We start from the raw sequence: 215388 nt of genomic DNA, 5'->3' as shown, positions 1-215388 counted from the left end.
TTTGACATAAATAATATACTCTCGAAAAAGGGATGGGACTTAAAACATTGATTCAAGAATTAATTACCTCTCGGGAAAATAAACTATGACTCCTCACCAAATCATGGCACAACAGTAAATATTGAAATACCAATTAATTAAATAATCATGCCTGATCTGATCATAGTGGATGACCATCAAATGGTATTGGAAGGACTCAATTTATTATTGGATAGTCAAACTAATATAAACGTCGTTAATCTATTTAAATCAGCTCAAGATTGTATTGAGTATTTAAGTAATAATTCTGTTGATGTAATTCTAATGGATATTAATATGCCCCATATGAATGGTATTGAAGCATGCAAAATTATCAAAAAATCTCATCCTGATATTAAGATCATTGGTCTGTCCATGATCAACGAAGGTAGTCTGATCAAACTTATGCTGAAAAACGGGGCAGATGGTTACCTACATAAAAACTCTGGCAGAGATGAGATCATCGAAGCCATCAATTCAGTCATGAATGGCCGCACCTTTATCAGCAACGAAGTCACCACTCTAATATTCCACCCCAATCATAAAGATGTCAAAATATCTGAAAGCCCATTTCCAAAACTTTCCCGTCGTGAACAACAAATACTTGAGATGATTATTGATGAAAAAACAACCCATGAGATCTCTACTCAATTATTTATTAGTTTCGGTACAGTAGAGACTCATCGACGGAATATTATGATCAAGTTGGGAGCAAAAAATACAGCTGGGCTTGTCCGTATAGCATTGGAATATGAAATCCTGAAATAGACACCTATTGACATAAAGTACCTTGTTTGCAGGTAATATATAGTTGACAATCTTTTTGACAATATTTATTTAGGTGTGCTTAACAAATTGTTCAAAGGGAAAAACAAAAGACTCAGTGAATTAAGATTCCTCATTTCGCTCGTAAAGCCGCCAAATCGGTGGGATTTGGAGTTAAATGGGCCGGCTCAGTCACCCCATTTTATCCCCCTTTAAGCAAAAGCTTTGTCATTCCAACTGAAGGGAGGAAACTGTCAAAAAAGGCACCTAATACCGAATGGAATTTCGTGATAGGCCCCGAAGCTTCATGGACCTAAACGATTTTCAGCTCGGTATTATATGGTAAAATTTTGGTGTTATTAATATTTGTGTTTCGTATAATTTATTCGTATCCATATATTTATAAATTAGTTATTCAAACGAGTTGAGTTTAAAGAACTTCCGCCTTTCGATGGCCCCCAAATTTCTGAAGAATGTAGTAGTTTTGGATAAGGTGCTTGGCCATTTGAAGGTAATTTAATTTTGAAATTCTGTTCTTTGTCGTTTAGAAAATAAACATTTCCTTCAGCATCTTGAGCCGAGTAGGCAATTCTTTCTGATATTGACCCCTCGATATTTTTATTATCATATACTTTGAAATTTTTTCTATCAAAACGAACGATTCCCTTCTCCGTGCCGATCCAACAGTAACCAGCCTTATCAAATTGGATACATTTTACACTATTCTGTGGTAATCCATCTTTAGTTTTGTAGTTGATTATATTATAAGAAGATAACTGTCCATAAGTCGTTGCACTAATACTATAGAATATTATTGCAGTCAGCCAAACACATTTGTTGAAGAATTTAGTTAACACAAACATTAAAAATTTATTTTCGGTATTATAACTTTGAATTTTTGTGGCTAATTATCTACAATAATTCAAAAAGTATTCATATTATCTTTGGCTTAGATTTAGAAATTATTTCTATTATATCGACCAACCTCGGCACACATTTTAAATTTTATTTAGAGGTTGTCAATCTTTGATTAATTGTAAGTGTAAGTGTAAGTATAGCCGCAGAATAGTGTTTTTTGCGGCTTTTTTATTGCAATTAATCTTTCCTTCTTTTACTTTTTATAATTTCGTGTATCCCGACCCCATTGTAGTTTATCGCGCATGGTTTTCATGAAAGTGATCTTGGGCAATTTTACAAGATTTATTGCAAATGGTGCCTTCCTTACTTTAATTTTGGTGCTTTGCGATATCACCTCGTGCCTTGAGTCAAGTGTGCATAAAAAATTCTCTCCACGCCCTTCTATAGTAAATTCCAGTATAGAAGAATCAGGTACCACTAAAGGTCTTACGCTTAGGTTGTGCGGTGCTATTGGAGTAATAATAAAATTCTCTGCTGTAGGTATAAGTATTGGGCCTCCGCAACTCAAATTATAACCGGTGGAACCTGTTGGCGTTGACAAAATGACTCCATCAGCCCAATATGAATTGAGAAATTCTCCATTTACAACTGTATGAATTACCACCATAGATGAATGATCCCTTTTTATAAGAGTCATATCATTCAATGCATACGGAAATGCTGAAAATTGGCTTTCGTTGGACGTAAAGTGCAACAGCGCGCGCTTTTCCAAGGTGTATTCCCCATTGATCAACTTGTCAATCGTCTGAGCAATTAACTTTTTTTCTATACTCGCCAAAAATCCTAGTCTGCCCATATTGATGCCGACGATAGGAATTCCACTATCTGCAATGATCATAGATGCCTCTAGCAAAGTTCCATCTCCTCCTAATGAAAATAGAAAATCTATTCCAACACCATTGCCAAAGTCTGTCACAGGCAGACATTTTATATCCTCAGGAATTGATAACCATTTTGATGTCTCCGAGTACATCTTATCAAAAAAGCTCAATTTCACAGATGTAGCAGCACATTTATCAATTAATTCCTTGACGAATACTGCTTGTTCCGCATCTATTGATTTAGCAAAAACTAAAATGTGTATCATAATCCTGCATCAAAATGTACATAAAATCCTGTTTGTCCTATATGGTTCCTCGTCACTTCAAATCTTAGTAATTTATTATAATAAAATACTAAATCGAGTCCCAAACCATACCCAATTAAAGCGCTGTTAGATAATGAATTTTCTATTGAATAGAAACGGTCACTGACATATCCTGCATCGACATTTGCTGTGAGAAAAGCCTTGACCGGCATCGTGCGGTATGCCTGTAAAAACATGGCTTTCCCCCATTCAAATTTCTTGTCAAAGAACATAAATCTAATACTATTTTTCACAAATGCATAATCCTGACCATCTACCACATAATACTCGTAGCCCCTCAGATACAGATCATCATATCCAAGCGCCTTATTGAAATAGTAAGGCACCTTCCCGCGATCAAAATTAAATCTTCCACCACCGATATTCTCCAAACTCCACCTACTAGAAATCGATGTATAATGGTATGCTAATAATCCGGCGTAAAACACCTTGATGTCATTATTCTTACTGAATCCGGTCTTATTTACATAAGCAATAATATGATCACCCTTCATGGCATATGGCACGATGTCTCTTGTATCAAATACGGCGGCATATTCCAATTCGAGGAATTTTAGTTTGCTCTGGCCATTAAAATAATCTTTATTGTAGAATTGAGTCAAAGAATCTGAACCTTTGAAACTATAATAATTAAGCAATATGTGATGCCTTATGACCAATTTAGGTCGATATACGGCCCTGACACCCACCTTTGTTCTCCTGAGCTGATCTTTTTCAAGATCTCTTTCGAATTGGAGATAATTGTCTTTTGTTTTATAAGCAATCTCCTTATTTGCAGAATAGAAAGTAGTGAATCCAAAGCCAAGCGTATTGGATTTATTGGCGAATGGAAAGTCGTAATCCAATGAAATTTTTCTGGTAAATCCCGCCTGTCCATATAAGGTCATCTCATCTCCATTGCCGGTGAGATTAATGTGTTTGAGATAAAGACCATAACTCAGTGTCTTCAGCGAACGGTCATAGTTGCGCCACCATTTGTTAAAATCATTGTCCAGGAATTCCAGTAATGGTGCGGGATAAATGAATAGAGCCTCTTTGAGATTGATTTGGATATGAGCTTTTTTTTCTTGCATATCCAAGGCTAAGACATTCATTCTTACTTCGACAAAGAGACCAGTATTTTGAAGCCTTTTTTCATTGATAGCGAATATATCCTGAATGTCTTTAAGAAGAATGGTATCACCTTGCTGGAAGGTAAGTTCCCTTGATAATAGATAGGGTCTTGTTCTTTTTAACCCTACAAAACTAATCGTATCTACTGCTATCTGCTGGGCAAGACAAACAGTGGATGTAAGTATTATCAATACTAATACTAAAAGTCGATTTAAAGCTATGAAGTTGAAAAAAGTAGGAAACAGCCAATTTTTTTTATGCATCAGATCCTGTCTTAGCGCATCCTAGGTCTGCCTTGTTTTGATCCTCCCCTGTTAGCTGCTGCAATTCTGTTCTGCATATTCATTTGACCAGTTTTGCCGATGGCTTGTTTAAATTGTTTCACCTGATCTCTAATCATCGGCTCAGTGATCTTAAGATCATCTGTCTTTTTGACAAACATTGCAGCTTCCTTATAATTTTGCTTGACAGCAGCGAGATTGGCCTGCTGTAGATAGATCATGGCTTTTTCATTGTCTGTGGTATATTTAGAGTTTTCGCTTTCTTTGAACAACTCCTTTGCTTCATTGTAATCCTTGCCCTGCATGGCCAATGAGCCTTTAAGCATATAATATGCAGATCTTCCCGGACCAAAAAGTAACTTTGGGAATATCGTCATATTGAGTCTTTTCTTTGCCCCTTCCATATCTTGAATCTGCATAAGTTGACTTGCAGACTGAACAGTTCCAACCAACAGGTACCCTGCGAGTAATACTACTGCTATAAGATATAAAGGAAATGCATACCAGAAGCCATAAAGCATGGTTAGGACTACTCCAATTATAATACTAGCTACAATGCCTGCTATTCTTAGATATATATTGATGGTAAACATGTGTTATTTTTTTTGCAAAAGTAGCAAAAACCACGCATTTTAAGTTGACAAAACTGAAATGTATTGTTAAATAATCTGAAGATTTGTGATATTTTGTTTAGCGTTAATTTTTCTAGGTGAAAACTGTAGGGACAGGTCGCGACCTGTCCCTACAGTATTCCCCTCGGAAATTAAAGGATCTTATTTTAATGAAAACGCGATCGGCAATGTGTACAATACCCTTACCGGTCTATCGTTCTGCATCCCTGCTTTCCATCCCGGCATTATACCTACCACTCGAGCTGCTTCGTCACCAGCGCCGCCACCTACACCATCTCTGATTACTTTGACATTGGTCACAGATCCATCTTTTTCAACAGTAAATTGGGTGATTACCTTTCCTTCAAGACCATTTCTAACTGCTTCTTTAGGATATTCCAGATGCTTCGATAACCATAACATTAGTGCAGATAATCCGCCTGGAAATTCCGGCATTTGTTCCACATAATTTCTAACCACATTGTCCTCTTTTTCATCCGGTATATTTGGCACAACATCACCATTTAACCCCGATTCCACGCCTAAGGTAGGATCTATACTCACCGGACCGGATTCTATACCCTCTTGTGAAATAACACCGGGATTGTCATGTTCCAATTCTGCAGCAGAAGCAATTGGTGTTTCATGTATTGGTTTTGTTGAAATTATTGGTGCAGTGAAAGAAATTGTCTTGGAAGCATTTTGTGCAGCAGGTTTTGCCTTAATCACCTCGGGAATAATTTGTTCTGGCAAGATCTTAAACCCACCAGATACATCATAAATAATTTCCGTAGGCGGAATTTCTTTTGTTCCAAAAATGTCATTGTAGTAGGAATAGCCAAAAAATGAAACCGTGATCAGGACACCTACCAAAAGCGCATGGCCAAGATCATTGTCATATTTTCTTCTTAATTCATATGCTCCATAAGCTTTGTTACGACCATCAAAAAGGATGTCCAACATGTCTGATTTTAAAATTTGTTCGCTTGTCATGATAATGTATTTTTATCATAACGTAAACATAAGTTATAACGTTGCGTGATCAACGTATATTTACGTTTATTTTTAAAACATATGATTTATTTGACCTTATCAGGTAGATTTAATAAAAGAGAAAACTTAATTATTGAAATGTAACTTTTGTGTAATTTGGAATAACCAATTAACATTACAAATAGAGAAAACAAATATCCGCCTGTACAAATATCTATTTCTAAGTTTAGTAAAAATTTCTTTCCGACGCTCTTCAATCCAATTAATATTAAAAATTCATTTCTCGAATAATCTAAGTTTCTGCGTTAAAAATAAACTCCAGAAGTATTGATATTACTCAATCAATGATAGAAGTTAGAAGTCAGAAGTTAGAAATTAGAAGTTAGAAGTTAGAATTAGACTTCGATTATTGAGTACAGCAAATGAATTTAATTCAAGATACAAATTTAACCATAGACGGACAGTGTTTTAAATAATTTTATTAGCAAAAACTTATTTACTCAAGTTTCGGTAGTCAAATTTTCCTTTTTGAAGAAAAAATTTAAATTATAATAAAATGTTAGATGTTAGAAGGTAGATTTTAGATGGCTTTCCATCAATCACATGGATACTTTTTCTACTAAACTTATTAAAGAAAAAATATGAATCAATTGACTAAGCTCCATCTAACATCTAACATCAGCCATCTACCTTTGTTTCTTAACTGCCGAAACTTGAGTTATTTATTTAAATCATAAATTATCAATGAAATGAGCAACTCCGAAACTATAATTAAACATTAAGAATAAAAAATTAATGAGGTTAAAAACTGAAGTGATGTACAGAATAATAATTAATAATTAACACCTAACAATTAACAATAAACACCTAATAATTAACAATCACCCCTCCCCATCCATCACCTTATTCTGATGGTTAATACTCTCCATGTGCACTGCATCAAAATACCTTGTAATAAATTCTTGGCTCAACCCAAGCATGTCTCCTTTGGCAAATGCAGTTGATAATATTTCATTCCATCTGGTAGTCTGAAGGATGGTAATATTGTTCTCCTTTTTGAAAGAACCAATTTCATCAGCGATCTTCATCCTTTGACCAAGTATTTGCATCAATTCATCATCAAGATGGCTGATTTGTTGACGCATCTTCTCGAGTCTTGAAAGTGAATCTTCACTCTCCGGAGCTTCATGTCTCCAGATCATGGACTCAAGCATTTCTGCCAATCTTTCCGGAGTAACTTGCTGTTTAGCATCGCTCCAAGCATTGTCAGGATCTATGTGGCTTTCTATCATGAGGCCATCATAATCAAGATTTATAGCCTTTTGAGCTGTTTCCATGAGTATGTCTCTTCGACCACAAATGTGAGACGGATCATTGATAAAGATCAATTCCGGATTTCTACGCTTCATCTCAATGGCTAGGTGCCACATCGGAGCGTTTCTGTATTCAGCATTGCCATAGGATGAGAATCCTCGGTGAATTAAACCGATTTTTTTAATCCCTGCTTTTGCAATCCTTTCAACGGCTCCAGTCCAAAGTTCAAGATCAGGATTGATTGGATTTTTAATCAATACGGGCACGTCAACTCCTCTTAATGCATCGGCCATTTCTTGTATACTGAATGGATTGACTGTACTTCTGGCACCTATCCACAGCACATCTACATCAAAATGCAAGGCATCTTCCACTTGCTTCGCTGTAGCAACTTCAACTGTCACCGGTAATCCGGTTTCCCTTTTCGCTCGCTGCAGCCAAGGAAGACCTTTGGTGCCGATTCCTTCGAAACTTCCCGGACGGGTCCTTGGCTTCCAGATTCCTGCACGCAGGATATCAACTTTACCTGTGGCTGCAAGTCTGGTGGCTGTTGCAATGACTTGTTCCTCTGTCTCTGCACTGCACGGTCCGGAGATGATCAAAGGCTTTTTGTTTAAGATCTCTTCGATCGGTTTTGTTGTGTTTAATGTCTGTATCATGGTGTATGATTGTTAATTGTTATTAAAAAAATTAGAAGTTAGAAGTTAGAAATTAGAATGGCGTTACGGATGTGATCATGCTTTGTGGTTAATATCCATTGTTCGTTACCAATTAGTATTTTCATGTTTAAAATTAAAATTAGAAGTTAGAAGTTAGTATGGCGTTACGTTTGCTTTCGATTTATATAGTTATCACACATCATTTATAATTCATCATTTATAATTCATCATTTATAATTCATCATTTATAATTCACCATTTCTTTCACGGCAATATCTTCCCTATCCGATTCGCATTTTCAATGAGTTCGTATAGATATTCATAGTTTTCTTTTTCGAGGCAACTTTTAAATTTTCTTAATTGTGAGATGTGCTCATTCAATACATCCAGGACATTTTCCTTGTTCTGCATGAAGATCGGCACCCACATCGCTGGATTACTCTTTGCGAGGCGGACTGTGCTTTCGAATCCACCACTTGCCAACTGGAAAATGGTATCTTCTTCTCTTTCTTTTTCCAGCACTGTATTGGCCAATGCAAATGAAGTGATGTGCGAAATGTGACTTACATAAGCTGCATGAAGATCATGGTCTGCACTACTCATTTTCAAAATATGGAGCCCAAGAATTGAAAAGATAGATTCTATTTTTTCCAGAACAATCTTATCACTGTGTTCAGGATCAGTTATTACAACTGCCTTTCCGACAAAAGCTCCCGAGATGGCAGCATCTGGGCCACTGAATTCTGTTCCCCACATGGGATGACTGGCGACAAAACGCCCTCGATTCGGATGATTGTGGATGGCTTGTAGAATGCTAGACTTGGTAGATCCAACATCAAAGACCATCTGATCGGTAACAAGATCAAGTATTTGCGGACAAAGTTTTACAGCAATATCAACCGGAACGGCTAAAATAATGAGCTCGGAAACATTTATTGCATCCAACAGCCCCCTAGTCTCATCCGCTAAACCCAAGGCCAAGGCCCTCTCCACATGTACATCATTCTGATCTACTACAATTGTTTTGCTAGATAGCCCATGTTCACGCAAGGAAAGCGCCAAAGACCCACCGATCAGCCCCATACCTATCACCGTGACTACCATAGATCAGCTGTTTTTATTCGCTTAATTGCTTCATCGAGTTTCTCATTAGTACTGCAAAGACTTACTCTTACAAAATTGCAACCTGCACTTCCGAAGATACCACCCGGAGTTATAAACACATTCGCATTGTACAGCACATCGTCACTTAATTGAAAACCATCTTTACAATCAATTGGACATTTTGCCCAAACAAACATTCCGTTTTGATCGGTATGAAAGGTGCATTTCAACAATGCTAGTAATTCGTACACCTTCTCCCTCCGTTCTTTATAAACTTCGTTTAATTGATCGAACCAATCCTTTCCTAGTTCTAATGCTTTTGCTGCAGCAAGTTGGACGGGCAAGAACATTCCGCTATCCATGTTACTTTTGAAACGGATGATCTCATTGATCCTTTGTTCTGCCGCACATATCATTCCAACTCTCCAACCCGCCATATTGTGTGATTTAGATAAGGAATTAAGCTCAATGACGACTTCCTTAGCTCCATGAATTTCTAACATGCTCATCGGACTATCATTCAAGATAAAGCTATATGGGTTGTCATGAATGATAAGTATATCATGTTTGATAGCAAATCGGACAAGTTTTTCAAAAATATCCCGATCCGAACTCGCACCTGTTGGCATGTGAGGATAGCTGACAAACAACATTTTCACGGGATGATTAGCCGATAAAACAATAGAATCAAGTTCTGCAAAATCAGGTGCCCAATTCTTCGACTCATCCAATGTGTAAGCTGCAACTTGGCCACCCGCCAACCTCACAGCGCTGCTATAAGTTGGATATCCGGGATTAGGAATCAGCACTATATCATCTTTATCAAGGTAAGTCATACATATGTGCATAATACCTTCTTTAGATCCCATCAGCGGCAAAATCTCTGAAACTGGATCAAGTTCGACATTGTACCATTGCGCATACCAATTACTTATGGCCTGTCGCAATATGGGGCTTCCTTTATAATTCTGATAGGCATGTACATCGGGCCTTTGGCTCTGTTTATTAAGCTCTTCTATGACATCAGGATGAGGAGGCAGATCAGGACTACCTATTCCAAGATTGATGATATTCTTGCCGGCTTTATTGAGTACATCGATTTCTTTGAGTTTGGTCGAGAAATAATATTCTCCGATACCATCCAGCCTTGTCGCGGTTTTAATACTTTCTTTGATCATTTATCTTTTTTTTAAATGGTACTTCCCTTTTTGTACACACCATATATTTTCAATTCCACTGTAAGAGATCGGATCATGTTTATTACTTTATCAAATTGTTCGATTGAATCAAACTCCATGTCGACATGAAAGGAATATAGCCATTCACTACCAGGAATCGGGAAGCTCTGCAACTTGCTGAGGTTGATGCCCCCATCAGCGATGGCAGTAAGCACTTTGGCCAGACTTCCCATGGAATGATTGGTGTTGAAATTGACAGAAGCTTTGTTTGCATCCGGTACTGGCATAGCTTGCTTTTCTCTTTCCAGGACCAGAAATCTTGTATAATTAGTTTTCATCGTATGGATGTCCGGTGCAAGAATTTCAAGACCATACATATCGGCAGCCAGTTTGGAAGCGATAGCAGCTATATGTTTGCTGTGATGCTGTCTGATGTGTTTGGCACTAAGAGCAGTGTCTTCTGTTTCTATCACTTTCCAGTCAAAGTCGAGCAGATAATTTCTACATTGTCTTATGGCCATATGATGCGAACGAACTTCACGGACATCCTCTATTCGTACGCCCGGATATACCAGAAGATTTTGGCTAATATTGAGATAGATCTCGCCGGTAATGATGAGCTTACTCTCTTGTAGAAGATTATAATTGGGCAGGATGCTACCTACTATCGAGTTCTCTATAGCTATTACAGCGGCGTCAGACTGGGCGGCATCATCCACAACTTTGAAAACTTCAGGAAAATTATCACAAGGTAGGATAGTTATATGTTCACCAAAGAAATTCAATGCTGCTTCCTGATGGAAACTTCCCTCATAACCCTGAATGGCTATCTTTTTTATTGGAGTATGGTTATTTAAAATTGGATTATTCATTGACTTAAAATGAAAAATCCCGGCTTGCGGCCAGGATTCTTATGTTTATTAATTTATATCTTAATTATAGCAAAAGCGATCCGGCCTACTCTCTAAAGTAAAAATAAAAATAAAAAAATCCGAATCCTTGCGCTGTGTTCATATTGTAAATGTATACTTATTAAAAATAAAATAACCTATTTTTATTTATTTAATTTTTCTGTCTTTGGTTAGAAATTGGTCAAAAGTCCATTGCTATTATGTTTTATAGACTAAAATTTTTATTCTTTACTATATATTTTCTATAATTTATTAATAAAAATCTTCATTAATAGGAAAATAATGCAGGCTAATAATCCAATATAAAAGATGATTTTCCCTGCTTTGCGATCATTTTCTGTGTAGGTTGGTACCACCTTTCCATCCGGAAGTGTCTTGTTAGATGAGTAAATAATATGGCCAAATGCGATGCCATAGATACCGCTCAATGCAAGGAAATAAGAGACTATTAGCCAACCTTTATTGACTTTCTCGGGTAGGGCGAGCTGGGTAAGTCGTTTCTTTTTGTAAATACTTATCAATTCATCATCTATGTTCTCTCCACGTTCGGTCAGTATTTTTTTTGCAAGTGCAATATCTATCTCACCCCATTCATCATATCGGGCAAGGATCTGATATAATTCATCAATAGTAAATGAATATAAATAATAATCATTCGGCAGGTCATGGATAGCTTCATCAGAGGTTTCTGCAATGAGTAGGTCTGCACTTTCAAAGTCTCTCTTTCTTATTTTGACATCATATTTATCCATCGAAGTATTCCCACTAAATGTCACATCAAATGGAGCTTTATTGTCCCCAAGGATGGCCTCTATGCCACCTTCATCTAATTTTTTAACAAGGGCCAATGCCTCATCTTTAAGAATAAATTGCCTGAATAACAAAAATTCATTTTCTATCAACCTCTTTCCTCTTTAAGTTTTATCTCTATTGCTTCAAGAGCTTTTAATCCAAAATGTTTTAATATGAAACTTTTGCATTTCATAACTGACTCCTTTTCATCGATGGCAAAATCCTTCAACCGACACTTTATCTCCATCTGATAATCGTGTTGATTGTCGGTATATTCACAACAATAAAGCAGCTCGCCTTCCAGATAACAAATGATATGCAGGTCATCCTGCTTCTTCGAATAGTTATTCCAGTTAAATACTGTTTCCAAAGTAATTGATTTAAAGCTCAATATAATATAAAGTCATGGTTCGGCAGTTAAAAACCTAAGGTAGATGGTTGATTTTAGAAGGTAGATGGCGTATCGTTAATTGATTCATAATTTTTACTTTTTATGGATGGTGTGGCTGAGGGAATAGAATTGACACCGCCGTCATAGCATTTGTCGGACAAGCTTTTAATAGCTTACTTTTTTATTTCAATTTAACTTAAAAAGAAATGAATCTGACATATTTAATTTAGGTAAATAATTCAACCTAATTCAGGGTTGGTTGAACGCCTTAATCCACCACGGCTTGCACCCGCGGCTATTGTTATTCAACCCTTTTCAAGGGTTTTTTTTATGAATTATATATAGGTGATAATTTTAACTAAATTGAAAATTTAAGCGTGCCATAATACTTTAGTTGACCAATAGTTCAACTTATGACCTATTTCAAATTTTTGTTGGCAATTTAAACCATAACGGTGAGGTTCGCAGGCTTTTAAGGATATTTTCATGCATCACTTGTTGCAAATTGAGTTATCATTATTCAATCTCTAACAGGGTGTCTAAAAAACGCATTTATTAAGTAACCAAATATTTCATATCACGGTGCGCTGCACCTTATTTCTCTTGCACATTAATTACTACAAATATTTTGGTGCGCTGCACCTTTTTTGCATTGCATTGGTGCAGCGCACCTTTGTATTTATAGAAAATAAAATAAGGGCAGTACCAAGGTGCAGCGCACCGAGATATATGGCTCTATAAACCAGAAGCGGCAAAAGCAGACTCCAAACCAGGTTACTTACCCCAATTCTTACCTCTCTTGAATAACTTAAACTCTGTGCTTGTCCTTAATGATTCAGTACATCAATCCTTGCTAACCCATTAACTCAAAGCCTGATCAAGGTCAGCCATAAGATCTTCGATATCTTCGATGCCTACACTCAATCGGATCAATGAATCTGTAAGTCCAACTTTCAGACGTTCCTCTCTTGGAATAGAAGCATGTGTCATTGTAGAAGGATGCCCTACCAAAGACTCTACACCTCCAAGAGATTCTGCAAGGCTAAACATTTTGAATTTCTTGAGTACTCCGATAGCAGATTCCAATGAATCTTTTTTCAGGTCAAAAGAAACCATAGCCCCATAGTCACTCATCTGTGTAGATGCAAGTTGATGGCTAGGATGTGTCTTAAATCCCGGGTAATTAACTTTATTTATGGCAGGGTGATTCTTCAAAAATTCAGCAAGTCTTCCTGCATTGCGACATGCGCGCTTCATTCTTATATGTAATGTTTTAATACCTCTAAGTATAAGGAAACAATCCATTGGTCCGGGTGTCGCTCCACATGCATTCTGCAAAAATCTCAGTTGATCGTCAATTTCTTTTTTATTGCACACCAATGCTCCAAGGACCGCATCACTATGGCCACCAAGATATTTGGTACAAGAATGAAGAATTATATCTGCTCCCAGATCCAGAGGACGCTGAAGATAAGGTGAAGCGAAAGTATTGTCCACACAAGTGATGATGCCGTATTTCTCAGCGATCTTCGTCACTTTTCTAATGTCGACGATATTCAACATCGGGTTAGTTGGTGTTTCTATCCAGATAAGTCTGGTGCGTGGATTGATCAATTTTTCCAGCTGAACAGTGTCATTTAGGTCAATAAAATGACTTTTGATACCGAATCGACCGTAAACGCGTGTCATCAACCTGTACGAACCGCCATAGAGGTCATTAGTAGATATTATCTCATCACCTGGATTGAGCATTTTCAGCAAGGTATCCATAGCTCCGAGCCCACTTGAGAAGCAAAGTCCATACTTTCCATTCTCCAAAGCTGCTAGATTGGCTTCAAGTGCAGACCTTGTAGGATTGCTGGTGCGGCCGTATTCGTGTCCTTTGTGCACACCCGGTTCATCCTGAACATAAGTAGACGTCTGGAATATCGGTGTCATGATAGCTCCAGTTGAAGGATCCGGAGATACTCCTGCATGGATGACCTTACTATTGAACTTCATTGATTTGGGTCCGTGAGCTGTTTCTTTCACTTTTTTAGCCATTATTTTCTTTTTATAACTTTTAGAGCTGCATTGACGATATCTGGCACGTCCAGGCCATATTTTTTCAAAAGATCCATTGGTTTTCCGCTTTCACCGAAGCTGTCCTTGACACCTATAAATTCCATTGGACAAGCAGTATTTTTAGCAGCTACATGAGCCACAGCATCGCCAAGACCGCCATTGATTTGATGTTCTTCGACAGTAACTGCGCAGCCTGTTCTAGCCAAAGAAGCAACGATAGCAGCTTCGTCCAGCGGCTTGATCGTCGGAATACTGATGACATCACAAGAGATGCCTTGAGCCTCTAATTGTTTCGCCGCTTCTACTGCATTCCATACCATTAGTCCAGTCGCCATGATGCTTACATCTGTTCCACTACCCAGCGTCTGCGCCTTACCTATGATAAATGGTTCGTCCACTCCTGTAAATACCGGCCAGTCAGGTCTTCCGAACCTCAAGTATACCGGACCTACATGATCCAAAATAGCAAGCACCGCATTTTTAGTTTGATTAGCGTCAATCGGGCAGATCACCGTCATGCCCGGAAGCATGCGCATCATGCCGATATCTTCCAGTATCTGATGAGTTGCTCCATCTTCACCCAGGGTAAGCCCAGCATGAGAAGCACAAATTTTTACATTTTTGCCTGAGTAAGCAATAGATTGGCGGATTTGGTCGTATACTCTTCCTGTAGAAAAATTGGCAAATGTACCGGTAAAAGGGATCTTACCAGTAGTAGAAAGGCCTGCAGCGACGGACATCATATTAGCTTCGGCAATACCCATCTGTACAAACCTGTCAGGAAAATCTTCTATAAAAGCTTCCATTTTTAGTGAACCAAGTAAATCTGCACAAAGTGCGATCACCTGGTCATTTCTTCGTCCTGCTTCGTGCAAGCCTTCACCAAAACCGTCCCTGGTGGCCTTTTTTCCTGTCGAAACTATATCGTTGATATTCATATCTTAGTGTTTATGGTTTGGTGCTGAATAATTTTCATTGTAAACAAAGTCATCCAAAGAACTCACCAGTTGTGACAACCCTTTATCAAGTTGCTCTTTGTTTGGTGCTTTTCCGTGCCATGCGTGTGTGCCCATCATAAAGTCTACACCACAACCCATATTCGTTCTCATAAGGATGACAGTTGGAATATCCGTACCTACATGTGTTTTAGCTTCTTCCAAGGCTTTGACGATGGACTCCATATCATTGCCATCTGTGACGACTACTCTCCAACCGAAAGTTCGCCATTTACCTTCAAGGTCACCAAGACTTAATACTTGATCATTGGTACCATCGATTTGCTGGCCATTCCAGTCCACAGTCACTATTAAATTGTCTAGTTTATGAAAAGGAGCAAACATCGCTGCTTCCCAGATCTGACCTTCCTGAAGTTCGCCATCACCAGTGGAAACAAATACGAATCCCGGATCTTTATCCATCTTCTTCGCCAATGCCATACCTACACCGACAGAGAATCCCTGACCCAAAGAACCAGTAGCTGTCCTGATGCCCGGCAATCCTTCATGGGTCGTCGGGTGTCCTTGAAGTCGGGTATTTAATTTACGGAAGGTCGACAGTTCTTCTACTGGAAAATAACCTTTTCTTGCCAGCACACTGTAAAGCACCGGAGAGATATGGCCATTGGACATGATAAAGGCATCTTCATTCTTTGCATCCATTTTAAATTCATCCGATTGGGTCATGACTCTAAAATACAGTGCAGTCATGAAATCTGCACACCCGAGTGAACCACCCGGATGTCCGCTGGAGGCGTTGAAAACCATTTGAAGAATGTCGCGACGCACTTGGGTGGCGATTTTCTTCAATTCATCAATATCTTCTACTTTATCTCTCATATCCTATGGATTAATTAAGGCGCAAAGGTAAGATAAAAATTAGAAATCAGAGGTCAGAAGTAAGAGGTCAGAAGTCAGACACCAGATTCTAGAGGCTAGAAATTAGAGGCAAAATTTAAAATCAGAAGTAAGTGTGGGTGAGGTGAAAATGTAAGGGGTGATTAGGTGTGGAGGTGTGGAGGTGTGGAGGTGAACGGCGAACAGCGAACAGTAAGAGCCGGCTGAATCTCATGGTTGACGCACCAGGCAATTTTAAAATCATATCAACCTGATTATTGGTACTAAGGTCCATCCGATAGGTAGCATTATAGCAGTCCGATGCATAAAATCATGGCAAGTTATTCAGAGCTATTATGTTAAATCAAAATTATTATCTGAATTAATCTAGTTCAATAGCCTTGAATTTCAACTCAGGGCGAATAGCAAAATATCTAGTTTCAATAATTTGCCGTTGACTAAAGTCAACGGATCAATGGATGTCTATATAAGGACTTTAGTCCCAGCCAATTTATTACTGTCATTAAAAAATTTAACATTTATTCTTTTTAATAATCATAATTTTGCCTTATACTGAACTATTAAAATAGTTAATAATAAATATGACCAGGAAATACCTTACTATACTTTTTGTCATGACCATTACATTGGTTTCAGCACAGATAAAAATTGTCAACAAACTCACAGTTGATCACCAAAATGTAGAAGGCACTAAGATTAGCTTAATTCCGCCTAATGGATTTACAAAGGCTGTGAATTTTCTGGGATTTCAAGAGGAAGTATCGGGATCTAGCATCATGGTATTAAATATTCCGGGACCTTTTTCTGAAACATCTAAAGGTATTACAAAAGAAAATTTATTGTCTACTGGGGTCCAAATGATTAGCGATGACCATATCCTATTGAATGGCCTGCCTGCTTTATTAGTGCAGGGAAAGCAAAGTGCATATGGCAATATCTATACAAAATATATTTTGGTATTCGGAACAGAAAAGGAGACTATTATGATCAATGGTGTGTTTCCCGAACACCTGACTAAGTTATCCGTTGATATTAAAAAATGCTTATTGTCCGCATATTATGAAGCTGAAAAACAGGTCAATATTCTTGAAACAGTTGAATATACCATTGAAGTAAGTGGCACAAAATTAAAATTTGCTGGCAATATGTCCAACTCCCTGATATACACCGTAGATGGTGAGTTGCCAACAAAGTCAGATGACAAGACATCTTTGATAATATCTAAATCGTTTTCAAATGCCAATACAGAGGACTTGAAGGATTTTTCAATTAATAGACTTAAGCAAACACCTTTTGAAGTAGATAGTATTAAACGTTCAGCAGATATCGTCATTGGCGATTTATCCGGGTATGAAATAATATCAAAAGGTAAAAACATAAAGACTGGAGTTCCAGAATATCTATATCAGTTGATATTGCCCACTGACAGCAATTATTACATACTTTTTGGCACCACAAATGACATGTCAGAGGTGAGTATCAATGAGATAAAAAAGGCAGCGGAAACATTCAAGTTGAAATAGTATTTTGCACTATTTGATTAGGATAAATTATTGGAACTGAAGTCCTATCAAGAGTTTGATTGTAATCCGTTGGTTAAAACCAACGGCAAATTACTTGGTGGAATATTGGAAATTTAATCTTAAATCTTTATTAATCTCGTTCAATTGCCTTGAGTTTTAACTCAAGGCCAATTATCACTCTAGTAAAATAAAAAAAGCACCCAAAATGGGTGCCTCTTAAGTGTGGTATTTTCTTAAAATACTAATATTAAATAAGGGATTATTGTTAATTAACTTTTATAAATTTCTTCTGAAGCACGATTGATTCATCCACCAATTTTAAATAATAAACGCCTGATGGCAATTCGCTGATATTTAAATTGTTGTTTGAAAGAGGATCCATTTTGAAATTTTTCACCACATCTCCTTTGACATTCAACAACAGCATTTCCCGCATATTATTGGTCTTAAATCCTGAAAATGTAACGTTAGCCTCTCCATGTGTCGGATTCGGATAGATATTCATATCTATGGCATTATCACATTTTACGATGGCAGTAGCGACTCTTGAGTAGCTAATCGAATTGTCAAGATCTATAGCCTTAAGTCTATAATAAACAGTACCTGAAACCAAAGGAGTATTGTCTGTGAAAACATAAGAGTTATTCACAGAGGCGCCATTACCTTTAGTTTTTACGGAACCTATTGTTACAAAGTTTCTACCATCAACAGACTTTTGAACTTCTGCACGGTCAAAGTTTTCCTCACTATACGTATTCCATGTGACATTTACTGATGAACAATCATCTACTTTGGCGTTAAACTCACCTAGTTTGATAGGAAGGGGAGCGGTAACAGTGAAGAGTGCCGTGGCAGAATTATTATTCCCATTCGTATCACCGATTCCGATCGCTTCATCAGTAAAGGATGCATTGCAAGATATTGCTCCACAATCCTCGCAACTTACACTTTTACCTATAAAAGGAATAGTCATAGAACATGAAACACCATCGTTCATAACTCCCACCATATTTTTGAGTACAACTTCTGTGTTACCATTAATGTATGCAATGTATGTAACAGCCCATATAGAACCGGACAAATAACATCCATTATCAGAAAAGTTAACAGGAAGAGGAATTTCAATTTCACCTGAGATCGAAAGTTGTACCCGAATACCTCCTATAGGCACAGGTGCATCACCTAAATATCCAACATCAATGAATATCTGTCCTTCTTCACCGACAGCCACCGAGAAAGGTTCAGGGGATACCGCTGCTACTTGAAAATCGTAAGTAGCTTGAGCTTTAGCAAGTGCTGAGCCTAAGAGCAAGAATAAGCAAATGATCAATTTATAATTTTTCATCATTTATAGTTTTTAACTTTTTAATTAAGGTGATTAATTTTTAATAAGTGTATTAGATAATAAATTGTTAGGAGGATTATTTTCTCCACCGGAACCATTAACTATATTCGCTGATGCAGTAATTGTTCCTTTTCCGCCACCGGTTCGTGTAATTCTTAAACCGATTTTTTTGGTTTGACTAGCCCCAATAGATACTCCGACCTTAGATGTGAATACAATAAATCCACCGCTAAAAGTCCAGGTAAAGTCATTGTGATCAAATACATAAGTATCTCCACCTATTGTCACATCAGCATCCGGATGAATTGCTATAACTAAACCACTTGCAGGTGTATAATTTGTCACCCTAAATGTGATTGTACCCGTTGTAGCCGCTGTTCCGATATTTCTTATTCTAACCACCTCGTCTATTGTTCCCGAAACAACAATATTGGTAGAAGAGAAAACTAAAGCCGGTGTCAAATCAGGATACACACCTGGTTCTGTGATCACTACGATATCAGATACTGTTTCACATCCATTGTGATCTCTGACAACCATAGAATAGGATCCGGCCTGTAAAAGCATAAATAGGTTAGAAGTCTGCCAGTTGGCCCCTCCATCTTTACTATATTCATAATCCATTGTTCCACCAGTCGCAATAACTGTAATACTTCCGTTATCACAAGCTTGGCATGTTTCATTGGTTATAATATAATTCACTACCGTAAGAACTGCCGGTTGAGTAATTGTCACAGATGTAGATACAAAGCATCCTTTATCATCCGTGGCAGTGACCATATATGTTCCAGCTGCTAATCCACTTATAGCAGGCGTCATAGTCGGAGCAGAATCATTCCATAGATAATCAAAAGTTCCTGTACCGTTGACAGCAAGAACACTTGCAGTTCCATTACTTTGTCCGTTGCAAAGAACACCTGTATTCGTCAAAATTGAAATCGTAGGTTGCGGATTAACGGTCACAGTAGTATTAGTAGTATTAGAACACATTGTAGCTCCAGTAAAACTATAAGTAATTGTATATGTGCCTGGTGCAGTAGTGCTTAAATCTATAGCTCCTGTTACAGTATTAAGGGAAGCACTTGCCGGCAATATAGAATACATACCACCTGCCTGGCCTGTTTGAGTCACTGTCGCAGTGCCTATCGCACAAAATTCAGCCTGAGCATAAGCTATTGTAGCTGTAGGCAGTGGATCTACGATGATCTGCTGAGGATATGTAGCAGTACATCCACCATAACTTACTGTTACTGAATATGTCGTCGTAGCAAGCGGACTTTCTGTTATAGAAGCAGTAGTAGCTCCGGTTGACCACAGATACGTCGAACCAGCCTTAGCACCTGAAATTGTTAAGGTCACTGATTGTCCAATACAAATGGTTCCATCATCATTGGCAACTCCACCAGTTTCGGTTACTGCCAATGTAGCTGCAGCAACTATGACATCAATTCCGCTAGGGCCATCCAGCCATGGACAGAAATCGACATCCACAGATACCAATACTCCTGTGCCAGTGCCCACTGTACCCGGACCGGAATCATCACCATCACCCCACCAGTTGTGTTTTGCATCTACTTTAGTACCTGTTACATTCAGTACCCCGTACTCAACAAGGCTGAAGTTGTTGTAGTTGATGACTACTGTACCTGCACCCAGGTTACTTTCTACCTTAACAGCTACTGCTGTAGGTACACCTGTAAGGTGACCAGTCACATTATTAATTGTGTTTAGCGAAACAGCTGCACCCGGCGTATTGCCTTCAAGGCCGATACCGTGCGCCCAAAGGCCATCCAGGGCAGTGATTGTATTACTACTAATTACAGGTGATACAATTTTTCCTGTGCCCGTGGCACCCAGGTCTAATAAAAGACCGTATGCTCCTCTTCCACCACTAGCCCATGGTGTATTCACCGCACTAATGTTCGTTATGTATTGCCACTGATCGTCAGAGCAGTTACATCAAAGTTATTAGGTTCATAACCTACTGTGATGGCACTTACGCTTCCGAAATTACCACCTGTTAAGTTATCTATTGTATTATTCGTAACCGCAATAGTACTAACTGCATTTCCAGTACCGGAGATGCTGATAGCATTTACCGGCTGGCTTACTAATGAAGCTCCACCAACATTGGTGACGTGGTTACCCGTGATCGTAATATTGCTGTTGTTGTTTGTAAATATTGCATTCTGACCATTTGGATTGGTCAAAGTCAAGTTCTGAACCGTCACACCACTGCTTGTGATGCTTATAGTCGGAACAGCAGGATTGGCACTTGCTATGCTTGACAAGGCTGCACTGTTGCGCGATGTCAAGGTCAATGGCAAATGAATAGTCAGACTTTCAGTGTTTGATCCATCAAGTACCTCTACGGTATTAGTAGCATTTGCATCATCAATTGCTGATTGAATGGTACAGTAATATAAGTCTTTCTGCACGTTGTAAGCTACCGGTGCTGTAACTGTCACTGAAGTAGTAGTAGTCGAACTACATCCATTTACATCAGTGAAACTATATGTTACTGTATAAGTACCAGGTGTGCTGGTTCGTAAGTTAATGTCTCCTGAAACTGAATTGATACTCAACCCCGCTGTGGATGTATATGTACCACCTGTTTGGCCTGTTTGAGTCACTGTAGCTGTGCCTTCAGCACAGTATGGTGAGCCAGAATATGATATCGTAGCCACTGGAAGTGGATTGACGATGATCTGCTGAGGATATGTAGCAGTACATCCACCATAACTTACTGTTACTGAATATGTCGTCGTAGCAAGCGGACTTTCTGTTATAGAAGCAGTAGTAGCTCCGGTTGACCACAGATACGTCGAACCAGCCTTAGCACCTGAAATTGTTAAGGTCACTGATTGTCCAATACAAATGGTTCCATCATCATTGGCAACTCCTCCAGTTTCGGCTACTGCCAATGTAGCTGCAGCAACTATGACATCAATTCCGCTAGGGCCATCCAGCCATGGACAGAAATCGACATCCACAGATACCAATACTCCCGCACCAGTGCCCACTGTACCCGGACCGGAATCATCACCATCACCCCACCAGTTGTGTTTTGCATCTACTTTAATACCTGTTACATTCAGTACCCCGTACTCAACAAGGCTGAAGTTGTTGTAGTTGATGACTACTGTACCTGCACCCAGGTTACTTTCTACCTTAACAGCTACTGCTGTAGGTACACCTGTAAGGTGACCAGTCACATTATTAATTGTGTTTAGCGAAACAGCTGCACCCGGCGTATTGCCTTCAAGGCCGATACCGTGCGCCCAAAGGCCATCCAGGGCAGTGATTGTATTACTACTAATTACAGGTGATACAATTTTTCCTGTGCCCGTGGCACCCAGGTCTAATAAAAGACCGTATGCTCCTCTTCCACCACTAGCCCATGGTGTATTCACCGCACTAATGTTCGTTATTGTATTGCCACTGATCGTCAGAGCAGTTACATCAAAGTTATTAGGTTCATAACCTACTGTGATGGCACTTACGCTTCCGAAATTACCACCTGTTAAGTTATCTATTGTATTATTCGTAACCGCAATAGTACTAACTGCATTTCCAGTACCGGAGATGCTGATAGCATTTACCGGCTGGCTTACTAATGAAGCTCCACCAACATTGGTGACGTGGTTACCCGTGATCGTAATATTGCTGTTGTTGTTTGTAAATATTGCATTCTGACCATTTGGATTGGTCAAAGTCAAGTTCTGAACCGTCACACCACTGCTTGTGATGCTTATAGTCGGAACAGCAGGATTGGCACTTGCTATGCTTGACAAGGCTGCACTGTTGCGCGATGTCAAGGTCAATGGCAAATGAATAGTCAGACTTTCAGTGTTTGATCCATCAAGTACCTCTACGGTATTAGTAGCATTTGCATCATCAATTGCTGATTGAATGGTACAGTAATATAAGTCTTTCTGCACGTTGTAAGCTACCGGTGCTGTAACTGTCACTGAAGTAGTAGTAGTCGAACTACATCCATTTACATCAGTGAAACTATATGTTACTGTATAAGTACCAGGTGTGCTGGTTCGTAAGTTAATGTCTCCTGAAACTGAATTGATACTCAAACCCGCTGTGGATGTATATGTACCACCTGTTTGGCCTGTTTGAGTCACTGTAGCTGTGCCTTCAGCACAGTATGGTGAGCCAGAATATGATATCGTAGCCACTGGAAGTGGATTGACGATGATATAATATTGTTCTGTTCTAGTACATCCATCAGTATTAGTAACAGTGATGTTGTACGTTCCCTCAAATGCTTCTGCTGCAGGGAAGCTGACGGCAGGATCACCAACTGTACCGGTAACATTTGTATTCGGCCCTGTCAATGTATAATCATTAGCAACTCCTGTTAATTGCAGATTTACCATATCACCTTCGCAATATGTCAACGTCTGCAAGTGTCCTACTGGAGAAGCATTTGCCATTAATGTAAACTGTACCGGCGTAGAATTGAGATTATCCCAATAAATATCGTACGTCACACCTGCTGGAGTATTGTGTCCTTGTAGGATCACGTTGTCCAGATGTGTAGAGCCATTGACCCCGTGAAGAGATGTATTTTGCGACACTTCGGATGTTGTTGTTTTCACTGTATATCTGAATTCTCCACTAGGCAACAATTGAATCCTTAGTTTCACCCATTGATCATAAGTAAAACCTACAGGAAGTCCCATATCCAACCAAGATCCATCTCCCTCATATCCACGGAATCGTGGAGTAGCATCAGATGTGAATTCTATGATCGGATATCCTGATACTACATGTGCTCCATCATGTGCTGTAGACCATAATCCGGCCATTCTTCTGCCTGAAGTTGCCCAATCCGCCGGAACAAATAGTTCGATTTCTGTTTCAACACTTCCCGGATGTAGCATATATGCCATTCCTTGTGTATTGTAAAATGCAGTCGCCTGACCATCTGCTGCCGCAATACCATGATGTAAGGTATTTATTGTCGCATCTGGGGCTGTAGATTGTGCTGCAAAGATCGCAGGTACATATCTATCTTTTGACCAGATTCCTATGCCTGGTGTAGCTCCTAATTGCAATGCACTGCTGAAGTCAACCAGTCCACAAGACTCTAATACCTGAACTGAGTAAGTAGATGTAGTAATACATCCCAGTGCATTAGTTACAGTCACTGTAAGTTGCAGTGGACCCGGCGTGCCCGAAGTATATGTTATGTTAGGTGTTCCTTGACCTAAATCGATCGTACCATTTGAAATTCCCCAAACGTAGGTACTTGCCCCGCCTGCTGTGCTTGCCGTATTTCCTGCTGTCGCCTCCCAAACTGCATAACTGGCAGTAATAGTCGATACAGGAAGTGGATTGACAATGATGTCCATTGTTATAGAATTATCACAGCCATTGCCATCTGTATATGAGTAAGTAATCGTATGAGTACCAACACCAGCTGAAGCAGGATCAAATAACCCACCTACACTAACTCCTGTGCCAGAATAAGCACCACCCATAGGTGATCCTGCAAGTTGGACCGCTGCATCATTCAAGCATAATGGACCTACCGCTGGTAAAGTTAAAACTGGTAATGGATTAACTTTTACAAGGGTGGTAGCAAAATTAATACATCCATTAACATCTGTATAAGTATAAGTAATAGTATGATCGCCAACACCGGCTGACGCAGGTTCAAATGAACCTGCACTAACTCCTGTTCCTGAATAAACACCACCTGTTGGCAAACCACCTGAAAGCGTTACCGATGAAGCATCCACGCAGAAAGGGCCAATGGCTCCTAAAGTGACAATCGGTAGCGGATTGACGATCAATTGATAATTAAACACCTGCACGCAACCGTATTGGCTTGTGATTGTCAATTCATACATTCCTGCATCAGCAGGTGCAGCAGTAAAAGTGTATGAATCACCCACATTGCCTCCTCCCACGAGAACATTATCTTGTTTCATTTCAAAAGTACCTCCCGGAGTTCCTGTTAAATTAACAATAACTTCAGAACCAATACATACTTGCTGCACAGAATTATTTGTAATCGGACTTGCATTAAAATTAAACACATATGCAGGCATAGGATAGACCTCCATATATATCTGAGCAAAGTTGCTGCCCGGATCAGGGTCAGTATAAGATGAAAGTAAATCGAAACCACCATTAACAGTAATGCTTACATCATCCATCCCATTACTATGCGTAATAGCAGTGAAAGGAAATAAAAGAATACATGTCCCCCCTGCTGCCAATAAGCCTCCTGTGTTTTTTATAACAATTTCCGTATTATAGTTATCAAAAACAGAATAAGTAATAGTCCAAATGTTACCGCAATCATCCGTTACAGTTGGTGCCGGAATAATAGAGGGAAACTGGATCTCTCCTGAGATGGATAGTTGAATTCGGATATTGTTTGCTGTGACAGGAATAAGTTCCGGATTTGACACAACAAGTTGTATGTTACCTTTTTCACAGACGGCTAGATTAGTAGGAATTACAGAGACAGTCGGGATTTGAAGATCCACCTCCTGAGCCTGTATGGTACTAACCATCAACAATAGTGCTATTATAAATAATGCTTTGCTAAATATATGTTTCATAGAAAGTTCGATTAGGTTGTTCATGATTGATGCTTAAAGTTTTGTGATAATAAATGTTAGACCATTATTTGAATTGGAGGTATCTCCTCCACCTGTACCTGACTCAATATTGACTGAGACATTTTGAGTCCCTTTCCCACCTCCGGATCGACTTAGAATCATGCCTATTTTCAGTACACCACCCGGTGCAATTACGACAGCTGGTTTTGAGGTAAATTTCCAGAATAAACCATCTGATACCATATCAAAGTCATTATTATTGAGCGTATATATATCGCCTAGAATCGTGACAGAAGGAGCTAAATTTTGTGTATTTGTCATTCCTCCAGATGAGAATTTAGTAGTTCTGAAAACTATTGGTGCTGATGTCGCTCCTGTTCCAATATTCCTAATAAATATCACCTGATTTTTAGAGCTAGGATTAATGAACTGTGCAGAAGATATGATGTTTGCCGGAGTAAGATCCGGATAAACACCTACCTCTGTGATAATTACCTGTTCAGGCGCTGTCATACATCCATTGGCATCTTTGACCACCATTTGGTAAGTCCCAGCTATTAAGTTTGTAAACAAACTATCTGTCTGATAAGTAGATCCACCATTCTTGCTGTACATATATGGTAGAGTTCCACCATGTGCATGAACTATAATGGTACCATCATTGCAAGGCTGACACGTTTCATTGGTTAGACTATAGTTAATCACCGACAATACCTGAGGTTGCGTAATATTATAACTGGCAGTAGCTGCGCATTGATTTGCATCCGTCACTGTAACTGAATAAGCACCAATTATCAAACCACTATTGATTGCAGTAGTCGGTCCATTACTCCAGATATAACTGTATGCTGCAGGTCCTACTGTTCCGACCACTTCGATCGATCCGGTACTTCCGCCATTACATAGTACATTCTGAAGTGATACTAAATCTACAACCGGTACAGGATATACTGTGATCGTATTAGTTAATACAGTAGAACATCCACCATAACTAACTGTCACGCTGTATATAGTAGTCGAAGCAGGATTGACCATGATGGAAACCGTTGTAGCTCCTGTAGACCATAGATACGTCGAAGCACCATTGGCACCTGCTACTGTAAGCGTTACACTTTCGGAAGCACATATAGATCCGTCATTGTCAACAGGTCCTCCTGTTTCAGCAACAGTAATTGTTCCAGGAGTGGCACTTACAGGCATTCCTGTAGGAGCAAAATCATTTAACCAAGGACAGAAATCAACTAATGGACTAACATTGACGCCTGTACCTGACCCAACTGAACCAGGTCCTGAATCATCTGTATCATTCCAATAGTTGAGCGTACCATTCACCACATTTGATGATAAGTTCTCTATACCGAAGTTTGAACCTGAAAGGTTGTTATTAGGAGAAGCTGTTACAATACCTGTATTTGCTGCTACCTGAATATCTACCACGTTTGTTGTAAAGTTATTGCCCATGACAGTCGCTGTGGCGTCACTTCCGACGATCCAAACACCTACAGGACTTCCTGTAATAGTATTGGTATTGCCGACAGTGGCAGTTACAGTTGCACTATTTGAATTGGATGGATTATCATGAACTTTGATACCCGCTATGGAAGCTGATGTAATGGCTGTTCCAGTGATCGTTGCTGCAGTATTACCCGCATTTGATCCAGCTGAAGGATATCCTTCAAAGTTGTTGACATTGATACCAATTTCAACTCCTGTGATCGTTCCACCACTGATCAATGGCGCTGATAGATCATTCCAAACAGATATACCCGTCTTAGGAATAGTAATCGCAGTCGCATTAATATTATTATTAGAAACCGTGTGGCCACTTAGATACAAGGAAGAAAGTAGGATTCCAGTCCAATTGGTTGTTTCATTTATATCGTACTTACCTGTGATCGTGTTATTATCCAGCGCATAAGATGAAGCCGTGCCATTGAACAAGTTGTGGAATATACCCAATTTCCTTGCTTCTATGGTATTGTCGCTTATTACTTGTGATGCTATAGTGCCCGGATTAGCCCTTTGGAAATTACCTGTTTGTATACCGATCCTTACATCTGTCATGCAGTTGTCTGTAATGGCTGCATATTGGCTGTTGTACAATAATACTCCACCACCCCAGTTAGGGATAGTTGAAGTGACATCATACGTTCCAAGGTGCCAGAATTTGTTATTAGAGATCACATGACCTGAAGTAGCCGGTGCACTAAATGAAGCTCCATAAAGCGTAACTCCGAAATAAGATAAATTCTGGAATATGTTGTTCTCAACCGTTAGGTTGTTTCTATTATCTGTATATGTAGTAATACCTTCTGCAGCATTTATGTCAGCACCATTTGTACCAAGGAAACCACTAATTAAAGCAGGATTATCACCATCAATGGTAAATCCTGAGATCGTGACATTGGAGGCTTTTACTTGGATCATCTCTAATGTCGCAATAGCATTGGTAGCTGGAACAATGATTGCTTCTGGAACTCTTGTAACACCACATGCATTAATAGCAGCGTTCGGACCATTGATCGTCAATTCTTTAGTTACAGTGATATTTTCAACATATGTACCTGCACCCACTGTGATTACGTTCCCGTTGACAGTATTTGCATCATCGATTGCTTCCTGAATACCACAGAATTGCTCTCCTGTATTTGTATTGGTCACTAGATTACCACTAGGGCAAGAACAAGCTCCTGCCTGAGGCGTGAACCCTACTGCACCCATATCGCTATCAGTACCAATCGTAAGGAATGGACTATACCGTATAGAACCTGTTCCACCTACTCTTGCTGCAACTTGTCCTGGATTATTTGTACCGTACCAGTTACATTCTGCATCGACACGATTGGTGACTGATGGAATCACATATATGTAGTTCTCAGCATCAAATCTTTCCAAATAGTTTTCATTGATAGAAACATTATTTGGATTAGAAGTAGCTGCAACGCCTACTCTGATTAAATTGTAGCGATCCTTATTTGCTGGAGGTGAATAAGACCCCACTTGCACAACTTTGTTGTTATGGATCATTATATTATCACCACTGTCATCGATGCCTATACCAATAGCAAAAGCAGAATAAGCTGTTCTTAGTTCTGTATTGATCTCATTATGGTGGATCTCTGCATTACTTACTTTTAGTCCTCCCGAACCTATCGCTATACCGCCTGATAATGTATTAATTATATTACCTGCCACTTCCACGTTCTGTGTACCATATAGATAAATAGAACCATATGCACTTGTGGAACCGGAAATATCATTGTTCAATATCTTCTGGCCATTACCTTTCAACGGAATTATATTTCCTGAAGACATTGTAATACCATCACCAATCGGATTGAATATGTAATTATTGTGGATACTGTTATTGTTTCCAGCTTCCAACTGAATTCCTTCGTCTGTTGAATTAGCTACTATGTTGTTTTTAAAGTCAATGTTATTCTGTGATGTAATGGCTTTAACAGCATCAGCAGTACCGGAACCACCAGATTGTGTGATCTGGAAGCCATTGATAATGACATCATCAGCTTGAATGTTTACTACTATTACATTTTTCGCAGCAACAATTATTGATTCGTCAAGCCCACCGATAGTTCTTGTAGAACTTGCTGAAGGTCTTGGATCTACTCCTTGCTTAGCACCATTTAAAGTGATGGCCTTATTAACTATAAGGTTCTCATTATAGGTACCTGCACAAACATTGATCACATCTCCAGCAGTTGCAGCATCAATCGCAGCCTGAATAGTAGGATAGAAACCAGGTGTAGTAACATTCTCTACAGGAAGTCCAATCACAGTCGCACTAGTAGTAGTTGTGGAAGCAGCAGCATCCGATACCGTGATTGAATATAGACCAGCAGAAAGATTTATAATAGTATATGGACTAGTTACACCAATCGCTGAACCTCCTGTCCATGCAATATCATAAGGTGAAGTACCTCCTGTCCATGTAACTACTATTTGTCCCGGAACAGCACATGTAGCCGATGTAGGAACAGCGCTTACTATTACTATTGGGCTTCCTGCACAAGCTCCTGTAGGTTGGAAGCCAACTCCCGCACCATCAGCTCCACTAACCAGCCATGGTGAATAAGTAACACTACCTGAAATCATAGCAGCAATAGAGCCTGATGCTACAGTACCATACCAGTTGCATGTAGCATTTAAGGTCGATGCGGACTGGTTGTTGATCGCAAACCCAACGTTCCCGGAAAGATCATTGCTATGCACTTCACTTAATGTCCCAGCATCAGCTGCAAGTTGTATTCCGTCAGCCACACTATTGATCACATAATTTTCAGTGATTGTAGCAGATCCATTTGACTGGAGTAATATACCTGTATTGTTGCCATCGACAGTATTACGTGTCAATACTACAGGAAGTGTTCCAGAGAAATTCGAACCCGCAATCCACTGGAATCCTACGTTTGCACCTTGTACGGTGTTTTCGGAGTATGTAGTGGTCGTCGATGCGCTTGAATGTGAAGTCACCCGGAAACCACGTTGCAGATTTGTGGCAGGATCGTTTCCTACCCCTGCATTAAGGAATTGATTATTGCTTACAGTAATATTACTTGTATGTGCATGACCATTTTCCCAGAAACCCAGGATGACCTGTGGATTGGCGGATTGAGCGTTTAGTACATTGATGGTATTGCCTGTGATAGCAAGTCCATCATATATACTTCCTCCGCTTGTATTCGATTGCATAGCTACAGTGCTTGAATAATTGGTACCATCGCTGACACCATCGCCAGGTATATTGAATGTATTATTAGAGATGGTTTGATTCGTACCAAAAGAATAGTGCAACCCAATATTCTGATTGACGTCTGCCGGAGCTGCGGTCGTATTAAGATCGGTAGGAATATTAAATATATTGTTGGTTATCGTGGTATTATTATATGCATCCGTTCCACCGGCTCCATTAAACATACCAATAGAAAGATCTAGACCTGAGTAAGTCATGTTTGACAATGTCCATCCTTGATTATCACCTCCGTCAAAGACCAATCCTCCTTCAAGATTCACACCCGGTAAATCGCCAGGTCCATCTATTGAAGCAGAACCTAAACCTATAGGAGCAGTAAATGTGATGCCATTGAGATTAGCAGGGACGAGAATTGAATAGTCATCACCCGCACTAATTACTCCATCATTACCCAAAGACCATGAAGTAGATGCATTCGATTCTGCCCAGTCAAATGAGCCATTAAGATTAATACTCCAGTTATTTTGAACATAATCTACTGCATTTCGAATACGTGTATAGTCATTGTTGATAGCTGACTGTGCTGCATTGATGTCTGTGACATATGCATTCATTGCTTTTACGGTAACAAAGCCAAGACTTTGATTATCGATCTTATGATCAATCTTGTCTTCCAATGCAAATAATTGAGCAAATGTCATTGCTCCAGGAGAGACGCCACCGAATGTATTGTTCTGTGCGTCAAGATTTACTGCCCATGGTGCCATTGTAGTCACCGGCGCAGCTGTCGGTCCTGTCTGTCCATCGAGATAGATATATGTTCCAATGGTTCCGTCGAAATTATTTTCATTTCCAGCAGATCCAAGTGTGAATGAATTGTATACTGGAGCATCATTATCCCCATTGTAGAATGCAAGACCAATACCACCTGGGGCTCCTGAGCCATTGAATGTATTGTTCGTGATGGTCGCTCCGACTACCGGTGGATAAAATCCACTTGCACTGCTGAATTCTTTTGTATCGACCGTGATGTGTCTGTAAGTTGTTGAGGCAGCTATTGGTGTGAAGCTATTACCATTGATGGTAACATTCTGATAATTCTCCAGACTAATACCCCACTCATGTCCTGTAAATGTATTACCCGCTACAGTAGTAGTTCTTGCCGTGTAATTATTTTTAAGACGAAGTGCATTACTATATGTAGAGCCATCAGCTACGTTAAATATATTGTTACTGATGTCAATACTTCCTGCACCTGCATTAGCATCTCCTATCTCTACGCCACCTTGGTTAAATGTATTGCCAGTAATGGTAACATTGCCAGAGCTTGCAAATCTTACTTGAAGATCCTGATTAAGACCTCTTAAGTTATTGCCAGTGAAAGCACCATTAGATTCATCTGAAGATATCGCTGACCGGAAGATTATCGGATAGACCCCTGTTACTGTATTGTTTAGGAAGTTGATCTGATCTACGCCACCTGTAGCAACTCGATAAGCTGCATAATTGACACTGACTGCATTTCGTTCGCCGTAAGGGCCAGCCGGTGTTCCATAAGGATCGATCAAACTATTCTTAACAGTGATCAAGTCGAGCGTTGGTGATGATGCAATAATTGCACTACGCAATGTTGCAAGATTGACTTGGAAATGAATATTATCTATCGTCACACCATCTACAGAAACATCAAACAATGATGGTTTTCCTGTTACTGCTCCAGTGAAATCGACGATAGGTTGAGTCATACCGACACCTGTAATGGTCACTGATTTGTTGACCAACACTTGTTCGTCGTAAGTTCCTGAGCAAACATCAATAAAATCTCCGTTTGCGGCTGCATTAATAGCTGCCTGAATCGTAGCATACGTCGTACTTGTCGTTGTATTCGTGACCGGTTGATAAAGTATTGTAGCACTTGATGTACCCTCTGAAAGATTCGCATCAGTTACTGTGATACCATATAATGCAACAGCAAGACCTGTAATCACATATGGAGATGTCACCATTGATGCTGAACCACCCGTCCATGCAATATCGTAAGGACCTACACCTCCTGTCCAAGTAACCACTATCTGTCCCAAACCGGCACATGTTACCGGTGAAGCAACAGCACTTGATATTACAACCGGACTACCTCCGCATGCAAATGGTACAGGCTGGAAGCCTGGTGTGCCCGGTGCATCATCTGTGCCACTAGTAAGCCATGGAGAATAATTAGTCCCCGCACCAGCAGCAGCCATTACGTTTGCAGCAGTGGAGCTTCCCCACCAGTTGCATTGTAAATTTTCAGTGTAAGTACCAGCCCCCGTTTTAACAATAGGAGTAGCATTTGCCGTGAAAGAGTTGTTATTGGCAACAAGATTATTCGTGAAACCAGGATTTGCTTCCAGTTCCATCAATTGGTCTGTACCTGTGATAAAGTTATTTGTGAAAATGGTATTGTTGACACCATCACCATAGCCGAAAGTTCCGGTGGTGAAATACCCACCATAACTACCGCTTAGTCCCATTCCATTGACAGTATTGCCGGACATGGTTACAGTAGGAGTTGCTCCTAAAGCACCTGTCGTCGTTAATGCCACATGAACATTGGTAATTGTATTGTTGCTAACTACTGTATTTAAGTAAGGAACAAAGACAAATATTCCATAACTACCGGCACCAGAACCGTTTGTTACTGTATTGTTGGTGATAATATCAGCTGTAGATGGACTTCCATCTCCGTTATTATCTGAATGAATTCCGCTGTCACTGTTGCTGACATTATTACCACTAAAAGTGATACCCAATGAATGATTAGCCGCAATCGCGTCGTTTGCATCTGAAACTATGTTGTTGCTGACAGTTCCTGATGATGCCCAGCTAAATATAGCTATTGAACTTATAGATCCGCGCACATTTGACACAGTATTGTCATGCACGTTCATGTTGGCAGTGTACTGAGGATAAATACCTCTTAAGTAGATATTTGAAATAGTAACATTGTTGATCTCAATATTGCTACGCCCTGAAGTACCATCTGCGATGATACCATTTCTGGCATCGATGTCCTGACCGCCGACTACTACACCACTGGTCAATCCAGGGTTGTTTCCATCAATTGAGAAGTCGTGCAGATGTATATTATTCGCTGCTAATTTTATTACGTTGCTTGCGCCGACACAATCTGAACCAGGGCATCCAGGAGGAGTTGCGCCAACTATAGCAGGCATGATGGTCGTCACACCTTGTCCTGCACCGTATATTTCTAATTGTTTATTAACGAGTACATTTTCCTCATATATCCCTGCTGCGGCAGAAATGACATGACCATCCAAAGTGGTTACAGCGTCTATCGCCTCTTGAATTGTACCATAATAGGTATCAATTGTAACATTGTGGACACGGCCAAGGCAACTTGCATAAGTATCATCTGTACTATACGTACTTAGGATATTGTCACCTGTTCCTGTAGCAATAAGTTGTGCCTGAATTGTTGCATAAACTGAACTTCCATGCCAGTTGCAAGTCAAGACTATATCTGACTGACCGGTATTTATTACTGAATATTTACCGCTTACGAGAGCAGAAAGGTCATTGTTAATAAGTACTGCATTGGATGGTCCCGCTACTGACTCGAATGCAAGCATGTGATTAGGCACAGAAACAGTATTGTTTGAAAATGTAAATCCATTCAGCGTAGCAGGATTTGAATTATAAGAAGGTGAATCGTCCCTTACACTTACACTGATGGCAGGTCTGCCACCAGGATAAGAAGATGTACCAGTGGCTCCGCTATTTGTAATTGTAGAATTCGTAATGGTGATGTTTACGAAATCGTCATATTTTAAATTCAGGTCTATACCGGAATTTGAACCATATGTAGGATCAATTCCACAGTTATTTACTGTGATATTATCAAATGTGGCATTTGATAATTTCTCTATATAAATACCCTTTCTTGAGTTATTATCGAATGTCGTATTTGTAATTGATACATTGTTTAGGGCATCAACACCTGCAGAACTATTTGCTACAGATATTCCTTCGACATTATCTTTTATTATTGAATTACTAATGTTCAAGCCATCAATTGTCGCAGCTGTTCCCATTTTGAAACCTATACCGCTTGAAGATATTTCTGATCCACTTAGAACCACATTGGAAAGATTTCCAGATGTGAAGTTGACACCGTAAGTTGTATTTCCTGTGACTACAAGATCTTGAAGTGTGATATTAGATTGATTGGTAGCAAATCTTATCCCTTCTAAATAATTCTGAATCTTCAGATCCTTAATTATTACATTACTTGCAGCTATTGTAAGACCATATCCTACTCCAGTTCCAGTCAAAGTGCTATTACCACCAGATACTCCCTGAATAGTAAGGGCCTTATTTACCACAGAAACTTCGCCTGTGATAGTCATATCAGCTATTTGCAAGACATGACCTGCTGTAGCAGCATCAATCGCAGCTTGTAGAGTACAATAGTAATTTCCGTTATTTAAATTTTGAACAGCAGAAAGACCCGCTGCTCCACTACCACCAAAGGCAGTAGGCACATCACCCAACCATGGACAGTAAGTAACATTGGCAGTCACTGCTGAACCGCTTCCTGAAGCGACACCTGAAGGTCCGTTCGCTGCTCCCCAATAGTTATAAGAAGCATTAATTACACTTGCGCCTTGATTTTCTATGCCATATGTATCTCCTGCAAGATTATTATTAGGTGTAGCGATGACTGAACCTGCTGTAGCCGTAGCCTGAATATCAGTTCCATTATCATCTACTAAACCGTCGAAATTATTTGTATTGACATTGGCTGTGCCGCTGTTGGTAATGCGGACACCGATTCCATTGTCATAAATAGAATTGTTCGTAACAGTGGCATTTCCACCATCTACATCTATACCGATCGCAAATCCATGTATGGACGCAAGATTATTATTTACAACTGCTGTTGCATCCGATCCGGTGACCAGAATACCTGTGGCAGCTCCACTTCCCACGATACCACAATTGCCTGTGACGGTCAATTGAATAGTAGCATTGTTGGTATTTGACGGACTGTCTTTAACGTGCACTGCAGCTATAGTAGAACCTGTAATGCTCACACCATTAATCCTTACTGCACTAGAGCTGGCATCAGAGTTATACCCGTCAAAATTGCTGGCCACGATACCGTAATTACACCCGGTGATATTTCCTCCTGATACCGTAGTAACAGCAGAAGAAGTGCAATTCCAGAAATCTACTCCAGCATATGCACCTGATATGTTATTATTCAAAACACTAACTGCAACGCTGCCACCGATAGAACTTAGTGATATCCCAAGATGAGTAGTCGCTCCTGCGTAGGTATTTATTGTATTACCGATAATATTAAATGTAGAAGCCGAACCATAAATCAGGTTATGGAATATACCTCTTCGTTTTGAAGTGATTGTATTATTTGATAAATTCCTTGAATTCCCGGGATCCATCTGAGAAAAATTACCAGTCTGAATACCACTTCTGACATTGTTAAAGACATTGTCCAAAATACTAGCATAACAGTTGTTGTACAAAATAACTCCAATCTCGTAAGGTGCACTGGTATTTATCTGATCATTGATGTTTTGAATTTTGTTATACGTAATTGAGTTGCCCGATGTTGCAGCTCCTCCATTAGTATAATTATATAAGTCGATACCAGCATAGGTGATGTTTTGAATGATGTTGTAAGAAATGGCAAGATTACTAACACCATCATAAGCACTAATAGCTTCGACAGCATCATTTCCTGATCCAATACCCGGATTGTCACCATTAAATGATAATCCTGTAAGAGTACTACCCGAACCTGCAGTAGTGATGTACATAATATTAACTGCTCCCGGACTATTATAGTCAGGGTCAGAAGTTGCAGGATATAATATTGCTTCAGCTACTCTCATGCCTGAATTCGGATTAATACCTGCATTCGGACCTTGAATGGTTAGTGATTTATTCAAAGTAATGTTTTCATAATAGTTGCCAGCATCCAATGTGATTGTGTTACCATTTGTGGCTGCATTAATAGCTGCCTGGATTGTACAATAATTATTAGCTCCATTGTGGACCGGTCCTACATTGAGGCCTGTCACTGTTGCACTTGCTGTAGCTGTACAACCGTTTACATCAGTGACTGTCACGGTATATGCCCCGGCAACAAGTCCTGTAGCCGGATTTGTAGTTTGTCCATTGCTCCATAAGTAGGTTACAGCGCCTGCATTCATGGTGACATTGGCGAGTACCTGACCGCTATTTACCGGGCAAGATGCAGGTGTCGCATTGGCTGTTGCCATGATCGTACATGCTGGGCACATCTCTGTCGTTTGGAAACCAGTCGTCCCGAGATCAGAATCTGTTCCGCTTGCCAGCCATGGGCTGTAGTTAACCGGACCGGTTATCGCCGCTGCAATCGTCGCCGGTACAGTAGTACCAAACCAGTTACATGTGGCATTAAGCGCACCTGTTCCACCATGATATATTGCTTTGCCAGCTATAAGGCCGGTTATGCTATTATTTGAAACAGTTATGTCTTTGCCGGTGATATTTTCAGTATTCCTTATTGCCACACCGGTATAACCGCCAGTAATTTCGTTATTTGATACTACAACGGCTCCTGTGAATCCTGATCCATATAGTCGAATAGCTCCTCTGTCGGCCGCTTGAGCGAAATTATTAGCATTGTTTATTTTGTTGTTTAAAACACTTGCAGTGCCAATGACATTAGCAAGTTGTATCGCTTGATATCCAGTACCATCTATATTGTTACCAGAAATGTTAACATTAGGTATTGTTTCTAAAAGAATAGCGCCATAGACAACATTAATAAAAGTGTTATCTGTGATGGTAGCCGTGGATGAGTATTTTACTGAAATTGCACTTACATTAGCAACAGCATTTATATCTTGAAATTTATTATCAGTAATGAGGAGATCCGCCCAAGAGGTGTTAGTCCCCGCAAAAATATTATTGGCATTTACAACTAAGTTTTTACTGAAGGTGACGTCAGATGTTTGTGGAAAACTAGTTTCATTTCCATCATGAATCGGCGAACCACCATCAAACTTAAATCCACTTATCGTAACATCTGTGCTACCACTTTTTATAGTAAACGCTCTTCCGGTAGGTAAATTAACCAGGACTGCTTCGGCAACTCTAGTTCCTGTATTTGGAGAGATAGCATTATTCGGACCTAAAATGGTGAGAGATTTAGTAACATTTACTTGCTCGTTGTAAGTACCCGCAGCGACTTCAATCACATCACCATTCACTGTAGCCGCATCACTTACAGCCGCCTGGATAGTATTGAAATAAGTATTCTGCGTGATATTATGTACCGGAAGTGCCGGAGGAATATTATATTCTAAGGTGATGGAATTTGCTCCGTAAGTCACTGTCCAGTCCGCCACATTATAAGGCGCATCGAAGGTAAGGGTAACAAATGCACCACTTACTGTTCCTGTTGTGTTGACGATAGTAAATACGTCATTATCTGCTGGGTTGAAACCCATATATTGCGAAACATGAAGTGTACCTGTAGCAGTGAAATTGCCCGTCACATTGAGCTGGTCGTATTGACCACAAACTGTCGTTCCACCGAGCTCGACATCAAGGGTACTGTTGGTCACATCTCCAATGATGGTAAGGCAGCCCGGTGATGCACCAGGCGCTATGGTACCATTGTTTGTGAATGTTCCATTAATGGTAAGTGTGCCATTTCCTTTTAATGTACTAGAGTTATCTAAAGTCAGATCATCAACCTGTACACTTGATCCAACTATTACAGTGCCATTTGAAATAGATACTTGATCACAAGATTGTGGCACTCCATTGGGGTTCCAATTATTTGGTTCCGAAAAGTCACCGGAAGCAACATTCCAGACATAGGATACGCCTTCATCTATATCGCCATCACAGTCATCGTCCTCGCCATTGCAAATATCTACAGCTCCCGGATGGACTTGATCATTGTTATCGTCGCAGTCTGTATTATTTGCGACACCGCAATTGTCAGGGGCTCCTGCACCATATCCGTCACCATCCATATCAGCATACAATATCTGTGTGTCATCACAGTCGATGCCATTATCTACATATCCGATAGGTGGTGTCAATGAGCATGCCGAAGTCGGATTGTCATTATATCCAAAACCGTCTCCATCTTCATCTATATAATATGTATGTGGAGCTTGAATTCCATTGTTATTGTCATCGCAGTCATTATTATTGGTTACACCACAAGCTATCGGTGCTCCTGCTCCTGCACCATCCATATCGTTGTCGGCATACATCCATTGTGTGTCATTACAGTCATCACTATTGGATACATAACCTACGGGCTGAGCACAAGCTGACTGAGATACGGCAGGATTACCAAAACCATCTGCATCACTGTCCTGATACCAGGGCTGTGAAGGAGTAACGGTTATAACTCTGCATCCGCTCGACCACTGTGCACCACCACAATCAGGTGTGCCTGTAAAGTCCACTAATGCAGCATAAGTATAAGTACCCGCTACATTTTGCTGTGGGAGAGCATATCCGGGGCAACTTCCTCCACCGTCGAAAGTGAGAACAACTTCATCCCATCCCATTGGTACCGGATCTGTTCCGGTAGGGCAAACGGCACTTATGCCTGTGTATCGGTACCAAGTGACAGTTACATCACCTGTGCCTCCCTGAATCTGTGAGTTAGGATCACCGTCCGTATAACAGATATGACCGGGCGTACCGCCTTGACATATCGTTTCATTGGCATCGTTCATAGTACCGTAATTCACAGGGTACAATACCTCAATGTTTACTATTGCTGTTGCATCGTCACAGCTGTTGGTCGCAGTGACGGTATAGTTAGTAGCGGCACCCGGAACTGTAGGAGTTCCTGAAATGATACCCGTATTAACGTCAAGAGACAGTCCTGCAGGTAGCGCAGGATCGACGGAATATGTCAGAGGAGTAGTGGGAGTATTGGAGAAAGAAGGTGTATTGTCTGTGATGGCTGCACCATGACAGTATTGCGCAGAAGAGACTGTATATGAAAGGTCTTCTGGCGCATAGCACGGTGGTGCAGTTGTCGTCCCGTTTGTTGTTGTACCAAATGCAGTTTCAACATTGTCGCCGTTTCTTGCTTTTACTTTAAATGTATAAACTGTACTCGCGGTTAATCCGGTTACAGTTGTGGTGCCCCAAGTAGCGGCGGTTTGCCAAGCTTCAGTAGCACCAAGCGTTCCGTCTGACTGTACATATTGACTTGTGGTGGTTTCGTAGATAGCATATTCAGTTATTGCCGGATTATTATCTCCGATACCAACTGCCACATTTAAAGAGCTTGCTGTGGCACCATTTACTGTTGGCGGTTTAACAACCTTAGCTAATGTATAAAAATTACTTTCGTTGCCATAAAATTTGCCTAAGTTGTTGGTTACAAAAGCACGGTAATAATATTGTGTGTTTGCAGGGAGCGATGTATATGAAGTTGTAAAATCAGCTGTTCCTGTTCCAACAGAATTATTTGAAGTGGGGTTGGGACTTGTACCAAATGATACACCCTTTGCAATTATTGTTCCTCCACCATCAGTTATTGCGGTACCACCCGAGCTGGCAGAAGTTGCAGTAATAGCAGAAGCTGTTGTGGTGGTTACTGTTGGAGCAACTACCACCGCCCACTGTGCATATAATATTGTGGCTGAATTAATTATGATTGGAAAACCATTAATATAAGCTGTGCCGCTGCCATCTGCTGCGGTGTTCCAGTAATCCCATGTAAAGCCGGCTTTTACCAATGATCCATTACCCACCACATTAACTGATGACCCCGCAGGATAAGGACTATCAGGAGCTACCGGTACAGAACCTCCTGTATTGCCATTACCATCGTATGTGAATGGATAAGTGGGTACAGTTCCAGTAACTGAAATATCATCTATCCCCAATCTATCTCTCGACCCGCTAGCGCCCCCAGAAACCCAGTAAATCCATCTTATTTGAATAATAGCTTGGTTATTTGCGCCTACTGGCAGGATTTGACTATAACTAATCCCATTCGCTCGGAGTGGAGTCGAGGTTGTATAAACTGAGGAAATTGGATTGTCAACATTTATCCAAGTACCACTTTCACCAACTCTATATTGAAGGGCAATTGAATTAGTTAAAGAGGCCTGATCTAGAACAGTCCAAGCCACCCAGTTTACATTTATGTTTGTTAACCCTGTAGTGGCTACTTCTAAAATTATTGCACCAGCGGATTGAGAACCAGAAGCAAGCAAAGAAATGCCGTTAACTCCACTTGCCCCTTCAAGGAGATATCCACCAGAATTGTTTGCCCCTGAAACAGGAAGATCTCCATTTCCATCAGAAGTTGTTCTTGTTGTAGGAATAGCTCCTGAAGATGTACCAAATCTATGAATAGCAATAGTTGAGGGTACAGAAGCTTCGCCTGTAAAAGAAAAAGGTATAGAACCTGTGGTTGGGTTGGTCTGTCCCCAGCTCACTCCACCACTCAACATCATCACCATCATCAATGCGACACTCACTATCCATCGTCTGGAAGAGTGATTTATACCTACAATAGCGCTCATCAAGGACTGACCGAAGGTCGTATCAGATGGCATAGCGGCACTGTGCATAGTAGTAAAAGTGTTGGTGTTCATACACTTAGATTTAGAAATGATTGATGTATTTGCTTGGGTGGGCAATAGGGAAAAGGGGAAAGGTCTTAACATGATAAAGAAGTTAAATGCTTAAAAAAGAAAAGTGTGTTTCAAAAAATTGAAGTTTGCGAAAGTAATGCGCATTTTTTCGCGCTTTGCGCCAATGTTACATGACAGGCTTTTTTTGATCATTATGGGCTAAAAAAAGATAATTAGGGATTTTAGGCATTGATAATCAATACATTGCTGATTTTAATATATGTGGGATGTCAGTGGTCAGTGGTCAGTGGTTAGTAGGCAGTGGTCAGAGGTCAGTGGTCAGAGGTCAGTGGTCAGAAATCAGAGGTTAGAAAGCAGAGGTTAGATGATAGACACTAGATTCTAGATGATAGATCTTTGGGGGTTTGGGGTTTGGGGTTGGGGTTGGGTGGAAATTCGGACGGATTTCTAATTTTTTGATTTATTTTAAATGATATCATTTGATGAAATCAATCACCGAAGTTATATTCTGACTTCTAATTTCTGACTTCTGACTTCTGACTTCTCCTATTTAAATAAATTTAGTAGGCTGATAGTCAGATAATTGTAATGCATGTGGATAAAAGACTCCCCCTACCCCCCTCAAAAGGGGGAAATCTACTCAACTGCATTTGCGTTGAACATTTTACACTTCAGGTTATCTTTACGATTTTGGAAGCAAAGCAATACAGGTAGACTAATTTTTGTTTGAGGGTTGGCTTTGATTATGATATTGAGCTCGAATGATAGACTATTGTTATACCTTTCGAATAGTTTCATTTATATTATTGAATATAAAACAGTTTGCTCAATTTCTAATTTCTTAGATTTATTTAAACTATCTCATTTGCTAAAATCAATCATCGAAGTTATATTCTGATTTCTGACTTCTGACTTCTGACTTCTGACGTCTGACTTCTGACTTCTGACTTCTAACTTCCAAACCAATAGCTACGTAAATATATTCATGTGTTGAAGCAAGGTTTTTTTGTATTTCTTCGACAATGGAAGTTCAATATTCTCAATAAATACTGCTTCTGAAGTGACTTTGGTCAGATGGTCTATATTGACAACGTAGCGCTGATGGATCCGTTGGAAATTCTGTGCAGGCAGGTAGTGCTCGACATCTTCCAACTTATTGCGCAGCGGAATTTTTTTAGTTTTTGTGATCAGAAAAACATATACATGGTCACTATGGACATACATGATCTCCTCGAAATAAATTTTCACAATTTCGACACCCGATTTAAAAAATGCATAATTGCGTTTGAGTAAAGTAGGGGCTTTTACATTATTTAATTCCGGGGTATTGTGTTCAATAATTTCGGCTAAGCCGCTTTGATGGATGTTCATATTTGCGTTATTTTTTAAGGTTAATTGAATCATTTTTATTAATTGATTTATTGTAAAAGGCTCATAGATGGTGTTGGCTGGGTGATATTTTGATAGTTTTTCAGCTAGAGTTTTGCTTTCATTCTTGATATAAAATAGGTAAGGAATGTCTAAAGCATTGCTGCTGATAAAATCAAGACACGACATTATATGCGCACTTTTCTTTTCAATCAGGAATAATATCATATCTCCGGGACTAGAATTACAATGATTTATAAATTCTAGATGATCATAGAAGACACTTACCTGATCGTACCCGGACAATTTTAATTCTTCCGCAAGGATATTAGCAGTCTTTGATTTGAGGGTAACAAGCGAGAGATGTATCAATTGGTTTGGTTTTGGTGTTTAAAAATATACATAGATAATCGAGATGAAATTGTAGTTACAACTTCTTCAAAAATATTTATGGTTCAAAATTAGTACTGGAAAAGTCGGTGTGAAATATAACTTTAGTTACATCTACCGGGTGTCTGTTATGTGTCAGATATTTTCATGATTAAGTATGTTATTTGTATGTATGAATTAGTGTAAAAGTGTATATAAGTAGGTAGTATGGACTAAAATATTGTATTTTAAAACATTATCAAATTTTGACGCAGTTGCTAAAATAAGATGCTAAGTTTTAAAACATTAGTATATGTTAAGATCCGTTTATTATTAGTTAAGATAAGATTGCTATTTGTTATTCTATTCACTTTTTTTGCAATTAAAATAATTTATAATTATAGCCTCTTTTGTAAAATATTTCAAAGTGTCTATTTTTAAATTTCCGGTTATCTGGGCAAGTCACTTATGCCTTTTTCCGAGAATACAATTATGATAATTTTATCCTAATTAACCTGTAATAAACTGGTTTAAACTGAAATAAACTGATATTGGAAATTATTAACATAGCATATGTTACTGTATATCTGCTGATTATGCAAAAAGAGTAGCTTCGTGATTTTTATTACTTTTTATTGATTTTTATGGATTTTTATGGATTTTAATGAATTTTAGTTGATGAAAAATTGTGTTTTTGTGCAGATCGAATGTGTTTCTGATAAGTATTGGGGGAAAAAGTGATGAGATGTGGGTTATTATATAGTGTTATTTACTCCTGATTGCTGATGGCTAATGGCTGATGGCTGATGGCTCTGTTGTGGAAGGGAGAGTGATTTTTCTAATTAAGGGTGAAATGGGGATGGGGGGAGGTATCACAGAGTTTCACGGAGGTTGTTGTTTTCCGATTTAGATGGAAGTATTCACTTTGCTAAAGGACATTTTTTGGGAGCTCGGAGGGATTTGTCTTGCAGACTAATGAGGGCTGTATCACAAAGTTTCACAAAGGAAGGGAAGTTTCACAAAGGGGATGAGGGGGGGGTATCACAGAGTTTCACGGAGGTTGTTGATATTTGATTTTCTGGAAGTATCTCTAGTTTTTTTAATTCACTTTGCTAAAGGACATTTTTTGAGAGCACGGAGGGATTTGTCTTGCAGACTAATGAGGGCTGTATCACAAAGTTTCGCAAAGGAAGGGAAGTTTCACAAAGGGGATGGGGGAGGGTATCACAGAGTTTCACGGAGGTTGTTGATTTCCGATTTTGAAGAAGGTAGCCACCTACGGGGCATGTTACACCTCCGACTTACTTGGTTACAAACATTTAACACCTAAAGGCGCCAGGTTTGAGATTATTTAGTCTCTCATTTCCCCCATATATTTTATGAAAATAGGAGTGCAGCGTTTTGGGCCGTAGGTCCTTCCTGTTTGTAACAACGTCTCTTGATATGAAAACTTGCCCCGTAGGTGGCTACCTCACAGAAAGTACCTAGCCGGACAGTTCATGTCGGAGTAATGTAGAATAATCTCGTTTACGCCATGTTTTTTAATGACAGCCTTTTCGAAAACGGCAGATGACTTGAAGGCATCAGCCGGCGCTCCGTAGCATGTTCTTGTTCACACCATCCGACGTATCATTACCATCATATTTCTCAACTCACAAAACAGAGATAAGCTCAAACTTTGGGTCGTCGGATGTTTGCGCGTGCAGACAATGCCAGATTCAACGAAAACGTCAGATGACTTGAAGGCATCAGACGGCGCTCCGTAGGATATTTCTGTTGTCCACGACGGCTCATACATTCTCCAAATCTTTTCGATCAAAAATCCCATTATTTCCAAACCAATAGCATACCACACTCCTTTTTTTATTATGTTTACGTTATACACGAATCAAGATGCGCCTCCACCTGCTGTTCTTTTTATTGTTTTTCTCCAATTATTACCTGTCTGCGCAGATAGTATATAGAGATGCAGGACAAAAAACGGATACTATCGAACTCCGTAATATGTACAGCAAAGCATTATCAGTCCTTGACTCCACCAAGAAAAAAGGTTTCCAGATAGACAGAATGGATATTGTGGAGATTAATGAAACCAAATATCTGATCCCCAATGGAATGTTTGATGTTTACCGGTGGACTAATGGTCAGTGGGACAATATGTACAAAGGTCCATTCCAGGGATTCAACTTCGGTGCTAAGATCTTTGTGCACAAAGACGAGATATATGCTTTCGGAGGATATGGATATTGGAGGAATCATGGACTCATCGTTCGGTTTCTGAGGGATCGTGGAGAGTGGGACGTGTTGCCATTTACTTCAGAATTGCCTTTTTACTACGGTTATCAAAATGCGAAAGGCCTGCATGTATTTAATAATATCAAATCTATGGATCTGAATATCGATGATATGTCCGTAGTTGAAAGTGAAGATATTATGGTCAAAAATATCGTCATGCCCAAGCCAACGCACCTCAACAGCATCGAACTGGAAAATTATTACTACCTCATAGAACAGTTGCCCTACCTCATCGACAAAAGAAATGGCGAGGTGCGTACCACCATTGACATCCCTTTTCGTGGTTATGCCAACAGTGCCGGCAATCTCCTTCATATATACAGTGATCTGATCGATTTCTACTCCAATAATTTAAATAACCACTACACCTTCGACCCTTCTGCAGAAATACAATCGCTAAAGTTGGCAGACACTACTCAAGCTGGGCAGATACCTCTGTGGATTTCTATTTCCGGGGGATTTTTGCTAATAGGATTAGTCAGTTACACATATATAAGATACAAAAAGAAGGGCACAAAAATTGTTGACACCGAAGACATCACCTGGGACAATAGATATATCGATTTACTGCTCACACATTCCGGTAGCACATTGAACATGGAAGAGATCGACGCCATCTTCGGGATCTCCGAACTGACCCCACAGGAAAGCCAAAGATTCAAGCGCCATGCGCTGATCAAAGACATCAACCGGATATATCGCTACAGATTGAACAAGGATCTGATCATCAGGAGGAAGGATACTGGAGATGGGAGGAGGTACGTGTATGAGATTGGCAATGAATAGTGAATAATGAACAGTGAATAATAAGAGCTGGCAGAGGGGGTTTTGAGTAGCTATGGGCGATTTTTTGAGGGAGTCAGTATACAATATTTGTGCATTATCTTCGAAGCTGTTAACGCCGTCTTGGGATAAGAGAATGAGTTTTAACACGGAGATTCACAGAGGTTTTTAATTGTAGCTTGATTCGGCAGTGGCTCTAGTTTTTGAATGCAATTTGCTATTTGAAGTGTTTTTGAGGGGCTCAGAGAGATTTGACTGGTGTCAAATGCGGCACAGATTTAACAGAGTAGCATTTTAGGAAAACACATTTCTCCTGTAATTCGAGTCTGATTTTAGCAATGCCTTAAAATAAAAACAAAAATAAAGTCGCATCTTCCCCTCTTGAGGGGTACGCAAAGCGGGGGGTGTTTTTGCAAGGAGGGCAGAGTTCATTTAGAAATTCTTTGTTTGCTAACACGTAGGAGGGAAGGTTTTCAATTTTATTTCAAGATGAGAGTTGCTTTGGTTTTTTAGATTTCTTTGCTAGTGTTGAATTTTTGAGAGCACAAAGGGATTTGACTGGCATCAAATACTACTCCGATCGGGCTGTATCTATAATTGGAAAGCAACAATAGTTTGCCGATGAATTGTGTCAACGGATCGAAGGATAAAACAGGATAGGACTTCAGTCCCACGCTCATTAATACTTCTTTTTTAAAGTTAATTGAAACGTGTAGGAACATACGGCACATAAGTTTATTATACACGCACGCCTATGTGCCTACATGTTAATTTAAAAAAATTCAAACTCATAGTTTGCCGTTGACTTGTGTCAACGGATTGAAGGATAAGTATGCTAGGAATTGTGCCCCAGGCTCAATCATACTGCTTTTTAAAGTTGATTGAAACATGTAGGAACGTAGGGCACATAAGTTTATTATACCGAAACGCCTATGTTGATAAATGTAATAACTTATGTAATTTTACCTATTCGAGACTAACTCTCTTAAAAATCTTACCTTTATTGTTGGTTAGCGTCGAATAATCCTCATCAAAGACCCAATCCATGGATATATTTTTCTCATCAGATTTGCCTTGTGCATATCTAGAATCAATTGCTCTCCATTTTCCTGAAACTTCCCCCACTAAAATAAAATCATCCAGATTAGATCCTCCATTCATATTATAAACTGATTGATGAAATATTAATCCTTCAAATATTATTATAGAATAAACTTGAGCTTCCTTATTGATGGACTCCCAAATGTATCCATAGGATTTGCCAATTTCAGGGGTTAGTTCCGAATTATCATCGATAAGTTTGCTGCCGGTTTTCACAGGTTTTTTACTCCCCAGGCATCTCTCCTTTAATAGATCCCATTTTCTATTCATATCAGGTCTTTGAGAAAAATTTATTTTTTCCCAATTATCAACTCCTAGCTCCTTACTTATTATATCACGGCAAGCATCTTCTGTTTTCAAATACCATTCTGTATTAACTGGCTCTGATAGACACCTGCAAAGTTCCGGCTCTTCTCCTATTTCTTGACTATTTGAAGAAACAGTATTGACCGTTTTGGAAGGCTTATTTGAGTTTTGATCATTATTTCCACAACCTAATATCCCTATTGAAAAAAAGAATATTGTTACGGCAAGTGTCGATATAATCTTCATAATTGATGTGTTTCGATTTTGATTAATTTGGCAAATTTGATGAATCTAAGTGATGACATGAACCTTGTTGACAAGATTGCCTTAGATATGTGGAACAAAACAATCATGTTATTACCACCACCCAACGTAATTGTGTGTTACACTTTTTGGTTGATTTTTGCCCCAGGCAACCCCGACATCCCTACTGGCATTGATTTTTGCCTTTTCTAAATCATAGCCATGTTTTTCTTTATAAGCCATATTCCTGTTATCTAATCCTCTCTGATTGTCAGCATTCTTCTCTGATATTGACATATTTCTATTATCAAGTCCTCTTTGATTGTCCGCATTCTTTTCTGACATAGTCATATTTCTGTTGTTAATTGAAAACTGATGATAAACGCCATCCTCTTTTAATACCTGATTTCTATTGTATTTTTCATAAGCCATTTCCCATTTTGCTTTAGCGTCCGCCTTCAATTTTGAAGAAATATTTGAAGCCAATTGCTTTGCCTCAGGAGCACATTTTGAATCCGCCGAGACTTCTGACAGATATTGTGCTGTCAATTGAGCATCCATAGTTGCCCAGGCACCCTTGGCCTTGCCCATTGATACCGCACATTTGTGATCTTTTATTTGTTTTATTAAACTTAAAGCATCATTGTAGCACTTTGCATCAGGAAATATTTGAGATAAATAACTAATCGCAGTCGAGTCATTAAAAGTTGCCCAAGCTGCATTGGCTTTAGTGAGATCTTCAGCACATTTATTATCAATGTATCTCTTGAATACATCTTTAGATTTTTCCTGTGCTTTATCGAAACATTCTTTACATACCTCCGGAATAGTAGACAAAATAGCTAATGCCTCTTCAAATTTCTTTTGATTCGCATTGGTCTCAGCCGTTTGAAGTATAAAGTCACATTTAGAATTATAATAAGCTACTATTTTGTTCTTCCCTTCTTCCAAAAATGTTTGATAACGAGGATCTGAAGTTTTTAAGTTTTTCAAAGCTGCCATATATGCTTTTGTTTCTGTCTCTCCAACCCCTTTTAACGAGACCGATGTACTTGAAAAAAGCGTTCCGTCTATACCATCGCCAATATATAATCCCACATCCAAAGTATAGGCATGCATAGGAGGAGCGGTAGGGGTAATATCTTTAGTTAAGACTACAACATTGGCAGTAATAATAAATCTTTGGTCGAGAGAACTGCCACCCATGCCGCATTTGGTTGTGATTTGGTTTAACTTGCTAAGTAAATTTGATTGCGCAGAAGGCGTAAGGCCTTCAATTTGATCAGAAACAACTGAGGTTAAAACAATTCGCGCTGCATCATCTAGCTTTCCCTGACTATTTTGTGCGAATAGATGAAGGCCGTTAAAGATGAAAATTCCAATAAGTATAATGCTTTTAATCATGATAATTCTTAATTCAATATTATTTACTGCCCAATACCAATTGAGCCTGACCCAATCCTTTCATCATTAATTTTGATTCGATCTGATAGGTATCTTTTAAATTTTTTCTTAAACCATTCGCCCATTTTCTAGCATCTAAAGCTTTACCAGATTCATCAAATAGAGGAATACGGACTTGTTCGAACAGCATCATATTTTCAGTGACATTTGAAGTACTAAATCTACCCGACACTGTATTTTGGGATACCCATTTTTCAATAAGGGCGCTAAGTTCATCGTCCCCAAAATCTTCGCTTTCCAAATCAGAATCCCATGAACTCCATGTTTTAATTCTTAAAACAATTTCGCGTCCATTAGCAAACATATCATCAAAATGACTTTGTAACTGAACATTAAAATTATCAACGTGCGCCAATACCGCTTCTTCTAACAAAACTGGCATTTCAGCTGTAAAGGACGGTTGTCCTGTGCCGGATGCTCCTGCGATTTGTTTGTCAGAATAAGCATCCAAACCTTGCAAATTTATCGTGATGGATTTTTTAGGCCCAACGGTATTCACTGTCCATGTCATTTGGATCCAAATATCTGCCTTAGTAACTTTTTTTAATTTATCAATTGGGCCCTCATTTATATCACCACCATCTTTACTTGACAGCAATGCATCTTCAGCAGATTCATTTTCCAGGGTTTTTAATGAGGATTCGAGGTTTTTAAGGGGGAACCCTCTTTCAGCCATCATTTCATTGATTTTGCTTATAACCAACAATAAATCCGCATTTTCTTGTAATGCCCTTTTGTAGTCGGGCACCTTGACTTTTTTACCTTGATTGTCAAACTCCATCATATATCCATTATCATTACACCAAACATCACTTGGTACAACCATAATTGTTGGTTTTTTAGCTTGAGAAAAAGAAATAAGAGCGTGTAATAAGATGCAAAGAGTTAATACTATTTTTTTCATTTAATAGGTCTAAATTTATTTATTTAAAATCCCGTCTTCTTTTAGTTTTTGTTGGAGTTCGGAACGTAGGATACGCAGGACAATTCCATAGGAAACTCTTTGTCTATTTTCATCAGCATTTCGGTCAGATTTTTGATTACTTTTATCATCAATTACTTTAATAAAATCCTTGTAATCACCCTTCTTTGAAAAGAATTTAATGAAGTATTCCTCATGTTTTAATTGAGCATTAACTTCAGTAATAACAGGTTTTATCTGACAATCCTGCTTTCCATCATAAACACCTTTAAAAATAACATCGCGAACCGCATTTTTTTTTGCTTGCTCAATCGCTTCCGACCTATTAATTCCTGTTCCCCATGCTTTTAAAGTTTGAGAGCCATCCAAATCTAAGCTAAGACATTCAGTTCTAAAAGTATAGTCACTCGAAATTTCTTTCTGTGGTTTACAAGAAATAAGGATGGCGCATCCAATTAAGAAAATGCTTAATATTCTGTATCTCATAAATGAGGTTATTTACTCAAGTTTCGGTAGTCAAATTTTCCTTTTTTAAGAAGAAATTTAAATTTTAATAAAATGTTAGAAGGTAGATTTTAGATGGCTTTCCATCAATTACAAGGATATTTTTTCTATTAAACCTACTAATGAAAAAATATGAATCAATTGACTAAACTCCATCTAACATCTAACATCAACCATCTACCTTGGTTACTTAACTGCCGAAACTTGTGTTATTTACTAAAAACCATTACTCAATGATTTAATTATACCTGCATCTTCAAGATCCTTTCTAAGTGCCGCTACATTGACAGAAACGATAACACCAATTTTGTATTCCTTACCAATTTTGATTCTATCTTCTGAAGCAATAGCGCCATTATTGACAAGTGTAACAAACTTCAAATATTTACCACCATCTTGAAAAAACTCTTTAAAGAATTCACTTTTTACTTCCTCCAAATTTGGGTTTTGAGCTAATGCTTTCTGACCGCTCAACCTTTCCTTACTTGGAAATCCTTTAAAAATAATACCATGCACTGCATTCTTTTTTGCTTGCTCGATAGCTGTTTCAGCTTTCTTTGAATAAGACCATACTTTTATCTGATAAGAGCCCTGTATTCCGGTACCAGCAGGTTCTAATTCATATCGCCAAATTGCTGTTTCCTTATCAGCTTTCTTTTTGGATTGAGCAATTCCGTAGTCTAGAAAAGAGAAAAACGCAATTGAGAATAATATTAAATTTATTGATTTCATGAATTAATGTATTAATTGAAAATTGATCTTATCTCTTTTGCTTTAAGAGCATACCCGGCTGTATATTTTTTCCTCCTTTAAATAGTGTAGCAGTAATAGGCGCTCCATTCTTATCCAATACTACTTCTGATTTATCACCTGCGTTGTATCTATTGTCCCATACAATTTTCTTGTCAACAGTTGCGCTACCGACTACTTTATACTCAGTTCTTCCGGTCTTTTGGTTAAGAACCATTTCCAATACATCAAACTGTTCACCACCTTCTAAACCTTCTTTCATTCCTATTTGAGCGGTAATTGGATCGGCACTAAGCACAGGAACTTTAGGCCTAAAAACCTCATTTTCTTTTTGCAATTCAGCAAAAGCATTGTCAACATTTCTGACTAGGGCTAAATCAATAATCTGCTCTTGTGTTCTCTTTTCGCCAATTTTAAAAGTAACTAGACTTTGATTGTATTGAACTCCAACAAATTCTAAACTAAATAAATTAGAATTATCAAAAGCCTTAGGATTAGACCATAGGTCATTGTAGAAAATCGCAGCAATAGAATCATTCCATTTCAATTGGTAAAGCCATGTCTTAGACCATAAAGAATATCCTTCCTTCGCTTTGTCATATGCATTATCAGCCCCCTTAAGAGCTTTGTCAACTAAGAGCTTAGGACTGTTGGTCATGGATTCCTGTATTTCCTTTTTAGCAGCATCTCGAGCCTTCAACGCTGCCGGCTCATTTTCTATAAAATCTAATTTCGTGAATGTTACAAATGTATTTCTGAGCAATTCTTCTCCTGCATCTCCTAGTGAAGCAAGTCCTTTTGCTTGTCCTTTCGCAATACCGGCTTCCATTTCAGAAGCGTTATAAAATCCACGTTCTTGAATAAGCTTCATATTAAACTTTCCATCAGGACTTCTATTAAACCAACTTGCTACTAACTTATTTGCAAGTTTTTCACTTGTAATGACCTTGTCAATCATCATTTGATACTCAGTTTTTTCCATTGGCAATTTACCGGCAACAGAGTTGGCTGAACTCGACAATTTATTAGATGTAGCGTTGTTTAATGTTTTTCCGGCTTGAAGCCCATTGTTCAATTTTTCTTTTTTTAGATTTGCAGCTTCTATTTCTTGTTCTGACAATTTTATATTATCAATATTAATAGATTTAAGATTAGTAACATGTTTATTATACTTATCAGGGAACGGGTAGTTAGTCCACGAACTTAATACAGCGTCTTTGTTAGGTAAGTTTTTGTTTTCAATAATAATCATAGATAATGAGCTTCTTCTGTATTTAAGGTCTGTAGCTGACTCTTGTGAAATTGCTTTTGTTGTAATAATAAGACATAATACAGTCACGAATATTGTTAATAATTTTTGCATTTAATTTAATTTTAGAATGTGCTTAATTTTATATAAAAAAATTGGGGGTTTATCTTTGTGATCTTTTCTCCTTCCATTTCTCTGGAACCAATTTTCTTTTCTTAAACCCTTCATTTAGAAAGTTTCTTTTTTCTGTTCCTTTCGATGTCACAATAATGCATACTTATATCCAATCAACCTGTAATAAACTGGTTTAAACTGAAATAAACTGACTTTTCAACCAAGGATTAATCGTAACTTACTGTATATGCAATATTTATGAAAAAGGCATTCTTATCAGAATATTTAACCTTTTTACTCATTTTCACTATTTCCCATAGATCTTAACAGCATAAAATACCTGTTTTTGTGCAGATGATTCCTTTTTTTGATAAGTACAATTCAAGATTTTTGGCGTAATATTATTATTTTTCAAATCCTTATGTTTTATGATAACTTTAGATTTCTAAAACACCTTTATTTGAAATATTTACTACTTCTTGTCTTCCTTACGATTTCTATCAACGTGGCACAATCTCAGGTAGTCTATAGAGATGATGGCGCACTCACTGACTCGGCCGAATTGCGACTGCTTTATGACGAATCCATCAAAGTCCTTGATTCGACCAATAGAACTGGATTGCACATAGAAAGACTCGACATCCTCGAAGTCGGAAACGATAAATACCTATTGCCCAACGGCGCCATGAGTGTCTATAAATGGCGCAATAATACCTGGCACAACATATGCAAAGGAGCTAATCGGGGATTTAATTATGGTAACAAAGCATTTGTACACAAAGGGAAAATCTATTGTTGGGGTGGATATGGTTTCTGGCGCGGACACGGCATGTTGATCGTATTTCAGGAAGACCTTGGAGAATGGGAACTACTGCCTTTCACAGGTGAACTTGACTTCATGTATGGATGGCAGACACCGACAGGGCTTTTTGCTTTCAATGCTGATAGTTCTATCGAAATTAACATAGATGACCAAAACATAAGAGAAAGTCCGGAGGGCCTCAGAAACGATTTTCCTATCCTGGAACCCTTACATTGGTATGAGTATGATTTTAAAAACTACTATTTAATTTATATAACTAAAGCATGGCTGATCGAAAAGTCCACCGGCCAAATCTACGAATCTGATGTAGTAGCCTTTAGGCATTATGTAAAAAATGGTAAGGGTATGTTTAGAATATTCGGAGATAGTGTTACCTATTTTAAAGGTGATATGGATCATCGATTCGATCTTAGTGTAAAAGATGAATTACAGTTTTTTAATAAAAAAGAACAGAATAGCGACAAACAATTCTATGTCATATTCTTCGTGTCGCTCGCATTGATGTCCACCATTGTGCCCATGATCATATACAGAAAAAGGAAGCGGAAGAAAAGTGAGTTAATAACTTCTAAAGACGAGCCTCACTCCTGGGACAATAAATACCTGGAAGCACTACTCTTGCAACAAGGTAACATACTTTCTGTAGATGAATTGGACACCATTCTGGAAATCATCGATGTCATCCCTGCCGAAACACAGCGATTTAAAAGGTCCAATCTTATCAAAGAAATCAATAGGCTTTATTGCGCTCGTTACGATGTGGACTTGATCTTCCGGAAACAAGACGTGGAAGATGGGAGGAAATATGTGTATCAGATAGGCAATGAATAGAGGATAATGAATAGTGAACAATGAACAATGAATAATAAGAGCTGGCAGTAAGGCTTTTGAGTAGCTTTGAGCTATTTTTGAAAGGAAGACATTTCACAAAGTTTCACGGAGGTTTTTAATTTTAATTCTAGCAACCCCTTAAAATAAGAACAAAAACATAGTAGCATCTTCCCCTCTTGAGGGGTACGCAAAGCGGGGGGTGTTTTTATTTAAGAAGAGCAGAGAACATTAAGAAATCCATTGTTTGCCGATGCGTGGGAGGGATGAGGTTTCACAGAGTTTCACAGAGGTTTTTAATTGTAGCTCGATTCGGCAATGGCTATTGTTTTCTAAGGCCATTTGCTATTGAAATTTTTTTGAGGTCACAAAGGGGTTTGACTGGCGTCAAATGCGGCGGCTTTAGGAAGGAATATTTGCGAGGCGCTGCGCACCTCGCTGGAGTATGTCGCCCTTGCAGGGCTTGAATTGATTTTTATTCTGATCGATCAAATCTCAAGTATTTCTTAATCTCGTTCAATAGCCCGGAGTTTTAATTCGGGCTTATTATTCAACTTCCTATTGTTTTTATTTAATACCATAATTAAATTGAATTAAATAAAATAAACTACTTAAATTCGATCATTTAAAGATAACTTTAGCTTTAAATAAAATCACTAATTTGAAACATCTAATTCTCCTACTATTTATTTGCGTAGCCCACACCCAGGCATATTCCCAAGTAGTCTATCGTGATGATGGTGAGTTAACCGATTCGGCAGAGTTAAGGATGCTTTTCAACGAATCCATTAAAGTCCTGGATTCAACTAATACAACCGGACTGAAAATAGAAAGACTCGACATCCTCGAAGTCGGAAATGATAAATATTTATTGCCCAACGGCGCCATGAGTGTCTATAAATGGCGCAATAATACCTGGCACAACATATGCAAAGGAGCCAACAGAGGATTTAATTATGGCAACAAAGCCTTTGTGCATAAAGGGAAGATATATTCCTTTGGCGGATATGGATTTTGGCGTGCACATAGCATGTTGATCGTATTTCAGGAAGACCTCGGCGAATGGGAATTATTGCCCTTCACCGAAAACTTAGAGACCCTTTTTGGCTGGCTGTCACCTGAAGGAATAATTGCTTTCAATAATAAAAAATCCATCGAAATTAACATAAATAGTCAATACATAAAAGAAAGGCCGGATGGTTTCAAACTTGACTATGCTCAGACCTTTATACTGCATTGGTATACCATTGATTTTGAAAACTACTATGTCATCTATGGAGACAAGTTAACATTGATAGATAAGATCACCGGTCAGCATTATGAATCGATGCAAACACCCTTCAGAGCATATCAAAGCAATGGCAAAGGAATGTTCAGAATCTTTGGAGATAGTGTCACCTATTTCAAAAACGATATGGATCATCGTTACGACCTCTCTGCAAAAGATCAAATACAGTTTTTTGAAATCGTCAAGAAAACAAATGGAAATAGTTACCCACTTATTATGCTGCTCTCTCTAATTCCTGTAACAATTGGAGCCTATTTGATCTATCGAAAACGTACAAAAAATAGTAGTGAAGCAGCTATTTTATCTGACGAAACTATGCCATGGAACAACAAATACCTTGAGGCCTTAATCTTTGAAAAAGGTAAGATCCTTTCTGTAGATGAATTGGATACCATTCTGGAAATCATTGACATCATCCCTGCGGAATCACAAAGATTCAAGAGGTCCACACTGATCAAAGAAATCAATAGACTTTACAGTGGCCGGCACGATGTGGACCTGATCTTCAGGAAGCATGATGTGGAAGATGGGAGGAAGTATGTGTATCAGATAGGCAATGAATAGTGAATAATGAACAGTGAATAATGAGAGCTGGCAGTATGGCTTTTGAGTAGCTATGAGCGATTTTTTGAGGGAGGCATTCGCCAATATTTGTGCATTATCTTCGATGCTATTAACGAATTGGTGGCAAAAGAAATGAAGTTTCACAGAGTTTCACGGAGGTTTTTAATTGTAGCTCGATTCGGCAGTGGCTATTGTTTTTTAATACAATTTGCTATTGATTTGTTTTTGAGGTTCACAATGAGATTTGACTGGCGTCAAATGCGGCACAGATCTAGCAGTGCAGCATTTTGAGAAATCACATTTCTCAGTTAATTCGAGTCTGATTTTAGCAATGCCTTAAAATAAAAACAAAAATAAAGTCGCATCTTCCCCTCTTGATGGGTACGCAAAGCGGGGGGTGTTTTTTGCAAGGAGGGCAGAGTTCATTTAGAAATTCTTTGTTTGCTAACACGTAGGAGGGAAGGTTTTTAATTTCTTTTCAAGATGAGAGTTGCTTTGGTTTTTTAGATTTCTTTGCTAGTGTTGAATTTTTGAGAGCACAAAGGGATTTGACTAGTGTCAAATGCTACTTCGATCAAGCTGTTTCTAAAAAATTGGGAAGCAACAATAATTTGCCGTTGACTTCAGTCAACGGATCGAAGGATAACTATGAAAGGACTTCAGTCCCAGGCTCCTTATTCTTTCTTTTTTAATGAATTATTGAAACATGTAAGAACATAGGGCACATAAGTTTATTATCCCGAAACGCCTATGTGACTATATGTTAATTTAAAAAAATTCAAACTCATAGTTTGCAGTTGACTTGTGTCAACGGATTGAAGGTTAAAAAATGATAGGAATTGTGTCCCAGGTTCAATCATACTGCTTTTTAAAGTTAATTGAAACATGCAGGAACATAGGTTTTTACTATTTTAGTGTTTTTAAAGGACACACAAGATTTTACTGACTCCAAATTCTCTTCCCATCCGGCTAAAGCCAAATACTGTCTTTTCAAGCCAACACTTCATGTCAAGCACTCTATAAATCAACAATTACTCATTTTGAATTAAATAAATGTAAGGACTGAAGTCCAATCCAGTGCGACATTCACCTCCGTTGGTTAAAACCAACGGCAAGCTATCTCGTGAATTGATCCTTCTAATTTGCCGTTGACTTCAGTCAACGGATCGGAGGATAAAATAGGATAGGACTTATGTCCCGGATTATAAATATCAGTTTTTTCATGAAGTTACTGATTTATCAAATCTCAAATGCTTCTTAATCTCGTTCAATTGCCTTTGAATTGTGTCAATGTATAAATCAATTAATTATTTGATCCCCTTTATTTTCAATGCCGCATTTAAAATTTATTGACCAATCACAAATTCGCAAGCTACTTCCTCTTCACCTCCGGCCATTTCGTCATCGAGAATGGAAACATTACCTCTTTGTAAATTCTATTTGTAGTCGGAACTTTAGACATATTGAAATCATATTTACCACCCTTCAGCAAGTCAAAATGTTCAAAATATAATTTTTCATAAGGTCGGCCATCCATCGTAATATTATCGATGTACACATTTTCAGAGTTGACTGCAGGAGCATTGATCTGCACTTTTTTACCATTCGATAAGCTGATCGTTATCCTTTTAAATAACGGTGACCCGATGACATACTGAGTAGTTCCGGGAGTCACAGGATAGAATCCCATGGCTGAAAACACATACCACGCGCTCGTCTGTCCATTGTCCTCATCTCCACAATATCCATCCGGACCGGAATGGTACATTCTATTCATGACCTGGTGCAGCCAATACTGCGCCTTCCAAGGTTGGCCTGCATAATTGTAGAGATAAATCATGTGCTGAATAGGTTGATTGCCGTGCGCATACTGACCCATGTTCATGATCTGCATCTCACGGATCTCGTGGATCGTTCCACCATAATAACTATCATCAAAGATCGGCGGCATTTTAAATACGGAATCCAGCATCATTGCCATTGTGTCGCGTCCTCCCATAGCCATAGCCAGTCCATTGACATCCTGAAATACACTCCAGGTATAATGCCAGCTATTACCTTCTGTAAATGCATCTCCCCATTTGAATGGATTAAATGGCGACTGAAACTCGCCATCTTTGTTTCTTCCGCGCATCAGTTTTGTCGAAGGATCGAAGACATTTTTGTAATTGTGTGCTCTTTGAGTAAAAACAGCAATTTCTTCTTCAGGTTTCTTAAGTGCTTTGGCCAATTGTGCTATGGTAAAATCATCATATGCATATTCCAAAGTCCTGGCGGCATTTTCATTCACGCCAATATCATACGGCACATACCCCAATTCATTGTATTCTTTTACACCTGCACGCCCTACAGATTCCATTGGACCTGCATTGTTACTATTCTTTAGCATGGCTTCATACAAGACATTTACATCAAAACCTCTTACTCCTTTGATATAAGCATCTGAAATAATGGAGGCGCTATTGCTTCCGATCATACAATTTCTATGTCCTGGGCTTTGCCATTCCGGCAACCAGCCACTTTCCTTATACACATTGACCATGGCCTGCATGATCTCCGAATTCACTTCAGGATACATTAGATTGAAAAATGGAAAAACCGCACGGAAGGTATCCCAGAAACCGTTGTCCGTATACATAAACCCCGGAAGCACTTCTCCATTGTAAGGACTGTAATGGACGGTCTGATTATTGGCATTTATCTCATGCAGTTTGCGCGGAAAAAGCATGGTTCTGTAAAGACATGAATAAAAAGTTTTCGTTTCTTCATCACTTCCTCCTTCCACAAGGATGCGACTCAATTCCTTGTTCCAAATGGCACGTCCTTTGTTTTTTGTTGTGTTGAAATCATCGTCACCAAGCTCACGGGAGAGGTTTAGTTCTGCTTGTTCAAAACTGATGAAAGAAGACGCAACTTTGGCGTGTACTATTTCACCTCTTTTAGTCTTAAACCCAATGATGGCCCCCGAATGATCAGAAGTCAACTCCAGTTTATCCTTTATGAGTACACTGTCCTGAAAAGTATAAGACAATTCGAATGCCTTATCAAATTTGATAACAAAATAGTTTTTGAAATTTGATGGAACGCCGCCACTGTTGCGGGTGGTGTATCCGATAATTTTCTTTTGAGCTGGTAAAATCTTGACATAAGAACCTTTATTAAAAGCGTCAACGACGATGTAAGATTCATCATTTTTTGGAAAAGTAAACTGGAAACTACAGGCTCTTTCTGTCGGTGAAAGTTCTGTCGTCACGTCATAGTCCGCCAAATAGACGCTGTAATAATATGGTTTTGAAACTTCAGCTTTGTGTGAAAACCAGGACATTCTGTCTTTTTCCCTAAACTTCAAGGTTCCAGTCACAGGCATAATTGAAAACTGTCCATAGTCATTGATCCACGGACTTGGCTGATGAGTTTGTTTAAAGCCTCGTATTTTGTCAGCATTATAATAATATTGCCATCCATCTCCCATTTTGGCTGTTTGTGGAGTCCAGCTATTCATACCCCATGGCATGGAGGCACTCGGATACGTATTGCCGGAGGAAAGGCTATAGGTGGATAGAGATCCCATGAGTGGGTTAACATAATCGACAGGATCTTTGTCTAATTGAGCGTAGGAAATGATAGAAAAATTGACAATCAGCAGAGCGGTAAATATCAGATAGCGCATTTAAAATACTTTAGTTTAAGATAAAAAGACGGCGAATAGGAATGATGAACGAAAGTAAGGAAAGTAAATTAAATATATAAGAAAAAAAGATATGATGCAAAATAACTATTTGATTTATTGTACATCCAGCTGATAGAAGAATTCAATAATTTGTATAATAAGAAACCATTATAATAAGCAACTCCTAAACTTTAGTATTTAATAACATTAATTTGCCTTGGCAGCCTTTTATATGAATCAAAAAATAAGTTTTAACACAAAGATTCACAAAGGTTTTAATTTCATTTCAAGATTTGAGCTGCTTTAGTTTTTTAGATTTTATAGCTAATGTTGAATTTTTAAGTGCACAAAGGGATTTGACTGGTGTCAAATGCTACTCCGATCTCAGTGTAACTAAGAATGGAAAGCAGCAATAATTTGCCGTTGACTTTAGTCAACGGATCGAAGGATTAGTATGATAGGACTTTAGTCCCAGGTTTTAATTAACAATTTATTCAGTGCGATAAAGCTTAACCTTGTTAGAAATATTTATTAATCTCTTTCAATTGCCCAGAGTTTTAACTCGGGATAAATAAAAAATTAATTATTTTTACAATAATTAAAATTCACACCATGAAAAAGCTAATCCTTTTAATTCCTTTCCTTTCTTGTTTTAATCTTTTAATCAGTCAGAACAGCGCACCTAACCTTACTGATGTGCAGCTCAGCCATGATGCCGCAAATCGTTTAATCACCTTAACTTTTGACCTCTTAGATGTTGAGAGCGACACGATCACAATTGTTTTGCAACAGAGTACTGCAGGAGATAATTTTGTGCCCGTTACAAATGCTACCGGTGATTTTGGATTCCCAATTCTGATAGGAAATTCAAAATCCATTTCTTGGCAGTACGATGCCGGCACGGACCTTAGTAAAATCAAGTTAAAATTAATGGCATATGATCGTCATGCACCTTCCATAGCAGACATGGTCGCTCTAGTCAGCCAAGATTCTCTTATGAGCAATCTGGAAGCCATCGTCGGCGTAAGACATTATACAGCAGCTCCGGCGAAATTGGCTGAAGTAGAAAACTACATTTCCAATAAAATGAGTGCAGCCGGATTGACTCAGAGAAACCATTCTTTCATGTACAATAACAAAGCCTTCAATAATATCATTGGACAGAAAGAAGGATTGTATAATAACCAACTCTGCCTCATTAATGGCCATTTTGATTCAGCCAGTAATGCACCGGGAGCAGATGACAATGGCACAGGTGTAGTCGGTGTGCTGGAAGCAATGAGGGTGCTGAAAGATTACAGCTTTGAAAACAATATCCAATTTACAAATTTCAATTTGGAAGAGCTTGGCCTTATCGGAAGTAGTAAGTATGTAACCAGTGGGATCAAAGCCGGTGACAAGATCAAAGGTCTGGTCAACTATGAGATGATCGGATACTCATCAGAAGAACCAAATAGTCAGACGATCCCTAACGGATTTGAATTTTTATTTCCTACTCAGGTTACCCAAATTATTAGCGATCAGAGCAGAGGAAACTTTATAATTAACTGCGGCAACACGGCTTCCGGCGCATTAAACACGATGTTCAATCTGGCAGCAGGAGAATATGTTCCCTCCCTTAAGGTGATTAGCTTAGTAGTTCCCGGCACAGGTACGATCGCTCAGGATCTCCGCAGAAGTGATCATGCCCCTTTCTGGGATGCAGGATTTCCTGCACTCATGATCACAGATGGTGCCGATACAAGAAATCACAACTATCATACGGCTCAGGATGTGCTTAGCACCATCAATTTTGAGTTCCTCACCAAAGTTGCGGCTGCCGGTATAGCTACCATCGCCACTTTGGCCAAACCAATCAATGCAACTTCAGAAACCTTCGACTTGGCGACCTTAAGTTCAAAAAACATTGTAAAGCCGGCATTTGAGCTCAATATCTATCCCAATCCTGTCAAAGAAATCTTATCATTTCAGATTAAAGGCCTTGCTAAAGAGCAATTCCTGCAAGTAAATATCGTTGATAGCAAAGGAGCCATTGTAATAGAAAAAAATGAAAAATTTAATTCCAATGTCTCTCTGACTGATGTTGATGTGAGCAAATTAGCTCCTGGACCATATTTGTTAAAAATAGGAAGTGGACAAAATGCGATCACCAGTCGTTTTATCATTGGAAAATAAGAATCAGGATCAGGATCAGAAATAAACCATATACACAAAATGAATTTTAAATCAATATTTCTGATCTTGATCTGCGCTAACGTTTTTCACAGTTGTAAGCAAGACACAGCTAAAGACTATGCAGGGACATATGTCGGCATGATAAGGGATAAGAAAATCAGTATGTTTCTTAAAGCCGGGGAGAATGAATCAATCACAGGGACGATCTTTGATAGGGCCAATAACTTTAATGTAAAGGGATCTATAGAAAAAGGTAAATTTATCGGACAGGCGAAAGACACCTTATTGAACTCTCTATTCGAGGTGGAAGGTTATCATCATAAGGACACACTTGTGTTTCTATTATCCATGGTACGTCCCCAGATCAGCCCTCCACTCCCTGTGAAATTTCAAAAAGTATTTATTAGTAGTAGTGCCAATGCTCCTGCATCGAGTGAAATCAAAAAAGATACGTCAAAGCCTGAAAAAATTGTAAAAAATGTGAACAAAGGCAATACCGCGATGGACAGACATGATCCAGCGGTCGTGGGACTTTGGGAAATTAAAGAATACTCTAAAGGCAAGGTTCCAACCATCATTTCTGGCAATAAATATCTCTTTTTTAATGTAAATGGAAGTCTTTCTTATCTGGATGGAGAATTAAAACCATTAAAAGATAAAGCTTGGTACACCGAAGAAGGACATCTATTTTTTATAACTACAAAATCGGGAGAATATCCTGAAAAAGTAGGTAACTACACAGCAGACAATAAGGTCATGAACATCATAGGACAAGGTGGATCTAAGATCAACATGATTAAGAAAAATTAATTTGAGGGTTTGGGGTTTGAAGTTTGGGGTTTGGGGTTTGGGGTTTGGAATCAATCTTTGAGATTTGTATCTAAAAATCATAAACATATCATGCAAATCTTAATAAATCTGCGTTCCCAAAACCTAATCATATAAAATCATCCTCCTAAAAACGCATCTTCTGTATTCTCACCGCATTCAAAATGGCGAGCAACGCCACGCCTACATCAGCGAATACCGCTTCCCACATGGTTGCAAGTCCACTAGCACCAATGATTAGCACTGCGGCTTTGACTACGAAGGCCATAGTGATATTTTGCCACACAATACGTTTCGTTTGTTTTCCGATAGCTATAGCCATAGGAATTTTGTCCGGTCGATCATCCTGAATTACTACATCAGCAGTCTCAATAGTCATATCACTTCCCAGGCCACCCATGGCGATACCGACATCACTCAGAGCCATGACAGGAGCATCATTGACCCCATCTCCGACGAATGCGACTATATTTTGAGGATTCTTGATCTGTTTTGTCTTGTCTACTTTATCAACTGGAAGTAATTCTCCATAGGCTTCTTTGATCCCGATTTCTTTAGCCACAGATTGAACGACTTCGTGCTTATCTCCACTAAGCATTGTAGTACTTACACCCATAGAATGCAAGCGTGAAATCGCGTGAGCTGATTCTTTTTTAATCTTGTCAGAGATACTCATGTAGCCGGCATATCTTCCACCTATTGAAAATGCGGTGACCGTACCTGATAATGAATTAATTGAATCAGGGTATATGATTGAATATTTATCCAACAATCTGAAATTACCGACCAATATTTCCTTACCATCGACTTGTCCTTTCAGTCCATGTGCAGATATTTCTTCCACATCACTGACCACAAGGCGTGTTTCAGACTTGCCTGCATAGTTTTGAATAGCAGTAGAGATAGGATGTGTACTCATAGATTGTAAAGCACTCAACATAGATATCACCTCAGACTTTTCGAAACCGGCCTCTAATTTTAATTCCTGTACGTTAAATACTCCTTCAGTCAATGTCCCTGTTTTGTCCATCACGACGTGAGTCACACCGGCGAGCACATCCAAAAAGTTACCCCCCTTGATCAAAATCCCGTTTTTACTGGCTGCTCCAATACCGCCAAAATATCCAAGTGGAATACTGATGACCAGGGCACATGGGCATGAGATCACCAGGAAGACCAAAGCCCTATAAAGCCATTCCTGAAAGGAATAGACCTCCACAAAAAGGATAGGAAGCAAGCAGATCATGGCAGCGAGGACAACAACAATCGGTGTATAGATCTTTGCAAACTTGCGGATAAACAATTCAGTAGGCGCCTTACGGGAAGAAGCGTCTTGAACCATTTGTAAGATCCGACTAAGTTTACTGTCCTGATAAGCAGTAGTTACTCTGATGTGAATAGGAGAATTAAGATTAACCATTCCTGCCAATGCGACATCTCCTTCCTTCTTGGTTTGAGGTACACTTTCTCCAGTTAAGGCGGCAGTATTAAAAGAAGCAGCTGTTGAAATTAAGACACCATCTAATGCCAGCTTCTCCCCGGGTTTTAATTGAATAATATCACCTATAGCGGCATTCTCCGCTTTGATATTAATGACCTCACCAGATCGGAGTATGCTGACTTCGTCAGGGCGCTGATCAAGTAAAGTTTGAATATTTAGTTTCGCTCTTTTGACTGCCAGCATTTGGAATCCTTCACCGATTGTATAAAAAAGCATCACGGCAACACTTTCCGGGTATTCTCCAATGGCGAATGCTCCAATGGTAGCCAATGACATTAGAAAAAACTCAGAAAAGAACTGTCCTTTTGTGATACTTACCCATGCATCCCTAAGCACAGGAAGTCCCACAGGAAGATAGGCTGCTATATACAATATGATCCTTATATAACCGCTGAACCATTGAGGGTGTAGTACATGATCCAATCCAAGACCGACGAGAAGAAGGGCAAGACTTATGATAGCAGTCCTAAACATAGACCAAATGCCAGACCCGTGCTGGTGATCGTGGTCATGGTCGTGATCATGTCCATCATTATGTCCTGAACTTTGCTTTACATTATTGGCAGAATGATGATTGCAACAACCTTCGTCATTATCCTCTGTTGTTATCTTCTGCTTTGCATCCCGATTGATCTTTTCTTCAAGAGTGCAGCAGACCTGGGCGCCGTGCTCGTCATAGATATGCTGGTGTTGTTTCAAAAATATATTTACATTAAAATGTTATAACCAATTATTCAAAGAACAAAGATAACCCATGTTGGTTTGAAGAGCGTGTGTGGCAAATTTTATTTTGCAATCTTAAGAGATAAGATCTAAATTTATTTATGTATTTCTTTAATATCTTTTTTAAGTGTTTTGCTTTTGATATCCTTTTGTTTTTTAATAAAATTGAAATGCAAAAATGATTGCCATTCCATAAGCAGGAATCTTGATGCTTCGCCCGATAAGAAGATGAGCACCGAAAAAAGGAAAAGTAAATTACGAACTTTAGTTACGGTGTCGCTGATCTCGTTATAAAAAGGCCATATAATAAGTATTTCGAATGCCATAAGAACTGTGGTGGTGATCAGCCCCGAAATAAAAAATACCCTTGTAGGTAATACGAGTTTGCGACATTGGTAAAGCATAATCTCTTTGAAAAAAAACCTAACATTTGGTTCATCAGGACACATGGACAATAGTTGCTTGGTAACTATAAGCGATTCATCTGTTTTGTGTAACTGAAATAAGGCGACTGCTTTTTTGAGTAATAAATTAAAATAAATATCTACCCCGAATAACCTGGAATAATCGAATACAATCGCTGTTTCGATCGTATCATCGATGATGAAAAGAACTTCCCTGTACTTGCCCATTTCAAAGAGCGCTTCAACATAGCAGGCCTGAATTTCAAACCGTTTAAGCGCATCCAGACTATATAATCTATCCCGATAGTCCTCATAAAAATGAACAATATCTCTATACGCCCCTGAATCGATGGACAGGAATCGATCGAATATTGTTTGTTCGTATTCAGTTGAAATACCCATTTCAAAATAAATTATATAACATGGGTCGACTTGGAGACACGTCTAATTGTATGTTTAATAACTGTAAATTTAGCAAATAAATTCCATCACTTACACCATCCGGAACAAAAATAAGTTCCGATATCGTAGCATCTTTTCTAACCTCATTCCCAGGGTAATTCCAAAATATTTTGTGACAGCTTACTCTTCCTTCGTCCAACTCTCTGTCGACACTTGGCAAGTCTATTAATAGATGTTTTATCCCCGTCTCTACTATAAAACGCATCGCATCATCAGTAAAATATGTCGGATTGGAATTGGAATAATTCTTTGTGCGCTTTTCCTCGCCGTTCGGCAATGTTCTGATGACCAATGCGTCCTCACCTTTATAGTCCCATAGCTGTTCAAGATGTCCCAATGGTATTGTTTTATCTCCATTTTCTTCAAGTAAAGGAAAAATGCTGATCAATTGTGCCACATGAAAATCACTTTTATAGCACTCATTAATATAATATGGCTCCTTGGCAATATGCCCTACACATTCAGTATGCGTGCCATTTCCATGCGGATTAATAGCTACATCGTAAAAATTAACCGGTGAACCATGCAAGGTAGATCCGACAAAAGATCCTTCCCTTAAAGGCGTAGTGGAAAAAAGTGGCGCATTGAAACAATTGACTTGAGGATATCCTTTGTGCAACTCTATTGACAAGTCTAATCCTCTCTCTGTATCAAAACTTCTCTCTTCGCCAAGCACGTTACAATTGACTATCATCTACTTTTTTAATTTATTATATGATCTATTTCTAATCCTTATGATCTAATATTAGTCGAATTGACACGCTTAATTTTTCGGATAAATTTGTCTAAAATCACTGTATTTATGTCATTATTCATAAAAATGTCGGTTAATTAAAAAATCCAATTTTGTATTAAATAGGATTGATTGTTCCAAAAATATATAATTTAGCAGATAATCGGAAGGTTAATCTCTTCTTCATCGTCAATAAAATTATATTCTTATGTCAAAATCAATGTTTATAGTAATAGAAGGTATCGATGGCAGTGGTAAAAGCACCCAGATCGATCTTTTGCAAAAGAGATTTCAGGCGGAAGGGAAAAAAGCTATGACCACTCACGAACCTACAGATGGGCCTATTGGCAAGCTCATTCGCTCCATCCTAAGCGGTGATGAAGAAGTCGATGCCTCGGTCATGGCAGCATTGTACCTTGCTGATAGATTGGACCATATCAAAAATCCGGAATCTGGCATACTCGCGATGATGGAAAAGGGTTTCAATGTGATCTCAAGCAGATATTATTATTCCTCTTATGCATTTCAGGGGGAATATGTTTCACTCCAATGGCTCATTTCTGCAAATAGTATCTGTAAAAGTTTTTTAAAAGCAGACATCACCTTTTATCTGAATATTGATCCTGTCATCACTTTAAAAAGACTCACTGAAAGTAGGGAGAAACTAGATATCTATGAAAATATAGAGAAGCAGACCAATACTCACGAAGACTTTATGAATGCTTTCGAAACGACAAATGACGGAGAGAATATTGTCATTCTTGACGGGACGCTCAGCATTGAAGATCTGCATGAGGAGATCTGGAAGAAGGTGAAGGAGATGACTTTTTGAGGACAGTAAATAATTATAGCCTCTGTAGGGACAGGTCGCGACCTGTCCCTACAGAGGCTATAATTATTTACACGGTATAGCTGAATTATTACTTTACCTGATGACCATGATCTTGGACGACTTCGGCAAATAAATACATTTCGTTAAACACATCTTTTTGTATTTTTCAAAGTAAACTTTGATGACACCCCGACGTAGGTTAACCTACGCCGAACCTCACGATCTAAGTTTTTAATTTAAATTTTGTACATCATTCGCTATGAAGTGCTGAGCGTAGGTTAACCTAAGTTCGTGTGTCTGCAAAATTCATTTTGCCTATAATACCCCAAATGTTTGCTCTACACTTCATTCGAAGTTTTATTCTAACTTCTAATTTCTGCCTTCTAACTTTAAATATATTATCTGATCACCATGATCTTCGACGTTCCAAACAATTGTCCATCCGCCTTCATCACTTGAATATAGTACAGATTACCTTGCAGGTTAGAGATATTAAGCTGTGATTCCATTCTACCTGACTGAACTTTATTGCCCATAGCATCATAGATCTTATAAGTGCTATTGACCGGCAATTCAAGCTTTTTATCTAACCATATTGTACCATTTGATGGATTTGGATAGAAGGAAAGTGATTGCACTTTATCTAAGTCTTTCGTCGCTGAAGTGAGCAAGGAATTTTGGAACTTGGCACGGATCATCGGTACACCTTTCAACAAGGGTGAAGTAGATAGTTCCGAAAGCGGCTTCCAGTCTCCTGTAGATTTGTAATAAGTAATTGCCTCCCCGCCTTTGTAATTTCTGTCAAATCCTACGGGGATAAATTGACCGGCAGATGAAACAGTAAATTGCTGCCAACCTACATAATAGTCTCCAGCAGGAATATACAGCGGCTTCGGAATGCTGTCATACAAGTCATCAGTCAATGGATACGTCGTGAATCCTTGCAGTGTATCGAATATGCCATCCGCATAGATCGGCTTTTGCAATTGATACGTATAATCTGCTTCTTCTTTGTTAAGATCTCCTACCCATATTTTGATATTGAAAAGTTGCTTGCTTACATCGTCAAACAATCTTGGAAAATGAAACTGAATAGCCCGTAGAGAGTCCCCTTCATTTAAATGAAACTTAACGGCTATCTGTGATTTTGTGCTATTATTGGCCTCTGCAGCGATATTAAGTTCAGCAGTTCCATCATCATAAGCCATCGTATATCCTACTTCAGTATCTGAAAATGCTGTGTTGTTTTCTTCAAGAAGCGGGGTCTCCTGATCCTGATCAAAGGTATAAGTAGTCCTGAAAATTAATGGAAGCTGACCTGCGGGAACTGAAGCTATAGCATCTGCTATCTGGCCGGCATCGAATGCATTGGAAAATCTATTTATACCCACAGCAGGGTTAAGTTGAGATACAAGATTCACAAGAGCGCCTTCGTAAATTTGAGTACCTGTGGTAATTTCTTTAATGTTCAATCTCGGATCTACAAGATCTTCAGCTGTCTCAAGAAAGTGATTATAGAGCTCAATCTCTGTCGTATTGGCTAATTCTTCATTCTCATGTCCACTCAACTGTTTATAAGGAATGGCCGAATATGTTTTTAAAAATTTGTTTGGCGGCTTAATGAATGCTATATCCATTAAGTTTAACGAGGGTTTCTGATTTACTACCATTTTAACATAATCAAGGTGCCAAGTCGAATACACACCCAATCTATAATTGTAATTCACAAATCTAAATTGAAATCCTCGGTGGTAGAAGCTCTTATCAACTACAATATTGTATTGCTGGAATGGGGGAATGTAATCAGACGGATTATTAGGGCTAATACCTTTGTATGAAGCGACAGATTTCCACTCTCCCTTGTCATTTTTAAACTCAAGCTCTATACTGTCCCTCTGTTGATGATTGTATGTATTGCCCTTAGCTTGTAAAAAATAACTTAGGTAAACTGAGTCATTTGCAGTGATTCCTGAAAGATCTATATAGTTTGATGTTAAATAATCAGCTCTGTTAAAACCTCCTCCATATGGTGTTCCATTAGAATTTAGGCCATCAAAAGTCGCTACACCAATACTAGGTGGATCAACTGCCATTGTTTGATTAATGAATACATTTTTATCCACCCATCTGGCCGGATCCGGTATTTTTGAGTTGTATGCAAAGTCATCGAAGAAAGGCAACACCAATGGCTTGACGATATCAACATATATAGTGTATGACAAAATGTTACCATCACTTGTGACAAATGCAAATGGCAATGCCACTGAACTAACAGGCGCATTGGCATGTGCAGAAATAGTGACACAATTCAGATCTATACTGAAGTCAATATCAACAGGTACATTTGAAGACGCATAATAAAGAGTATCAAAAAAGCCCAGATCTGGTCTTTGGATACAAACTTTCTGTGTATCTGCAGCCAGGATAACCAACCTTTGACTTGAAATATAATTGCGCTCTTCCAGTTCCGTATTCTTAACCGATAATAATGCAGGATTCTCTGTCAGGTTTGAGAAAATAATCTGCGCAGAGCTCGAATTGTTAAAGCTTAAAACAAATATTATAGTAAGTAAACTAAGTGAAAGTCGAATCATTCGTGGTAAAATTTTTTATAAAAACGAAATGGCCGCGCTTTTTGTTGCAACCTTACATTTTGGTCATTCAATAGCTTCTGGACATTCCAGTGGTCGGGTATCTGAAAGTATTATTGAAATAGAATCTCCCCTTTCTATAACTGAGCCGGGTGCGAAGGCTGGTTCTTGAGAAATAATGTATTCACCGCCCTCACCAGATCGTATGGCGAGTTGAAAATTGCCTGCTGCCAGGAATATTGCCTCGTCATAAGTTCTGCAGACCAGATCCGGCACTTGTACCTTTCCTCCTTCTTTTGAAGACAATATAAATCTCAACTTACCACCTCTCGGAATATTGATATTTTCTGCAATACCATTTTGATCGATAATCGTATCAGTGCCCAGGATTACTTTGAGTATCTGACCGGGATCACCCTTGTCAAAGAGATATCCAGCGACACTAGACTGTATCTCAAATCCATCTAGCAATACCTTTTTCTTCAGCTCATAACTTTTACCATATAAGGCGGGCAACGTTGAGATGGATATCATATCAGCAGAGAACTTGGTAATTGTTACATAGACTTTTCTGCCCTCTTTAGCAAATGATGCAGGTTCGGGATTTTGCGCTATAATAGTACCACCACGTTGTCCTACTACAAAAACAGAATCTGATACAATCAGCTCGAATCCTGCATCTTCACAAAGATTCGTACCTCGATCTACAGTCAATTCCAGTAGTTTTGGAATAGGAATTTTCTCACCATGATGCGTATACATACCCAGTAAAGAAAATACTATGGCGATTAGTACACAAATGGCAATAAGGATTAGTCCTATGTGAAGCCAGAAGTATTTTGATTTAAACATATTTTGCACTCTCTAAACGTAATTAATCCCAAAAATAGGTACATACCACGTTTTAATGAGGCAAATATAATTTTTTACAATTTGACCAGCCTCTTTTTTGAAATATAATTTCCTGATTTGAGCACTAGTACATAAGTCCCGCTAGTCAGTGAATTAAGATCTAATGTTGAATTATTCCAACTACCGGCGTAATTTTTTGACCAGACCGCATTGCCATTTACATTGTAAATCATCACAGTAGCATCGCTTAGCGCTACTTTTCCTGCATATGTTAAAGTAACCTGACCCGAAGATGGGCTTGGAAACAAAGTCACTAAATGGTCTACTTTCGTAAGATCTTCTTTTGTACTCAACGGGTTTTGATCATTGATATCGATCAGCATCGTGTAAGGCCCTATGAAGGTTGCCTGACTGTCATAAACCAAAAAGTCAAACCTATCAGCTCCTTGATAATCCAATTGATCAGCGTTATAATGCATAATACCGTTGTCAATGTCATCCTGTGTAAATTGTTGTCCTACACTCAGTTTGCTTCCATTTAAATTCAAACTTCCATGACTTGTTTCTGCAAGTAATGTATATGTTAAGTCTTCATTTGGCTCTTGGACAGATGTATGATAAAGATCATCATGACCTATGAACCTTGCATTATTTGTTTTGACCTTAAGTACTTGATTATTGATCTGCTCAAGTGTGTTTGGTGATTCGGCAGATGAAGTCCTGAATATGTTTGTTTCCGACCAGCGTCCCCATCCACAATCCCCCATGGCTCTTACTCTCCAGAAATAAATAGTTTTAGATTCAAGGTTGAAATTATATGTAAATTTAGTTAAGTCAGTTTCTAATCCATATATCACGGATTCCTCATCAAAGGAAGGGTTTGTAGCCAGCTCGAATTCGTACGAAGCAGCGCTGGTTGTTTTATTCCACTGAAAAATTGGCTTAACAGAAACTTCCTGATTGAGATTGATCGGGGAAACGACTCCTGCAAAAGGTTGATCGTCTTCACCGATGACAAGATTTACTGAACTCCATACGGTATCAGCACCCTCTGCGGTAGCCATAAACTTAATGACATAAGTACCTGCTACATCGACATTTCTGGCATCGACATTTAACTTTATGGTCTCCCCAGGTAGGATATTATCTTTTTCGAATGCAATGATAAATTGATCGTTGCCCGGATCTGTGATTTCCAATTTAATTGGAGCGGTAAAACCATTCCATTGGATAGATTTAATCTGATATGCAAATGTTGAATATAAGCAAGTAGCTCCATCATGAGGAAATGCATCAACTGAATATCCGGCATCTGCCGGAAGAACTACACGCATAGACTTTTTGGAAATATCCAAAAATATATTGTCTGCCGCTTTCACTTTCACTCTTCCTCTTGTAGTTGCTTTGTACAACATTATGTATTCGCTGCCATCGTTTGGAGTTCTATATACCAAAGTATCAGGAAAGGTCAAGCCGTCATTGTTGGAAAGCATTATGTTCACAAACTTACAATTGACTGGGCTTTGATCAGTATTCGCTACATCCCATTGAACTAAAATATGTTGACCTACTGTGAAAATTGTATCTATCTCTTTCGAGGGGAAAGTCACTTGAAATGGTCCTGCATCAATTGTAGATTCAAATTTAAAATCAGCTATATCGGTGGCACCAACTTTTTGATCGTTGTCCCGAATCGTCATCTTAAAATTTAGCTCTCTACTCACCTCCGGCATCCGCTCACTCTTGGTGTAAGCTCCTGACAAAACATCTGCAAGCTTAGGAATTAGCCTTGTTGCTCCAGCATTTCTTGGATCCTGAGACGCAAACAGTGGACCTGTTTCGAAATTGGTGCCTAATGGATCACCAGTGCCCAGATCGAACTGTTCCCAGTTATATGTTAATCCGGTGCCATCGATGTCTGTTCCGGTGCCTGTAAGCTCAAAGGGCGTGAGGATTGGAATAGTAAGTACACCTGAAGGATAGGATACTTTTGCTACCGGAGCATGATTTATATCAGTGCCTAAAGTACCACATAATGCTTCTGTTTCCATAGCATAAGTAGTCATCTCTATGATGTTGATCACATGGAAGTAATCTTTTCTTGTACCGACATTGTCGTCACCACAATTATTTCCATATGATAATATCGTACTACCTGCGCCTGGTTCGTAAGATGATTCTGGGTCATATTGTGTACTGCCGTTGCAAGCATTAAAGGTATGTCCCCCATTGAACTGATGTCCCATCTCATGTTTGAATGTAGTGAAAAAATAATCTTCATCACTGCTCCTACAAGATACACCTCTTGCCTTTGAGTTGTCATCGCATGCTCGTCCGGAAACCACTCCTCCTACATCAGAACAAACTTTAGTAAAAACCTGTGACAAATCATAATCTTCCGGAGAAAGTAGGCTATCTATGAAATTCTGATTTTGTCTTAATAGTCCAAGTCCTTTAGTTTGATCTACAAAGTAATCAGTCGCAGCAGAAAGATTAAACAATCTTTCATTATTGTCAATGAGTGTCATTCGGAAACCAAAATCGACATGATACCTGAGATTTAATAAGTTTACCGCTTCCACAACCTTTGCCATTACTGCAGATTCTGATCCGCCTGCGATGGTTGCAAAGCCAGAGGTGCATGAGATGGCAAGACGATAATTTCTCATCTTCCTTATTTCATCTCTTGTCTGAAGGACATCGAAATTGTGTGATATTTTAGGGGCACTTTCAGTACCACAAACACCCAACAAGAGTGGATCCACCAATGCCATCTTTCTATCCAAATCATAGATAAAGACTTTATCTTTCTCCTCTCCATTACCGTGGCGGATAATGGTCTGACCATCCTCAGATTCAAAAATGCCATAAAATCCAAGACTAGAAATACCAATTCGACCTAACTTACCCTTACCGTCTGTTGAAACAGCGCGGAATGTAAGAATATCTGAAAACTTCTTTTGATCCATAATTCCCATGATAGGATCATATGTCATATTAAAAATCTCCTCTTCTCCTTCTGATCCTAGCGGCAGAGCCATTTGAATTTGTTCTGAAGACCGCGTATTCATCAAGAGGTTATTGATGACAGAAACATCTACAAGATATGCTTTCGCATCTGATGGCAACACCAGGTCTGCATTCATTCTTGTTGAAAGTTCGGACGTCAATGGCAGTTGCTTCCATGTACCTTCTAAACTCTGTCCCTGAAGTAATAAAGGCAGAGAAATAAAGAGATAAGTGATTTTTAATAAATTATGATTCATCTGAGATGCTTAGATTTTAATTAATTTTTGCTTTGCAACATAGTTGCCGGAGATAATATTAGCGAAATACACACCAGATGCCACTTGACCAAGGTCTATGTTTACGGTTGCTGTGCCACTTGAAAGTACTCTGGATAATATCAATTTACCTGATAGATCCGTGATATTTAGTTTCGCATTGCCTGACCATTTAAAGTCACTCATATCTATTGTAATCAGATCTTTCGTAGGATTAGGATATAATCTGATTAGATTGGAAACATCATTGACCTTAGGATTAGACTTTAATATATTTGATTTATTTAAGTCAATCTTAAATATCTCTGGAGCCAGATAACCAAACTTATTATCTCTGACCAATAATGTTACTTCATCAGCTCCTTCATATACATCATCGAAAGGGACATATTCTAATGCCCAGTCGTTCAGGAATGATTGTAAGAATCGATCACCCTTGTAAAGTCTCTGACCATAAGAAGTAAAATAGCCATGTTCCGGCTCGGAAAGAAGGAAATACCAGATATTGTCTTCTGTGGTTTGGTCAGATTCATATTTCAGATCTTTATTTTCAACAGTTTGAGCAAAGCCTGTTTTTACCTTGAGTACATTATTATTTATCTTGATGATCGGTGAACTCGTTACACTTGCACACAATTCAAAATCTAGACTACTGATGACACCCGAAGACCCACCTTTTTTAGTAGTAATTGATACAGACCAATCTCCCTGGACCGGATCCCCATTAAAAGCACTCAAAGCTTCTCCAGGCTGAAAAGTCTTGTCGGCTTTTATTTGTCCACAAGAGATCGGAAGTGGAGAAGAATCATCAAAAGAGGTATTCATTCCAGAGATGCCGGAGCAACGCTCACTTATAACCTTAACGATTTTGCCGGAAGGCGATTTTGCCGAAATCTCTAGTTTTGATATATCACCATGGCTTATATTGATGTTTTTGAGATTTATATCTGCTGTAGTACCTACCTGATTTGAAATATCAAATTTGATCTCAACAGGAGGAATGGTTACATTACTTGAAATATTTTTAGGTAATCCCAATGCCGAGATCGTATTGCATTCATACAAAATAGTCTGGAATGTATTGTAATCTGACCATGGACCTTCAAAACATCTGTTGATAGCCCTTACTCTCCAATAGAATATAGTACCCGGCGCTAATACAAGCAATGTATTAAAATTAGGCTGCACTCCGACATATGAATCAATAATATTGATAAATCTTGAGTCAGAAGATAGTTCGAAAACGTATTGGTCAGCACCCGGTATAGGAGCCCATCCAAAGGTAGGTACCTGAGGAGAATTTACAGTGCCCGGTAATGGATTGACTGCAGAGACAAATTCCAGTTTTGAAGGCAAAACCTCTACCGTTACATACCTGTATAATGTATCGAATCCTTCTGAAATTCCTCTCAATTTAATCGTGAAAAAGCCGGCTTCATTGACATCCTTCGTGTCGATAGATAATATGACATCTTCGCCCGGTGCAAGTGCTGATTTGTTAAGAGAGATGATCGTATTGGCCGGCCATCCGTCCACGAGCTCGACCTTGACAGGTGTGGAATAATCTTTCCATGAAATACTTTTGATTGTAAATTCTTTTGGACTTGCCGGGCAGAGTAACGCATTGTGAGGATATACATCATATGAATAACCTGCTTCAGCCGGTTCATTTACCCTTAGAGCCTTTCTTGAAATATCCAAAAAGATGCTTCCTGCTCCTTTAATTTTAAATCTTGAGTTAACAGCTTTAACCGGTAACATAACAAATTCATGACCATCATTCGGTGTATTAAGTAAAAGTGTATCTGTAAAATCAGTACCACCATTGATCGAATAGTAAATATTTACTGCTTCACAATTTACTGGAGCTTTATCAGAGTTAGCTACGTCCCACTTTAATTCAACATATTGACCTAATTCAAAAATCGTATCCGTATTCTTGGCAGGAAAAGTAAATTTGAAGGGTCCGGCATTTGAATCAACTTTGAATTTAAAATCAGCAATACCTACACCACCTGCATTTGGATTGTAATCTCTGGCGATTAATTTCCAGTTCATTTCTCTGGTCGCGGATGGTATCCTATCAGCAATATCAAATATATCATTGATAATGTTATTTATCTTTGGTATAATCCTATAATAACCTTTAGCTGATGGTGGATAAGGTCTGTTCAATGGTCCTGAAGCAAAGTTTGTACCAAGAGGCTCTCCTGATCCCGGATCGAATTGTTCCCATCCGTATAACAGGTTGTCACCATCCATATCCGTTGCGGTTCCTACCAACTCATAAGGTGTATCAGCGGGTATGGTAAGTAAAGATGAGCTGTAAGTCGGTAATACGATATCAGGTACATGATTTATCTCAGTGCCGAAGGTTCCACAGCCAGGATTATTGGCGTGGTGATTTCGCACCTGAAGGATGCTGATCACATGAAAATAATCGTCGGCATTATTTTGAATATTGTCGCTCGCGCAAGCTCCCGGATAACCCATGATTGTACTGCCACTTCCCGGTTCGTAGGCACCTTGTGTAGCTATCTGATCGGAGCCGTTGCAGGCATTGAATGTGTGGCTGGCACTGAATTGATGGCCCATTTCATGTTTAACAGTAGTAAGAAAATACCCTACATTTGCAGGTCCACAAGAGACTCCTCTTGCCTTGCTTTGATTATTACAGGCAGAACCACTTACGACACCTCCAACATCAGAACATCGCTCCGTCCAGGTCTGAGCATAATCATATTGATTACTAAGAATTGTTTGATTAAAGAAGGCTTGACTCTGACCCAATAGTTGACCACCATTGTCTTGTATTGTAAAAAAGTCTGTAGTTCCCGGCACATAAATTAACTTGTCTTCATTTGCGATTAGATCTAGCTGCATCGCATGATCTTTGTTATATCTTAGGTTGACATTGTTCATAACCTGCACCACTTTTGCCAATGTAGCTTCTACACTTGTAGAACCAATCTCTTCACCGAAACTTGATGTCGTGGCAATACCTACCCTAAAGTGCATCATTGTGATCTCATTTCCTCTAATGTTCAAAGCATCTGCAGCGGCAGGCTCGACCATAGGTATATCCTCAATATGTGCGCCACAGGCCATTGGTGTTAATTTATCTGACCCTATAAGATCTTCAACCAATTTGAATACAGCGTAGTGGTCATTGTCTTTTTTACTTACCTTATTAATAAGGACTTCAAAGCCATCAATATCTATGATAGCAGACAACCCTTCAGGAGTAACTGCCAATCGACCTTGTATTGATCTATCAGTTATAGATCTTAGCATAAAGGTCCTTAACGAAGGATATTTATTTTGTAATGGTGCTTCCATAATTGACGAATTTGTCAATTCATACTTTTCCGTTTTTCCATTCAATACAGGCATATCGATGATCAAAGCAGATTTATCATTGATATCATAATTCAGTAAAGTTTGATTTAATGATTCAAAATCGACCTTAAAAAGGTTATTAATTGGAACATTCTGATCGTTAGCAAATCCTTTTTGTAGAAGTTGGTTTTTAGAAACAGGCTGCCATTTGAACGCGGCTGTCTCTTGACTCAAGGCTATTTGGGAAGAAAATAAGATTGTCAGAAATAAGAGGAAAAACTTTTGCATTCGTTAGAAAACTTTAATGATAAACAATGACTTTTACTTATATCTTGTTGTAAATGAGAAAGATTTGACAACAAAATAAAACACTTAAAATTCAGTAGTATAATAATTCAATTTGGAAATAGTTCGGCAAAGGTATCTTTTTATTTGGATTCTAACCAAATAAAGGTATTTTGATTGGTTAGGCAAAATGTTAATTTTTTATTATTTTTCCAACAATAATATACAATAGGACAGCAGATAAAACTCCCGTTAGGTTGGCTATGATGTCTGCCACTTCAAAGGCGCGGCTTTTTTGAAGGATATGCTGAAAGAATTCCATAAAAATTCCATAGAATATCAGTCCTAAGATGATCTTAACTCGATGTTTGTTTTCTTCCCAATGAATACTTAAAAGGAATGAGCCTGTAGCAATAAAAAGTGAAGTAAAATGGACCAATTTGTCAATTGGAATACCCAGATCGAGGTCTATTTTGGGTATATCTCTGCCCGGCAGCAGCAGGAGTATGGTCAGAATAGCTAACCATACCCAGGTGATGATTCTAAATAAGCGATGTCGCTCTAAAGGTTTTTTGATCATTATCCCACTAAGGCGGCATATGCTTCACTGTCCAACAAGGTGTCTAGTTCAGACGGATCCATGATTTCGATCTTTACTATCCAACCATCTTCGTAAGGTGACGAATTAATTAGACCCGGATCATCTCCACCACTTTCAGTGATTTCTGAATTAACCTCAAGTATCTTACCTGTCACAGGAAGAAAAAGATCCGAAGTGGTTTTTACAGCTTCCACCGTACCGAATATTTCGTCTTTTTTAACCACTTGACCTACAGTATCTATATCTACATACACCAGATCTCCAAGTTCACCTTGAGCAAATTCAGTTATGCCAATAGTTCCTATATTTCCTTCTACACTTATCCACTCGTGCTCTTTACTGTATTTTAGTTCTTTAGGAATGCTCATCTTCGTTTAATTTTGATTTTTGTTATTGTTGATAAAGTCTTTTACATTTTCAAAGGTGATGGATTTCGGTCTTTCTAATGGAAGGCCTAACACTCTTGACCAGCATAACTGAGCCAATACTCCAAGAGCCCGGCTCACACCAAATAAGACTGTGTAAAATCTTGCTTCAGTGAGGCCATAGTGTATAAGTATAGCACCTGAATGAGCATCTACATTAGGCCATGGATTAGCAACTTTGCCCAGTCCGCCTAGTATTCCCGGCACTACATCGAATACTTTCCAAACGATCTGAACATAGTCATCGTCGGGGATATATTGCTCTGAAAATCTTTTCTGTTCTGAAAATCTTGGATCCGGTTTTCTTAGCACTGCATGCCCATAACCCGGTACCACCTGTCCTGCCGCCAAAGTCGTATTCACGTAGTCAGCTATTTGTTCTTTTGTTGGTTTTTTAGTCCCTATTTGCTCCACCATTTCATTGATCCAGTTGACCACTTCCTGATTTGCTAGACCATGCAATGGACCAGATAAGGCGTTTAGCCCTCCACTGAAGGATAAGTAAGCGTCACTCAATGTGCTCCCTACAAGGTGTGTAGCATGCGCACTTGCATTTCCACCCTCATGATCAGCATGAATAGTCATATATAATCTCAGCAAACTCGTGAAGTCAGGTGCTTCAAACCCAAGCATATGAGCAAAATTTGCCGCCCAATCCAATCCTTTTTTAGGAGCGATGTGGTCACCATTTTTGAATACCTTTCTATATATGTAAGAAGCAATGACAGGCAGTTTAGCTATTAGATTTAGAGTATCCTCGTATGTTGGATCCCAATAATCAGCTTTACTCAGGCCTTCGTCATACTTTTGGGCAAAGACGCTGGACGGTTGCATCGCCAGAACAGCAATACTAAACATGGTCATTGGATGCACATCGTTGGTGCAGGCATCTATCACTGCAAGTACTTCAGGACGAACTTCAGCCCTCCTTTCGAATTCTGCACTTAACCATGTTACATTTTCTTTAGATGGGATATCTCCTGTGAGCATTAGCCAGAAAAGTCCTTCCGGCAATGGCTCTGTATCTCCTTCTGCCTTTGGAAGTTCTTCGATAAGTTGAGGGATAGAATAACCTCTGAAGCGAATGCCCTCCTCAGGATCGAGCAGGGAAGTTTCCCACAACATAGATTTAATGCTGCGCATCCCACCTATGAGTTGACTAACTTTAACATCGGCGATTTTTAATTCACCATGCTCTTTCAAAACGGCCTTTAATTCATCTCTGACAGGAAAAGCTTTAGCTTTAAAAAGCTCTTTCAATGGGTCCATAAATTAGTATATATTTTTTTATGATCTAGTTAAAGTTGGTTAACACCAATACTAAACCACATGTTTAATCTTAAAGACGCTAATATACAATTTTTTATTTCCCAACAAATTATTCTGTTTTTGAAACTAAATAAATCATTATAGCGTTATGATACCAAATTGATATCATATTACTATCTTTACTTAAAAAATTAAGCATCATGTTAAAAGAAAAACTTATAAAACCAATTTCAGGATTCATAATGATCCTTTTTCTAGCTGTATTAGTGGCTGCGACTATTTATTTAGCCGCTAATGAAATCTTTCCTCCTCAATTTTTAATAATTTCAGGAGTGCTCTTTTTCTTTCTTGTTCCCGGATTTAAAATCGTCAATCCAAATGAAGCGATTGCACTGATTTTCTTCGGAAAATACGTGGGAACGATCAAGGAAAATGGGTTCTTTTGGGTTAATCCTTTTTACATCAGTAAAAAATTATCTTTAAGGGCTAGAAACCTCAACGGCGAAAAACTTAAGGTCAATGACGGCGTGGGCAATCCTATAGAAATTGCAGCAGTAATCGTTTGGAAGGTTTCAGATACTTTCAAGGCATTATATGAGGTAGATGATTATGTCAATTTCGTTCGCATACAGAGTGAAGCTGCTATCCGTGTCCTTGCCAATAAATACCCTTATGACCAATTTGAGGATGAAAATGCTGATTTGACACTATTATCAGGTGCTGAAAAAGTAAATGAAGAGTTAGAAAAAGCGCTGCATGACCGTTTAGAAAGTGCCGGAATAGTCATCATCGAAGCCAGAATCAGCCACTTGGCATATGCACAGGAGATAGCTGGAGCGATGCTTCAAAGGCAACAAGCAATAGCAATCGTAGCAGCTCGTAAGAAAATTGTTGAAGGTGCTGTGGGTATGGTCGACCTCGCATTGACAAAGCTACAGGAAGGTAAGATCGTTGATTTTGATGAACACAGCAAGGCTGCCATGGTGAGCAATCTGATGGTAGTATTATGTTCTGACAGGTCAGCACATCCTGTCATCAATGCAGGAACGCTTAATCACTAAACAGTGGTCAGTGATCAGTAGTCAGATATCAGACACCTCTGACCACTGACGACTGACGACTGACGACTCACTTCTAATTTCTAATTTCTAATTTTATAAATATTTTGTCAAAAAAATCATTTGTCTTAAGAATAAATCCTGAAACAATGAAACTTCTGGAAAAATGGGCTGCGGACGAATTCCGCAGTACCAATGGTCAGATAGAATATTTGCTTCAGAGATCGCTGCTTGAATCAAAGCGATGGAAAGACCATATAAATCTGTCCGATACGGACAAAAGTGAAGGAAAAAAAAGTTAATTATTCCCTAAAAGAAACTCCAGTGCAATAAAAAGTTGTTACCTTCCATTTTTTAAAAGCGTCTAAAATGAAGTTAGCAACTATTCTCAAGGGGGAAAAAATTCAAATATTAATTCCGGTTATATTGTTTTTCCTCTGCACTGCTTCTATGCAGCAATTGAATGCTCAATATTCAATTTGGTCCTTCAAGGCAGGCCCATCCCTTGGATTTCAAAGGTGGAATAGCGTTGGTTCTACTCAACCACTCTTAGGGTTGCATGGCTCCGTTGCTGTAGAATCATATGAACCTGGAAAACCATTTGCATTTTTTGCAGAGCTGGCATATCATCAGCGTGGTAGCAGCCAGAGAGTTAATGGAGGTCAGACCCAAAATGGAGTTAATTATGATGGATTCACTATAAAGAATAGATTTCACAATCTTTCCTTTGCCCTTGGAGGCAGAAAAAGCTTTGGCCCTGATTTTAGATATTTTTATTCGCTGGATTTACGAGCAGAATACACATTAGATTACGAACTCTCAAACTACTTTCAGGGCTTTGATGATTTTGTAAGAAAATTCAATTACGGCCTGGATGTGGGTGGTGGAATCAATATTCCATTAGGGTTTCACATGGGTTTCATCGACCTGCAATTACAACCGGATCTTTCACGTCAGATCTTTTCTCTGAGATTCGCCGGTCAGGATTATCAAGGAAATAACATCATCTATCCGGAACAAAAGGTGGTTAATTATTCGCTGGAATTATCGGTTGGCATCAGGATTAATGGCAATTTGGACGCGGAATAATTGTTATTTGACACTATCCCACAAAGTGTGTAAGTTGTTTTTTTGGGCTCCCCTAAGCTTTCATAAAATTGGTTAATCTCTCTCCAAAGATAATAATAAATTGATTGGTTACCACGCCCCAGTTGAATAGGCATGGACCATTTCCTTGTAGCTTCTCTTATGGCCAGATAAACTGATTTCATAACAGATTCATCAGTTGGAAAAGAAAGCTTGTTTTTTGTATATTTTCTGATTTTTCCATTCAGGTTCTCTATTAAATTAGTTGTATACATAATCTTACGGATTTCTAAGGGAAGCTGAAAAAGTCGTTAATTCATCCCAGTTAGTCCTCCATGATTGTACTGAATACGGATACTTATCTTCCCAAGTCATTGCAAAGTCCTTAAATGCTGCCTCTGCTGATTGTTTCGTTGGCGCTCCATATATTTTCTTCTATATCAGCTGTAAATGGCTTTCGGTCTTTATATGACACAAATTTGCATGCATTTCTGATCTGATGGACAATGCATATTTGAGTGTTTGATTGTGGGAAAACCGTTTTGATCGTTTCCGTAAAACCATTTAAATTGTCTGTAGCTGTTATGAGTATATCATTTACACCACGTGCTTTCATGTCTGTCAATACACTCATCCAAAAGCTGGAGCTCTCTTTCCACCCTAGCCACAAACCCAACACTTCCTTTATACCATCTTGCCTCAGGCCGATCGCTATATAAATCGTCTTGTTTATTACCTTGGATTGTTCTCTTACCTTAAATACAATTCCATCTAACCAGACAATCAAATAGACATCTTCCAGCGGCCTATTTTGCCATGCTACAATATCCTCTGTTATAGCATTTGTTATTCTTGAAATCGTTGAAGTTGATACTTCTACATTGTATAGATCCCTGATCTGGTTTTCTATATCGCTATTACTCATGCCCCTTGAATACAATGAAATGATGATATTTTCTATACCTTCAGCCATTCCTTTTCGCTTTGGAACAAGCATCGGTGAAAAACTACCATCTCTATCTCTTGGTACCTGAATGTTATCCTCTCCAAAACTAGTTTTAATCTTCTTATTACTAAACCCATTTCTTGAGTTTGGTGCACCGGTTTTTATCGTGCTTTTCATATCCAAGGTGGCTATCCATTTCGCCCTCTAGTATCTTTTCTATCCCTCGTTTTTGAATCGATGTTAGAAAACTCATCAATTCATCTCCTGTCTTAAATTGCTTTAAAATCTCATCACTGATAAAATCTTTTGAATCCATTTGATTTTTTGTTTTTCGTTATAAATTTATTCATTTTTATAACTTACACACTTTATGGCTTAGTACCTGTTATTTAGAATATTATTCAACTCTAAAACTCTATTACTGTCCACTCTAATACTGGTTAACTGGTTAACTCTAATACTTTTCCTATATAAACTACATAAACGAAAAGCTTTCGCAATTCGCTAGGAGAAAACGCTCTTTCAAAGCTTCTTATTGATTAATTCTATATTACGATCAAGCTTAGCCATGTACCTAAATCCAGGTGCACTAACAACTGGTACACTCTCACTGATTAACTCTATTACTGTCCACTCTAATACTTATTAACTCTATTACTGATTAACTCTAATACTTTTCCTACATAAACGAAAAGCTTTCGCAATTCGCTGGGAGAAAACGCTCTTTCAGAGCTTCTTATTGATTAATTCTATATTACGATCAAGCTTAGCCATGTACCTAAATCCAGGTGCACTAACAACTGGTACACTCTCACTGGTTAACTCTATTACTGTCCACTCTAATACTTATTAACTCTAATACTGGTTAACTCTAATACTACATAAACGAAAAGCTTTCGCAATTCGATAGGGAGAAAACGCTCTTTCAGAGCTTCTTATTGATTAATTCTATATTACGATCAAGCTTAGCCATGTACCTAAATCCAGGTGCACTAAAAACTGGTGCACTCTCACTGGTTAACTCTATTACTGTCCACTCTAATACTTATTAACTCTAATACTGGTTAACTCTAATACTATCTTACTTCCTCCACTCCTTCAATACTTAAATCTTCTAACTTCTTCTTCACATCCAACCCCAACACATAATCCATCGCCTTATTTCTGCTAATGACATCATATCCTTCCGGTGTAAAAAGGGTCTTTTTAAAATGGATGATGGCCCAACGATGATTATCACTTATATAAATAATCTCCCACTTGCTTTTGGCAATGAAGAGCAGCCCCTTTCCTCTCCAGATAAATCGGGTATTGCTATCATCCAGAGTCTTATCATATCCGACTATGGTTTTATTCTTTCCCTTTTTCAGATACTTAACTTCATCCAATAATACGGTATCGCCCTTCCTTTCCATGATGGTGTAATTAAATGTTGGGTTTGTTTTTTTCCCGGAAAGCCACATAGGAAAGTTGGATTGAATGACATACCATCGACCTTGGATATCGGTGAGTTTTAAATCCTGAGCTGTTAGAAAATGAATAGAAATAAAAAAGAATAATATTGCTTTCAATGAAACTTGTTTTTAAAATTTCCTAATAATAAGTATTGCGCTTTAGTTTGATATAAGTTTAAAGAATCGGATAGATTCCATTTTCAAAATGTAAATATTCATTTACGATTGGTATATTCAAATTAAAATTATTTTGATCGCCTTCAAATGTAAGTCTATCTATTAAATATTGTCTACTGTAACTTAATTAAAATATATGAATTGCTTGTAAGAATCATTTTTATGCTTCGCTTTTTCCTGAATAGAAAGGCCTTGATTTTCATGCCAAGAATTATTTCACATTAAAGAATTATTTGTCTTAAATATCTGTTTCAATTTTAGAACTATTTAGGTTGAGTAAAGAATGGCTAACATGATAAATATTAGTATGACTATTTATTAAACCGCCGACAATTGATTTAAAATAAAATAAATAATAAAAAAATGAATGCATTAGAAAATAAAGTTGCTATTGTAACAGGAGGTGGATCCGGTATTGGTCGTGCGAGTGCGATATTGCTCGCTACAGAAGGTGCCAAGGTTGTCATAGCTGATATTGATGTAAAAGGTTCGCAAGAAACTGTGAACCAAATTACCTCTTCAGGTGGAGAAGCTATATTTATCAAAACAGACACTTCAAAACCGCGTGAACATGAATTGCTCGTGGAGCAGACCGTAGAAAAGTATGGAGGACTTCACATTGTATGCAACAACGCAGGTATTGGCGGCCCATTAGGACCTGTCGGCGAATACCCAATAGACGGTTGGGATAAAGTAATTGCAATTAATTTGTCCGGGGTATTTTATGGAATGCATTATCAGATACCTGCCATGTTGAAATCTGGAGGCGGAAGCATTGTAAACATGGCATCTATACTAGCTATTGTCGGTACCAGAAATAGTTCAGCATATGTGTCAGCAAAACATGGAGTCATTGGTCTTACTAAGACTGCGGCATTGGAATATGCTGATCAGAATATCCGTGTAAACGCAATAGGTCCTGGATATATTAGTACACCATTGCTTACTAATGCGTTGGACGATGATACATTAAAAGCAATAGCGGCAATGCATCCAATCGGCAGATTAGGTACTTCAGAGGAAGTGGCAGAATTGGTTCTTTGGCTCAGTTCTTCAAAATCCTCCTTCGTCACCGGCGCATATTATACAATAGACGGCGGCTATACTGCACAATAATTACAACCATCTTCCAATACGGAAGTTATACTAATACACTTTCCTTTAAATGTGGGATAATAATTACTTAAAAAGCTAAAAGTAAGATTAATTAGTCTTTTGTAGAAGGACGAAAAACCTATCTCCCACTTTTTAAAAATGCAAAACAACTAACTATGAAATTAACTTTAATTGTCATCGCTATAATAACTGGTGTATTTATCCTCTCTCAAATTTATTTTATTATGGCCAAAACAGAAACACAACCCTACAAAATTATCAAATCGGAGAAGGATTTTGAGATTCGAAAATATCCAGCCGCTATCATGGCCACGATATCAATGGATGCAAAAACCTATAAAGAATTATCCAGTCCCGGATTTAATAAGTTAGCGTCTTATATATTTGGGAGTAATGAAGGGGAAAAAAAGATAGCCATGACATCACCTGTGCATATGGATATAAATGATTCCATGTCCTCCATGAGCTTTGTGATGCCGGCTGACTACAATTTGGATAATCTACCCAAACCGAACGATTCAACTATTAAACTTGAAAAAAGTGCAGATGAATACATGGCCGCAATTCAATTTGGTGGATTTGCAAATGACGATGAAATTAAAAAGTATGCAAGTAAATTAGAAGAGGCTTTGAAGAGGAGTGGCATCAATTACTACGGAAACTTTCGATTTCTTGGCTACAACGCACCATTTCAATTGCTGGCAAGGAGAAATGAAATTGTTGTAAATGTCCAATGGAATCAATAAATTAGATTTAAAAAGCGGCTTTTTTATTGTTTATATTGATATAAGCTTTACTTTGCCTAAAAAGATTAATTAATCATAAAAAATATAAAAATGAAGATTCAATTTAATACTGATAAAACGATAGAAGGAGATGAGAGAAACGAAGCATATTTTACTTCCTTAATTGAAAGTGGATTAAAGCATTTTGACGCTAATCTTTCACGCATAGAAGTTCATTTATCAGATCAAAACGGTACAAAGGAAGGTCCAAATGACATTCAATGCATCATGGAAGCAAGGATCGAAGGTAAGCAACCAATAGCAGTGACAAGTCAAGCGAATACAATTGAAATGGCTGTGACAGGCGCTATAGATAAATTAGAAAATTCTTTAAAAACCATTTTTGGACGAATGAAAGATCATCAAAAATAATCAGAAGTCGCAATTTGGATTAGGTAATATCCATCAGAATAAATGACCAAACTGCATAAATACTAATATTTTCCTGACGCATTAGTAATATACTAGGAAAATTAGAAAATATTCTCTAATTTTAAGGAAATGATTTCACAAAATAAAACAATCATCATGCAAAAGATTCTTGTCCCTACAGACTTTTCAGATAATTCTAAGGCAGGTTTGCGATTTGCTATTCAGTTAGCATCCCAGCATCCATATCAGTTAACTTTCTTTCATTGTTACCATATGAATCAATTAACTTCAAGCGATTCAAAAGAAGAATCCGATGATAAATCCGGGGTAGATAGATTACAAACACAACTCAATAATTTTGTGGATACGGTTTACAATGAATTGAACGCAACTCAGGACAGCACAACGTGTATAGTACAAAGTTCTGTAGCTCCTGATGCCAGTATTCGAGATTATGCTACGAAAAACGGATATAGTTATATATGCATTAGCACGAGAGGTGCAGGAAAGTTTGATCGAGTATTCGGCACGAACACTTCCAATCTTATTAGTTTTTCAGATGTTCCGGTTATTGCTGTTCCTAAGTTTTATACAGCAAAAAAAATAACTGATATTATATATGCATCAGATTTAAATAATTTAGAAGTTGAATTAGTCAAAGTGGTGGATTTTGCAAAACCATTAGAAGCAGAAGTTGAGTTATTACACATTACTTCACCGATAGAACTAGAAACAAATTCTGAAACAATTGAAGCAGCTGTCAAAACTTTTTCAAAATATGACATAAAGCTTCATGTCGAAAAACCAAATCCTAGTGAATCATTAGTTTCAAATCTTGAAGCAGCAATAGAAAAGTCCAATCCTTCAATGATGATCATGTTCACTCAGCAGAACAGGACATTTTTTGAAAAATTATTTCTTTCCAGTAAAACTGAAGAATTTTCATTTAATTTAAAAGTCCCGTTGCTTGTTTTCAGTAAATTATAATTTTACTTTTTTGAAATAAAATATGCCTGAAAATAATTTTAACATTAAAGGATTATCTGATGAACAAGTAATTCTTGCAAGAGAGAAATTTGGTCAAAACAAGCTAAGTTACAAGAAGGAGAATGGAATAGTAGAGACCTTAAAAAATCTGGCGAAAGAGCCAATGATTCTCTTATTACTCGTAGCTTCCCTTATCTATTTTGTAAGTGGAAAAACTGGCGATGGAATTTTTCTTTCCTCCGCGATTATACTCGTTTCCTTTATCTCATTGTTTCAAGATTCAAGAAGTCGAAATGCTCTCCAAAAACTAAAAAATTTAACCCAACCTAATTGTACAGTTATCAGAAATGGCAAGAGGGAAGTAATAAAAAGTGAAGAATTAGTCATTGGAGACAGTCTTATCGTAGAGGAGGGGACATCAGTTACAGCAGATGGAATCATTATACATTCCAATGATTTTTCTGTCAACGAGTCTATACTTACCGGGGAATCCTTTGCGGTGTTTAAGGATAAATCATCTAAGGACAATTGTATATTTAAAGGAACTACGATAGCCAGTGGATTAGCAATAGTTACAATTACAGCTATTGGCAATGAAACCAAATTAGGTAAGATCGGTATCAGTCTTGATAGTATAAAAGAAGAAAAAACACCCTTAGAACTTCAAATAAGCAATTTTGTAAAAAAATTAGTCATTGCTGGGGCCGTTGTATTTTTAATTGTTTGGGCCATCAATTATTTTATATCCTATGATTTATTGGATAGTTTATTAAAAGCGCTCACTTTAGCCATGAGTATTCTGCCGGAAGAAATACCAATGGCTTTTACCACTTTTATGGCCATCGGAGCCTGGAGATTAATGAAAATGGGCATTCTGGTAAAACAAATGAAAACAGTCGAAACCCTTGGTTCAGCTACCGTTATTTGTACAGACAAAACAGGCACGATCACTGAAAATAAAATGAGTTTGGCGAAAGTATTTTCAATGACTTCAAAGAAAATAGAAACACCGGCTCAAGCAAATTTAGATGAAAAAGAATTAATTAAAATAGCCATGTGGGCAAGTGAGCCCATACCTTTTGACCCTATGGAAATAGCTTTGCATAGAGCTTACGGTGAATTACATTCGAATGATGAGAGACCATATTTTAAGATGGTTCATGAATATCCATTAAGTGGGAGACCACCGATGATGACACATATTTTTGCAAATAAAGATGGCAAAAGAATAATAGCAGCTAAGGGTGCTCCGGAAGCATTGATGCGCATCTCAAATCTTACAAAGGATGAATTAATTGAAATTGAAAATGCCATTAAATCACTTACAAATGATGGCTATAGGGTCCTCGGTGTTGGTCAATCCAATTTTAATGGAAATATATATCCAAAAACTCAGCAAGAATTTACCTTTGAGTTTAAAGGAATTGTTGCATTTTATGATCCTCCAAAGACAAATATTAATAAAGTATTTGAAGATTTTTATCAAGCTGGAATCGCAGTAAAAATTATCACCGGAGACAATGCAGAAACGACTAAGTCAATTGCTAAACAGATAGGGTTTAGGGGGATTGAACAAAGTCTTTCTGGGGAAGAACTGATGAAGTTAACTGATGCTGCATTACAAGAAAAAGTGATGCACACCAACATGTTTACGCGAATGTTTCCTGAAGCTAAACTTAGAATAATTAATGCCCTAAAAGCGCAGAATCAAATAGTAGCAATGACTGGTGATGGCGTCAATGACGGACCTGCATTAAAGGCAGCTCACATCGGTATAGCAATGGGAAAGAAAGGTACTGAAATAGCAAAACAAGCTGCTTCGTTGATTCTTTTGGAAGATGATCTGTCTAAAATGGTCGATGCTGTTGCCATGGGTAGAAAAATCTACACCAACTTAAAAAAGGCCATACAGTATATTATTTCGATTCATATTCCAATTATATTAACTGTATTTATTCCTCTTGCCTTAGGATGGATTTATCCAAATATACTTTCACCCATTCATATCATTTTTCTGGAATTAATAATGGGCCCGACATGTTCCATTATTTTTGAGAATGAGCCGATGGAAAAGAACACAATGTTGCGCAAGCCACGACCATTTACCAATACATTCTTTAATCTAAAAGAACTCACAGTAAGTGTTATTCAGGGCCTTGCAATTACAGCGGGAACATTATTAGTTTATCAATATTCAGTTCAGCAGGGATTTGATGAGGCTCACACAAGGACGATGGTATTTACTGTCTTAATTGTTGCAAATATTTTTTTAACCCTTGTAAATCGTTCGTTTTATTATTCGATATTTACCACATTGAGGTATAAGAATAATTTAGTTTTGTTAATTATAGCCATCACTATTGCCATTACAGGATTGATGTTGTTTGTGCCACCATTGACCCAGTTTTTTGAGTTTGAGGTAATTAATTTATATCAATTAATGATTTGTATAGGTATCGGATTTGCATCAGTAATTTGGTATGAATTGGTGAAAGTAAATACACGGGTTAAAAGTAAAAGAAGGGAAAGGTGAATGATAAATTATGAGTGATAGGTAATGAGTGATAAGTGATAAATTATTTCAAAGGTTATATTTGATTGACGATTTAAACATTTATAATTAAATTTATTTCATGATAAAAAAGTTATTAATAGTCTTCACTTTAGTCACTACCTTTAGTTTTGGTTTTACGTTCAATTCGATTTTGAATAAAATAAATGACAATCAAATAAAGATGAAAAAGGTAACAGGTATAGGCGGCATTTTCTTTAAATGCAAAGATCCTAAGGAAATGAAAGAATGGTATAAAACCCATCTAGGAATGGACACTAACGAATATGGAGCGACATTCGAATGGAAAGAGGCAGAAGATTCAACCAAAAATGGTTCGACACATTGGAGCCCATTTTCTGAAACAACTAAATATTTTGAACCTTCAACAAAAGACTTCATGATCAACTACAGAGTTGACAATTTGGAAGACTTGGCTGAAGAATTAAAAAAAGAAGGAGTTACCATTTTAGATACCATTGAAACGTATGATTATGGAAAATTTCTCCATATCATGGACATGGAAGGCAACAAAATAGAATTGTGGGAAGCGGTGGATTAATTAAATGGTGCCTGGAGGTTTAAATTTGGAATTGTTTCTATATCTAATTTCAATTAATTTAATGAAGAATAATCATATTTTATTCCCCCTCAAATAATATGTTTTGTCATTCCGACTGAAGGGAGGAATATGCCAGAATAATGGATTAGCCATCAAAGCTTGATTTTTATTAATTGTATAACTTATACAAAATGGAATTATACAATTGGTCATGTTTTTATTTTATGTTTCGTTTTATAACATTAAACAGTTCTCTTGCTTTTATATCTTTGCATCATGACAACATTATCGAATATCATAGAAACGCTTAAACTTCACAAAAATCATTTAACAAAAAAGTATGGTTTAAGTATCATTGCCATTTTTGGAAGTTATGGACGTGAACAGCAAACTGGTAATAGTGATGTAGATATTTTAGTTGATTTTGACCGCCCAATTGGAATTGAATTTATTGATTTAGCAGACGAACTTGAGAATTTACTTAAAATTAAAGTAGATCTTGTATCAAAAAATGGTATTAGACCTGACTATTATAAGCAAATTGAAAGAGAATTGAATTATGTCTAAACGAGACAATAATTTATTAGTTTTAGATATTCTTGTTTCAATTGAGAAAATAAAAGAATATACCTATAAATACACATACGAAAGCTTCCTTGAGGACTCAAAGACAATTGACGCAGTTATAAGAAACTTTGAAATCATTGGAGAAGCTGCCAATAGACTTACAGAAGATTTTAAAGAAGTACATCCGGGAATTAATTGGTTCCGAATAAGGGGCTTTAGAAATAGGATAGTTCATGACTATATGGGAATTGATTTTCAAATTGTGTGGAGAATAATTGAAAAAGATCTTGATAAACTTGCTAAAGATATCGCTGCTGTCATTAATAATTGATTAAGCTTAGGCTTTTATTAATAATTTTATAGGGGTTGGGCCATATTCTTTTAATTTTATTAAAAACTTTCGGTCTTCTACTACCATAATGCCATCAAAATCCAGTTCATTCATTAATTTGTTTGGCTTTTCGCCTATTCAATTTACTTTTTTTAATCCTTTTATTAATTTTTATCGTATTCCTGTTGTTAGGAAGTATTAGTTTTGCTATAATATTAAGGGGAAAGTGTCTTTTGAATAAATATCTTAAACGTGTTCTGAAATTTTTACTATATCTCATAGGGTTTATTATTCTATTGGTTATAGCCCTTTTGATAGCTATACAGACTAATGCTTTCCAGCAATTTGCTAAAAATAAAATCACCGCATTTCTAGAGAAAAAGATAGGAACGACAGTTTCTATTGACAAACTCACCATCACCTTTCCCAAAGAAGTGGTGCTTACCGGAGTTTACCTTGAGGACCAATCAAAAGACACGTTACTGGCAGGAGACACTATCATGGTCGACATAAGTATGTTCAAATTATTAAGCAGTAGTGTCGAACTCAACAATATCGATCTACGAGGTATCACTGCCAATGTCATCAGAACACTCCCGGATAGTGCTTTCAACTTTGATTACATCATCAAGGCATTTGCCTCTAAAACACCCCAAGCCGAGCCTAAAGATACAAGTGGCGGCATGACGATCTCAGTCAACAAAATCAATTTGGATCGTATCCGTATCCGCTATGATGACGCTGTTACGGGCAACGATGTAACTGCCTTTCTAGGACATTTTGATACGAAGTTTGAAGAGTTTGACCTGGAAAAGCTAAAATTCCGGACACCAGACATTGCATTGAATGGCTTGAATGTAAAAGTCAGACAGACAAAGGCTATATCAAAGGATGCTCAAGTGGTAGATACTGTGGAAGTAAAACCCACTATTTATCCCGATTTTCAATTTAATGAATTAGTGCTACAAAACATCAATGCCGACTATGTCAATACCGTCAATGGCACAGATGCCAAAGTCAATCTCTCAAAACTTCTCGTTCAATCGAATGACCTCAATATTAAGGATCAGAAGATAGATCTGAAAAAAGTAGAGTTATCTGGAATCTCAGCCGTTCTGGCTTTGGACAATGCCGGCAAAGATGTCGTGAAACGACTGCAGTAGAGGTCAAGCAAGAAGTTGAAAGTAAAGGTTGGCAAGCAAAAGTAAGCGACATTGTCATCAATGGTGTGAATTTCAAAATGGATGATCTGACTCAAGCCAAGCAGAAAAAAGGCATAGATTTCAGTCATCTTGATATCAAAAATCTTCAAGGCAGCGTCAAAGATCTTGGCTATGATCCGATGAAAGTCTCAGGAACTGTTGACAATTTAAGTTTTCTCGAAGCGAGTGGTATCAAACTGCGCAACCTTTCAACCGACTTTTTATATGGCCAAAAAGAAGCCTATCTTAAAAACCTACTCATAGAACTTAACAATACTGTCATCAAAGATGCGCTGGAAGTAAAATATCCTTCTATTGCAGCTTTAAAGACCGACCTTGGACAGTTAGAGATCAAAGCCAATTTCAATCACAGCCGAATTGCATTGAATGATATCTTGCTTTTTGCTCCACAATTAGCGAGTCAGGATGTATTTAAAAAATATCCCAACAGTGTCTTACTCTTACATTCTAATATGTCTGGAAAAGTGAACGACCTTACGATACCTAATCTTGAGATTTCGGGCATAGGTTCAACCAAATTAAGCGCTTCAGCGCACATCACGGGTCTACCGGATATGAAAAAGACAAGGTTTGAGTTCAAATTTAAAGAGATTTCCAGCACAGCGAAAGACCTCAAAGATCTCCTTCCTGCCGGAACCTTACCGAATACGATTGCACTACCTGACAAGTTCACCATGCGTGGAACTTTCGAAGGTTTAACCAATAATTTCAAAGCTGACGTAAAGTTGATAACAAGTTTTGGGAACGCTGATATCAATGCCAAGTTCGATGCAAGTAGCGGTAAAGGAAAAGAAAAATATGATGCCAAATTTAGGACATACGGATTTGACGTTGGCAAATTATTAAAAAGACCGGATCAAATCGGCAAGGTCACCGTCAACGGATTTATCAAAGGAACAGGTACAGATCCTAAGACTGCAAATGCAGTGTTTGACATTAATGTCGATAATGCTGTTTATAATAATTATGCTTATCATGCGGTGCATCTCAAAGGTCAGGCGCAGGACGGAAATCTGGAAGCAAAATTGGTGTCCAATGACATTAATGCCATGATGGAAGGCAATGCCATTGTAGATCTTAATGGCAAATATCCATCTATCAAACTTGATATGAGAGTGGACAGTATCGACTTTCAGAAGTTGAAATTGTACAAGGATGAGCTCCGTTTTCATGGAAATATTCATGCAGACATAGCGACAGCTGACCCTGACTTTTTGAATGGAGATGTCGTGCTTTCACAAGCCATTGTCGTAACTAATGGTAAAAGGTATCTATTAGATTCTTTGAGCGCTCATGCGATATCTACAGCAGATAGCAACCTTATAAATCTGAGGGCACCGTTTATGTCAGCGGATATTGTCGGTAAATATCAACTTTCAAAACTACCGGGAATATTGATGTCCACCATAGACAAGTATTATGACATAGTTCCTGATGCATCCATAGTTAATTCAACTACGCCGCAATACTTTGATATTTCTGCCAGAATCATACGAACTCCTATTATAGAGCAATTGCTGCCGGAGTTAAAGGAAATGGAATATATTGATATTAAGGGAAACTTTGATAGCAGAGAAGACCTATTAGTAATCAATGTCAATTCACCTGCTATCCTCTACGGAACTAACGAGCTGAAGGGTATCAGCATGAATGTCAATACAGAGAATGACTCTCTTCAATATGATGTAAAGCTTGATCAATATCAATCCGGTCAGATTCTGGTCAATCAAGCAAGTGTAGCGGGATATGTCAATGACAATAAGATTTACTTTGATGTTGCAGCCAATGAACAAAACCTTGATCAGAATATCAAGTTGTCCGGTATGCTTCAACAAATGGCAGAAACCTTCAGGTTTTCTCTGCTAAAAGAAGGCCTCACTCTAAATGGGGAGCAATGGGCGGTAAAGGATAACAATGCATTGTATTTTGGCAAATCAGGCATCAAGGCGGATGATTTCATACTATCGAGTAATGGGCAATCTATTTCTATTGAAAGCGAAAAAGATCAGTTCAACAGCCCGCTGAACGTTGCGTTCAAGGACTTCAGCATAGAAACCATTACAAATATTGTTTCTAAGGATACTTTACTTATAGGCGGTCTGATCAATGGCCAGGCTAAAATAGAAGACTTGGCCACTACCCCTCATTTTACTGCGGATATGTTGGTTGGAGATTTCAATTTTAAGGGAGATACGCTAGGAAATATTAAGATCGATGTCAATAATGAGGACCTCAATACGCTCGCTGCCAAAGTGACTGTGAATGGCAAAGGAAGCGAAATCAATTTGGATGGATTTTATTATACCAAATCTGAAAATCCGCTCGACTTTAATCTGGATGTTAAAAACATTGACCTTAGTAAAGTTCAGGCCTATGCCATAGGCATGGTCAAAGATGCGTCCGGCGATCTTCGTGGCAAACTAAAGATTACGGGAAGTGCCGCAGCTCCTCAAGTAAGAGGTAGCCTTACATTTGACAAAGCCAAATTGAATTATGCACAATTCAATTCAATATATTCACTGGAAAATGAAACGATTCGCTTCACAGAGGATGGCATTGTGCTTAATAACTTTACCATAAGAGATACAGATGGTAATCGAGCCATCATAGACGGTACTGCATATACCAAGGATTTCATATCATATAAACTTGGACTGAATATGCAGGCAGATAATTTCAAAGTGTTGAGTTCCACCAAGCAGGATAATGAATTATACTTTGGAAAATTATTTATAGATGCTAATATAAATATCGCAGGAACAAGCACAAGTCCTGTAGTCGACGGCAAACTTCGGGTCAACGAGGCAACTGATCTTACATTTGTCATACCTCAGAAAGATCCGAGATTAGTAGAGCGTGAAGGTGTCATAGAGTTTGTAGATATGGATGCTCCTTTATTAAATACTGTTCTGACTGGAACTGAAGAAAAACCTAAAACAGGTTTGGAAGGACTTGATGTGGCGATGAACATCATCATCGATAAAGAATCAATATTTAACATCATCATCGATGAAGGAAATGGTGATTTATTGAGAATTCGTGGACAGGCACAGTTGACAGGAGGTATAGATCCTAGCGGCAAAGTAACATTGGCAGGAGATTACGAGATCGAAGAAGGTAAATATAACATCACCTTTAACTTTCTAAAAAGAGAATTCCTAATTCAAAAAGGCAGCAAGATCACATGGACTGGAGCTCCGACAGAGGCGGATGTAAATGTGACCGCGATTTATATCGCCAATGTTCCACCTCTGGACCTGATCTCCAATCAACTATCTACGGCAAACCAAACGATTCGTAATACTTACAAACAAAGACTTCCCTTTGAGATCAATCTGAATATGGAAGGCCAATTGCTGAAGCCTATCATCACATTTGACATCAAACTTCCAACCAATAAAAACTATGGTGTTTCTAATGATGTCATTTCCACCACCAATACCCGTCTAACACAATTAAGACAGGAACCTGCAGAACTTAATAAACAAGTTTTTGCAGCTTTATTATTAAATAGATTCGTTGGTGACAATCCATTTGCAGCAGAATCTGGTGGATTTACCGGTGAGCGTTTCGCGAGGCAGAGTGTGAGTAAGATTCTTACAGAGCAATTGAATAATCTTGCGGCTAATATGATCGCAGGAATTGACCTTAACTTTGACATCAATAGCACAGAAGATTATTCTTCCGGAGAGCTGCAAAATAGGACAGACCTCACTGTAGGACTTTCAAAAAGATTGTTTGATGAAAGATTGAAAGTAAGTGTAGGTAGTAATTTTGAATTGGAAGGAGCGCAGAATACTCAGCAAAAAACTACCAATATCGCCGGTGATATATCTGCAGAATATCAATTGACCAAAGATGGTCGTTATCTGATCCGTGCATATCGTAAAGATGAATATGTGGTTGTATTAGGCCAGGTGGTAGAAACCGGAGTGGGTTTCGTGCTTACGGTAGAATTTGATAAGATCAAAGACATATTCGCCAAGAAAACAGAAGAATTCAAAATTAGGGAAAGAAAGGCTAAAAAAGCTCAGGAAGAGCGAGAAGTCAAGCAATTAGAATTAAAGCAAAATACAGTGAAGTAATATGAAAAGAAACATTTTACAGCAAACATTTATAACCACATTTGCAAAAATACAAGTGTGCGTATTGACCTGTGCTGTAATGTTTCTAATGTCATCTTGTAGTTCCACAAGGAAACTTCCCGATGGTGAACAATTATACACAGGCGCTAAAATCAAGATAGAGGAAAAAGATTATCCCGTAGCTAAGAAAAAGCTACTTAAAGATGAACTTGAGGCCATCACAACTCCAAAGCCGAATTCTTCTTTGTTGGGAATCCGGTACAAACTTTTCTTCTATAACATGATTGATACGGTCAAAAGACAGAAAGGGCTTAAGTATTACATTAAGTACAAGATGGGAGAACCTCCGGTATTATTTAGCCAGGTAAGTATTTCAGCCAATCGCGACATCCTCAATAACAGAATGGAAAACCGAGGCTACTTCAATGCAAAAACCGATGTAGATACATCCGGCGGCAAAAAAACAGTCCACATTACGTATACTGCTAAGCCTGGACCTCAATATATGATCCGCAGTGTTCAATTCCTGGTGGATTCGTCTACTTTAGGCAAGGCTATTAAAAAGACACAGATTAATACAGTCCTAAAAGAAGGCAATTCTTTTGATCTGGATGTAATTAAGGCGGAACGAAACCGGATAGACTATACGCTAAAGGAAAGAGGTTTTTATTATTTCAAACCTGATGACCTCATCATCAAAGTGGATAGCACAGTCGAAAGGCATAAGGTAGATCTATACCTGACGCCAAAGAAAGACATCTCTGAAAAATCCGGTCGCGTTTATGACATTAATAATATCACCATATATTCCAACTATTCATTGACCAATGATTCACTCTATGAACTGCCGGGAGAGAAATACAAGGATTACTTTATAGTTGATCCGGACCATCTCTACAAACCTTCAATATTCGACAGAACAATGTTTTTCAACAAAGGTGATGTGTACAACAGGACAGATCATAATCTGAGCATAAGTCGTCTGGTCAATCTTGGAATCTTTCGATTTGTAAAAAATCAGTTTGTAGAAGCAGATGACAATCCGGCGTTGATGAACGTAAATTATTATTTGACGCCCATGGCCAAAAGGAGTATTTATCTGGAGGTGAGGGCTAAGCGCAATGATGCTGATTTTACTGGTTCGGATATTACATTAAATTGGAGCAACAGAAATACCTTTCGTGGTGCAGAGCTGCTAATGATCTCCCTATATGGGGGTTTTGAACTACAAGCCAAAGGAAATGAAGGCCTGAATAATAGAAATTATTATAAGGCTGGTGCAGAAAGCACCTTGAGTTTTCCAAGATTCATTGTGCCATTTAAATGGGAAAGCACCAGTGCTTATCTGCCAAGGACTAAGATCACTACTGGCTACGACTATTTGTACAGGACCAAATCCTATGTGTTAAATAGTGTCCGTCTTTCTGCAGGTTATGCATGGAAAGAATCAATCCGGAAGGAGCATGAGCTCAAGGTTATAGATATGAACTATGTTCAGCCGCTCAATGTAACGGAACTTTACAAAAGTCTCGCTGAAACAGATCCTACCTTGAATAAGGCCATCGAGAAGCAATTCATACTGGGTTCCACATACAAATATAAATATACGACCACCATGCTTTCAGGCCGCAAATATACCATGTATGTGCAGGGTGGAGTGGATCTTTCCGGCAATATTCCGGGTCTGATCAGCGGGGCCAGTATCCGTGAAGGGAAGCCAAAGGAATTGTTTGGCGGAGTTTACTCACAGTATGTTAAGTTTGAAGCAGATTATCGACCTTATATAAAGATCACGGAAGGTTTAAAACTCGCCAATAGGATCACAGCAGGATATGGATATGCCTATGGCAACTCCGTTAACCTTCCATTTATAAAGCAATTCATCATCGGCGGATCCAATAGTGTACGCGCATTTCCGGCACGATTGATCGGACCGGGTACTTACTATGCGCCGAATGATCCAAGGTCTAATACATCCTTTACAGCAGATCAGGGTGGAGATATAAAGCTTGAATTAAACTCAGAACTTAGGTTTAAACTATACAAGATCATTGATGGTGCTGTCTTTGTGGATGCAGGAAATATTTGGTTACTCAATCAAAGTATCAATGCCGATGAATATAAAGAGGGTGCATTATTTAGCAAGAAATTTGCAAATGAATTGGCGGTGGGAACAGGATTCGGTCTCCGGTTTGATCTTAATTTTCTTATACTACGAATAGATCTTGCCACACCGTTAAAGAAGCCTTGGTATCCGGAAGGTAAGCGGTGGGTGTTGAATGAATTTAATCTAAAGAGTGCGACGTGGAGAAGGGAAAATGTAAATTTTTTGATCGCAGTAGGATATCCTTTCTAATTGTTAGTTGTTAATTAACGTGAATAATGGTTAAGCAACATTCAAATATACCTCTTTAGAGAGTTCGGTTGTGCTTAATTTAATGCTAGGTTTTTTAGGAAAGAAATGATATGCACAGAGAGCAGAAATCGCATTGTTCAAAAATCCTTGCAGAGCTCTATGTCTGGTGTGCTGTATGTTACATTGGTTTTCAATTCGTCATTGACACATTCTATTAGTGCTCGTTTTCTCAGCAGCACCTTATCGTTATCAGATAAGTTCATAGACTTCATGTTTTACGTCTTTTAAAGATCAAGTCTACACCATCATTCCATAGGAATTGGGCTAGTTGTCAGATATATATCCTCTGTCGCCGAAGAGTTTTCCGAAAACTTCTTTTACCATTACGGAGAGAATGTCTTGATTCCTGTCATCTACATTTGCCTTGGACAGGTAGAAGTTCAACAACTCACCTTTGTCATTAATGATCAGGTGAAGTTTAAACCCAAAAAACCAGCCCATTGTGCTTTTAGATTTAGTCGCAAAACCTTTGAAAACCTTGTTCTGCTTTTCTCTTTTTATGTGACAAACATTTAAGGTTGTTGAGTCAATAAAGCTAATTCCGGTGCATGCTCCCAAACATCTGTTTTTCAAAAACATCAACAATGGAACAAAAAGTCGGTTTTGTGTCTGATTAAATCGCTCATATGTAACCAATCCAGGAAACAGATCTCTCCAATGAACTAAAACCAATTCATTATAGTATCTTTTAAAATTGGTATAAGAACTCAAATGAAAGCAAATGTAAATCGTCATCTTTTCTGATAGACACAATGATGATTTTCTATTTCTGAATTTCTTATTTCCAGTTGAAATAGCCCTTTTGCACTCAATTTCATCAAATCCTTTGCAAAAATCGTCAACAGTAATGAAAATTTCTATAACTTTGTGCTTATCCATAGGAGAATTATTTGATTTATATCGTTGTTTGTCAGACACTAATATATTAAATATTCTCCTATTTTTATAATATTTAGCCTTTTTTCTTATCCATTATTCACGTTAATTATTAATTGTTATCGTTGGGCTAATAAATTAAAACTCGATAATGAATATAGTGTTGATTCTCATTGATATAATACGAAACACAGCACGGCATAAAATTCTTTTAGGCCAATTTTAGTGGACTATTACGAACTTCTGTTCGGCAATATTTGTGTATAACAAATTGTACAAAACTTAAAAAGAAAGGGCTTAGCGAATAAAGGGTTGAATATCAATAGCCTCGGATACAACCCGGGGTAAAGAAAGGCTCAATCAACCCTGAATTGGGTTGAACTATTAATAGAAAATTCTTGTGCTTAAACATTAGCTTTTGGGGCTAGCAGCGGGAGTCTTTAATTATTTAGACTACAATTGATTTACCTTCAAACACGCCTTCCCGCCTCACTTATAATAAATTAGCGAAAATAAACCTCAAACTTCTTGGTTAGTAGTTGAGCTTATCTTATTTTTGCACCGTTTTTGAGGAAAACCTCATAAACCATTGATTTTACTAAACTTATCAACAAATAGACATGGCAAACATTGGTCGCGTTAAACAAATCATCGGTCCAGTAGTAGACGTTAGCTTTTCAGGTGAAGGTTCTAAACTTCCTGAGATATTTAATGCTCTTGTGATCAAAAGAGAAGGAAATGTAGATCTTATCCTTGAGGTTCAACAGCACCTTGGTGAGGATAGCGTTCGTACAGTGGCCATGGATGCTACTGACGGATTGCAGAGAGGCACTGAAGTAATCGATAGCGGAAGCACGATCACGATGCCTGTCGGAGATCACGTGAAGGGAAGACTTTTCAATGTAGTTGGTGAGACGATCGATGGTATCGGCACAATCCCTAAAGGAGATAACGCTTATTCAATTCACCAGAAGCCACCTTTATTCGAAAACCTAAGTACTGAAACAGAGATCCTTTATACAGGTATCAAAGTTATCGACTTAGTAGAGCCTTATCAGAAAGGTGGTAAAATTGGTTTATTCGGTGGTGCCGGTGTTGGTAAGACCGTTTTGATCCAGGAATTGATCAACAACATCGCAAAGGGATATGACGGTATGTCAGTTTTCGCAGGTGTTGGAGAGCGTACAAGAGAAGGAAATGACTTACTTCGTGAGATGATCGAGGCAGGTATCGTGAAATATGGCGACGATTTCAAACATTCTATGGAAGAAGGTGGATGGGATTTGACTAAAGTGGACAAAGAATTGCTTAAAAACAGTCAGGCTACCTTCGTATTCGGTCAGATGAACGAACCTCCGGGAGCTCGTGCACGTGTAGCTTTATCAGGTTTGACCTTTGCGGAATACTTCCGTGACGGTGACATGAGTGATCCTAATGGAGGAAAAGACATCCTTTTCTTCATTGATAATATCTTCCGTTTCACACAAGCGGGTTCTGAAGTATCAGCCCTATTGGGTCGTATGCCTTCAGCGGTAGGTTACCAACCGACACTTGCTACAGAAATGGGTATCATGCAAGAGCGTATTACTTCAACCAAAAGAGGTTCGATCACATCAGTACAAGCGGTATATGTACCTGCAGATGACTTGACGGATCCGGCTCCGGCTACTACGTTTGCCCACTTGGATGCAACGACGGTATTGGACAGAAAGATCGCAGCTTTGGGTATCTATCCTGCGGTAGATCCATTGAGTTCTACATCTAGGATCCTTGACCCGAACATCATCGGTGATGAGCATTACAACTGTGCACAAAGAGTGAAGAGAATTCTTCAGAGATATAACGAATTGTTGGACATCATTGCCATTCTTGGTATGGAAGAGCTTTCAGAAGAAGATAAATTGGTCGTAGGTAGAGCGCGTAGAGTACAGCGCTTCTTATCTCAACCATTCTTCGTGGCTGAGCAGTTCACCGGTTTGAAAGGAGTATTGGTTCCGATCGAGGAAACGATCAGAGGATTCAATATGATCATGGACGGCGAGGTGGATCACCTTCCTGAGAATGCATTCAACCTTGTAGGAACGATCGATGACGCTATCGCAAAAGGTCAGAAGATCCTTGCTGAAGCAAATGCATAACCATTCAATTGTATTAAATTTCAATAAATAATAAAGATGCATTTATCTGTTTTAACTCCGGACGTAGAATATTTCAGTGGCCAGATCACATCGATCAAGGTACCGGGCGCGGCAGGACAGTTTCAGGTATTGAAGAATCACGCTCCTATCGTATCGGCATTGGTAGATGGAGCAGTGGAGGTAAAAACCAGTGAAGGCAAATTGATGAAATTTGTGATCACAGGTGGATTTATCGAAGTATTGAATAACAAAGTTGCTTTGTTGGTGCAGGGCATTACTGAATAAAATAATCGGAATATTTTCCGGATATCAAAAATGAAATTATCTTCACAACCCGAAACGATGGCGAGGTAGCTCAGCTGGTTAGAGCGTGCGATTCATAATCGCAAGGTCGGGGGATCGTGCCCCCCTCTCGCTACAGATTTTAAGAAGGATTCAATCGAAAGATTGGATCCTTTTTTTATTTATTGAAGCAATTTCATTCAACAATGGGGTCAAAAGGGAGACATTTGCAAATAGAATTGGGATCTTTTTTATAAATTCACTTTGATTATAAAAATATTATCCATGAAAACAGCAATCGCAGCGATTTTTTTACTTTTTACAGTTAATCTCTCAGCGCAATATCAGCCTATTTATAAGGATACATCCACCTATTTTAAGATAACGATGGAAGTATTTGATGCTGCTTACGGAGGAGTAGAACTAAGGCTCGATGGAGATAGTGTTGTGAATAATTTAACCTACAAAAAAGTATACTTTTATAATTCAATTAGGGATTTGGTTGGATTAATGAGAGAGGATTCTTTGGGGTCAAAAGCCTGGTTTTATGGGCGAAATGATAGCGAAGAAAGACTCATAATGGATTTAGATTTGAATGTAGGCGATACTTTTGACATAAGTTCTCAGTTCTTTTATTACACAGGAGAGGATCTTGCTATTGTAGATTCAGTAACTACTTGGAATGGAAGAAGAGTAATAACATTTAGCGGCAATTTTGGCGGCGGCTTTATCAGTCAAAGATTGAAATTTATCGAGGGCGTTGGGCCGAATGCCTCTCTGATGTATCTGACAAATGAACAGTTTAATTTAGCTTTATTAACGTGCGAAAAATACGAAAATGAAGTTCCGGTTTTCAAATATTTTCCGGACCTAAATGATTGTCTTCAAGGAGGAGGGGCAGTAGATGAACTTTCAGAAAGGAATCTGTTTGATATATTCCCCAACCCATTCAGCAATGAGATCACCATTAAAGGCAATTCTGGAAATTCCTTAATACAATTTCAAATGTATGATATCAATGGAAAAAGACTATTCAATAGTCAAGTGCTTGCAAACACTATCATAGATCTGGCTGGCTTGAGTAGTGGTATCTATTTCTACAGCTTGCAACATCGCAGTAGCTATAATACCGGCAAATTGATCAAAAAATAAATCATTGTTATTGGTTTAGCCCGAGTTAAAACTCAGGAGTATTGAACGAGATTAATGAAAATTTTTGACTTGATCGATCAATTACTCACTGAATATCATTTCGAGTGAAATCCGGGACTGAAGTCCCTCCTATTTTATCCTTCGATCCGTTGACGCAATTCAACGGCAAACTAGAAGGATCACTTCACGAGATAGCTTGCCGTTGGTTTTAACCAACGGAGGTGAATCTCGCACTGGATTGAACTTCAATCCTTACATTTAGATAATTCAAAATGGGAAGATGTTGATTTATAGAGTGCTTGGCATGAAGTGTTGGCTGGAAAAGACAGTATTTGGCTTTAGCCGATGGGAGTATGATATAGAGCCAGTAAAATCTAGTGCATCCTTCAAAAACACTAAACTAGTAAAAACCTATGTACCCTATGTTCCTACATGTTTCAATTAACTTTAAAAAAGAAAGCCTGAACCTGGGACTGAAGTCCTATCATATTTTATCCTTCGATCCGTTGACACAATTCAACGGCAAACTATTGTTGCTTACCAATTTTAGATACAGCTTGATCGGAGTAATATTTGACAACAGACAAATCCCTTTGTGCACTCTAAAACTCAACATTAGTAACAAAAACTAAAGCAGCTCTCGTCTTGAAATAAAATCAAAAACCTTTGCGAATCTTTGTGTTAAAACTCATTTTCTTTTGCCACGACCGCGTTAACAGCATCGAAGATAATGAACAAATATTGGCGAATGGCTCCCTCAAAAAATCGCTCATAGCTTCTCAAAACACACTCTGCCAGTTCTCATTACCCATCTTCATACCCCCCATCCACCATTTCATACCCACCTGCTATCTATTTTGTGAAAGAAGGTGAAATATATCAAGAGCTTTTTATAATTTAGACGCTACCAAATACGATTTACGATGAGAATAACCAATCAAGCAGCCGAAAGCGATTTGCAATTAAACAGCGGACTAGGGTAAAAAGTTAGGAGTTTAGAAGTTGAGGAAAAAGCAGAAAAGTAAATTGGCGAATTAGCAGATTATCGAATAAAACTACGATTGCAATAGCAAATTTTTAAACAAATAAATCTTGAATATCAGTCAAAAGACATATTTGATCATTCTACTTTGGCTCTCTGGCTTAACACAAAGCAGTGCTCAGTATCACTATTGTAAGTATTATGGCGTAGAGAATGGCTTGATGTCTGTAGAGACTGATCAGGTTTACTGCTCTAATAATGGTGAAATATGGGTGGCGTATAGCTCTGCGCCCTTTTTATCGAAATTTGACGGAATAAAATGGAAGCAATTTGATTTGGAATCATTAAACCTTCCCCTAAATTTGATTATTGTAAGGGAGAACCAGGATGGAATTTGGCTATACAGTCATAGTCACAAAAATCACCTCATCCGATATGATAATGCAGGAGAATGGCATTCTTACAAATTTGAAGTGGATTTCAAATTTTGTTTCAACCCCGAAACACAGAATCCAATCGTTATGGGCAAAGATTTTATTTCCCATGAGTTTGATATTAAAACCAACCAATTTCACCCACAAATCAAGCAGCTCATCAATTTTGATATAGACGTACCTTTAAAAGACATTTATCTTTCAAATATAACTCCAAGTGAAATAATTGTTACCATTTACAGAGCAGATGAGTCTGTTGAAGTGAAACGCGGTAATGATTTTTCATCCTCCTACACTTATAGTGACAAAAAAGGGGAGAATCTTATCGGCCATTCAAGCTATTCCATTCAGTTAAAAGATGGAACACCCATAATAGTAAAAGAAGAAGTTTTCAATCCGATTAAGATTATAGCTCCAAGCAATAGCCCCGTAAAGTTTGTGAAATTAATATATCTGCATTCCAATTCTGCGGTGAATTCTGAAGAACTAATTCCATACTACTTCCTATTTGAAACCATATCGGATAAGAAGCTGCATCTGTATCAATCAGACTTCTATGGAAATACGAAACTAATACTGGAAGATGTTCCCGCTGATATAGGGAAAAATATGACAAGGGATCATTTTGGCAGATTATGGATATGCACCAGCTCAGGAGTTTGTAAGATTGACCCTTCCCAACTTTCATTTAATGAAAATAGATCTGAAATGGTGAAGGGATTACATGTCATAAATGAGGATAATAAGGGACAAATTTGGTTTGGCGGATATCACAGTATGATGTTGTTTTCAAGATATGATGGTTTTAGATTGAAGAGCCAAACATCTAGTGGACCCGTTAAATTACATGGATTATTACCCGGGACTTACAAAGACAGGTCAGGACATCTTTATTTCTTTAGTGAAGTATCCGGACTTGTCGGTTTTAATCAGGGAAGAACACATGAAGTTGTATTAAAGGGCCACATAAAACCACTCGTTGGATATATTTTTCAGCCATTGAAAAATGACTTTGTAGCATTAGGTCTTTTGAATGAAGGACTCGCAATTGCAAAACTATATAATTTTACTATCGATTCACTGAGAATCATTGGAAAAGAAAAAGGATTGAAACTCCAAAATGTAATTACCCTTGCTCAGGATAAAAACGAAAGAATATGGATGGGCCGAACTAGTCAGGGAATTGCTGTTTATGACCCAATAAAAGATACGATTTTCAACTGGATGAGAGAAGATTATCCTGAAAATGGGCTGGGTGCATTGTGCCTTAATATTGATGAAAATAACATACTTTGGATGGGGACTCAAAAAGGTCTTTTCTGCTTAAAAGATGTCCACCTTTTCAATATCGAACAAAATAATCTGTTTGACTTTGCAGAAGAATTTCAACTGCCGGGAGATCCTATGAGTACTCCTGGTTTTTTATTGAATGAAGATAAATATCTTATAGTCGGTACACGAAGGGCGGTTCATTTTATTGATAAAAAATACAATGGTAAACGTCCAAGAGTGTTTTCTCTAAAATTTGGTAAAGACCTGGACGGATCAGAAGCTGAACAAAATGCAGTCCTGAAAGACAGTAAGGGATATTTGTGGATCGGGGCCCAAACCGGAGCAACCAGACTGGATCTAAATAATTTGCCTTTTGATACTTCGGAAACAACTGTAATGCTTGAGTATTTTAAAGCAGATGATACAGAAATTAAGTTATCAGGAAATTATATAGGAAAAATCCCGCTCAATAAACGACACCTTGAAATAGGCTTCACCGCTTCCGGAAATCCAATGCTTCATGACAATCTTATTTTTGACATATTTCTGATACAGTCCAATGGAGATACAATACTGCAGAAGCTAAACCACACAGATCTTAATTTCATTTTTGAGTACCTGCCTCCGGATTCCTACAAATTACAAATTGTAGCCTACAAAAACAATGTTGAATCCTGCAATGTAGGTTATGCTTTTGTCATTCCTGCACAGCTAACGGAGCGGCCATTATTCTGGATTTTATTAGCAATTCTTATTGTGACAATCCCCGGAATATGGTTATGGGCTAATTCACGCCACAAACAAGCCTTATTAAAACAACAAGTAAGGCTCGAGCAATCCAAACGAGAGAGAGATGAGCTTAAAGTACTTGCACTTGCTAATTTTTTCAATCCGCATTTCATCAACAATTCTCTGCATTGGATCCAAAGTAAATACAGAAAGGATCCCGATACAGCGCTTATCATCCAAAGACTGGCAGAAAATGTAAATATTCTATTTCATAATTCCAACAAAGGAAAGGCCTATCACGCACTTGGTAATGAAATGGAGCTGGTAAAAAATTACCTTGGAATTCAGCAAATACGATTTGATATGGAGTTTGATATCTCTATAGAGGTTCCACTGGATAATGATAGCTGGAAGCTCGTGTATATCCCCTCTATGCTTTTGCAAATACACACGGAAAATGCCATCGAGAAAGGTATTCGTCAACGCAAGGCTGCAAATTGCTTTAAGACCCGCATCAAAAATTTTCCTGAGCACCTGGAAATATACCTGGAGGATGACGGTATTGGAAGAAAGAATCAGCAGTCTGACAAGGTCGTTCTCACCAGAAAAGGCAGTACGGACGTCATGCAGGACCTGATCGATGTACTTAATCAATACAACAAAACTAAGCTCAGCATTCAGTATATTGACAATATATTCACTGATGAGCTCGGGACACCATATGGTACCGGCATTCTTATTATCCTTCCAAAAACCTTCATATATGACATTTCATAAATTAAAAGCACTGGTAGTAGAAGACGAATCTGCTATCAGATTAGAACTGATCAATGCATTGGATGAGAGTCCTGAAATTGAAGTGGCAGGTTCGGCTGAAACACTGGAAGAAGCTTATGAGCTCATTTCAGGAACAGCTTCAGATATGCTTTTCCTCGATATAAATCTCATAGGGGGAACTGCATTTCAGTTGCTGAATAAGCTAAAGCGCAGCCAAATTCCTGTTCCACCGGTGGTCATCTGCACCGGATTCAGCGAGTTTGAATACGCACAACGCCTGCACAATGAGTACAAAAATGAGGTAGTTTATATTCTGAGAAAACCATTCTACGGCTCATGGAAAGAACATCAGGAAAATATCCTGGATGCTGTGTATGACACGATGCAGCAGGACAGACTCGCTTCTGCACCTCTTACGGGACATAATCTCATTCCCATACAGGCAGGCAGGCAGAGTTATGTGGTCAGGATGGAAGATATTATCTCCATTAAAACCGGAGAAAAAGGACAGGGTAAGACCGAGATCACCCTTGCCCATCAAATTATAGGCTGTAATCTCTCGCTTTCTCAATTATTAAATATTCTTTCAAATTCATTTATTCAAATCAACAGATACGAAGCTATTAATATTAACTTCATTTCATTGCTTGATCATTCCAACAAAGAAGTACATCTAAACAATGGCCATTCATGTTTAATTGGTAATTCATTTTATAAGACACTATGCAATGTGCTTGGACTGGGATCTGAAGACTGAGGTTGAGTAATGAGTTAATGTCCCGCAGCCTAAACGAGTACGTATATGCAATCCCCTGTCCATTAAATTTGACACCTTTTTTAACGTCGGTATAAAAGTATTTACATCCTTTATATTCTATCCAGTAACCTGGCACCCCTTAGCATTAACTGAACTGTTTAAGAAATTACTAATAACAAAAAATTGATACGATACTTGCGCTAAGCATATTAGTAAATGAAGTTGAAATTGTTACAAATGAATTCATAAGACTAATATTTTTAGTTTTAGGAACGGATATGGGAAGTTGGGGGAGAAGTTGGTGGTAGAAACAGCCAGTTCAATGCAGGAGATAAAGCAACAACCTAAGATAAATTTACTTAAATAATAAAACCATTATCTTATACACTTTATTCTTTTACAATTATCAATCATAGCTTGATAAAATTCTTCATAAGTGTCAAACACATCATCAAACACCATTCCAACAATTTTATACTTACCATTTTCATACTTAACATTCAGGTCAAAATTATTCTTAAATCTTACATTATCGAAACCATTTTTAATGATAAATCCCCTGTCTTTTATGGATTCTATTACGCAACCACAATCATTTGAATTTTCTATTAAATTTGATAAATTTGCACTGCCATTAGCAACTGAAGAAGACGCTAAGGCTGCAATTCCAACTGTAACAATAGCGACCATACCAGCTAATGCAGTTATAAGGGAATAATCTTCCTTTTCCTTTATAATTTGTATACAATTTTTGAAGTTGGTGTCACATTTTTTAGCAACTTTTCCTTCACAGTTATAACCATAGGCGCCTGAAGGTATATCTGGTAGACTCTTTTGAATAACATGCCATTTTATAGTTTCGTGCTCATATCCTTCAAAGTAGCAAGCACTAAAATAGTCTATAGAATAAAAATTATCAAATAGGCTATTAATTGTATTTCCCTTATACACTCCATTGTCATTTATATATATCGTATAGCCATTATATTTAAAATCTTCGTTATAATTGCTATATATACAATGATTAATCACTCCGTCTTTATTTTTACCCAAGTAAAATCCAACACCTATAGGTTTACCGTCTTTAATTGTACCAGTGAATAAAAGACCTTTTTTAGGCATTTTCATTTTCTCGCCCGTCTCCACTAGAAAAAATTGATTGTTATCCTTTGTAAATTTTCCGTGAATTTCGGACCCATCATCTGAATATTCAAATTCAAGGTTTTTTCCCAACCAGTTTTCAAACTGATCATATCTTCCTCCAATTGCCCAGTATTGATCATTTGAGGCATGTCTGATAGATTTATATGGGTATTTATTGGGCGATGCACTAAAATTATATCTTACTTTTTTAAATTTTCTTTTTTTCTCTTCATCAAAATAATCAAACTCAAACTCAATATTATCGCCATTAATAGCAACATTTAGAAAAGCAGAAACAATTCGGTCGCCACCTGATTTTTTTATAAAAAAACCACTATATGTCTTTATCCTACTACGTTCTGCTATATATAGATCTGATATATCTATACCATAGAAATTCCATCCATTTGATTTCATTCCTTGAATCAAGTCAATATTTTTAACTGAAGTAGGAATTTTTTCAAATTTAAGCCTAATAGTTGGACGGCTTTCATTAGATACTTTAAGTGGGTTACCTTTAGTGGGCAATGAATTAAGTATATTATATCTAGCTTTTGTTTGTTTATCTCTTATGTAGTATAGATTATTCTCATCAAATGAAAGAGTTGATGAATATATTCCATGATATTCATAAAATATGTCTACATAAAAATAATCTTTTTCAAAACCAACTTCTTTAATAACCACATCTTGAATTCCCTTTTCAACAATTGGAAATTTTAAAGACTGTGAATTACCCAATGAAGTAAAACATATTAGATATATAGCCAATATTAAGCTTTTACAATCATTTTGCTTTATTAGTATTGTTACTTTACTTGTCATATTTTCATTTATGATATTTTTAAAAAAATTTATTTCTCACATAGATAGACTGCTCCACCACAGTTTAATATATTCAAGATTGTATTACGCAAACGCCTTATTATTTAATAATCAATTTCTCTGTAAAGTTAATCCCATCTGAATCCTGACTTGTAAAAAATAAACTCTTGATTTAAGACTTATTATTAATAATATGCTTCAGAACCCTGATTTCGATAAATGCTACCTTTAAAATAAAAAATAAAATAAAAAACAACAGAATTAACGAAAATCATTGAGCATACAATCAATTGCCATCCTTACACCCACTTCTAAAGACCCTACATACATCTCACAGCTATTTAGAAGACTCTTAGACTTATTACTATAATATGTGCTATACGCAGAATGATTAGTAGTAATGTTCTTGATTTTTATACCAATAGCATTGTCGATCACTAAAGCATTCAAATAAACTAAATATTCACCCACATCTGATAAATTGTCACAGGAGTGAAGATAAAATTTAAAATATCCCATATCTGTGGCATCACCAGAGGGACTAATATATTTTAAATCATACACAATACAATTTCCTGAATATGTTGGTAATGGTGACTGTTTTACAGCTGAGTAATTTGTGGGACCAGAAGTAGCATAATCAAATAACTTCTTTAATCCATATGCAGCAGTTCCAAGAACAATAAAAGGAGCCGCCTCTGAAATTAAAGCATCATAATCCACACTCCTTAGATCCTCTTTTTTTAAATCCTTGGTGATAAAACTGTATTTGTAAGTAATAGTAGAATCACTATTTATGCTATTTATTAAATATTTACTCTTATTTCCAGCTGCAGGAATTACTTCTGCAGTTTGTATTTCTGTATTATAATGAATGTCAATATAACTTAATAATTTATTTAACTTGAAGTAATCTATAGGTGCACATGTAACATTGAATGACTGTTTTTGGTATGTTGTTGAAGTGACACCCGATATGGTTGTATTTCCTTCACTTACCCCAATGTATTCAATATTCCTAAGATTAGTAAACTTGTAGATGTAATTTACTATAAAACCAGTATGAGTTAATGATATGAGTATGCCGGACCCCTGCTTTGAAATTTGATCCGGAATTTTATTTACACTAATAGCTCCATCTCTTCTTTCATCATAGAGATATTCAGTATTATAATTTATAATATGGTTGAAAAAGTATTTTTTGGCTCTACTGTTAATAAATTGAGCTATATCTTCAATTTGTTCGATTTCAAGAGTGTTTAGATTTATTTTTATAGTAGGTCTTGATGCACCTTCTGGAGTAAATTCAATATGGGCATGATAGGTATAAATCAGAGTATCTATCCAGGTTGTATTACTTTGAGATTTTAATTCACTTGAAAACAACAGAATTATAATTGCAATATTTAAATATTTTTTTCGGATAATCTCCATTTTCATTAGTATTGTGTTATAATTTTTAAATAAGAAAAATGTATACTTTTATAATGTTATTCCAGCAACTATTCATCTACTTTCACTGCGGTTGCTCATGATTTGTGCTCCTTTTTAAGCCATTGTTGAATTATAGTTTCATAAGTCTTTAAACCAATTTTTATGCGCGGACTATAGGGCTTCTAATCCTATCATAAGAGTATTTGAAGGTGCTTGAAGCTAAAATAGGAGATATTTTGATTTTACCAAGAGCAAATGAAGAAGATCCTCCACCTATTGTCATATTGTAATTCAAATTACCTTCAGGAGAATACTTGGCCAACATTATCTTGTTACCATTACTAGGAATCTGACCAACAGCAACAAATTCACAATCCAAATCTACCGATATATCTAGAAATTGATCATTGAATGTCGGACCCAGATGCTTAGTCCATTTCAGAGAGACATCTTGGCTAAAAAGCGTAAAGTTTAAGCACGTGTATAAAATAATTACGAGGAAACCTAAAAATAATAACATTATTGTTTAGTATTAAATATCAATTAAGTAATAAATTTCTTCTGATACAAATTTATACTTAAAAACCAATTATGGCTAAAACATCTATATGAATCCCTCTATACCAGCACATCAAAACCCTTTTTTTAGCCATGAAAATAAATTTCACTTTATTCAAATAGTCTTTTAATTACATGCCCAAATAATCCACAGAAACCTCACTACTCCATCCCTAAATTGTCCACCCTCTACATTTTACTGAATGTGGCAGTATAAAATTTCTTATCAGTATTGATCCTCAGAAAGTATGTACCCGGGAATAAATCGGAGACATCAATCGCAACATTGTTCACAATAGGTGCAAGCACTTGCGTGCCTGATATTGCGAAAACTGAAATAGCTTCAGTGCTAACACCTAGTGGCAAGTTGATATAAATGAAACTTTCAGTCGGATTAGGATACACTCTTATTGATTCCTTTCCCGATTCAAATATTGAACTAATATTAACTGACAGTGAGTCTGTTACGGAGCAATTATCTGAATCACTCACAGTTACAATATTTGTTCCTGAGACAGTCACTTGCAAAGAGTCAGTCGTACTTCCATCTGACCATAGATAATTATATGGAGCCTGTCCGCCCATCGCAAGAGCTTTGATAATATTCCCTTCTGTTACGTCGAGCATAAGTATAAGCTCATTACCGGAATTGACCTCAATAGTATCCCCACCAATACATCCATTGATTGTGACTGTGACAGAATAAATTCCGGCTTCATTCCAGGAAATAGCTTTACTTGTATCTCCGGTATTCCATAGGTATGAATCATATTGATTGACCTGTAATTCACCCGATTCACCAAAACAAACAAACGTATCTCCAGTGATGGCAGGAAGTACCATCATACCCGGACCTATAGCTACTGCTGCTATAGTTCCACATCCGTGTGCATCGCTTATAGTGGCAAAATACTCTCCAGGACAAAGTGCTACCATAGTATCTGACGTATTACCTGATGCCCAAAGAAATGCATAAGGAGCTGTACCTCCTGAAGTACTTATTATTGCTGTACCATCGCAATCTCCTGTACAACTTTCCGAAGTTGAAGTTACTGTTGCCAGGATTTGTGATGGCTCCGTAATCGTTACAGAAGTAGAATTTGCACATCCATTTTTATCGGTAACTAGGACTGTATAAATTCCGGCTGCAGCAGTAATCATCGCTGTCGTGCCGTTATTGCTCCACTGGAAGGTATAAGGTGCTGCACCTCCTGAAGGACTAACGATAGCTGTACCATTTTGCCCGAAACACACTGCTTTAGTAATGGTCGTAGTCAAATTGATCGTCGGGCATCCGAAGCTGTTCACGACAGCCGAAGCAGTGGTGGAACATCCACCTGACGTGACAGTTACTGTATATGTTCCGGGAACAAGTCCTGTTATTGCCTGACTTGATCCTCCATTTGACCAGAGATAGGTGTATCCTGATCCTCCCGAAGGAGTTACACTTGCTAAGCCATCATTACAATTGTTGCAGGATTCATGGGTAACACTTGTCATTGCAGTGATGGCAGTAGAACTATTAACAATTGCCGAAGCTGTAGCTGCACATCCGCCTGTAGCTGTCACAGTCACACTGTACGTGCCTGCTGCCAGATTGTTCACCGTTTGTGTTGTATAATTTCCCGGCATCCATAGATATGTATACCCGCTACCACCGGTAGGAGTTGCTGTGATACTTCCGTTGTTTTGACCACAGGTGGTCGTATTTCCATTGGCTGTTGTGGTAATTCCTATTGAAGAATTTACAAATGTACTTGCTGTTGATGTGCATCCGCCTGTCGCTGTCACCGTTACATTATACGTGCCTGCTGCCAGGTTATTCACCGTTTGTGTTGTATAATTTCCCGGCATCCATAGATATGCATACCCGCTTCCTCCGGTAGGAGTTGCTGTGATACTTCCGTTGTTTTGACCGCAGGATGTTGTAGTTCCACTTGCTGTGGCAGAGATTCCTGTAGAGCTTCCTACCATTGCACTCGCTGTAGCTGTGCATCCATTATTGCTTGTCACACTCACATTGTAATTTCCTGATGCCAGGTTATTTACTGTTTGTGTTGTATAATTTCCCGGCATCCACAGGTAAGTGTATCCACTTCCTCCGGCAGGATTTGCAATAACACTTCCATTATTGAGACCGCAAGATGTGTTTGTACCATTTGCTATCACGCTTATAGAAACACCGGGATCTAAGGTAACTGAAGCCACTTCCGGGCATTGATTAGCATCTGTTACCGTTACTGTGTAAATTCCTGCGCATAATCCTGTTAACGTCTGTGTAGTTCCTCCGTTACTCCAGATATAGGTATATGGACTTTGTCCACCTGATCCTGCCGCTGTGGCAATTCCATTACAATTTCCTACACAGGTAGGATCTGTTTTGGTCATGTTTATATTCAATGAAGGACAGCCGAATGCGTTGATTACTGCATTTGCAGTAGCTGTACATCCGTTGGACGATGTCACTGTGACTGTATAGATTCCGGGAGCTAAGTTATTAATCATCTGTGTGCTTCCACCATTCGACCATATATAACTATATCCTGAACCCCCTACTGCAGTCGCAGTAGCCGACCCATTATCACAATTACTGCAAGACTCGTGTACAACATTTGTTATTACAGAAATTCCTGCAGATGCATTCACTGTCGCAGTTGCTGTATTTGTACAACCGTTTGCACTTGTCACTGTCACTGTATAGGCTCCTGCTGCCAGATTATTTATTGTTGCAGTGTTTCCACCATTCGACCAGTTATAAATGTACCCTGAACCACCGCTTGCAGATGCTGTCGCGCTTCCGTTATTTAATCCACAAGTTGTATTTGTCACCGAACTCATTACAGTGATTGCTGTGGATGAGTTCACTGTCGCAGTTGCCGTGGTTATGCAGCCGTTTGCACTTGTTACTGTGACATTGTAAGTTCCTGCTGCCAGGTTATTCACCGTTTGACTGGTGTGGTTTCCTGGGGTCCACAGATAGGTGTATCCGCTTCCTCCCGAAGGAGTTGCTGTTACGCTTCCGTTGTTTAGTCCACATGTTGTCGCAGTTCCATTTGCTGTTGTGCTGATACCGGTAGATGAATTTACCATTGCACTTGCTGTTGCTGTACATCCGCCAGTCGCTGTTACCATGACATTATATGTTCCTGCTCCCAAGTTATTCACCATTTGACTTGTGTGGTTTCCGGGTGTCCACAGATATGTGTATCCACTTCCTCCGCCTGGGTTGGCTGTTACAGCTCCATTGTTTAGGCCGCACGTGGTTGCTGTTCCGCTCGCTGTGGTGGTGATTCCGGTGGAACTTCCTACAATGGCACTTGCTGTTGCTGTGCATCCTCCGGATGCTGTGACGGTGACATTATATGTTCCTGCTCCCAAGTTATTCACCGTTTGGCTTGTGTGGTTTCCGGGTGTCCACAGATATGTGTATCCACTTCCTCCGCCTGGGTTGGCTGTTACAGCTCCATTGTTTAGGCCGCACGTGGTTGCTGTACCGCTCGCTGTGGTGGTGATTCCGGTGGAACTTCCTACAATGGCACTTGCTGTTGCTGTGCATCCTCCGGATGCTGTGACGGTGACATTATATGTTCCTGCTGCAAGGTTATTTACTGTTTGGGTAGAATGATTTCCAGGCATCCAAAGGAAGGTGTATCCGCTTCCGCCGCTTGGATTGGCTGTAACAGTTCCATCGTTTAGTCCGCAAGTGGTTTGTAACCCTGTTGCATTAACTGTTAATGAACAAGGACTGCAATTGAATCCACTAGGTGAATCCCCTAATATAATCCAACCTTGATTATTCGTAAGGAGGGCACGGGAGGGTGCTGCATTTGTGCCAAATTGTACTCCTTGAACATTAATATTTCGATTGGTGATAGCAGGATTATTCATTTGCCACCCTATTAAGGTTTCAGAATAAGTACTACAGCTCATACCACTGTTTCCGATCAAATAACCTAATGTTACATTTGGATTGAGGTGCCACTCACCAAGGCTATGATTAAAAGATTCGGCATAACTAAACATATTTGCCATTAAAAGAACGTTTGACACATTCCAATTTCCTATTTGATGGTTAAAGCTAAAGGCGAAATTAAACATATTTGACATGTTCGAAACACTAGAAACATTCCACCCGCCTATATCCTGGTTGAATGCTTCTGCACTTCCAAACATAAATGACATATTGGTAACATTAGATACATTCCAGGCACTTATGTCCTGATTGAAGAGAAAAGCATGATAAAATAAACCTGTCATATTAGAGATGTTGGATACATCCCAGTTAGCTATATTTCCATTAAAAATGTGAGCCGCTTTAAACATATTGTCCATATCTGTAACATTTGATAAATTCGGTACATCAACTGCACTCATAATCATATTATTACAACCGGCAAAAGCTTTAGCCATACTTGACCAAGGGACACTTCCCCATTGCACTATGTCTATAAATTTCAATCGATCTGATCCTTCGTTGATGTAGAATCTCCTTAAATTTGAAGGAGATAAACTTAGTGTCACAACATCTCCGGCAGCAATATTAAGAGAAGAAATTGTTACAAATCCAGCAAAAGGTTTATTGAAACTGCCCGAACCAGAATTACCAGAAGGTGTAGCAGACCATGTAAAATTAACATCACCAGCTGTAAGCGCGTTGAACTGTAATTGTATAGCAGAATTGGAAAAGGACCATTTTGTGATGAAATTTTGTGCAGTGAGATTATGAAAAGAAATAAAGATCATAAGCATAAACAGGAGCATTAAATTCAGCGATTTATAATTACACATAACACAGTTTTAATTTCAATAAAATTTTGATAGCTAAGTGTTAGCTTGTTTAGTTTCATTTCAAAACCTCCCTAAACTTGAAGTAAAAATTACTAACCCTGAGGGAGTTTTCAACACCTATTATTACATCCTTCAGTCACAGCCACACAGTTTTTTAAGCGCTTTTTCTCTATCATTTCCAAGATATTCACCAAAATTCACGAAAAACTGATTGTGTTCATAGTAACCTATCTGATCAGAACAAAGCCCTGAATTATTTACAATGGGTATGTAATAAAAATATTTTGTTTTGTTGTTTTTACACAATACTTTGTAGACCGGATCTTTAACTTTTGCACTGCACCGAACGAATGCACTAAAATCCTCCTTTACAGATAGCACACATCTATTATCAGAATCAACCTTAGTATTGGGTTTTGAATTTGCTTGTGGAGAAGAAGGCTTCTCTGTTTCAAATCCCGACATTATTCCATCTGTACTTCCTGTAACAAAAACATACGCTTTAATATAACTCTCAAATAACAATCCAACCTGCCACCCGAATTCTTTATCCGTAAATGACTTATCAATATTATTCTCCATATCGGACAAAGATGTTACAGTCTGAAAATTCTTTATACCTGTGGGCAATTTTTTAGGAGGTTCATTGGGATGCATCCTACTTACATTTGAACTCATTCCATTTGCTTTTCCATTCACCCAGTTTTCAGAATACGCTACTGCATTAGGAAAATTCACTAAACCCCTTTTACCATTTACAAGACCATTCTTGCAGTTCAAATTATATGAGACCCAAACATCTGTAAGTTCCTGAGTTGTCGGATGAAAACATTTACAATTTGGCGTTGATGTGCGGCTGATATAATTGTTTGATTTATCTAAATCAAATCCATGAATTTCTTCTAAACTAAATGGCTGAGTAAGTCCTGTATATTCAGAATTAAAATCAATTGGGCTAAAATCCAGCTCATATTTCGGATTAGAAATTATAAGCTCAATTTTTCGATCTTTCAAAGGAATAGGCTCAAAATACAATTCAAAATATCTGTATAAAATTCCACATCTTTTACAATTAACAAGGTTGCTCTGATAATAAGGGTATAAGTTTTCTGAATTTTTGATTGAAATACCTGAGTAATATTTTAGTTTATATTTCTTTTTATTCACAATAAGATACACATTAGAAAGTGGGTCTACAATTCCGAATAAATATTTAGATGTAGCATCAGACTCATCACGTATTAATGCCAACAATCCTACGACAGTAAATTGAGCATTGGTATCCGCCCGTTTCACTTTGATACTTATGTCGTTTAAATTTTTTTTCTCTTTAGCAATAATCTTATTTTGTTCATCAAAAATCTGGCGCACTTTTTCAATACCTTGAATCTTTGTCAACTGAAGATTGAACTTTTTCCCAACTTTCGCTAATGAGTCGGATTCCAACAATCTCAAGTGTGAATAATCATTCAAAGCAAAAACAAAATCTTCGATAATATTATTTACATTAGTTATTATTCCATTGGAATTATCTAATTCTCTACATGTAGCAACACTTGTCCAAATTCTATATCTATCAGCTAAAAAATTAAACTTACTGAAAACCAGATTATTATTTTCAATACAACCGTATGATTCAAAATGAAAGGTCTCGCCATATAACACAGCAAGTGAAGAGCATTTAGACTTTACCAATTTGCATTCAAAATATCCATCAAAATAGTTTCCTGATATAATTGAGATTGTTGCTTTGATTTCAAACTCGGCAATATCTGTTAAACTATATTTCCCTAACCAGACTCCTTCCAATTCTTTGGACAATGCTCTTGAAGCCTCGTTTTTATATAATGGGTCAATTTCAGCTGCCTTTTTAAACACTTTCTTCTTAATGTCAATGTAGTGTTGATCGCTCTTTATTTCTAATATCGACCCAATTGACTTAAATTTCCCTGGAAAATTTAACTCAGCAATTTTATTCCAGCTAATCTGCTTGAAAAGATTTGCAGATATACTTTGCACTTCACTTTTTAAGGGAATTGCCTTAATAGATTTATTGCGAATTTCAAAATATTTCTTGATATCTGTTCCTACAAGCTCATAGTTACTCTTTATATCCTGAAATCCCAAATCAATTAAAAAAGCTACATCTCTTGTTTCGCCAGCCTTAAGTTTAGGGATAACTGCGTATTCTTTAAAGTTAACTACATTAGAGCTTTTAGAAACAGAAAGGCCTAAAGCTCCAACTGATTCACTTCTTGCTACACCTAACTCAACTTCAGCAATAAAACTGATAGTTTGTGAAGTTGGATTATTTACTTTAGTAGTTAATAGGTATTTGAGATTACCTTTTTGGATCAAAACTTCATTAAATATTAAAGGTTCATATCTATTGTTAGTAAAATCGGCATTTTTGAATTCAGTACTTACCAGAACTTCAATAGGAGAAAATTTGATGCTAGATATTAAATCAGACTCTTCTATATGTTTTATTAAGTTCCTTGCCATCGACCAAGACGAATCTTCTCTAAAAGCTTCAACAATAAGTTGGCAAGCTTTTTTGTCATATTTCTTAAAGCAATCAATGGAAATCAAGGAAAATACTGTTTCTCGCATTTGCGGTAATTCTTTCAATATATTGCTGTAACTATCAGCATCAAGAGAGCACTCAAAGAGCAATTCCTTTGCTTTTTTAAAATAATAGTCATCCAAAGGAAGATTCTTAATATAGGCAATCAGCTTATTTTGATTTTGTTTTAAAGAAAGAAGAGCTGTGGCTTTGGGTTCAGGACGAGTCAACATTAATTCCCAAACATCCGAATTTCTATCTGTAGTGCTGCGAATACCTTGTGATTTCTTTATAGTTATTGATTCTGTAACATTACTCCATTTCAAAATGGGATTTTTCATTACCTCCGGAGAACCCTTAAAGTAGTAATCATTATTTAAAATCATGGATTCGCCATGCTTGTGATAATGACAATGAAATGATTCAGTCTTTCTTAAATTTGATATTCCTTTTAAATACTTTTTCCCTTTAAAATCAGAAATGTTCTTCTTATATATTGAAGTTGTTTGATTCAACGTAAAGGGTATTTGGTATTTTCTTTCTCTATCTCCTTTATAAAAGGAGAGATAGATGATTTTGCTTGAGAAATCATAAGTCAAACTTTCTTCCATGAAGACAAATTCACGAAAGTAGGATCTATAGGCAGAGGCATCAGGATTTTCAAGAGAACTTCTTCCTAAATATTTCATTTTGCCGGTATCCCATAAATCGATGAACAACCCTGTTTCTAAAAGATATTCGTGGCTAGTAGCAGATACGATAGCCAAATATTTACCATCTATGATAAATGCACAAAAATAACTCATCATTCTTGTTCTATTAAATTCTGGATACACCTTCAACCAGGGCAAGGAGGGGGGAGTAAGTTTATCTGAAAAATAGAAATTATCATCAAACACACCAACTGTTTTGATATCAAAAGATTCAAATTCCTTGCCAGATATCTGAATCAAATTGCCTTTAATTATTCCAGAATTAGCTCCATTTGAAAGTGATGTACCAGTTACATTCCCATTAATGTCAATATTCAAATTATATTCATCCAGACCAATTATTTCGAAAGGATCGTCTTTTTTGTATCCAATAAGTTTAAGGCTATTAGTTATTGAATCATATTTACCATTGACATATTCAATACTAATCAATCCTAATCGATTGCTGAAATAATTAAATGAATATGGATCTTTTCGGTCTGCATTTATCAACGTCCATTCAAATTTTCCAGAATAAATGTTTTCAGCTTTTTCATTTAAAGTTAATTTAAAATTAAACTGCAAAGTTGAACCTTCTTGAGTAAAGGTTCCGTCAATTGCAAGTGACTGAGAATGCAATTCACTGCAAAACATTAGAAATCCAAAAAATGTGGTAAAAACAAAAAAATACATAGAATTACATATTGTAACGGAAAGTAAATTACATTTAATAAGATTCACATTTACAGTTTAACTCTAACAAGATTACCATCTGTCGATATATAAATTATATCTTCATCCGTTACTGCAATATGAGAATTACATTGATTATACACAGAACTCGATGAGGCTTTCATTACTTTTTTATTCCAAATGAGTTTACCTGTATTGATATCGAGATTGTCTAGTCCAACTGAGGAACCAATAAGAACAAAAGATTCATTCACAATCATCGGGTGTGAAATTTTATTTTGATTACCATGAATATACTGCCACAATAAGGTTCCATTAGTTTTCTCAATACATAGTGTGATGTCTTTACTTTCATTTGTACGGCCTGTTAAAATAATTTTACCAGCAGCATATGCTATTCCTTTAAATTGGATTTTTGTTGGACTTGGGTGCTTATATTTCCAAATAACAGTTCCTTCCTTTGTAATGGCAAAAACATCGCTTGAGACATTGGCAAAGACCAAATTATCATCCACCAGCATAATCGGTGTATTGATTTCAGAGCAATAGCTTGGATCAGAGCAGGTCTTATAAATATTGATTTTTGCTCCAGTCTCAGGATTGATTGTATGTATCATTCCATATGCGGAAGCAATAAAAAGTTTATTGTCACTAAATAAAGGAATAGAATTATGACTGCCTTCCACTATTGCATAGAACCAATCTAACTCACCATTTAAAATATTTAAAGCATACACGCCCTTACTCTCATCTGAAATTATAACTTTGTTGTTTATAACAATAGGGGTAGTAGATATAGGATGTTGTAGATCTATACTCCATATACTATTACCTGTTTTTTTATCTATGGCGTAAAAACATTCATCAGAACTTGTGAAGATCGTATTTTGATATAAACATAAATTGCCTTCAGGAAAGTCACATAATTCTACATTCCACACAATTTGTCCATTCTCTCTATTAATTTTAGCTATACCATCTTCAGTAAGGGCGTATATAGCCTCATTTTCAACAACCACTCCACTTCTAGATGCAAAATCAATGTCATCAGTAAGCCAAGAATCATCTGGTATTGCTATACTACTTTTATTCAATTTTACGGCTGAATGATTAGAATTATTAACAGTTACAGAAAGAAAAGAACTTGAATTATTTCCATCGGCTTCTCCATCTTTAGAACATGAAGAATGGAAGGCTAACGTCATAGTAAAAAATAAAAAAACAATTATTTTTCTCATGATTTTAACTTTAATATATTATTTAAATTTATGAAACAATAGTTTATAACAATTTATATATCTACAACCTGTCTTGTCCAAAAATATATGTTCTAAACACACCTCATAAAATCAATCCATCAATTTCCCTCCTTATACCCACCAACCCCTCTTTCCCACCCATGAAAATAATTCCTACTCCTTATTGTACCTTAAATTTGAATTGACTAACCCTACAATCTTCATTCCCCCAATCCACCCATTCATACCCACCAGCTATCTATTTCGTGAAGGAAAGCGAATAATTCGATGAGCTTATGATAATTTAGACACTACTAAATACGATTTGCGATTAAGCAGCGGATTAGGGAGGAAGGTGAGGTGATAAGAAGCTGAGGAAGCAGTCTAAAAGAAAATTGACGAATTGGCGAATAAGACAATTAACGAATTAAACAGATGAAGGTTAGGTGGGATTGCAATATAATACTCTTGTGAATGAAAAGTATAATGGCTTATAATATATAAGATAAAATTGGGCTCAATGCATGAAAATTTTATACCTGATTGTTATCAAATATTGGAAATATACTCAATGGAAATTGGTTTGACAAGACAAACGACAAACAACAAACGACAAACAACAAACTTTTACTGGGATTAATATTCACAATGGACATTCTTTTTTCCTAATGAGACACCAGGAGGGTGATTTGCACTAATTGTACTCCCTGCGGATTAGAATTATGTGAAATGCAATCAAATCCAGGATCATTAGAGTCAGAATTTTAAAGAACTAAAACATTATTATATGAAAATTATTTTTACACTTGACACTATCCCACAAAGTGTGTAAGTTGTTTTTTTGGGCTCCCCTAAGCTTTCATAAAATTGGTTAATCTCTCTCCAAAGATAATAATAAATTGATTGGTTACCACGCCCCAGTTATGAATAGGCATGGACCATTTCCTTGTAGCTTCTCTTATGGCCAGATAAACTGATTTCATAACAGATTCATCAGTTGGAAAGAAAGCTTGTTTTTTGTATATTTTCTGATTTTTCCATTCAGGTTCTCTATTAAATTAGTTGTATACATAATCTTACGGATTTCTAAGGGGAAGCTGAAAAAGTCGTTAATTCATCCCAGTTAGTCCTCCATGATTGTACTGAATACGGATACTTATCTTCCCAAGTCATTGCAAAGTCCTTAAATGCTGCCTCTGCTGATTGTTTCGTTGGCGCTCCATATATTTTCTTCATATCAGCTGTAAATGGCTTTCGGTCTTTATATGACACAAATTTGCATGCATTTCTGATCTGATGGACAATGCATATTTGAGTGTTTGATTGTGGGAAAACCGTTTTGATCGTTTCCGTAAAACCATTTAAATTGTCTGTAGCTGTTATGAGTATATCATTTACACCACGTGCTTTCATGTCTGTCAATACACTCATCCAAAAGCTGGAGCTCTCTTTCCACCCTAGCCACAAACCCAACACTTCCTTTATACCATCTTGCCTCAGGCCGATCGCTATATAAATCGTCTTGTTTATTACCTTGGATTGTTCTCTTACCTTAAATACAATTCCATCTAACCAGACAATCAAATAGACATCTTCCAGCGGCCTATTTTGCCATGCTACAATATCCTCTGTTATAGCATTTGTTATTCTTGAAATCGTTGAAGTTGATACTTCTACATTGTATAGATCCCTGATCTGGTTTTCTATATCGCTATTACTCATGCCCCTTGAATACAATGAAATGATGATATTTTCTATACCTTCAGCCATTCCTTTTCGCTTTGGAACAAGCATCGGTGAAAAACTACCATCTCTATCTCTTGGTACCTGAATGTTATCCTCTCCAAAACTAGTTTTAATCTTCTTATTACTAAACCCATTTCTTGAGTTTGGTGCACCGGTTTTATCGTGCTTTTCATATCCAAGGTGGCTATCCATTTCGCCCTCTAGTATCTTTTCTATCCCTCGTTTTTGAATCGATGTTAGAAAACTCATCAATTCATCTCCTGTCTTAAATTGCTTTAAAATCTCATCACTGATAAAATCTTTTGAATCCATTTGCTTTTTTGTTTTTCGTTATAAATTTATTCATTTTTATAACTTACACACTTTATGGCTTAGTACCTTACACTTTGTTTCGCCATATTAACAACAAGTCTAATGACTGCCCAGGCTCCATTTATCACTACATGGAAGACCAACAATGCCGGCACTTCATGCAGCAGCTGCATTACCATACCTACTACAGGGACAGGATACAATTACAGCGTGGACTGGAACAATGATGGGATATATGACCAAACAGGTATCACAGGCAGTGTGACCCATAATTTTGGAACACCCGGAACATACACCATAAGGATTACAGGCTCATTTCCCAGAATTTTTTTTAACAATGGAGGAGACGCACTGAAAATCATCAATATTGGCCAATGGGGCGATATTGCCTGGACTAGTATGGCTTATTCATTTTATGGGTGTTCCAATTTGAATTCAAATGCTACTGATGCACCGAATCTTTCTAATGTTACGGATATGAGATTCATGTTTGCTAGTGCCACATCTTTCAATCAGGACATAGGAAGTTGGGATGTATCTAATGTTACAGATATGAGATTGATGTTTTATCAAGCCAACGCTTTCAATCAGAACATAGGAAGCTGGAATACCTCTAATGTTATAAATATGAGTGCCATGTTTCTGAATGCCACAGTTTTCAATCAGGACATAGGAAGCTGGAATACCTCTAATGTCACGGATATGAGTTCTATGTTTCTTTATGCTTCATCTTTCAATCAGAACATAGGAAGTTGGGACGTATCTAATGTCACAAATATGGGTTCTATGTTTCAGAATGCCATGGTTTTCAATCAGGACATAGGAAGTTGGGATGTATCTAATGTTACAAATATGTATATCATGTTTACTAGTGCCACATCTTTCAATCAGGACATAGGAAGTTGGGCGTTAAATCCATCTGTAGTAATGAATGCGATGTTGATTAGCTGTGGAATGGATTGTATAAACTATTCTTCTACTCTTATTGGGTGGAATTCAAACCCATTAACTCCAAATAATCGTGAATTGGGCGCCACAGGCAGGCAATATGGAACAAATGCTGTAAGTGCCCGGACTAATCTGATATCTGGTAAAGGATGGACGATAATTGGCGATTATCCATCAGCAATTTCTTGTAGCCTCCCCCTACCTGTTGTTTTGCACTCTTTCACCGGACAATCAACTTCTTGCGATAACATTCTTTTGTCGTGGATTACTTCCGCTGAAATAAATAATGATTATTTTGAGATTTGGAGAGGTACAAAAGCGGAGGAATTTGTTCCAATAGGAAGAGTTAAGGCGAGCAATAGTTTCAATGGAAGCACTTACAGTTTTACAGATGAAAGTGACCTAAAGTCCGATGGAAATTATTATTATAAGATAAAACAAGTTGACCTGAATGGGTCTGAAAGCTACTTTTATACCATCTCTGTAAGAAATAGTTGCAACAATCCATTTCCCGAAATGACCGTATTTCCGAATCCTGCATCAGACATAATTCATGTTTCATTTTCAGGTTTAGAAAAGGAACTGAAACCGGAGGTGGCGATTATAAATTCATTGGGTAAAGTTGTTAAGATATTGAAGATCAATTCAATTGATAGTAACGAAATTAAAATCAGCGATTTGCCGGAGGGTGTTTATGAGATTCGCACTTTGAATTTAGAGGAGAATATAGGTTATCGATTTATTCATGTAAAGTAGTTTTAGTTTAAAATCAAATATATTTGATCTAGCGATAAACCATACAAAAAATAAAACATGAATTTATAAGCGCTACTCATTGGCAATGATTTTAATATTGCGACATGATCTTATTCATGGGATGATTTAATTACAAACCTACTTAAGAAATTTAGATTAGATGTTCACATTAGTACGGAAAAAACCCCCTTTATCGGCATTGCCGAACAGGACGTAAATAATTACAACGAAAACGTAGATGTCCGATATGTCAAAGACGCGGGCAAGAAAGTTGTGAAAAAGTTAGTAGAGGGAATAAAGATAAAGGTGAATAATAAATAGGAAAATATGGAAACAGTCCAATTGCTAGATCTGGCGCTGAGCGTAGGTTTACCTACGTTCGTGTGTCACCAAAATTTATTTTGACAAAGCCATATACTTCCATTTTCAAAATCCTATATAAACTACAACTTAAGAAGCATCGAAGATAATTTTCCAAATCATACATCGCAACCCAAACACATAAATTCGTGCAAATTCGTGCAATTAGTGGCTAATGCCCTCCAAGCCTTGAAGCCTGCCTGACTGACTAAGCATGGGCGACATCCTCCAGCGTGATACGCAGCCCCTCGCTTGTTCAATCCCTTAAAGGATCAAAATTTGAAGCCAGTCAAATCCCTATGTGTTCTATGTTCCTACATGTTTCAATTAACTTTAAAAAAGAAAGAATATAGAACCAGGGACTGAAGTCCTATCATATTTGTCCTCCGATCCGTTGACACAATTCAACGGCAAATTATTGTTGCTAACCAATTTTAGATACGGTCTGATCGGAGTAGTATTTGACACCAGTCAAAATTCCTTTGCGCACTCTAAAACTATAAAACTATAAAATAACAAAGAAGTCAAAAACAAATAAGCTCTCGTTTAAAATAAAGTCAAAAGAGCTCTGTGAGTCTATTTGTTGAAACCCATTTTCTTAGCATAAATGTGATAATAACTATATTTTTATTTGATATTATATTCCGAAGTAGAATCTACATTGAAATAACTCCCATTCATCTCCCGAATTGGCTTCTCCTTAAAACAATCTAACCACACATTGGGCATAGTTTTCGATTTAACTGCAGTATCCTGTGCAGATACAATTATAAAAGTCCTTTGAACAGGATCTCCTGAAATAATGGAGGCAAATAAACTTTCTACAGGAAGTCCCCAATACATTACATAGGTTTTTTTCAGTGCCTCCGTTTCTGTCAAAATGAGTTTGGTAATATTGTTGGACTTCATTTCATTGAGTCTGGCTTTTGTTGCCTCAACCCGATTATTGTAAACCGCTCCGGCATTAAAAATATTAAATAAACTTATGGCAAATATTCCACCCAACACAATTAATAATCTTTGTTCATTTAAATATTTGCCAATGGAATGCATCAATGGAATTCCAAAAATAATAGTCAGTGGCATCAATTCACTCTCAGAATAAAACGGAATAAATGAATCAAATACGGTCAGAAACAATGCATTATAAATTCCAAAAAATAATAAAATTAGTGTTGTGATCAGATATTTTTTTTCATAAATTGTAATTCCAACTGCTGCAATAAAAACAATTAAAGCCAACCAATATCGAGTGACATACAACCTCATTAATTCACCAAATAGTGGCTTTTCCAAAAAACCAAATACATTAGCCATTCCACTTTCTCCAATCACCGATATTTTGCCGGCGTCATACCACCCACCGAAGACACTAAGCAATACTCGAGCAGTGATGGCCATCATCACAATGGCCGAAAACAGTATAGTTAATTTTGGTCTTTTATAGGTGGTCTTTCCTCGAGCAGGTAATAAACCCATACAAAAGCTACCACAATGATCATCAACGGATGTGTCAAAACAGCCAGAGCTCCAATTATTCCGAAACTGATTAAACGAAACATTAAAGGAGTCTCTCTACTTTTTTGATACTTATATAATCCTAGCCAAAGGAACATCCAACCAACTGCCTGGTGTATTTCATTATTGGTCCAATAAAAGGCATCACTGACCATCAGTGTATAATAAAAAGCCATGACGACAGCAAGTGCATATTCTTTAAATTTGAATACTAACAATGCAAACTGCCAGATAAAATACATTGAATGACGCATTATAGATGTACATTAAGCTCTCGAGTGACATTCCTATTAAGGAGCCGAGCCATGGCCACAATTGAGTAATTATAGAACCATAGCGATGTTCCATAATCATCGGATGACTTTCGTTTAGAATGTTGGTTAGTATGAAAGGTGCATCTACAAAAGCATTCTGGCATGCGTGAAGTAGACAGCCAGCATCAGAATAACAGCCATTACTCCAAATGCAAGTAGCCCAGCAGTTCTATTTATGTGTGGAATTTCCAAATTATACTCTTAATGATCTTTTAATCAAAAAGTAATCCCGAAAGAACCTTTTAATTCAACTTTCGGTAACCTTAATTATTTTTTCTATCTCGTAAATTTATATAAAAATGTTAGATTTTATAAAGTTAAACGATTAGTCAGAATGAATACGGGGCTAATTATATTTCAATGATAATTGCGAGAACAATTAAAATGTAAGCTATTCCGTCAGCTCAACATCACCTGAGCACCCAATCACCCAATCACCCAATCACCTATTTTTCTGAATCACGGATTTTAGGGATTGCTCGGATTTCACTGATTCTACTATAAAATTAGAAGTTAGAAATATGAAATTAGAATGATTACTGGAAGCGACTTTATTTTGGGGTTCCGATTGTTCAATAATCGCCTGAAATTAATAAAAAGAAGTGCTGCTTACTCTTATTACCGATTACTCATTACCGATTACTTATTATTAATTTTTCTGAACCACGCTTGCCTGCCAACAAATGCGGGGAATTAAAGGATTTCACTGATTGCTTTCTAAAATTAGAAGTTAGAAATTTGAAATTAGAATGATTACCGTAAGTGACTTTATTTTCAGGTTCTTATAGTTCGATAATCGCCTGAAATTAATAAAAAGAAGTGCTGCTTACTCTTATTACCCGATCACCCGATCACCCGATTATTAATTTTTCTGAACCACGCTTGCCTACCAACAAAATGCGGGGGAATTAAAGGATTTCACTGATTCTACTATAAAATTAGAAGTTAGAAATATGAAATTAGAATGATTACCGGAAGCGACTTTATTTTGGGGTTTCTATTGTTCGATAATCGCATGAAATTAATAAAAAGAAGTGCTGCTTACTCTTATTACCGATCACCCAATCACCCAATCACCTATTTTTCTGAATCACGGATTTTAGGATTGCTCGGATTTCACTGATTCTACTATAAAATTAGAAGTTAGAAATATGAAATTAGAATGATTACCGGAAGCGACTTTATTTTGGGGTTCCTATTGTTCGATAATCGCCTGAAATTAATAAAAAGAAGTGCTGCTTACTCTTATTACACGATCACCTTATCACCCGATCACCTTATCACCCGATCACTAATCACCCCACCAAATAAGCCATTCCGCTATCCACGGGATCATAGTTCAGCAATCTTTTGTCCAGACACATTTTATTGAATAGGTCTCTTACCGCTTTATAGTCTTCGTGAATAGGACAAGGGTGATCAGCCGAACATTCGCTCAGGCCCAGACCGCATTGATTAAATACATCTTTACCATCTATTGCAAAAACAATATTAATGATGGGTTGATTTTTCTGATCAGCATCAATGTAAAAACCACCGTTGGGCCCCTTGGAGCTGTTGATGACATTTTCTTTGACAAGTGTTTGTAGCATTTTTCCCACAGAGTGCTCGCTTGCATCTATATATTCAGCTATTTCAATAATGCCGGATTTGGCTCCGGATTTGAATTTGGAGGCGAGGAAGATAACTGCTTTAATAGCTGTTTTACAGGTTAGGCTTAGCATAATTATTTATTTAAAAAGATTTGACCTTCTTCCGAAATCATTTCATGACTCCATGCCGGATCGAACGTTAATTCTACTTCTATTGTATAGTCTGCAAATGTATTTTGCAATGCATTCTTAACACCATTTGTAATGGATTGACCCATCGGACAAAATTGTGTAGTCAATGTCATGCTGCAATATACGTTTTTAGCAAGATCATCAAAATCTAATTGATATATCAAACCCAGGTCTACGACATTCAGACCTATTTCCGGATCCAAAACTTCCAAAAGAGCATCGAGGCCCATCGAGCATTTGGCTGTATTATTAGTTAATTATATTCATAGTTTTATAGGTTTATGCATTAATACTTTCAGTACATTCCAGTTATATAAAACGGCTGTAATCAATAGGAAGATTCCCCTACTTCAAAACAATGCTGTTGCCAAACAAAATCCCTAAAGTAAATATTATAAAACCGGCTAAATACGCAATCGCCATAATTTTAAATACACTATTATTAAATAAGTCTTTTGGACTAGGTGTCTTGCCTAGCCCTGATAGATGATGATAAACTTTATTCCACACAATAAATGGGAGTGTTTTAAATGTCATGCCCATTATAATTGCTGTAATCCAACCAAAAAATATAATAAATCCATAAGAAATTATAAGATTCAATTGTTCTCCGGAAGTAAGAATTAAAGTGACAATTACTAAAATTAGAAACACCACCGGAAGCAACAACATGACGACTGAAAGCAAAGATAATTTTACTTGTTCATCTACTTGCTTCCTTATCCTTTTTTTATAAGCCCAATAACAATAATAAATAAATAGACTTATTGCAATGAATACAGTTATCACAGGAATAAATAATAAAGCTTCTCTTCCTGGATAAAGGAATAATATTACGAATATCAGCAATGCCCCATTTATTAGTGCATATATCCACCACAACAATCGAACATTGCTATATTTAGATATTAAAAACATAGGGATCAATCTGGAAGCAACTCCAATGATCAATAATAAAAACCAACCTATTATACCTGCATGAGCATGCAACGTTAAGTAGTGCAAAGAGCTCTCAGGCAATAAAATACTTGTAAAATTATACACCTGCGCAAGCCCCAAAATAGCGGTAAAACACAACCAGGTAGTCGCTGTGAATACAAATACCGCATGGACACTTTCATGCTTACTTTTAACATGCTCACAGCTATGTTAATCATATAAGCGAGTAGAGCCAAGACTACCAACCATCCTCCCCACTGAGCTGGCCAGCGCATATCGAATACATAGAAACCATATACCAGTAGGGGTATTCCAATGGCGGCAAGGATAAAGGATATATAAGCCAAAGTATTACTGTAAAGCTTTGACTCTATCAACACCGGCACTAGCTGGTGACTTGCACCCAAAATGATCATCGTTCCCCAACCCAGTGCCATAGTATGCGTGATCGCCAGGATATGGGGATGAAAATAATGACCCGTAAATGCTTCTGTAGATGTGAGTAAAAAAATGGTAGCAACTAAGAATGAACATGCCGCATATACGTAAAACGGTAATACAACTTTATAGGAAGTGTTTTTTATAGACCCGGCATCAAACATGTTATGCTTTAAATATTAAAAGATATACTTCGCCATCGGCAACGTCCTTGATACGGTAATCAAATTTTCTATCTGCTAATTCAGGCAATAGGAAAACCGGAATTCTTTTGTGTACTACATACAGTGCCTCGCCATCCGGCAGATTGTCCAGGGCATCCAATATAGTAAGCATTGGAAGAGGCATCTCCATATGACGGACATCAATTGTTTGCATTTTATCCGTATATTTTAACAGCACATCATCCCAGCCTTCGCTTGCTTTTTCTGTATCAGGTTCTACAAACTGAGTTGCCTTATTGGTATGGAAATAAGTATAAACCAGATCGTCATTAATTGTTTCAGAATAAGATTCAAGGCCCTGCTTTTCTAATAAAATGATCAGAGGAACGGGTTCAAAACTATTTATTAATTTTAATATCTGCCCGGGTTGTAATTGCTTAACTGAATTCATGATTAAATTAAGCGGATCCTTACCAGATTCAATTAATGTCCGAACGTCCAGCTCGACGATATCTGCAGAATGAATGTTCTGCACAAATAAAGGTACTTGCTTCTGTTCTGCAGGATCTTCTAAAGCTGCATCCTTATCAATCGTAAACCCAAGAGGCTCCAGCTTCTTAAAGAAATCATTTACGGAACAACCACCCACTTTACTTGCCATATTAATAGAGGTGCGGGCTGCCATCAGCTTGCGTAAAAGTGGATTTCTTAATTTATTAAACTTTGACGAAATACTGATGATTGCTTCCAAAGCATCAGGGTTTTCTTTTAGAAGTGTGGAAATTTTGTATTTGCATTGATCGTACTCATTATTCAAAATATTGAGGATAGATATTAATTTGGTTATTTACGAAATCGAATGATTCTTTGCCCTGTTCTAATGAAGTGGCACTCTCAAGTTTTTTATTTTCTTCCATTAATGGTTCCAGCCAATGATGTAAGCATCATGATCAGGACCTTGCATTCTACATTCACTGATCATCACATCAATACCTTCCTGTAATGTTTTACCGGTATTTTTATAATCCTCTAAGGTGACAGGTTGTGATGCAGAGACTATAGAACTTAATGCTGATACATTTTTATTCGTACTGGCGTCTGCTTGCCACTTTGCCCCATTGTTGAGTGTTAGACCATTAACTGCTTCATTTTCATTAACAGTATTATTAATTGTAGTCTCTTCTGACTGAACTTTGGCTTCTTTTTTCTCTGCCGTATTACAAGACTGGAATATACCTATAGTCAAGAAGAATAATGTTGTAATTTTTAATAATTTATTCGTGTATTTCATTTCAGTAAATTAAATAATTAGAAATAATAAGTGTTGTTTGAAAAAAGCTGAAACTTTAGTGGACGCAAGCAAAGGGAATTAAATAACTCCCTTTAATCATCTGTTAAATTAGCCTTCATCAATCGACCTTATGAAGATTTGTCAAGTTTCCTATAATTTGAAACATAACCTTTTTTAAAAATTTCAAGTATCAATTTTGCTCTAATTCCACTGCTTTTGGAAACAAAATATTGTTCTCTAAATGGATATGTAAGTGCAAATCATTTTCAAATTCATCAAGCATTTTATACAACAAACTATAAGAAGCACAACTATCCGAAGGAAGTGTATAATTGTTCGACAATCTTCTAATTTCTTCCAGATTCTTCCCAACAATTTCATGTTCCATTTCCATCATATTGATCGGATTTTGTACTGTGCCAAAATGTGATGCATGAAGAACTTGTTCATTCTTTTTAGCAGAAACTAATTCCTTGATGTAGGGAAAAAGTACTATTTCTTCCTTCATCATATGAGCTGTTAGTTCAGCATTTATCTCATCCACCAGCGATTTGATCTTATGAAGTTCCGGATGTTGTGGGCTGTGAACACCTTCCACCTTAGTCGCATAGGTTACCAGATCTGGTAGAGATTGCTTTACATAGCTATGGTGAGTATTGACAATATAGTCACACAAGAAGTCCAGAGACCATTCCGTATAAGGAATTGGTCTGGAAGTAAGGGATTTGTCAGCCTGTTTTAACTCTTGTTCAATCTTGGTCACATCCAATCCTTTTTCTGCGCATGCCTCTTTGACTGTTTTCTTGCTTCCACAGCAGAAATCGATACCGTATTTTTTAAATACTTCCGCTTTCCGCAAATCTTTAACTGCAATCTCTCCGAGAGTTTCCTCCTTTTCTCCTAAATTACGTTTTGAGATTTTTACTTTCCACCATTCAGGTCCTTCCTCGAGATATTCCCAGCTAAATATATTTCCACGCTCTCCGATTAATTGATAATACAGTGGTTTCGGGTCATGATCGTTGTGAATAATCAGACTTTCACCTTCATTTAATTCATCAAATCGAACGAAGATAGTCGGGTGCTTTTGCCTTGGTTCCAGCAAGGTCACATTAAGGATGTTTTCTATAGTCGCATTCATGTGCTGTGTTTTTAATTATTAATTATAATGCAAAGGTACATCTTTTTTTATAATAAAAGTATTTAAATACTTTTATTTTTGTAACTTCGCCGCGTCAAGCAAAAGAGGAGGTCGTTGGGAAGTTTGAAGCGTATTGATAGAAGTAAGAAGACTGCCAGTGTAATGCTAATTCCAATGATTAATTCTATTAGTTAATTACTTAAGTTTCGATAGTCGAATTCTTGCTATTTAAGAAGAATATGAATCAAGGAACTAAATACCATATCTACCATCTAACATTTACCATATTTAGATTAAATCAAGTTTTATTTTGACATTAACTACTTAATATATTGTATGTATACTATTATTGAACCGTTCCGGATTAAATCTGTCGAACCCATTTATTTTAATACCAAAGAAGAAAGAATACAGATACTTGAAAAGCCTTTTCAATCTTTTTCACATTCACTCCAAAGATGTTTTAATTGATTTGCTTACCGACAGCGGCACGAGTGCCATGGAGTAGCAATCAATGGGCCGGCATCATGCAGGGTGACGAGTCTTATGCAGGAAGTCCAAGTTTTTTCCGATTTGAAAAGACCATTCAAGATATCACCGGCATGCCATTGGTTATCCCCACGCACCAGGGCAGAGCAGCTGAGAAGATCCTGTTCAGCGTGCTTGGAGGCAAAGGAAAATACTTTGTTAGTAATACTCTTTTTGACACTACTCGCGCCAATATTGAAGTGACAGGTGCTGAAGGCGTCGATCTTCTTTGTGCTGAAGGAAAACTCCCCTCTGTGCCCGCACCCTTCAAAGGCAATATGGATACGGAGGCTCTCAAAGCATTCATTGCCGAAAAAGGTGCCGAAAATATTCCTCTGCATCCTTACTGTTACTAATAATTCCGGTGGAGGGCAACCGGTGAGTATGGAAAATATCAGAACCGTAAAAAATATTTGTCAAGAAAACAACATTCCACTTTTTATAGATGCCTGTCGATTTGCAGAAAATAGTTGGTTCATCAAACAACGGGAAGAAGGCTATGCCGATAAAACGGTCAAGGAAATAGCTCATGAACTTTTTTCTTATGCAGAAGGATGTACTATGAGTGCGAAAAAGATGCGTTCGCTAATATCGGTGGTTTTCTTGCTATGCATGATGAAGATTTGGCGCTACAGTGTCGCAATTTACTGATCATTACAGAAGGATTTCCAACTTATGGAGGTCTCGCAGGAAGAGATTTAGAAGCGATAGCAATAGGCCTCGAGGAAGTACTTGACGAAAATTATCTACAATACCGAATCAGAAGTATAGAATACCTCACTGCAAAATTAATCGAAGCCGGAGTGCCGGTAATGCAACCCGCCGGAGGACATGCCGTATATTTAGACGCTAAGGAAATGCTACCTCATATTCCGCCTTCTCAATACCCCCGCACAGGCATTGGCTGGTGCTTTATTTCTCGAAGGTGGGATAAGATCTGTAGAGATTGGTTCGCTTATGTTTGGTAAATATGATGAGAACAAAATTTGATTCCTTCCCGAATGGAATTAGTAAGATTGGCCATCCCTAGACGAGTTTACACCCAAAGCCATATTGATTATGTAGCTGAAGTGATTATCGAAGTGTATAAAAACAAAGCAACTATCAAAGGATTACAAATCACTGAAGAAGCACCCACGCTAAGACACTTTACAGCAAAATTAAAACCTATTCAATAAATATATTTAAATGAAAAGTATAAAAAGTAGCTGGGCAGAACCATATAAAATAAAAATGGTAGAGCTGTTAAAGATGACAACTTTAGGTAAAAGGAAAGCATCATTCATGGAAGTGTGAATAACACTTTTTATATTTTGGAAACCGAGAAAAATATTAAACTGACTTCTACTATATAAATAAATTCAATATGGTGTTAATCGGCTGAGCCTAGGATTACCTAAGTTCTTGTGCGTCCGAAAGTCATTTTGCTAATTATCAAATAATTATATTGATATTCTAGAAATGGCCTTTTTTGAAATAATACTTATGTATAAACCCCAGCCTTCAAAAAGGGGAAATCTACTCAACGGCAATTTATATTCTCCTTTTATCTTTTTGATTTTGGATGCAAAGTTCGTCAGGTTCGAACATCGGGTTCAAAGAACTATACTAGTTCCGATCATTGATTAATGACCCATGTTACTACACTTTTCTTTTATCTCATGAAAGATGTCATGTCCTTCGGTGATCAACTTTTTCAATTCAGCATCGGATTTACCTGCAGTCACAGCCTTGTTGATAATATTGCATTGCTTCACTAATCGCTTTAAAATTGGTTTAGTCACGGCTGCATTATATCCTTGTGGTACGGGACCTTTTTGCCATGCAGTAGCGGTTTTGAGCAGATCACCGGATTTTTCTTTCAAAGGTTGCAGATTATCATCTTCGGCAGGGTGAAACGTCACACTCATGACGGCATGAAAATCTTCCATCTGCTGCCATTTTGCCTCCTGAGAGTAGACAGATGAAGTTGTCAAGAACAAGACAATCATAATGAATAATGCTTTTACTTTTTTCATTGATTTATATTTGGTTAAGATTCTAATTATTGTTTATTTAAACTGTTTCACTGAAAGGCAGATCTCTCTCCCAAAGAATTTTTGACCCAAAAACCCTACTGCTATCCATCATTTTAATACTGTTGATCTTTATGGTAAAAACATTTCCTTTCATCGCCATTGCCATTGGCACTCCTTTATAGTATTTTCTATCAGCATTTAGTGACATAGAGTCCGTTGCTTTTAAAAAGACGCCATTAAACTGCACTCCTTTGACGACAAGCTTATTCATTTTATCAGGTAAAATGGTACCGGAAACAATAGGATTTCGTTCCAAAAACTTAATGTGATCTGTTGCAGGATGATTTAAAATAAAGCAACCCGTCTTCAGCATCAAATACATAAAAACAAATAAAACTATAGGGTTGAGCATTGTCGCTAATGCAAGAAATAGTAGCGCATGTCTGATTATTTAAAAAATCTACAATTGTCTTGTTCATAATTACTTATTTATACTGAATTGTAAAAGGTATATTTTGCCTATTCATAAGAATTCATTCCAAATCAATATTTCTTGGCTATCTAGAGATTTATTTCCATTAATTGATATCAAAGTGAATAAAATAATTGTGCGAAGATAATAATAAAAGATAACTTTGTCTTTAATTATTTGAATAATGTTTCATATGTCTACCAGCGTAATCAAAAAAATTGTTCTGTTATTTTTATCAGGAGCTTTCTTAAGTTATTCGGGCTTCCTTTATACGGTGATGCCGGTAAAATACAAGCCCTCAAAGCAACAAGAAGATGCAGGCAAATTGATATGGCAGGATTACAATTGTAATGCCTGTCATCAGATATATGGCCTAGGAGGCTACTTGGGACCGGATCTTACTAATGTATATTCAAAAAGAGGTGAAGAATACATCAAGACTTTTCTAACCACTGGGACGGGTGCCATGCCGGTCTTTCATCTATCCCAATCAGAATCCAATTCGCTCTGGCTTTTTTAAAAGATATAGATGCTTCAGGCAAGTCAGACTCCCGAACTTTTACACTTAACTATGATGGAACCATTGACCAATAATAAACTCACCACATCAAAATTATTTATTCTGACAGGGCTTATACTGTTAGCTATTGGTATGCTATTCGGCCTAACCGGATCCTTGCAATATCTGGCACCGAATTTTTAAAACAGTATCTATCTTTCGAGAAAGTAAGGCCATTGCATGTTTCATCCGTGGTGTTCTGGATCATCTTCGCTGCTATAAGTTCCGTATTGACCTATTTAAAGCAGTATACAGGTAAAAAATATTTTCTCACCGTTATTACTTAAAGTTCAGTTCGCCATTTTTATTATTTCAGTTCTTGCAATCCTTATGTCCTACTGTTTGGGTATATTTGGCGGAAGAGAATACTGGGAATTTCATCCTCTACTTGCGCTACCTATAGTCATTGGGTGGATACTTTTTATCTTTAATTTTATAAGTCAGTTGGCAGCCTGGAATAATCTGCCTGTCTATGTGTGATGTGGCTAACCGGATTATTCTTTTTCTCTTCACTTTATGGAATCATATCTGTGGATATTCCCATATTTCAGGAACAACATCGTAAATGATATGACATTGCAATGGAAGTCCTATGGCTCTATGGTTGGCTCCTGGAATATGTTGATCTATGGGAGTAGCATCTTTCTAATGGAAAAATCAGTGGCAGTAAAAAATACAGTCATGCACCAATTGCTTTCATCCTTTATTTTACAGGATTATTTAACTTAATGTTTAACTGGGGTCATCACATTTACACCTTGCCAACCCATTCATTTGTAAAATATATTAGTTATGCAGTAAGCATGATGGAGTTGTTTATTTTAGGAAGGATCATCTGGCAATGGAAATCATCTGTAAGTGAAGCTCGCAAACTTTATCATCATACAGCATACCGTTTCCAATGGCTGCCGATATTTGGATCTTCTAACATTGATTCTCGCCAGCGATGTCTATTCCGGCCATAAATGTTATACACACGGCACTCATATTACTGTAGCGCATACGATGGGTGCTACAATAGGCATCAATAGTTTTCTTTGCTGGCCATTGCATTTGATATTTTGAAAGATAGTTGTGTGCCAATGACGAAAAGTATCAAATGGGTAAATCGTGGCTTTTACACAACCAATGTTTCCTTTTGATTTTGGATCAGTTTGATCATAGCAGGAGTGCTAAAAGCAAGATGGCAAATGGGTGATGGAAAGATGGCTTTTGGAACGATGATGCTACAATTGAGGCCATATTTTATCGTGTTTTTGTGTCGGGAATGTCTTTAATAACGGGATTTTACTTTATTTTATTCCCTTTAATTAAAAATCAGGTGGTCTGTCAGTTTAAAAAAAAATTTCTAAAACAAGCAGTTGCTGAAGATATAAATTCTGGTATTTTTGCGATCGATTAATATCAACTAACACAATACAGAAAATGTTATCACTTCCTAAAATATTTCACTTCGAAATGGCTCATGCTATATATGGCTATTCGGGGGCATGTAAAGACATACATGGCCATTCTTATGAACTTCATGTATCCGTATGCTCTGATGAAGAGGATACAAATTATATTCCTGCACCGGGCCTTTTGATCGATTTTAAGGATATTAAAAAACTAGTTACAGAACTGATAGTAAATAAGATGGATCATCATTTACTTTTATCTCAAGACTTCCTGAATAATAATAAAACTATTTCCGCTGCGGAAAACCTGGTCATCTTTGAAGCAGAACCAACTGCTGAGAATCTGATAATCTTCATAAGGAATTTGATAAAGAGCACCTTCCTGAACATATAAGGCTAACTCCACCTAAAGTTATATGAAACTAAAGATTCATATGCTGAATGGTGAAAAGTAATAAACACTTTAATCATTCACTCAAGTTTCGGCAGTTAAGAAACAAGGTAGATGGTCCTGCAGCTGCGGGATTATTTGTTAGATGGAGGTTAGTCAATTGATCCATATTTTTTCTTTAAAAGGTTTAAGAGAAAATATATCCATATGATTGATGGAAAGTCATCTAAAATCTACCTTTTAACATTTTATTAAAATTTAAAAAAAATCTTCAAAAGAAAAATTATACTACCGAAACTTAAGTCATTCATATTTATAGTTATTCTTCATTTAGATAGATTTAGGATTGATTTCCAATATATTGCGGACTTTCTCTTTTGATAATTTGGTTTATAATATAAAAGTTACCCATTATTTTTATCTTTTCCATTATTAAACCAAATCATTATATTTGAGCTTCTGAGAGCAATTCACCATTGCGCATTTACTTCCATATCTTGAGTATCGTAAAATAATGCTTAATAAAAATCGTTTAAATATCTTATGTTTTCAAAAGCAACAGAGTATGCCTTAAGGGCCACAATTTTTATAGCCCAAAAAGTTCATTAGATAACAAATTGGTGATAGAAATGATTGCAGAAGCTATTGATTCGCCAAAATCCTTTACGGCTAAGATCATGCAATCACTTACCAAAAACAATTGTGTCATCAGTTCAATGCGCGGTCCTAATGGTGGATTCTATATAACAGAAAGTGCAAAGAAATTACCGGTAAGGGCAGTATTAAAAGCCATGGGAGAGAAAGTGGATGCTGGATAAATGTGTATTGGGCCTCAAACAATGCTCAGGACTAAATCCATGTCCAATGCATCACGAATACAAAACTATAAAACACGAATTAATCTGTTTATTTGAGAACAAAACTATTCAAGAACTCGCCGATGATCTAGTCGGTGGTGATGCCTTTTAAGCAATAAAAGTAGAATAAACAGGGACACAATCTGTTCGCAATTGCCGAATACACATTTGTATGAACCACGCTTGCCTGACAACAGAGGCAGGGATTTAATTGATTGCACTGATGACACTGATTAGTTTACAAAATTAGAAGTTAGAAATATGAAATTAGAATGATTCCCGAAAGCAACTTTATTTAATTGAAATATTAACTGTCAATAATCGCATGAAATTAACATCACGAAGTTAAGCTAGCTCTTATCACCTTATCACCCGATCACGTGATAATTCTTTACCGATTACTTATGCTACTTTCCAATACAAAAACTAACTAACGTTGCTATGCTTACGTTTCAGAAAAAAAGGTACAAATAAGGTACATTTGGTTTTGAATAACTAACTTTTAACCGTTTAAAATCCTTTCAATGCTGTAGAAAGTTGTTTTCAATTTGTTGAATACGTTGGGTTAGTTTCACATACTTTTTCGTCGGTTTTCCTGAATACGTTTTTTTGAAATGTTTTCTTTCCAATTTATCATAGAGGTCATCAATTTTATAGGGATTGAGTATTTTATCGAAAAGACGTTTTGTTTTACTTTTAGCTTGACTTTCATAAATGCATCCAGAGAATGCTTCACGGTGCACAAAATAACCGTTTATTAAATAAAGGTTCCGGCATAGTTTGCCACTAATAGAACACTTAAAATACATAATTTGACCTTTCTTAAGGTTAGATTCTTTTAAAACAATAAAAACGGTTTGTTTTCTATCTATACTATCTATTTTATATTCCATTTCGATATGGCAATCATTAGATAGGTTGTCAGCCCTTAATTTAATGCTTCCTGTTATTTCTTCATTCTGCCTCCAAGTCAGTATTGAACTTTTGACTATCCCTTTATTCAGAAATCCCCATTCCTTCAATTTAGATAAGCTTAATTGTAAAGTATTTTCAAAAATCATTTTCGTTGTATTGACCTAAATCTTTAGGGAAAAAGCAATATACTTATTTTAATAAGCATTATTCCATACTTTGTATAATTTAGCTAATCTTTTTAACAAAATCAAAATCTGAAAGCATGAAACCTTTTTTCTACTTATTAACTTTATCCGTTGTCCTTTCATCATGTTCTGTTAATGGCACTAAGTACATTTATAGTTATGAATTGCAAAACTCAACCGGAAAGCAAAACGAATATGAAGACAATGCAATTTCTGCAGTTTTGATGTTCAAACAAAAATCGATAAATTTTAAAATAGAAAATTTAACAGATAAAGCTTTAACTGTAATTTGGGATGAGTCTTCATTTGTTATATTCAATGAAGCAAACAAAGCTGCTCATAGTGAAACGAAATACATAAATGCTGAACAAACGCAAGTACCAACTATAATACCTCCTAAAGCATTTTTAAACGATGCTTTGCTACCTATAAAGAACATAGGTTTTAGTAGCGGTTCATCCGGAGGTTGGACTTTAGACTATTTTTTGCCTGTTTGGGATATGGGGCTAAAGAAAAATGTGGATAAAATACTTAGCGCAAAAGGAAAAACAGTTGGAATTTTTCTACCTATTGAAATAGACGGGATTAAGAACGATTACTATTTTAAATTTTTAATAACGGATGTGAAAAAAGATAAATATCCTTATACGGCTCGAACCGTAGATTTTAACTAAGTTTATCAATAATGCTTTTAAGATCCTGTAATCTGTTTAAATGAGGTAAGAAATATTTGTTACCCTCATTTGCTTTTAGCGTGTCTAAATGGCTTTTTATAAAAGTATCTACTCTAAAAATTGTAACTCCTGGACTTAGCAAAATTGGTTCTTTAGGTAAAATTAATTCTGAAAAGTATTTTCCAGTTCTGCAATATCATTGCTCCAGGTTTGGAGTTGTTCATTTATAGGGTGTTCAATTCGTTCGGTTTTGAATGCCTCTTCTTTTGGTAATGGTGTAACGTGTGAAAATAAAATGTTTTGTTGGTGAGTAACTTTAGTAACCTTAGTAACTTTTTTGGGTTCGGGCTGTGGTGGTTGTTCCTGAATGTTCCGTTTCCTGAATAGTCGCCAATCCTGTTTTATTAAATAGTCTGCAAGGTCGTTGCCTTCGCTTTTGTCCCGTTCAGGTGCTAACTGCTCCAGTAAGTCCGAAAATATAAAACGTGTTCCGGGTAAACGGCTTTCGTATTCTTTGGCTTTGGTTTCCCATTCTTTGAAGGTGTTACCGTCTTTTGAAAGGTCGGGAAATACATACACAAAACGCCCCTTTAATACTTTCAGCTTGTCAAATGAAAAACTGCTTTTGTTGTAAACTGCCAACCAAATAAGGCTTTCAGGTGTTTCAGGCAAACCAAAATACAACGTACCGTAAACGGCTGTTTTTGGGGCTTCAACCAACGCAACGGGGTTGCTGCGGTATTTACTTAATAGGTGTTCGCCAAATAAACAGGAAATTCGTTTATCCTGCTTTGTGTACGCTTCCAACCATTCGGGCAACGGCTTATTGTTTCGGGTGTGGTGCTTTTCAATTATTGAGTGTAAAAAGTCCGTGCCTGTGGTGTGGTTCTGTTCGTCAAACTGTTTTACCTGAACGGCTCTTACATTGCCCTTTATATCAATAAAAGGAAAAGTATTTGCCCCTGCTCTGTAACCATTTGCAACCGTACCCAATCGGTACAACTGAATAACCTTTGTAACCTCATCAACTTCAAAGGGAAATTGTACCCTGTAAAATAGGTTCTGTATAAACGTGTTCTTTTCATATCGTTCAGGCTGTAATGTTTGTTTGAATGTATCAAAGTCAAAAAGTACGGGTTCAGGTGGTGGCTGTGGTTTTGGTTTTTTCGAAAATGTTTTTGTTTTGGGCAAATCTTAAGTAACTCCAGTTCCTGTTCCAGTATTGCTTTTGCGTACCCGTCCAAATACGGGTTGAGGTGGTACGAACATTTACTTTCACGGTCGCAACGTCCATACTGTTCGGGTAAATAGTCGCCTGTTTCTGTATCAATGTAAAGTACAAACGTCTTTTTATTACAGTCGGGGCAATGGTGCTTTTTACTGCCTTTTTCTAAACTGTATCGGTGGGGTTGGTTACTAAAGTTATTAAAGTTACTCATTGAAAAAACCTTTTTTATTTGCGTTAAAAACTTAGTCCCGGTGCTTCAATAAATACCGCTAATTGGTTTTGTGAAACCCTATCTACAACCAAACTCAAAGCCCGTAAATGCTTTATGAAATTGGTCTTTTTAAAAGGTGTCATTCCGTCATCAAAACAAAAGGCTCTATATTCCGGGTACAGGTCTTTAATTAACTTGTAATTGGTTAAACTGCCTTTGTATTCATTTTCATTCAAAAACATCTGTACGCTGTTACTTTCAATTTTGTATTGCTCAACGGCTTGTTGGGCTGCTTCACAATCTGAAAACTTCTTTTGATACAGTAATCTGTTAAGCCCTTCCAATACCCAATTGAAAACGCCTGAAAGTTCTTTTTCAATGATCTTTGTATGTAGGCTTTTATCCTGTTCCTTTGGTGGTATAGTAACATCAAAAGGAATGATTAAAAACCGTCTGAAATAGGCGTTTGTATGTTCAACGTCTTTTGGTAATTCATTACAGTTGAAAATTAGTTTTGCGTACTGTTTCAAAATGAATGGTTGCCCATAAGGTAAACGGCTTCAACGGGTTCGCCTGAAACCATTGCTTTAAATAGGCTTGTTTCAAGTTTGCCGTTTATTTCACTTGCATAGTTTACTAACTTATTAGCCAACTTCGCCCGGAAATAGCCGTTATCATTTGTAAGGCTCTGTAATGAATAACTACTTACATTATCATTACCCAATAAGGCGTTTACAACTTCAAAAAATACGCTTTTTCCATTTGCTCCAGTACCGTACAGTATTAAGGCTTTTTCCTCTTTTAGTGCATTGCTCCCGTGTTTAATGAATACAAAGCCTAAATATTCAGCTAATACCCTTTGGCGTTCAGGGTCGGGTAATACCTTGTTTAAATACGCTTCAAATAATGGTGCTTTTGCCTGTGGGTTGTATTCAAATGGTAATTGGTAGGTAATGAAGTCCGAACGGTCAAACGGTCTTAATTTCGTACCCTGTGGGCTTATTTCAAATGTTCCGTTTTGTAGGTTAATCAGTACCGTATCTTTATTGCTTTCAGGTGTGGGTAAATATGCCGTTGCAAGGAACTGTTTAAATAGCTGTTCCCTAAATTGATAAAATCTTGCTGAAAACTTAGCAACGCCCATTTGTTCGGCTGCTTCGCCTAAAAACTTTTGGAATGTTTCTTTGTCAATTTCAGCCCAAAATGTACCGTTGTACAGGTAAATAAAATCGTGGTTTTTGCATAAGCCCCAACGGTTTTTTTCAGCGAACTGTAAGGCGTTTTCAATTGATAAAACCAAATAATGTTTAAGGTTTAATTTTAGTTTATCTAACTGCTTTTGAATATCCTTTGCCTGTTCGCTTCCTGTTGCTGCTTTTTCCAGTTGTTCCCTTAACTTTTCAGTCTGTGGGAACGCTAATGCTTCAAAATCCAACGCCTCAAACTTTTCAATTAGTTGGTGTAATATTTCAGCGTGTGGGGTTGCATCGTTTTTGCTTTTTATTTCCTCAACGTGGTTTAAGATAGTAGGCGGGTTGTTGAGGTCATCAAATACGGGGTTTAGGATCATAGCTTAACAGTATTTGAAGGTTCAACAATAGGGAACAATTCGGGGTTGGTGGTGTAAAACCCTGCACGGTGTTTTGAAATTGGGCAAATGCCTTTCCGTACTATACAAATACGGTTTTCTTTTTCCCATTCAGCAACGTAACGGCAAATATTAGCCCTCAAAATGCCTGTTTCAATTGAAACCATTAACATAGTTTTGGGCTGCCTGTAAAGTGATGTAAATACCCTTTTCATTTGTGCCTGAAAATGCGTACTTTTGCCTTGTCCTTTATGCGAAAAGACTTTAGGGCTGTTCAGTTGGTTACTTTCCATTGTTCAGCCCTTTTTTATTGTTCAGCAAATACGCTTTGGCTTCCTGCTCTATTTCAGCATTTGACTTTTTACGCCCTTCTTTCAGATAGTCCAACAATTCAGTACGGGAAAAGTACAGGCGTTTGCTCCGCTTCATTACAGGTAGTTCGCCTTTAGATACCTTGCTGTACATTGTGGGTACTGTAAGGCTCAAAAAATCGGCTGCTTCCCGAATGGTTAAAAGACGTTCCTGTTGATCGTTGGGCTCATCTGTTTTGGTTTGGGTTTCTTTCAAAACCGTGCGAATTGAACTTTGTATTAATTTACTTAGTTGCTCGCTGTCTAATTGTACGATTATCATTTTATGATAGTTTTAATTTTTTTAACTACCACAAAAAGACAAGATATCAAATACCCCAATCAATACCCATTTACTTTATGGGGTACGTTTGGTGTATAGAATATTTATAATTTTTCTTTTTCTGCTTCACGTTTCAATTGTAAAGGGCTTTTGTAGGGCAGCCAATCAGAAATACAAATACGTTCTTTCTTAGTTGGTTCACCCTTACCCTTGTTTAAGTTATCCCATACTGAACTTGCATTAAATGGTTGAGGTTCGGGATATCCCTTTTTCTTAAACTGAAAAGTTGAACATATCCAATCCTTTGTTTCTGTATCGCTATTCAATAAAAACCCGTTGTATTTAAGTCTTCTAAAAACTTCAACAAACTTGTTTTGGTTATGTGGAAAAAAAAGTATTTCTGTTAATTGTTCTCCTTGTAAGGCTTTAAAAGTTCAGCTTGCTTGTTAGGAAAAATCCTTTCAATTCAGTGTGTAAGTCATCAATGATTCCAGTGTTTTTGAAAGTTATTTGCTTGTTGGTCAGTTCAGGTTTTATCTTTGTAGTCGGGAGTTTAGATTTCGCAAGAGTTGCTAATTTAGCTGTATTAAAAATCTCCCTTATTCCCTTCAATTTTGCTTAACCAATATTTATTTGTATCAATATTATGCCGTTGAAAATGTTAGCAATATCAACGTTCAATCTATTTATATCAGTACTAATCATTAAATCAATGCATCATAACCTGAAAGCCCTTTTCTTTAATTAATTGATCTCCACATTTTTGAAGTGTACCGCATAAATGATCAATTTTAACATGTAAATCCAATTTCATTTCCTCTGATTCAGTAATAGTAGTAATACCTCTACCAACAGTTAATTTTTTACTTATTTCCATAAATATATCATTTGTAAGTCAATTTTCTGTTGTTCTATTTGTTTAAGCCTTTCTTCACTTATTTCAACTTCACCGTCTGATAATATTACAAAGTATTTGTCGCCTCTTTTTTCAACTTTCATTATCTGCTTTTAAATTTCTAATTTTATTTTGTTAGCTGCTTCACGCTTTGTTCGGTCTATGATTTTTGCATAAACTTGGGTTGTTTTCAACTCCCGGTGACCTAACATTTTGAAACTGTATAAATATCTGTTCCCATTGATAATTGCAAGGTTGCGTATGTATGGCGAAAACAATGAAAAGTTATGTCCTTAGTTATTCCGGCTGCTCCAATCCATTGATATAAATGTTTATTCTCATAAGCTGAATATGTTAGCCCATCAAAAACTTTGTCGCCTGGTTCTTTTTGTTCACCAAGAAAATTGTAAGCCTGTTCAGATATAGGCATAACTTCAATCCTTTTGTTTTTTGCTGTTTGAATTGTATAAAGTATCCGCTCCCTCAATGTATTCCAGTTCGCCCCAAATAAGGTTTTTAATATCTGAAAACCTCAAACCTGTGAGGGCTGAAAATAAGGCTGCACGTTTCATTAGAGGTTATTGCATTCAGTTTTAACAAGGCTGTTTAGTTCCTCAATTGTTAAAAAATTTCTTCTGGTTTCAGCCTGTTTTATGGGTTCTATTTTGCGTTTAGATCTGTTTGTAAAAAACCGTCTTTATAAGCTTGTTTTAAAGCGGCTTTAACTTTATTGAAATATGAAACGGCTGAATTTTGCGCAAGGGTTGTTTTACTGCTCTTATTGCTTTTGGTTGTAAGTAAATATTCTTTGAATTCATTACATTTCTTTTCGTTGAGGTCGGCAAATTTCAAGTTGCCTCCGGTGAAAGCTTCAAGGTATTTGAAAGCTGAAAGCCAATTTTTAAGGTTACTTTCTTTGCGTTTGTCGGCAAGATCTTTGAAGTATGTGACAAAGTTCTGTTCTCCTTGTTGTTTAAGTCTTAGTTGTTCTTTTTCGTAACCTGTGTATATTTCAGGCTTGTTTAGTTGGTCTTCTCTTTTCTGTCTTATCTTTTCTGCACGTTGTAAGGTTTCTTTATTATGCTGCTTATCAAGAGGGTTCTTTAACTTATCCAAAACATACATTCCTAAAAATTCCTTCTGGTTGGTTCGCCTGTTTTGTGGTGTGGAATAGCTGGATAAAAATCCAAGTACAAACTTTGCCGGTTCTTTGAAATTGCCTTTTGTCTTAATGTTACTTTTACTGCCATTTTCTATACATTAAATAAGTTGTCAATATCTGATTTTGAATAGTAAGTAATGCCATTTTCCTTTATCCTTTTAATATTGTGTTTGCTTACATTATTATAGATTGTATGTCTTGAAATACTGTATTTTGTTACAATCTGATTCATTTCATAACATTCACTTACTTTGAGTATGTCCTTTGTTTCTTTTTTAGGGGTTTCAAATAAGCTTTCAATATCTCTCTTTCTTATTCTTGTAAGCTTTTCGCTCAAGTTGGTTGCTTTGATCTGGTCGGCTTTTATCATCCTGTAAACTGTGTCTTTACTGCACCCAAACAATATTGATACTTCTGTAACTGTCAAATATTCTTTTCCGGTAATCAACTCAAGGCTAAAGGCTTTTACTTTTGGTCTTAACCTTTGGTTTTGAAAGGGTATTTTTTCAATATCCCTTTTGAGTTCAAGCCTTTTCCTCATTTTATAATTTTGCGAATTGCATTTATCACTACAAAATCGGGTTGTCCTTTTTTGAGATTCAAACATATTGCTACATTGCTCGCATTGCCTTATAATTGTAAAATTCGCTTTTGTCATTCAATCCAAAAATTTATGTGCTTTTATATCAATTTAATACATTATGCCTTGTTTTGTCGCTTTATTCTGTCCTTTTCGGGTACAAAAAAAGCCATTTTACAGGCTTAAATATCAAAAGGTACAACTAAGGTACAAATAAATAATAAATAAACAGATAACATTCAAATAATAACTATACATTTAGGCATAAAAAAAGCCCTATTTTAAAGGGCTTACTATTTGTTTCTTATAAGTTTGTTATTTGTTTGTTTTTAATGGTTACTTTCCAATACAGAAACTACTAAAGATCTTCCCCAACACATCTCTGTCCACATCCACCCTGCCGGTGATCTCGCCCAAATAATGCAGACATCTGCGGATATCTAATGCGAGCAGATCTCCGGATATGCCGGAATCCATGCCTAAAGAGATATCATCTAAACTTTCAGAAACCTTAATAAGCGCTGCTTGATGCCGGGCATTGGTGACAATGGTGTCTTCTGTATTGATAGTAGCGCCAATTGCATTTTCATAATTTTGACTTGAGAGAGTCAATACCAATGCCACTTCGGGCAGCTATGTGTATTTCTGCATTGAGGACTTCGAATTGTGGAGGGTCATCCTGCAGGTCTATTTTATTGTAAACCCTGAGCGTTTTGTTAGCATATGGCTCCATCCATTTCAGATTTTCTCCGACTCGTCATTGATGTCCATGAGGTGAATGATGATATCCGCCTTTTCAGCATTTGACATGGAACGTTCTATTCCTAAGTCTTCGATAGTGTCCCTTTGCTTTCGCGAATCCCGGCAGTATCTATGAGGCGAAATAATACGCCATCTATGTTGAGACTTTCTTCAATCGTATCACGTGTAGTACCTGCAATATCGCTTACGATGGCCCGTTCCTCATTGAGTAAGGCATTTAGCAAGGTTGATTTGCCGGCGTTGGGACGACCAATGATGGCGACCGAAATACCATTCTTGATGGCGTTACCAAGGGAAAATGACTTGATTAATTTATGTGTGGAGGTTTTTAATTGTTCGATGAGTAATCGAAACTGAGTCCTATCTGCAAATTCAACATCTTCTTCTGCAAAGTCTAGTTCCAATTCGATCATAGCAGCGAAATGTATCAATTGATCCCTCAAATCATTCAGATCTTTGGAAAATCCTCCTCTTAATTGATTAAGTGCCGTTTGCTGTGCAGCTGCAGTATTGGCAGCGATGAGATCTCCGACAGCTTCAGCCTGAGCGAGGTCCATCTTACCATGGAGAAATGCCCTCTGAGTGAATTCTCCCGGTTGTGCAAGTCGTGCACCTGCTGACAGACATGCTTGAAGAATCTGTGACAATATATACGGCGAACCATGTCCACTGATCTCAGTGACGTCTTCCCGGTATAACTGGCCGGATTTTTATAAATGGAAACAACAACTTCATCAATAAAAATGGCCGTTTCAGGATGAATGATATGTCCAAAATGTAGGGTATGAGTCGGTTGATCCTTTAGTTTTTTCCTTTAAATATGAGGTCCGTTATTTCAATTGCTTTCTGACCGCTGAGCCGGATAATACCGATTGCACCTATGCCCGGAGCAGTGGAGATGGTAACAATGGTATCGTCGAGAGAAGTGTAGATAGTTGTTAGTTATTATTTGTTAATTATTATTTTTGGTTTGATTGATGAGTTCTAATTAAATTTAAAGATAGTGTAAAGATGTGAGAATGTGAGAATGTGAAGAGGTGAGGAGATGAACAGCGAACAGTTGCGAAGATGAGAATCTTGCTCTTAATTTATTAAAGTTGTTATAAATGAGATGATGAGGGAATTGGAAGTTGATCAAAAATGGGTCGGCACTATCCAACAAAAATTATAAAGCAAATGAATAAAATGTCATCAGCTGCGTTACCATTTTATCATATCCTAATCATTAATTAATTTTCGTTATCTTGTCACATCATTAATATAAGTACAATGAAGATTCATCCATTCATTATGTCCATAGTAATTCAATTAATTTGCCTGAATAGTATCTCGTGTCAATGTTGGGACCCGGGACCATTTCCACCGGCATTGGATTCTTTTTACACAAGAATTAATCAGGCAGAATTATTTATTACTGATAATAATTTAAATGCTGCTATCAAAAGTTATGTAAAAGCATCGGCATTTCGGCCGCTTGATTATTATGATAGAGTGAATTTATTGGAATGTTATTTACAATCTGAGAGGATGCCTGAGGCAGTCAGTGTTATAATACAGATGGCAGAAGATCAATTTCCTTGGTTTTTTGAATGCCAAGAAATATGAGGATTTGATCAATGATGAAACCTGGATATATTATGTTCAAAATAATTATAATGCTCCTGCTCCCTTCCCTGTCAGAAAAATTATTCGAGAAACTTACGATGAATTTCAAAAGTACGTAAATTTTAAAAAGCCTGATTCAGCGGCATTAGTATATCATAGTATAGCTACCAAAATGAAAAAAATGATACTAGAGTACGACTATCCATCCGAACAGGCGTTGGGCTATGGAGGATCGATGTACCAACCATCGATGTATCAGCCAATATTTATGTTTTTCGTAGTTGTATCTGATTCAACTTTTAATTCGGATTCAGTCTTTCAAGACCAATTACTGCGGGGAAAAATGTCCCCGGATTTAATTGCAACCTACAATAAAATCAAAGGAATGACGGATTGCGGTTGCGCTCCATTTACTGATGCTATTTATTTTGAGTACAAAAAAGCTTTATTCTTGCACAAAAGAAAGAGAAATTTTTGTTAATAAATGTCGGGAATTACTCCATATGCCCTTATTAGCCGATGTGAAAAAACTCATAGCTTATCAAAATAATAATCCACAATTTAAGTTCAGAATTGGTTACAATGCCGGCAGCACCTATATTAAAACTGAGAATTCAGGTGAGCCATTTGACATTAATAATTATAGCGATCAAATTGAGTTCGTAAAAGAACTCGGACAAAATGATTTTCATTATTCAAAATAATAAATTAACTTTGAAATAAATCTAAAACCCAAGCATTATGAAAAAAATTAGTTTAATCTCCGTCTTCCCTCTTTTCCTTTTTATTTTATTTGGCTTAAGCAGCTGCCAAACGGTCCGAAATGTTCATAATGATGCCATAGACATGGGCTTCTTAAAGAATAAGGGAGATGGTAATACCAATCTTGTATTTGACGTAAATAGTAAAACAGCAGGAATCAATGGAAGTGTCATATATTCTCCTGCAGAAAATGTGTTGCTTGGAGCCGGCATAAGTGCTTTCTCATACAAGTTGTTTGACGACAATTCCGAATACAATGATTTAAATCTTGCAGAGGATGTTGGAAGACTGAAGGGTTATAAAGCAAGAGCAAATATTGGCTATTATGACAACTTTGGACAAACAGGCAAGGGCTATTTTGAATCTATGCTTACTTTGGCTTATGGATCGAATGTCCTAAGATTGGTCGATTTATATAACCCAGATAATTTAATTTTCAAGTACAAATATGATCCATTCTCATTTGGTTTACAATTTGGAGTAGGGAGAAATTCTGACAATGTAAGTTTGATGGGAGGATTGAAATTCCAAAAGATATCTTTTGGCAAACAAATTCCTGTATACAGAAATTACAATGATGCTATAATTACGGTTGAAGGAATATCTATATTCCAAATATTCTATGGAATGCGTTTTGGAAAGGGCCTGTAAAGGAAATTTCCAGATCAATGTAAGCATTAATCCAAATGATTATAACGATTCTGTGATTGAGCCATATCCAGGCTTTTCTTTTGGAGTGACGTATGCTTTTGGGAGAAAGAAGAAGGATATTTAATAAAGTAGTCAGAAACAAGTGAAGATTAAAATCAATGTGGTACTAACTTATAGAATACCTATTAAAACTGCATCAAAGTATACCGATTTTGGTAACCGATTACTTACCATAATTATGGCAGTCTTTCTAATCTCTGCATATTACTAACTAAAGGATTTCCTATAAATATTTAAATGGTTTCATTTGGACTCAATCATCGAAGTTTCATTCTAACTAACTACCTTCTAACTTCTAATTTCTACCTTACCTTGAGTAATCGCAATCTTTTTAGGGTTTATTTATAACGTCGAAAATTCAGCTAATTACCCATTACCCATACCATGTCACTCATTTCCTTCATTCAAATGTGGGTCTGAAGATAAATTTTCTGTCGGAAAGGCATGATTAAAACCAATTTTTGTTGGCAATATTTCTTCATCATCGTCATAGTCTTCCCAAGCCGTAATCTCCGATACCAGCGTCTCCACATGCCTTAAAATGAAAGGTGTTTTGATCTCTTCAGGTCTGTAAATAGCAATAGTTTTAGGTGGACGCGGCTCCATGTAGTTTTCAATGATCGGATAATTGATCATGACAAGTATTTTACCATTGAACAATTGCTGATATACCAAACTGCCATTAAACCTGGATTAAATGTTTTTCAATATCCGGTTCCATTGTCTCATAAATACCACTTCTTACATTGCCCGGTGCAAATGATGGCGTTGAGATTGCTGAATTGATCTGAATCAGATAGCTCAATTTTCAAACCTCCTTCCCTGCATATATCTATCAGATCTGTTTTAATCTGCTCCCTTAAGCTTTCATTCCAGATCTCCGGTATTTGTTTGTATTTTCTAAAACAGTATTATAGTTTTTAACCTTATTCTTCAGGTTATCAACATTAAGGTCAATCATCGTGTTATTTATTTTTACAGATAATATTATCAACTAAGATATATATTTCTGATATTTGAATTTATCACAACAACTAAAATAATGAGTAGAAAAGTACTATTAGCGGAGAAAGCGGACTTATTGGTAAAAATATTTATCAACTTTTAACCCGATTTGGATACGAGCCTATCATACTATCCAGAAATGAAAAGTTATCCGAAAGAAATGATTTTATATACTGGGATCCTTCAAAAAGCTATATTAAAATAGATGGTCAACTCAATGTGCGTGCCATCATCAATCTTTGTGGTGCGGGAATAGCTGAAAAAAAATGGACAGATGATAGAAAAAAGGAGCTGTTAGATAGCCGTCTTATTCCTGCCCATTTCATCGCAGAATTAATTAAAACTGAAAAGATAAAAACTGATGTATATCTGGTCCTCAGCCATAGGGATTTATGGTGATCGCCCAGGAACCAATGCCTGTAAGGAATCAGACCAGATAAATGGCGACACATTTCTGAGCAAAATATGTATTGAATGGGAGAAAGCGCAAGACAATATTCCAGACACTGTCAGAAAAGTTCTTGTTCGAACAGGCATTGTATTGGCGGAAGAAGGAGGCGCTCTCGATCAATATCGCCCTCTACTTAATTTGAGGATGGCTCCATATTTTGGTGGTGGGAAACCTTACAGTGTCATGGATAACGATAGATGACCTTTCCAACATGTTTTTGCATGGAATAGAAAGCAATATATCAGGAACATATAATGCGGTTGGCGACCTTCCTGTAAATTCCAAGGAATTTGCCAAGGCTTATCCGGTCAATCCAAATGGGCTGTGTCCAGCAGTGTGCCAAATTTCGCAGTTAAGTTAATGCTCGGCGAAATGTCTGCCGTCGTCCTAGAAAGCAGTTTGTCTCGAACGAAAAGATCAAAGCGACAGGATTTGACTTTAAGGGCAAAACTATTGATGAAGCTTTCGAGCAAATAAAGAAATAAAACGAACGGCGAGACAAGCGTGCGCAATGGAGTACCGGCGGATGGCTCCAAGACAACTGGCGTTTTGGTAGTTATGAGAAGCAAAATTTACGAAACCCTTTGGTACCATTATCTTCATCGTAATATTGCAATATTACAATTAAACCTAAATGCACCTAAATTCATTCAACTTTCTAAGCAATAATTTATTCAATCAAACGAAAACATCCGACGACGCAAATATCAGCATACATTGTTATTTGAATTGAAATATGATGGTGAAGATGCGTCGGATGGCGTAAACAAAATTAAGCTGCGGAGCACCGTCGGATGGCTCCAAGACCTCTGATGTTTTGGTAGCATAGAAGTAAAATTTAGCAAACCCATTGCTACCATTATCTTCATCGTAATATTGCAATATTACATTTAACCCATAATGCACCTAAATTCATTCAACTTTTAAGCAGTAGTTTACTGAATCAAACGAAAACATCCGACGACGAAATATCAGCATACATTGTTATTTGAATTGAGAAATATGATGGTGAGATGGTCGGATGGCGTAAAACAAGGCTGCGGCACCGTCGGATGGCTCCAGACTCTAACCAGTGTTTTGTAGCCGAGAAGTAAAATTTATGAAATCCATTGCTACCATTATCTTCATCGTAATATTGCAATAACATACATTTAACCCATAATGTGCCTAAATTCATTCACTTTCTAAGCAGTAGTTTACTTAATCAAACGAGAACATCCATCGACGCCAAATATCAGCAATATTTATTGTTTTTGAATTGGAGAATATGGTGGTAAAGATCCGTCGGATGGCGTCAAACAAATTAAGCTGCGGAGCACCGTCGGATGGCTCAAGACATCTGATGTTTTTGGTAGTTAGGAGAAGTAAATTTATGGGAAATCCATTGCTACCATTATCTTCATCGTAATATTACAATAATACATTTAACCCATAATGTGCCTAAATTCATTTTCAACTTTCTAAGCAGTAGTTTACTGAATCAAACGAACATCCACGACGCCAAATATCAGCAATACATTTGTTAGTTGAATTGGAGAACATGGTAAGACTCAGTCTGAGGCAACAAATTGTTTTGGGGCACCGTCGGAAGGCTCCAAGACCTCTGATGTTTTGGTGGCCTAAAGTAAAATTTAGAAATCCATTGCTACCATTAGTCTTCATCGTAATTTTGCAATATTACATTTAACCCATAATGCACCCTAAATTCATTCAACTTTTTAACTAGTAGTTTACTGAATCAAACGAAAACAAATTGCTGTGGAGCGCCTGATGGCCCCAAGTTTCATTCAAGGTCGGTCCTCTGCTTCTAAGCCCGACGTTGTCGTTACAATCGTCAACTCTACCAAATCCTTCAGTTATTAGGACTTCAGCGGGCACGCATTAATTAGAAAGTTTATAAGACTTTATGTTTAATAGGGCTAAAAGTAAGTCATTTGTTTGCATTTTATTTATGAGTTTTAATTCTGAGATTCAAGGCAAATCAAACAACAGATAATCGTACTTTTGTATATTTAAATTTGGTTTACTACCTTTTGATAAATTATTAAAAAAAGCTTCAATGCAACATACTGTTAGAAGCATTAAATGACCGTGTTGCTGGTAGCGAATTTATTGCCAGACTTACCAAGTCCACCTCGCCTAGTGTAACAGTGGGTCAGGACTAAGAGGTAGCTAATTGGATTGTTAACAAAGGTCATGTCCTGTTAGAAGATCAGTTGGAAACTGCCAAAACACTTGCCATCAAGACACTGCAAATTCGACATGGCAAATTTTCAAAGAACACTTACTCCGGATCTTTTTGCCCAGACATTAGGGACAATGATATGCTGTAACCCGCCCAGAATCGTTCTTCGGTAAAAAAGGCCAATATCTGCCAATTTGTGCTTGCAGATGAACAAATCGTGCTTCCCGCCAAAGTACAAGTGCGCTCCAGCCGAAGCAATGGAGAGCGACAAGTGACCATCGGAGAGGAAACATCTTGCTTCCAGGAGCCATTCCCTTGTCATGGCACTGTGAATCCGATAGATCAGGTGATTTTATCCACCGCCATGGGAAGCACAGTTGGATCGATTTATGCTAAAGGTGACCATCGATTATCCAACTAAAACAGAAGAACAAACCATCGTCCAGCGACATGGATTCTTCTATCGATATGCTGCGTGGTTTCAGGCGACGACTGGAAGAGATTCTCCATGCACGTGAATTATTGAAAAGCCGGGCGATATCCAGATTCCACTCCGGAAAGTTAGTTCTTATTATCAATGTATTCGCCAAGAGGAGATGTATCAGGTGCTAAGCTGGCCTTCCCAAATTACAGCCATTGATCCACTATGGCGGGTCACCGCGGGCAAGTACTAATCTTGCTCTGGCTGCCAAAGCTATGGCATTCATTCGGAGAAGAGTTTATGTCATCCCTGATGACATCAGGGCATTGCCTTGGATGTATTGTGTCACAGAATCGGCATCACTTATGAGGCAGAGGCAGAGGGTATCACCAGAGAATCAATCGTGACGAGTATCCTCAAGGCGATCAAGGTCCCTCAGTCATTCTTCGATTTAACTTTATCACAATTCGTGCTTATGCGTTTTTTCTTCTTTTGTTATTATTTTTTATGCGCTGACATACCTTACAACTTTGTGAATACAACCTGTAAAAGACAAGGAAGGAGAAGGTAGGATGTACAATATTTACCTTGGAGGAAGAATAGACAAGATTCATGCCATATGCATATTTTTGTGCAGAAATGAAATAAGCTGAAAGGAGGTTACCAATGGTGAGTTCTAAAAATTAATGGACGTAGAGGTTTTCTAAAGGGCGCATCTCCATTCTTTGGCGGAATATTCTGCTAACCAAAAGGTAATGGGTATGATCAAAGGCTATCTTAGGAGACAGTAGCTATGTGTGGCTGACATAATTCACGCTGAAGGTATCTATAACGGTACGATCACCGCAAGTTTGCAAAAATCAAAACATTATGTAAGAAACCAATTAATCCGGATTTTGCCAAAATTATTTTATATAAATCTGCTGAAAATCCTGACTAGCAATGCTAATTTCCTATCCGAACGACTACGCTTTCAGGGGCATAATTTATGACCAGAAGCAACATAAGACTTTTTATTTTTCAGGGCGCAACCCTGAGAAAAAGAAAACAACATAAAAGATAACCACTCTTAACAAATTCGGTTACCACCGGAAAAATTACTTGCAGCCTGGAGAATGACCACCAACTCCCTAATCTACCCTTACCGGTATAAGCAACAAAATGAAACCTACAATCACAATTCCATTAGATTTTATTAAAAACTAATAGCAGAAGTGCTGCGAGATTCATTTCCGTTTACCGGAAACAAAAGCTGATCTTTAGTATAGAAATGAAAGTCAGTGAGATAAGCCATCAATTTGATTCTATTTACAATTTGGAATCTGTAAAAGATATGGAGGATGAACCAGCTTGGAAGATCTACCAATATGATTGCATGGTTTTAACTTTTCTATTCGTATCCAAAAAATGCTTTCGCGGACATTTTATTGAAGCATTACAGTTTATTGAATCCAATCTAAAGTTATTAGTTTGCGTAATTACAATTATGCATGGAATAGAACTATCAATCTCGAGGAGTTAATCCGCATAAAAAGCAGGACAGGATGCGAGAATAACAAAGTAATAGTGGACGAAAAGGTCAGGGCAGTGTCGATACATCTTCAGAAACATAAGGCGAACCAGCTGTCGCCTACAGTGGCGTTTTACTTACATCTAACTATGATAGATTATAAGATAGACAACAATATCAGATTTCATCGAAGATTAAAGGGTTGGGGTGGAAATGGTGGAAAGCAAATTATTGGATATTCAAAAGTCAGCAGATCTAAATCTTGGAAGTTATTAAGCTACTTCAGAAGGTCCGTAAGATCGAACTAAAGTCAAGGGATCTTCCAATCACTTGTTTTCTGGAGATGATGAGTATTTTCAAAGGTCGCGGAATAATCCTTTTCTGAAGTACGAGAATATCAATATAGTGATGATGTAAGATTTATAGACTGGAGATATTACAGCCAGAACCGGAGTGCCCTTTGTTAAGATCTATGAAGAGGAAAGAGAACTCACGGTTAAGTGGTGGTGGATGAGCAATTCTTCTTTCTTTGGATCAAAAAAGAGCTGTTAAAAAAGTGAGTTTAATTACAGAATTAAGTGCAGTACTCGCTTTTTCAGCGGTACAGAACAATGATAAAGTCAGACTGATTCTATTTTCAGACAAAATGAGAGAATACATTGCCCCTTCCAAAGGACGGAATCAGACATTGCGCATCAGAGAGATTGGTCGGATCACAAACCAAAGAGTGCAGACAAGTATTAATACTGCAGTTCAGTTTCTAAATAATGTAGTCAAGAAGAGAATGTATATGTTTCTTAATTTCAGATTTTCTTGATGGAAATTATGAACAATCTCTTCGTATTGCCGGCAGAAAAAATGACCTGATAGCTATACATATCGAAGATCCTGTCGAAAGATCTTACCACATGCCGGAGTGATAAAGGCTATAGATCCGGAGACAGGCATCTCTCATTGGGTGGATACTGAGGATGAAGTATTCCGAAAAAATATCCGAATTTTACATTTCGAAAGTAAATAAACGGAACAAGTATTGGGAGAAAGCAAGGTTGACCTGATCCGAATATCTACAGATGAAGACTACGTCAAAGCATTGTTGAAATTCTTTAAATCAAGATGATGCTTATAAATAAACTGCGCTTTTGCTGGATTTTCGCTTGTTTTAATCATCTGAGGATCGACTGAAGCTTTTAACAGATCCAGATGGAAAATTACTGCTGATACCAATAGAATGATCGTCGGTGATCAGCAAAAGTTGATTTTTACTATCACTTGTGACCCGAAATTAGTATCATTAAGCTGGACTTAGACAGCATCACAGCAGTGGAAGGTTTCGAATTGAGTGAAGAACAAAACTGGGTTGAAAATACGACACCGATGTCTAAGATCCTGACCAAGGACATCACCTTTACAGCATTTAACTTGGTGAATATAACTTTCCTGAAGTTACTTACCATTATTCTTACAAAGCAACAAGAAATCCTGTAAGTCCAAGTCTTGGAAACTAACTGTATTTCCGCTCAACACTAGTGAGGAGGACATCGCACCTAATAAAGATATTATAGTAGAAGTGTATTTTCTAGACAAATACAGCTTGGTAATTATAGGATTAGAGTCCTTGCTATAATCTAGTAATGCAACCCTATTTCATCAGGAAAGCTCAATAATAAGCATAATCTTAGTTTTTAAATAAACCGAAAGTCGATCCTGCACTGACAGCAAAAACAGCTTTAGAGAAATTAAGAACCGGAGATCTATGTGAAAAGTGATGATCATAAGCCTTTCCAAACTGCATTATCCGGGATACTCCGTAGATATCTTGCAGATGCTCACAGCATTCGTGCCATGAATATCACCAGCCATGAGATCGTCCAACGCATGGGTCGTGCTCGTATGCCTGAATCCGTGATCGATTGGCCAATAAGGCATTGAATATAGCCGATCTGGTCAAATTTGCAAATGCTCAAAGCCGCAATGAGATCAACTATTCGTTCATTGGAGGGTAGAAAACCTGGTGGATGAAGCAGAGCTTTTCCAAAGCCTAAAAGATAAATCCGACTTGTGATGGGGAGATCTGGTTCAGTGGTTTTAAACAGGCGTGGTACTATATTACTGCCACTCCTTTGGTATCTGATTTATTTCTTTCAGACCAGAAAAGCAAAGCCTTCAGGGATTTATTTGCCTACACTTTTTCAGTATTAAAAAACACATAATATTAAGACCAGGTTGATCCCACTATTACCTGGCTTAAGTACATCGCCCTATCTCTTTTCTAATTGCGTTGGCACGACCGCAAAAGATCAATAAAGAAGAGGTGATCAATTCCAGTGGAATCGATATTTCTATGGTGATCGACCTTTCCAGCTCTATGCTGGCTAGAGACTTTAAACCTAACAGACTTGAGCTGACTAAACAATTGGCGCAGGAATTCGTCAAGGAACGCCCAAATGACAGAATAAGCATCTCAATATTTGGCGGGACTGCACTGGGACAATGTCCACTAACTTCTGACCATAGGATGGTCCTGGACATACTGCAATCACTTGAACAAGGAGTCCTTGATGATGGTACTGCTATCGGTATGGGACTTGCATCTGGTGTCAATATGCTTAAGGACAGTAAAGCACGCAGTAAGGTCATCATTTTGTTGACTGATGGTGAAAATAATGCAGGTTATATAGATCCACTCACTGCAGCGAAACTGGCAGAAGGCTATGGCATCAAGGTTTATGTGATCGGTGTCGGAACAGAAGGTCAGGCGAAACGCCGCTAAGCAGGACACCGTCAGGTCAGATCATATATGTATATCAACCTGTGACGATAGATGAGCCGCTGATGACAGAGATCGCCAATCTTACAAATGGGCAGTATTTCCGTGCTACTGATGAAAGTTCACTGCAAAAGATTTATAATCGGATTAATACACTTGAAAAAACAAAAATTGAAAAGACCGTCCTTAAGAAAGGCGTTGACTATTTCAGAATATTTGTTGTGACAGGTCTTCTGCTGATCTTATTAAATCCTACTAAAAAAACACCTGGTTGAGAACTCCGGTCCTTATAGAATAAAATGATCCTTTGGTGAGTATAATGAACATAACGGTAGAAAATCCATATGCATTGTTACTATTGCTGACAGTGCCTATACTTGCTATCATGATGACATCATGGAGGAAAGGACGGATTATTTTGTCAGAAAAATAGTCAACAAGACAATTTTTTGACAAAATTTCTGTGCGCAAATCTGATAGGTTTGGTTTGCGGAGAGCTATCACTTTATTCGCCATCACATTCATCATTTTGGCATCTCAAATCCACAACTACCGGTGCAAAGCAATTAGTAAACAAAGAATCTTCTGATATCTTTATTGCCTTTGACATTTCCCGAAAGTATGCTTTCACAGGATATTGCCCCTGACAGAATTACTAAGGCTAAACTTTTTGCAGTAAAGCTGGTCGAATCCATGCGGTCAGAACGCATAGGATTGATCGTCTTTGCCGGGGCAGCTTATGTATACATGCCGCTGACCAATGACTATAATGCTGCGATAGATTTTATTAATGGACTTAGCACGGAAATGGCGAGCTATCAGGGCACAGCTATAGGTGATGCGATTGAAGTAGCAGAAAAGGCCTTTACTCAAGAAGCTAATAGAGCAGGGATTGATAATCATATCTGATGGAGAGGACCACGATTCGGATGCCGAAAAGCTGCAGAAAGGCTTCACAGGGGGGGATGGTCATTACTACCCTTGGAGTAGGAACCGAACGGGAGGATGATACCTGACAACTCAACTGGTGGAGCCAATTATAAGTTGGATGACCAAGGCAATCCTATCCGTAGTAAGTTAGATGCCTCGGCTTTGAAAAAAATCGCTACCAAAGCACAAGGATCTTATTACAATATTGGTGATAATACGGAATCACTCAAAGGTGTTCTCGACATGGTTTCTAAGCTAGACAAAGGAGAATATCAATCAATAGATACGGCGAATAACTTTAGTTTGTACCCGTTTTTTCTCTGGCCTGCAGCCATCTTTACTAATGATAGAGTTGCTAATGGGTATGGGTTTATTGATCACAAAAAGCAAACACATGAAGTGTAGATTAATAAATGATCGGACAATAACTTCATTAATCTTGATGATGGGATTCTTCATTGTAGAGATGCAAGGCCAATCTGTGCGTTCCTTAATGAAAGAAGGTGCAATAATGCTTATAAAGCCCAAAATTTTGCGGAAGCTCAGTCGGAATATAATAAGGCAAATGCACTAAAACCGACATTCAATGGACTGTTCAATGAGGCAAATGCCTTATTTCAACAGAATAAATATAAGGAGGCCTCAGAACTGAATATGGCTGCGCTTGGGCAAGCAAAGACCAACAAAGAAAAGGCAATAGCCAGTTATAACCTGGGTAATAGTTTCTACAAAAGCCAGGAGTATAACAAGGCCATAGATGCTTATAAACAATCTCTCCGGCTAGACCCTTCAGATTTAGATGCTAAGAAAAATCTGACCAAGGCTATTGAAAAAAAGAAACAGCAGAGTCAGCAAGACCAGAAGCAACAGCAAGAGCAAAAGGACAAAAAAGACGATAAGCAAAGCCAGGCTGATCAAAAAGAAAATCAAAAAAACGATAGTGGCGATCCTTCCCAACAGGATTCTGATCAAGAGCCAAAATCGCAAGAGGATCAAAAATCACAAAAAGATCAGGCAGGCAAACCCAAAAGCTTAACTCGCCAGGAAGCTGAAAATATGCTCGCATCATGAAACAGGAAGAGCAGAAGACCAGAGCTAAACTCATGAAGCAGCAACGTCCGGAGGAAAGGAACAGTGGAAAAGATTGGTGATTTTGGTAATTGAAAAATGAGGATTGAAAATTGAAAATGAGATTTGGCAGGACTTCAGAATCCAATCTGCAGGCGATCATTTTTATAACTATTGATGTTGGATGATTAGCGATTGAGATAGTTTTTAACTTGTGAAATGGACAGTATTTAGGTAGCCACCTACGGGGCTAGTTTTCATAATATGATGCGCTCTTTACAAACAGGTAGGACCTACGGCCCATAACGTTGTTAATAAGGGCTTACTTTTATTAATTTCTTGTATTTCATTATCAATGATGATTCTTTGCCCCTTTAGGGGTTTTCTGTTTGTAACGATGGTGTAATGGGTTACATGCCCACTAAGGGGGCTACCTGTTACATTCCACAAACTGGCATCAGAAAGCTCATTACCAATTACTAGTAATCTCCATCATCCATCAAAATCAAGCACTTCCGCCCATTTTAACATATTACCTATTACTCATTACCCATTACTTATAACAACCTTTATTCTTCATAAAATATTCCCTACATTTGCAGCTACTCAAGCAAGATGTCGAAACAATTAGATCAGATAAAGCAACCTGTAAAAGAAGAGCTGGAGCGCTTCGAAAAGCATTTCCGCAAGGCTATGAAAAGCAATGTTGCCCTGTTGGACAAGATCATGTTTTATATCGTCCAGCGGAAGGGTAAGCAAATGCGCCCTATCTTTGTATTTCTCAGTGCCAAAGCAGCCGGAGGCACCACGAGGCCACTTACAATGCATCACTGGTAGAATTGCTCCATACGGCCACTTTGGTGCATGATGATGTCGTAGATGAAAGCCTAGAGCGCAGAGGGGTTCTTCAGTATTAATGCACTTTGGAAGAATAAGATCGCCGTTCTTGTCGGAGATTATCTCTTGTCACAGGGTCTGCTGTTGGCCGTAAATAATAACGAATTTTCATTGCTGAGGATTTTGTCCCGGGCGGTAAAAGAAATGAGTGAAGGTGAGCTCATGCAGATCGAAAAAGCACGTAAACTTGACATTCAGGAAGCGGTTTATTTTGATATAATCAGACAGAAAACAGCTTCTTTAATAGCTGCTGCCTGTGAAGCAGGTGCCGTATCGGCCGGTGTCAGCCCGGAAGTTTCTGAACAATTCAGAGTTTTCGGAGAGAAGGTTGGTATTGCCTTCCAGATCAAAGATGACTTGTTCGATTATGGCACACAGGATGTTGGAAAACCGCTGGGTATAGATATTAAAGAGAAAAAGATGACGTTGCCGCTTATCTATGCCTTACAAAACACTGATCGCCCTACTAAAAAGCACATAATTAATTTGATCAAAACCACAGTAAGGATCAGAAAAGCGTGAAGGAGGTGATAAGTTTCGTTCACGCCAGCGGCGGTCTTCAATATGCTGAATCTCGTAGATGGACTATTGCAGGAAGCTATTGAACTACTTAAAACGTTAGCAGATAATGACGCCAGTAAATCACTCGTTGAGCTGATCGATTATGTGACTAATAGGGAGAATTGATAAGATATTTATTATCTTTACAATTACTTGAAGAGCAATAGATTACATACATTCATTATTAATAAATTTAGAAATTACAATTGGAAGTACCTATTAGTATCTCTGATTCTTTGTAGCTCCTCTTTTGTATATGGTCAAAGTAAATTGATTCTTACTACCGGAGTTGATAAAGGTTGGACAATCACTAAGAAGAATCAGCCCTATCCTACCAATCCACTACCACCTAATACTGACTGGCTCATCAATAAAACTCCAGATTTACTAAATGATCAATGGACGGACAAAGTAGTTCTTGCCAATATTACACTTGACCAAATCATTCCCGTTCAGAATGTGGGTAATAAAGCTAAGCCCATTTGGATAGCTGAAAATCTCTGCAACTACCTGTACGATGCCCCAGCAAAGCAAGTACCTATAATTTCAGAAAGACATTCTATCTTTCAGATTGCATTGACATCAAATCGGCAATTTTACTATTTACCACGGACAATATTTGTAGATTCTATATCAATGGAAAGCAAATTGAAAGGTCCGGCGGTTTGATAGATTTCCCAGGCAGTATTAGTCAGTGTCAGCAGATATGCGGTGTGTATAGCTCTGTCTATGTTGAAAATCCACCTGCTTTTATGTTTAACAGTCAGGGTGTCAACATTCTTGAAATAGCCGATGTCAAGGACTACCTGCAAACAGGCATGAATGTCATAGCAATTGAAAATCTTAATACCGGTGGATGTGAAACCAACTATGCATGGGTGTGTGCCAACATGGAGATCCAATACACCGGAAGTCTTATTACTACGCAAATAGATAATCTTGTTCATCAAGATTGCAGTCATGATGGTAGTTTTGAAGTAGTGCCTACCGGTGGTATAGGTCCCTACATCTTTAGACTTGGGAGTATTAGTCAGAATAATGGAAAATATAAAGATCTTTCGGCAGGAGATTATTACGTCGTAGTAGAAGACGCCACAGGATGTGAGGAAAAAGTCGCAGTGACCGTCCAAAATTGGAAGGTATTGCCGGAACTGGTGGTTGAGGATATTGACATAAGCACAGATTGTTTTGACGACCGCTTCCATCACTTTGAATCCCAAGGACAAAGGTTATGACATTCAGTATTCAATTGATGATGGGCCCTATTTAGATCAATCTTTGTTCACAGATCTTTTGCCGGGAGTCCACAAAGTAATTGGCATAAATGAGTTTGGTTGTAATACAAAGCCATATGAATTTGAGATCTTTTTTGACGAGGGAAAAATCGTCAAAAATGAAGTGATTAATCTTTGTCATGGTGAACAAATTCTGTTATTTGGTAAATTGTATGATCGATCTCAAATTATATCAGATACCACAGAAATGGCGGGAAGTCGTTGTGATACAATACACCGTATCGACCTGAGAATAGCTGAATTGAAAGAAAAGGAACTTTCTTACGAGATCTGTCCTGGTGATACCATTGATTTAAACGGGACGATTTGTGCGGAGTCGGGTAATTATTCACGCATATCATCGATAAGTTTGGATGCGACAGCACGATCTATATCAGAATAGATGAAAAGGATGAAAAACTATGTGCTGCGTCAGGATGTGACTTTTTTATTCCCAACGTTTTTCACCAAATGATGATGGAATAAATGATGTATTTAAAGCAGATGCTTACTATATCAAAGTAGGTCAACTTTCAATATTTAACAGATGGGGTGCTATGATCTTTGATTCAAATGGTCGGAGTTCAGTTGGGATGGCTCTGTTAATGGGCAAGTGGTAATGCCCGGTGCATATGTCTATATCCTTAAAGGCGTGTGTGTCAATGGGATTCCATTTCTGAAATCCGGAAGTGTGACTGTGATGAGATAATTATTTACGAAAAAATTTATTATAAATTATATTTGCAAAGAAGTAGTTCTTAAATTCAAATTACCAACTTAAAGAATAATGCCAGTTTATAAATTTCTAAAAAGCCTTCTTTTATTATTCTTTTTATTGAGCAAAAATCTTGCTTTTACCCAAAGTAAGTTGATTCAAACAACAGGACTCAACAAAAACTGGGCTATTACAAAAGTCAAGCAACCATATCCAACGAATCCCAAACCTTCAAATACAGACTGGTTGGTTAATAAATCTACTGGGCTATTAAATTCGGATTGGACGTTTGATGTAAAAAAGGTGCCTTGGCGGAACTCAAACTTTTATTGTTGGTCAAATTGGTAATAGTGCAATCCCTATATGGATCACAGAAAACCTCTGCAACTACTTTGAACCTATTAATGAGCCAAGCACTTACAATTTTAGAAACACCTTCTCTCTGGATAATTGCATAAATATAACAAGTACGACGATAAGATATGCTACTGATAATTCTTGTAGAATTTATATCAATGGAAATCAGGTAGTATCTCAAAGTGGCTTTTATGATTATGAAGGTTCTACTATTGATTGTGATCAGGTTTGTGGCAAATCAGGTATTTATTCTGCTGTGAATCCTCCCGCAACTAAATTTAATAGCAGGGGATTTAATGTGGTAGAAGTCGCTGACATAGCATCCTTTTTGGAGCAGGGTGTTAATGTCATAGCCATTGAAAACCTTAACTCAGGAGGATGTGGTGTTAATTTTGGTTGGATATGTACCAATCTTGAAATAGAATATAGTACTACTGATTTGAAATTGCTGGTAAATGAAGTATTCAATTCTACTTGTGAGAAAAAAGGCAGCTTTACAGTATTTGCCTCTGGTGGCACCGCTCCATATATATGAATTTAATGGAATTTCGCAGGCCAATGGTATATTTAACGACATTGATCCTGGCCTCCACAACGTAGTCGTAAAAGACAAAATGGGTTGCGAGCAGAATGTGGAAATTCTAATTGAAGATAAAGGCACTGCGCCATTGTTGGTGGTAGATGAGTTGGATAATCTCAAGGAATGTGGTGATGAAAGCACATTCGTAAAGATGTCCGTATCGAATGGGGGGAATGGCGTGAAGTTTTCATTAGACAATGGAGTATTTACAACAAATAATTTCTTCGATAATTTAAATAATGGTCCCCATTCAATAATTGCGATTGATGAAGACGGATGCGAATCAATCCCCTTTAACTTCGAAGTAACAGGGAGTTCCGAGTTTATCCTAAAGTATATAAATGAAAGAATATGTTTTGGAGAATCCATTGAAATCATGGGGACAAATTATTCTACATCAGGAGTATATCTTGACACAATACCTTCAAATGGACCATGTGATACTCTAATTAAGATTGACATCAATGTAAGATCATTGATTACCGCCCAGATTAATGCTGAGGTCTGCTATGGTGATTCGATTAGGATAGGTAATAAGGTGTATAATTCATCATTTAATGATAATCAAATACTTACTTCCAGCGCTGGTTGTGATAGTATTTTGAATATTTCTGTCAGGATGTTGGATGTTAAGGAAAGCTTTGTTGAAACCGAAGTATGTGCCGGAGAGTCAGTGAAAATTGGTCAGGAAAATTATACAAATGACGGTACATACTCCCAGGTAATTCTTTCTGATTCAGGATGTGACAGTACATTGACGATCCGTATTTCGATGAAGGATGAAGAATTGTGTGAAAATGGAGTATGCGGCAGATATTACATTCCGAATGTCTTCACGCCAAATGGAGATCAGATTAATGACTATTTTGAGGTGGAAAGGAAAAATGTCACAATCAGCCAGATGTATATATTTAATCGATGGGGAGCGGTATTATTTTCTTCTAATGAACCAAATCCTAAATGGGATGGAAGATTCAAAGATCAAGATGCTGCTACTGGAGTTTATGTTTATATGGTTAGAGGTTTTTGTAATAATCATGTACCATTTTTCAAATATGGCGATGTGATACTCATAAGGTAATTACCAACTATCAGTCACCGCCAAGGTAAGGATAGAGATCAAGCAATGCGGATTGGATAATCTAAGAGCATCATAACATGTTTCTATCGTCGCTCCTGTCGTTAAAATGTCATCAATGATTAATAGGTGCTTATGTCTAATAACATTCTTAGATGCAACAATCGTACCTTCCTGATTTTTCAACCTGTCTATTCGTCCAAAATGAGTTTGTGTTTCAATATTTGATGATCTTTCAAGCACATGAACCAAAGGTAATTCCAGTTTATCCGCCACAACCTTAGCTATTATAGCACTTTGATTATAACCACGTTTTGATAATTTTATTTTGTGGATTGGAACATAGCAAACGCCGTCTAATTTCAGGTCGACCGGGAGAATTTTCATAAACTTTTCAGTTGCAAATTCAGCCATTTTTTGGGCAACATCGGGCCTGTTGCCATATTTGATTTTATAAAAAACATTTTTAACAGGCGCATCTTTTTTGAAATATAGCGGGGCGTAAGCGGCTTTAAGCCCTCCTATAGACACCAGTCTATCTACCATTTCATTTTTCAATACTGATGGATAGGATGTAAATACTGTTTCTGTAAGACATTTGGCACAAAAAAGGTTTTTCTCATCATTGATCGAAGCCCCACAAGAGACACAACTAACAGGAAATAGGATCTCAAGAATATATTTTAGAAACTTCATATTGGTGATTTTAGGTTTCCAAAGATAAAAAACTTTTCATCCATTCAGATAGCTAAGTCCCTTTTTCAGGATTAATTTCCACCAATTTCTCTTTACAAGTTTCTGCACAATTAATGGATCAAGTTGATTATTTTCATCCTGTATATAAGCTATACATTCTTTAAGTTGAGATGTTACAGTGACAGGATTGTTCAAATCGAAATTTAAATTTGCAGTAAAGTTTTTTAAAAAATCCTCTTCCAGGTATTTCCCCATATCAATACCATTTAATGTGCCGAACTTAAGTAATTGATTGTCAATATCATCACCATATAAAAAAAAGGGTATACCCATTTCCAGCGCATAGAAGGAATAAGAACCAGTATGATTGCTGGTGATATATTGAAAGGAAGAAATATGGTCGTAAAGCCTATCAACAAAGCCTGCATCGCCAACATATCCATTAGTTATTACAGTGAAGCCTGCATCCGTAAATGTCTGGTGGTGGCCTTGTAGAATGTCATAATAATAAAGACAAATCGTAACTGGTTGAAATTCATCAGGAAGTTTTTTTAAATCCTCCGCATACTTTGAATACCCTTCACTAAAATCAAACTGGCTTGAGGAATGAGAGGGAAAAGCTAAAGTGCCCTTTCTATCAAGCTTTGGAACAATATTTTTAAACCTCCTGTACTTCGGGTATAATGGCCCGATGGCATAAGCTTGGTTTTCAGTCTGTTTTTCAAATTCATTAACTCTATGAGAATTGTCAAGGAAAATTAATTCATTTTTACTTGATTTTAATCTTTCAAAGAATAATGAAAACTGAAAGTTGACGCCATGTTCCAGAAGACAGCATTGTGCAACTGGAATGTAAAAAGGAATTTTATATACCAATCTGAAAATACGATCCATTCCATAAAGCGTGCTAAGTCTTGGCTTTTTCTTCTGCTCCTTCTTCAGCCTTTCCACATATTCCTGATCTACTACCAGCATACTTTTATTATTATTGAAGAGATAGTGATCATGTTAACTTAGCTGCTGACATCCCCTTAAATCCTTTCATCAACACCACCATCGATATCATCATGATAATATGAGCCACGTCATTGTGATTGAATTCCGGTGAAATACCGAGCTTAAAGATATACACAAATAACACAAGAACTCCAATTCCTATGCCCCACATATAATTCTTGCTCCCACGATTCTGTGTTTTTCTGAAGATCTTCATTTCTAAATATAATCCTATTACAGAGATACATACAGCAGTGTAAATCGTAACAACCAGGAAATTCATGTAAAAGTAAGTTAGTACCATAAAAACGATCAATAACAGCATTAATATTTGCTCTGTAATCTTGATTGTTGTTGGCTTTATATCCTGCCAAAGCTCATTTGCTAAAGCATGTCTAAAGGCAGCGATACTGGCATAATAAGCTCCTCCTAATGCTATAAGCCATCCCGGAAATGAATAACTTAGACCAAAATAATATTTAAAACCATGACTAAATATACCTCCCAACAGCGCAGCAATACCGGTAAATAATAGAAACAAGCTATATTTTTTGACAAAGTCATACCGACCGGCGGGTGAACGCATGACTGAGATAGCGCAATAAGTGCAGATGATAAAAAGTGCAATATTGGTCGCAACTGTTGCAGGTTGGTCTAATTTAACCCCAAATAATTCAATCATATATTCACATTTAAACTTTGCAATCTTACTAAAATTAAACGATTTTGTAAAAATATTTAAGCCCATTCAATCCAATTACGCATTTTCCGTCTATAAATGCCGTGTTATTTGTCATTTGGATAATTTTACATAACTTTGTAAAATAACTTTATACCAAATGTTCCATCTAAACTTGAAATATCTCCGTCATAGACGCCAACTTTCACAGCAATTACTTGCTGAGGAACTTGGAATTCCACGCACGACTTATTCAGAATATGAAAAAGGGAACACAGAGCCAAACCTGCGTCTTCTGACCCGGATGTCTGAATTGTTTACCATTTCTTTAGATCAATTGATCAGAGAGGATGTTAGTTTGGAGCGTTTGGAAGTATTTAAAGACAACAACTTAAGGATTCTAGCCATGACGATGGATGGAAATGGCCATAACAATATTGAACTAGTAGAAACCAAGGCTGAGGCTGGCTACATGAACGGCATGTCAGATCCTGAGTATATCTCTGATCTCCCTAAGATCTCTTTTCCTTCTATGAAGAGTGGCCGCTACAGAGCATTTGAAATACGTGGTGATTCAATGTTACCACTAGAATCAGGATCCATCGTCATTTGTAAATATGTAGAAAAGCTGACAGAGATAAAAAGTGGGAAGACATACATCGTCATCACACACAAAGATGGCGTCGTATATAAGAGATTACAAACATTAAAGGACGAAGCCCGCATAATCGCAATATCTGATAATGAACTATTTACGCCATATTCCATTGAATATGCGGACATTCAGGAATTGTGGTCTTATCATGCACATATTGGATTCAATGATGTCAAAAACACACAAGATAATCTGCTGGAAGACAAAATAAATGACATCCAAAGGAAGGTTTCTGAACTTCACAAGGCAAAAATCGGCAATTGACAAAAAAATGTTTTCACCCCAAAACTTGCCTTAGAGGTTGGTGGTAATTGGGTATTAGAAAGTTCCTACTCAATGAATTTCAATTATTTATGAAAAAAAACAGTCAGAAATTTTTTAAAATGATAAAAAATACGAAATTTGCCACGCTTTTAGAGAAGCATCATTTTTATTTCATAACTTATTATAAACCAACGTCTAATGAGAAAAGCTGACTTAGTTGCAACAATTGCAGAAAAAACAGGAGTTCCGAAAGTAGATGTACTTGTCTCGATCGAACACTTTTTTACTGAAATTAAAAACTCTTTGTCTAGTGGAGAGAATGTTTATGTTCGTGGTTTCGGATCATTTATTATCAAGAAAAGAGCGAAAAAAATAGGCCGTCACATTAAGAAGAATGAGGCGATAGAAATACCTGAGCATTTCATTCCTGCTTTCAAGCCGGCTAAAACTTTTACTGATCAAGTTAAGAATAAGGTACTAGTAGCGCCTGTAGTAGAGGAGGATTAGTATGTCGAAAGGTTCTTTTTCCAATATTAAATACCAAAAATGGATAGCACTTGCATCTGCGGCTTTACTATTCTGTATTATTTATTTTGGATTTAGTCTGACAGACAAAAATAAAAAGTCAAAGCTTGATAAGGAAAGAGCTTTGATCACAGAAGTTACAGGACCGGAAACGCTGGTCAAAGAAGCTAGAGCTTCTGCTTCGAAAGACACGCTGGAACTTGTTGGAAGATTGGAACATCTTACTGAAGGAACAGATACTGCGCTTATCGTTGAGAATCTAAAGAGATTATCAGGGGTTTGGTATAGTCAAAAAAGATACGGAATGGCGGGTTATTATGCCCAACAAGTGGCTACTATTGAGGGAAGCGCTCAGGCATGGTCTATAGCTGGTACCACTTATGGTGTCGGAGTTAGAGCTTTGCCGGAGGGGAAAGAGAGGGAATTCTGCGTTGGAAGAGCTGTAAAAGCTTTCGAAAATGCTATCTCGCTCGACCCAAAAGAAACAAACCACCGTGTCAATCTAGCAACCATATATGCGGAATCGCCACCAAAGGATAATCCGATGAAGGGCATAATGATGCTATTGGATATGAGCAAAAGCGAACCAGAGAATATCACAGTGATGAATACTTTGGGTGAACTGGCTATCAAAACAGGTCAATGGGATAAGGCGATCACCAGATTGGAAAAGTCTTATCAATTAGATCCAAAAAATAGAGAGACACCTTGCCTGCTTAGCATGGCTTATGAAGGTGCCGGTCAACATGAAAAAGCACATGAGATTGCAAAACTTTGTAATCAAAAAGGCTAATTCAGAGAGCATTAAATAATATTATTAACAAAAAAAAATACGAGTATGCCTTGCGGTAAAAAACGTAAAAGACACAAGATTGCAACCCACAAGAGGAAAAAAAGATTGAGAAAAAACCGTCATAAGAAAAAGAACCGGTAGGTAAATAATTTTATGCAGCGCTTAATGTTAGTCGTTACAATATCATAACTGTTATTGTTGAGATGTATACACATTAAGCGCTGTTTTATTCTTTTAAAACAATCAGACTGTGAATAAAGAGCTGATTATTAATTCTTTGCCTTCTGAAGTTGAAATAGCCTTAGTTGAAAACAATAAACTTGTTGAAATTCATAGGCAAAAGACGAGTAATTCTTTTAATGTTGGGGATATATACCTTGCCAGAGTAAATAAACTGATGGCGGGACTCAATGCTGCATTTCTGGATATAGGGAGCAGAAAAGATGCATTTTTGCATTACACTGACCTTGGACCCAAACTTCCTTCTGTTATAGAATATACCAAAGAGATCACTAATAAGTCTCCTGGTTACTCCATTCATACCATGGATCTTACTAAAGAGATCCACAAGAATGGCAAGATACAGGACGTCATGGACAAAAGGACCATGATGCTGGTGCAGATCCTCAAGGAACCTATCTCTACGAAAGGTCCAAGATTAAGTTGTGAGATCACTATACCGGGTAGATATCTTGTTTTAACCCCTTTCTCAAATGCTGTTACAATCTCCAAAAAGATCGTCAATGTTGATGAAAGGAAAAGACTTCAATTACTGATTGAAAGTATCAAACCTAAAAATTTTGGCATCATTGCCAGAACTGCCGCAGAAGGGAGAAAGGTTGCTGACCTCCACGATGAGATCAATGGCCTAGCGCAGAAATGGAATGACATGGAAGAAAGTCTGAAGGAAGCCAATGGCCCTCAGAAAATCCTAAGTGAAGCAGACAAGACCACGTCTCTTATAAGAGATTTCCTTACTAATGACTATCAGCACATTGTAGTCAATGACAAGGAAATTTATAATAATGTCAAGACTTTCATGACTGCAATCGCACCCGATAAAGTTAAGATCGTAGAGCATTACACCGGCAAGGCAGCCATTTTTGAACACTACGGCATCAATAAGCAGATTAAAGCTTCGTTTGGGAAGACAGCCACCATGAACAGTGGTGCATATCTTGTCATAGAGCATACTGAGGCCATGCATGTCATAGATGTCAATAGTGGTCCCAAGATGTCCAAGTCAGAGATGAATAATACCTCACTGACTGTCAACATGGAAGCAGCTGAAGAAATCTCCAGACAATTAAGACTTAGAGACATCGGCGGACTGATCATAATCGACTTTATCGACATGAAAAGCCTGGATCACAAAAAAGTGTTGAACAGTCGCATGATCGAACTCATGGAGAAAGATCGTGCTCAGCATACAATATTACCATTGAGTAAGTTTGGTCTCATGCAAATCACGAGAGAGCGTGTAAGACAAGTAGTCACGATCAATACAGATGAAACTTGCCCCACATGTAATGGAAGTGGCAAGGTTCAGCCTACGATTCTGCTTACGGACGAGATAGAGAGAGATCTGGTATATCTTTTGGCAAACAAATCGATCTCTAAGGTGCATTTGACAGTCCATCCTTATGTGCATGCCTTCCTCACCAAAGGACTTCCAAGCATTAAGATGAGATGGTATATGAAACACAAAAAATGGGTCACTATTAGGCAAGATTCCAATTTTGCTTTGACAGAGTATCGTTTTTACGATACTGCAGAGGACGAGATCAGGTTTACTTGATTTGAACCTGAATAAGAATAATTGATCCCGGTTTTTGCTATGGCAGAAATCGGGATTTTTTTATTATAATAATAGAAATTGCCAATACAGCGAATAATTTATCCGAATCGGAATCCTTTATTTAACAACATTAAATAATTCGATTTTCATTGAATTATTTAAATGGTTTTATTTGATGGGCTCAACCATCGAAGTATCCCCGCCGTCGTTGCACTTTGTCGGGCAAGCTTCTGACTTCTAATTTCTAATTTCTACCTTAGATTGAGTAATAACATGTCTTTTGGAATATATTTATACCGCCGAAACTTTAGTTAATTAAGGTCTGCTTTCCATATCAAAAAGATTGCATTTTCTGTACTGGACATAGATTCAATATAAGCCTCAAAATTAAATCCATCCCATTTAGATACACGTTCATATATAACATCATATGAATTATTGCCTTGAGGTATCCTGCAATAGGTATCTATGCCGATCAATACTAACCAGACATCAGGTCGGTATGGACCTTCATCTGTAGTCTGTATATGAATTTCAGTTATATTGTCCCATAGTACTGTTTTGTCATTTTCCTGAGGATGGGTGACCTTGATGAAATCATTTGTAATTTCTATTGTGTATAAGTCTTCAGGATACATGTTGCATTTGTTGTAGGATGTGATTATTTAATTAACCAAATTGTAATGTATAGAAACGCATCGATTGACATTTTGACCGAATAATTTTGATCAAATAAGTACCTTTGTTCAGTATAAAACTATTCACTCCAGCCTTTAAATTAACTTTATTTAGCGCTTAACAAGAAACTCACCCTATATTTTTAATATTTTTCAAGGTATTTTTTTCAAAACTCACTATGGCACAGGCTGGCGCCAGTTTGAAAATGGTGACAATGCCTTAAGTTGATATTAAATTTTTCCTAAAATCAAAAGCTTCGATGCTTCGCAATTTTTAGCCTGGTCATTGAAAATATTTATGATATTAAGTCTTCGCAAGGTCAACAGTCACAGACTGGTACCAGCGTGGGTACTCAGGCGGCGGAATTATTGCTTTCTATTCTGGAAACTAAAAAAACGATATCGTATCAGACGATCACGCTTAAGAATGAGTTGACGGTAAGGTGAGAGGGGGATTACTATTTCTATCATCGCAGAAGTACATTTGCATTCTCTGAATAAATACTTTTTATTAGAAGACTCCCCCTTGGCCCCCTCAAGAGGGGGAAATCGTTGTGGCATCATACTTTTAGCCCATAGGGTAGTTCTGTATAACTTGATAATTATGATTTATTGAAAAACTATCAAAAAGAAAATCAAATATGAGGCTAACCGGATTTCCCCCTTTCAAGGCTTGCCCGACTGAAGAGGCGGGGGCCAAGGGGGAGCTATTTTATTCAGCGCTGACCACAGCAGAAAACTGTTGTGGCATCATACTTTTGTAACGTAGGGTTATTTGTAATAGATTGATAATTCTGATTGGTGTACAACTTTCAAATTTATTAGTAAAAATCAGTGCCATCGGTGTAATCAAACCAATCCCCGCCTTTATCAGCAGGCAAGCGTGATTCAGACAAATATCCCACAAAAAAAAAGAGTTAAGAAAAATGAGCTTTAAACTCATTCTTTTTAACTCTTCATATTTTAAAAGAATATAGCTAAAAGCTTTTTTTATTCCTTCTTCTTAGCTCTGCTTACCTTTGGCTTGGCTTCTGCTGCAGGAGCATCCGCTTTCTTAGCACGTGTTACTTTAGGTTTCACTTCAGGTGCGGCTTCAACTTTTTTAGCACGAACTGCTTTTGGTTTAACTTCTGCCGGAGCGTCAGCTTTTTTTGCACGTGGTTTTGGAGCCGGAGCTGCAGGAGCCTCTTCCTTCTTAGCTCTTGTCACCTTTGGCTTCACCTCAGGTGCAACATCCGCTTTTTTAGCGCGAACAGCTTTTGGCTTTTCCTCTACAGCAATCTCCCGTTTTGGAGCAGCTTTTTTGAAATCTTCTCTTTTAGGTTCGTCTTTCGTAAAAGCAGAATAAAATCCTTCTTTTTTACCAGACTCTTCGTTGCCAAATTTCTTCTTGCTTCCAAAGTCCTTGCCTCCTTTATCTTTACGTTTGCCATTAGACTCAATGCCCAAGCCTACCAAGATGTCTTCCAAAGATGGTTCCTTGTCTGAAGATGCCGGTTTTTTCTTTTCAGAGAATCCGTCATCTTTTTTGAAGTCACGGCCTTTGTCACCAAATTTTGGACGGTCATCGCCGAACTTTTTAGGGCGATCATCACCAAACTTTGGACGATCGGAACCATATCTTGGTTTATCATCGCCAAATCTTGGCTTGTCGCTTCCATATTTTCTATCTCCCCCTGCAGGTCGATCGAATGATCTTCTTTCGCCACCCGGCTTGTTGTCTCTATCAAATACTCTTCTCTCGCCGCCCGGTCTGCTGTCAGATCTCTCAGACCTTCCTGCAAAACCTCTGTCACCTCCTCTATCTCTGTCACCTCCTCTATCTCTGTCACCTCCTCTATCTCTATCACCCCCCCTGTCAGATCCACCTCCGAAACTTCTTTCAGAACCGCCGCTATATCTGCGTTCTCCACCTGATGGTCTGTCATCACGTCTTCCTCCTGAACGTCTATCATCACGTCCACCACCTTCATATCCACCTCTGCCACGATCTCGACCTCCGCCATCACCGCGTCCGCCTCTATCACCCCTGTCACCCCTATCACCCCTATCACCTCTATCACCACGGTCACGGTCTCTACCTCCGCCACCTTCTCCTCTATTATATGGATTGTTGCCGCCTGAAGGCTTCATCCAATCATGTTTGGATGGTGGCATCAACTTAACCATCAGGGCTGCGAGCACCTGAGTTTCTGAAGCACCTTCCGGGATTAGATCTTTAGCTATATCAATATAAAATTTCTCCTGGTTAGCTTCTATAATTGCTATCACCTGTCTTTTTAGTTTTTCAACTTCAAGTTTTGCAACGTCTTTTGCTTCCGGCAACTTGTACTTTTCAACGCGCACCTTAGCAAAATCTTCTATCTGTCTTAAAAGTCTTTTATCACGTGCACCTGCCACAAAGCTGTAAGCCTTACCTTCTTTACCTGCACGACCTGTGCGACCTACACGATGCACATAATATTCAGGGTCAAATGAAATATCGTAATTACATACAAGATCTACATTCGGTACATCTATACCTCTTGCTGCAACATCTGTAGCGACAAGTACTTTGAATTCTCCTTTGCGGAATTTATTCAAAATTCTATTTCTTTTCTCTTGACTCAGATCACCATGAAGTACATCATTTTTAATCTGATTTTCTGCCAATTCATTTGACAATTCATCCACCTTCGCTTTCGTATTACAGAACACAATGGCCTGCGAATAATCATCCTGACTCAATAGAAAGATCAGGGCTTTCAACCTGGACTTCATATCAGTATCAATGAAAAATTGCTCTACATTAATGGCAGTAAGTTGAGCCGGTGTTACCTTGATCAGCTGAGGGTTTTTCTGATAGATATGTGTGATGTCCATGATTGCTTTCGGCATTGTAGCTGAAAACAGGATCGTCTGCCTCTCTTCTGGTACCGAGGTCAATATGTGTTCAAGGTCCTCACGGAATCCCATGTTTAACATTTCATCCGCCTCATCCAAAGCCAACATTTCCAATTGGTCCAGTTGTAAAGTACCTCGTCCGATATGATCCATAACCCTACCAGGAGTACCTACTACTATGTCTACGCCTGCCCTCAATGCTCTGATCTGCGGTGTGATCGGATCACCACCATAGATGGCAAAGACAGTAACATTTTTAGTGTAATGGGCAAGTTTTTTTAATTCGTTTGTGACCTGAATACAAAGTTCGCGTGTAGGACAGAGGACAAGTCCTTTGGTATAGCGTCCGTCTTTGGATATATTCTGGATCATCGGTATACCGAACGCAGCAGTCTTTCCTGTACCTGTCTGTGCCTGACCTATTATGTCGACACCTGTCAATGCTACAGGAATGGCTTTTGCCTGAATGGGAGATGGTATAGTGTAATCTATTGCTACTAATGCTTTGAGAAGACCCTCATCAAGGTTCAATTCTGCAAATGTGGTTATTTCCATGTAAAAGTTGTTGATAAAAAGGCAGTAAGGATATTCGAAAAAATAAGGGTTCCTATTCCGGAAATGCGTAAGCCTTTTCTATTTAATTTTAATGCTGTCCCTTAATTTTAGGGAATCTAGTGCAAAGGTATCCTTTTTTTGGAAGGGACTCACAAAATCACGTCTTTTTAAAAAGGGTTTGATAGGAATATTTTCAATATTGGAAGAAAAGGACTCCGCAAAGGGTCTATCGGGACGTTCGGGCCTGGTCAAAGTGTCGGCACCAATGAAGAGCGCTTGCTCTAATAAAGCAGAATCTACCATTGCAGCAGCTCGGTCCAGAGCAATGGATCTGCATTCATCTATTTTTCTTTTTTTATATAAAATTTTTCGCGCTTCAATTTCTTCTAAAGCCGCTTTGGATAAAGGTATTAGCTTAACAGGGTCTGCTGCTGATGACCATAATGTAAAGCTTAACAAACCGACCAAGCAAATCAAAACTGTAGATATTATTGCCTTCATTTTTGCTTCTTTTCTGCTCTTTTCAATGCTTCTACCGCCTTCGGAAAGTTGTTTTCTTTGGGTGGAATTCCAGGACCTTTGATTGAAGAAATATCTTTTACCCTAAGCCTTAATAAACTGTCATATGAAGACCTGAAAAGCTGTTCAGAAATCTTTTCACAGTCTATTTTTACGATGGAGTCTATTTTTCTATATTCTCTGTACATAATCGTGTCAATGGTGTATTTCTCACCAGGAAGAAATTTACCCTCATTTTTAGAACAAGAGGATAAAAAAAATACCGCCAAAATTAAGTAAGAAAAAATCTTCATTAAATACCCTCCCTCATTTCTTTTTTAACATCCAGATCGATGACTTTTTTACGTAATTCAAAACTTTGGCCTAAATAAACTTTTCTTACTTGTTCATCCGCTGCCAACTCTTCGGCTGTCCCGGCCTTCAAGATATTTCCTTCAAACATCAGATAAGACCTGTCAGTGATTGAAAGTGTCTCCTGCACATTATGGTCTGTGATAAGGATGCCAATATTTTTGGTTCTTAATTTGGCCACGATATATTGAATATCTTCCACTGCTATTGGATCGATACCGGCAAATGGTTCATCCAGTAATATAAACTTTGGATTGGTGGCCAATGCACGGGCTATCTCGCATCGACGACGTTCACCTCCGCTCAGCGTATCTCCATTACTACTTCTTACTTTGTTTAATCCAAACTCATCCAAAAGTGATTCAAGTTTGTCCCTTTGTTCGGTTTTACTGAGGGGCATCATCTCGAGAACCGCCTTGATATTGTCTTCTACAGTAAGCTTCCTGAATACCGAAGCTTCTTGTGGCAAATATCCAATTCCTTTTTGAGCCCTTTTGTACATGGGTAAATGTGTTATTTCTTCTTCCTCCAGATACACTTTTCCTGCATTGGGCTTGATAAAACCTACTATCATATAAAAAGAAGTTGTTTTACCTGCACCGTTAGGTCCGAGTAAGCCAACGATCTCTCCCTGTTCTACTTCTACAGAAACACCCTTTACTACCTGGCGTTTGCCGTACATTTTCATTAAGTCTCGCGCTATTAGTTTCATGTATGAAGGTTAGAAAGTGAGGGGGTTATGGGGTGAGAATGTGAGAATGAGAAGATGTGAGAAGGTGAGGAGGGTCCACCCCCTTGGCCCCCTCCAAAGGGGGATATTCGTAAAATATGTAATTTTTCCCATAAAATAATAATTAATAATTAACACCTAACAATTATTTCTGAAACTCGCTCATGTTTATTACAACATCAAGACTCCAGTTTTGTCGCAATTGTTCCAATTTTTTAGTGTAAATATTTTCTGGAAGCTCTTTTTTCTCAAAACTTCCCTTGTCTATTTTGCCATTTTTATTTCTATCTTCCAGAATATTGATTTGATACGTATCTGCAGGAAGTCCGTTAATTTCAGTTTTAAAGGTGGTCTGACCTTTTACGATCCATTTTTGTAAAAGCTCATTGCCCTTAGCCAGTTGTATGCTATAATTATAGTTTGCATCAAGGCTATCAATCATTAATGATATTGAGCCAAGGGTAGCCGGATCTGTTATTTTGAAATTAACGTTCATTGAATCATTCGTATTGCCAACATAATCTAGGATAGCATTCGGCGCAAAAATCATTGTGTAAGAAGTATCACTGATCCATTTTGAGGATACATTAATGAATCTGGCATTGGCACTGTCTGCACTTATATTAAATGGAACGGGTGTTTTACTTCCTGTTTTTATTAACTGAATGAGATCGCTGTCCAAATTTTTAACTCTCGTATTGAATCGGATCACCACATCTTTATCTGGTGTAAAAGGAAGTGGTTTTATGTCTGGCTGTTCTTCTGCAATTCTAAATTTACGATTACCTATTTTCTTTGAGAGTTGATGTTGAATTGTATCAGCTTTGAAGCCAGGTCTGGCAACGATAAAGGCTGCTTTGCGCAAAGTATCCCCATAATAAATATCTATACTTTTACTGTTGATTTCTATTACTGTCCCGTCATTTTTATCAAGTGGTTCTACAGTGACTCCAGCCGAAGCTGGCTCCATTATTAGTCTGATTCTTTGATTGGAAGAACTATCAATGCTTGTGATCCTGACAGCAGGTTCTTTTGCAAAAATACTGATGGCTAAAGGTTCGCCCGAATAAGGCAAGGTTATAGGTTCTCTGACAAAACCTGCCTTTTCATTGGTAAGGTCGTATTTATAGTTTAAGTTTTCATCTTTTAAAGCAACCACCTGATATGTACCTGCCTTTAGATATTTAAGTGTGACATCACCACTTTTATCAGTTCTTGCGGCATAGTCAGGTTTACTTTTGTACACTGCTGAATCAGAAAGATCTGAGTACAACATCAATACTGTTTTTTCGGCAGGTTTAGCTTCATCCGCATTGTAAACTTTCGCTGAAAGTTGCAATGAATCGACAACGGATGAGGTACTAAATACAAATTGAAAGTCAGGCACTATATTTCCTTCCGTATAATCCTTCACCGATTCACCAAAATTTATGACATAGGTAGTATTTTCCTTTAAGACCTCGCTATCATCGAATTTGAATAAAACGGTTTTGTCTTTTATTGAGATTTTAGGCCGGAACTCAAGAGGCGGGGAGATAAGTACTTGTTGGTCTGCTTTGTCCAACAGGATGAATTCGTCGAACTCAAATTCCAGTGGTTGTTTTTTAAAATTTGTTTGAAAATTGGGAGTGCTGCGCTCTTTAGAAAGTCGGGGAGGCGTCGCATCCTTATCTCCGCCAGTAAGTACTCCAGGATGAGCGCATGCTGACAATAATGCCAATGCAAACAAACAAAAGTAAAAAGCAAGAGATCTTCTCATAGTTGTAAATAACGCGCAAAGATAGCTTTTTATGAAGGAGGCAATAAAATTTGTTGAATTTTCTCTTTGAATTGCTTATATTTACTTGACTTACATCAAATCCTTTTTTCTACCCAGGATGTAATTTTTTAATTTTTAAATTTATAAACTATGCGATTAACAAAACCATTTTTCTGGTTACTGACATTTCTATGGTTTTTCGTTGGTCTTTGGTGGTATCATTGTTCTGATTGTTCAGGATGTTGTACCGACAAAGTATCAGAAATTCCAACTGGAGTAACGCCGAATCTGCCATCCCTTTCTATTAGCGATGGTAGTTGGAACTTTAATCCACCTGGCAATATTAAGTTTGGTAAATCAAATTTTTTACCTGTGTTTGACAATGGTGTAAAATATGTCATGGATAGTCTGGCACTTTATTCAAAACTTAATCCGGGGAAATCATTTAAAATAACCGGACGATATAGCTCGGAAGAACAAAATACTACCACATTTCCGAATCTGGGCGTGGCAAGAGCTGAAGAACTTAAAAAACAATTAGTAGCAAGAGGCCTTTCTCCAAATGTTATTACTACAGATGGTGTATTGGCGGACGATCTTACTTTTTATCCTGCAGATACTCTGGTTGGTGGTGTAAGTTTCGATATTTCCGGAGATCAGGTAATTGCAGAAACAATTGACAAACCCGCAGTAGATGATTTGCTGGGGCCTAGAACAGTCTATTTTAATACCGGGAAGGTTTCGCTGAAAGTTGATGACAGTCTTGAAAAATACCTCAGAAATGCAAAGAGCTATTTAGCTTCACACACAGATGTGAATCTGGTAGTAACAGGACATACAGACAATGTAGGTAACCCTGAAAATAACCGCAAATTATCCTTAGACAGGGCAAATTTTGTCAGTTCAGAATTGATCAAAAATGGAATTGACAAGAACAGAATTTCTACTGAAGGAAAAGGTGACACAGAGCCAATATCTGACAATGCCACTCAGGAAGGACGCGCTGATAACAGACGTGTGATAATCCAAATCAAATAAATATAAACTATAAAAACTCGGAAAATGAAAATATTAATTTTATTAGATTTAAACCTTAGTTGTCTGCTGCCAATGCTGCTATTTATGTTGGGTGCCTTCCTGTTGGGATGGTTGCTTAAACATCTCTTTGGGCGTGAAAAAAGAGAATTGGCGGAGTTACATATCACACATGATGAACTGAATAGTAAACACAACGCGTATGTTAGTGATTCAACTACAAAATATAATTCATTGGATGGTCGATATTCATCTCTTCAGTCAGACTATAATATCGCAGCAGAAAATGGCGAGAAACTTAAGAAGGCCGAATTAGAGATTGGACAGTTAAAAGCGTCCCTTGATATTGCCGCCAAAAAACCTGCGAACGAAAAAATTGTTGAAGTTCCGGCTATGGGATTAGCTGCTGAAACGATAGCTACATCTACCACAGAAGGTGATAATTACACAAGATTCTATAAAGCAATCAGTGCATTTTTTGGTGCAAAAATTGTAAAAGACGATTTAAAATTAGTAGAAGGAATCGGTCCTGTTATAGAAAAGGTGTTTAATGATGCAGGGTACAATACCTGGGCATCAGTAGCCGGAGCGGATGCCGCCACTTTAAAAAGCATCCTTGACGGGGCAGGAGACCAGTTTGCAATGCACGATCCGGGCACTTGGCCTAAACAATGTCAACTAATGGTAGATGACAAATGGTCTGAATTAAAAAAATATCAGGATGAATTAGATGGTGGAAAAATGAATTAATAATCTAAAAATAACATTTGATTTAATGAGGAGAGGTCCATTTGGCTTCTCCTTTTTTTAATGCCCGCCTTATTAACCTTCACAATAAGATTACAATTTTACTTTTTAATAATGAACAGGGCTGTCTTTCATTTTCGGATACATTACTTCATATAATCAATTAAAATACGGCCCATGACTTTTTTTACTTTTAAAATTTCTTAGCTTTACTCAATTGTTCAAAAAACATTTGTAATGCGTATTTTTTTATTATTATTCATTTCCTTCATTTGGTTCAGCAATGCTGTTGGCCAAACAGGACCAAAGTCATTTACCTCGCAGTCAATCCTCTTCACGAGTGCCACCATTCATACAGGTGATGGAAAAGTGATCGAGAATGGCATATTGGCTGTAAAGGACAAAAAAATTGCATTTGTCGGGAAGTCTTCGGATCTACCCGGCGAAATGACCAACTGGACAAAAGTGGATGCAAAAGGCAAACAAATCTATCCGGGCTTGATCGCCATGAACACTCAACTAGGCTTAACAGAAATTGAAGCTGTAGAAGCTACAAATGACTTTAGTGAAGTAGGATCCTATACACCCAATGTTCGTGCCTTAATTGCTTACAATACTGACTCGAAGGTGATCCCAACAGTTAGGTCTAATGGTATTCTTATGGCCGAAACAACGCCTCAGGGTGGTATTATATCGGGTCGTTCAGCATTGGTGCAACTAGATGCCTGGAATTGGGAAGATGCAGTCATTCAGGATGATGCAGGCATTCATATCAATTGGCCAAGTATCGGTGGTAGATGGCGCCAAAATACAAATGACAAGGAAGCAAAGGAAAGATATAAAAAACAAATGGATGAAATGGCTTCCTATTTTAACCAGGCTATGACTTACGGAGGGACGAAAGATCCTGAAAAAAACCTGATGCTGGAAGCTTTATATAATTGTATCAAGGGAAATACAAGATTTTTCATTCATGTAGATAACGCAAGTAATATCCAGGATGCAGTATTTTTTATCAAAAAATTTAGCTTAAAAGGCGTGCTCGTCGGTGCTTCAGGCGCTGCATCAGTATTAGATCTTTTAGCCAAAGAGAAAATTCCTGTCGTACTTGTCAACACCCAAAGACTTCCCACGACTGAAGATGCTCCTGTGGATGAAGGGTTCGATCTTCCTTCCAAACTTCAGGATGCCGGTATCTTATATGCCATTTCGGTGGAAGGTTTCTGGCAAACCCGCAATCTTGGTTTTCAGGCTGGCCAGGCAGTTCCTTTTGGCATCAGCAAAGAACAGGCATTGGAGTCAGTAACTTTGAATCCGGCTAAAATTCTTGGTGTCGATGATAGAGTTGGGTCTCTGGCTGCAGGAAAGGATGCTACCTTCATTATTACTAAAGGCGACATTATGGATATGCGTCAAGCATTGGTTGAGTCAGCTTATATTCAGGGTAGAATGGTTGATCTGGACAATAAGCAGAAGGAGTTAAATGAGCGATATATGGCCAAATACAATCAAAGGTAAGTGGTGGAGAAAATGGGTAATGAGTAATCAGTAATCAGTAATCAGTAATCAGTAATCAGTAATAGCTAGTTGATGTAACACCTTATGGTTGCCGAATCACGCAATTATATTTCTAGCACTAAATTTTAATCAAAGATTAATATCCCTCTGACACCTCTCTTTAGTTCCGGGATAAATTAAAATTGAATAAAGCCATTCTCATTTGACGATCTATACTTCTATATCTCCCCAATATACTTCCCCTCTATGAAATCACTTTCAAATTTAGAAAACAAATAAATTAATAAACCTTTGTCTGCCTCACTTTATTTCAAGAATTCTCGGATCAACTTATTCACCTCATCCGCCTTTTCCCATTGTACAAAGTGTCCGGCTTTGGGAATCATGACTAATTTCCCATTGGGAAATTGTGCTATCCCCTTCTCTGCAAAATCTTTGGTACGTCCGCCATTCAGGTAGCGGTTCGGAATCAGGTTATCATTCTCACCATAGATGGCCAATACAGGTTGCTTGATCTGAGGCATGAAATCAAAGATCGGCTGATCAACCATCCCCTTTACATTCTTGGTAATCATGTAGCAGTATGGAATAAAATCATCCGCCGATCGTATTGCAATGCGGTCATTGACCATAAAGTCCGCATCCTTCGGCATATTGTAAAAATTGTACGCATAGTTATTACGGATCTGCTCCACTGTGGTGAGGCGCACACCATCCACTGTCATTACATCGCGAAACCATTGCCGCTGACCTTTATTGAAAACTTCAAAGCCGGCAGGTGCGAGTAAGATCAACTTATCCACCAGTTCGGGATATTGCAATGCCATGGTCATGGCGATCTGTCCTCCCATGGAGTGACCTGCTACGACGATGTGCCGGATCCCTTTTTTCTCAAGAAATTCTTTCAGCACTCCTGCATAAAAGGTCATAGACCCTTCATAATTGCCCTTCGATGAGTGGCCATAACCCGGCAAGTCCACTGCGATACAATCATAATGATCAGAGAGCGTCGCCACGTTCTTGTTCCATGCAGGCAAATAACTGCCGAGTCCATGGATAAATAAAAGCGGAGTTCCACTACCCTTCTGAGTATAAGCTATCTCTATGTCATCTGATAGCGACATTCGCTGCACTTCTGTACCGTATTTGAGTTGATCCATGGAGGTTACCTTGGGAAGTTTAGTGGTTTTACAGGCGGATATTAAGAGCGCAATGATTGCGACGGATATTAATCTGTTCATGTGTTAGCTTATTAAAAAATTAACCATTTAAAGCAAGTAAAAGCTGTCCAGGGATTGACCGGACGGCTCGACTTATTGCCATTTACTGAAGGGCTATCGTAGAAATTGCCGAGTGCAAGATAAGCACCATGAGCTTCGATACTCATGAATGGCCCCAGGTCATAACTCAATTTGGCATTACCCTCATACCCAATAATATTTCCGCCTTTGGCAGGTGTGATGTTTGACAAACCAAAAGCACCACCCACTTTAGCGTGCAGTTTGTTTGGAATGAGGTCTTTGGATACATTGATGGTGCCACCAGTGATACCATATCCCACATTAGACAGGTCCGTAACTGCAGCCATGAAACGATTGACTACATTGCCGTGCGGAAATAGAAGATAGGCACCATGACCTATAAAGATTCCTCCGGGGCTCCCCCAGGTATTGCCGGTCATGACACCGGTATATTTGCCATCCGAGATGCCGTCTTTATTGCCTGAGGTATAAACTACATCCGCCGTGATAGCATCTCCTGTAGTCTGTCCATACCGATATCCACTGCGAATATTCGCAGCTATTCCATTGATGGAAACTGTTTTTTTATAGTTTGTTTCACCTACTGCTTTTTGAGTAATTGAGCCGAGATTCGCATTTACAAATCCTGTGGTGAACCATCTGTCGAGCATCATATCTTCATTTCGACCGAAGAAGCCTCCGAGCCAGACCACGTCGCAGTGAAATGGATCCGGTGAGAGTGGAAAACGATAGGTACCGTTATAGGTGGCTAACTGGCTTGCCGGACCTTGTCCAAGTATACTGATTCCTCCCTTTCCATTGGATCGATCGCGCACATAATATGCAGAAGCACCTGCATTCCATTTCGGAGAAAGGTTGTACTGCCCTGAAAGCTCCATCAATGTGACATCATCATTGAGCTCTACATTATTTTCATATAGTTTATAATAACCGCCTTTGATCTTGTACAGATCTGCATCCTTACGCACTGACACTCCGACTCCGTCTGTACCCCAATAGGCCAGTCTGTATGCTGTCGTAGTAAATTTATCAAAGAGAGTCCGGTAAGGATCATTTGGTGTGTCAAACATCCGCTGAAGGCCGGCATTGATCGCCCAGCCATTGCCCGGTCTATATTCGACCTCAAGGTTCTGGGTCTGAAGGTTAACCTGATCAGCAGATATAGCTGAACCCGCATTGCCACCGACACCATAATTTACATCGCCCCAGGTCCAGTCGATTTCGAATGAGGCTCGAATTATTGCTTTGCCATCAAATATTTTTGGTGTATACACGAAGAAAGGAATGGCGCGCTGCTCTGCATACATAGAAGTTAGTGAATCTGAGGTTTGTGTTGTATTGCCGCCGAAGAGCCGCCCTACAATCTGTCCCTTTAGAAAATCACTTTCAGGGTAGTAATTCTGCGCCACGAATTGTTGGTACGCGTAGATATATACCTGTAGGTCTTTATTGGCCTTGGCCGGGGTTGTTTTGTCGAATGGGGTATTGTTTATCCCCACATTCTGCCCAAAGGTCTTCAATGTCAGGCAAAAAACAGTAAAAATCAAGACTAAACGTGTCATAGTGAGTCACAAATTAGTTAAAGTGATAATTTCGAAAATAAAATAAATAAAAGGCCGGCCACCATAGTTTCCGACCTTTTATTATTACTTGTATTACTTAGCAGTGTAATTCTGAACGTTAGCCTGACCGAAGGCACCACCTGAAGTAGAACCCAATCCACCGACTGCTGTAGGAGGTGTTACACCTGCAATAGGTGGAGTAGTCTGTGCTACTTCATATTTCATTGACTTGCGATCTGCTGATACTTCAAAAATACCTTCTGAAGTTAAAGTAGAAGGAGAAGTTTGATTTACTGTAATTGTCCAGATATTACCAACACCTGAAGCAGTTTGTACATAAGTACCTACAAGATCTGTAGCTAGTCCATCTTTGTAAGATTTTACCAAATAGGTACTGTTGGTCTTAAATTCTGCAACAATTGAATCAGCAAAAGAAGTCAGAATAGGAGCCACCGGATAAGATTTCCATTTGCCCTGAAGTCCTACGATACATGCTTGGCATGCGCCACCGCAGTCGATATCGGTCTCATCCTGGTTTTTGATACCATCGCTGCAAGTACCATTGTTTTCATCTTTTCCACAAGAAGTCAACATCAATGTTGCTGAAATCATCAGCATTCCAAATAACTTAAAAAATTTCATCTGATTAATAATTTTAGATTTATAATAAATATTATGAATAAAGTTTTTTCAATTTAGCCCTGTCCAGTTTGCCCGCATCATTCTTGGGCAACTCTTCCAATGACATAAAATATTTAGGTATTTTAAACTTTGCCAACTGAGTGGCAATATTGTCCCTTATCCTTTCATCTGACGGAATATTTGCTCCAGGTTTCCAGACAATGATGGCCTTTCCGACTTCGCCCCATTTCTCATCCTTGACCCCAATGACCACACTTTCGGAAACATCTTCTATTGTATTAATTACTCTTTCTATCTCTGCCGGATAAACATTTTCGCCACCGCTGATGTACATATTTTTAAGCCGGTCTACCACAAAGATGTAACCTTCGTCATCTCTGCGCACCAGATCTCCGCTTTTAAACCATTGACCATCAGGAGAAAATGCCATTTCTGTCAATTCCTTATTATTCCAATATGCCGGCATCACCATCGGTCCTTTGAGCCATAATTCTCCGGTTTCATCTATATTAGCATCCGTGCCATCTTCTTTGACGACCCGAATATCTACATAGAAATTTGGCCAACCTATCGAGCCTTTTTTACGTATCGCATCTTGCTCTGGTAGTGAAGTCAGATTGGGGCCCACTTCGGTCATTCCATAACCCTGACGAATGGCTACTCCTAGCACATCATACTGTTCGATCAGCGGTATGGGCATCGGCTCTCCACCCACGATGATGTAGAGCAATGTGTCAAAATTTGCATGAGTAAAATTCTCTTGCTGCGCCATCATATGGAGCATTGTAGGCACGCCCATAAAGACAGTTACTGACTCACTGCTCATCAATTCATTGACCAGATAAGGGTCGAATTTTTTCACCATACAAACATAGCCGCCATGATGAAGAATGGGAGCCAATAGCACGTTCCATCCACCCGTATGAAAAGGCGGCATCACGTTGACAGTATGTGTATTGGAGTTGATGACGAGCGACATAGCCGTATTGATACTGTTCCAAAAGGTCATTTTATGGGTATACAGCACTCCTTTTGGCAGTCCGGAAGAACCGGAAGTATATAAAATCAGCAGGGCATCATCTTCCACTACATCTCCGTTAAAGGCCGGAATCAGTTCATCAAAATTCCAATGATTTCTGATGTCCGTCAGCGGCTTGATCTTTTCCTTATATATTAAAAGATGGCTAAATTTATCTTCATATAAAATGCATCCGGGCTGAGCTTCCCCCAAAATATATTCCAACTCAGTCGCAGACAGCCGGTAGTTTAATGGTACCAGCACTATTCCTGATTTCTGTGCAGCCGCATATAAAGCTATGTATTCCAGGCAAAATTCTGCCAACACTGCGATCCGATCGCCTTTCTTGTATCCTAGTGACTCAAACCATAGCGCCAGGTGGTTTCCAGAGTTATTCAGTTGCCTGTAGTTCAATACCTCACCCGTCTGCTGATCCTTGATCGCAGGCTTCTCGGGACGATATATCGCCCACTTTGTAAACCAGTCTAATCTATATTGCGACATGATAATTAATTGAATATTACATTCTAAACAATGCGGCTCCAAAGGCCAACCCTCCGCCTGAACCCATGAATACTGCCAACTCACCACTTTTTATCTCCTGCTTACTATATCGTGAATCGAATGCCATGGGTATGGCTGCCGAACCCGTATATCCATATTCGTGCATCACAGTTGCTGCCCGCTCTCGCGGCACCTCTAGTGCATCCAGCGTCTGCCAGATGGTATTGATATTGATCTGTGTAAAAAAGAAATGGCTTACGTCTATCACGTTGATACCCTCTCTATCACACAATGTTCTGATCATTTGTTCCCAACGTGCAGGATTTATTTCAGTAGGTATTTTCTTTACAAATTGCAGTTTTTCACCACCTGCCTCCAATACCTCACGAGTCACCGGCTGCGCACTGCCACCGGCATATATACCCATCCAACTATTATATTCGCCTAGAGCAGCCAACTGACTTTGGAGCAATCCTCTACCGTCTGTTTCCGCCTTTAATATGACAGCGGCTGCACCATCTGCAAAAAGGGTGGCGGTCTTCTTATCTTTTACATCGAGGTAACGGCTCATGGCATATGCACCTACCACCATTACATTGTGATACTGGCTGTCGGCCTGAATGTATTTACTGGCTGTATCCAGTGCGGCGACAAATCCGGAACAGGCGGCATTCAGGTCGAAAGTGCCCGCGTTGACCAACTTTAATCGATCCTGAATGACCGATGCGGTAGCGGGAGAAACGTATTCAGGAGTATCTGTAGCTATGATGAGGAGATCGATCTCCTCAGCTTTTATATTACCACGTTCCATAGCCTGTAGGCAGGCAGTTTCTATGAGATCCGCCATAGATTCACCATCACTAAGCCACCTTCTATTATAGATCTGTACATTATTTCTCAGCCAGGTATCCACATCCTCTCCGAGTAACTCATTAAAGTAACTGTTAGGTACGATCCGGTCAGGTACTGCCATTCCGGAAGCAATTATAGCTCCATTGCGCTTAAACTCAAGCATTTATTATCTTTTGACTATTGATATTGGTTTTATTTCGGGTAAAGAGGTACATAATCCCTGCAGCCAATATTGCGGCTAATATAGCATACGTGCCAGCCACAGCCGGATTGCGTATTACTCCGGTAGTATAAAAGCTCAGTTGTCCATAGTACGTAGAGAAATATACCACTACTGCTATTATAGTAGATGTAATAGGTACTGATTTATGAATATTTTTGGTGAAAATACCCAATAGTACAGGCATGAAGGCTGCTGAGAAGAAGGCATATACACCATTTTGACCAAGAATTGCCACACTTAGATTTGGGCTTACCAATTGACGATAGCTGACAGTTATTGCAATAACTGCGAGTAGCGTAATTACTCCGCGATTGATCAATTTTTTACGATCCTCAGATATCTCTGATTTAAAGGAGGGAAGTATGATATCATTAGTAACAGTAGTACTGACCGACTGGACCAAACCTTCGAGCGTAGATAATCCTGCAGACAACAAACCAAATATTACCAATAAGCCGACACCTGTATCGAATCGCTCGAGCACATAAGCAGACATAATGCCATCCATGGGCAATTTCTTACCTGCAAGTGTGAGATCAGGCATGTCCAATCGGGCAAATAAGCCTACAAACAAAACCATGAAAAACAACATTTCCACTACGATCGCAATCGCCAGGTATTTGTTGATATCTTTCGATGAACGTAACATTAGAGATCGGGTGATGATATGCGGTTGACAAACTATTGCTAGACCTATAATAAAATTACAAAAAATCACTTCAAAGAAATCACGGAATATCGGACTGGTAGGATTGAATGTTTTAGAAAGCATTGGATCTATTTGGTTCAGCTTTCCCCAAAAAGCACTTAAGCCACCATCAAAATGACCTGTTCCAGAGAAAATAAGGATCAGTGCGACTACACCCATCACAATGGCCTGAAAGGCATTGGTATAAGCCATAGAATTAGCACCGCCAAACATAGTATATCCAAATACGAAGACCACCAATCCTATCAATACATATAGTTCACTTGCTTGCAACGCTGGGGCTATGACCTTCACCATTCCCACACATATTAACACTATAAATGTGATCAAGAGCAGAGAAAGCACCGCCATTAATCTGCCGTAAGCGGGACTATTGTATCTTTTATTCACCCACTGAGCCAAACTAATCGCCTTGAAGGCTGATCCGTGCTTCTGAAAACTTCTGCTCAATATAATCAAGGAAATCATCAAGCCCAAAGGCACCATTACAGACATGGCTATGAAGGCACTAAGTCCAAACATAGCCACAAATCCAGGATTGATGATAAAGGTAGCGGCACTGGTAATATTGGCGGCTAGTGACAAACCAACTACAAGTGGTGAAAATCCGTTACCGATAGCGAAATCAGTCATAGAGCGGGTGCGAAGTGCCCCTCGCACTACAAAAAATATCATCACCGCCGCATAAGCGATGAGCAAAATCCTGGTCGCAATTACTATATCTATATTCACCTTTTTCTAAATGTCGAGTGAAATTAGATAAGATTTGTCTGAAAAAAAATGATAAATTTATGTTAAATATCTATGACAATTAGCATAAACAATTCTTAATAACCTGTATATCATATAATTATATTGATTTAATTAGCTTAAGACAATTCATTTATTTTACTAAATTTATATCAAAATAAATACAAAGAGATACGGCGCGTGATATTACATTTGTTTGGCTAAGCACATTTTTTAAAAATAAATATTTTGTAAATGGAATTATTACTAGATAAAATAGCAATTGTAACGGGTGGGGCTAATGGTATAGGAAAGGCTACCGTAAGAAAATTTGTGGCAGAGGGCGCGAAAGTCGCTATTTGGGATCTAAATGATTCCGCCGGCAATGAACTACAAGCTGAATTGGCTGCTGGGGGTGCAGAAGTTATATATCAGCATGTGAATACCACCCGGCCGGAAGAGATAGCAATAGCGGTAGCCGATGTCAAGTCAAAGTTTGGCAATATCGATATTCTCATTAATAATGCCGGAATCACGCGTGATGCGACCCTACTCAAGATGACCGACGAACAGTGGCAGACAGTAATCGACGTCAACCTCACCGGCGTATTTAATTGTATCAAAGGTGTTGCTCCAGTCATGGTGGAGGGTGGAAGTGGATGTATTGTCAATGCCTCCTCAGTGGTGGGCCTCTATGGCAATTTTGGCCAGGCTAATTACTCAGCCACCAAAGGCGGTTTGATCGCTATGACAAAGACTCTTAGCAAGGAACTCGGCAAAAAGGGAGTTCGTGTAAATGCTGTAGCCCCGGGTTTCATTCTAACGGATATGGTGAGTGCGATGCCACCTGAGGTGCTTGAAAAAATGGCCGCAAAGGTGCCACTCAGCCGCCTAGGCAAGCCTGACGATATCGCCAATGTCTATGTGTTCCTATGTTCGGATATGGCCGCCTACATCAATGGTGCCACGATTTCAGTAGATGGAGGTATCACTCTTTAAGTTATGACTACCCGACTCAATAAGTTCATTCTTTTTGCCAATTCGTTGTTTCCGCATGAGACCGCTTATCTGATGAATATTCAGCGATTTGAGGATGAGGAAAAATTAAATATTCTTAAGTTATTGCACAGTAATGCCACTCATGCAGCACCTGAAGTCAAGTTTGATGAGAGCCTCGACCGTCGGAAATACTCCTATATGATGACTTGGTGCCAAGATCAATTAGCACGCATCGATGTGGACAATATTTTCAGCAAGTTGTGTGATTATGACCGGATGATCATGACCGACAATATTGACTTAAAGATCGAACGCAATATTTTAAAATTATTTCGCCAGGCGGGCACTGACTATTATAGTTTCTTGAAATTGTATGATATCGGTAGATCTTATCGACATTTTCTTCAGATCAGAATGCGGCACCATGCTTTTCAAGTAGTAGATCAATTTCTCAGAAAACACCGCACCAGCTATGAATATGCTCGCATGGTGAATGACAAGATGCATACGGTGACTGAAGATATTATCGAGCAGTACAAGTCAAAGCATGGTGATACCATGGTGTATGAACAATGGCTCGATTCTGTCTATAAAGACGAAGGGCTCGATGGATACAATCGGGTGTTGGCATGGATCAGGATTCTATTCATCGCACACAATTATCGCATGATTGACCGCCTGTCTGAGAAATTCGATTACTTCGAGACAATGATCAACAACTCTAAGTTTTATTCGAGGCGCATTCTGGCTAATTTCTACAGTCAAAAATTGCTCTATTTCGCCAGTCAAAACAAACTTGACAAGGCAATTGAATTTGGCTATCTTTCAATACGTGAAAGGAACAATGATTATTTATATTACATCAATAATTTAGCGGCCGTGTTGTTACGCGCCGGAAGACACGAAGAGGCGCTCCGTATACTGCTGCTCGCTACCGAGGACACGCGCCGCGACAGCAATTATCACAATAAGATCAGTCACGCCGCTTACCTGATCATGTCCAGGATAGAGAATAAGCTATATAAGCAGGCAGAAAGCAGTGGGGATGTATTCTTTAATGCGTATAAGGCAGAAATATTTGAACACCGCTGGCATCTATTCATGACTTATTATCTCAGATCAATCTTACTATTAAAAAATTACAAGAAAATCATTCGTATTGTTCGTCAAACCCGACTTATGGAGCGGGATCGAACTTACATGGATAGCCCGAACTATACCACTGTGATCCCTTGGATATACAATGTTGCAAACTACCACGACGGCCTCATTACACAAGAAGAATTTGACACTCACACACGAGAATTACTATTACATCCACTGACCGGTGAAGCATTTCCTGAAGCAGTTGTTTCCAGCCTAAAGAAAATGGGAAGCTCAATCTAAATAGAATAATCGTCCTCCTTTTAAATTTAATGTAAATACTGTCAATCTCACCGTTATTCGACAATTCCTTCAAAATGTCACTACCTTCAAGTTCTGATTGACCCATTTTAACCCACAAACCCCTCCCCTCACTTTCTCACCTTCTTTACCTACCTTCGCCCCTCCATGCAACAGCAAGATCCAAATTCCAAATTCTTAACTTTCCAACAGGAGATCTCTCAAATCGTGCTGCCCTCACAGTTCAACTATCCATTTTATTACGAACCTCATCCACTTTGCATCATCGCGGCTGATGAATTGAAAGAATATTTACTAAATCAGACTGATTTTGAGCACAATTTTGGTTTAGATTCTAAGACTAATGGCCTGGTTATTGGTAAGATGTTTGGAGTAATGGTAGTTCAGAATCAGGAAGGCAAAATTGGTTATCTGGCAGCTTTCTCAGGAAAAATGGCGGGAAGAAATAATCACCAATACTTTGTTCCACCTGTCTTTGATATGAGGGCAGAAGGCAGTTTTTTTCTGACAGGGGAAATAGAAATTCATCAATTTACGCTGGAAATTGAACGTATAGAAGTGACTCCGGAATTTATTGAAGCTAAAAACAAACTTGCGGAGTTGCAGGAAACATTGAAAACAGGGGTAAGTGATCGCAAGGCCACAATTCAATTAAATAAAATAAATAGAAAATTAATTCGACATGAAAATGCCCAAATTAGACCCGAAGAAATAGAAAATCTCGAAGCTGAACTCTCTCAACTGAGCAAAGACGAACAAATTGAATTAAAGAAATTCACAGCTTATCACAAAAGAGCCATTGAAATTGCCCGTTCAGAATTTAAAGTCTTTGAAGATCAAATCTTTCAACTAAAAGATACGCGTGCCAAAGGTTCAGCTGCTTTACAACAAAGATTATTTGAAAATTACGCATTTCTGAATGGTCATGGAAGCAAAAAAAGCCTACTAGATATTTTCGTTAAAGACTTACGCACTCAACCACCCGCAGGTGCAGGAGAATGTAGTGCTCCGAAATTATTACAATACGCCTTCCTCCATAATTTAAAACCTATTGCCATCGCAGAGTTTTGGTGGGGACAAGCACCTCCTGCTGAAGTCCGCATGCATGGCCATTTTTACCCGGCTTGCCGCAGCAAATGTTTACCCATCCTCACTCACATGTTAGATGGACTTGATGTCGAAACCAATCCTTTGCTCAGTCAGGCAGGCAGTGAGGAACAGGTAAAAGTGATCTACGAAGATGAATACATCGCTATCGTCAATAAAGCGGCGGAATTTTTATCTGTTCCCGGCATCGTATTGACAGACTCTGTAAAAACCAGAATGAAGGCAAGATATCCTGATGCCACAGGACCATTACTAGTACATCGACTAGATATGTCCACTTCAGGCATCCTGTTAATCGCTAAAACAGAAGAAGCACATAAATTTCTCCAACGCCAATTCATCAACCGTACAATTCATAAACGTTATTTGGCCGTACTCGAAGGCATTGTAGAAAAAGATGAAGGAGAGATTATTTTACCAATGCGCGTTGATCTTGATGACCGCCCAAGACAATTGATTTGCTATGAACATGGTAAATACGCAAAAACAACATACAAAGTCCTCGACAGAAAAGACAACAAAACACGTATACATTTCTTTCCGCATACCGGTCGCACACATCAGTTGCGACTTCATGCCGCTCACACTCTTGGACTCAATGCGCCTATCGTAGGGGATGATATATATGGCGAAAAATCAGACAGGTTACACCTGCATGCTGAATGGATCAGTTTTGTGCATCCGGGGACTGGGGAGCGGATGGAAGTGGAGGTGGAAGCAGCCTTTTAGAAAAAAGGTACTATTATTTTAAATCAATTTCGTACCGTCTTCAACGCTTACTATATAAGTCGTCGATTCCTTGCCACTGCTTAATTTGTATCCGTTCTCAACCTCGTAAATGACAGATTCTAGATTTTCTTGACGAACCAGATTTATAGTGCAACCACCAAAACCACCGCCGACTAACCTTGCTCCAATGACACCTGGTTGCTCCATGGCAATCTTCACAAGGAGGTCCAATTCCGGACAACTTACTTCATAGTCTTCACTTAATCCCAAGTGAGTTTCGTGCATCAGTTTACCACATTTATCTAAGTTATTATGATTTAATGCTTTGCAAAGTTGAAGCAATCTTATATTTTCTGACACGACGTATTGGCAACGTCTGTATATCAATTCATCTTGTGGCCTTATATATTTTTCAACCATCTCTGTTTCTACATCTCTTAACGAGTTGATTTGTGGATGATATTTTCTGATCATTTCAACACCTTCATTACATTGATTTCGACGGATGTTGTATTCAGAATCTACAAGCGCATGCTTGACATTGGAATTAAAAAGCACCAAAACAAAGTCCTGATTTTGAAAAGGAATATATTCATACTCGAGTGAACGGCAATCCAGTTTAATTAAATGATCTTTTTTGCCAAACATACTTGCGAATTGATCCATGATGCCACATTTCACACCGGCATATTCATGTTCTGCCATCTGCGCCATTTGGACCATTTCCATTTTTTCCAAACCGAAATGGAATAGTTCGTTGAGTGCAAATATAGTCGCACATTCTACGGCAGCTGAAGAGGAAAGCCCGGCACCTATTGGAATATCACCTGTGAGCAAAATTTCAAAACCCCCGACGACATAATCCTTTTTAATTAATTGCGCTACGACACCAAGAATGTAATCAGCCCAATCACCCAGCGGCTTCATTTCCGGAATTTTTACCTCTTTCTTTTCTTCAAATGCTTCAGCATACATGACAATTAAATCGTCGTCCCTTTTTCGAATACCTACAATCACTTTTTTGTCGATCGCCGCAGGAAGCACAAAGCCATTATTATAGTCTGTATGTTCACCTATGATATTTATTCTCCCCGGAGATTGAACACACAGGTCGGCTTCATTATTGAAAACCTGTTGGAAAAGTAATTGTATTTGTTGCTTATTCATTTCTTAAAAGAATGGTGCTTTCAAATGTAGGAAAATGTATGATACCAGTGTTGGAAAGTAATTTATTTATTGAAATTAGATTGATAAATTTAGCTCTAAAACTTACCGCTGAATCCTCTCAGATACTAAGTATCATTCGTGCATTAGTGGCAAAAATAAATTATCAACATTCCACAACTCTACCTCATAACTAAAACTGTGAGATGAAAACGATATCCCCTTCTGCAAGCTAGGGTTTATACCACTTAACACTTATATAAACCCCCGCCCCCCAAGAGGGGGCCAAGGGGGAGTCTTTCCCAAATTCACTTTCCTAATCTAAAATCCCAAATCAAATCATGACCTATCCCATTGTATATTCAACCATTAACTTTTACAAACTTTGTAAAGCAGCACTTTTTATTACATTTGCTGAATGACAATGACTTATACTTTCTTATAATGACCCAGGAAGAATTTTTTGGCAGATATTTAATAAATTATCAGAGAGATCGGCTTGGTAGCGGAGCTTTTGGGACTGTCTATAAAGCCTATGATTCTGTAAACAATGTCTGGCGGGCAGTTAAAATTTCCGAAGTAAAATTCATTGACGGCAAAAAATATTCCCTGATCAATGAATTTGATCTGATTAAAAAAATATCCGAACACAAGAACATTGCAAACTACCTAAACGCTTACCAATACAATACTCAAACAGGTTTGCACGATTTTGTCATCATGCAATTTTATGAAGAAGGCAACTTAAAACAACTTGTAGATACCCATACTTTAACCCTTGAACAAAAACAGGTTATTCTCAGGGGTATTCTGGAGGGAATCAATTGTCTTCATACTTACAAAATAATTCACCGCGACTTAAAACCAAGCAATATACTCATCGTAAGAGATATTTACGATCAATTCGTACCTAAGATAAGTGACTTTGGACTGAGCAGGCAAGTAGCAGTTGATGATTCTCAGATCACCAGTAGCATAAGTGGAGGCACCCTGGAATATTCTTCGCCAGAACAACTGTTCGGCAGTGATCTAAAACCCAATACCGACCTTTGGTCTTTCGGTGTGATCGCTTATGAATTACTCTCAGGCAAAAAATTCTTTGATGTTCCCACGACCAACTTATCTCAAGATGCCCGACGCAACCTCATTTTCAAGAAGATCGGACAAGAGGAAAAACCCAATTTGGATGGCCTGGCCACTTCCCCCTTCAAGGAAATTATCGCTCTTTGCCTGAATTACGACAATACTAAACGGGTACAAACTGCCGACGAACTTTTACAAATACTCAATAGGGAAGCAAGTTCAATACAGCGCAGTGTAAATAAAGAGGAAAAAATAGCTTTTGATTCAGCGATGCAAACCGGTGAAATCATTCAACTGGAATCATTTTTAAAAGATTATCCAAACAGCATTTACAATCGGCTAATCCGTGAAAAAATTAGTGTAAACTCGGGTACAGGTGACAATCAAGATGGGGATAAGACTATTATAATAAGCGGTGCTGAAGAAAAAAAACCTTTTGACCAAATAGATGATGAGGTAAAGACAGTTGTTATCTCTCTCGATGAAAGACAGTTTCTCACAGCAAGAAAAGCACATTCTATTGTTGCCTATTCGGTATATTTAGAACAGTTTCCAAAGGGTTCTTATATAGATGAGGTCAAAATGCAAATTAAACTTCTACAAAAAACCAATAACAAGAAATTGGCTTTTTGGGCAGCTGGCGTATTGGGATTGTTAGTTATAGGCGTATTTGCATTCTATAATTATTTCAAAAAACCACCTCCGGCTGACGGCTCTCAGATTTACGCCCAAAATAATCTTTTTGGGTATTTGTCATTGACAGGTGATACACTTACTGCACCTATTTTTACAAAAGCAGGACCATTCGAATCCGGTATCGCCAAGGCATATAAAGGAGATACACTATATGAGGTGAATACCGATGGCAATTTTAAAATTATCATAAACAATGACGCTCAATCACAAACATTGAAGTTAACCACAGATCAAATAAATAATGCTGACTTAAATACCTTGTATCAACTTCGAAATCAATTTTCTTCAGATTCTCTAATAAATTACCTTCAGGATAGAATTAAAAAACTTGAAAGTCAATCGGAAGATTTATCCTACCAAAAAGTAAAAACATCTTCCAATATTGCTGACATTGAATCCTTTATTTCCTCCTATCCAAAGTCTAAATACGTCGCTGAATTAAAGAAAAAAATTGCAGATCTTGCCAAAAATGTTTCCAATAAATCCGAAAAAGATTTTTTCGAAATTGCTAAATCAACCAACTCTAAAACTCTCCTTGAAAGTTATTTGGAGAAATACCCAAATGGCATTTATAAAGTAGAAGTCAACATCCTGCTCAATGCCATCTTTGTGATCGAAAGCAAGGAAGCATGGGATGATGCTAAAGCCACCAATTCAATAGAAAAATCCTTGAATACATCAAACAATACCCAACCTCGACGTACATCCCGGCTGCAAATTCCACTTTAAACAATTTACAGAAAGAGAAAAAGGCTCAGGCTGAAAAACAACAATGGGAAGCAGCTAAAAAGTCCAATAATATCACACAGATCAATATCTTCATTACAAACAATCCAAAATCAGAATTTGTAAATGAAGCGAAGAAAACAATTATTGAATTAGAATCCCAGGCAAATAAAGCAATTCCTGAAAAGAAAAACGAAGTGCCCGAAGATAGTCAATGCAAGATTATTACAGGGCTATTCGGCAATGATTTTAAGAGAATTCCAGCGGGCACCTACACTTCTTCTAATCAGTCTGTAAAATCTATTCCAAGTCTCAATATAGGAATTCACGAAGTCACACAAGAGCAATATAATACCGTCATGAATGGCACCAACAATGCCTATTTCAAAGATGATAAAAACTTACCGATAGAGAATATATCTTTCGGAGACATAAAAGTCTTCCTCGAAAGGTTAAATGCATTATCTTGCAATGCATACACATACCGTTTGCCGACCACAGAAGAGTGGGAATACGCCGCTCTCGGGGGTGATGCAACACAGCAATATTCAGGCTCAGATGATGTGGATGCTATCGCTGTGTATGGAAGGAAAAAGATAGGTACACAGCGCATCGGTAGTAAAAAAGCCAATGGTTTCGGTATATACGATATGTCCGGCAATGTCGCTGAATTCTGCAATGATCAAAGCACCATCGTCCGCAAAGGCGGATCATGGTACGACAATAAAAACAAACTTGAAATAAGAAATAACATCACTGTACCAGGTAGCTACAAGGATAAAATGACGGGTTTTAGATTGGTAAGAGTCAGTAAATAAAGTTAGAAATTAGAAGGTAGAAATTAGAATGAAACTCCGATGGTTGTGTCCGGCAAATAATGAGATTTAAATAAATTTTGTAGATTCTAAAGTTATTAATTATCAAAAATAAAATCACCATAGAAACTTTAATAATTAAATAAAAACGAAAAACAATTTTTTCTTAAATAGATAAATAATTCCGGATAAACGAATGTCCCCCTTTGGAGGGGGCCAAGGGGGTGGACTTTCAATAAATTAAATATTCTACCCCTCTCATAAAAAACAACTCATGCCTCTACGCCTTTTCATATCTCTCCTCCTAATACCAATATCGACTTGCCTCTCCGGCCAGCAGATAGCCAATTGGAGTAGCTTTTATGAAAATGGTTTTATCTGGAATCCTGCGCTGACAGCAAAGTGGACAGCACTGGATGTCTCCCTTTCTCATCAGCAAATGTGGACTGGATTTGATGGCGCTCCGCAATACTCAACGCTGTCTTTCCAATATCCATTTTATAAATATGGCAAATCCTCCGGAGCCGGAATTGGTTTGCTTATTGAACAAGATAAAGTAGGACCTTTTGCAAAGTTGGGAGCAGGTCTTTCTTACAGCTTCCGATTGGAACCTCAAATCTTTGGCAACAGTGAAGACATGTTAAGTTTGGGGGCCGGGGTCCGACTTGGAAAATACAGCTATAGCCCTGATAATGTCATCACTTATGACGGTCTCGCCAATGATCCAAACCTGATGAATGAAATAGATGGGTCTATCAAACCTAATTTCAGTGCCGGATTTTACTACATGAGTGCGCCATCCAATTACGCACTTCAGAGTCATTATTACATCGGTTTTTCTGTGTTGCAGGGATATCCTGTTGGCAGGCGGTGGTGCCACAAGTGGGGAGATCTTCGTACAAACAGGCGTCATTTTAAATAGCGATTCATTCTTAGGTAAGTTTGTTCAAGATGGCAATATCAGGATTGGTGTCAAGGCGGACTATACAGTTGGGTTACTTGCACAATATGGCGGCATCGGCTATGAAGCTTTTTTTAATTACCATTTTGATATGTGATGTAGATGAAAAGAATAAAATACCTGCTGATTTGTTTTTTGTCGTGCATTTATGCTACTAATTCTGTTGCACAATGTGACCATCCAGACTATGAAGGATTGATGGAGTTTTATAATGCTACGAATGGAGATAACTGGGTCAATAACGATGGCTGGGGTGATACTTCGTCAGAGTGTGATCCGTGCAAATGGTTTGGGGTTATTTGTAAAAATAATAGAGTAATAGAATTGTTTTTAGATAATAATGGTATGACAGGGACCTTGCCTGATTTAGATTTAGATTCTCTAGATGTTTTAAGACTGTTTCAAAATAAAATTGGAGGGAGTATTCCAAATTTTTCTAAAGCAAAAAAGCTTAGAAATATGGCTTTAACTTCAAATATTTTTGAAGGAAGTTTACCAAATTTCGATAGTTTAGCAAAGTTGGAAATAATTAATCTTTCCTATAATTTACTCTCAGGAACAATACCTGATTTTAATAATTGTAATCAATTAATAGCTATTGAAATTGCATTCAATCAATTAAGCGGAAGTATACCTGAGTTTAATAGTCTACCGCACTTGACAGACATAATGTTTAATAATAATTTTCTTAGCGGAAGTATACCTCAACTACTTAATGCCCCTGAAATCGGATTAATTGAATTAGCTAAGAATAAACTAACTGGTAATCTTCCTGCTTTTCAAAATTCTCCTAATTTAGAAATTATTTCAGTTGGTTATAATATGTTAACGGGTAGTATTCCTGATTATAGTTATTTAAAGAAATTAAAAACACTTAATTTATTAGATAATCAAATATCAGGAAATTTACCTGATTTTATTTTGCCAAATTTAAAGTACTTAACGTTAAGAAATAATCTAATATCAGGAAAAATCCCTTCTCTTACTGGCCTTTCCAATGATTGTAAGATTGGGTTAACAAACAATAGATTTGAAGGCTGTTTCCCAGTTACAGTTTGCTCATTTAATTCTTTTAATGCTTCAGCAAATTTTAAAATGCCTTGGGACGGTGAATACGAAAATTTTTGTGTCTTAGGTCTCCCCCAAATCGGCGCCCCCTGCGACGACGGCAACCCCGACACCCAAAACGACGTCATCCAGAGTGACTGCCACTGCGGAGAAGGCGCTCCATGCACCAATCCAACATTTCAAATTAATGCAACCGTCTGTGCAGGACATACTTATTCCTTCCGTGGAAATACATACGGATTTGGCATCAGCGAAGTTAGATTACCCGGCCCCTCAGCTTGCGACACCATCGTCACTCTTACGATCACCCAAGGAGATCAACCAAAAGAAAATGTGCAAGGACTAGTGTGCAGTGGTGAAACGTTTCAATATCGAGGCAAGCAGTATCCGGCTGGTTCACATCAATTGACATATCCAGGTGCACTATGTGATACCATATATACCATCGTTGTGGATACATTACCTCAGCCAAAAACAACAGAAACAAGGGAGGTTTGCACTGGCAAATTAACCGTCTATCGTGGACAGCAATTTAGTGTCGGAACTTATAATTTTAGTTTTCCGGGACCAGTGTGCGACACCCTCATCACGTTAAAAGTTACAAACAATCCAGGTCAAAATATCAACATCGAGGCGACAATTTGTGAGGGAGAATTGTTTAAATTCGGGAATGCGTTTTATCCGATTGGCTCTCATACCATCGTGCATCCGGGAATACCCTGTGATACCACTTTGCAACTAAAAGTCAGCGCCTCTGATGACATCACTGTTGAACTTAAAGACAGTATTTGCATAGGAAGTACCTACTATTTCAAAGGAAAAGATTACTCAGTTGGGTACTACAATATTCCTGTTCAGGGATCCACTTGCGACACACTCTTCGTGCTTACTTTAGCGGAAGCACCTTGTACCGATGATGACCTTATTCTCACCAATACATTTACACCAAATGCGGACGGAGTCAACGATGTACTTCGCTTCAATAATCGCCAGGTCATCCTTGACTCAGAATTAACTATTTTTAATCGGTGGGGCGATAAGATCTATAATAAACAAAACTATACCAATGATTGGGATAGCGGCTCATATCCGGGCGGAACTTATTTCTATATTTTGAGAATAAAAGACAAAACGTATAAAAAAGCGCTGACGATCCTAAAGTGATCAAAACGTCAATGGCCAGCAACTATGGATCAATTAATATTTTACAAAGAAGGCCAAAACCTGAATGCGCAGGTCAGTAAAATAAGGTTCTCCTATATCAGGCCTTATAAGCTCCATTTTGCAATTGATTATAACCAATTAGGTTTGTTGCTTCACAATAGATTTGAAGGAGTTTTATTTTATGTGACAAGCACTTTAGACGATCGGGAAAGGATGCGATTACAATATCTGAATAAGTCATTTCCTGAACTCCGCATTTGTTTGATCTCTCAGTCAATGTTTGCATTAGATGCATGGAAACTCGATGTATTTCACTTTGAATCACTGCCGGTCAATGGAGAATCGCTACAGGATAGTTACAGGAAATATGTTCAGACCATTGTTGTTGGCTCGAATGATCTAAGTTTAATTCAAGATGGAGGAACCATTGTCATTCCGCATCATCAGATCTTATATTTATTAGCGGAAGGAAATTATACTAATATAGTGTTGAGTAATGGAAAAAAAATACTTCAAACGAAACAATTAGGCAAGTTTGAATTCATTACTGAGCAGGATATTAATTTCAAAAGATTACATCGATCGTTAATTATTAATTTAAAATTAATTAGATCGATAACGTCGGACACAGTTTATTTCTTTGGAGAAGAAAATAATTTAAATATCTCCGGCCGCCTCAGTGTTAAACTTAAAAAATACCTGTTAGGGAGATGAGCAGACAAATTACTTTAGGCAGTCGCGCTGACAATGATTTCAGTTACCAAAATCCTTCTGTAAGTGGATATCATGCCGTATTAAAAATAGAGAATAATGTCGTAATTATTGAAGATTTAAATAGCACCAATGGCACTTATATCAACGATAAACCTGTGAAAGAATCCATTTTGAAGGCACACGACAAACTTGAATTAGGTGTTTATGAAGTACCTGTAGGTGAATTATTTAAAAAAATTAATGAACATGAATTACTGCATAAAACTGACTTCAGCAAGGAATATGAAGCTATGTTGTCCAATTTCAAAATTTACAGAAAGAAAAAAATAGTAATTAGTACACCTCCAAAATGGCCCATAATTCTTAGAGTTACATTAACTATTTTATTAATTACTGTATGGTTGATGACAGATACTATTCCAAGACAATATCTATTTATTCTTACTTTATTAATAGGATTGACAGCGGTATTGCCATCCTTATTCATGGGATCTGCCACATTGCGCAATGAACATTTGGATGACCTGAAAAATGAATATGAATCGATGCTGAGTTGTCCTAAATGCAAGGCAAGTATGATCAATAATTCATTGTCAAATTGGGAAACTCGGGAACGATGTCCAAACGAAAAATGTGATGTAATTTTTAAAAATAAAGACAAAGCATGACACTTCATACAAACAATTCGTCACTTCATACAATTTGGAAACCAATGACTAATCAGCACAATTATATTCGTATCATCAAACCGGATAGCATTAATAAACAATTGATCAAAATCGGATAGAAATGGAAGAAGATAAAATAATAGAGTTGTTTAATTTGGAGGATGTACAATTCCATACTGAAGGAATAGAAAGCCCTGAAACAGTGCAGGTCTTGCCAATGGAAGAATCTTCCTGGGCAGACTGGACATCACATATCGATCCTGAAACTATTGAAATTAATGACCATACGATGGCCATCGATGTTGTGCCTCATGATATTGAAATAATAGCGCATGACATTGATCCGGAGCAGGTAGAAACTATTCACGACGATGATCACGCATCTAATGAAGAAGCGCATGATCACACACACGACACACATGATACTCATGATACTTTTGGGCAACATGACGACCACATGGATGGTGACGCGGATCACTGGGACATTCATTAATCACATTTAAAGGATGAATCAGGAACTAACTTGCCCATACTGCGGACAGCAAAATAACATTAGAAATGTAGAAAACTATTTGGGTAACAAAATACGTATTCCATGTGGAAATAAGCAATGCGCCAGGAAATTCGAACATCATTTTGAAATAATTAATGAAGAAAATGTGACAGAGGTCACCCGAAAAAAAGAATACGGAAAAGAGGCAGTATTGATATTATTGGAAAACACATTCCATACCACCACCACATTTCACCTTAAAGAAGGAGTAGAGGAATTTGGAAGAAAAAGTGGCACAAATAACCGGCAAATAGTTACTGAGGATACATCTATTTCCAGAAACCATTTTAAGGTGACAGGTGTCCGGCAAAAAAGAACCGGAAATATGAAATTCATATTAGAAGATCTTGGAAGCACCAATAAAATTAGTTTGAACGGAATAATAATTAATAATTCTATAAAACCAATTTTAACAAACAACGACTTAATTAAGGTTGGAAAAAGCGAAATGATATTTCAGTATATTGAATAGATAACAGAATAGATACTAGAATAGAGATATTTAAATTCTATTAGAGTGCCTGATCTGTGCTTCCCCTCTGGCAGAGGGGTGCCGAAGGCGGGGTGTCGCACCCTTGAATTCCAGACTCTTTAAATAATAAATTACTTTAAAATAAAACGAACTCGACGCAAAATATTTAAGAAAATAAATAAATTATGAACCACTCCTATTTCCAATTCATAGGCAAAAGACTTCGACAGGAAGACGCCTATTTCATTTCAAAAGACAGTCATTTATTTGCAGTATGTGATGGTGTGGGTGGAAGTCAGGATGGCCGGATGGCAGCACAAATGTTGGTAGAATCTATTGGAAATAAATATGCAATATCCGACATACAAACAATGGAAGATTTCAAAATCTTCACCGAAGAAATAGTAAATTCCTTGTGGCAAAAAACATTTTTGGATATTGCTACAACGATGTCACTGGTTTACTTGTCAGGAGCCTCTGCATACATTGCAAGTATAGGAGATACGAAGGTATATGTGATAAATTCTATATCCAAAGACTGGATAATGACTAGGGATCATAGCATAGTTCAGGAATTGTATGAAGCGGGAATAATTCATACAGAAGCAGAGAAGCGCACGCATCCAATGCGCAATAAAATTACGAAGGCAATATCCAGTACAACGTTGCTGGATACTGAAGATATAGAATTTAAAGAAATAAAAACGCTGACAAGTGGAAGCTATATTTTACTTGCGACAGATGGCGTCTGTGAGTCCTTCGAACATGAAGAATTAATCGACATCATACTTGACAAACAATTAATTTCTGTACAACAAAAAATAGCAGCAATAGAAGAGAAATGTACACGTATTTCTAAAGATAACAGCACATGTGTTTTGATTGAGTATGAAACATGAAATGAAATGTTGAGAAAATAACATCGAATGATTTCCCCGCCAGGGAGGGGAGTCTTTAATTCCAGCTTTTCCCAGCCAAATAAGGTCAAGTAAATAATTAAAATAAATGACCGCTTTACTGCGATCCTCTGGCACCGCCATGCCCCTCACAAAAAAACCCCTTTCAAAATGAAATACAAACTCTACTTCTCACTTATTCTTTACGGATTATACTCTTGTAATCCAACAGCAGGGCCCAAAACTTCCACCTTATCATCCACAAAATATGTCGTACTTCTCGATCTGGGTAATGACGGATCCAATAAGGATCCGGCATCTATAGACACTATTTCGATTAGAACAGCACTTGACAAATTTGAGGAGGACGTGAAGGCAAGCATGATCGTCAGATCTATGGACAAGTTTGCCATCAGGGTCTCTCCGCAACACAATCCTGCTGTGGCTGACGGAATAGAAGACGAATTAATTTTGGATCTCAGCCAATATACTGCAGCAGAAAAAATATCCAAATTGAAACAATTCAAAGAAGAATTACCGGAAAAAATAAAACAACTTTATCTCAATGCTCAAAAGAACACTGTTTCGACTTCTCAATCCAATAGGGAATCAAAACAATACAACGAAGACACTCCAGATTTCCCAAAAAGACTCGATAGGAGGGGCATCATATTAACTGATATAATTACGATGACTAAATAACGTAACTTGACTCAAAATATATAATACTTTGATTCAAAAAAGTCTCACCCCGCTTGCCAGCACCCCTCAGCATGAGGGGAAGTATAATCCTTCGTTTCAGGTTTAAAACATTACTTTCGAAAATGGAAAAATTTGGTTACAACTTAAGTTCCCAATATCACACAAGGTATGATATATCTTCCCCTCCGGTCGGAGGGGTGCTGGCAAGCGGGGTGGCGCATTTAATAAATAATTTTATTCTCCCTTTATAATATCGACACCCCCATATTCCCTTACCAAATAATCTTTCAAATCACTTAACACTAAATCCAAGTGTTGCTTCACTTCCAGATCACCAACTCTAAAAATCTTAAGTCCTAATTCAATAAAATAATTTGTTCTGATTTTATCATATTCTACTTTGTCATCATGGCTATCGCCATCAATTTCGATAATTAATGAAAGTGTTTTTACATAAAAATCTACAATATAATTGCCAATAACTTTTTGTCTGTCAAAATTTATATTGTAAAATTTTCCATTGCTCACTGCCTGCCAAAACATTACTTCAGAAAGGATACCCTGTTTCCGTTTCTTTTTTGCCAGTGTAAGTAAATTCGTATTGCAGGGAAGATTAATATTTATTTTCTTTTGAATTTGAAATTCATCAATAGAAAAGAAATCATCATACTTAGAAGTTTTCATTAAAATATAAATTATGGGTGGTGAAATAAAACAAAGATAAAAAAATATTGTAAATATCTCACCCCGCTTGCCAGCACCCCTCAGCATGAGGGGAAGTATAATCCTTCGTTTCGGGTTTAAAACATTCCTTTCGAAAATGGGAAAAATTTGTTACAACCACTGCTTCCAATATTACTAAAAACTATGCGGCATCTTCCCCTCCGGTCGGAGGGGTGCCAAAGGCGGGGTGGCGCATTTTTCAACATTTAAAAGCATTAAAATTATATTATGTGTTTATTAAAATAGAAATATTATAAATATCTCACCCCGCTTGCCAGCACCCCTCAGCATGAGGGGAAGTATAATCCTTCGTTTCAGGACTAAAACATTACTTTCGAAAATAAGAAGAATCTCGTTACAACTAAATTTCCCAATATTACAAAAGGTATGTTACATCTTCCCCTCCGGTCGGAGGGGTGCTGGCAAGCGGGGTGGCGCCTTACTTAAATATCTAACAATCCGACATCCCCACATGCACCGCCAATCCTCCCTCAGACGTCTCCTTATACTTAGAATTCATATCCTGCGCTGTTTCCCACATCGTTTGGATCACATTGTCGAGGCTTACTTTTGCCTTGGAAGCGTCACCGTCCAACGCCAATTCTGCAGCATTGATCGCCTTGATGGCACCCATGGCATTTCGTTCGATGCAGGGGATCTGCACCAGCCCTCCTATGGGATCACACGTCAAACCAAGATGATGTTCCATCGCTATTTCTGAGGCCATTAAAATTTGTTCCGGCGAACCTCCCAATAATGAACACAGCGCTCCTGCAGCCATCGCACTACTCACCCCTATTTCTGCCTGACATCCACCCATCGCAGCAGAGATGGTGGCCCCTTTTTTAAATATGCTGCCGATCTCCCCCGCTACTAGCATAAACTCTTTGATCTCCCGAAAACCACCTTCCTGATTTTCTATCGTTAAATAATGCATCAAGACTGCGGGGATCACCCCTGCACTTCCGTTGGTCGGGGCAGTAACTATCCTGCCCAGTGAGGCATTCACTTCATTGACGGCGAGCGCAAAACAAGAGACCCATTTTAAAATTTCGCGGAAAGAAACCTTCGTAGCCCGGATACTTTGGATCCAGTCTTCCGGACCGGAATACGGTTGATCCCCCTTAAGTTTCTCATGCATTTGAAACGCTCTGCGCAACACATTGAGACCTCCGGGCAACACCCCTTCTGTATGACAACCCGTGTACATGGATTGTAACATCACGTCCCAGATCGCTTTAATACCGGCATCGATCTCTGCATCAGATCTCACGGAACGTTCATTTTCGAGGACGATCTCATGGATGCGTTTTTGTTCACTTTTGCAGATGGAAAGCAATTCATCCCCTTTCTGTATTGGAAAAGGAAAAGTTTTAAAAATGCTTTTATTCCTTTTGGCGTTTTTCCTTGCTTCCTGCACGACAAAACCGCCGCCGATGGAGTAATATGTTTCAGTAATTACTTCTCCTCCAATAAATGCCGAAAAACTAATTCCATTCGGATGAAAACTCAGAAAATTCCTGTTAAAACAAATGTTTTCCTCCCAATGAAAATCGATCGTATGACCATCCGCCAACTTCAATTTACGTGAGGATTTGATGGCTTCAATATCCGCTTCAATATTTTCCACAGGATACGACGTCGGGTCGCATCCTCTCAAACCCATCACCACAGCGATATCCGTCGCATGTCCGGCTCCCGTCAAAGACAAGGAGCCGTATAGATTCACATCAATTCTTGTAATAGCAGTCACATCATGCACGACCGACAATTCATCCATAAATCGCATAGCCGCCCGCCATGGCCCCAGGGTATGTGAGCTCGAAGGCCCCACCCCAATCTTCAACATATCAAAAATACTGATGCTCTCCATGACAAGATTTTGTGCAAATTTAGAAGAGTAGGGGAAATGGTGGGGATTTATTTTGGATAGTAGATGTAGTATCTATTATTTGGATCCGGTGTTTTTCCATTTTTCAATAATTTAAGAGCATATAATAAAAATTATAATTACCTTCTAATCAATTGTTAGGTATGCCCAACTCGATAATTGTAAACGAATCTCACCCCGCTTGCCAGCATTACACCCTCGCTATCACGCATAAAAAACACAAATTACGACTCTTCCCTCCGGTAAAACGCATTACTCCCGTAAATACGCTCAAACAACCGCTTCCAATATTACTAAAAACTATGCGGCAACTTCCCCTCCGGTCGGAGGGGTGCCAAAGGCGGGGTGGCGCTTTTTACAATAAATTTTTATACTTTAATGCTTTATGATAAAAAACCTTTACATTAATACATCTCCAAAATAAAAAAAGGCCAAACGCCCTTCACGACATTTGACCTTTCTCTTTTTACCTCGATCACTAATTAAGCGATCTCGATTTGTTTCACATTTTTTGCCATCAATTTTTCATTTTTGGCAAGTTCCAATCTGAGGATACCATTTTCGTATTTAGCTACGATATTGTCAATATCCACGACATCTTTGAGATTGAATTGTCGTGTAAATGAACCGTAGTTAAATTCTTTCCTTACAAAAGAGGTTTCGTCGGTTTCATTTTCTGAACGATGTTCACCTGAGATCTTGAGTAAGCCATCCTCGACTACAACATTAAAGTCAGATTTATCAAAGCCGGGTGCTGAAACTTCGATGCAATATTTATCTTCCTTTTCCGTGATATTGACGGATGGAACGTAGCCTGCGTAGTCTCTGGAGACTAAGTCATTGTTAAAAAATCCGTTGAATAAAGTTTCCATTGTCGGCATAAGCATATTTCTTGATTCTACTCGCTTAGCCGGATCGATCCATTTAAGAAGTGTCATAATAAACCTCCGTTTTTTAAAAGTTAATTAAGAATTATGTCACTTTGATAATTGCAAGTTTTATGCCATCCACACCACAAACTGACATTTTTTCAGAAATAGATTTTGTATTAAAAATTCATTAAGAAATGGGTGAAAAAGTGACAGAGGGCGGGGTGAAAAAATGGCAGTAGGGTATCTAATATTAATTGTAATTGTAAAAATCTCACCCCGCCTTTGGCACCCCTCAGCATGAGGGGAAGTACGACCATCCTTTCAGGTTTAAAACTTTTTACTGAAAATGGGAAATATTCTATCCAATCAAACTTATCAATTAAAACACAAATTACGATTAATCTTCCCCTCCGGTCGGAGGGGTGCCAACGGCGGGGTGGCGCTTTGAATAATTATTAAAAATTAATTAAATTCAAATCATTGTGCAGTCATTTATATAAATCGCAAATAAAAAATCCCCCCATGCAAATACACTGCATCCCATTCCCTATATTTGAAAAAAAAATTCACCAATAAAAACCTCAAAAAAAAAAACAAAAATCCTTCGCACCTTTGAACGATGGATGTGGGGGAGGCAGGAATTCTTTTGATGAAGAACAAAAAAAACAAATGTTCAAAAAAGGAAGTTTTTCTTAAGAAGCTCTCAAAATTATTTACAGGTTTCAACAAGAAGTGACAACATTTCGTTAGCGGCCCGACGAGGTAAGTGTAAAAGTGATGAATGTCCCAATAAGGGTTGCTCAGGTTATGCTTTGTCGCCAATAAATCAGAAAATACATATCCTTTATTTTTGAGGAACAGGGTGAGTAATTATATAGACATTTGCAATTGCAATGACTTCGTCGCTGATGAGTACGAATTAGAAATAGAAGGCACCTACCGGCATCGGGGATTGTTTCTAAAAGATGACGAACTGGCGGATTTTGTTCCGAGCGTTGACTATCTCATTACTTCACAAAAGTGCCAATATGCCTATGAAGAAATTATGGAGTTCGGTAACCAACTCATAAATAAGGAGATGTACACTGACTGGGTCGCAAAACACTTTTACCTGTACGACTCCCTTGGTAATATATTCAGCATCCCTGCCGCGTACAAAAACTTTGCAGATGCCTATATCCTCTTCAACCGTTTTACAGAAACCCTCAAACACGAAGATCAAGCCAATGAAGCTTTGACATCACTTCAACAAATCAATTCCTCCAATGAAACAGAACTTCTTCCCTGGCTACTCAAGTACGAAGCCCTAAAAAAAGAACTCCTGGGCCTGGAAATGGAATATGAGGACCTCGAAATAACCGGAAATAAACATTTCACCTTCACAGATTTTACCATAGATTCATCCGATTTCGAATTATTGCATAGATTCATCATGCAATTTGAAGCACTCTATGCCCCGGTTTGGGAGAAATATTATGTGGAGGGAAGTGAAGAGGATTGGAAGGAAGATGGGTATTGGAAGTTGGGCTGGCATGTGGATCGCAAAAATTATATTTAGTTTTAGGAGTTCATACTAATAAATCCTTTTTTGTAATTCCAAAATATTATTAATTTTATGGGGCTTAATATAAAGTGGCTTATAAAATCTATTACCCTTAAAACATAATTTGTTAGATTATGAAAATTAGAATCTATACTTTATTCATTATTTCATTATTGACAATTAGTTGTAAAAAGTGAAGTTGCAAGAGAGAAAAGACCTCAAGGCAAGATTGTTTTCAGAGGATTGACTTACTTTAATCCAACTTTAGCTATTGGAAGTTATAGAAAAACAGGGAAGTACTTCTGGTGGATCTGGCGTTGACACAACAAGCAAGGGATTTGTTGATATTTTCAAAGACAAAATAATTATTGAATATCAAAATCATCTATTCCAGAATTTAATGGTAAGAGAGTTGAATTAAATATAAATAACTGCATTTTAGGTAAGAATAATGACTATGGTCAAGATTATCATTATGATTGCGGAAATTCAGAATTTGAGGTTACTGTTGGCGCAGACGGTTCCTTGAAGAGTGCACAAATAAAAGAAGGTGACGATAAATTAGGGTTTATTCCCATTTCTGCATTCAAAAAGTAATTTAAATAATAAATTTATGAGAGTATTAATGAAAATTGTATTGATAATCGGGTTATTCATGATTTTGGGCTTTTTCCAGTTATTACTAAAAGGAGGGAATGGAAGTGGCTCCGGTGGTCCCATAGGTATTATTTTAATAGTTGGGGCTCTTGCAGCTGTTAGTGCAATTTGGAAATATAATCCTGATAAGAATAATCAAAAAAACGATACTACTGATTTAGATAAAAGTTAAAATTAGTGTTTAAGAACTATTATTCAATTTTAAATATTCAGGAATCTGCTTCAATATTGGAGATAAAATCAGCGTTTAAAAAACAAGCTGTTTTGTGGCATCCTGATAAAACCCTGGGCAAAGACACTACGAAACAGATGCAGGATATTATTGACGCAAACTTGATCCTTTTGGACCAAGATGCAAGAACAAAATATGACTATGAATATCAAATTTTTAAGCACCAATTCCAACACTCGACAATATTAAAGACTCCATCCGATACTCAAAACACAGCAAATAATAAAAATTATTATGAACATAATGTTCAAGATGATATTCTTAAACGGTGGATGGACAATGCACA

Annotated in this window: 173 protein-coding genes, 1 tRNA gene and 9 pseudogenes; 88 read left to right on the top strand and 95 right to left on the bottom strand. The window is 37.8% G+C overall.

Features of this window, described 5'->3' with window-relative positions:
- Positions 1–147: 147 nt before the first annotated feature.
- Positions 148–786, top strand: coding sequence for a response regulator (locus IPI15_RS17375; protein ID WP_287405066.1), 639 nt, complete (start codon positions 148–150; stop codon positions 784–786).
- Between the two features lie 404 nt (positions 787–1190).
- Here the strand turns inward: IPI15_RS17375 and IPI15_RS17370 are convergent, their stop codons facing one another.
- The 14 genes from IPI15_RS17370 to IPI15_RS17305 form a co-directional block, all read right to left on the bottom strand.
- Positions 1191–1646 carry a two-component regulator propeller domain-containing protein gene (locus IPI15_RS17370; RefSeq protein WP_287405065.1) on the bottom strand — a complete coding sequence of 152 codons (456 nt, stop codon included), beginning with the start codon at positions 1644–1646 and terminating at the stop codon, positions 1191–1193.
- 248 nt (positions 1647–1894) lie between these two features.
- Complete coding sequence (locus IPI15_RS17365) at positions 1895–2788, bottom strand: NAD kinase (RefSeq protein WP_287405063.1); 894 nt, start codon at positions 2786–2788, stop codon at positions 1895–1897.
- The gene (locus IPI15_RS17360) at positions 2785–4224 is read right to left on the bottom strand and encodes a POTRA domain-containing protein (RefSeq protein ID WP_287405061.1); all 1440 of its coding nucleotides are present in this window, start codon (positions 4222–4224) and stop codon (positions 2785–2787) included. The genes IPI15_RS17365 and IPI15_RS17360 overlap by 4 nt, the downstream gene beginning before the upstream one ends.
- 11 nt (positions 4225–4235) lie before the next feature.
- Positions 4236–4835: a hypothetical protein gene (locus IPI15_RS17355; protein WP_287405059.1), complete on the bottom strand. Its 600-nt coding sequence runs from the start codon at positions 4833–4835 to the stop codon at positions 4236–4238.
- 180 nt (positions 4836–5015) lie between these two features.
- Entirely contained in the window at positions 5016–5846 is an 831-nt protein-coding gene (locus IPI15_RS17350; RefSeq protein ID WP_287405057.1) for an energy transducer TonB, read from the bottom strand.
- An 881-nt stretch (positions 5847–6727) separates the two neighbouring features.
- Positions 6728–7819: a chorismate mutase gene (locus tag IPI15_RS17345; protein ID WP_287405056.1), complete on the bottom strand. Its 1092-nt coding sequence runs from the start codon at positions 7817–7819 to the stop codon at positions 6728–6730.
- Positions 7820–8083: 264 nt separating this feature from the next.
- Positions 8084–8923: a prephenate dehydrogenase gene (locus tag IPI15_RS17340; RefSeq protein WP_287421571.1), complete on the bottom strand. Its 840-nt coding sequence runs from the start codon at positions 8921–8923 to the stop codon at positions 8084–8086.
- Positions 8917–10101: a pyridoxal phosphate-dependent aminotransferase gene (locus IPI15_RS17335; RefSeq protein ID WP_287405053.1), complete on the bottom strand. Its 1185-nt coding sequence runs from the start codon at positions 10099–10101 to the stop codon at positions 8917–8919. Before IPI15_RS17335 ends, IPI15_RS17340 begins: the two co-directional genes overlap by 7 nt.
- A gap of 11 nt (positions 10102–10112) precedes the next feature.
- Complete coding sequence (locus IPI15_RS17330; RefSeq protein ID WP_287421569.1) at positions 10113–10973, bottom strand: prephenate dehydratase; 861 nt, start codon at positions 10971–10973, stop codon at positions 10113–10115.
- A 281-nt stretch (positions 10974–11254) separates the two neighbouring features.
- Positions 11255–11896 (bottom strand): hypothetical protein, encoded by a 642-nt coding sequence (locus IPI15_RS17325; protein WP_287421568.1) that lies wholly within the window; start codon positions 11894–11896, stop codon positions 11255–11257.
- Between the two features lie 14 nt (positions 11897–11910).
- On the bottom strand, positions 11911–12174 hold the full coding sequence (locus IPI15_RS17320; protein ID WP_287405048.1) for a hypothetical protein: 264 nt from the start codon (positions 12172–12174) through the stop codon (positions 11911–11913).
- Positions 12175–13056: 882 nt separating this feature from the next.
- Positions 13057–14196, bottom strand: a complete 1140-nt coding sequence (locus IPI15_RS17315) for a trans-sulfuration enzyme family protein (protein WP_353738785.1) — start codon at positions 14194–14196, stop codon at positions 13057–13059.
- A 41-nt stretch (positions 14197–14237) separates the two neighbouring features.
- On the bottom strand, positions 14238–15197 hold the full coding sequence (locus tag IPI15_RS17310; RefSeq protein WP_287405044.1) for a transketolase family protein: 960 nt from the start codon (positions 15195–15197) through the stop codon (positions 14238–14240).
- 3 nt (positions 15198–15200) lie between these two features.
- Positions 15201–16094: a transketolase gene (locus IPI15_RS17305; protein ID WP_287405042.1), complete on the bottom strand. Its 894-nt coding sequence runs from the start codon at positions 16092–16094 to the stop codon at positions 15201–15203.
- Between the two features lie 599 nt (positions 16095–16693).
- Here IPI15_RS17305 and IPI15_RS17300 point away from each other — a divergent pair.
- Positions 16694–17635, top strand: a complete 942-nt coding sequence (locus tag IPI15_RS17300) for a hypothetical protein (protein ID WP_287405040.1) — start codon at positions 16694–16696, stop codon at positions 17633–17635.
- A 265-nt stretch (positions 17636–17900) separates the two neighbouring features.
- Here IPI15_RS17300 and IPI15_RS17295 read toward each other — a convergent pair whose 3' ends face one another.
- From IPI15_RS17295 to IPI15_RS17275, 5 genes are all read right to left on the bottom strand, one after another.
- Complete coding sequence (locus IPI15_RS17295) at positions 17901–18980, bottom strand: T9SS type A sorting domain-containing protein (RefSeq protein WP_287405039.1); 1080 nt, start codon at positions 18978–18980, stop codon at positions 17901–17903.
- 33 nt (positions 18981–19013) lie between these two features.
- Complete coding sequence (locus IPI15_RS17290; protein ID WP_287421564.1) at positions 19014–20891, bottom strand: immunoglobulin domain-containing protein; 1878 nt, start codon at positions 20889–20891, stop codon at positions 19014–19016.
- 14 nt (positions 20892–20905) lie between these two features.
- Positions 20906–25570 carry a beta strand repeat-containing protein gene (locus IPI15_RS17285; protein WP_287421562.1) on the bottom strand — a complete coding sequence of 1555 codons (4665 nt, stop codon included), beginning with the start codon at positions 25568–25570 and terminating at the stop codon, positions 20906–20908.
- Positions 25571–25603: 33 nt separating this feature from the next.
- The gene (locus IPI15_RS17280) at positions 25604–40939 is read right to left on the bottom strand and encodes a right-handed parallel beta-helix repeat-containing protein (protein WP_287421560.1); all 15336 of its coding nucleotides are present in this window, start codon (positions 40937–40939) and stop codon (positions 25604–25606) included.
- A gap of 969 nt (positions 40940–41908) precedes the next feature.
- On the bottom strand, positions 41909–42679 hold the full coding sequence (locus IPI15_RS17275; protein ID WP_287421558.1) for a LytR/AlgR family response regulator transcription factor: 771 nt from the start codon (positions 42677–42679) through the stop codon (positions 41909–41911).
- Between the two features lie 1890 nt (positions 42680–44569).
- Between IPI15_RS17275 and IPI15_RS17270 the strand changes: the two genes are divergently transcribed.
- The gene (locus tag IPI15_RS17270; RefSeq protein WP_287405029.1) at positions 44570–45757 is read left to right on the top strand and encodes a hypothetical protein; all 1188 of its coding nucleotides are present in this window, start codon (positions 44570–44572) and stop codon (positions 45755–45757) included.
- Between the two features lie 506 nt (positions 45758–46263).
- Here the strand turns inward: IPI15_RS17270 and IPI15_RS17265 are convergent.
- The 7 genes from IPI15_RS17265 to IPI15_RS17235 all read right to left on the bottom strand — a co-directional run bounded on the left by IPI15_RS17265 (position 46264) and on the right by IPI15_RS17235 (position 52407).
- Positions 46264–46476, bottom strand: coding sequence for a hypothetical protein (locus IPI15_RS17265; RefSeq protein WP_287405028.1), 213 nt, complete (start codon positions 46474–46476; stop codon positions 46264–46266).
- A gap of 244 nt (positions 46477–46720) precedes the next feature.
- Positions 46721–47407, bottom strand: a complete 687-nt coding sequence (locus IPI15_RS17260) for a hypothetical protein (protein WP_287405027.1) — start codon at positions 47405–47407, stop codon at positions 46721–46723.
- Positions 47408–47518: 111 nt separating this feature from the next.
- On the bottom strand, positions 47519–48808 hold the full coding sequence (locus IPI15_RS17255) for a hypothetical protein (protein ID WP_287405025.1): 1290 nt from the start codon (positions 48806–48808) through the stop codon (positions 47519–47521).
- Between the two features lie 19 nt (positions 48809–48827).
- Positions 48828–49772 (bottom strand): DUF6175 family protein, encoded by a 945-nt coding sequence (locus IPI15_RS17250; RefSeq protein WP_287405023.1) that lies wholly within the window; start codon positions 49770–49772, stop codon positions 48828–48830.
- Between the two features lie 15 nt (positions 49773–49787).
- The gene (locus IPI15_RS17245; protein ID WP_287405021.1) at positions 49788–50276 is read right to left on the bottom strand and encodes a hypothetical protein; all 489 of its coding nucleotides are present in this window, start codon (positions 50274–50276) and stop codon (positions 49788–49790) included.
- A gap of 234 nt (positions 50277–50510) precedes the next feature.
- The gene (locus IPI15_RS17240; protein ID WP_287405020.1) at positions 50511–51026 is read right to left on the bottom strand and encodes a hypothetical protein; all 516 of its coding nucleotides are present in this window, start codon (positions 51024–51026) and stop codon (positions 50511–50513) included.
- A 28-nt stretch (positions 51027–51054) separates the two neighbouring features.
- A complete protein-coding gene (locus IPI15_RS17235) occupies positions 51055–52407 on the bottom strand; it encodes a hypothetical protein (RefSeq protein ID WP_287405018.1) in 1353 nt (450 codons plus the stop codon).
- 460 nt (positions 52408–52867) lie between these two features.
- On the opposite strand from IPI15_RS17235, the gene IPI15_RS17230 reads away from it, so the two are divergent.
- On the top strand, positions 52868–54061 hold the full coding sequence (locus tag IPI15_RS17230) for a hypothetical protein (protein ID WP_287405016.1): 1194 nt from the start codon (positions 52868–52870) through the stop codon (positions 54059–54061).
- 658 nt (positions 54062–54719) lie between these two features.
- Positions 54720–55910, top strand: a complete 1191-nt coding sequence (locus tag IPI15_RS17225; protein ID WP_287421556.1) for a hypothetical protein — start codon at positions 54720–54722, stop codon at positions 55908–55910.
- A gap of 1372 nt (positions 55911–57282) precedes the next feature.
- On the opposite strand, the gene IPI15_RS17220 is transcribed toward IPI15_RS17225, so the two are convergent.
- Positions 57283–59580 carry a GH92 family glycosyl hydrolase gene (locus IPI15_RS17220; RefSeq protein ID WP_287405014.1) on the bottom strand — a complete coding sequence of 766 codons (2298 nt, stop codon included), beginning with the start codon at positions 59578–59580 and terminating at the stop codon, positions 57283–57285.
- Between the two features lie 612 nt (positions 59581–60192).
- On the opposite strand from IPI15_RS17220, the gene IPI15_RS17215 reads away from it, so the two are divergent.
- Together IPI15_RS17215 and IPI15_RS17210 are read left to right on the top strand one after the other, a co-directional pair.
- Positions 60193–61755, top strand: coding sequence for a M28 family peptidase (locus tag IPI15_RS17215; protein ID WP_287421554.1), 1563 nt, complete (start codon positions 60193–60195; stop codon positions 61753–61755).
- A 39-nt stretch (positions 61756–61794) separates the two neighbouring features.
- Complete coding sequence (locus tag IPI15_RS17210) at positions 61795–62565, top strand: hypothetical protein (protein ID WP_287421552.1); 771 nt, start codon at positions 61795–61797, stop codon at positions 62563–62565.
- A gap of 145 nt (positions 62566–62710) precedes the next feature.
- On the opposite strand, the gene IPI15_RS17205 is transcribed toward IPI15_RS17210, so the two are convergent.
- The 3 genes from IPI15_RS17205 to IPI15_RS17195 all read right to left on the bottom strand — a co-directional run bounded on the left by IPI15_RS17205 (position 62711) and on the right by IPI15_RS17195 (position 66367).
- Positions 62711–64783, bottom strand: coding sequence for a heavy metal translocating P-type ATPase (locus IPI15_RS17205; protein WP_287405008.1), 2073 nt, complete (start codon positions 64781–64783; stop codon positions 62711–62713).
- A 119-nt stretch (positions 64784–64902) separates the two neighbouring features.
- The gene (locus IPI15_RS17200; protein WP_287405006.1) at positions 64903–65613 is read right to left on the bottom strand and encodes a hypothetical protein; all 711 of its coding nucleotides are present in this window, start codon (positions 65611–65613) and stop codon (positions 64903–64905) included.
- Position 65614: 1 nt separating this feature from the next.
- Complete coding sequence (locus IPI15_RS17195) at positions 65615–66367, bottom strand: cyclase family protein (RefSeq protein WP_287405004.1); 753 nt, start codon at positions 66365–66367, stop codon at positions 65615–65617.
- Between the two features lie 247 nt (positions 66368–66614).
- Here IPI15_RS17195 and tmk point away from each other — a divergent pair, with 247 nt between their 5' ends.
- Positions 66615–67238 (top strand): dTMP kinase, encoded by a 624-nt coding sequence (gene tmk, locus IPI15_RS17190; protein WP_287405002.1) that lies wholly within the window; start codon positions 66615–66617, stop codon positions 67236–67238.
- 398 nt (positions 67239–67636) lie between these two features.
- On the opposite strand, the gene IPI15_RS17185 is transcribed toward tmk, so the two are convergent.
- The 7 genes from IPI15_RS17185 to IPI15_RS17155 all read right to left on the bottom strand — a co-directional run bounded on the left by IPI15_RS17185 (position 67637) and on the right by IPI15_RS17155 (position 79884).
- Positions 67637–69832, bottom strand: coding sequence for a T9SS type A sorting domain-containing protein (locus IPI15_RS17185; protein WP_287421550.1), 2196 nt, complete (start codon positions 69830–69832; stop codon positions 67637–67639).
- Positions 69833–69895: 63 nt separating this feature from the next.
- On the bottom strand, positions 69896–70681 hold the full coding sequence (locus IPI15_RS17180; RefSeq protein WP_287404998.1) for a PASTA domain-containing protein: 786 nt from the start codon (positions 70679–70681) through the stop codon (positions 69896–69898).
- A 74-nt stretch (positions 70682–70755) separates the two neighbouring features.
- Entirely contained in the window at positions 70756–73947 is a 3192-nt protein-coding gene (locus IPI15_RS17175; protein ID WP_287421548.1) for a reprolysin-like metallopeptidase, read from the bottom strand.
- A gap of 9 nt (positions 73948–73956) precedes the next feature.
- Positions 73957–77592: a zinc-dependent metalloprotease gene (locus tag IPI15_RS17170; RefSeq protein ID WP_287421546.1), complete on the bottom strand. Its 3636-nt coding sequence runs from the start codon at positions 77590–77592 to the stop codon at positions 73957–73959.
- A gap of 190 nt (positions 77593–77782) precedes the next feature.
- A complete protein-coding gene (locus tag IPI15_RS17165; RefSeq protein ID WP_287404289.1) occupies positions 77783–78169 on the bottom strand; it encodes a VanZ family protein in 387 nt (128 codons plus the stop codon).
- Positions 78169–78558 carry a glycine cleavage system protein GcvH gene (gene gcvH, locus IPI15_RS17160; protein ID WP_287404291.1) on the bottom strand — a complete coding sequence of 130 codons (390 nt, stop codon included), beginning with the start codon at positions 78556–78558 and terminating at the stop codon, positions 78169–78171. Before gcvH ends, IPI15_RS17165 begins: the two co-directional genes overlap by 1 nt.
- Positions 78559–78564: 6 nt before the next feature.
- Positions 78565–79884 carry a citrate (Si)-synthase gene (locus IPI15_RS17155; protein WP_287404293.1) on the bottom strand — a complete coding sequence of 440 codons (1320 nt, stop codon included), beginning with the start codon at positions 79882–79884 and terminating at the stop codon, positions 78565–78567.
- 200 nt (positions 79885–80084) lie between these two features.
- Here IPI15_RS17155 and IPI15_RS17150 point away from each other — a divergent pair, with 200 nt between their 5' ends.
- The 3 genes from IPI15_RS17150 to IPI15_RS17140 all read left to right on the top strand — a co-directional run bounded on the left by IPI15_RS17150 (position 80085) and on the right by IPI15_RS17140 (position 82031).
- Complete coding sequence (locus IPI15_RS17150) at positions 80085–80945, top strand: SPFH domain-containing protein (protein WP_287404296.1); 861 nt, start codon at positions 80085–80087, stop codon at positions 80943–80945.
- Positions 80946–81046: 101 nt separating this feature from the next.
- Complete coding sequence (locus tag IPI15_RS17145) at positions 81047–81244, top strand: type II toxin-antitoxin system antitoxin (RefSeq protein WP_353738771.1); 198 nt, start codon at positions 81047–81049, stop codon at positions 81242–81244.
- A gap of 67 nt (positions 81245–81311) precedes the next feature.
- Positions 81312–82031 (top strand): outer membrane beta-barrel protein, encoded by a 720-nt coding sequence (locus tag IPI15_RS17140; protein WP_287404301.1) that lies wholly within the window; start codon positions 81312–81314, stop codon positions 82029–82031.
- A 52-nt stretch (positions 82032–82083) separates the two neighbouring features.
- On the opposite strand, the pseudogene IPI15_RS19995 reads toward IPI15_RS17140, so the two are convergent.
- Positions 82084–83290, bottom strand: a pseudogene (locus tag IPI15_RS19995) (IS256 family transposase).
- A gap of 760 nt (positions 83291–84050) precedes the next feature.
- On the bottom strand, positions 84051–84545 hold the full coding sequence (locus IPI15_RS17125) for a lipocalin/fatty-acid binding family protein (RefSeq protein WP_287421540.1): 495 nt from the start codon (positions 84543–84545) through the stop codon (positions 84051–84053).
- 423 nt (positions 84546–84968) lie between these two features.
- Between IPI15_RS17125 and IPI15_RS17120 the strand changes: the two genes are divergently transcribed.
- The 11 genes from IPI15_RS17120 to tamL all read left to right on the top strand — a co-directional run bounded on the left by IPI15_RS17120 (position 84969) and on the right by tamL (position 99540).
- On the top strand, positions 84969–85721 hold the full coding sequence (locus tag IPI15_RS17120) for an SDR family NAD(P)-dependent oxidoreductase (RefSeq protein WP_287404978.1): 753 nt from the start codon (positions 84969–84971) through the stop codon (positions 85719–85721).
- Positions 85722–85876: 155 nt separating this feature from the next.
- The gene (locus IPI15_RS17115; RefSeq protein ID WP_287404976.1) at positions 85877–86467 is read left to right on the top strand and encodes an SOUL family heme-binding protein; all 591 of its coding nucleotides are present in this window, start codon (positions 85877–85879) and stop codon (positions 86465–86467) included.
- Between the two features lie 90 nt (positions 86468–86557).
- Positions 86558–86878, top strand: coding sequence for an HPF/RaiA family ribosome-associated protein (locus IPI15_RS17110; protein ID WP_287404309.1), 321 nt, complete (start codon positions 86558–86560; stop codon positions 86876–86878).
- A 156-nt stretch (positions 86879–87034) separates the two neighbouring features.
- Positions 87035–87865 (top strand): universal stress protein, encoded by an 831-nt coding sequence (locus IPI15_RS17105; protein WP_287404974.1) that lies wholly within the window; start codon positions 87035–87037, stop codon positions 87863–87865.
- 22 nt (positions 87866–87887) lie between these two features.
- On the top strand, positions 87888–90398 hold the full coding sequence (locus tag IPI15_RS17100; RefSeq protein ID WP_287421537.1) for a cation-translocating P-type ATPase: 2511 nt from the start codon (positions 87888–87890) through the stop codon (positions 90396–90398).
- 100 nt (positions 90399–90498) lie between these two features.
- Complete coding sequence (locus tag IPI15_RS17095; protein ID WP_287421534.1) at positions 90499–90978, top strand: VOC family protein; 480 nt, start codon at positions 90499–90501, stop codon at positions 90976–90978.
- A gap of 276 nt (positions 90979–91254) precedes the next feature.
- Positions 91255–91545 carry a nucleotidyltransferase family protein gene (locus IPI15_RS17090; protein ID WP_287404968.1) on the top strand — a complete coding sequence of 97 codons (291 nt, stop codon included), beginning with the start codon at positions 91255–91257 and terminating at the stop codon, positions 91543–91545.
- Positions 91538–91876 (top strand): HepT-like ribonuclease domain-containing protein, encoded by a 339-nt coding sequence (locus IPI15_RS17085; protein ID WP_287404966.1) that lies wholly within the window; start codon positions 91538–91540, stop codon positions 91874–91876. Before IPI15_RS17090 ends, IPI15_RS17085 begins: the two co-directional genes overlap by 8 nt.
- Positions 91877–92109: 233 nt before the next feature.
- Positions 92110–93039 carry a DUF748 domain-containing protein gene (locus IPI15_RS17080; RefSeq protein ID WP_287421531.1) on the top strand — a complete coding sequence of 310 codons (930 nt, stop codon included), beginning with the start codon at positions 92110–92112 and terminating at the stop codon, positions 93037–93039.
- A gap of 77 nt (positions 93040–93116) precedes the next feature.
- A complete protein-coding gene (locus tag IPI15_RS17075) occupies positions 93117–97184 on the top strand; it encodes a translocation/assembly module TamB domain-containing protein (RefSeq protein ID WP_287421528.1) in 4068 nt (1355 codons plus the stop codon).
- 1 nt (position 97185) lies between these two features.
- Positions 97186–99540 carry a translocation and assembly module lipoprotein TamL gene (gene tamL, locus IPI15_RS17070; protein ID WP_287404962.1) on the top strand — a complete coding sequence of 785 codons (2355 nt, stop codon included), beginning with the start codon at positions 97186–97188 and terminating at the stop codon, positions 99538–99540.
- Between the two features lie 30 nt (positions 99541–99570).
- On the opposite strand, the pseudogene IPI15_RS17060 reads toward tamL, so the two are convergent.
- Positions 99571–100479 (bottom strand): annotated as a pseudogene (locus IPI15_RS17060) (IS982 family transposase).
- A gap of 617 nt (positions 100480–101096) precedes the next feature.
- Here IPI15_RS17060 and atpD point away from each other — a divergent pair.
- From atpD to IPI15_RS17025, 7 genes are all read left to right on the top strand, one after another.
- Positions 101097–102614 carry a F0F1 ATP synthase subunit beta gene (gene atpD / locus IPI15_RS17055; protein WP_287404959.1) on the top strand — a complete coding sequence of 506 codons (1518 nt, stop codon included), beginning with the start codon at positions 101097–101099 and terminating at the stop codon, positions 102612–102614.
- Positions 102615–102650: 36 nt separating this feature from the next.
- Positions 102651–102899: an ATP synthase F1 subunit epsilon gene (gene atpC, locus IPI15_RS17050; RefSeq protein ID WP_287404957.1), complete on the top strand. Its 249-nt coding sequence runs from the start codon at positions 102651–102653 to the stop codon at positions 102897–102899.
- A 59-nt stretch (positions 102900–102958) separates the two neighbouring features.
- Positions 102959–103032 (top strand) — tRNA-Met (locus IPI15_RS17045).
- A gap of 149 nt (positions 103033–103181) precedes the next feature.
- Positions 103182–104048: a T9SS type A sorting domain-containing protein gene (locus IPI15_RS17040; RefSeq protein WP_287404955.1), complete on the top strand. Its 867-nt coding sequence runs from the start codon at positions 103182–103184 to the stop codon at positions 104046–104048.
- A gap of 280 nt (positions 104049–104328) precedes the next feature.
- On the top strand, positions 104329–104493 hold the full coding sequence (locus IPI15_RS17035) for a hypothetical protein (RefSeq protein ID WP_287421521.1): 165 nt from the start codon (positions 104329–104331) through the stop codon (positions 104491–104493).
- A 647-nt stretch (positions 104494–105140) separates the two neighbouring features.
- On the top strand, positions 105141–108242 hold the full coding sequence (locus IPI15_RS17030) for a histidine kinase (protein WP_287404953.1): 3102 nt from the start codon (positions 105141–105143) through the stop codon (positions 108240–108242).
- Positions 108229–108999 (top strand): LytR/AlgR family response regulator transcription factor, encoded by a 771-nt coding sequence (locus IPI15_RS17025; protein WP_287404951.1) that lies wholly within the window; start codon positions 108229–108231, stop codon positions 108997–108999. Before IPI15_RS17030 ends, IPI15_RS17025 begins: the two co-directional genes overlap by 14 nt.
- Positions 109000–109374: 375 nt before the next feature.
- Here IPI15_RS17025 and IPI15_RS17020 read toward each other — a convergent pair whose 3' ends face one another.
- The 7 genes and pseudogenes from IPI15_RS17020 to IPI15_RS16990 form a co-directional block, all read right to left on the bottom strand.
- Positions 109375–110967 carry a hypothetical protein gene (locus IPI15_RS17020; RefSeq protein ID WP_287404949.1) on the bottom strand — a complete coding sequence of 531 codons (1593 nt, stop codon included), beginning with the start codon at positions 110965–110967 and terminating at the stop codon, positions 109375–109377.
- Positions 110968–111228: 261 nt separating this feature from the next.
- On the bottom strand, positions 111229–112407 hold the full coding sequence (locus tag IPI15_RS17015; RefSeq protein ID WP_287421518.1) for a hypothetical protein: 1179 nt from the start codon (positions 112405–112407) through the stop codon (positions 111229–111231).
- A gap of 154 nt (positions 112408–112561) precedes the next feature.
- Positions 112562–112921: a hypothetical protein gene (locus IPI15_RS17010; protein WP_287404945.1), complete on the bottom strand. Its 360-nt coding sequence runs from the start codon at positions 112919–112921 to the stop codon at positions 112562–112564.
- 227 nt (positions 112922–113148) lie between these two features.
- Positions 113149–117720 carry a BspA family leucine-rich repeat surface protein gene (locus tag IPI15_RS17005; protein WP_287404943.1) on the bottom strand — a complete coding sequence of 1524 codons (4572 nt, stop codon included), beginning with the start codon at positions 117718–117720 and terminating at the stop codon, positions 113149–113151.
- Positions 117721–117879: 159 nt separating this feature from the next.
- Positions 117880–121698, bottom strand: coding sequence for a hypothetical protein (locus tag IPI15_RS17000; protein WP_287421516.1), 3819 nt, complete (start codon positions 121696–121698; stop codon positions 117880–117882).
- A 50-nt stretch (positions 121699–121748) separates the two neighbouring features.
- Positions 121749–122936: an outer membrane protein assembly factor BamB family protein gene (locus tag IPI15_RS16995; RefSeq protein WP_287404939.1), complete on the bottom strand. Its 1188-nt coding sequence runs from the start codon at positions 122934–122936 to the stop codon at positions 121749–121751.
- 851 nt (positions 122937–123787) lie between these two features.
- Positions 123788–124994 (bottom strand): annotated as a pseudogene (locus IPI15_RS16990) (IS256 family transposase).
- Positions 124995–125096: 102 nt separating this feature from the next.
- Here IPI15_RS16990 and IPI15_RS16985 point away from each other — a divergent pair.
- Positions 125097–126698 (top strand): BspA family leucine-rich repeat surface protein, encoded by a 1602-nt coding sequence (locus tag IPI15_RS16985; protein WP_287404938.1) that lies wholly within the window; start codon positions 125097–125099, stop codon positions 126696–126698.
- A 987-nt stretch (positions 126699–127685) separates the two neighbouring features.
- On the opposite strand, the gene IPI15_RS16980 is transcribed toward IPI15_RS16985, so the two are convergent.
- From IPI15_RS16980 to ric, 9 genes are all read right to left on the bottom strand, one after another.
- Positions 127686–128537 (bottom strand): hypothetical protein, encoded by an 852-nt coding sequence (locus tag IPI15_RS16980; RefSeq protein WP_287421511.1) that lies wholly within the window; start codon positions 128535–128537, stop codon positions 127686–127688.
- Complete coding sequence (locus IPI15_RS16975) at positions 128486–128818, bottom strand: hypothetical protein (RefSeq protein ID WP_287421509.1); 333 nt, start codon at positions 128816–128818, stop codon at positions 128486–128488. Before IPI15_RS16975 ends, IPI15_RS16980 begins: the two co-directional genes overlap by 52 nt.
- 1367 nt (positions 128819–130185) lie before the next feature.
- Positions 130186–130614, bottom strand: coding sequence for an RrF2 family transcriptional regulator (locus IPI15_RS16970; RefSeq protein WP_287421506.1), 429 nt, complete (start codon positions 130612–130614; stop codon positions 130186–130188).
- A gap of 2 nt (positions 130615–130616) precedes the next feature.
- Positions 130617–130904 carry a metal-sulfur cluster assembly factor gene (locus IPI15_RS16965; protein ID WP_287421503.1) on the bottom strand — a complete coding sequence of 96 codons (288 nt, stop codon included), beginning with the start codon at positions 130902–130904 and terminating at the stop codon, positions 130617–130619.
- A gap of 115 nt (positions 130905–131019) precedes the next feature.
- Entirely contained in the window at positions 131020–131694 is a 675-nt protein-coding gene (locus IPI15_RS16960) for a hypothetical protein (RefSeq protein WP_287421500.1), read from the bottom strand.
- Complete coding sequence (locus tag IPI15_RS16955; RefSeq protein WP_287421498.1) at positions 131667–132215, bottom strand: hypothetical protein; 549 nt, start codon at positions 132213–132215, stop codon at positions 131667–131669. The genes IPI15_RS16960 and IPI15_RS16955 overlap by 28 nt, the downstream gene beginning before the upstream one ends.
- A gap of 1 nt (position 132216) precedes the next feature.
- Complete coding sequence (locus IPI15_RS16950; protein ID WP_287421496.1) at positions 132217–133032, bottom strand: DUF2249 domain-containing protein; 816 nt, start codon at positions 133030–133032, stop codon at positions 132217–132219.
- 99 nt (positions 133033–133131) lie between these two features.
- Complete coding sequence (locus IPI15_RS16945; protein ID WP_287421494.1) at positions 133132–133506, bottom strand: hypothetical protein; 375 nt, start codon at positions 133504–133506, stop codon at positions 133132–133134.
- 190 nt (positions 133507–133696) lie between these two features.
- A complete protein-coding gene (gene ric, locus IPI15_RS16940) occupies positions 133697–134647 on the bottom strand; it encodes an iron-sulfur cluster repair di-iron protein (RefSeq protein ID WP_287421491.1) in 951 nt (316 codons plus the stop codon).
- A gap of 336 nt (positions 134648–134983) precedes the next feature.
- Here ric and IPI15_RS19990 point away from each other — a divergent pair.
- Positions 134984–136353 (top strand): annotated as a pseudogene (locus IPI15_RS19990) (tryptophanase).
- Between the two features lie 447 nt (positions 136354–136800).
- On the opposite strand, the gene IPI15_RS16920 reads toward IPI15_RS19990, so the two are convergent.
- Genes IPI15_RS16920 through IPI15_RS16910 form a run of 3 tightly spaced genes read right to left on the bottom strand, consistent with a single transcriptional unit; the run spans position 136801 to position 137672 of the window.
- Entirely contained in the window at positions 136801–137193 is a 393-nt protein-coding gene (locus IPI15_RS16920; protein ID WP_287421484.1) for a hypothetical protein, read from the bottom strand.
- Between the two features lie 37 nt (positions 137194–137230).
- A complete protein-coding gene (locus IPI15_RS16915) occupies positions 137231–137509 on the bottom strand; it encodes a PNPOx family protein (protein ID WP_287421482.1) in 279 nt (92 codons plus the stop codon).
- A 4-nt stretch (positions 137510–137513) separates the two neighbouring features.
- The gene (locus tag IPI15_RS16910; RefSeq protein ID WP_287421481.1) at positions 137514–137672 is read right to left on the bottom strand and encodes a hypothetical protein; all 159 of its coding nucleotides are present in this window, start codon (positions 137670–137672) and stop codon (positions 137514–137516) included.
- Between the two features lie 186 nt (positions 137673–137858).
- Between IPI15_RS16910 and IPI15_RS16905 the strand changes: the two genes are divergently transcribed.
- The 6 genes from IPI15_RS16905 to IPI15_RS16880 all read left to right on the top strand — a co-directional run bounded on the left by IPI15_RS16905 (position 137859) and on the right by IPI15_RS16880 (position 140830).
- Positions 137859–138185: a c-type cytochrome gene (locus tag IPI15_RS16905; RefSeq protein WP_287421479.1), complete on the top strand. Its 327-nt coding sequence runs from the start codon at positions 137859–137861 to the stop codon at positions 138183–138185.
- A gap of 9 nt (positions 138186–138194) precedes the next feature.
- Entirely contained in the window at positions 138195–138368 is a 174-nt protein-coding gene (locus IPI15_RS16900; protein ID WP_287421477.1) for a hypothetical protein, read from the top strand.
- Between the two features lie 372 nt (positions 138369–138740).
- The gene (locus tag IPI15_RS16895; RefSeq protein WP_287421475.1) at positions 138741–138953 is read left to right on the top strand and encodes a hypothetical protein; all 213 of its coding nucleotides are present in this window, start codon (positions 138741–138743) and stop codon (positions 138951–138953) included.
- A 129-nt stretch (positions 138954–139082) separates the two neighbouring features.
- Positions 139083–139289, top strand: coding sequence for a hypothetical protein (locus IPI15_RS16890; protein WP_287421473.1), 207 nt, complete (start codon positions 139083–139085; stop codon positions 139287–139289).
- A gap of 360 nt (positions 139290–139649) precedes the next feature.
- The gene (locus IPI15_RS16885) at positions 139650–140015 is read left to right on the top strand and encodes a 6-pyruvoyl trahydropterin synthase family protein (protein WP_287421471.1); all 366 of its coding nucleotides are present in this window, start codon (positions 139650–139652) and stop codon (positions 140013–140015) included.
- 617 nt (positions 140016–140632) lie between these two features.
- Positions 140633–140830 (top strand): Rrf2 family transcriptional regulator, encoded by a 198-nt coding sequence (locus IPI15_RS16880; protein WP_287421469.1) that lies wholly within the window; start codon positions 140633–140635, stop codon positions 140828–140830.
- Positions 140831–141390: 560 nt separating this feature from the next.
- Here IPI15_RS16880 and IPI15_RS16875 read toward each other — a convergent pair.
- Positions 141391–141930: a hypothetical protein gene (locus tag IPI15_RS16875; RefSeq protein ID WP_287421467.1), complete on the bottom strand. Its 540-nt coding sequence runs from the start codon at positions 141928–141930 to the stop codon at positions 141391–141393.
- Between the two features lie 116 nt (positions 141931–142046).
- On the opposite strand from IPI15_RS16875, the gene IPI15_RS16870 reads away from it, so the two are divergent.
- A complete protein-coding gene (locus IPI15_RS16870) occupies positions 142047–142643 on the top strand; it encodes a hypothetical protein (protein WP_287421465.1) in 597 nt (198 codons plus the stop codon).
- On the opposite strand, the gene IPI15_RS20185 is transcribed toward IPI15_RS16870, so the two are convergent.
- The 13 genes and pseudogenes from IPI15_RS20185 to mnmE all read right to left on the bottom strand — a co-directional run bounded on the left by IPI15_RS20185 (position 142636) and on the right by mnmE (position 150635).
- Complete coding sequence (locus IPI15_RS20185; RefSeq protein WP_502711654.1) at positions 142636–142785, bottom strand: DUF6965 family protein; 150 nt, start codon at positions 142783–142785, stop codon at positions 142636–142638. The genes IPI15_RS16870 and IPI15_RS20185 overlap by 8 nt on opposite strands.
- 20 nt (positions 142786–142805) lie before the next feature.
- Entirely contained in the window at positions 142806–143834 is a 1029-nt protein-coding gene (locus IPI15_RS16865; protein WP_287421463.1) for a DUF6371 domain-containing protein, read from the bottom strand.
- Between the two features lie 113 nt (positions 143835–143947).
- A pseudogene (locus tag IPI15_RS19985) lies at positions 143948–144082 on the bottom strand (DUF6371 domain-containing protein); the annotation flags it as partial.
- 23 nt (positions 144083–144105) lie between these two features.
- On the bottom strand, positions 144106–144612 hold the full coding sequence (locus IPI15_RS16860) for a hypothetical protein (RefSeq protein WP_287421460.1): 507 nt from the start codon (positions 144610–144612) through the stop codon (positions 144106–144108).
- Positions 144609–145652, bottom strand: a complete 1044-nt coding sequence (locus IPI15_RS16855; RefSeq protein ID WP_287421458.1) for a DNA primase family protein — start codon at positions 145650–145652, stop codon at positions 144609–144611. The genes IPI15_RS16860 and IPI15_RS16855 overlap by 4 nt, the downstream gene beginning before the upstream one ends.
- Entirely contained in the window at positions 145649–145963 is a 315-nt protein-coding gene (locus IPI15_RS16850; protein ID WP_287421455.1) for a hypothetical protein, read from the bottom strand. Before IPI15_RS16850 ends, IPI15_RS16855 begins: the two co-directional genes overlap by 4 nt.
- Complete coding sequence (locus IPI15_RS16845) at positions 145953–146303, bottom strand: helix-turn-helix domain-containing protein (protein ID WP_287421453.1); 351 nt, start codon at positions 146301–146303, stop codon at positions 145953–145955. The genes IPI15_RS16850 and IPI15_RS16845 overlap by 11 nt, the downstream gene beginning before the upstream one ends.
- Positions 146304–146407: 104 nt before the next feature.
- A complete protein-coding gene (locus IPI15_RS16840; protein WP_287421450.1) occupies positions 146408–146629 on the bottom strand; it encodes a hypothetical protein in 222 nt (73 codons plus the stop codon).
- 383 nt (positions 146630–147012) lie between these two features.
- Positions 147013–147180, bottom strand: a complete 168-nt coding sequence (locus IPI15_RS16835; RefSeq protein ID WP_287421448.1) for a hypothetical protein — start codon at positions 147178–147180, stop codon at positions 147013–147015.
- The gene (locus IPI15_RS16830) at positions 147171–147302 is read right to left on the bottom strand and encodes a hypothetical protein (protein ID WP_287421446.1); all 132 of its coding nucleotides are present in this window, start codon (positions 147300–147302) and stop codon (positions 147171–147173) included. Before IPI15_RS16830 ends, IPI15_RS16835 begins: the two co-directional genes overlap by 10 nt.
- Before the next feature lie 9 nt (positions 147303–147311).
- Positions 147312–148448, bottom strand: a pseudogene (locus tag IPI15_RS20180) (site-specific integrase).
- 3 nt (positions 148449–148451) lie between these two features.
- The gene (locus IPI15_RS16810) at positions 148452–148901 is read right to left on the bottom strand and encodes a helix-turn-helix transcriptional regulator (protein ID WP_287421435.1); all 450 of its coding nucleotides are present in this window, start codon (positions 148899–148901) and stop codon (positions 148452–148454) included.
- Positions 148902–149276: 375 nt separating this feature from the next.
- A pseudogene (gene mnmE, locus IPI15_RS19980) lies at positions 149277–150635 on the bottom strand (tRNA uridine-5-carboxymethylaminomethyl(34) synthesis GTPase MnmE).
- Between the two features lie 357 nt (positions 150636–150992).
- Between mnmE and IPI15_RS16790 the strand changes: the two are divergent.
- Genes IPI15_RS16790 through IPI15_RS16775 form a run of 4 tightly spaced genes read left to right on the top strand, consistent with a single transcriptional unit; the run spans position 150993 to position 152720 of the window.
- Positions 150993–151307 (top strand): tetratricopeptide repeat protein, encoded by a 315-nt coding sequence (locus IPI15_RS16790; RefSeq protein ID WP_287421428.1) that lies wholly within the window; start codon positions 150993–150995, stop codon positions 151305–151307.
- Positions 151288–151788, top strand: a complete 501-nt coding sequence (locus tag IPI15_RS16785; RefSeq protein ID WP_287421426.1) for a hypothetical protein — start codon at positions 151288–151290, stop codon at positions 151786–151788. Before IPI15_RS16790 ends, IPI15_RS16785 begins: the two co-directional genes overlap by 20 nt.
- A gap of 22 nt (positions 151789–151810) precedes the next feature.
- Positions 151811–152011, top strand: coding sequence for a hypothetical protein (locus IPI15_RS16780; protein WP_287421424.1), 201 nt, complete (start codon positions 151811–151813; stop codon positions 152009–152011).
- A 37-nt stretch (positions 152012–152048) separates the two neighbouring features.
- Complete coding sequence (locus IPI15_RS16775) at positions 152049–152720, top strand: hypothetical protein (RefSeq protein WP_287421422.1); 672 nt, start codon at positions 152049–152051, stop codon at positions 152718–152720.
- A gap of 447 nt (positions 152721–153167) precedes the next feature.
- Here IPI15_RS16775 and IPI15_RS16770 read toward each other — a convergent pair whose 3' ends face one another.
- Positions 153168–153416 carry a hypothetical protein gene (locus tag IPI15_RS16770; RefSeq protein WP_287421420.1) on the bottom strand — a complete coding sequence of 83 codons (249 nt, stop codon included), beginning with the start codon at positions 153414–153416 and terminating at the stop codon, positions 153168–153170.
- A 423-nt stretch (positions 153417–153839) separates the two neighbouring features.
- Here IPI15_RS16770 and IPI15_RS19975 point away from each other — a divergent pair, with 423 nt between their 5' ends.
- The 9 genes from IPI15_RS19975 (at position 153840) to IPI15_RS16735 (ending at position 159840) form a co-directional block, all read left to right on the top strand.
- A complete protein-coding gene (locus IPI15_RS19975; RefSeq protein WP_353845325.1) occupies positions 153840–154184 on the top strand; it encodes an NAD-dependent epimerase/dehydratase family protein in 345 nt (114 codons plus the stop codon).
- Positions 154147–154437, top strand: coding sequence for a hypothetical protein (locus IPI15_RS16765; protein ID WP_287421418.1), 291 nt, complete (start codon positions 154147–154149; stop codon positions 154435–154437). The genes IPI15_RS19975 and IPI15_RS16765 overlap by 38 nt, the downstream gene beginning before the upstream one ends.
- The gene (locus tag IPI15_RS16760; protein ID WP_287421416.1) at positions 154415–154597 is read left to right on the top strand and encodes a hypothetical protein; all 183 of its coding nucleotides are present in this window, start codon (positions 154415–154417) and stop codon (positions 154595–154597) included. Before IPI15_RS16765 ends, IPI15_RS16760 begins: the two co-directional genes overlap by 23 nt.
- Positions 154598–156617: 2020 nt before the next feature.
- Positions 156618–156842 carry a P-loop NTPase family protein gene (locus IPI15_RS16755; RefSeq protein WP_287421414.1) on the top strand — a complete coding sequence of 75 codons (225 nt, stop codon included), beginning with the start codon at positions 156618–156620 and terminating at the stop codon, positions 156840–156842.
- A gap of 215 nt (positions 156843–157057) precedes the next feature.
- Positions 157058–157249 (top strand): hypothetical protein, encoded by a 192-nt coding sequence (locus tag IPI15_RS16750; protein ID WP_287421412.1) that lies wholly within the window; start codon positions 157058–157060, stop codon positions 157247–157249.
- A gap of 1063 nt (positions 157250–158312) precedes the next feature.
- Positions 158313–158660: a hypothetical protein gene (locus tag IPI15_RS16745; RefSeq protein ID WP_287421410.1), complete on the top strand. Its 348-nt coding sequence runs from the start codon at positions 158313–158315 to the stop codon at positions 158658–158660.
- 221 nt (positions 158661–158881) lie between these two features.
- A complete protein-coding gene (locus IPI15_RS16740) occupies positions 158882–159169 on the top strand; it encodes a DUF58 domain-containing protein (protein WP_287421408.1) in 288 nt (95 codons plus the stop codon).
- A complete protein-coding gene (locus IPI15_RS20175; RefSeq protein ID WP_502711656.1) occupies positions 159141–159272 on the top strand; it encodes a DUF58 domain-containing protein in 132 nt (43 codons plus the stop codon). Before IPI15_RS16740 ends, IPI15_RS20175 begins: the two co-directional genes overlap by 29 nt.
- Before the next feature lie 403 nt (positions 159273–159675).
- A complete protein-coding gene (locus IPI15_RS16735) occupies positions 159676–159840 on the top strand; it encodes a hypothetical protein (RefSeq protein WP_287421406.1) in 165 nt (54 codons plus the stop codon).
- A 306-nt stretch (positions 159841–160146) separates the two neighbouring features.
- On the opposite strand, the gene IPI15_RS16730 is transcribed toward IPI15_RS16735, so the two are convergent.
- Positions 160147–160281 (bottom strand): hypothetical protein, encoded by a 135-nt coding sequence (locus IPI15_RS16730; RefSeq protein WP_287421404.1) that lies wholly within the window; start codon positions 160279–160281, stop codon positions 160147–160149.
- Positions 160282–160633: 352 nt separating this feature from the next.
- On the opposite strand from IPI15_RS16730, the gene IPI15_RS16725 reads away from it, so the two are divergent.
- Positions 160634–161125 carry a VWA domain-containing protein gene (locus IPI15_RS16725; RefSeq protein ID WP_287421402.1) on the top strand — a complete coding sequence of 164 codons (492 nt, stop codon included), beginning with the start codon at positions 160634–160636 and terminating at the stop codon, positions 161123–161125.
- 41 nt (positions 161126–161166) lie between these two features.
- Positions 161167–161397, top strand: coding sequence for a hypothetical protein (locus IPI15_RS16720; protein ID WP_287421400.1), 231 nt, complete (start codon positions 161167–161169; stop codon positions 161395–161397).
- Here the strand turns inward: IPI15_RS16720 and IPI15_RS16715 are convergent.
- A complete protein-coding gene (locus tag IPI15_RS16715; RefSeq protein ID WP_287421398.1) occupies positions 161378–161638 on the bottom strand; it encodes a hypothetical protein in 261 nt (86 codons plus the stop codon). The genes IPI15_RS16720 and IPI15_RS16715 overlap by 20 nt on opposite strands.
- Positions 161639–161725: 87 nt before the next feature.
- Here IPI15_RS16715 and IPI15_RS16710 point away from each other — a divergent pair, with 87 nt between their 5' ends.
- The 11 genes and pseudogenes from IPI15_RS16710 (at position 161726) to IPI15_RS16655 (ending at position 168585) form a co-directional block, all read left to right on the top strand.
- A complete protein-coding gene (locus IPI15_RS16710) occupies positions 161726–162031 on the top strand; it encodes a VWA domain-containing protein (protein ID WP_287421396.1) in 306 nt (101 codons plus the stop codon).
- Between the two features lie 96 nt (positions 162032–162127).
- Complete coding sequence (locus tag IPI15_RS16705) at positions 162128–162457, top strand: hypothetical protein (RefSeq protein ID WP_287421393.1); 330 nt, start codon at positions 162128–162130, stop codon at positions 162455–162457.
- A 27-nt stretch (positions 162458–162484) separates the two neighbouring features.
- Positions 162485–163123: a tetratricopeptide repeat protein gene (locus IPI15_RS16700; RefSeq protein ID WP_353845324.1), complete on the top strand. Its 639-nt coding sequence runs from the start codon at positions 162485–162487 to the stop codon at positions 163121–163123.
- A gap of 612 nt (positions 163124–163735) precedes the next feature.
- A pseudogene (locus IPI15_RS19965) lies at positions 163736–164704 on the top strand (polyprenyl synthetase family protein).
- Positions 164705–164731: 27 nt separating this feature from the next.
- A complete protein-coding gene (locus IPI15_RS16680) occupies positions 164732–165247 on the top strand; it encodes a hypothetical protein (RefSeq protein ID WP_287421385.1) in 516 nt (171 codons plus the stop codon).
- An 83-nt stretch (positions 165248–165330) separates the two neighbouring features.
- On the top strand, positions 165331–165813 hold the full coding sequence (locus IPI15_RS16675; protein WP_287421382.1) for a hypothetical protein: 483 nt from the start codon (positions 165331–165333) through the stop codon (positions 165811–165813).
- Positions 165788–166255, top strand: a complete 468-nt coding sequence (locus IPI15_RS16670) for a hypothetical protein (protein ID WP_287421379.1) — start codon at positions 165788–165790, stop codon at positions 166253–166255. The genes IPI15_RS16675 and IPI15_RS16670 overlap by 26 nt, the downstream gene beginning before the upstream one ends.
- Before the next feature lie 61 nt (positions 166256–166316).
- Positions 166317–166472 (top strand): annotated as a pseudogene (locus tag IPI15_RS19960) (T9SS type B sorting domain-containing protein); the annotation flags it as partial.
- A 167-nt stretch (positions 166473–166639) separates the two neighbouring features.
- Positions 166640–166915 (top strand): hypothetical protein, encoded by a 276-nt coding sequence (locus IPI15_RS16665; protein WP_287421377.1) that lies wholly within the window; start codon positions 166640–166642, stop codon positions 166913–166915.
- 265 nt (positions 166916–167180) lie between these two features.
- Positions 167181–167459, top strand: a complete 279-nt coding sequence (locus tag IPI15_RS16660) for a hypothetical protein (RefSeq protein WP_287421375.1) — start codon at positions 167181–167183, stop codon at positions 167457–167459.
- On the top strand, positions 167380–168585 hold the full coding sequence (locus IPI15_RS16655; protein ID WP_287421373.1) for a T9SS type B sorting domain-containing protein: 1206 nt from the start codon (positions 167380–167382) through the stop codon (positions 168583–168585). Before IPI15_RS16660 ends, IPI15_RS16655 begins: the two co-directional genes overlap by 80 nt.
- Here IPI15_RS16655 and IPI15_RS16650 read toward each other — a convergent pair whose 3' ends face one another.
- Genes IPI15_RS16650 through IPI15_RS16640 form a run of 3 tightly spaced genes read right to left on the bottom strand, consistent with a single transcriptional unit; the run spans position 168586 to position 170956 of the window.
- Entirely contained in the window at positions 168586–169278 is a 693-nt protein-coding gene (locus IPI15_RS16650) for a ComF family protein (protein ID WP_287421371.1), read from the bottom strand.
- Positions 169279–169314: 36 nt separating this feature from the next.
- Complete coding sequence (locus IPI15_RS16645) at positions 169315–170253, bottom strand: hypothetical protein (RefSeq protein WP_287404882.1); 939 nt, start codon at positions 170251–170253, stop codon at positions 169315–169317.
- A 28-nt stretch (positions 170254–170281) separates the two neighbouring features.
- A complete protein-coding gene (locus tag IPI15_RS16640; RefSeq protein ID WP_287404880.1) occupies positions 170282–170956 on the bottom strand; it encodes a DUF6962 family protein in 675 nt (224 codons plus the stop codon).
- A 157-nt stretch (positions 170957–171113) separates the two neighbouring features.
- Here IPI15_RS16640 and IPI15_RS16635 point away from each other — a divergent pair, with 157 nt between their 5' ends.
- The 4 genes from IPI15_RS16635 (at position 171114) to IPI15_RS16620 (ending at position 174988) form a co-directional block, all read left to right on the top strand.
- Positions 171114–171872 (top strand): XRE family transcriptional regulator, encoded by a 759-nt coding sequence (locus IPI15_RS16635; protein ID WP_287421368.1) that lies wholly within the window; start codon positions 171114–171116, stop codon positions 171870–171872.
- 183 nt (positions 171873–172055) lie between these two features.
- The gene (locus IPI15_RS16630; protein ID WP_502711655.1) at positions 172056–172379 is read left to right on the top strand and encodes an HU family DNA-binding protein; all 324 of its coding nucleotides are present in this window, start codon (positions 172056–172058) and stop codon (positions 172377–172379) included.
- Position 172380: 1 nt separating this feature from the next.
- Positions 172381–173190 (top strand): tetratricopeptide repeat protein, encoded by an 810-nt coding sequence (locus IPI15_RS16625; protein WP_287421365.1) that lies wholly within the window; start codon positions 172381–172383, stop codon positions 173188–173190.
- Positions 173191–173440: 250 nt separating this feature from the next.
- Positions 173441–174988 carry an Rne/Rng family ribonuclease gene (locus tag IPI15_RS16620; protein ID WP_287404874.1) on the top strand — a complete coding sequence of 516 codons (1548 nt, stop codon included), beginning with the start codon at positions 173441–173443 and terminating at the stop codon, positions 174986–174988.
- 311 nt (positions 174989–175299) lie between these two features.
- Here the strand turns inward: IPI15_RS16620 and IPI15_RS16615 are convergent, their stop codons facing one another.
- The 6 genes from IPI15_RS16615 to IPI15_RS16590 form a co-directional block, all read right to left on the bottom strand.
- The gene (locus tag IPI15_RS16615) at positions 175300–175626 is read right to left on the bottom strand and encodes a hypothetical protein (RefSeq protein ID WP_287421362.1); all 327 of its coding nucleotides are present in this window, start codon (positions 175624–175626) and stop codon (positions 175300–175302) included.
- 1029 nt (positions 175627–176655) lie between these two features.
- A complete protein-coding gene (locus IPI15_RS16610; protein WP_287421359.1) occupies positions 176656–179103 on the bottom strand; it encodes a DEAD/DEAH box helicase in 2448 nt (815 codons plus the stop codon).
- 78 nt (positions 179104–179181) lie between these two features.
- Positions 179182–179604: a hypothetical protein gene (locus IPI15_RS16605; protein ID WP_287421357.1), complete on the bottom strand. Its 423-nt coding sequence runs from the start codon at positions 179602–179604 to the stop codon at positions 179182–179184.
- Complete coding sequence (locus IPI15_RS16600) at positions 179601–179891, bottom strand: hypothetical protein (protein WP_287421355.1); 291 nt, start codon at positions 179889–179891, stop codon at positions 179601–179603. The genes IPI15_RS16605 and IPI15_RS16600 overlap by 4 nt, the downstream gene beginning before the upstream one ends.
- Before the next feature lie 23 nt (positions 179892–179914).
- Positions 179915–180685: an LPS export ABC transporter ATP-binding protein gene (gene lptB / locus IPI15_RS16595; protein ID WP_287404865.1), complete on the bottom strand. Its 771-nt coding sequence runs from the start codon at positions 180683–180685 to the stop codon at positions 179915–179917.
- Positions 180686–180848: 163 nt separating this feature from the next.
- Complete coding sequence (locus IPI15_RS16590; RefSeq protein ID WP_287421353.1) at positions 180849–182462, bottom strand: Ig-like domain-containing protein; 1614 nt, start codon at positions 182460–182462, stop codon at positions 180849–180851.
- A 150-nt stretch (positions 182463–182612) separates the two neighbouring features.
- Here IPI15_RS16590 and IPI15_RS16585 point away from each other — a divergent pair, with 150 nt between their 5' ends.
- The 3 genes from IPI15_RS16585 (at position 182613) to IPI15_RS16575 (ending at position 185762) form a co-directional block, all read left to right on the top strand.
- Positions 182613–183500, top strand: a complete 888-nt coding sequence (locus IPI15_RS16585) for an OmpA family protein (protein WP_287404861.1) — start codon at positions 182613–182615, stop codon at positions 183498–183500.
- A 24-nt stretch (positions 183501–183524) separates the two neighbouring features.
- Positions 183525–184247, top strand: coding sequence for a helix-hairpin-helix domain-containing protein (locus IPI15_RS16580; RefSeq protein ID WP_287404859.1), 723 nt, complete (start codon positions 183525–183527; stop codon positions 184245–184247).
- A gap of 234 nt (positions 184248–184481) precedes the next feature.
- The gene (locus IPI15_RS16575) at positions 184482–185762 is read left to right on the top strand and encodes an amidohydrolase family protein (protein WP_287421351.1); all 1281 of its coding nucleotides are present in this window, start codon (positions 184482–184484) and stop codon (positions 185760–185762) included.
- Positions 185763–186067: 305 nt separating this feature from the next.
- On the opposite strand, the gene IPI15_RS16570 is transcribed toward IPI15_RS16575, so the two are convergent.
- The 6 genes from IPI15_RS16570 to IPI15_RS16545 form a co-directional block, all read right to left on the bottom strand.
- Positions 186068–187003, bottom strand: coding sequence for an alpha/beta fold hydrolase (locus tag IPI15_RS16570; RefSeq protein WP_287421349.1), 936 nt, complete (start codon positions 187001–187003; stop codon positions 186068–186070).
- A gap of 11 nt (positions 187004–187014) precedes the next feature.
- Entirely contained in the window at positions 187015–188586 is a 1572-nt protein-coding gene (locus IPI15_RS16565; protein ID WP_287421347.1) for a hypothetical protein, read from the bottom strand.
- A gap of 93 nt (positions 188587–188679) precedes the next feature.
- Positions 188680–189228 (bottom strand): hypothetical protein, encoded by a 549-nt coding sequence (locus IPI15_RS16560; RefSeq protein WP_287404851.1) that lies wholly within the window; start codon positions 189226–189228, stop codon positions 188680–188682.
- A gap of 31 nt (positions 189229–189259) precedes the next feature.
- Entirely contained in the window at positions 189260–190750 is a 1491-nt protein-coding gene (locus IPI15_RS16555; protein WP_287421345.1) for a class I adenylate-forming enzyme family protein, read from the bottom strand.
- Between the two features lie 16 nt (positions 190751–190766).
- On the bottom strand, positions 190767–191765 hold the full coding sequence (locus tag IPI15_RS16550) for a 3-oxoacyl-ACP synthase III family protein (protein ID WP_287421343.1): 999 nt from the start codon (positions 191763–191765) through the stop codon (positions 190767–190769).
- Positions 191758–193266: a sodium:solute symporter family transporter gene (locus tag IPI15_RS16545; protein ID WP_287421341.1), complete on the bottom strand. Its 1509-nt coding sequence runs from the start codon at positions 193264–193266 to the stop codon at positions 191758–191760. Before IPI15_RS16545 ends, IPI15_RS16550 begins: the two co-directional genes overlap by 8 nt.
- Positions 193267–193518: 252 nt before the next feature.
- Here IPI15_RS16545 and fabG point away from each other — a divergent pair, with 252 nt between their 5' ends.
- From fabG to IPI15_RS16530, 3 genes are all read left to right on the top strand, one after another.
- Positions 193519–194262 carry a 3-oxoacyl-ACP reductase FabG gene (fabG, locus tag IPI15_RS16540; RefSeq protein ID WP_287421339.1) on the top strand — a complete coding sequence of 248 codons (744 nt, stop codon included), beginning with the start codon at positions 193519–193521 and terminating at the stop codon, positions 194260–194262.
- Positions 194263–194265: 3 nt separating this feature from the next.
- Positions 194266–195648 (top strand): tetratricopeptide repeat protein, encoded by a 1383-nt coding sequence (locus IPI15_RS16535; protein ID WP_287421337.1) that lies wholly within the window; start codon positions 194266–194268, stop codon positions 195646–195648.
- A 165-nt stretch (positions 195649–195813) separates the two neighbouring features.
- Positions 195814–197502, top strand: a complete 1689-nt coding sequence (locus IPI15_RS16530) for an RluA family pseudouridine synthase (RefSeq protein ID WP_287421335.1) — start codon at positions 195814–195816, stop codon at positions 197500–197502.
- Between the two features lie 18 nt (positions 197503–197520).
- On the opposite strand, the gene IPI15_RS16525 is transcribed toward IPI15_RS16530, so the two are convergent.
- Positions 197521–198669 carry a galactokinase gene (locus tag IPI15_RS16525; protein WP_287421334.1) on the bottom strand — a complete coding sequence of 383 codons (1149 nt, stop codon included), beginning with the start codon at positions 198667–198669 and terminating at the stop codon, positions 197521–197523.
- Positions 198670–199110: 441 nt separating this feature from the next.
- On the opposite strand from IPI15_RS16525, the gene IPI15_RS16520 reads away from it, so the two are divergent.
- From IPI15_RS16520 to IPI15_RS16475, 10 genes are all read left to right on the top strand, one after another.
- Positions 199111–201174 (top strand): serine/threonine-protein kinase, encoded by a 2064-nt coding sequence (locus tag IPI15_RS16520; RefSeq protein WP_287421332.1) that lies wholly within the window; start codon positions 199111–199113, stop codon positions 201172–201174.
- Between the two features lie 194 nt (positions 201175–201368).
- Entirely contained in the window at positions 201369–201989 is a 621-nt protein-coding gene (locus tag IPI15_RS16515; RefSeq protein WP_287421330.1) for a formylglycine-generating enzyme family protein, read from the top strand.
- A 271-nt stretch (positions 201990–202260) separates the two neighbouring features.
- A complete protein-coding gene (locus IPI15_RS16510; protein ID WP_287421328.1) occupies positions 202261–202908 on the top strand; it encodes a PorP/SprF family type IX secretion system membrane protein in 648 nt (215 codons plus the stop codon).
- Between the two features lie 141 nt (positions 202909–203049).
- Positions 203050–205179 (top strand): T9SS type B sorting domain-containing protein, encoded by a 2130-nt coding sequence (locus IPI15_RS16505; RefSeq protein ID WP_287421326.1) that lies wholly within the window; start codon positions 203050–203052, stop codon positions 205177–205179.
- Between the two features lie 24 nt (positions 205180–205203).
- Positions 205204–205893 carry a LytTR family transcriptional regulator DNA-binding domain-containing protein gene (locus tag IPI15_RS16500; protein ID WP_287421324.1) on the top strand — a complete coding sequence of 230 codons (690 nt, stop codon included), beginning with the start codon at positions 205204–205206 and terminating at the stop codon, positions 205891–205893.
- Positions 205890–206561 (top strand): FHA domain-containing protein, encoded by a 672-nt coding sequence (locus IPI15_RS16495; RefSeq protein WP_287421322.1) that lies wholly within the window; start codon positions 205890–205892, stop codon positions 206559–206561. The genes IPI15_RS16500 and IPI15_RS16495 overlap by 4 nt, the downstream gene beginning before the upstream one ends.
- Before the next feature lie 121 nt (positions 206562–206682).
- Positions 206683–207054, top strand: coding sequence for a hypothetical protein (locus tag IPI15_RS16490; RefSeq protein WP_287421319.1), 372 nt, complete (start codon positions 206683–206685; stop codon positions 207052–207054).
- Between the two features lie 13 nt (positions 207055–207067).
- Entirely contained in the window at positions 207068–207586 is a 519-nt protein-coding gene (locus IPI15_RS16485) for an FHA domain-containing protein (protein ID WP_287421316.1), read from the top strand.
- Between the two features lie 185 nt (positions 207587–207771).
- Positions 207772–208485, top strand: coding sequence for a PP2C family protein-serine/threonine phosphatase (locus IPI15_RS16480; RefSeq protein ID WP_287421313.1), 714 nt, complete (start codon positions 207772–207774; stop codon positions 208483–208485).
- Between the two features lie 168 nt (positions 208486–208653).
- Positions 208654–209184 (top strand): hypothetical protein, encoded by a 531-nt coding sequence (locus IPI15_RS16475; RefSeq protein WP_287421310.1) that lies wholly within the window; start codon positions 208654–208656, stop codon positions 209182–209184.
- A gap of 234 nt (positions 209185–209418) precedes the next feature.
- Here IPI15_RS16475 and IPI15_RS16470 read toward each other — a convergent pair whose 3' ends face one another.
- The 3 genes from IPI15_RS16470 to IPI15_RS16460 all read right to left on the bottom strand — a co-directional run bounded on the left by IPI15_RS16470 (position 209419) and on the right by IPI15_RS16460 (position 212736).
- Positions 209419–209868 carry an endonuclease domain-containing protein gene (locus IPI15_RS16470; RefSeq protein ID WP_287421307.1) on the bottom strand — a complete coding sequence of 150 codons (450 nt, stop codon included), beginning with the start codon at positions 209866–209868 and terminating at the stop codon, positions 209419–209421.
- A 490-nt stretch (positions 209869–210358) separates the two neighbouring features.
- The gene (locus IPI15_RS16465) at positions 210359–211780 is read right to left on the bottom strand and encodes an L-serine ammonia-lyase (protein ID WP_287421306.1); all 1422 of its coding nucleotides are present in this window, start codon (positions 211778–211780) and stop codon (positions 210359–210361) included.
- 500 nt (positions 211781–212280) lie between these two features.
- The gene (locus tag IPI15_RS16460) at positions 212281–212736 is read right to left on the bottom strand and encodes an Hsp20/alpha crystallin family protein (protein WP_287404804.1); all 456 of its coding nucleotides are present in this window, start codon (positions 212734–212736) and stop codon (positions 212281–212283) included.
- A gap of 796 nt (positions 212737–213532) precedes the next feature.
- On the opposite strand from IPI15_RS16460, the gene IPI15_RS16455 reads away from it, so the two are divergent.
- The 4 genes from IPI15_RS16455 to IPI15_RS16440 form a co-directional block, all read left to right on the top strand.
- The gene (locus IPI15_RS16455; RefSeq protein WP_287421304.1) at positions 213533–214228 is read left to right on the top strand and encodes a hypothetical protein; all 696 of its coding nucleotides are present in this window, start codon (positions 213533–213535) and stop codon (positions 214226–214228) included.
- A gap of 256 nt (positions 214229–214484) precedes the next feature.
- Positions 214485–214634, top strand: coding sequence for a hypothetical protein (locus IPI15_RS16450; RefSeq protein WP_287421302.1), 150 nt, complete (start codon positions 214485–214487; stop codon positions 214632–214634).
- 192 nt (positions 214635–214826) lie between these two features.
- Positions 214827–215042 carry a hypothetical protein gene (locus IPI15_RS16445; RefSeq protein ID WP_287421300.1) on the top strand — a complete coding sequence of 72 codons (216 nt, stop codon included), beginning with the start codon at positions 214827–214829 and terminating at the stop codon, positions 215040–215042.
- Positions 215043–215047: 5 nt separating this feature from the next.
- Positions 215048–215388, top strand: a 341-nt coding sequence (locus IPI15_RS16440) for a J domain-containing protein (RefSeq protein ID WP_287421298.1), incomplete at its 3' end; no start/stop codon positions are given.

The sequence above is a fragment of the Candidatus Brachybacter algidus genome (assembly GCF_016707225.1).
Classification (GTDB): Bacteria; Bacteroidota; Bacteroidia; order Chitinophagales; family Saprospiraceae; genus Parvibacillus; species Parvibacillus algidus.
The sequence above is the reverse complement of the archived record's forward strand: the minus strand, read 5'-3'. Positions and strand labels throughout refer to the sequence as shown.

Excerpts from the sequence above, each read along its gene's own strand:
- IPI15_RS17215 (WP_287421554.1), top strand. The coding sequence starts at position 60,193 with ATGAAAAAGCTAATCCTTTTAATTCCTTTCCTTTCTTGTTTTAATCTT.
- IPI15_RS17155 (WP_287404293.1), bottom strand. The coding sequence starts at position 79,884 with ATGGACCCATTGAAAGAGCTTTTTAAAGCTAAAGCTTTTCCTGTCAGA.
- IPI15_RS16980 (WP_287421511.1), bottom strand. The coding sequence starts at position 128,537 with ATGGGTTTATTACCTGCTCGAGGAAAGACCACCTATAAAAGACCAAAA.
- IPI15_RS17210 (WP_287421552.1), top strand. The coding sequence starts at position 61,795 with ATGAATTTTAAATCAATATTTCTGATCTTGATCTGCGCTAACGTTTTT.
- IPI15_RS17305 (WP_287405042.1), bottom strand. The coding sequence starts at position 16,094 with ATGAGAGATAAAGTAGAAGATATTGATGAATTGAAGAAAATCGCCACC.
- ric (WP_287421491.1), bottom strand. The coding sequence starts at position 134,647 with ATGAATGCGACTATAGAAAACATCCTTAATGTGACCTTGCTGGAACCA.
- IPI15_RS17330 (WP_287421569.1), bottom strand. The coding sequence starts at position 10,973 with ATGAATAATCCAATTTTAAATAACCATACTCCAATAAAAAAGATAGCC.
- IPI15_RS16575 (WP_287421351.1), top strand. The coding sequence starts at position 184,482 with ATGCGTATTTTTTTATTATTATTCATTTCCTTCATTTGGTTCAGCAAT.
- IPI15_RS17090 (WP_287404968.1), top strand. The coding sequence starts at position 91,255 with ATGACAACATTATCGAATATCATAGAAACGCTTAAACTTCACAAAAAT.
- IPI15_RS17195 (WP_287405004.1), bottom strand. The coding sequence starts at position 66,367 with ATGATAGTCAATTGTAACGTGCTTGGCGAAGAGAGAAGTTTTGATACA.
- IPI15_RS16500 (WP_287421324.1), top strand. The coding sequence starts at position 205,204 with ATGGATCAATTAATATTTTACAAAGAAGGCCAAAACCTGAATGCGCAG.
- IPI15_RS16635 (WP_287421368.1), top strand. The coding sequence starts at position 171,114 with ATGTTCCATCTAAACTTGAAATATCTCCGTCATAGACGCCAACTTTCA.
- IPI15_RS16900 (WP_287421477.1), top strand. The coding sequence starts at position 138,195 with ATGCTTCAGGCAAGTCAGACTCCCGAACTTTTACACTTAACTATGATG.
- IPI15_RS17165 (WP_287404289.1), bottom strand. The coding sequence starts at position 78,169 with ATGATCAAAAAACCTTTAGAGCGACATCGCTTATTTAGAATCATCACC.
- IPI15_RS16715 (WP_287421398.1), bottom strand. The coding sequence starts at position 161,638 with ATGGCGAATAAAGTGATAGCTCTCCGCAAACCAAACCTATCAGATTTG.
- IPI15_RS16615 (WP_287421362.1), bottom strand. The coding sequence starts at position 175,626 with ATGTATCCTGAAGACTTATACACAATAGAAATTACAAATGATTTCATC.
- IPI15_RS16780 (WP_287421424.1), top strand. The coding sequence starts at position 151,811 with ATGCCCTTATTAGCCGATGTGAAAAAACTCATAGCTTATCAAAATAAT.
- lptB (WP_287404865.1), bottom strand. The coding sequence starts at position 180,685 with ATGAAACTAATAGCGCGAGACTTAATGAAAATGTACGGCAAACGCCAG.
- IPI15_RS16560 (WP_287404851.1), bottom strand. The coding sequence starts at position 189,228 with ATGAAATTTTTTAAGTTATTTGGAATGCTGATGATTTCAGCAACATTG.
- IPI15_RS17300 (WP_287405040.1), top strand. The coding sequence starts at position 16,694 with ATGACCAGGAAATACCTTACTATACTTTTTGTCATGACCATTACATTG.
- IPI15_RS16495 (WP_287421322.1), top strand. The coding sequence starts at position 205,890 with ATGAGCAGACAAATTACTTTAGGCAGTCGCGCTGACAATGATTTCAGT.
- IPI15_RS16460 (WP_287404804.1), bottom strand. The coding sequence starts at position 212,736 with ATGACACTTCTTAAATGGATCGATCCGGCTAAGCGAGTAGAATCAAGA.
- IPI15_RS17020 (WP_287404949.1), bottom strand. The coding sequence starts at position 110,967 with ATGACAAGTAAAGTAACAATACTAATAAAGCAAAATGATTGTAAAAGC.
- IPI15_RS17120 (WP_287404978.1), top strand. The coding sequence starts at position 84,969 with ATGAATGCATTAGAAAATAAAGTTGCTATTGTAACAGGAGGTGGATCC.
- IPI15_RS17285 (WP_287421562.1), bottom strand. The coding sequence starts at position 25,570 with ATGAAACATATATTTAGCAAAGCATTATTTATAATAGCACTATTGTTG.
- IPI15_RS16765 (WP_287421418.1), top strand. The coding sequence starts at position 154,147 with ATGTATATCTGGTCCTCAGCCATAGGGATTTATGGTGATCGCCCAGGA.
- IPI15_RS17150 (WP_287404296.1), top strand. The coding sequence starts at position 80,085 with ATGTTAAAAGAAAAACTTATAAAACCAATTTCAGGATTCATAATGATC.
- IPI15_RS17175 (WP_287421548.1), bottom strand. The coding sequence starts at position 73,947 with ATGAATCATAATTTATTAAAAATCACTTATCTCTTTATTTCTCTGCCT.
- IPI15_RS17365 (WP_287405063.1), bottom strand. The coding sequence starts at position 2,788 with ATGATACACATTTTAGTTTTTGCTAAATCAATAGATGCGGAACAAGCA.
- tamL (WP_287404962.1), top strand. The coding sequence starts at position 97,186 with ATGAAAAGAAACATTTTACAGCAAACATTTATAACCACATTTGCAAAA.
- IPI15_RS16655 (WP_287421373.1), top strand. The coding sequence starts at position 167,380 with ATGAAGTATTCAATTCTACTTGTGAGAAAAAAGGCAGCTTTACAGTAT.
- IPI15_RS16770 (WP_287421420.1), bottom strand. The coding sequence starts at position 153,416 with ATGATCAATTATCCGATCATTGAAAACTACATGGAGCCGCGTCCACCT.
- IPI15_RS16490 (WP_287421319.1), top strand. The coding sequence starts at position 206,683 with ATGGAAGAAGATAAAATAATAGAGTTGTTTAATTTGGAGGATGTACAA.
- IPI15_RS17105 (WP_287404974.1), top strand. The coding sequence starts at position 87,035 with ATGCAAAAGATTCTTGTCCCTACAGACTTTTCAGATAATTCTAAGGCA.
- IPI15_RS17140 (WP_287404301.1), top strand. The coding sequence starts at position 81,312 with ATGAAGTTAGCAACTATTCTCAAGGGGGAAAAAATTCAAATATTAATT.
- IPI15_RS16475 (WP_287421310.1), top strand. The coding sequence starts at position 208,654 with ATGAAATACAAACTCTACTTCTCACTTATTCTTTACGGATTATACTCT.
- IPI15_RS17270 (WP_287405029.1), top strand. The coding sequence starts at position 44,570 with ATGCGCCTCCACCTGCTGTTCTTTTTATTGTTTTTCTCCAATTATTAC.
- IPI15_RS17200 (WP_287405006.1), bottom strand. The coding sequence starts at position 65,613 with ATGGGTATTTCAACTGAATACGAACAAACAATATTCGATCGATTCCTG.
- IPI15_RS17100 (WP_287421537.1), top strand. The coding sequence starts at position 87,888 with ATGCCTGAAAATAATTTTAACATTAAAGGATTATCTGATGAACAAGTA.
- IPI15_RS16730 (WP_287421404.1), bottom strand. The coding sequence starts at position 160,281 with ATGCCTTATTGGCCAATCGATCACGGATTCAGGCATACGAGCACGACC.
- IPI15_RS16965 (WP_287421503.1), bottom strand. The coding sequence starts at position 130,904 with ATGGGCCTCGATGCTCTTTTGGAAGTTTTGGATCCGGAAATAGGTCTG.
- atpD (WP_287404959.1), top strand. The coding sequence starts at position 101,097 with ATGGCAAACATTGGTCGCGTTAAACAAATCATCGGTCCAGTAGTAGAC.
- IPI15_RS16565 (WP_287421347.1), bottom strand. The coding sequence starts at position 188,586 with ATGACACGTTTAGTCTTGATTTTTACTGTTTTTTGCCTGACATTGAAG.
- IPI15_RS17345 (WP_287405056.1), bottom strand. The coding sequence starts at position 7,819 with ATGATACAGACATTAAACACAACAAAACCGATCGAAGAGATCTTAAAC.
- IPI15_RS16905 (WP_287421479.1), top strand. The coding sequence starts at position 137,859 with ATGTCTACCAGCGTAATCAAAAAAATTGTTCTGTTATTTTTATCAGGA.
- IPI15_RS17340 (WP_287421571.1), bottom strand. The coding sequence starts at position 8,923 with ATGGTAGTCACGGTGATAGGTATGGGGCTGATCGGTGGGTCTTTGGCG.
- IPI15_RS16855 (WP_287421458.1), bottom strand. The coding sequence starts at position 145,652 with ATGATCCTAAACCCCGTATTTGATGACCTCAACAACCCGCCTACTATC.
- IPI15_RS17250 (WP_287405023.1), bottom strand. The coding sequence starts at position 49,772 with ATGAAAAAAATAGTATTAACTCTTTGCATCTTATTACACGCTCTTATT.
- IPI15_RS17245 (WP_287405021.1), bottom strand. The coding sequence starts at position 50,276 with ATGAGATACAGAATATTAAGCATTTTCTTAATTGGATGCGCCATCCTT.
- IPI15_RS16810 (WP_287421435.1), bottom strand. The coding sequence starts at position 148,901 with ATGAGGAAAAGGCTTGAACTCAAAAGGGATATTGAAAAAATACCCTTT.
- IPI15_RS17075 (WP_287421528.1), top strand. The coding sequence starts at position 93,117 with ATGGATGATCTGACTCAAGCCAAGCAGAAAAAAGGCATAGATTTCAGT.
- IPI15_RS17295 (WP_287405039.1), bottom strand. The coding sequence starts at position 18,980 with ATGAAAAATTATAAATTGATCATTTGCTTATTCTTGCTCTTAGGCTCA.
- IPI15_RS17035 (WP_287421521.1), top strand. The coding sequence starts at position 104,329 with ATGTTGATTTATAGAGTGCTTGGCATGAAGTGTTGGCTGGAAAAGACA.
- IPI15_RS16555 (WP_287421345.1), bottom strand. The coding sequence starts at position 190,750 with ATGTCGCAATATAGATTAGACTGGTTTACAAAGTGGGCGATATATCGT.
- IPI15_RS17255 (WP_287405025.1), bottom strand. The coding sequence starts at position 48,808 with ATGATTAAAAGCATTATACTTATTGGAATTTTCATCTTTAACGGCCTT.
- IPI15_RS17360 (WP_287405061.1), bottom strand. The coding sequence starts at position 4,224 with ATGCATAAAAAAAATTGGCTGTTTCCTACTTTTTTCAACTTCATAGCT.
- IPI15_RS16510 (WP_287421328.1), top strand. The coding sequence starts at position 202,261 with ATGCCTCTACGCCTTTTCATATCTCTCCTCCTAATACCAATATCGACT.
- IPI15_RS16665 (WP_287421377.1), top strand. The coding sequence starts at position 166,640 with ATGCCAGTTTATAAATTTCTAAAAAGCCTTCTTTTATTATTCTTTTTA.
- IPI15_RS17220 (WP_287405014.1), bottom strand. The coding sequence starts at position 59,580 with ATGCGCTATCTGATATTTACCGCTCTGCTGATTGTCAATTTTTCTATC.
- IPI15_RS16845 (WP_287421453.1), bottom strand. The coding sequence starts at position 146,303 with ATGATAATCGTACAATTAGACAGCGAGCAACTAAGTAAATTAATACAA.
- IPI15_RS17265 (WP_287405028.1), bottom strand. The coding sequence starts at position 46,476 with ATGTTCCTACACGTTTCAATTAACTTTAAAAAAGAAGTATTAATGAGC.
- IPI15_RS17235 (WP_287405018.1), bottom strand. The coding sequence starts at position 52,407 with ATGCAAAAATTATTAACAATATTCGTGACTGTATTATGTCTTATTATT.
- atpC (WP_287404957.1), top strand. The coding sequence starts at position 102,651 with ATGCATTTATCTGTTTTAACTCCGGACGTAGAATATTTCAGTGGCCAG.
- IPI15_RS17010 (WP_287404945.1), bottom strand. The coding sequence starts at position 112,921 with ATGTTATTATTTTTAGGTTTCCTCGTAATTATTTTATACACGTGCTTA.
- IPI15_RS17185 (WP_287421550.1), bottom strand. The coding sequence starts at position 69,832 with ATGATTCGACTTTCACTTAGTTTACTTACTATAATATTTGTTTTAAGC.
- IPI15_RS16895 (WP_287421475.1), top strand. The coding sequence starts at position 138,741 with ATGGAATCATATCTGTGGATATTCCCATATTTCAGGAACAACATCGTA.
- IPI15_RS16580 (WP_287404859.1), top strand. The coding sequence starts at position 183,525 with ATGAAAATATTAATTTTATTAGATTTAAACCTTAGTTGTCTGCTGCCA.
- IPI15_RS17350 (WP_287405057.1), bottom strand. The coding sequence starts at position 5,846 with ATGACAAGCGAACAAATTTTAAAATCAGACATGTTGGACATCCTTTTT.
- IPI15_RS16850 (WP_287421455.1), bottom strand. The coding sequence starts at position 145,963 with ATGGAAAGTAACCAACTGAACAGCCCTAAAGTCTTTTCGCATAAAGGA.
- IPI15_RS16625 (WP_287421365.1), top strand. The coding sequence starts at position 172,381 with ATGTCGAAAGGTTCTTTTTCCAATATTAAATACCAAAAATGGATAGCA.
- tmk (WP_287405002.1), top strand. The coding sequence starts at position 66,615 with ATGTCAAAATCAATGTTTATAGTAATAGAAGGTATCGATGGCAGTGGT.
- IPI15_RS16985 (WP_287404938.1), top strand. The coding sequence starts at position 125,097 with ATGACTGCCCAGGCTCCATTTATCACTACATGGAAGACCAACAATGCC.
- IPI15_RS17375 (WP_287405066.1), top strand. The coding sequence starts at position 148 with ATGCCTGATCTGATCATAGTGGATGACCATCAAATGGTATTGGAAGGA.
- IPI15_RS16705 (WP_287421393.1), top strand. The coding sequence starts at position 162,128 with ATGATACCTGACAACTCAACTGGTGGAGCCAATTATAAGTTGGATGAC.
- IPI15_RS16550 (WP_287421343.1), bottom strand. The coding sequence starts at position 191,765 with ATGCTTGAGTTTAAGCGCAATGGAGCTATAATTGCTTCCGGAATGGCA.
- IPI15_RS17170 (WP_287421546.1), bottom strand. The coding sequence starts at position 77,592 with ATGCAAAAGTTTTTCCTCTTATTTCTGACAATCTTATTTTCTTCCCAA.
- IPI15_RS17180 (WP_287404998.1), bottom strand. The coding sequence starts at position 70,681 with ATGTTTAAATCAAAATACTTCTGGCTTCACATAGGACTAATCCTTATT.
- IPI15_RS17260 (WP_287405027.1), bottom strand. The coding sequence starts at position 47,407 with ATGAAGATTATATCGACACTTGCCGTAACAATATTCTTTTTTTCAATA.
- IPI15_RS16470 (WP_287421307.1), bottom strand. The coding sequence starts at position 209,868 with ATGAAAACTTCTAAGTATGATGATTTCTTTTCTATTGATGAATTTCAA.
- IPI15_RS16675 (WP_287421382.1), top strand. The coding sequence starts at position 165,331 with ATGTTTAACAGTCAGGGTGTCAACATTCTTGAAATAGCCGATGTCAAG.
- IPI15_RS17110 (WP_287404309.1), top strand. The coding sequence starts at position 86,558 with ATGAAGATTCAATTTAATACTGATAAAACGATAGAAGGAGATGAGAGA.
- IPI15_RS16790 (WP_287421428.1), top strand. The coding sequence starts at position 150,993 with ATGTCCATAGTAATTCAATTAATTTGCCTGAATAGTATCTCGTGTCAA.
- IPI15_RS16920 (WP_287421484.1), bottom strand. The coding sequence starts at position 137,193 with ATGAAAAAAGTAAAAGCATTATTCATTATGATTGTCTTGTTCTTGACA.
- IPI15_RS16830 (WP_287421446.1), bottom strand. The coding sequence starts at position 147,302 with ATGAAAGTTGAAAAAAGAGGCGACAAATACTTTGTAATATTATCAGAC.
- IPI15_RS17085 (WP_287404966.1), top strand. The coding sequence starts at position 91,538 with ATGTCTAAACGAGACAATAATTTATTAGTTTTAGATATTCTTGTTTCA.
- IPI15_RS17355 (WP_287405059.1), bottom strand. The coding sequence starts at position 4,835 with ATGTTTACCATCAATATATATCTAAGAATAGCAGGCATTGTAGCTAGT.
- IPI15_RS16885 (WP_287421471.1), top strand. The coding sequence starts at position 139,650 with ATGTTATCACTTCCTAAAATATTTCACTTCGAAATGGCTCATGCTATA.
- IPI15_RS16650 (WP_287421371.1), bottom strand. The coding sequence starts at position 169,278 with ATGAAGTTTCTAAAATATATTCTTGAGATCCTATTTCCTGTTAGTTGT.
- IPI15_RS16975 (WP_287421509.1), bottom strand. The coding sequence starts at position 128,818 with ATGTATTTTATCTGGCAGTTTGCATTGTTAGTATTCAAATTTAAAGAA.
- IPI15_RS16485 (WP_287421316.1), top strand. The coding sequence starts at position 207,068 with ATGAATCAGGAACTAACTTGCCCATACTGCGGACAGCAAAATAACATT.
- IPI15_RS17000 (WP_287421516.1), bottom strand. The coding sequence starts at position 121,698 with ATGTATTTTTTTGTTTTTACCACATTTTTTGGATTTCTAATGTTTTGC.
- IPI15_RS17025 (WP_287404951.1), top strand. The coding sequence starts at position 108,229 with ATGACATTTCATAAATTAAAAGCACTGGTAGTAGAAGACGAATCTGCT.
- IPI15_RS16970 (WP_287421506.1), bottom strand. The coding sequence starts at position 130,614 with ATGCTAAGCCTAACCTGTAAAACAGCTATTAAAGCAGTTATCTTCCTC.
- IPI15_RS16610 (WP_287421359.1), bottom strand. The coding sequence starts at position 179,103 with ATGGAAATAACCACATTTGCAGAATTGAACCTTGATGAGGGTCTTCTC.
- IPI15_RS16955 (WP_287421498.1), bottom strand. The coding sequence starts at position 132,215 with ATGTTTGATGCCGGGTCTATAAAAAACACTTCCTATAAAGTTGTATTA.
- IPI15_RS17095 (WP_287421534.1), top strand. The coding sequence starts at position 90,499 with ATGATAAAAAAGTTATTAATAGTCTTCACTTTAGTCACTACCTTTAGT.
- IPI15_RS16535 (WP_287421337.1), top strand. The coding sequence starts at position 194,266 with ATGACTACCCGACTCAATAAGTTCATTCTTTTTGCCAATTCGTTGTTT.
- IPI15_RS16775 (WP_287421422.1), top strand. The coding sequence starts at position 152,049 with ATGAAAAAAATTAGTTTAATCTCCGTCTTCCCTCTTTTCCTTTTTATT.
- IPI15_RS16945 (WP_287421494.1), bottom strand. The coding sequence starts at position 133,506 with ATGAAATACACGAATAAATTATTAAAAATTACAACATTATTCTTCTTG.
- IPI15_RS16645 (WP_287404882.1), bottom strand. The coding sequence starts at position 170,253 with ATGCTGGTAGTAGATCAGGAATATGTGGAAAGGCTGAAGAAGGAGCAG.
- IPI15_RS16640 (WP_287404880.1), bottom strand. The coding sequence starts at position 170,956 with ATGATTGAATTATTTGGGGTTAAATTAGACCAACCTGCAACAGTTGCG.
- IPI15_RS16520 (WP_287421332.1), top strand. The coding sequence starts at position 199,111 with ATGACCCAGGAAGAATTTTTTGGCAGATATTTAATAAATTATCAGAGA.
- IPI15_RS17240 (WP_287405020.1), bottom strand. The coding sequence starts at position 51,026 with ATGAAATCAATAAATTTAATATTATTCTCAATTGCGTTTTTCTCTTTT.
- IPI15_RS16910 (WP_287421481.1), bottom strand. The coding sequence starts at position 137,672 with ATGAACAAGACAATTGTAGATTTTTTAAATAATCAGACATGCGCTACT.
- IPI15_RS16465 (WP_287421306.1), bottom strand. The coding sequence starts at position 211,780 with ATGGAGAGCATCAGTATTTTTGATATGTTGAAGATTGGGGTGGGGCCT.
- IPI15_RS17280 (WP_287421560.1), bottom strand. The coding sequence starts at position 40,939 with ATGAACACCAACACTTTTACTACTATGCACAGTGCCGCTATGCCATCT.
- IPI15_RS17315 (WP_353738785.1), bottom strand. The coding sequence starts at position 14,196 with ATGAAGTTCAATAGTAAGGTCATCCATGCAGGAGTATCTCCGGATCCT.
- gcvH (WP_287404291.1), bottom strand. The coding sequence starts at position 78,558 with ATGAGCATTCCTAAAGAACTAAAATACAGTAAAGAGCACGAGTGGATA.
- IPI15_RS16995 (WP_287404939.1), bottom strand. The coding sequence starts at position 122,936 with ATGAGAAAAATAATTGTTTTTTTATTTTTTACTATGACGTTAGCCTTC.
- IPI15_RS16570 (WP_287421349.1), bottom strand. The coding sequence starts at position 187,003 with ATGAACAGATTAATATCCGTCGCAATCATTGCGCTCTTAATATCCGCC.
- IPI15_RS17040 (WP_287404955.1), top strand. The coding sequence starts at position 103,182 with ATGAAAACAGCAATCGCAGCGATTTTTTTACTTTTTACAGTTAATCTC.
- IPI15_RS17115 (WP_287404976.1), top strand. The coding sequence starts at position 85,877 with ATGAAATTAACTTTAATTGTCATCGCTATAATAACTGGTGTATTTATC.
- IPI15_RS16445 (WP_287421300.1), top strand. The coding sequence starts at position 214,827 with ATGAGAGTATTAATGAAAATTGTATTGATAATCGGGTTATTCATGATT.
- fabG (WP_287421339.1), top strand. The coding sequence starts at position 193,519 with ATGGAATTATTACTAGATAAAATAGCAATTGTAACGGGTGGGGCTAAT.
- IPI15_RS16530 (WP_287421335.1), top strand. The coding sequence starts at position 195,814 with ATGCAACAGCAAGATCCAAATTCCAAATTCTTAACTTTCCAACAGGAG.
- IPI15_RS16835 (WP_287421448.1), bottom strand. The coding sequence starts at position 147,180 with ATGGAAATAAGTAAAAAATTAACTGTTGGTAGAGGTATTACTACTATT.
- IPI15_RS16585 (WP_287404861.1), top strand. The coding sequence starts at position 182,613 with ATGCGATTAACAAAACCATTTTTCTGGTTACTGACATTTCTATGGTTT.
- IPI15_RS16590 (WP_287421353.1), bottom strand. The coding sequence starts at position 182,462 with ATGAGAAGATCTCTTGCTTTTTACTTTTGTTTGTTTGCATTGGCATTA.
- IPI15_RS16875 (WP_287421467.1), bottom strand. The coding sequence starts at position 141,930 with ATGATTTTTGAAAATACTTTACAATTAAGCTTATCTAAATTGAAGGAA.
- IPI15_RS16870 (WP_287421465.1), top strand. The coding sequence starts at position 142,047 with ATGAAACCTTTTTTCTACTTATTAACTTTATCCGTTGTCCTTTCATCA.
- IPI15_RS17335 (WP_287405053.1), bottom strand. The coding sequence starts at position 10,101 with ATGATCAAAGAAAGTATTAAAACCGCGACAAGGCTGGATGGTATCGGA.
- IPI15_RS17015 (WP_287421518.1), bottom strand. The coding sequence starts at position 112,407 with ATGAAAATGGAGATTATCCGAAAAAAATATTTAAATATTGCAATTATA.
- IPI15_RS16605 (WP_287421357.1), bottom strand. The coding sequence starts at position 179,604 with ATGAAGGCAATAATATCTACAGTTTTGATTTGCTTGGTCGGTTTGTTA.
- IPI15_RS16505 (WP_287421326.1), top strand. The coding sequence starts at position 203,050 with ATGAAAAGAATAAAATACCTGCTGATTTGTTTTTTGTCGTGCATTTAT.
- IPI15_RS17370 (WP_287405065.1), bottom strand. The coding sequence starts at position 1,646 with ATGTTTGTGTTAACTAAATTCTTCAACAAATGTGTTTGGCTGACTGCA.
- IPI15_RS16480 (WP_287421313.1), top strand. The coding sequence starts at position 207,772 with ATGAACCACTCCTATTTCCAATTCATAGGCAAAAGACTTCGACAGGAA.
- IPI15_RS17310 (WP_287405044.1), bottom strand. The coding sequence starts at position 15,197 with ATGAATATCAACGATATAGTTTCGACAGGAAAAAAGGCCACCAGGGAC.
- IPI15_RS17005 (WP_287404943.1), bottom strand. The coding sequence starts at position 117,720 with ATGCTCCTGTTTATGCTTATGATCTTTATTTCTTTTCATAATCTCACT.
- IPI15_RS16525 (WP_287421334.1), bottom strand. The coding sequence starts at position 198,669 with ATGAATAAGCAACAAATACAATTACTTTTCCAACAGGTTTTCAATAAT.